The organism is Streptomyces sp. NPDC026246, from assembly GCF_055567995.1.
In genome coordinates this window covers 215632-442159 of record NZ_JBVHPJ010000001.1, presented here as the reverse complement: position 1 = coordinate 442159, position 226528 = coordinate 215632, and the positions used below count along the sequence as shown (strand labels likewise).

195 protein-coding genes and 2 pseudogenes are annotated in these 226528 nt (G+C 73.1%); 83 read left to right on the top strand and 114 right to left on the bottom strand.

Features of this window, described 5'->3' with window-relative positions; translation table 11 throughout:
• The first annotated feature begins 113 nt into the window (after positions 1-113).
• The 4 genes from ACZ4M5_RS01905 to ACZ4M5_RS01890 all read left to right on the top strand — a co-directional run bounded on the left by ACZ4M5_RS01905 (position 114) and on the right by ACZ4M5_RS01890 (position 6693).
• A complete protein-coding gene (locus ACZ4M5_RS01905; protein ID WP_467732035.1) occupies positions 114-1796 on the top strand; it encodes a thiamine pyrophosphate-binding protein in 1683 nt (560 codons plus the stop codon).
• Positions 1797-1806: 10 nt separating this feature from the next.
• The gene (gene frc / locus ACZ4M5_RS01900) at positions 1807-3042 is read left to right on the top strand and encodes a formyl-CoA transferase (RefSeq protein ID WP_467732033.1); all 1236 of its coding nucleotides are present in this window, start codon (positions 1807-1809) and stop codon (positions 3040-3042) included.
• A gap of 4 nt (positions 3043-3046) precedes the next feature.
• On the top strand, positions 3047-5191 hold the full coding sequence (locus ACZ4M5_RS01895; protein WP_467732031.1) for an acetate--CoA ligase family protein: 2145 nt from the start codon (positions 3047-3049) through the stop codon (positions 5189-5191).
• Between the two features lie 122 nt (positions 5192-5313).
• Entirely contained in the window at positions 5314-6693 is a 1380-nt protein-coding gene (locus ACZ4M5_RS01890) for an OFA family MFS transporter (RefSeq protein ID WP_467732029.1), read from the top strand.
• A gap of 75 nt (positions 6694-6768) precedes the next feature.
• Here the strand turns inward: ACZ4M5_RS01890 and ACZ4M5_RS01885 are convergent, their stop codons facing one another.
• From ACZ4M5_RS01885 to ACZ4M5_RS01795, 19 genes are all read right to left on the bottom strand, one after another.
• Positions 6769-7980, bottom strand: a complete 1212-nt coding sequence (locus tag ACZ4M5_RS01885; protein WP_467732027.1) for a sugar phosphate isomerase/epimerase family protein — start codon at positions 7978-7980, stop codon at positions 6769-6771.
• Positions 7981-8095: 115 nt separating this feature from the next.
• Entirely contained in the window at positions 8096-9514 is a 1419-nt protein-coding gene (locus ACZ4M5_RS01880) for a nucleotide pyrophosphatase/phosphodiesterase family protein (protein WP_467732025.1), read from the bottom strand.
• Positions 9511-10680: a metabolite traffic protein EboE gene (gene eboE / locus ACZ4M5_RS01875; protein ID WP_467732023.1), complete on the bottom strand. Its 1170-nt coding sequence runs from the start codon at positions 10678-10680 to the stop codon at positions 9511-9513. The genes ACZ4M5_RS01880 and eboE overlap by 4 nt, the downstream gene beginning before the upstream one ends.
• Positions 10681-10683: 3 nt before the next feature.
• On the bottom strand, positions 10684-11589 hold the full coding sequence (locus ACZ4M5_RS01870; protein WP_467732021.1) for a TatD family hydrolase: 906 nt from the start codon (positions 11587-11589) through the stop codon (positions 10684-10686).
• Positions 11589-12290, bottom strand: a complete 702-nt coding sequence (locus tag ACZ4M5_RS01865) for an EboA domain-containing protein (RefSeq protein ID WP_467732019.1) — start codon at positions 12288-12290, stop codon at positions 11589-11591. The genes ACZ4M5_RS01870 and ACZ4M5_RS01865 overlap by 1 nt, the downstream gene beginning before the upstream one ends.
• Entirely contained in the window at positions 12287-13303 is a 1017-nt protein-coding gene (locus tag ACZ4M5_RS01860; RefSeq protein ID WP_467732017.1) for a sugar phosphate isomerase/epimerase family protein, read from the bottom strand. The genes ACZ4M5_RS01865 and ACZ4M5_RS01860 overlap by 4 nt, the downstream gene beginning before the upstream one ends.
• Positions 13300-14448, bottom strand: a complete 1149-nt coding sequence (locus ACZ4M5_RS01855; RefSeq protein ID WP_467732828.1) for an SCO3242 family prenyltransferase — start codon at positions 14446-14448, stop codon at positions 13300-13302. Before ACZ4M5_RS01855 ends, ACZ4M5_RS01860 begins: the two co-directional genes overlap by 4 nt.
• 2 nt (positions 14449-14450) lie before the next feature.
• Positions 14451-15800 carry an inositol-3-phosphate synthase gene (locus ACZ4M5_RS01850; RefSeq protein WP_467732015.1) on the bottom strand — a complete coding sequence of 450 codons (1350 nt, stop codon included), beginning with the start codon at positions 15798-15800 and terminating at the stop codon, positions 14451-14453.
• A gap of 81 nt (positions 15801-15881) precedes the next feature.
• The gene (locus ACZ4M5_RS01845; protein WP_467732013.1) at positions 15882-19604 is read right to left on the bottom strand and encodes a ThuA domain-containing protein; all 3723 of its coding nucleotides are present in this window, start codon (positions 19602-19604) and stop codon (positions 15882-15884) included.
• A gap of 256 nt (positions 19605-19860) precedes the next feature.
• Positions 19861-20859: a sugar phosphate isomerase/epimerase family protein gene (locus tag ACZ4M5_RS01840; RefSeq protein ID WP_467732011.1), complete on the bottom strand. Its 999-nt coding sequence runs from the start codon at positions 20857-20859 to the stop codon at positions 19861-19863.
• Positions 20860-20872: 13 nt separating this feature from the next.
• Positions 20873-22084, bottom strand: a complete 1212-nt coding sequence (locus ACZ4M5_RS01835) for a Gfo/Idh/MocA family protein (RefSeq protein ID WP_467732009.1) — start codon at positions 22082-22084, stop codon at positions 20873-20875.
• Between the two features lie 55 nt (positions 22085-22139).
• The gene (locus ACZ4M5_RS01830) at positions 22140-23186 is read right to left on the bottom strand and encodes a substrate-binding domain-containing protein (protein ID WP_369194972.1); all 1047 of its coding nucleotides are present in this window, start codon (positions 23184-23186) and stop codon (positions 22140-22142) included.
• 17 nt (positions 23187-23203) lie between these two features.
• Positions 23204-24223 (bottom strand): ABC transporter permease, encoded by a 1020-nt coding sequence (locus ACZ4M5_RS01825; protein ID WP_467732007.1) that lies wholly within the window; start codon positions 24221-24223, stop codon positions 23204-23206.
• Positions 24220-25737: a sugar ABC transporter ATP-binding protein gene (locus ACZ4M5_RS01820; RefSeq protein ID WP_467732005.1), complete on the bottom strand. Its 1518-nt coding sequence runs from the start codon at positions 25735-25737 to the stop codon at positions 24220-24222. The genes ACZ4M5_RS01825 and ACZ4M5_RS01820 overlap by 4 nt, the downstream gene beginning before the upstream one ends.
• Positions 25738-25987: 250 nt before the next feature.
• Complete coding sequence (locus ACZ4M5_RS01815) at positions 25988-27169, bottom strand: ROK family protein (RefSeq protein ID WP_467732003.1); 1182 nt, start codon at positions 27167-27169, stop codon at positions 25988-25990.
• A 263-nt stretch (positions 27170-27432) separates the two neighbouring features.
• Positions 27433-28110 (bottom strand): GntR family transcriptional regulator, encoded by a 678-nt coding sequence (locus ACZ4M5_RS01810; RefSeq protein ID WP_467732001.1) that lies wholly within the window; start codon positions 28108-28110, stop codon positions 27433-27435.
• 148 nt (positions 28111-28258) lie between these two features.
• Positions 28259-29197: a beta-ketoacyl-ACP synthase III gene (locus ACZ4M5_RS01805; RefSeq protein ID WP_467731999.1), complete on the bottom strand. Its 939-nt coding sequence runs from the start codon at positions 29195-29197 to the stop codon at positions 28259-28261.
• 189 nt (positions 29198-29386) lie between these two features.
• Entirely contained in the window at positions 29387-29527 is a 141-nt protein-coding gene (locus tag ACZ4M5_RS01800) for an MFS transporter small subunit (RefSeq protein WP_467731997.1), read from the bottom strand.
• Complete coding sequence (locus ACZ4M5_RS01795) at positions 29496-30830, bottom strand: OFA family MFS transporter (protein WP_467731995.1); 1335 nt, start codon at positions 30828-30830, stop codon at positions 29496-29498. Before ACZ4M5_RS01795 ends, ACZ4M5_RS01800 begins: the two co-directional genes overlap by 32 nt.
• A 234-nt stretch (positions 30831-31064) precedes the next feature.
• Here ACZ4M5_RS01795 and ACZ4M5_RS01790 point away from each other — a divergent pair, with 234 nt between their 5' ends.
• Genes ACZ4M5_RS01790 through fdhD form a run of 5 tightly spaced genes read left to right on the top strand, consistent with a single transcriptional unit; the run spans position 31065 to position 37510 of the window.
• Positions 31065-32036 (top strand): 2-dehydropantoate 2-reductase, encoded by a 972-nt coding sequence (locus ACZ4M5_RS01790; protein WP_467731993.1) that lies wholly within the window; start codon positions 31065-31067, stop codon positions 32034-32036.
• Positions 32033-33958 (top strand): molybdopterin oxidoreductase family protein, encoded by a 1926-nt coding sequence (locus ACZ4M5_RS01785; RefSeq protein ID WP_467731991.1) that lies wholly within the window; start codon positions 32033-32035, stop codon positions 33956-33958. Before ACZ4M5_RS01790 ends, ACZ4M5_RS01785 begins: the two co-directional genes overlap by 4 nt.
• Positions 33959-33964: 6 nt before the next feature.
• Positions 33965-35797 (top strand): NADH-ubiquinone oxidoreductase-F iron-sulfur binding region domain-containing protein, encoded by a 1833-nt coding sequence (locus ACZ4M5_RS01780; protein ID WP_467731989.1) that lies wholly within the window; start codon positions 33965-33967, stop codon positions 35795-35797.
• Complete coding sequence (locus ACZ4M5_RS01775) at positions 35794-36654, top strand: 2Fe-2S iron-sulfur cluster-binding protein (protein WP_467731987.1); 861 nt, start codon at positions 35794-35796, stop codon at positions 36652-36654. The genes ACZ4M5_RS01780 and ACZ4M5_RS01775 overlap by 4 nt, the downstream gene beginning before the upstream one ends.
• A 7-nt stretch (positions 36655-36661) precedes the next feature.
• Positions 36662-37510, top strand: a complete 849-nt coding sequence (gene fdhD / locus ACZ4M5_RS01770; protein ID WP_467731986.1) for a formate dehydrogenase accessory sulfurtransferase FdhD — start codon at positions 36662-36664, stop codon at positions 37508-37510.
• Positions 37511-37599: 89 nt separating this feature from the next.
• On the opposite strand, the gene ACZ4M5_RS01765 is transcribed toward fdhD, so the two are convergent.
• Entirely contained in the window at positions 37600-38037 is a 438-nt protein-coding gene (locus ACZ4M5_RS01765; protein WP_467731984.1) for a MarR family winged helix-turn-helix transcriptional regulator, read from the bottom strand.
• A gap of 103 nt (positions 38038-38140) precedes the next feature.
• On the opposite strand from ACZ4M5_RS01765, the gene ACZ4M5_RS01760 reads away from it, so the two are divergent.
• The 3 genes from ACZ4M5_RS01760 to ACZ4M5_RS01750 all read left to right on the top strand — a co-directional run bounded on the left by ACZ4M5_RS01760 (position 38141) and on the right by ACZ4M5_RS01750 (position 42324).
• On the top strand, positions 38141-39058 hold the full coding sequence (locus ACZ4M5_RS01760; RefSeq protein WP_467731982.1) for a quinone oxidoreductase family protein: 918 nt from the start codon (positions 38141-38143) through the stop codon (positions 39056-39058).
• Between the two features lie 147 nt (positions 39059-39205).
• A complete protein-coding gene (locus ACZ4M5_RS01755; protein WP_467731980.1) occupies positions 39206-41077 on the top strand; it encodes an exo-alpha-sialidase in 1872 nt (623 codons plus the stop codon).
• 11 nt (positions 41078-41088) lie between these two features.
• Complete coding sequence (locus tag ACZ4M5_RS01750; RefSeq protein WP_467731978.1) at positions 41089-42324, top strand: DUF4185 domain-containing protein; 1236 nt, start codon at positions 41089-41091, stop codon at positions 42322-42324.
• Here ACZ4M5_RS01750 and ACZ4M5_RS01745 read toward each other — a convergent pair.
• Positions 42260-43297, bottom strand: a complete 1038-nt coding sequence (locus ACZ4M5_RS01745) for a bile acid:sodium symporter family protein (protein ID WP_467731976.1) — start codon at positions 43295-43297, stop codon at positions 42260-42262. The genes ACZ4M5_RS01750 and ACZ4M5_RS01745 overlap by 65 nt on opposite strands.
• Before the next feature lie 140 nt (positions 43298-43437).
• On the opposite strand from ACZ4M5_RS01745, the gene ACZ4M5_RS01740 reads away from it, so the two are divergent.
• The 3 genes from ACZ4M5_RS01740 to ACZ4M5_RS01730 all read left to right on the top strand — a co-directional run bounded on the left by ACZ4M5_RS01740 (position 43438) and on the right by ACZ4M5_RS01730 (position 47411).
• Positions 43438-44316: a LysR substrate-binding domain-containing protein gene (locus ACZ4M5_RS01740; RefSeq protein WP_467731973.1), complete on the top strand. Its 879-nt coding sequence runs from the start codon at positions 43438-43440 to the stop codon at positions 44314-44316.
• Between the two features lie 319 nt (positions 44317-44635).
• Positions 44636-46462, top strand: coding sequence for an AMP-dependent synthetase/ligase (locus ACZ4M5_RS01735; RefSeq protein WP_467731971.1), 1827 nt, complete (start codon positions 44636-44638; stop codon positions 46460-46462).
• 157 nt (positions 46463-46619) lie between these two features.
• On the top strand, positions 46620-47411 hold the full coding sequence (locus ACZ4M5_RS01730) for an aldo/keto reductase (protein WP_467732826.1): 792 nt from the start codon (positions 46620-46622) through the stop codon (positions 47409-47411).
• A 104-nt stretch (positions 47412-47515) separates the two neighbouring features.
• On the opposite strand, the gene ACZ4M5_RS01725 is transcribed toward ACZ4M5_RS01730, so the two are convergent.
• The 3 genes from ACZ4M5_RS01725 to ACZ4M5_RS01715 all read right to left on the bottom strand — a co-directional run bounded on the left by ACZ4M5_RS01725 (position 47516) and on the right by ACZ4M5_RS01715 (position 51089).
• Positions 47516-48217 (bottom strand): SDR family oxidoreductase, encoded by a 702-nt coding sequence (locus tag ACZ4M5_RS01725; RefSeq protein ID WP_467731969.1) that lies wholly within the window; start codon positions 48215-48217, stop codon positions 47516-47518.
• Between the two features lie 93 nt (positions 48218-48310).
• Positions 48311-49222: a class I SAM-dependent methyltransferase gene (locus ACZ4M5_RS01720; protein ID WP_467731967.1), complete on the bottom strand. Its 912-nt coding sequence runs from the start codon at positions 49220-49222 to the stop codon at positions 48311-48313.
• A gap of 145 nt (positions 49223-49367) precedes the next feature.
• Positions 49368-51089: a glycoside hydrolase family 6 protein gene (locus tag ACZ4M5_RS01715; protein WP_467731965.1), complete on the bottom strand. Its 1722-nt coding sequence runs from the start codon at positions 51087-51089 to the stop codon at positions 49368-49370.
• Positions 51090-51631: 542 nt separating this feature from the next.
• Between ACZ4M5_RS01715 and ACZ4M5_RS01710 the strand changes: the two genes are divergently transcribed.
• The gene (locus tag ACZ4M5_RS01710; RefSeq protein ID WP_467731963.1) at positions 51632-54550 is read left to right on the top strand and encodes a glycoside hydrolase family 48 protein; all 2919 of its coding nucleotides are present in this window, start codon (positions 51632-51634) and stop codon (positions 54548-54550) included.
• A 184-nt stretch (positions 54551-54734) separates the two neighbouring features.
• Here ACZ4M5_RS01710 and ACZ4M5_RS01705 read toward each other — a convergent pair whose 3' ends face one another.
• Together ACZ4M5_RS01705 and ACZ4M5_RS01700 are read right to left on the bottom strand one after the other, a co-directional pair.
• Complete coding sequence (locus ACZ4M5_RS01705; protein WP_467731961.1) at positions 54735-55478, bottom strand: class I SAM-dependent methyltransferase; 744 nt, start codon at positions 55476-55478, stop codon at positions 54735-54737.
• 4 nt (positions 55479-55482) lie between these two features.
• On the bottom strand, positions 55483-55788 hold the full coding sequence (locus ACZ4M5_RS01700; RefSeq protein ID WP_467731959.1) for a 4a-hydroxytetrahydrobiopterin dehydratase: 306 nt from the start codon (positions 55786-55788) through the stop codon (positions 55483-55485).
• Positions 55789-55917: 129 nt separating this feature from the next.
• On the opposite strand from ACZ4M5_RS01700, the gene ACZ4M5_RS01695 reads away from it, so the two are divergent.
• Entirely contained in the window at positions 55918-56724 is an 807-nt protein-coding gene (locus ACZ4M5_RS01695; RefSeq protein ID WP_467731957.1) for a helix-turn-helix domain-containing protein, read from the top strand.
• Here ACZ4M5_RS01695 and ACZ4M5_RS01690 read toward each other — a convergent pair.
• Entirely contained in the window at positions 56706-57131 is a 426-nt protein-coding gene (locus tag ACZ4M5_RS01690) for a hypothetical protein (RefSeq protein ID WP_467731955.1), read from the bottom strand. The two genes, ACZ4M5_RS01695 and ACZ4M5_RS01690, sit on opposite strands and share 19 nt — an antisense overlap.
• A 240-nt stretch (positions 57132-57371) precedes the next feature.
• Here ACZ4M5_RS01690 and ACZ4M5_RS01685 point away from each other — a divergent pair, with 240 nt between their 5' ends.
• A complete protein-coding gene (locus ACZ4M5_RS01685) occupies positions 57372-58262 on the top strand; it encodes a helix-turn-helix domain-containing protein (RefSeq protein ID WP_467731953.1) in 891 nt (296 codons plus the stop codon).
• Positions 58263-58343: 81 nt separating this feature from the next.
• A complete protein-coding gene (locus ACZ4M5_RS01680; RefSeq protein ID WP_467731951.1) occupies positions 58344-58814 on the top strand; it encodes a nitrate reductase molybdenum cofactor assembly chaperone in 471 nt (156 codons plus the stop codon).
• 127 nt (positions 58815-58941) lie between these two features.
• Here the strand turns inward: ACZ4M5_RS01680 and ACZ4M5_RS01675 are convergent, their stop codons facing one another.
• From ACZ4M5_RS01675 to ACZ4M5_RS01660, 4 genes and pseudogenes are all read right to left on the bottom strand, one after another.
• Positions 58942-59370 (bottom strand): OsmC family peroxiredoxin, encoded by a 429-nt coding sequence (locus ACZ4M5_RS01675; protein WP_467731949.1) that lies wholly within the window; start codon positions 59368-59370, stop codon positions 58942-58944.
• A gap of 80 nt (positions 59371-59450) precedes the next feature.
• Positions 59451-60456 (bottom strand): annotated as a pseudogene (locus tag ACZ4M5_RS01670) (vWA domain-containing protein); the annotation flags it as partial.
• 37 nt (positions 60457-60493) lie between these two features.
• Positions 60494-62557 carry an alkaline phosphatase family protein gene (locus tag ACZ4M5_RS01665; RefSeq protein ID WP_467732824.1) on the bottom strand — a complete coding sequence of 688 codons (2064 nt, stop codon included), beginning with the start codon at positions 62555-62557 and terminating at the stop codon, positions 60494-60496.
• A 200-nt stretch (positions 62558-62757) separates the two neighbouring features.
• Complete coding sequence (locus ACZ4M5_RS01660; RefSeq protein ID WP_467731947.1) at positions 62758-63159, bottom strand: hypothetical protein; 402 nt, start codon at positions 63157-63159, stop codon at positions 62758-62760.
• A gap of 82 nt (positions 63160-63241) precedes the next feature.
• Here ACZ4M5_RS01660 and ACZ4M5_RS01655 point away from each other — a divergent pair, with 82 nt between their 5' ends.
• Both ACZ4M5_RS01655 and ACZ4M5_RS01650 read left to right on the top strand, forming a co-directional pair.
• Positions 63242-64015 (top strand): MBL fold metallo-hydrolase, encoded by a 774-nt coding sequence (locus ACZ4M5_RS01655; RefSeq protein WP_467731945.1) that lies wholly within the window; start codon positions 63242-63244, stop codon positions 64013-64015.
• A 14-nt stretch (positions 64016-64029) separates the two neighbouring features.
• Positions 64030-64659 (top strand): DedA family protein, encoded by a 630-nt coding sequence (locus ACZ4M5_RS01650; protein ID WP_467732823.1) that lies wholly within the window; start codon positions 64030-64032, stop codon positions 64657-64659.
• Between the two features lie 37 nt (positions 64660-64696).
• On the opposite strand, the gene ACZ4M5_RS01645 is transcribed toward ACZ4M5_RS01650, so the two are convergent.
• The 4 genes from ACZ4M5_RS01645 to ACZ4M5_RS01630 form a co-directional block, all read right to left on the bottom strand.
• Positions 64697-65749, bottom strand: coding sequence for an MBL fold metallo-hydrolase (locus tag ACZ4M5_RS01645; RefSeq protein WP_467731943.1), 1053 nt, complete (start codon positions 65747-65749; stop codon positions 64697-64699).
• Entirely contained in the window at positions 65746-66993 is a 1248-nt protein-coding gene (locus ACZ4M5_RS01640) for an aminotransferase class I/II-fold pyridoxal phosphate-dependent enzyme (RefSeq protein ID WP_467731941.1), read from the bottom strand. Before ACZ4M5_RS01640 ends, ACZ4M5_RS01645 begins: the two co-directional genes overlap by 4 nt.
• A 299-nt stretch (positions 66994-67292) precedes the next feature.
• The gene (locus ACZ4M5_RS01635; protein WP_467731939.1) at positions 67293-68309 is read right to left on the bottom strand and encodes a hypothetical protein; all 1017 of its coding nucleotides are present in this window, start codon (positions 68307-68309) and stop codon (positions 67293-67295) included.
• A 78-nt stretch (positions 68310-68387) separates the two neighbouring features.
• The gene (locus ACZ4M5_RS01630) at positions 68388-69221 is read right to left on the bottom strand and encodes an RNA polymerase sigma factor SigF (protein WP_467731937.1); all 834 of its coding nucleotides are present in this window, start codon (positions 69219-69221) and stop codon (positions 68388-68390) included.
• 296 nt (positions 69222-69517) lie between these two features.
• Between ACZ4M5_RS01630 and ACZ4M5_RS01625 the strand changes: the two genes are divergently transcribed.
• From ACZ4M5_RS01625 to ACZ4M5_RS01615, 3 genes are all read left to right on the top strand, one after another.
• A complete protein-coding gene (locus ACZ4M5_RS01625; protein WP_467731935.1) occupies positions 69518-69919 on the top strand; it encodes a DUF2795 domain-containing protein in 402 nt (133 codons plus the stop codon).
• 70 nt (positions 69920-69989) lie between these two features.
• Positions 69990-70421 carry a CBS domain-containing protein gene (locus ACZ4M5_RS01620; protein WP_467731933.1) on the top strand — a complete coding sequence of 144 codons (432 nt, stop codon included), beginning with the start codon at positions 69990-69992 and terminating at the stop codon, positions 70419-70421.
• 121 nt (positions 70422-70542) lie between these two features.
• Complete coding sequence (locus ACZ4M5_RS01615; RefSeq protein ID WP_467731931.1) at positions 70543-71085, top strand: type 1 glutamine amidotransferase domain-containing protein; 543 nt, start codon at positions 70543-70545, stop codon at positions 71083-71085.
• 105 nt (positions 71086-71190) lie between these two features.
• Here ACZ4M5_RS01615 and ACZ4M5_RS01610 read toward each other — a convergent pair whose 3' ends face one another.
• Positions 71191-71478 carry a DUF6158 family protein gene (locus tag ACZ4M5_RS01610; protein WP_467731929.1) on the bottom strand — a complete coding sequence of 96 codons (288 nt, stop codon included), beginning with the start codon at positions 71476-71478 and terminating at the stop codon, positions 71191-71193.
• 64 nt (positions 71479-71542) lie between these two features.
• Between ACZ4M5_RS01610 and ACZ4M5_RS01605 the strand changes: the two genes are divergently transcribed.
• Positions 71543-72643, top strand: a complete 1101-nt coding sequence (locus ACZ4M5_RS01605) for a baeRF2 domain-containing protein (protein WP_467731927.1) — start codon at positions 71543-71545, stop codon at positions 72641-72643.
• 25 nt (positions 72644-72668) lie between these two features.
• On the opposite strand, the gene ACZ4M5_RS01600 is transcribed toward ACZ4M5_RS01605, so the two are convergent.
• Both ACZ4M5_RS01600 and ACZ4M5_RS01595 read right to left on the bottom strand, forming a co-directional pair.
• Entirely contained in the window at positions 72669-74288 is a 1620-nt protein-coding gene (locus ACZ4M5_RS01600; RefSeq protein ID WP_467731925.1) for an ABC-F family ATP-binding cassette domain-containing protein, read from the bottom strand.
• Between the two features lie 79 nt (positions 74289-74367).
• Positions 74368-74910, bottom strand: coding sequence for an MOSC domain-containing protein (locus ACZ4M5_RS01595; RefSeq protein ID WP_467731923.1), 543 nt, complete (start codon positions 74908-74910; stop codon positions 74368-74370).
• Between the two features lie 99 nt (positions 74911-75009).
• Here ACZ4M5_RS01595 and ACZ4M5_RS01590 point away from each other — a divergent pair, with 99 nt between their 5' ends.
• On the top strand, positions 75010-76503 hold the full coding sequence (locus ACZ4M5_RS01590; protein ID WP_467731921.1) for a bifunctional phosphatase PAP2/diacylglycerol kinase family protein: 1494 nt from the start codon (positions 75010-75012) through the stop codon (positions 76501-76503).
• 99 nt (positions 76504-76602) lie between these two features.
• Positions 76603-77424 carry a class I SAM-dependent methyltransferase gene (locus ACZ4M5_RS01585; protein WP_467731919.1) on the top strand — a complete coding sequence of 274 codons (822 nt, stop codon included), beginning with the start codon at positions 76603-76605 and terminating at the stop codon, positions 77422-77424.
• A gap of 115 nt (positions 77425-77539) precedes the next feature.
• Here ACZ4M5_RS01585 and ACZ4M5_RS01580 read toward each other — a convergent pair whose 3' ends face one another.
• The 13 genes from ACZ4M5_RS01580 to ACZ4M5_RS01520 all read right to left on the bottom strand — a co-directional run bounded on the left by ACZ4M5_RS01580 (position 77540) and on the right by ACZ4M5_RS01520 (position 87569).
• Complete coding sequence (locus ACZ4M5_RS01580) at positions 77540-77803, bottom strand: gas vesicle protein K (RefSeq protein ID WP_369195155.1); 264 nt, start codon at positions 77801-77803, stop codon at positions 77540-77542.
• Positions 77804-77868: 65 nt separating this feature from the next.
• Positions 77869-78057, bottom strand: coding sequence for a gas vesicle protein (locus ACZ4M5_RS01575; RefSeq protein ID WP_029181094.1), 189 nt, complete (start codon positions 78055-78057; stop codon positions 77869-77871).
• The gene (locus tag ACZ4M5_RS01570) at positions 78054-78815 is read right to left on the bottom strand and encodes a GvpL/GvpF family gas vesicle protein (protein ID WP_467731916.1); all 762 of its coding nucleotides are present in this window, start codon (positions 78813-78815) and stop codon (positions 78054-78056) included. The genes ACZ4M5_RS01575 and ACZ4M5_RS01570 overlap by 4 nt, the downstream gene beginning before the upstream one ends.
• Positions 78812-79150 (bottom strand): gas vesicle protein, encoded by a 339-nt coding sequence (locus ACZ4M5_RS01565; RefSeq protein WP_311680943.1) that lies wholly within the window; start codon positions 79148-79150, stop codon positions 78812-78814. The genes ACZ4M5_RS01570 and ACZ4M5_RS01565 overlap by 4 nt, the downstream gene beginning before the upstream one ends.
• On the bottom strand, positions 79147-80415 hold the full coding sequence (locus tag ACZ4M5_RS01560) for an SRPBCC family protein (protein ID WP_467731914.1): 1269 nt from the start codon (positions 80413-80415) through the stop codon (positions 79147-79149). Before ACZ4M5_RS01560 ends, ACZ4M5_RS01565 begins: the two co-directional genes overlap by 4 nt.
• Positions 80412-81047, bottom strand: a complete 636-nt coding sequence (locus tag ACZ4M5_RS01555; RefSeq protein ID WP_467731912.1) for a DNA primase — start codon at positions 81045-81047, stop codon at positions 80412-80414. The genes ACZ4M5_RS01560 and ACZ4M5_RS01555 overlap by 4 nt, the downstream gene beginning before the upstream one ends.
• Positions 81044-81307, bottom strand: a complete 264-nt coding sequence (locus ACZ4M5_RS01550) for a gas vesicle protein GvpG (protein ID WP_451878914.1) — start codon at positions 81305-81307, stop codon at positions 81044-81046. Before ACZ4M5_RS01550 ends, ACZ4M5_RS01555 begins: the two co-directional genes overlap by 4 nt.
• Before the next feature lie 4 nt (positions 81308-81311).
• Positions 81312-82085, bottom strand: coding sequence for a GvpL/GvpF family gas vesicle protein (locus ACZ4M5_RS01545; RefSeq protein ID WP_467731909.1), 774 nt, complete (start codon positions 82083-82085; stop codon positions 81312-81314).
• Positions 82082-82504: a gas vesicle structural protein GvpA gene (locus tag ACZ4M5_RS01540; RefSeq protein WP_467731907.1), complete on the bottom strand. Its 423-nt coding sequence runs from the start codon at positions 82502-82504 to the stop codon at positions 82082-82084. The genes ACZ4M5_RS01545 and ACZ4M5_RS01540 overlap by 4 nt, the downstream gene beginning before the upstream one ends.
• A 49-nt stretch (positions 82505-82553) precedes the next feature.
• Positions 82554-82958, bottom strand: coding sequence for a gas vesicle protein GvpO (locus ACZ4M5_RS01535; protein ID WP_467731905.1), 405 nt, complete (start codon positions 82956-82958; stop codon positions 82554-82556).
• A gap of 95 nt (positions 82959-83053) precedes the next feature.
• Positions 83054-83983 carry a non-homologous end-joining DNA ligase gene (gene ligD / locus ACZ4M5_RS01530; protein WP_467731903.1) on the bottom strand — a complete coding sequence of 310 codons (930 nt, stop codon included), beginning with the start codon at positions 83981-83983 and terminating at the stop codon, positions 83054-83056.
• Complete coding sequence (locus ACZ4M5_RS01525) at positions 83980-85827, bottom strand: transketolase (protein ID WP_467731901.1); 1848 nt, start codon at positions 85825-85827, stop codon at positions 83980-83982. Before ACZ4M5_RS01525 ends, ligD begins: the two co-directional genes overlap by 4 nt.
• Complete coding sequence (locus tag ACZ4M5_RS01520) at positions 85824-87569, bottom strand: NAD(P)/FAD-dependent oxidoreductase (protein WP_467731899.1); 1746 nt, start codon at positions 87567-87569, stop codon at positions 85824-85826. The genes ACZ4M5_RS01525 and ACZ4M5_RS01520 overlap by 4 nt, the downstream gene beginning before the upstream one ends.
• A gap of 172 nt (positions 87570-87741) precedes the next feature.
• On the opposite strand from ACZ4M5_RS01520, the gene ACZ4M5_RS01515 reads away from it, so the two are divergent.
• Complete coding sequence (locus ACZ4M5_RS01515; protein WP_467731897.1) at positions 87742-88701, top strand: LLM class F420-dependent oxidoreductase; 960 nt, start codon at positions 87742-87744, stop codon at positions 88699-88701.
• A gap of 65 nt (positions 88702-88766) precedes the next feature.
• Here the strand turns inward: ACZ4M5_RS01515 and ACZ4M5_RS01510 are convergent, their stop codons facing one another.
• Positions 88767-89213, bottom strand: a complete 447-nt coding sequence (locus ACZ4M5_RS01510; protein WP_467731895.1) for a phage holin family protein — start codon at positions 89211-89213, stop codon at positions 88767-88769.
• 109 nt (positions 89214-89322) lie between these two features.
• Between ACZ4M5_RS01510 and ACZ4M5_RS01505 the strand changes: the two genes are divergently transcribed.
• Positions 89323-89670, top strand: a complete 348-nt coding sequence (locus ACZ4M5_RS01505; RefSeq protein WP_467731893.1) for a VOC family protein — start codon at positions 89323-89325, stop codon at positions 89668-89670.
• 30 nt (positions 89671-89700) lie between these two features.
• Here the strand turns inward: ACZ4M5_RS01505 and ACZ4M5_RS01500 are convergent, their stop codons facing one another.
• The 8 genes from ACZ4M5_RS01500 to ACZ4M5_RS01465 form a co-directional block, all read right to left on the bottom strand.
• Positions 89701-90261, bottom strand: coding sequence for a GNAT family N-acetyltransferase (locus ACZ4M5_RS01500; protein ID WP_467731891.1), 561 nt, complete (start codon positions 90259-90261; stop codon positions 89701-89703).
• 32 nt (positions 90262-90293) lie between these two features.
• The gene (locus ACZ4M5_RS01495; RefSeq protein WP_467731889.1) at positions 90294-92084 is read right to left on the bottom strand and encodes a CocE/NonD family hydrolase; all 1791 of its coding nucleotides are present in this window, start codon (positions 92082-92084) and stop codon (positions 90294-90296) included.
• A gap of 147 nt (positions 92085-92231) precedes the next feature.
• Positions 92232-93164, bottom strand: coding sequence for a S66 peptidase family protein (locus ACZ4M5_RS01490; protein ID WP_467731887.1), 933 nt, complete (start codon positions 93162-93164; stop codon positions 92232-92234).
• Entirely contained in the window at positions 93161-95125 is a 1965-nt protein-coding gene (locus ACZ4M5_RS01485; RefSeq protein ID WP_467731885.1) for an LpqB family beta-propeller domain-containing protein, read from the bottom strand. Before ACZ4M5_RS01485 ends, ACZ4M5_RS01490 begins: the two co-directional genes overlap by 4 nt.
• A 4-nt stretch (positions 95126-95129) precedes the next feature.
• A complete protein-coding gene (locus tag ACZ4M5_RS01480; RefSeq protein WP_467731883.1) occupies positions 95130-96443 on the bottom strand; it encodes a M20/M25/M40 family metallo-hydrolase in 1314 nt (437 codons plus the stop codon).
• On the bottom strand, positions 96436-97269 hold the full coding sequence (locus ACZ4M5_RS01475) for a M55 family metallopeptidase (protein ID WP_467731881.1): 834 nt from the start codon (positions 97267-97269) through the stop codon (positions 96436-96438). Before ACZ4M5_RS01475 ends, ACZ4M5_RS01480 begins: the two co-directional genes overlap by 8 nt.
• A 158-nt stretch (positions 97270-97427) precedes the next feature.
• Positions 97428-99812: an MFS transporter gene (locus ACZ4M5_RS01470; RefSeq protein ID WP_467731879.1), complete on the bottom strand. Its 2385-nt coding sequence runs from the start codon at positions 99810-99812 to the stop codon at positions 97428-97430.
• 153 nt (positions 99813-99965) lie between these two features.
• On the bottom strand, positions 99966-100409 hold the full coding sequence (locus ACZ4M5_RS01465; protein ID WP_467731877.1) for an SRPBCC family protein: 444 nt from the start codon (positions 100407-100409) through the stop codon (positions 99966-99968).
• A 171-nt stretch (positions 100410-100580) separates the two neighbouring features.
• Here ACZ4M5_RS01465 and ACZ4M5_RS01460 point away from each other — a divergent pair, with 171 nt between their 5' ends.
• The 3 genes from ACZ4M5_RS01460 (at position 100581) to ACZ4M5_RS01450 (ending at position 103988) form a co-directional block, all read left to right on the top strand.
• Positions 100581-101621, top strand: coding sequence for an Rv2578c family radical SAM protein (locus ACZ4M5_RS01460; protein ID WP_467731875.1), 1041 nt, complete (start codon positions 100581-100583; stop codon positions 101619-101621).
• Between the two features lie 137 nt (positions 101622-101758).
• Positions 101759-103360, top strand: coding sequence for an alpha/beta hydrolase (locus ACZ4M5_RS01455; RefSeq protein WP_467731873.1), 1602 nt, complete (start codon positions 101759-101761; stop codon positions 103358-103360).
• 55 nt (positions 103361-103415) lie between these two features.
• Complete coding sequence (locus ACZ4M5_RS01450) at positions 103416-103988, top strand: GNAT family N-acetyltransferase (RefSeq protein ID WP_467731871.1); 573 nt, start codon at positions 103416-103418, stop codon at positions 103986-103988.
• A 47-nt stretch (positions 103989-104035) separates the two neighbouring features.
• Here the strand turns inward: ACZ4M5_RS01450 and ACZ4M5_RS01445 are convergent, their stop codons facing one another.
• A complete protein-coding gene (locus tag ACZ4M5_RS01445) occupies positions 104036-104611 on the bottom strand; it encodes an adenylosuccinate lyase (RefSeq protein ID WP_467731869.1) in 576 nt (191 codons plus the stop codon).
• Positions 104612-105007: 396 nt separating this feature from the next.
• Between ACZ4M5_RS01445 and ACZ4M5_RS01440 the strand changes: the two genes are divergently transcribed.
• The 9 genes from ACZ4M5_RS01440 to pssA all read left to right on the top strand — a co-directional run bounded on the left by ACZ4M5_RS01440 (position 105008) and on the right by pssA (position 115902).
• A complete protein-coding gene (locus ACZ4M5_RS01440) occupies positions 105008-106813 on the top strand; it encodes a 3-hydroxyacyl-CoA dehydrogenase family protein (protein WP_467731867.1) in 1806 nt (601 codons plus the stop codon).
• 136 nt (positions 106814-106949) lie between these two features.
• Entirely contained in the window at positions 106950-107756 is an 807-nt protein-coding gene (locus ACZ4M5_RS01435) for a TetR family transcriptional regulator (RefSeq protein WP_467731865.1), read from the top strand.
• A 383-nt stretch (positions 107757-108139) separates the two neighbouring features.
• Complete coding sequence (gene ccrA / locus ACZ4M5_RS01430; protein ID WP_467731863.1) at positions 108140-109483, top strand: crotonyl-CoA carboxylase/reductase; 1344 nt, start codon at positions 108140-108142, stop codon at positions 109481-109483.
• Positions 109484-109500: 17 nt separating this feature from the next.
• On the top strand, positions 109501-111549 hold the full coding sequence (locus tag ACZ4M5_RS01425; protein ID WP_467731861.1) for a protein meaA: 2049 nt from the start codon (positions 109501-109503) through the stop codon (positions 111547-111549).
• A complete protein-coding gene (locus ACZ4M5_RS01420) occupies positions 111546-112508 on the top strand; it encodes an HpcH/HpaI aldolase/citrate lyase family protein (RefSeq protein ID WP_467731859.1) in 963 nt (320 codons plus the stop codon). The genes ACZ4M5_RS01425 and ACZ4M5_RS01420 overlap by 4 nt, the downstream gene beginning before the upstream one ends.
• Before the next feature lie 5 nt (positions 112509-112513).
• Positions 112514-113026: a MaoC family dehydratase gene (locus ACZ4M5_RS01415; RefSeq protein ID WP_062930087.1), complete on the top strand. Its 513-nt coding sequence runs from the start codon at positions 112514-112516 to the stop codon at positions 113024-113026.
• 2 nt (positions 113027-113028) lie between these two features.
• Positions 113029-114234, top strand: a complete 1206-nt coding sequence (locus ACZ4M5_RS01410; protein ID WP_467731856.1) for an acyl-CoA dehydrogenase family protein — start codon at positions 113029-113031, stop codon at positions 114232-114234.
• 170 nt (positions 114235-114404) lie between these two features.
• Positions 114405-115061, top strand: coding sequence for a phosphatidylserine decarboxylase (locus ACZ4M5_RS01405; protein WP_467731854.1), 657 nt, complete (start codon positions 114405-114407; stop codon positions 115059-115061).
• A gap of 58 nt (positions 115062-115119) precedes the next feature.
• Positions 115120-115902, top strand: a complete 783-nt coding sequence (gene pssA / locus ACZ4M5_RS01400) for a CDP-diacylglycerol--serine O-phosphatidyltransferase (protein ID WP_333934415.1) — start codon at positions 115120-115122, stop codon at positions 115900-115902.
• Positions 115903-116137: 235 nt separating this feature from the next.
• Here the strand turns inward: pssA and ACZ4M5_RS01395 are convergent, their stop codons facing one another.
• Positions 116138-117298: a glycerate kinase gene (locus ACZ4M5_RS01395; protein WP_467731852.1), complete on the bottom strand. Its 1161-nt coding sequence runs from the start codon at positions 117296-117298 to the stop codon at positions 116138-116140.
• Positions 117299-117457: 159 nt separating this feature from the next.
• Here ACZ4M5_RS01395 and ACZ4M5_RS01390 point away from each other — a divergent pair, with 159 nt between their 5' ends.
• The 3 genes and pseudogenes from ACZ4M5_RS01390 (at position 117458) to ACZ4M5_RS01380 (ending at position 119899) form a co-directional block, all read left to right on the top strand.
• Positions 117458-118528, top strand: a complete 1071-nt coding sequence (locus ACZ4M5_RS01390) for an ADP-ribosylglycohydrolase family protein (RefSeq protein WP_467731850.1) — start codon at positions 117458-117460, stop codon at positions 118526-118528.
• Between the two features lie 44 nt (positions 118529-118572).
• Positions 118573-119067: an NUDIX domain-containing protein gene (locus tag ACZ4M5_RS01385; protein WP_467731848.1), complete on the top strand. Its 495-nt coding sequence runs from the start codon at positions 118573-118575 to the stop codon at positions 119065-119067.
• Positions 119068-119165: 98 nt separating this feature from the next.
• Positions 119166-119899 (top strand): annotated as a pseudogene (locus tag ACZ4M5_RS01380) (SIR2 family NAD-dependent protein deacylase).
• A 10-nt stretch (positions 119900-119909) separates the two neighbouring features.
• Here ACZ4M5_RS01380 and ACZ4M5_RS01375 read toward each other — a convergent pair.
• Together ACZ4M5_RS01375 and ACZ4M5_RS01370 are read right to left on the bottom strand one after the other, a co-directional pair.
• Positions 119910-120392: a methylated-DNA--[protein]-cysteine S-methyltransferase gene (locus ACZ4M5_RS01375; RefSeq protein WP_467731846.1), complete on the bottom strand. Its 483-nt coding sequence runs from the start codon at positions 120390-120392 to the stop codon at positions 119910-119912.
• On the bottom strand, positions 120389-121870 hold the full coding sequence (locus ACZ4M5_RS01370) for an AlkA N-terminal domain-containing protein (protein ID WP_467732820.1): 1482 nt from the start codon (positions 121868-121870) through the stop codon (positions 120389-120391). The genes ACZ4M5_RS01375 and ACZ4M5_RS01370 overlap by 4 nt, the downstream gene beginning before the upstream one ends.
• A 142-nt stretch (positions 121871-122012) precedes the next feature.
• Here ACZ4M5_RS01370 and ACZ4M5_RS01365 point away from each other — a divergent pair, with 142 nt between their 5' ends.
• Positions 122013-122375 carry an ArsR/SmtB family transcription factor gene (locus tag ACZ4M5_RS01365; protein ID WP_467731844.1) on the top strand — a complete coding sequence of 121 codons (363 nt, stop codon included), beginning with the start codon at positions 122013-122015 and terminating at the stop codon, positions 122373-122375.
• 49 nt (positions 122376-122424) lie between these two features.
• Here ACZ4M5_RS01365 and ACZ4M5_RS01360 read toward each other — a convergent pair whose 3' ends face one another.
• On the bottom strand, positions 122425-126315 hold the full coding sequence (locus tag ACZ4M5_RS01360; RefSeq protein WP_467731842.1) for a glycoside hydrolase family 2 TIM barrel-domain containing protein: 3891 nt from the start codon (positions 126313-126315) through the stop codon (positions 122425-122427).
• A gap of 427 nt (positions 126316-126742) precedes the next feature.
• Between ACZ4M5_RS01360 and ACZ4M5_RS01355 the strand changes: the two genes are divergently transcribed.
• Entirely contained in the window at positions 126743-128788 is a 2046-nt protein-coding gene (locus ACZ4M5_RS01355; protein ID WP_467731840.1) for a SpoIIE family protein phosphatase, read from the top strand.
• A 90-nt stretch (positions 128789-128878) separates the two neighbouring features.
• Here ACZ4M5_RS01355 and ACZ4M5_RS01350 read toward each other — a convergent pair whose 3' ends face one another.
• From ACZ4M5_RS01350 to ACZ4M5_RS01340, 3 genes are all read right to left on the bottom strand, one after another.
• Positions 128879-129295 carry a DUF7144 family membrane protein gene (locus ACZ4M5_RS01350; protein WP_467731838.1) on the bottom strand — a complete coding sequence of 139 codons (417 nt, stop codon included), beginning with the start codon at positions 129293-129295 and terminating at the stop codon, positions 128879-128881.
• A 31-nt stretch (positions 129296-129326) separates the two neighbouring features.
• The gene (locus tag ACZ4M5_RS01345; protein ID WP_467731836.1) at positions 129327-129797 is read right to left on the bottom strand and encodes an SHOCT domain-containing protein; all 471 of its coding nucleotides are present in this window, start codon (positions 129795-129797) and stop codon (positions 129327-129329) included.
• Between the two features lie 118 nt (positions 129798-129915).
• Positions 129916-130644, bottom strand: a complete 729-nt coding sequence (locus tag ACZ4M5_RS01340) for an HdeD family acid-resistance protein (RefSeq protein ID WP_467731834.1) — start codon at positions 130642-130644, stop codon at positions 129916-129918.
• Between the two features lie 226 nt (positions 130645-130870).
• Here ACZ4M5_RS01340 and ACZ4M5_RS01335 point away from each other — a divergent pair, with 226 nt between their 5' ends.
• The 3 genes from ACZ4M5_RS01335 (at position 130871) to ACZ4M5_RS01325 (ending at position 134136) form a co-directional block, all read left to right on the top strand.
• Positions 130871-131515, top strand: coding sequence for a potassium channel family protein (locus tag ACZ4M5_RS01335; RefSeq protein WP_467731832.1), 645 nt, complete (start codon positions 130871-130873; stop codon positions 131513-131515).
• Positions 131512-132921, top strand: a complete 1410-nt coding sequence (locus ACZ4M5_RS01330) for a DUF2252 domain-containing protein (RefSeq protein ID WP_467731830.1) — start codon at positions 131512-131514, stop codon at positions 132919-132921. The genes ACZ4M5_RS01335 and ACZ4M5_RS01330 overlap by 4 nt, the downstream gene beginning before the upstream one ends.
• Positions 132922-133302: 381 nt before the next feature.
• On the top strand, positions 133303-134136 hold the full coding sequence (locus ACZ4M5_RS01325) for a class II glutamine amidotransferase (protein ID WP_467731828.1): 834 nt from the start codon (positions 133303-133305) through the stop codon (positions 134134-134136).
• Between the two features lie 17 nt (positions 134137-134153).
• On the opposite strand, the gene ACZ4M5_RS01320 is transcribed toward ACZ4M5_RS01325, so the two are convergent.
• The 4 genes from ACZ4M5_RS01320 to ACZ4M5_RS01305 all read right to left on the bottom strand — a co-directional run bounded on the left by ACZ4M5_RS01320 (position 134154) and on the right by ACZ4M5_RS01305 (position 139155).
• Positions 134154-134663 (bottom strand): O-acetyl-ADP-ribose deacetylase, encoded by a 510-nt coding sequence (locus ACZ4M5_RS01320; protein WP_467731826.1) that lies wholly within the window; start codon positions 134661-134663, stop codon positions 134154-134156.
• On the bottom strand, positions 134660-136069 hold the full coding sequence (locus tag ACZ4M5_RS01315; RefSeq protein WP_467731824.1) for a phytoene desaturase family protein: 1410 nt from the start codon (positions 136067-136069) through the stop codon (positions 134660-134662). Before ACZ4M5_RS01315 ends, ACZ4M5_RS01320 begins: the two co-directional genes overlap by 4 nt.
• Positions 136070-136396: 327 nt before the next feature.
• A complete protein-coding gene (locus ACZ4M5_RS01310; protein WP_467731822.1) occupies positions 136397-137242 on the bottom strand; it encodes an inositol monophosphatase family protein in 846 nt (281 codons plus the stop codon).
• Positions 137243-137328: 86 nt separating this feature from the next.
• Positions 137329-139155 (bottom strand): gamma-glutamyltransferase family protein, encoded by a 1827-nt coding sequence (locus tag ACZ4M5_RS01305; RefSeq protein ID WP_467731820.1) that lies wholly within the window; start codon positions 139153-139155, stop codon positions 137329-137331.
• Positions 139156-139507: 352 nt separating this feature from the next.
• Here ACZ4M5_RS01305 and ACZ4M5_RS01300 point away from each other — a divergent pair, with 352 nt between their 5' ends.
• The gene (locus ACZ4M5_RS01300) at positions 139508-140176 is read left to right on the top strand and encodes a hypothetical protein (RefSeq protein WP_467731818.1); all 669 of its coding nucleotides are present in this window, start codon (positions 139508-139510) and stop codon (positions 140174-140176) included.
• 27 nt (positions 140177-140203) lie between these two features.
• Here the strand turns inward: ACZ4M5_RS01300 and ACZ4M5_RS01295 are convergent, their stop codons facing one another.
• The 9 genes from ACZ4M5_RS01295 to ACZ4M5_RS01255 all read right to left on the bottom strand — a co-directional run bounded on the left by ACZ4M5_RS01295 (position 140204) and on the right by ACZ4M5_RS01255 (position 151521).
• Positions 140204-141730, bottom strand: coding sequence for an NCS1 family nucleobase:cation symporter-1 (locus ACZ4M5_RS01295; RefSeq protein ID WP_467731816.1), 1527 nt, complete (start codon positions 141728-141730; stop codon positions 140204-140206).
• A 133-nt stretch (positions 141731-141863) separates the two neighbouring features.
• Positions 141864-142886: a TIGR03842 family LLM class F420-dependent oxidoreductase gene (locus ACZ4M5_RS01290; protein ID WP_467731814.1), complete on the bottom strand. Its 1023-nt coding sequence runs from the start codon at positions 142884-142886 to the stop codon at positions 141864-141866.
• A gap of 11 nt (positions 142887-142897) precedes the next feature.
• The gene (hydA, locus tag ACZ4M5_RS01285; protein ID WP_467731812.1) at positions 142898-144301 is read right to left on the bottom strand and encodes a dihydropyrimidinase; all 1404 of its coding nucleotides are present in this window, start codon (positions 144299-144301) and stop codon (positions 142898-142900) included.
• 95 nt (positions 144302-144396) lie between these two features.
• Entirely contained in the window at positions 144397-145239 is an 843-nt protein-coding gene (locus tag ACZ4M5_RS01280) for a nitrilase-related carbon-nitrogen hydrolase (protein WP_467731810.1), read from the bottom strand.
• Between the two features lie 155 nt (positions 145240-145394).
• Positions 145395-146993, bottom strand: coding sequence for a PucR family transcriptional regulator (locus ACZ4M5_RS01275; protein WP_467731808.1), 1599 nt, complete (start codon positions 146991-146993; stop codon positions 145395-145397).
• A 29-nt stretch (positions 146994-147022) separates the two neighbouring features.
• Positions 147023-148309, bottom strand: coding sequence for an aspartate aminotransferase family protein (locus ACZ4M5_RS01270; protein WP_467731806.1), 1287 nt, complete (start codon positions 148307-148309; stop codon positions 147023-147025).
• Positions 148306-149148 (bottom strand): nitrilase-related carbon-nitrogen hydrolase, encoded by an 843-nt coding sequence (locus tag ACZ4M5_RS01265; protein ID WP_333934262.1) that lies wholly within the window; start codon positions 149146-149148, stop codon positions 148306-148308. Before ACZ4M5_RS01265 ends, ACZ4M5_RS01270 begins: the two co-directional genes overlap by 4 nt.
• Before the next feature lie 170 nt (positions 149149-149318).
• The gene (locus ACZ4M5_RS01260; RefSeq protein WP_467731803.1) at positions 149319-151163 is read right to left on the bottom strand and encodes a hypothetical protein; all 1845 of its coding nucleotides are present in this window, start codon (positions 151161-151163) and stop codon (positions 149319-149321) included.
• A gap of 106 nt (positions 151164-151269) precedes the next feature.
• Positions 151270-151521, bottom strand: coding sequence for a helix-turn-helix domain-containing protein (locus ACZ4M5_RS01255; protein WP_467731801.1), 252 nt, complete (start codon positions 151519-151521; stop codon positions 151270-151272).
• 32 nt (positions 151522-151553) lie between these two features.
• Between ACZ4M5_RS01255 and map the strand changes: the two genes are divergently transcribed.
• Positions 151554-152321 (top strand): type I methionyl aminopeptidase, encoded by a 768-nt coding sequence (gene map / locus ACZ4M5_RS01250; protein ID WP_467731799.1) that lies wholly within the window; start codon positions 151554-151556, stop codon positions 152319-152321.
• A 243-nt stretch (positions 152322-152564) separates the two neighbouring features.
• Entirely contained in the window at positions 152565-155099 is a 2535-nt protein-coding gene (locus tag ACZ4M5_RS01245) for an ATP-dependent Clp protease ATP-binding subunit (RefSeq protein WP_467731797.1), read from the top strand.
• A 49-nt stretch (positions 155100-155148) separates the two neighbouring features.
• Here the strand turns inward: ACZ4M5_RS01245 and ggt are convergent, their stop codons facing one another.
• Positions 155149-156948 carry a gamma-glutamyltransferase gene (gene ggt, locus ACZ4M5_RS01240; protein WP_467731795.1) on the bottom strand — a complete coding sequence of 600 codons (1800 nt, stop codon included), beginning with the start codon at positions 156946-156948 and terminating at the stop codon, positions 155149-155151.
• A gap of 105 nt (positions 156949-157053) precedes the next feature.
• On the opposite strand from ggt, the gene ACZ4M5_RS01235 reads away from it, so the two are divergent.
• A complete protein-coding gene (locus ACZ4M5_RS01235; protein WP_467731793.1) occupies positions 157054-157809 on the top strand; it encodes a hypothetical protein in 756 nt (251 codons plus the stop codon).
• A gap of 115 nt (positions 157810-157924) precedes the next feature.
• The gene (locus tag ACZ4M5_RS01230) at positions 157925-159493 is read left to right on the top strand and encodes an alpha/beta fold hydrolase (protein WP_467731791.1); all 1569 of its coding nucleotides are present in this window, start codon (positions 157925-157927) and stop codon (positions 159491-159493) included.
• A gap of 219 nt (positions 159494-159712) precedes the next feature.
• Here ACZ4M5_RS01230 and ACZ4M5_RS01225 read toward each other — a convergent pair whose 3' ends face one another.
• Together ACZ4M5_RS01225 and ACZ4M5_RS01220 are read right to left on the bottom strand one after the other, a co-directional pair.
• Positions 159713-160456: an amino acid ABC transporter ATP-binding protein gene (locus ACZ4M5_RS01225; protein ID WP_467731789.1), complete on the bottom strand. Its 744-nt coding sequence runs from the start codon at positions 160454-160456 to the stop codon at positions 159713-159715.
• Between the two features lie 140 nt (positions 160457-160596).
• Positions 160597-161004, bottom strand: a complete 408-nt coding sequence (locus ACZ4M5_RS01220) for a DUF6278 family protein (RefSeq protein WP_467731787.1) — start codon at positions 161002-161004, stop codon at positions 160597-160599.
• Positions 161005-161224: 220 nt separating this feature from the next.
• On the opposite strand from ACZ4M5_RS01220, the gene ACZ4M5_RS01215 reads away from it, so the two are divergent.
• Positions 161225-162991, top strand: coding sequence for an SGNH/GDSL hydrolase family protein (locus ACZ4M5_RS01215; protein WP_467731785.1), 1767 nt, complete (start codon positions 161225-161227; stop codon positions 162989-162991).
• Positions 162992-163015: 24 nt separating this feature from the next.
• Here the strand turns inward: ACZ4M5_RS01215 and ACZ4M5_RS01210 are convergent, their stop codons facing one another.
• The 9 genes from ACZ4M5_RS01210 to ACZ4M5_RS01170 all read right to left on the bottom strand — a co-directional run bounded on the left by ACZ4M5_RS01210 (position 163016) and on the right by ACZ4M5_RS01170 (position 174841).
• Entirely contained in the window at positions 163016-163795 is a 780-nt protein-coding gene (locus ACZ4M5_RS01210) for an exodeoxyribonuclease III (RefSeq protein WP_467731783.1), read from the bottom strand.
• Between the two features lie 45 nt (positions 163796-163840).
• Positions 163841-164476 carry an MBL fold metallo-hydrolase gene (locus ACZ4M5_RS01205; RefSeq protein ID WP_467731781.1) on the bottom strand — a complete coding sequence of 212 codons (636 nt, stop codon included), beginning with the start codon at positions 164474-164476 and terminating at the stop codon, positions 163841-163843.
• A 34-nt stretch (positions 164477-164510) separates the two neighbouring features.
• On the bottom strand, positions 164511-165821 hold the full coding sequence (pcaDC, locus tag ACZ4M5_RS01200; protein ID WP_467731779.1) for a bifunctional 3-oxoadipate enol-lactonase/4-carboxymuconolactone decarboxylase PcaDC: 1311 nt from the start codon (positions 165819-165821) through the stop codon (positions 164511-164513).
• Between the two features lie 114 nt (positions 165822-165935).
• Positions 165936-166757 carry an SDR family NAD(P)-dependent oxidoreductase gene (locus tag ACZ4M5_RS01195; RefSeq protein ID WP_467731777.1) on the bottom strand — a complete coding sequence of 274 codons (822 nt, stop codon included), beginning with the start codon at positions 166755-166757 and terminating at the stop codon, positions 165936-165938.
• A 71-nt stretch (positions 166758-166828) separates the two neighbouring features.
• On the bottom strand, positions 166829-169291 hold the full coding sequence (locus ACZ4M5_RS01190; RefSeq protein ID WP_467731775.1) for an SWIM zinc finger family protein: 2463 nt from the start codon (positions 169289-169291) through the stop codon (positions 166829-166831).
• A gap of 40 nt (positions 169292-169331) precedes the next feature.
• On the bottom strand, positions 169332-172163 hold the full coding sequence (locus ACZ4M5_RS01185) for a DEAD/DEAH box helicase (protein ID WP_467731773.1): 2832 nt from the start codon (positions 172161-172163) through the stop codon (positions 169332-169334).
• A 106-nt stretch (positions 172164-172269) separates the two neighbouring features.
• The gene (locus tag ACZ4M5_RS01180) at positions 172270-172851 is read right to left on the bottom strand and encodes a sugar kinase (RefSeq protein ID WP_467731771.1); all 582 of its coding nucleotides are present in this window, start codon (positions 172849-172851) and stop codon (positions 172270-172272) included.
• Complete coding sequence (locus ACZ4M5_RS01175) at positions 172848-173996, bottom strand: ROK family glucokinase (RefSeq protein ID WP_467731769.1); 1149 nt, start codon at positions 173994-173996, stop codon at positions 172848-172850. Before ACZ4M5_RS01175 ends, ACZ4M5_RS01180 begins: the two co-directional genes overlap by 4 nt.
• 107 nt (positions 173997-174103) lie before the next feature.
• Entirely contained in the window at positions 174104-174841 is a 738-nt protein-coding gene (locus tag ACZ4M5_RS01170) for a GntR family transcriptional regulator (RefSeq protein ID WP_467732818.1), read from the bottom strand.
• 128 nt (positions 174842-174969) lie between these two features.
• Here ACZ4M5_RS01170 and ACZ4M5_RS01165 point away from each other — a divergent pair, with 128 nt between their 5' ends.
• Positions 174970-175977 carry a Gfo/Idh/MocA family protein gene (locus tag ACZ4M5_RS01165; protein ID WP_467731767.1) on the top strand — a complete coding sequence of 336 codons (1008 nt, stop codon included), beginning with the start codon at positions 174970-174972 and terminating at the stop codon, positions 175975-175977.
• Between the two features lie 107 nt (positions 175978-176084).
• Here the strand turns inward: ACZ4M5_RS01165 and ACZ4M5_RS01160 are convergent, their stop codons facing one another.
• Positions 176085-176762, bottom strand: coding sequence for a response regulator (locus ACZ4M5_RS01160; protein WP_467731765.1), 678 nt, complete (start codon positions 176760-176762; stop codon positions 176085-176087).
• Between the two features lie 48 nt (positions 176763-176810).
• On the bottom strand, positions 176811-178061 hold the full coding sequence (locus ACZ4M5_RS01155; RefSeq protein ID WP_467731763.1) for a sensor histidine kinase: 1251 nt from the start codon (positions 178059-178061) through the stop codon (positions 176811-176813).
• A 242-nt stretch (positions 178062-178303) separates the two neighbouring features.
• Here ACZ4M5_RS01155 and ACZ4M5_RS01150 point away from each other — a divergent pair, with 242 nt between their 5' ends.
• Positions 178304-178504 carry a hypothetical protein gene (locus ACZ4M5_RS01150; protein ID WP_467731761.1) on the top strand — a complete coding sequence of 67 codons (201 nt, stop codon included), beginning with the start codon at positions 178304-178306 and terminating at the stop codon, positions 178502-178504.
• A gap of 45 nt (positions 178505-178549) precedes the next feature.
• Here ACZ4M5_RS01150 and ACZ4M5_RS01145 read toward each other — a convergent pair whose 3' ends face one another.
• Entirely contained in the window at positions 178550-178945 is a 396-nt protein-coding gene (locus ACZ4M5_RS01145; protein WP_467731759.1) for a guanyl-specific ribonuclease, read from the bottom strand.
• 87 nt (positions 178946-179032) lie between these two features.
• The gene (locus ACZ4M5_RS01140; protein WP_467731757.1) at positions 179033-179659 is read right to left on the bottom strand and encodes a dihydrofolate reductase family protein; all 627 of its coding nucleotides are present in this window, start codon (positions 179657-179659) and stop codon (positions 179033-179035) included.
• Positions 179660-179812: 153 nt separating this feature from the next.
• Here ACZ4M5_RS01140 and ACZ4M5_RS01135 point away from each other — a divergent pair, with 153 nt between their 5' ends.
• Complete coding sequence (locus ACZ4M5_RS01135) at positions 179813-180556, top strand: SDR family oxidoreductase (protein WP_467731755.1); 744 nt, start codon at positions 179813-179815, stop codon at positions 180554-180556.
• 208 nt (positions 180557-180764) lie between these two features.
• Here the strand turns inward: ACZ4M5_RS01135 and alc are convergent, their stop codons facing one another.
• On the bottom strand, positions 180765-181880 hold the full coding sequence (gene alc, locus ACZ4M5_RS01130; protein ID WP_467731753.1) for an allantoicase: 1116 nt from the start codon (positions 181878-181880) through the stop codon (positions 180765-180767).
• Positions 181881-181919: 39 nt separating this feature from the next.
• Entirely contained in the window at positions 181920-183260 is a 1341-nt protein-coding gene (allB, locus tag ACZ4M5_RS01125) for an allantoinase AllB (protein WP_467731751.1), read from the bottom strand.
• A 268-nt stretch (positions 183261-183528) separates the two neighbouring features.
• On the opposite strand from allB, the gene ACZ4M5_RS01120 reads away from it, so the two are divergent.
• Both ACZ4M5_RS01120 and ACZ4M5_RS01115 read left to right on the top strand, forming a co-directional pair.
• Positions 183529-184326, top strand: a complete 798-nt coding sequence (locus tag ACZ4M5_RS01120) for an IclR family transcriptional regulator (protein WP_467731750.1) — start codon at positions 183529-183531, stop codon at positions 184324-184326.
• Positions 184323-185000, top strand: coding sequence for a DUF6304 family protein (locus ACZ4M5_RS01115; RefSeq protein ID WP_467731748.1), 678 nt, complete (start codon positions 184323-184325; stop codon positions 184998-185000). Before ACZ4M5_RS01120 ends, ACZ4M5_RS01115 begins: the two co-directional genes overlap by 4 nt.
• A 16-nt stretch (positions 185001-185016) precedes the next feature.
• Here ACZ4M5_RS01115 and ACZ4M5_RS01110 read toward each other — a convergent pair whose 3' ends face one another.
• Positions 185017-185346 (bottom strand): DUF5955 family protein, encoded by a 330-nt coding sequence (locus ACZ4M5_RS01110; protein ID WP_467731746.1) that lies wholly within the window; start codon positions 185344-185346, stop codon positions 185017-185019.
• 244 nt (positions 185347-185590) lie between these two features.
• Here ACZ4M5_RS01110 and ACZ4M5_RS01105 point away from each other — a divergent pair, with 244 nt between their 5' ends.
• Together ACZ4M5_RS01105 and aceB are read left to right on the top strand one after the other, a co-directional pair.
• Entirely contained in the window at positions 185591-186205 is a 615-nt protein-coding gene (locus ACZ4M5_RS01105; RefSeq protein WP_467731744.1) for a nucleotidyltransferase family protein, read from the top strand.
• 205 nt (positions 186206-186410) lie between these two features.
• Positions 186411-188036, top strand: a complete 1626-nt coding sequence (gene aceB, locus ACZ4M5_RS01100) for a malate synthase A (RefSeq protein WP_467731742.1) — start codon at positions 186411-186413, stop codon at positions 188034-188036.
• Between the two features lie 10 nt (positions 188037-188046).
• On the opposite strand, the gene ACZ4M5_RS01095 is transcribed toward aceB, so the two are convergent.
• Together ACZ4M5_RS01095 and ACZ4M5_RS01090 are read right to left on the bottom strand one after the other, a co-directional pair.
• Positions 188047-188316, bottom strand: a complete 270-nt coding sequence (locus ACZ4M5_RS01095; protein ID WP_030242193.1) for an Rdx family protein — start codon at positions 188314-188316, stop codon at positions 188047-188049.
• On the bottom strand, positions 188313-189227 hold the full coding sequence (locus ACZ4M5_RS01090) for a HipA family kinase (protein ID WP_467731740.1): 915 nt from the start codon (positions 189225-189227) through the stop codon (positions 188313-188315). Before ACZ4M5_RS01090 ends, ACZ4M5_RS01095 begins: the two co-directional genes overlap by 4 nt.
• 180 nt (positions 189228-189407) lie before the next feature.
• On the opposite strand from ACZ4M5_RS01090, the gene ACZ4M5_RS01085 reads away from it, so the two are divergent.
• From ACZ4M5_RS01085 to ACZ4M5_RS01060, 6 genes are all read left to right on the top strand, one after another.
• Positions 189408-189971 carry an MSMEG_1061 family FMN-dependent PPOX-type flavoprotein gene (locus ACZ4M5_RS01085; RefSeq protein WP_467731738.1) on the top strand — a complete coding sequence of 188 codons (564 nt, stop codon included), beginning with the start codon at positions 189408-189410 and terminating at the stop codon, positions 189969-189971.
• Between the two features lie 56 nt (positions 189972-190027).
• A complete protein-coding gene (locus ACZ4M5_RS01080; RefSeq protein ID WP_467731736.1) occupies positions 190028-190897 on the top strand; it encodes an ABC transporter ATP-binding protein in 870 nt (289 codons plus the stop codon).
• Positions 190894-191877: an ABC transporter substrate-binding protein gene (locus ACZ4M5_RS01075; protein ID WP_467731734.1), complete on the top strand. Its 984-nt coding sequence runs from the start codon at positions 190894-190896 to the stop codon at positions 191875-191877. Before ACZ4M5_RS01080 ends, ACZ4M5_RS01075 begins: the two co-directional genes overlap by 4 nt.
• An 8-nt stretch (positions 191878-191885) precedes the next feature.
• Positions 191886-193958 (top strand): iron ABC transporter permease, encoded by a 2073-nt coding sequence (locus ACZ4M5_RS01070; protein WP_467731732.1) that lies wholly within the window; start codon positions 191886-191888, stop codon positions 193956-193958.
• A gap of 80 nt (positions 193959-194038) precedes the next feature.
• Positions 194039-195538, top strand: coding sequence for an APC family permease (locus ACZ4M5_RS01065; RefSeq protein ID WP_467731730.1), 1500 nt, complete (start codon positions 194039-194041; stop codon positions 195536-195538).
• A gap of 2 nt (positions 195539-195540) precedes the next feature.
• Positions 195541-195957 carry a universal stress protein gene (locus ACZ4M5_RS01060; protein WP_467731728.1) on the top strand — a complete coding sequence of 139 codons (417 nt, stop codon included), beginning with the start codon at positions 195541-195543 and terminating at the stop codon, positions 195955-195957.
• A 28-nt stretch (positions 195958-195985) separates the two neighbouring features.
• Here ACZ4M5_RS01060 and ACZ4M5_RS01055 read toward each other — a convergent pair whose 3' ends face one another.
• Positions 195986-197521 carry an IucA/IucC family protein gene (locus tag ACZ4M5_RS01055; protein ID WP_467731726.1) on the bottom strand — a complete coding sequence of 512 codons (1536 nt, stop codon included), beginning with the start codon at positions 197519-197521 and terminating at the stop codon, positions 195986-195988.
• 100 nt (positions 197522-197621) lie between these two features.
• Between ACZ4M5_RS01055 and ACZ4M5_RS01050 the strand changes: the two genes are divergently transcribed.
• From ACZ4M5_RS01050 to ACZ4M5_RS01040, 3 genes are read left to right on the top strand one after another with little or no spacing between them, the layout of a single operon-like run.
• The gene (locus ACZ4M5_RS01050; RefSeq protein ID WP_467731724.1) at positions 197622-199115 is read left to right on the top strand and encodes an IucA/IucC family protein; all 1494 of its coding nucleotides are present in this window, start codon (positions 197622-197624) and stop codon (positions 199113-199115) included.
• Positions 199116-199159: 44 nt separating this feature from the next.
• Positions 199160-200425: a VWA domain-containing protein gene (locus ACZ4M5_RS01045; RefSeq protein ID WP_467731722.1), complete on the top strand. Its 1266-nt coding sequence runs from the start codon at positions 199160-199162 to the stop codon at positions 200423-200425.
• Positions 200425-201216 carry a hypothetical protein gene (locus ACZ4M5_RS01040; RefSeq protein ID WP_467731720.1) on the top strand — a complete coding sequence of 264 codons (792 nt, stop codon included), beginning with the start codon at positions 200425-200427 and terminating at the stop codon, positions 201214-201216. The genes ACZ4M5_RS01045 and ACZ4M5_RS01040 overlap by 1 nt, the downstream gene beginning before the upstream one ends.
• A gap of 64 nt (positions 201217-201280) precedes the next feature.
• Here ACZ4M5_RS01040 and ACZ4M5_RS01035 read toward each other — a convergent pair whose 3' ends face one another.
• Positions 201281-201907, bottom strand: a complete 627-nt coding sequence (locus ACZ4M5_RS01035; RefSeq protein WP_467731718.1) for a winged helix-turn-helix transcriptional regulator — start codon at positions 201905-201907, stop codon at positions 201281-201283.
• Positions 201908-201994: 87 nt separating this feature from the next.
• Between ACZ4M5_RS01035 and ACZ4M5_RS01030 the strand changes: the two genes are divergently transcribed.
• From ACZ4M5_RS01030 to ACZ4M5_RS01020, 3 genes are all read left to right on the top strand, one after another.
• Positions 201995-203203 (top strand): pyridoxal phosphate-dependent aminotransferase, encoded by a 1209-nt coding sequence (locus ACZ4M5_RS01030; protein ID WP_467731717.1) that lies wholly within the window; start codon positions 201995-201997, stop codon positions 203201-203203.
• Between the two features lie 125 nt (positions 203204-203328).
• Positions 203329-203958: a hypothetical protein gene (locus ACZ4M5_RS01025; protein ID WP_467731715.1), complete on the top strand. Its 630-nt coding sequence runs from the start codon at positions 203329-203331 to the stop codon at positions 203956-203958.
• A gap of 59 nt (positions 203959-204017) precedes the next feature.
• Positions 204018-204440: an acyl-CoA thioesterase gene (locus ACZ4M5_RS01020; RefSeq protein ID WP_467731713.1), complete on the top strand. Its 423-nt coding sequence runs from the start codon at positions 204018-204020 to the stop codon at positions 204438-204440.
• A gap of 87 nt (positions 204441-204527) precedes the next feature.
• Here ACZ4M5_RS01020 and ACZ4M5_RS01015 read toward each other — a convergent pair whose 3' ends face one another.
• From ACZ4M5_RS01015 to ACZ4M5_RS00985, 7 genes are all read right to left on the bottom strand, one after another.
• Positions 204528-205916, bottom strand: coding sequence for a nucleobase:cation symporter-2 family protein (locus tag ACZ4M5_RS01015; RefSeq protein WP_467731711.1), 1389 nt, complete (start codon positions 205914-205916; stop codon positions 204528-204530).
• Positions 205917-206135: 219 nt separating this feature from the next.
• The gene (locus ACZ4M5_RS01010; protein ID WP_467731709.1) at positions 206136-207515 is read right to left on the bottom strand and encodes an 8-oxoguanine deaminase; all 1380 of its coding nucleotides are present in this window, start codon (positions 207513-207515) and stop codon (positions 206136-206138) included.
• A 121-nt stretch (positions 207516-207636) separates the two neighbouring features.
• Positions 207637-208632, bottom strand: coding sequence for a factor-independent urate hydroxylase (gene pucL / locus ACZ4M5_RS01005; RefSeq protein WP_467731707.1), 996 nt, complete (start codon positions 208630-208632; stop codon positions 207637-207639).
• Positions 208633-208638: 6 nt separating this feature from the next.
• Positions 208639-209034 (bottom strand): hydroxyisourate hydrolase, encoded by a 396-nt coding sequence (gene uraH, locus ACZ4M5_RS01000; protein ID WP_398109564.1) that lies wholly within the window; start codon positions 209032-209034, stop codon positions 208639-208641.
• Between the two features lie 7 nt (positions 209035-209041).
• Positions 209042-209551 carry a 2-oxo-4-hydroxy-4-carboxy-5-ureidoimidazoline decarboxylase gene (gene uraD / locus ACZ4M5_RS00995; RefSeq protein ID WP_467731704.1) on the bottom strand — a complete coding sequence of 170 codons (510 nt, stop codon included), beginning with the start codon at positions 209549-209551 and terminating at the stop codon, positions 209042-209044.
• A gap of 133 nt (positions 209552-209684) precedes the next feature.
• Positions 209685-210053, bottom strand: a complete 369-nt coding sequence (locus ACZ4M5_RS00990) for a helix-turn-helix domain-containing protein (RefSeq protein WP_369195126.1) — start codon at positions 210051-210053, stop codon at positions 209685-209687.
• On the bottom strand, positions 210050-210301 hold the full coding sequence (locus ACZ4M5_RS00985; protein ID WP_369195127.1) for a YkoF family thiamine-binding protein: 252 nt from the start codon (positions 210299-210301) through the stop codon (positions 210050-210052). Before ACZ4M5_RS00985 ends, ACZ4M5_RS00990 begins: the two co-directional genes overlap by 4 nt.
• 145 nt (positions 210302-210446) lie before the next feature.
• Here ACZ4M5_RS00985 and ACZ4M5_RS00980 point away from each other — a divergent pair, with 145 nt between their 5' ends.
• The 4 genes from ACZ4M5_RS00980 to ACZ4M5_RS00965 all read left to right on the top strand — a co-directional run bounded on the left by ACZ4M5_RS00980 (position 210447) and on the right by ACZ4M5_RS00965 (position 214405).
• Entirely contained in the window at positions 210447-211268 is an 822-nt protein-coding gene (locus ACZ4M5_RS00980; RefSeq protein WP_467731702.1) for a TIM barrel protein, read from the top strand.
• Positions 211269-211293: 25 nt separating this feature from the next.
• Positions 211294-212187: a 2-hydroxy-3-oxopropionate reductase gene (locus tag ACZ4M5_RS00975; RefSeq protein WP_467731700.1), complete on the top strand. Its 894-nt coding sequence runs from the start codon at positions 211294-211296 to the stop codon at positions 212185-212187.
• A 197-nt stretch (positions 212188-212384) separates the two neighbouring features.
• Entirely contained in the window at positions 212385-213842 is a 1458-nt protein-coding gene (locus ACZ4M5_RS00970) for a catalase (protein WP_467731698.1), read from the top strand.
• Between the two features lie 326 nt (positions 213843-214168).
• Positions 214169-214405, top strand: coding sequence for a hypothetical protein (locus ACZ4M5_RS00965; RefSeq protein WP_467731696.1), 237 nt, complete (start codon positions 214169-214171; stop codon positions 214403-214405).
• 360 nt (positions 214406-214765) lie between these two features.
• On the opposite strand, the gene gcl is transcribed toward ACZ4M5_RS00965, so the two are convergent.
• Positions 214766-216550: a glyoxylate carboligase gene (gcl, locus tag ACZ4M5_RS00960; protein ID WP_467731694.1), complete on the bottom strand. Its 1785-nt coding sequence runs from the start codon at positions 216548-216550 to the stop codon at positions 214766-214768.
• 210 nt (positions 216551-216760) lie between these two features.
• Here gcl and ACZ4M5_RS00955 point away from each other — a divergent pair, with 210 nt between their 5' ends.
• Both ACZ4M5_RS00955 and ACZ4M5_RS00950 read left to right on the top strand, forming a co-directional pair.
• Complete coding sequence (locus ACZ4M5_RS00955; RefSeq protein WP_467731692.1) at positions 216761-217486, top strand: hypothetical protein; 726 nt, start codon at positions 216761-216763, stop codon at positions 217484-217486.
• A 29-nt stretch (positions 217487-217515) separates the two neighbouring features.
• Positions 217516-218022 (top strand): GNAT family N-acetyltransferase, encoded by a 507-nt coding sequence (locus ACZ4M5_RS00950; protein ID WP_467731690.1) that lies wholly within the window; start codon positions 217516-217518, stop codon positions 218020-218022.
• A 20-nt stretch (positions 218023-218042) separates the two neighbouring features.
• Here ACZ4M5_RS00950 and ACZ4M5_RS00945 read toward each other — a convergent pair whose 3' ends face one another.
• Together ACZ4M5_RS00945 and ACZ4M5_RS00940 are read right to left on the bottom strand one after the other, a co-directional pair.
• Complete coding sequence (locus ACZ4M5_RS00945; RefSeq protein ID WP_467731688.1) at positions 218043-219629, bottom strand: AMP-binding protein; 1587 nt, start codon at positions 219627-219629, stop codon at positions 218043-218045.
• Complete coding sequence (locus ACZ4M5_RS00940) at positions 219626-221305, bottom strand: AMP-binding protein (protein ID WP_467731686.1); 1680 nt, start codon at positions 221303-221305, stop codon at positions 219626-219628. Before ACZ4M5_RS00940 ends, ACZ4M5_RS00945 begins: the two co-directional genes overlap by 4 nt.
• Before the next feature lie 125 nt (positions 221306-221430).
• Between ACZ4M5_RS00940 and ACZ4M5_RS00935 the strand changes: the two genes are divergently transcribed.
• The 3 genes from ACZ4M5_RS00935 (at position 221431) to ACZ4M5_RS00925 (ending at position 226391) form a co-directional block, all read left to right on the top strand.
• Complete coding sequence (locus ACZ4M5_RS00935; protein WP_467731684.1) at positions 221431-222252, top strand: helix-turn-helix transcriptional regulator; 822 nt, start codon at positions 221431-221433, stop codon at positions 222250-222252.
• A gap of 204 nt (positions 222253-222456) precedes the next feature.
• Entirely contained in the window at positions 222457-225309 is a 2853-nt protein-coding gene (locus tag ACZ4M5_RS00930) for a helix-turn-helix transcriptional regulator (protein WP_467731682.1), read from the top strand.
• A gap of 290 nt (positions 225310-225599) precedes the next feature.
• Positions 225600-226391: a S1 family peptidase gene (locus ACZ4M5_RS00925; RefSeq protein ID WP_467731680.1), complete on the top strand. Its 792-nt coding sequence runs from the start codon at positions 225600-225602 to the stop codon at positions 226389-226391.
• The last annotated feature ends 137 nt before the right edge of the window (positions 226392-226528 follow it).

Sequence of the window (226528 nt, the reverse complement as noted above, 5' to 3'; positions counted from 1 at the left end):
CCCCTGGACACCACCCACCGGATGCGGGATAACAAGCTTCATACAGTATTCGTCGACTGTATGCAATGTACCGCGAGCCGCCCCAACCCCCTACGAAGGGACAGGACTTCGCCATGCCCGACGACACCCAGGACGTGATCTCCGGTGGTCATCTCGTAGCCAAGGCGCTGAAGGCCGAAGGGGTCGACCGCATCTACACGCTGTGCGGCGGCCACATCATCGACATCTACGACGGCTGCGTCGACGAGGGCATCGAGGTCGTCGACGTCCGCCACGAGCAGGTCGCCGCCCACGCCGCCGACGGGTACGCGCGCATCACCGGCAAGCCCGGCTGCGCGGTGGTCACCGCCGGCCCGGGGACGACCGACGCCGTCACCGGTGTCGCCAACGCCTTCCGCGCGGAGTCCCCGATGCTGCTGATCGGCGGCCAAGGCGCCCTCACCCAGCACAAGATGGGGTCCCTGCAGGACCTGCCGCACGTCGACATGATGACGCCGATCACCAAGTTCGCGGCGGCCGTGCCCGACACGGCGCGCGCGGCGGACATGGTGTCCATGGCGTTCCGCGAGTGCTACCACGGCGCGCCCGGCCCCTCCTTCCTGGAGATCCCGCGCGACGTGCTGGACGCCAAGGTGCCGGTGCCGAAGGCCCGGGTGCCGCGCGCCGGGGCCTACCGGGCCTCCACCCGCTCGGCCGGCGACCCCGAGGCGATCGAGAAGCTCGCCGACCTGCTGGTGCACGCCGAGAAGCCGGCCATCCTGCTCGGCAGCCAGGTCTGGACGACCCGGGGCACCGAAGCCGCCGTCGAGCTGGTGCGCGCCCTCAACGTCCCCGCGTACATGAACGGCGCCGGCCGCGGCACCCTGCCGCCCGGCGACCCGCACCACTTCCAGCTCTCACGGCGGTACGCCTTCTCCCACGCCGACGTCATCGTCATCGTCGGCACGCCCTTCGACTTCCGCATGGGCTACGGCAAGCGGCTGTCGCCGGAGGCGACCGTCGTGCAGATCGACCTCGACTACCGCACGGTCGGCAAGAACCGCGACATCGACCTCGGCATCGTCGGCGACGCCGGGCTGGTGCTGAAGTCGGTGACCGAGGCGGCCTCCGGACGCGTCAACGGCGGTGCGTCCCGGCGCAAGGAGTGGCTGGACGAACTGCGCGCGGCCGAGCAGACGGCCCTGGAGAAGCGGCTGCCGAGCCTGAAGTCCGACGCCTCGCCGATCCACCCCTACCGGCTGGTCGGCGAGATCAACGACTTCCTCACCGAGGACTCGATCTACATCGGCGACGGCGGGGACATCGTCACCTTCTCCGGCCAGGTCGTGCAGCCCAAGTCGCCCGGCCACTGGATGGACCCCGGGCCGCTCGGCACGCTCGGCGTCGGTGTGCCCTTCGTGCTCGCGGCCAAGCAGGCGCGGCCCGACAAGGAGGTCGTCGCGCTGTTCGGCGACGGGGCGTTCTCGCTCACGGGCTGGGACTTCGAGACCCTCGTGCGCTACGACCTGCCCTTCGTCGGCATCGTCGGCAACAACTCCTCGATGAACCAGATCCGTTACGGCCAGGCCGCCAAGTACGGCAAGGAGCGCGAGCGGGTCGGCAACACCCTCGGGGACGTCCACTACGACAAGTTCGCGCAGATGCTCGGCGGTTACGGCGAGGAGGTCCGCGACCCCGCCGACATCGGCCCCGCCCTCCGGCGCGCCCGCGAGTCCGGCAAGCCGTCACTGATCAACGTCTGGGTCGACCCCGACGCGTACGCCCCCGGAACCATGAACCAGACCATGTACAAGTGAGGTGCCCCCGATGACAGGAACCAAGGCCCTCGAAGGTGTCCGCGTGCTGGACATGACCCACGTCCAGTCCGGGCCGTCGGCGACCCAGCTGCTCGCCTGGCTCGGCGCCGACGTCGTCAAACTGGAGGCGCCGACCGGCGACATCACGCGCAAGCAGCTGCGCGACCTGCCGGACGTCGACTCCCTCTACTTCACGATGCTCAACTGCAACAAGCGGAGCATCACCCTCAACACCAAGACCGAGCGCGGCAAGGAGATCCTCACCGAGCTGATCCGGCGCTCCGACGTGATGGTGGAGAACTTCGGCCCGGGCGCGGTCGACCGGATGGGCTTCACCTGGGACCGCATCCAGGAGATCAACCCGCGCATCGTCTACGCCTCCATCAAGGGCTTCGGCGAAGGCCCGTACACCGGCTTCAAGGCGTACGAGGTCGTCGCGCAGGCCATGGGCGGGTCGATGTCCACCACCGGCTTCGAGGACGGGCCGCCGCTGGCCACGGGCGCCCAGATCGGTGACTCGGGTACGGGCGTCCACGCCGTGGCGGGCATCCTCGCCGCGCTCTACCAGCGGGAGCACACCGGACGCGGGCAGCGGGTCAACGTGGCCATGCAGCACGCCGTGCTGAACCTGTGCCGGGTCAAGCTGCGGGACCAGCAGCGCCTGGCCCACGGGCCGCTCGCCGAGTACCCCAACGAGGACTTCGGCGACGAGGTCCCCCGGTCCGGGAACGCCTCCGGCGGTGGCCAGCCCGGCTGGGCGGTCAAGTGCGCGCCGGGCGGCCCGAACGACTACGTGTACGTCATCGTGCAGCCGGTCGGCTGGCGCCCGATCAGCGAGCTCATCGGCCGGCCCGAACTGGCCGACGACCCCGAGTGGGCCACGCCCGAGGCGCGGCTGCCCAAGCTCGGCAAGCTGTTCCAGCTGATCGAGGAGTGGTCCTCGACGCTGCCCAAGTGGGAGGTGCTGGAGCGGCTCAACGCGCACAACATCCCGTGCGGGCCGATCCTGTCGACCCGGGAGATCATCGAGGACCGGTCACTGGTCGCCAACGAGATGGTCGTCACCGTGCCCCACCCCGAGCGCGGCGAGTTCGTGACCGTCGGCAGCCCGCTGAAGCTGTCCGACTCCCCCGTGGAGGTGACCAGTTCACCGCTGCTCGGCGAGCACAACGAAGAGGTCTACGTCGGTGAGCTCGGCCTCGGTGACGAGGAAGTGCGCCTGCTCAAGTCGAACGGGGTGATCTGAGGTGATGGCCGAAGACCGTCTCGCCCGCGTGCGGTCCCTGCTGGACTCCGTACGGGCGGAGGGCCGGACCGCGCTGACCGCGCCCGAGGGCAAGGTGATCGCCGACGCGTACGGCATCGCCGTCCCCGGCGAGGAACTGGCCACCGACGTCGAGGAGGCCGTGGCGTACGCGGCGCGCTTCGGCGGGCCGGTCGTGATGAAGATCGTGTCGCCGGACATCCTGCACAAGACCGACGCCGGCGGTGTGGTCGTCGGGGTCGAGGGAGCGGCGGACGTCCGGGCGGCGTTCCACCGCATCGTCGAGAACGCGCGTGCCTACGACGCGGACGCGCGCATCTCGGGTGTGCAGGTGCAGGAGTTGCTGCCGCGGGGCCAGGAGGTCATCGTCGGTGCGGTGACCGACCCGACGTTCGGGAAGGTCGTGGCCTTCGGGCTGGGCGGGGTGCTCGTCGAGGTCCTCAAGGACGTCACGTTCCGGCTGGCGCCGGTGGACGCCGACGAGGCGTTGTCGATGCTGGACTCCATCCGCTCGGCGGAGGTCCTGCGCGGGGTGCGCGGGCAGGCCGGTGTCGACCGGTGGGCCGTCGCCGAGCAGATCCGCCGGGTGTCCCGGCTCGTGGCGGACTTCCCCGAGATCGCCGAGGTGGACCTCAATCCGGTGATCGCGACGGCGGAGGGGGCCGTCGCGGCCGACATCCGGGTGATCCTCGCCGAGTCGCAGCCGGCGCCGCGCCGGACGTACACGCGCGAGGAGATCCTCACCTCGATGCGCCGGCTGATGCAGCCCGGCTCGGTGGCCGTGATCGGCGCCTCCAACGAGCAGGGGAAGATCGGCAATTCGGTGATGCGCAACCTCGTGGACGGGGGTTTCGCGGGCGAGATCCACCCGGTGAACCCCAAGGCCGATGACATCCTGGGCCGCAAGGCGTACAAGAGTGTCACGGACGTTCCCGGTGAGGTGGATGTGGCGGTCTTCGCGATCCCCGCCAAGTTCGTGGCCTCGGCCCTGGAGGAGGTGGGACGCAAGAAGATCCCGAACGCCGTGCTGATCCCCTCGGGGTTCGCGGAGACCGGCGAGCACGAACTCCAGGCGGAGATCGTGTCGATCGCCGAGCGGCACGGCGTGCGGCTGCTGGGACCGAACATCTACGGCTACTACTCGACCTGGCAGGACCTGTGCGCCACGTTCTGCACGCCGTACGACGTCAAGGGCGGGGTGGCGCTGACCTCGCAGTCGGGCGGCATCGGGATGGCCATCCTCGGTTTCGCGCGGACGACGAAGACGGGCGTGTCGGCGATCGTCGGGCTCGGCAACAAGTCGGACCTGGACGAGGACGACCTGCTGACCTGGTTCGGGGAGGACCCGCACACCCAATGCATCGCGATGCACCTGGAGGACCTCAAGGACGGGCGCGCCTTCGTGGAGGCCGCCCGGGCGACCGTGCCGAAGAAGCCGGTGATCGTGCTCAAGGCGGGCCGTACGGCCGCGGGTGCGAAGGCGGCCGGGTCGCACACGGGCGCCCTCGCCGGTGACGACGCCGTGTACGACGACATCCTGCGGCAGGCCGGCGTCATCAGGGCGCCCGGACTGAACGACATGCTGGAGTACGCGCGCGCGTTGCCGGTGCTTCCCGCACCCAAGGGCGGCAACGTCGTGATCATCACGGGCGCGGGCGGCAGCGGCGTGCTGCTCTCCGACGCGGTGACGGACAACGGCCTGTCGCTCATGGAGATCCCGCCCGACCTGGACGAGGCCTTCCGGAAGTTCATCCCGCCCTTCGGGGCCGCGGGCAACCCGGTGGACATCACCGGGGGCGAACCGCCGTCGACGTACGAGGCGACGATCCGGCTGGGGCTGGAGGATCCGCGCATCCACGCGCTGGTGCTCGGCTACTGGCACACGATCGTCACTCCCCCGATGGTCTTCGCGGAGCTCACCGCGCGCGTGGTGGCCGAGTTCCGGGAGCGCGGGATCGAGAAGCCCGTGGTGGCGTCGCTCGCGGGTGACGTGGAGGTCGAGGAGGCCTGCCAGTACCTCTTCGAACGCGGGGTCGTGGCGTACCCGTACACGACCGAGAAGCCGGTGGCCGTGCTCGGTGCGAAGTACCGCTGGGCGCGGGAGGCGGGGCTGCTGGGGGGCGGTACATGAGGTGAGGCAGCGGGGGGCCGGCCGACGGTGCGCGTCGGCCGGCCCCGGGACCCGCACGCGCACGAAAGGCATGGGACAGGGGGCGCTGGCCAGATCTTTCGACGCAAGGGGTGCGACACGACATGACAACGACCGATCTGCCCACCACGGTTCCCCACCGGGAGGTCACCGACGCGAACGGCCGCGTCTACCGGTTGGGTGAGACCGACATCGACATCATGGGGCGCAAGCGCAAGTGGATGGTGATCCTGCCCTGGATCGGCATGATGGGCATCTCCTCCGCGGAGTACGCGTTCGCGTCCGCCGAGGACACGCTCCACGAGGCACACCACTGGTCCAGCGGCAGCATCTACTGGATGATGACCACCTGGATCTTCTGCCAGGCCGCGGTCGCCTTCCCGGCGGGGCGGCTGCGCGAGAACGGCAAGCTGCCGGCGCGCTGGGCGATGATGCTGGGTTCGGCCGGCACTCTGCTGGGTTATCTGTCGCTGGCGTTCGCGCCGCATGTCGCGCTCGCCTTCATCGGGTTCGGCGTCTTCAGCGGCATGGGCGCGGGCATGGTGTACGCGACGTGCGTCAACATGGTCGGCAAGTGGTACCCGGAGCGCAGGGGCGGCAAGACCGGCTTCGTCAACGGCGGCTTCGCCTACGGCTCGGTGCCCTTCGTCTTCATCTTCCACGGCTACATGGACGGCACCAACTTCCGCTGGGTGCTGGTCTCGGCGGGTGTCTTCCTCGCCGCGATCGTGGCCTTCGCCGGCTTCTACTTCAGGGACCCGCCGAAGAACTGGTGGCCGGCCTCCGTCGACCCGCTGAACCCGCCGGAGGATCCGCGCGCCCGGCGTTCGCTCGAGAAGAACCCCCCGGCCACCAAGCAGTACAGCCCGCTGGAGGCCTGGAGGACCGGCCGGGTGGCGCTGATGTGGTTCTGTCTCGCCTGCACCTCCGGCGTGAACATCTTCGGCATCGCCTTCCAGGTCGACATCGGTGAGGAGGCGGGCTTCGCGGCGGGCGTCGTGGCCACCGCGATGTCGCTGAAGGCGATCGTCAACGGCACCGGGCGCGGCGTCATCGGCTGGCTGTCCGACCTCTACGGCCGCAAGCAGTGCCTGCTCTACGTGTGCGCGATCCTGGGTCTCGCCCAGTTCGGCATCATCTGGTCGGCCGAGATCGGGAACCTGCCGCTGTTCCTGATCTTCTCCGCCGTCTCCGGCTTCGGCGGCGGGGCCATCTTCCCGATGTTCGCGGCGATGACCGCGGACTACTTCGGCGAGAACAACAACGCCACCAACTACGGCATGGTCTACAGCTCCAAGCTCGTCTCCGGACTGGGCGCGGGCATGGGAGCCGTGGTCGTCGGCGCCTGGGGCTACAACGGCGCCTTCACCCTGGCCGGCTGCATCTCGCTGTTCGCCGGCCTCGTGGCGCTGTTCCTGCACCCGCCGGGACGATCCAAGGACAGGCGCGTGACGCCCAACCCGCGGCCGCTCGGGGAGGAGTGACCCGGGGAGACCGGGCCGGCACGGACCGGGGCCCCTCCCGCGTGGTGCGGGAGGGGCCCCGGTCCGTGTCCGCGGTCAGCGGCGCCGCTTGCGCAGGGCCGCCATGTTGTCGTAGCTGATCTTGGCCTCGCGCAGCGACTGCGCGGGGTCGGTGGCGCTCGGCGAGTTGTCGTCCTCCACCATCGGGTTGCGGTAGTGGGTCTGCCCGACCCGCGAGAAGAACGTCGCGTAGTCGATGTCTCCGGTGCCGAAGGGCACCATGTCCCAGCCCATGCCGTTGGTCGTGCTGACGACGCCGTCCTTGGCGTGGAACAGCGGGTAGCGCTTGTTGTGGCGGGTGACCAGGGCGGCCGGGTCGAACACGCTTGTGCGGGTGGTGCCGTCGTGCGCGGTGTAGGTGCGGAACTTGTACTGGGCGACGTGCGCCCAGAAGATGTCCATCTCCAGCCAGACGAGCCGTGGGTCGGTGACCTTCAGGAAGTACTCCAGCTTGCGGATGCCCGAACTGCGCGTCGGCCGGCCCTGGTCGTCCAGCGGGCCGCCGTCGAGCAGGAAGCCGTAGGCGCTGTCGTGGTTGTGGGTGTAGAGCTTGATGCCCTCACGGCGGGCGATCTCACCGAGGGCGTTCCATTTGTCGGCGGCGACGTCCCAGTCGGCGCGGTAGGAGCTTCCGGTGGGGTCGCCGCCGGTGCCCATGTGGTCCATGCCGAGGATGTTGGCGATCTCCAGGTGCTTCTTGAAGGTGTCCTTGTCCGCCGCGGTGAGCGGCCAGGAGGACGGGATGAAGCCGTGGTTGCCCTGGGCGCGCAGGCCGTGGTCGTCCAGCCAGGAGCGCAGCAGCCTGGCGCCCTGGACGGTCTCCAGGTTGTCGCCGCCGGGCGCGTTCGCGTGCTGGCGGTAGCCGGCGAACTCCACCTGCCGGTAGCCGTGGCGGGCCAGCTGCTTGAACACCTCGCGGAAGCCGGAGGGCAGGTCGCTCGCGAGGGGGTCGCGGGCGGTGGCGTCACGGACCGTGTAGAGGATGATGCCCCGCTTGTGCGGCGGGACGAGCACCTGGCCGCGCCCGTGGTCGTGGCCGTGGTCGTGGCCGTGGTCGTGGTCTCTGCCGCGGTCCTGGGCCAGGGCGGGGGCCGCGCCGAAGACGGGGGCCGCCACGGCTCCGGCCGCCACGGCGGTGCACGTGGTGAGGAAGCGGCGCCGGCCCACGCCGAGGCTGCGGCGCAGTGCCTCGTCCGGGGCGGCGGCGGTGGCGGCATCGGTGCGGGAAGGGTCGGGGTACGGGGTCACGGGTGGCCTGCCTTCTCGGTCGTGGCCGGTTCCGGTGCCGCCGGGACCGGCCGTTGTCAGTGCCGTGTGGTTCACTCTCGGTAGTCGGAAGTCGGCGGCTGCGCGTGGCGCGGTGTCAGCCGAGTCCGGCCAGCCGGAGCAGGAGTTGTTTCACGTCGGTGGCCGCGAGGCGGTCGCCGACGGCGCGGGGGGTGGAGCAGATGAGGAGCGGACCGTCGTCGTCGCTCAGCGGGAGGCGGCCGTGGCTGCCGCGAAGAGGTGAGGGGTCCAGCGGGACCACAGCCATGCGGTAGCGCATGCCGAGCTTCTTGCGCGCCAGCGCGGTGGCCGCCTTGACCTTCACGTAGGGGTCCTGGGGGTCCATGAAGAGCTCGACCGGGTCGTAGCCGGGTTTGCGGTGGATCTCGACGAGCCGGGCGAAGTCGGGTGCCCGGTCGTCGTCGAGCCAGTAGTAGTACGTGAACCAGGCGTCCGGTTCGGCCACGGCGACGAGTTCACCGGCGCGCGGGTGGTCGAGGTGGTGGGCCTTCTTGCCCTCGTCGTCGAGGAGTTGCTCGATGCCGGGCAGGCCGTCGAGGGCCGCACGGGTGGCGTCGAGGTCCTCGGGGCGGCGCACGTAGACGTGGGCGATCTGGTGGTCGGCCACGGCGAAGGCGCGGGAGGCCATCGGGTCGAGGTACTCCATGCCGTCCTGCGTGTGCACCTCGAGCAGTCCGGCGCGGCGCAGGGCGCGGTTGATGTCGACGGGCCGGCTCACGCGGGTGATGCCGTACTCGGACAGGGCCACGACGGTGCGGCCCTCGGCGCGGGCGTCGTCCAGGAGCGGGGCGAGCGCGGTGTCCAGGTCCGTGGCCGCCTTCAGGGAGCGCGGGTCGTCCGGGCCGAAGCGCTGCAGGTCGTAGTCCAGATGAGGGAGGTAGCAGAGCGTCAGGTCGGGGTGCCGGGTGCGCATGATGTGGCGGGTGGCGTCGATGATCCACCGGCTGGAGACGAGGTCGGCGCCGGGTCCCCAGAAGTGGAACAGGGGGAAGGTGCCCAGTTCTTCGGTGAGTTCGTCGTGGAGCGCGGGGGGCCGGGTGTAGCAGTCGGGTTCCTTGCGGCCGTCGGCGTAGTAGACCGGGCGGGGGGTGACGGTGATGTCGGTGTCGGCGCCCATGGCGTACCACCAGCAGATGTTGGCCACGGTGTAGCCGGGGTGGGCGCGGCGGGCGGCGTCCCAGAGTTTGTCCCCGGCGACGAGGCCGTTGTGCTGGCGCCACAGCAGGACGTCGCCGAGCTCGCGGAAGTACCAGCCGTTGCCGACGATGCCGTGTTCCGAGGGCATGGTGCCGGTGAGGAAGGTGGACTGCGCGGTGCAGGTGACGGCGGGCAGGACGGTGCCCAGGGCGGCACGGGAGCCGGACTGTCCGAGGGCCTTGAGGTGCGGCATGTGGTCGAGCAGGCGGGGGGTGAGACCGACGACGTCCAGGACGAGGAGCGGGACGGGGCGGCCTGGTTCCGCGCCGGCCGGGTCCGGGGGCTCAGGGGTGCTCATGGCAGCTCCTTCAGGCCGAGGTCCGTCAGCAGGTCGCGGGCGAGGGTCAGCTCGGCGGCGATTCCCTCGGCCAGCTGGGCCCGCCCCTTGGGGCGCAGCTCGGGCGGCAGGGCCTGCCAGGTGTAGGTCTCGACCTCCAGGTGGTGGGTGAGGGGGGCCGGGCCGCCGACGAGCCGGCTCAGGGCGGCCTTCAGGACCGGGAGGGTGGAGGTGAGCGGGGCGGCGGGGGCCGCGTGCAGCGGGACGTGGAAATGGGCGCGCCAGGGGGCGGCGTCCGGCAGGGCGTGGCCCGCGAGGGCCTCGTCGAGGTCGTCGGTGGCGCGCAGCCCGGCGGCGGTGGCCGTGCGGGTCTGGTGCAGGAAGCGGGGTTCGGCGAAGGCGGCGAGGGCTTCGCGGACCTCGGGCAGATGGGGGTGTTCGGCGTGCAGGGCGGCGGAGAGCTGGGATTTCACGACGGGGACGCCGGCGGTGGTGAGGGCGTCCAGGGCAGTGTGCGGATCTTCGAAGGAGGTGGCGAGATGACAGGTGTCGACGCAGATGCCGATGCGGTCGTGGCCGATCGCGGTGAGCGGGGCGATGGCGTCGCGGGTGGTCTCGACGACGCAACCGGGCTCCGGTTCCAGGCCGATGCGCAGGGAGCGGCCGGTCAGCTCCTCGATGGCGTCGAGACGTTCGGCGAGGGTGCGCAGGGCGGTGCGGGCCCGCTCCGCCCGCTCCTCGTCGTGGGCGGTGCGCCAGGCGAGGGGCAGGGTGGAGATGCTGCCGTCGGTGACGTCGTCGGGCAGCAGCCCGGCGAGTACGCGGGCCAGGGCGGTGGTGTGCTCCAGACGCTCGGGATCGGCCCAGTCCGGCTTGTAGACGCGGTACTTGACCTCCTCGGCTCCGAAACCCTCGTAGGGGAAGCCGTTGAGGGTGACGACCTCCAGGCCGCGCCGGTCGAGCTCACTGCGCAGGGCGCGCAGGGCGGAGGGGTCGGTGACGAGGGCCTGGGCGGCGTCCCTGGCGAGCCACAGCCCGATGCCGAGCCGGTCGCGGCCGAGGCGCCGGCGGACGGGTTCGCAGTGGTCGCGCAGCTGGGCGAGGACGCCGTCGAGGGTCTCCGCGGGGTGGACGTTGGTGCAGTAGGCGAGGTGGACGGTCGAGCCGTCGGGGTGGCGGAAGCGCATGGCTCACGCCTCCGCGGCGGGGACGCGGGCCGGTGCGTCCGGGCCGGGGCCCTGCGGGTCCCTGGGGACGCCGCGCAGGACGGAGTTGCCCTCGTGGGTGGCGCCGGTACTGGTGACATCGAGGCGCAGCCGGCCGCTGAGCCCGTAGAAGGCCACGGGATTGCGCCACAGCACCTGGTCGACGGTGTCCTCGTCGAAGCCCTCGGCCAGCATCAGGTCGCCGACCTTGCGGGTCTTCAGGGGGTCGCTCCTGCCCCAGTCGGCGGCCGAGTTGACCAGGACCTGCTCGGGGCCGTAGGCGCGCAGGACGGCGACCATGCGCTCCTCGTCCATCTTGGTGTCCGGGTACACGGAGAAGCCGAGCCAGCAGCCGCTGTCCTTGGCCTCCTTGACGGTGGTCTCGTTGAGGTGGTCGACCAGGACGTGGCCGGCGGGCAGGGCGGATTCCCGGACGACGTCGAGGGTGCGGCGCAGGCCGGCGAGCTTGTCGCGGTGCGGGGTGTGCACCAGGGCGGGCAGGCCGTGGTCGGCGGCCAGCTGGAGCTGCGCGGCGAGGGCGGTGTCCTCGGCGGGGGTCATGGAGTCGTAGCCCACCTCGCCGACGGCGACGACGTTGTCCTTGACGAGATAGCGGGGCAGTTCGTCCAGGACGGGCGTGCAGCGCGGGTCGTTGGCCTCCTTGGGGTTGAGGGCGATCGTGCAGTGGTGGGCGATGCCGTACTGGGCGGCGCGGAAGGGTTCCCAGCCGAGCAGGGCGTCGAAGTAGTCGCGGAAGGAGGCCGGCGAGGTCCGGGGCTGGCCGAGCCAGAAGGACGGCTCGACGACGGCGCGCACACCGGCGGTGTACATGGCCTCGTAGTCGTCGGTGGTGCGGGACGTCATGTGGATGTGGGGGTCGAAGATGCGCATCAGGATTCCTTGCCGTGGGGGTGGTCCGTGCCGGGGGCGCCGGGCACGGACTCGGTCAGGTCCAGGACGCGGTGCAGGTCCTCGGGGACGGCGCGGCCGGCGGCGGTGCGCTCGGCGGCGTAGTCGGCCAGCATGCGGGCGAGTTCGCCGTCGCTGCGGGCGCGTTCCGGCAGCTCCGCCACCTCTTCGACGGGGACGCCGGTGAACAGGCACTTCAGTACGGCGTGGCGCCAGGCGTGCGGGTCGAGGTGCCGGGCGGCGTACGGGCCGACGGCGGCGGCGAGCAGCCGGGCGTCGTTGGTGCGCAGGGCGTCCTCGACGAGCGGGAGGGCGCCGGGGCCGGACACGAGGTGCGGCAGGGCGTGCAGGACGGCCCGGCGTTCGTCGGCGGTGCCCTGGAAGTACACCCGGGTCAGGGCGTCGGTGTCCGCGCGGGCGGCGTCCAGGATGAGGACGCGGGCGGCGTCGGCGTGGGCGGCCCCGCAGCGGCGCCCGGCCTCGGCGAGGCGCAGTTCCCACGCGGAGATGGGTCCGTGGATGCCGGGGTGGGCGGCGGCTTCGTCGAGGGCGTGGTCGAGCCAGGCGCGGGCGGCCGGTTCGAGGTGGGCGGTGAGGTCTCGGCGGAGGTCGCCGAGCGAGGGGGAGGCGGTGGCGCCGGTGCCGGCGGTTCTCGCCGTGTGGGTGGCGCGGGTGCCTGTCATCTGCTGCTCCCATCGGAGGATGCGGAGGGAGCGCCGTGGGGTGGCGCGGACTGCGGGGAGGCCGGGGCGGGCCGGTGCGGTGGGTGGGCCGCGGCCCGCTCGGCGTGGCGGAGGAACGGGAGGGACCGCTCGGCCTGCCGGGGCCCCTCGTGGGAGTGGCGGGGCAGTTCGACGACGGTCAGGCCCTGGTAGCCGGTGGCGGCCAGGGCCGCCAGGACCGGCGGGAAGTCGATCTCCCCGTCCCCGAACGGGAGGTGTTCGTGCACCCCTCGGCGCATGTCCTCGATCTGCACGTGCCGCAGCCAGGGGGCGGCCTCGCGTACGCACGCGGCGGGCGACCGGGGTTCCAGGCACTGGCAGTGGCCGATGTCGAGGGTGAGTCCGAGGGGTTCGGGGTCGCCGAGGGCCGTGCGCAGGCGGTGGAAGTCGGCGAGGGTGGCGAGCAGGTGGCCGGGCTCCGGTTCGACGGCGAGCGGGACGCCGGCGGCGGAGGCGGCTTCCAGGACGGGGGTGAGGGCCTCGGCGAGACGCTTCCACGCGGTGTCCGGGTCGGTGCCGTCGGGCACGACGCCGCTGAAGCAGTGGACGGCGAAGGCCCCGAGGTCGGCCGCGACCCGGACGGCCCGGACGAGGAGGTCGACGCGGCGGGCGCGGGCGCCGGGGTCCGGGTCGAGCAGGGACGGGCCGTGCTTGCGACGCGGGTCGAGCACGTAGCGGGCCCCGGTCTCCACGGTGACGTCCAGGCCGAGCGCGTCCAGCCGCTTCGCGACCCGGTGGGTGCGGGCGGCCAGGTCGGGCGCGAGGGGGTCGAGGTGCATGTGGTCGAGCGTCAGCCCGACCCCGTCGTACCCGAGGTCGGCGAGCAGGGACAGCGCGTCGACGAGCCGGAGGTCGGCGAGCCCGTTGGTGCCGTAGCCGAAGCGGAGGGAGGCGGGCGCGGCGTCGGGAAGTGCGGCGGGAGCAGCCGCCGTACCGTTCCGGCTGCTGTCCGGCCCAGGGACCTCGGGGCTCATGTGACACTCACCTTCTTCGCGAAACGGGCACCGAGGGGGGCGAGGGCGGCGATGAGGACCGCGCACAACGGGCCCTTGGCGCGGGCGGCCAGGGCGGCCTGGAGGGGGATGGTGGCCCGGATGCCGGCCCCCACGGCGCGCTGGGTGAGCGGGGGCGAGGGGTTCAGCGCGGCGTGGAAGTAGGGGCGGGCGGTGCCGGCCGCGTAGGCGGCCGCGAGGGCGGTGGTGAGCAGGGCAGCGGGGTCCGGACGCCCTGGGCGCCCGGTGAGGGCGGTGGTCGTCGACGGTGCGGGGCTCCTGAGCTCCGGCTGCCCGGTCCAGGCGGTGGCGAGCGACGCTGCCGGGCCCCGGCCCGCCGGGCGTCCGGTCGGCCCGGGGCGTGGTCCGTGGCCGGCGGGCCTCGCGGGGTCGGGTACCGGCGGGCCGGGCCGGCGGGCCGTGCGCCGGGTCAGCAGCGCGGTCGTCGCGAGGGCCGCCAGGGGGGCCAGGGGTGAGCCGCCTTGTGCCTCCTGGCGGGAGACGGTCGTCACGGCCAGGGTGTGGGTGCCCAGGAGGGCCGCCGAGGGCACGGCCGGGCGGGTGCGGCCGGTGGTGGCCGCGGCTCCCATGAGCAGGTCCAGGCCCCGGGCCGCGCCCATGGCCACGGGCCCGGCGGGTGTGTGCTTCAGGCCGAGGTCGTACGCCCAGACGGTCGCCGCCAGGGGGGCGGCGACGGCCAGGGCGGGGCGTCCGGCGCCGGCGGCCAGGGCCAGCCCGGCGCCGGTGAGTGCGCCAGCCGCCGCGAGCGCGGCGGCCGGGCGGACCCGGCCGGAGGGCAGGGGGCGGTGGGGGCGTTCGACGGCGTCGACGTCGCGGTCCGCCCAGTCGTTGAGGGCCATGCCGGCCTCGTAGAGGCAGAGGGAGGAACCGATGGCGAGCAGCGTGCGCCCGTTGGGCGCGGCCCCGGCCGCGGCGGCACCGGCCAGGGCGTCACCGGGGACGCTGAACAGGGCGGGCAGCCGCAGCAGTTCCCCCCAGGCGCGCCGCCGGTGCGCACGCCTTGCACGGACTCGGGCGCGGGGGGTCGCGCCGGGGGCGGGAGCTGCGGCGACGACGGTTGCTGGTCGGCCGCCGTGGGACGGGGCGGGGGACGGGTTCCGGCGCAGGGTCACCGGGTCTCCCCCGTTCCCCCGGCGCCCCTCACCGCCCGAGCGGCACGTCTCTGCCCGCCCGCAGACGTCCCACCCAAGACACCGCGGCCCTCCCCGCCGGCCGGCGCCGCACCCTCCGCCTCTCCGCTCTTTCCGCCAACCGGCGCCGCACCCTCCGCGCCTCCGCTCTCTCCGCTCTCCCCGCGGGCTCGTCCGGGCACCGGCGTGTCGCCGTCGGCCCCCTCGGACCGCCCCAGGCTCCGTGCGAAGCGCGTCAGTTGCTCGTACTGCTCGGACAGTCCGGAGGGTCCCTCGCCCACCGGGTCCTTGAAGTAGAAGCCCAGGGGGCCGAGAGGGCCGGTGAGGCCCGTCTCGTGGGCCCGGGCGGTGAGCCGGGCGAGGTCCAGCACCAGGGGTGCCGCGAGCGCCGAGTCGCAGCCCTGCCAGATGGTCTGCAGGACCATGCGGGTGCCGAGGAAGCCGTCGAAGGCGATGTGGTCCCAGGCGGTCTTCCAGTCGCCGAGGGCGGGGACGTCGTCGATGTGGACCTCCCCCTCGGGGACGGTGCCGAGGGTGTCGGCGAGGACGCGTTCCTTGCCGGCGTTCTTCGCCGCGGCGGCCGCCGGGTCGGCGAGGGCCGCGCCGTCGCCGCCGCCCAGCAGGTTCGTACCGGACCAGGCCCGGACCGCAAGCGCGCGCTGCGCGAACATCGGTCCGAGGACGGCCCGCAGCAGGGTCTGGCCGGTCTTGCCGTCCCGGCCGGCGTGGGGCAGGCCGCTGCGCCCGGCCTCGCGGGCGGCGACGGGGTGGTGCATGCCCTCGGACGGGGTGAAGTTGACGTAGGGGCAGCCGGCGCGCAGGGCGGCCAGTGCGTACAGGGTGCTGGCGGGGAGGGGGGTGCCGGGGCCCGCGGAGGCGGGTTCGGTGGAGGCGACGTTGACCACCACGGTCCGCTCCAGCTCGTGGCGGCGGGTGAAGTCGCGGATGTCGTCCGCGAAGGCCGCGATCAGTTCGGCCTCGCTCCGGGTGTCGCCCGGTGCGGGGCCACCGGGCCTGATCTCCTGGTCGGCGGCAACGAGTTCCGCGGCGACGGCGGTGGCGACGCCCGGGGGCAGCACACCTCCCGCGGTGAGGGACTCGGCGCGTTTGGGCAGGGGGCAGTCGAGGGTGTCGTGGCCGCCGAAGACGAGATCGGACAGGGCGGGCAGGCCGCTGCCGGCGAAGGCGGGTGTCTCGGTGACCATGCCGGTGGGCGGGTGCAGTCCCGCGGTGACGGCGGCACACCCCGTGACGACGGTGGTGGCGACGGAGCCGCGGGCTCCGATCAGCCACACCCCCACACGCGGTCGGGAGAGGGACGCGGACATGGGCAGCCTCCTGGTCGTGCGCGAACCCGGTGGGGAGGGAGACGGCGGGCGGGGGTCCGGCGTCCCCCGCCCGCCGCCGTTTCAGTCGCCCTTGACGGGCAGTTCCTTCAACTGGATGTTGCGGAAGGTGACCTTGTCGCCGGCACCGTGGTTCTGCAGGCCGATGTAGCCGTCGGTCAGGCTCCGCTCGGGGTCCTTGTTCGTGAAGTCGTTGATCTTGACTCCGTTGAGGAACACCTGGAGGCGTTCGCCCTGGACCTTGATCTCGTAGGAGTTCCACTGGCCGGGCGGCCGCAGGACCTGGTCACGGGCCTTGATGTTGGCCGACTTGAAGGAGTAGACGGAGCCCGTGGTGCGGTCGGGCGCGTCCGTGGCGTCGATCTGGATCTCGTAGCCCTTGTTCACCGCGGACCAGGGGTCGTCGGAGGCCGGGAAGCCGACGAAGATCCCGGAGTTGTCGTCGCCCCGCATCTTCCAGTCGAGCTTGAGCGAGTACGACTTCAGCTCCTTGGCCTGGTACCAGAGCAGGCCCATGCCGCCCTGGGACTCCAGGGTGCCGTCCTTGACGTCGAACGTGCCGGGACCGGCCTGCTTCCAGCCGTCCAGGGTGTGGCCGTTGAAGATCTTCCGGTAGTCCTTGCTCGGCTTGCAGTCCGCCTTGACCTGGCCGGTGGCGTACTGCAGGCCGCCGAGCAGGTGGGCGCGGAACGCCTCGTCGGTGTAGGACTCCTTGGTGTGGCCGCCGCCGGTGTAGAAGGAGCGGCCGCCGCCGTAGCTCTGGCACCAGGCGATCGGGTGGTCGCCCTTCATGTTCCCGCCCTGGTAGGTGGTCTCGTCCAGGGTGGCGAGGACCTTGGCCTGCTCACGCGGGTTGGTGCGGTAGTTGTACCACTCGTCGGTGCGCTCCCAGGCGTCGCCGAGGTGCGTGGTGGACGGGTGGTCGTGGTCCTCGACGCGGACGGTGGCCTTCTGGATGGCCGGGTGCGAGTGGAAGTAGGCGCCGACGAGGCCGCCGTAGAACTCCCAGTCGTACTCGGTGTCGGCCGCCGCGTGGATGCCCAGGTACCCGCCGCCGCCCGCCACGTAGTCCTCGAACGCCTTCTGCTGCTCGGCGTCGAGCACGTCACCGGTGGTGGACAGGAAGGCCACCGCGTCGTACTTGGCGAGGTTGGCCGTGGTGAACTGCCTGGCCTCCTCGGTGGCGTCGACCGTGATGCCGGCCGGGGCGCCGAGTTCCTTCAGCGCGGTGATGCCGGCCGGGATGGAGTCGTGGCGGAAACCGGCGGTCTTCGAGAAGACCAGGACCTTCTTGCCGCCCTTGAACGGCTGCTTGGAGAACTCGAAGTCGTCCACGTCGAACAGCGCGCCCTCACCGCCCCTGAAGACCAGGTAGATGTCGGTGGTCTTCTTGGGCAGCGCCCTCAGGGGCACGTCGACGTTCTGGAAGGTCTCCCAGCCGCCGGTCGGCGGGATGTAGGCCGAGCCGTGCAGCGGTCCCTCGGGGGAGCCGGTGCGCAGTTCGACGAAGCCGCCCGCGCCGCCGGAGGAGGCCCGTACGGTCACCTTCTTCTGCCCGTCGAAGCGGTAGGGGCTGAAGGAGATCCAGTCGCCGTCGTGGACGTCGCCCACGGTCTTGCCGCCGTTGGCGCCGGTCTTGTCGATGACGGACACGCCGGACTGCTCGGTGAAGTGCTCGGCCTGGCGGTGCAGCGGCTGGAGCACGGTGCGGGCGGTGCCGGTCAGCGCCTCCTGGCCGTTCGCGCCGGAGTCCGTGTAGCTGGCGCCGACGACGCCGTAGATGTTGGCGTTGGGGTCGTGGCCGCCGTCACCGGGGGGCGGCTTCAGGGTGCCCTCGCAGCCCATCTCGCTGGTCAGCTCGTGGGCGTGGGAGTCGTGGCCGAGGCTGTAGGCGACCTTGACCTTGGAGCAGTCGATCGTCTCCTCGGGGTCGGTGACGGTCACCTTGAACGGCACGGGCTCACCGAAGGCGGCCAGGGAGCCGTTGCCGGGCACGTCGATGCGCACCTTGGGCTCGGTGTTGCCGACGACGATCCGCACGCTGGCGTTGCCGGTGTTGCCCTCGGGGTCCTTGGCGGTGAAGGTGGCGCTGTAGGTGCCGACCTTCCTGTACGTGTGGGTGGGGGTGAGGCCCTCGCCCTTGGTGCCGTCGCCGAAGTCCCAGCTGTAGGTGAGCTGCGGGGAGTCGGCGTCCTTGGCGGAGGCGGTGAACCTGACCTTGAGGCCGGCCGCGCCGGAGGTCTTGTCGGCGCTCACCTCGGCGATCGGGGAGAAGCCGTCCTCGGCGTTCTCGATGCGGTACAGCGCGGAGTTCTCGTCGCCCTGGAACCAGGAGACGCCGTAGTCGAGGACGTAGAGCGCGCCGTCGGGACCGAACTCCATGTCCATGATCTGGGTGCCGGTCCACGGGAAGTCGTTGATCTTCGCGACCGTGCCGTCGTCGGTCTGCCCGATCCGCTTGATCCAGCGGCGGCCGAACTCACCGGCGAAGAAATCGCCGTCGTAGGCCTCGGGGAACTTCACGCCGGAGTCGAGGTCGGGGTCGTAGCGGTAGACCGGTCCGGCCATCGGGGACTCGGAGCCGCTGCCGAACTCGGGTACGGACCCGCCGTCGTAGGGGATCCAGGCGGCCTGCGCGGGCGGCAGGTCGACCAGACCGGTGTTGTGCGGCGAGGTGTTCTTCGGGGCGGCGCAGTCGAACGCCTCGCCGGACTCCTTGGTGGCGAAGTCGTAGTCAACATACGGGTCGTTGTCGCCGGTGCAGAAGGGCCAGCCGAAGTTGGCGGCCTTGGTCACCTTGGCGAACTCGACCTGTCCGGCCGGTCCGCGCCTGGGGTCGGCGGCGCCCGCGTCGGGGCCGTAGTCGCCGACGTAGACGGTGCCGGTCTTGTCGTCGACGCTCATCCGGAACGGGTTGCGGAAGCCCATCGCGTAGATCTCGGGACGGGTCTTGTCGGTGCCGGGGGCGAAGAGGTTGCCCTCCGGGACGGTGTACGAGCCGTCCTCGGCGACCTTGATGCGCAGGATCTTGCCGCGCAGGTCGTTGGTGTTGCCGGCGCTGCGGCGGGCGTCGAAGGCCGGGTTGCGGTTCGGCCGGTCGTCGATGGGGGTGTAGCCGTCGGAGGCGAAGGGGTTGGTGTCGTCGCCGGTCGACAGGTAGAGGTTGCCGTCCGCGTCGAAGTCGATGTCGCCGCCGACGTGGCAGCAGATGCCCCGGGAGGCCGCGACGTCCAGGACCTTCTTCTCGCTGGCCAGGTTCAGCGTGCCGTTGGCGTTCAGCGTGAAGCGGGAGAGGCGGTTGACGCCGTCGAACTTCTTGAAGTCCTCGGCGGTGCCGGTCTCCGGTGCGTCGCCCGCGGGGGTGTCGAGCGGCGGGGCGTAGTAGAGGTAGATGGCCCGGTTGTTCTTGAAGTCCGGGTCGATGCCGACGCCTTGGAGGCCCTCTTCGTCGTGGCTGTACACGTCGAGCTTGCCGGCGACCTTGGTGACGCCGCCCTGGTCGGTCAGGCGCAGCGTGCCGTCGCGTGAGGTGTGCAGGACGCTGCGGTCCGGGAGCACGGCGAGCGACATGGGCTCGCCCATCTCGGGTTCGCCCTTGGCGAGCGGAACCTGCTGGAACTGTCCCTCGGCGGCGGCCGGTCCGTCGTGCTCGGGGTGGCCGGGGTGGGCTCCGGCCACACCGGCCGGGGTGCCCACGGCCAAGAGCAGGCCGGTGAAGAGGGCGAGAGAGGTGCGAAGCCTGGGCCGCCTGGGGGTGCGGGTGGTGCTGATTCTGCTTCTGTGCACGAAGTCCCTCCGGGAACGGGGTGGGCCGTACGGGGTGGGTCGAAGACGTGCGGTGCGGGCGCCGGGGTGCGCCGTCACCCCGGAAGTGCGTGTGTCCTGAACACTTCAAGGACGGTAACCGGGTCCGTCCGGCGCGAACACCCCTTGCGCCAGGATCGGTTGAACTTTTTCCCATCGCTGGACAAAGCGGGGTCCGCGCAGGTCGGAGGGGGGACCGGCGGGTGCTGCCGGTCCCCGGCCTGCGCCGGTGCCCCGATCAGCTGTTGAACGCCGCGTCGAAGGACGCGCTGGGCGGCTCGAAGTCGAAGGCTTTCAGCCGGGTCAGGGCCTCGGGCGCCCCTTGGAGCCGGTCCATCCCGGCGTCCTCCCACTCGACGGAGACCGGCCCCCGGTAGTCGATGGAGCGCAGCATCCGGAAGACGTCCTCCCAGGGGACGTCGCCGTGCCCCGCGGAGACGAAGTCCCAGCCGCGCCGCGGGTCGCCCCAGGGCAGGTGCGAGCCGAGCCGGCCGTTGCGTCCGTCGAGGCGCTTGCGGGCCTCCTTGCAGTCGACGTGGTAGATCCGGTCGCGGAAGTCCCACAGGAAGCCCACCGGGTCGAGGTCCTGCCACACGAAGTGCGAGGGGTCGAAGTTCAGGCCGAACGCCGGGCGGTTGCCGACGGCCTCCAGGGCCCGCTGGGTCGTCCAGTAGTCGTAGGCGATCTCGCTGGGGTGGACCTCGTGCGCGAAGCGCACGCCCTCGGCGTCGAAGACGTCCAGGATCGGGTTCCAGCGGTCGGCGAAGTCCTGGTAGCCGCGTTCGATCATCGCGTCGGGCGCGGGCGGGAACATGGCGACCAGGTGCCAGATGGCGGAGCCGGTGAAGCCGATGACGGTGTCCACACCGAAGGCGGCCGCCGCGCGGGCGGTGTCCTTCATGCGCTCCGCGGCCCGCTGCCGGACCCCCTCCGGGTCGCCGTCGCCCCAGACCGCCTCCGGCAGGATCGCCTGGTGGCGTTCGTCGATGATGGCGTCGCAGACGGCCTGGCCGACCAGGTGGTTGGAGACCGCCCAGCACTTCAGGCCGTACTTGTCGAGGAGTTGGTGCCTGGACTCGACGTACCCGGGGTCGCTCAATGCCTTGTCGACCTCGAAGTGGTCGCCCCAGCAGGCCAGTTCCAGGCCGTCGTAACCGAAGTCACGGGCCAGTCGGCAGACCTCCTCCAGGGGCAGGTCCGCCCACTGGCCGGTGAACAGGGTGAAGGTGCGCGGCATCCTGCGGGCCTCCTCAGAGGGCGATCGGCGTGTAGACGGAGTTCTTCTCTGCGCTCTCCTCGACCGCGGCGAGCACCCGCTGCACCTGGAGCCCGTCGGTGAAGGACGGGTCGGGGCGGCGGCCCTCGGCCACGGCGTGGACGAGGTCGCGGGCCTGGTGGACGAAGGTGTGCTCGTAGCCGAGGCCGTGGCCCGGCGGCCACCAGGCGTCCAGGTAGGGGTGGTCGGGTTCGGTGACCAGGATCCGGCGGAAGCCGGCCTCCGCGCCCGGCCCGGTGCCGTCGTGGAAGGACAGTTCGTTCAGCCGCTCCAGGTCGAAGGCGAGCGAGCCGCGCTCGCCGTTGAGTTCGATGCGCAGGGCGTTCTTGCGGCCCGTGGCGTAGCGGGTGGCCTCGAAAGAGGCGAGGGCGCCGGAGGGGAAGCGGGCCGTGAACAGGGCCGCGTCGTCCACCGTCACCGCTCCGGCTCCGGCGGCCGTCACGGCGGACAGTCCGCTGCTGGCCCCGGTGGGCAGGGGCCGTTCCCGTACGAAGGTCTCCGTCAGCGCGGACACCCCCGCCAGCGGCTCCCCCACCAGGTACTGGGCGAGGTCGACGATGTGCGCGCCCAGGTCGCCGAGCGAGCCCGATCCGGCCTGCTCCTTGCGCAGCCGCCAGGTCAGCGGGAACTGCGGGTCGACCAGCCAGTCCTGCAGGTACGTCACGCGCACGTGCCGCAGCCTGCCCAGGCGGCCGTCGGCGACCATCCGGCGGGCCAGCGCGGTGGCCGGCACCCGGCGGTAGTTGAAGCCGACCATGGCGATCTGGCCGCGCCCGTACGCCTCCTCGGCCGCCCGGGCCATCGAGGTGGCCTCCTCGACGGTATTGGCCAGCGGCTTCTCGCACAGCACGTGCTTGCCCGCGGCCAGGGCGGCCAGCGCGATCTCGGCGTGGCTGTCGCCGGGCGTGCAGATGTCGACCAGGTCGACGTCGTCCCGTTCGACGAGGGCGCGCCAGTCGGTCTCGGTGGACGCCCAGCCGTGCCGGCCGGCCGCCGCCCGGACGGCGCCGGCGTCCCGGCCGCAGATCACGGCCATCACGGGATCCATCGGCAGGTCGAAGACGCGGCCCGCGGTGCGCCACCCCTGCGAGTGGGCGGCGCCCATGAAGGCGTACCCCACCATCCCCACGCGCAGGGGTGGCTTCCCTGCCTCGGTCCCTTCCGGCTGCGCTTGCGGCTGTCCCATACGGGTGTCCTCCTCGTCCTGGTCGGGGTGGCGCACGTGGGGGGTGCGGGTGGAACTACTTGAAGCCGGTGGACATGTACTGGTCGATGTTGGTCTTGTCGACGACCGCCGAGTAGAGCGTGAGCGACGACGGGATCTCGAACTCGGCGAGCCCGCCGATGCCCTTGCCCTGGCCGAGGGCGCGGGCGAGGTCGATCGCGGAGGCGGCCATGGTCGGCGGGTACAGCACGGTCGCCTTGAGCACGCCGTCGTCCTGCTTGATGGCCTGGAAGGCGGACAGCGCCCCGGCACCGCCGACCATCAGGAAGTCGTCGCGCCCGGCCTGCTCGATGGCCCGCAGCGCGCCCACGCCCTGGTCGTCGTCGTGGTTCCACAGCGCGTCGAACTTGGACTGCGCCTGGAGCAACTGGGCCATCTTGGCCTGCCCGGACTCGACGGTGAACTCGGCGGCCTGGCGGGCGACCTTCTTGATGTTGGGGTAGTTCTTCAGGGCGTCGTCGAAGCCCTGCGTGCGCTGCTTGGTCAGCTCCAGGTTGTCCAGGCCGGCCAGCTCGATGACGCGGGCGTCCTTCTTGTCCTTGAGCTTCTCGCCGATGTAGTGGCCGGCGTTGAGCCCCATGCCGTAGTTGTCGCCGCCGATCCAGCAGCGGTAGGCCTGCGGGGTGTTGAAGATGCGGTCGAGGTTGACGACCGGGATGCCGGCGCGCATGGCCTTCAGGCCGACCTGGGTGAGGGCCTTGCCGTCGGCGGGCAGCACGACCAGGACGTCGACCTTCTTGTTGATGAGCGTCTCGATCTGGCCGATCTGCTGGGCGGTGTCGTTGGAGCCCTCGGTGATCTCCAGGGTGACGTCGGAGTACTTCTCGGCGCGGCTCTTGGCGTTGTCGTTGATGGCGTTGAGCCAGCCGTGGTCGGCCTGCGGCCCGGCGAAGCCGATGGTGACCTGCTTGCCCGGCTTGTCGTCGGCGGCCGGCTGGTTGTTCCCGGCCGGCTCGTCCTTGGACTCGGACGGCTCGTTGCTGGTGCACCCCGTGATGAGGGCCCCGGCGGAGACGGCGGCGGCCCCGAAGAGCAGCCCTCTGCGGCTGGTGATCTCTGGCATGGCGGTGAACCCTTTCCTCAGGTCGTGCTCGCGGTACGGCGCTGGACCAGCACGGCGGCGACGATGATCGCGCCCTTGGCGATCTGCTGGACGTCGCTCTGCAGGTTGTTCAGGGCGAAGATGTTGGTGATCGTGGTGAAGATCAGGACGCCGAGGACGGAGCCGGTGATGGTGCCGCGGCCTCCGGTGAGGAGCGTGCCGCCGATGATCGCGGCGGCGATGGCGTCGAGTTCGTAGAGGTTGCCGTTGGTGTTCTGGCCGGAGCCGGACAGGATGATCAGCAGGAAGGCGGCGATGCCGCAGCACAGCCCGGACAGCAGGTAGAGGTAGAGCCGCTGGCGGCGGACGTCGATACCGGCGAGCCGGGCGGCCTCCGGGTTGCCGCCGACGGCGACCGTGCGGCGGCCGAACGTGGTGCGGTTGAGCACCAGCCAGCCGATCACGGTGACGACGGCGAACACCAGCACCAGCGGCGGGACACCCAGGACGTAGGCGTCGCGCTCGCCGAGGTCCAGGACCGACGGCACGGTGACGATCTGCGTCTTGCCGTCGGTGAGCTGCAGGGCGAGGCCCCGGGCGGAGGCCAGCATGGCCAGGGTCGCGATGAACGGCACCATCGCGCCGTAGGCGATGAGCATCCCGTTGACCAGGCCGCAGCCGACGCCGACGACGACCGCCGTGAAGAGGATGCCGATGAAGCCGTACTCCTGGGTGGCGACGGTCGTGGCCCACACCGAGGCGAGGGCGACGATCGCGCCGACCGACAGGTCGATGCCGCCGGAGACGATGACGAAGGTCATGCCGACGGTGACGACGCCGATCACGGACGCCTGGGTGAGGACGAGTTGGAGGTTGCGGGTGTCGAGGAACTCGTCGGGCTTGGTGATGCCGCCGATGAGGACCAGCACGGCGAGGACGCCGAGCAGGGACAGGGTGCGGACGTCGGCGCGGGCCATCAGGCCGCGCCAGGCGGGGGGCTGGGCCTGGGACACCTTGGTGGTGCTGCTGTCCCGCGGCGGGGAGACGGGCTGCGTCATGACGCCGGGCTTCCTTCCATGACCAGGTCGAGTACGCGGTGTTCGTCGAGTTCGCGGGCGGGTGCGGTGTGGACGACCCGGCCCTCGCGCAGGACCAGCACGCGGTCGGCGAGGCCGAGCACTTCCGGCACCTCGCTGGAGACCAGCAGGACGGCCAGCCCCTCGTCGGCGAGGCGGCGGATGACCGCGTACAGCTCGGCGCGGGCGCCCACGTCGACGCCGCGGGTGGGTTCGTCGAGCAGCAGCACCTTGCAGCCGCGCAGCAGCCAGCGCGCGAGCACGGCCTTCTGCTGGTTGCCGCCGGACAGGGTGCGCACGGGCACGGAGGGGTTGTCGGGCCTGAGCGACAGTTCGCGGGTGGCGGCCCGGGCGGCACCGAGTTCGGCGCCCCGGTCGACCCAGCCGCCGCGGGAGAAGCGGGACATGGAGGAGACCGACACGTTGCGGGTGACGGACTCCAGCATCAGCAGGGCCTGCGCCTTGCGCTCCTCGGGGGCGAGCCCCAGTCCGGCGCGGACGGCGGCCCGCACGCTGCCGGGCCTCAACGCCCGTCCCTGGACGAGCACCTGACCGGTCGTCGGCTTGCGGGCGCCGTAGACGGTCTCCAGGATCTCGGAGCGGCCCGAGCCGACGAGTCCGGCCAGACCGACGATCTCACCGGGCCGCACCTCCAGGTCCAGCGTCTCGAACTCGCCCTGCCGCGACAGCCCCCGCACCGTGAGGACGGGTTCGGCGGCCGGCGGGGAGAGGGGCCGGTCCGGGAAGACGTACTCGACGTTGCGCCCGGTCATCAGAGCGACGACCTCGCGGGTCGGGGTCGATTCGGCCGGCAGTCCGTTCGCCACGGCCCGACCGTCCTTCAGCACGGTCACCCGGTCGCCGATGCGGCGGATCTCCTCCAGGCGGTGGGAGATGTAGACGACGGCGACGCCCGCGGCGGTCAGGTCGCCGACGATGCGGAAGAGGTTGTCGACCTCGTCCGGGTCGAGGGCGGCGGACGGTTCGTCCATCACGATGAGCCGCACGTCGTGGGAGAGCGCCCGGGCCATGGACACGATCTGCTGCTGCGCCGCGGACAGGTCCCCGACGAGCCGGGCGGGATCGATCTCCCCGTGGCCGAGCCGCTTCAGCAGTGCGGCGGTCGACTCCTTCGCCACCCTGCCCCGGACGACGAAGCCGGCCGCGGTCGGCTCGTGCCCGAGGTGGACGTTCTCCGCGACGGAGAGGTGCTCCACCAGGTCGAGTTCCTGGTAGATGGTCGCGATGCCCAGCCGCATGGCGGCGATGGGCGACCGGAGGGTGACCTCCTCGCCGCGCCACCGGATGACGCCCGTGTCGGGCTGGTGCGCGCCGGCCAGGACCTTGATGAGGGTCGACTTGCCGGCGCCGTTCTGGCCGAGGAGACAGTGGACCTCGCCGGCCAGGACGTCGAGGTCGACGCCGTCGAGGGCCCGGACTCCGGGGAAGGACTTGGTGATGCCGGACATGCTGAGCAGCGGTGGTTCTGGTGCCATGCGGATTCCCCTTGGCGGGCGGGCCGGTGACAGGGCGCTTGCCGGGCAGACGTGGTGCGGCGCAGGGCAGGGCGAAGCAGGGCGCTGTGCCGGGTGAGCCGTGCCTGGGCCGGGTGCGGTGCGGGCGGGTGCGTGCGTGCGGTGGGCCGGACTGGTGCGGTGCGGTGGGCCGGACTGGTGCGGTGCGGTGGGCCGGACTGGGATGCGGTGGGCTGTGCCGGGTGCTGTGCTGCCGTGCTGTCGGGAAGGACTACGCGGGAGAGAACAGGTGGTCGCTGATGAGCCGGGCCGCGCCGATCACTCCGGCGGCGGGCCCCAACTCCCCCAGGACGATGGGCAGGTTGCCGGTCGCCAGGGGCAGCGACTGGCGGTAGACCTGGGTGCGGATCGCGGCGAGCAGGGTGTGGCCGAGGCCGGTCACCCCGCCGCCGATCACCACCAGGCCCGGGTTGAAGAAGCTGACCAGGCCGGCGATGACCTGGCCGGTGCGGTTGCCGCCCTCACGGATCAGTTCGAGGGCGGTGGCGTCCCCGGCGGCCGCGGCGGCGGCGACATCGGCGGCGGTGAGGCCGCCGGCGGTCTCCAGCCGTGAGGCCAGTTCGGGGGAGAGCCCCTGCTGGGCGGCCTCCAGGGCGTCGCGGGCGAGGGCCGCTCCGCTGAAGTGGGCCTCCAGGCAGCCTCGGTTGCCGCAGGCGCACGGGCGGCCGTCGGGCACGGCCTGGATGTGCCCGATGTCGCCGGCGCTGCCCGTCGTACCGCGGTAGACCTCACCGCCGACGACGATGCCGCAGCCGATGCCGGTGCCGATCTTGACGCAGAGGAAGTCGGCGACGGTGCGGGCGACGCCCGCGTGCTGCTCCCCCATCGCCATCAGGTTCACGTCGTTGTCGACCATGACCGGGCAGCCGAGGTCCTGGCTGAGCGCCTCCCGCACGGGGAAGCCGTCCCAGCCGGGCATGATGGGCGGCGCCACCGGGATGCCCTCGGGGAAGCGGACCGGGCCCGGGACGCCGATGCCGGCGCCGTCGAACCCCTCCGCGAGCCCGGAGGCCCGCAGTTTCGCCGCCATCGCCAGGACCTGCTCGAAGACCGCGACCGGCCCCTCGCGCACGTCCATGGGCTGGTTGATGTGCCCGAGGGTCTCCAGTTCGGCGTTGGTGACGGCGACGTCGATCGATGTCGCGCCGATGTCGACGCCGAGGAAACGCAGTTCGGGGTTGAGCCGGATGTTGTGGCTGCGGCGCCCGCCGCGCGAGGCGGCGAGACCGTCGGCCACGACCAGCCGCGTCTCCAGCAGCCGGTCCACCTCCACGGCCAGCTTGGACCGGGAGAGGTCCACCTGGTCGCCCAGCTGGGCGCGGGAGTTGGGACCGCCGTCGCGCAACAGCCTGAGGAGTCGGGCCTGGTGAGCGTTCCCGGGTCGTGCGGTCATACGTCTCACGAGCCCCTCCCCGCCTCTTTCGGCCTCTGCGCGCCGGTTTTCCGCCACCGTCGGTGGCGTGCTTTCGGAGGGAACGTAGCAGTGGCTGCCGGGGCTGGGAAGAAGTCGCGCAGGAATTGCCGCTCACTTTTTCCACTCACAGGACAAAGCCGGGGAGACGAGGCTCCCTCATCCGGCGAAGAGGACATTCCGGCAAGCCCGCACCCGGCCCGCGGCTCCGCTCCGCCCAACGGCGAGGCGGAGCCGCCCGGTCCCTACGAACGCCCCCGCGCGTGGTACGACCGCCGGGTGTGCTCGGTGTGTTCGCGCATCAGGTGCGTGGCCCGCTGCTCGTCCCGCGCGGCCACGGCGGCGATGAGCTCGCGGTGCTCGATCCAGGACTGCCCGCCGCGCTGCCGGGCCACCGGCGTGTAGTACCAGCGCACGCGCCGGTCGACCTGGGCGGCGAGTTCGGCGAGGACCGCGTTGCCGGCCAGCTCCATGATCTTGGCGTGGAAGCGGGCGTTCATGGCGACGGCGCCGTCCACGTCGTCGGCCTCGACGGCCTTCTCCCCCTCCGCGCACAGGGCTTCCAGGTCGGCGATGCCGGCGCTGTTCGCGTTCACCGCGGCCAGCCGGGCCGCCTCGGCCTCCAGGAGCGTACGGACCGTGAGGAGCTGGTCGGCCTCCTCCTCCGTCGGCTCGTGCACGAACGCGCCCTGGGCGGGCCGCAGATCGACCCACCCCTCGGTGTTGAGCCGCTGGAGTGCCTCGCGCACGGGCTGCCGCGACACGCCCAGGTGCCCGGCGAGTTCGCTCTCGACGAGGTGCTGGCCGGGCTGGAGGGCACGGGTGGTGATGAGCTCGAGCAGCGCCTCGTAGACGCGGTCGCGCAGCGGTCCCGGGCGTTCCAGCTTGGGTACCGCCCCCTGGGGCAGTCCTGTCGACAGCATCGCGGTCCCCCTCCTCGGCTGAGCCGTGCGGAGCGCGGCGGAGAGCCCGTGTCGCCGCGGATTCGGTATCGATTGTCTTTCGTCTACAGTCTACGGCGCACCAGTGCCAGGGCTGCGGGGAGTCGACCGCGTCACATCGCCCCGCCGCTCAGGGACAGCGCACGACCTGTCCCGCGTACGACAGGTTCCCGCCGAAGCCGAACAACAGGACCGGGTCGCCCGAGGTGAGCGCGCCCTGTTCGACGAGCTTGGAGAAGGCCAGGGGGATGCTCGCGGCCGAGGTGTTGCCGGACTCGGTCACGTCGCGGGCGACGACCGCGTTCACGGCGCCGATCTTCTCGGCGAGGGGCTCGATGATGCGCAGGTTCGCCTGGTGCAGCACGACCCCGGCGAGGTCGGCCGGTGCGAGCCCGGCGCGCTCGCAGGCCCGGCGTGCGATGGGAGGGAGTTGGGTGGTGGCCCAGCGGTAGACGCTCTGCCCCTCCTGGGCGAAGCGCGGCGGGGTGCCCTCGATCCGCACGGCGTGCCCCATCTCGGGCACCGACCCCCACAGCACCGGCCCGATGCCCGCCTCATCGGCGGCCTCCACCACCGCGGCCCCGGCCCCGTCGCCGACCAGCACGCAGGTGCTGCGGTCGTTCCAGTCGGTGACCTCGGACATCTTGTCGGCGCCGATGACCAGCGCCCGGCTCGCGCCTCCCGCGCGGACGGCGTGGTCGGCGGTGGCCAGGGCGTGGGTGAACCCGGCGCACACGACGTTGAGGTCCATGGTGGCGGCCTGCGGCACGCCGAGGCGGGCGGCGACCCGCGCGGCCGCGTTGGGCGAGCGGTCGACGGCGGTGGAGGTGGCGACCAGCACCAGGTCGATGTCGGCCGGGGTCAGCCCGGCCGAGGCGAGGGCCTTGGCGGCGGCGTGCGCGGCGAGTTCGTCGACGGGCTCGTCGGGTCCGGCGATGTGGCGGGTACGGATGCCCACCCGGCTCCTGATCCACTCGTCACTGGTGTCCACCAGACCCGCCAGGTCCTCGTTGGTGAGCACCTTGGCGGGCTGGTAGTGGCCGACGGCGGCGATGCGCGAGCCGTTCATTGGGCGGGTCCCCCTCGTTGCCTTGGGTAGCGGGTCCACCAGTCTGAACAGTGACTCACGGGTACGACGGCACCCGAGGCGACAGGAAACGGTCCCCCGGGTTGTCGGCTTCTGTCAGCACCTCGGACGTCCGGACACCTGTCGAACGACCTCCCGGAACGGCCGGCCGGCCCGGCCGGACGACCGTCCCTAGCCGGTGAACAGCTGGCTCGCCTTCCGGACCAGTTCGTACAGGCCGTAGGCGAGCGGTACCCCCACCCACGCCCAGGCGAAGGCGATCAGCCACCGACGGCCCGGGCTAGGCGGACTCTGACTGCTGGTGTTCGACATGCGCGGCCTCCCTCTGTGCCGGGATGTGATGACGCGGGGCGACGGGCCGGACCAGTTCGTTGGCGACGAAGCCGACGACGAGCAGGCCGATCATGATGACGAAGGACAGTCCGTACAGGGACGCCCCGTGCCGGCCCGCCTCCTCCTGCCGGTCGGCGATCCAGTTCACGATGAGCGGCCCGAGCACCCCGGCCGTGGACCAGGCGGTCAGCAGCCGCCCGTGGATGGCGCCCACCTGGTACGTACCGAACAGATCCTTCAGATAGGCGGGGATCGTGGCGAATCCGCCTCCGTAGAAGGACAGGATGACCAGCGCGCACAGGACGAAGAGGGGTTTGGAGGAGTCGCCGAACAGGGCGATGAGGGTGTACATCAGCGCGCCGACACCGAGGTAGACGCGGTAGATGTTCTTCCGTCCGATCAGGTCGGACGTGGAGGACCAGCCGAGGCGGCCGGCCATGTTCGCCGCGGACAGCAGCGCCACGAAGCCGGCGGCGGCGGTCACCGACACCGGAGTGGAGGTGTCCGCGAAGAAGTCCGAGATCATCGGCGCGGCCTTCTCCAGGATGCCGATGCCGGCGGTGACGTTCAGGCAGAGCACCACCCACAGCAGCCAGAACTGCGGGGTGCGGACAGCCTGTTGCGCGGAGACCTGCGGGCCGGTCGGGGCCTGCGTCGCGGCGGCCCGCTCCTCGGGGGCATGACGCGGGACCCGGACCAGAAGCACACCCAGCAGCATGAAGACGGCGTACGACAGTCCGTGCACGAGGAAGGCCAGCGCGATGCCGGAGCTGTCGGAGCCGAAGGACTCCAGCATCTGCGCGGACCACGGCGAGGCGATGAGCGCGCCGCCGCCGAACCCCATGATGGCGATGCCGGTGGCCATGCCGGGGCGGTCCGGGAACCACTTGATGAGGGTGGAGACCGGGGAGATGTAGCCGATGCCGAGTCCGATGCCGCCGACGAAGCCGTAGCCGAGGACGATCAGCCAGTACTGCTCCAACGACGCGCCCAGCGCGGACAGCAGGAAGCCCGAGGAGAAGCAGAGCAGGGCGACGGTCATGGCCCAGCGCGGGCCGTTGCGCTCCACGAGCGTGCCGCCGAACGCGGCGGACAGTCCCAGCATGACGATGCCCAGCTGGAAGGGCAGCGCGCTCTGCGTGCCGCTGAGGCCGAGCGCGGACTCCAGCGGGGGCTTGAACACGCTCCAGGCGTAGGCCTGGCCGATGGAGAGATGGACCGAGAGAGCGGCGGGCGGGACGAGCCAGCGGCTCCAGCCCGGGGGTGCGACGGGGGGACTCATGAACCCCGGACGGTAGGACTCCGCACAGTCGTTGAGAAAGCGGTCCGCGGTCCGTGTGCGACGAGCGGTACCCGGCATGCGCCGAACGGTCGGCGCGCGGACCCTTGCCGCTGCAACTTCCATACTGTAGACAATATTTCGTCGACACAAGTCGTGCACGAGCCGACGGCGGGCCGTACGGCCGCCGTCGGCCCCCACCTCCGCGGTATCCCTCAAACCGAACGGAGTGCCTTCGTGAAAGTCGCAGTTCTCGGTGCCGGTGCCATCGGCGCCTATGTCGGCGCCGCGCTCCACCGCGCGGGCGCCGACGTGCATCTCATCGCCCGTGGACCGCATCTGGCGGCCATGAGGCGGCACGGAGTCCGGGTGCGCAGCCCGCGCGGTGACTTCACCGCGCACCCCCACGCCACCGACGACCCCCGCGAGGTCGGCCCGGCCGACTACGTCTTCCTGGGCCTGAAGGCCAACGCGTACGCGGCGTGCGGGCCGCTCGTCGCGCCCCTGCTGCACGGTGGCACGGCCGTGGTGGCGGCCCAGAACGGCATTCCCTGGTGGTACTTCCACCGGCACGGCGGCCCCCACGACGGCCGCCGGATCGAGAGCGTGGACCCGGGCGGCGCGGTCAGTGCGGTGCTCGCGCCCGAACGGGCCGTCGGCTGCGTCGTCTACGCGGCGACCGAACTGGAAGGGCCGGGCGTCGTACGGCACTTGGAGGGCACCCGGTTCTCCGTCGGCGAGCCCGACCGCAGCCGCTCGGCGCGCTGCCTCGACTTCTCCGAGGCCATGCGGGCGGGCGGCCTGAAGTGCCCGGTCGAACCGGACCTGCGCAGTGACATCTGGGTCAAGCTGCTCGGCAACATCTCCTTCAACCCGATCAGCGCCCTCGCCCGCGCGACCATGCGGCAGATGTGCCTGCACGGCGGCACCCGCCGGGTCATCGAGATCATGATGACCGAGACCCTCGCGGTCGCCGAGGCCCTGGGGTGCGAGGTCGGGGTCTCCGTCGAGCGCCGGCTCGCGGGCGCCGAACGGGTCGGCGACCACCGCACCTCCACGCTCCAGGACCTGGAACGCGGCAAGCCGCTCGAACTCGACGTCCTGCTCGCGGCCGTCGTCGAACTGGCGGAGATCACCGGCGTGGACGTGCCCACCCTGCGCACCGTGCACGCCATCTCGGACCTGCTCGCGCTGAGGAGCGCCGCATGAGGAAACGCGACCGGACCCCCAGGACCTACACACGGCTCACCCACCCGCTCGTGAGGGACTCCCGCGAGGAGCCGTTCCGCCGCGCCACCTGGGAGGAGGCCCTGGACCGGGCCGCCCGCGGGCTGGAGCGCAACCGCGGAGCCTTCGGCATGTTCTCCTGCGCCCGCGCCACCAACGAGATGAACTACGTGGCGCAGAAGTTCGCCCGGGTCGTCATGGGCACCAACAACGTCGACTCCTGCAACCGCACCTGCCACGCCCCGAGCGTGGCGGGGCTGTCGGCGGCGTTCGGCTCGGGCGGCGGCACGTCGTCGTACGAGGAGATCGAGCACACCGACGTGATCGTGATGTGGGGCTCCAACGCCCGCTTCGCGCACCCCATCTTCTTCCAGCACGTGCTGAAGGGGATCAGGAACGGTGCGCGGATGTACGCGGTGGATCCGCGCCGGACGTCGACCGCCGAGTGGGCCGAGAGCTGGCTCGGCCTGAACGTCGGCACGGACATCCCCATGGCGCACGCGATCGGCCGCGAGATCATCCACGCGGGACTCGTGAACGAGGCGTTCGTCGAGCGGGCCACGACCGGCTTCGAGGAGTACCGGGCCCTGGTCGAGCCGTGGACGCCGTCCCTCGCCGAGAAGGTGACGGGCGTGCCGGCCGCGGCGATCCGGGAGCTGGCCCACGCCTACGCCCGGGCCGAGCGCGCCCAGTTGTGCTGGACGCTCGGCATCACCGAGCACCACAACGGCACCGACAATGTGCGCGCCCTGATCAACCTGTCCCTGCTCACCGGGCACGTGGGCCGCTGGGGTTCGGGGCTGCAACCGCTGCGCGGGCAGAACAACGTGCAGGGCGGCGGTGACATGGGCGCGATCCCCAACCGCCTGCCCGGCTTCCAGGACCTGCTCGACCCGGACACCCGGCGCAAGTTCGAGGCGGCCTGGGACACCGTCATCCAGCCCCACTACGGCCTGAACCTCACCGAGATGTTCGAGGCCATGGAGGACGGCAGCCTGAAGGCCGTCTACTGCATCGGCGAGAACCCGGCCCAGTCGGAGGCCGACAGCGAGCAGGCCGTTCGGCGTCTGCGGGCCCTGGACTTCCTGGTCGTGCAGGACATCTTCCTGACGAAGACGGCGGAGCTCGCCGATGTCGTGCTGCCCGCCACGGCCGGCTGGGCGGAGACCGAGGGCACCACCACCAACAGCGAACGGCGCGTCCAGCGCGTCCGCCGGGCCGTCACCCCGCCCGGCGAGGCCCGTGAGGACATCGACATCCTCTGCGACCTCGCGGCCCGCCTCGGCCACGACTGGAAGTACGCCGACGCCGAGACCGTGTGGAACGAGCTGCGGTCGGTCTCCCCCGACCACCACGGCATGACGTACGAGCGCCTGGAGGAGCACCAGGGCATCCAGTGGCCGTGCCCCAGCACCGACGGGCTCGAACCGCCCTACCTGCACGGCAGGTTGTGGGACCCCGAGCCGGCCCGGCGCGGACGGCGCGCGCCCTTCGGGATCGTGCAGCACGACCCGCCCGTGGACCTCACCGACGAGCGGTACCCGATCCGGCTCACCACCGGGCGGCGGCTCGACTCGTACAACACCGGTGTGCAGAGCGGTGGTTACGCCTCCCCGCTGCGGCGCGGCGAGTACGTCGAGCTGAGCCCGGAGGACGCCGAGCGCTACGGGGTGGTGGTCGGCGAGCAGGTCAGGGTGACCTCGCGGCGCGGGTCGGTGACCGCGCCGGTGTGGGTGGACACCGCGCTGCGGCCCGGGCTCGCCTTCATGACCATGCACTTCCCCGACGAGGTGGACACCAACGCGCTGACGATCGAGGCCAACTGCCCGATCGCCGGGACGGCGGAGTTCAAGGCGTCGGCGATCCGGATCGAGAAGCTGCCCATCGCGACCATCGTGGGGTGACGCACTGTGGACCTGCACTTCGGTGACGGCAAACCGACGGACGAGGAACGGGCGGCCGTGGACGCCCTGCTCGGGCCTCCCGAGTCCTCCTGGGAGGGCGCCGCCCGCGACGAGACACGGGCCGCCGATCTCCGGTGGGCCCGGGGCGGGCGCGAGGCCCGGGACCGCCGCGAGCTGCTGCTGCCGGGGCTGCACGCGATCAACGACCGGATCGGCTGGATCAGCGAGGGCGCCCTCGGCTACCTGTGCCGCCGGCTGACCGTGCCGCCGGCGGAGGCGTACGGGGTCGCCACCTTCTACGCCATGTTCTCGGTGCGGCAGCGTCCGGCGACCGTGCTGCACGTGTGCACCGACCTGGCGTGCGCGGCGGCCGGAGCCCAGGAGCTGTGTGCCGGGATCGAGGAGCGGCTCGGTCCCCGGGGCGGGGTGGAAGTGGAGCGCAGTCCCTGCCTCGGCCTGTGCGAGCGCGCCCCGGCGGCACTCGCGATCAGGGCCGGGGACCCGGTCCGCACGGCGGTCGCGGCCCCGGCGACGGTGGCGGGCGCCGTGCTCGCCGCGAGCGCCCCGGACTCGGCCCCCGAGGAACCGCCCGCCTCGATGGCGGTGCCCCAGGCCGGGCAGGAAGGGCTGTTGCTGCTGCACCGGGTGGGTGTGGTCGACCCGGCGTCCCTGGACGACTACCGGGCCCACGGCGGCTACACCGCACTGCGGCGGGCCTTCGCGCTGGGACCGGCCGGGGTCATCCGCGAGGTCACCGACTCCGGTCTGCTGGGCCGGGGCGGTGCCGCCTTCCCCACCGGGCGCAAGTGGCAGGCCACCGCCTCCCAGCCGGACCGTCCGCACTACCTCGTCTGCAACGCCGACGAGTCGGAGCCCGGCACCTTCAAGGACCGGGTGCTGATGGAGGGCGACCCGTACGCACTCGTCGAGGCCATGACCATCGCGGGGTACGCCACCGGCGCCCACCGGGGCTACCTGTATCTGCGCGGCGAGTACCCGCGCGCCCTGCGCCGGCTGGAGCACGCGATCGGGCAGGCCCGGGCCCGGGGGCTGCTGGGCGACGACGTCCTCGGCCAGGGGTACGCCTTCGACATCGAGATCCGGCGCGGTGCGGGCGCCTACATCTGCGGCGAGGAGACGGCCCTGTTCAACTCCGTCGAGGGCCACCGGGGCGAACCCCGCTCGAAGCCGCCGTTCCCGGTGGAGAAGGGCCTGTTCGGCAAGCCGACCACCGCGAACAACGTGGAGACGCTGGTCAACGTCCTGCCGATCCTGACCATGGGCGCCCCGGCGTACGCGGCGATCGGGACGCAGGGATCGACCGGGCCGAAGCTGTTCTGCGTCTCGGGCAGTGTGGAGCGGCCGGGCGTCTACGAGGTGCCGTTCGGCGCGACCCTGGGCGAGGTGCTGGCACTGGCCGGGGTGCGGGACGGGTTGCGGGCCGTCCTGCTCGGCGGGGCGGCCGGCGGTTTCGTCCGGGCCGACGAGACCGGCATCCCGCTGACCTTCGAGGGCACGCGCGAGGCGGGCACGACCCTGGGCTCCGGCGTCGTGCTGGCCTTCGACGACAGCGTGCCCCTGCCCCGGCTGCTGCTGCGCATCGCCGAGTTCTTCCGCGACGAGTCGTGCGGGCAGTGCGTGCCCTGCCGGGTGGGGACCGTGCGGCAGGAGGAGGCGCTGCGCCGCATCGTGGACCGCACCGGGGCCGGCGCCGCCGGGGACGTCGCCCTGCTGCGGGAGGTCGGCCGCGCGATGCGGGACGCCTCGATCTGCGGTCTGGGGCAGACCGCGTGGAACGCCGTGGAATCCGCCATCGACCGTCTGGGGGCGTACGAATGACCGTGACACCGCTGGGGATCCCGCGCCGGATGCTGGAGTTCACCCTGGACGGGCAGGAGGCCCGGGTCCCGGAGGGCTCGACGATCCTGGACGCGTGCCGGGCGGCGGGCACGGACGTGCCGACCCTGTGCGAGGGCGACACCCTGCGGCCGAAGAACGCCTGCCGGGTGTGCGTCGTGGAGGTGGAGGGCGCCCGCACCCTCGTCCCCGCCTGCTCCCGCAAGGCCGAGCCGGGCATGCGGGTGCGCACCGACACCGAGCGCGCCCGGCACAGCCGCAAGGTCGTCCTGGAGCTGCTCGCGTCCTCCGTCGACCTGTCGACGACTCCCGGGGTGGCCGGGTGGCTGAAGGAGTACGAGGCGAAACCGGACCGCTTCGGCCCGGACGCGGCCCGCCTGGACGAGGAACCGCGGATCGACAACGACCTGTACGTCCGGGACTACGGCAAGTGCATCCTCTGCTACAAGTGCGTCGACGCCTGCGGCGAGCAGTGGCAGAACACCTTCGCGATCGCGGTCGCCGGGCGCGGCTTCGACGCGCGGATCGCCGTGGAGCACGACGCGCCGCTGACCGACTCGGCGTGCGTGTACTGCGGGAACTGCGTCGAGGTGTGCCCCACGGGCGCACTTTCCCCCAAGTCCGAGTTCGACATGCGCGCGGCGGGTACATGGGACCCGTCGCGGCAGACGGAGACGACCACGGTGTGCGCGTACTGCGGAGTGGGCTGCAACCTGACGCTGCACGTACAGGACAATGAGATCGTCAAGGTCACCTCGCCGCACGACAACCCGGTGACCCACGGCAATCTCTGCATCAAGGGCCGCTTCGGCTACCAGCACGTACAGAACCGGGACTGATCTGGACATGGGACGAGTCACGGAACGACGCAAGGTGCTCCGCATCCGGGACGGGGCGGTCTCCAGCCGGCCCGACACGCTCGTCGCCGAGGAACCGCTGGAGATCCGGCTGAACGGCAAGCCCCTGGCCATCACCATGCGCACGCCCGGGGACGACTTCGCGCTGGCCGCCGGGTTCCTGGTCAGCGAGGGCGTGCTGGCCGGGCGGCAGGACCTGCGGAACATCGTGTACTGCGCCGGGGCGACGGCCGACGGCTCGAACACCTACAACGTGGTCGACGTGTCGACGGCCCCCGGTGTGGTGGTCCCGGACATCACGCTGGAGCGCAACGTCTACACCACCTCGTCGTGCGGCCTGTGCGGCAAGGCGTCGCTGGACGCCGTCCGCACGACGGCCCGCTGGCCGATCGCCGACACTCCCCCGGTGCGGGTGACGCCCGAGCTGCTGGCGAGCCTGCCCGACCGGCTGCGCGCGGCCCAGCGGGTCTTCGACCGGACCGGCGGGCTGCACGCGGCCGCGCTGTTCTCCGAGGAGGGCGAGCTGCTCGACGTCCGGGAGGACGTGGGCCGGCACAACGCGGTCGACAAACTGGTCGGCCGCGCGCTGCAGGACGGGCGGCTGCCGCTGTCGCGGGCGGTCCTGCTGGTGTCGGGCCGGGCCTCCTTCGAACTGGCGCAGAAGGCCGTGATGGCCGGCATCCCGGTGCTGGCCGCCGTGTCCGCGCCGTCCTCCCTGGCGGTGGACCTGGCCGCCGAGACGGGCCTGACGCTGGTGGGGTTCCTGCGGGGCGCCTCCATGAACGTGTACGCGGGTGAGGGCCGTATCGCCGTGCGGACCGCGGCCGCCCAGGGTTGAGACCGGCCCCCTCCGCTACACGGCGGCGGGGCCCCGACCGGCGGGGAGCGCCCCCTGCGCCGCAGGGGCCCCGTCTCGGCCCGTCCGCCTCAGCCGGCGATGCCGGATATCCGCCGCAGCATGCCGGTGAACTGCTCCCGTTCGGCCTGCGACAGCGGCGCGAGGAGCTCGTCGTTGGCGGCGCGGGCCGCCTCCTCGCAGCGCTCCAGCAACCTGCCTCCCGCCGCGGTGAGCGACACGGCGTTCTTGCGGCGGTCCTTCGGGTCGGGTTCGCGCACCACCAGGGCGGCCGCCTGCAGGTCGTCGAGGACGCCGACGAGGTCCTTGGGGTCGAGGCGGACCGCCCGGCCCAGATCGGCCTGCGCGACGGGGGCGAGGTCGTGGACGGCGGAGAGCACCACGTGGTGCCACATCCGCATGTCCTCGGCGGCCAGCGCCTCGGCCACCAGGGTCCGCCCGCGGGCGGCGGCACGGCCCAGCAGCCAGCTGGGCAGGGAGCGGATCGCGGGCAGGGGGGCTTCCGACATGGGCGCAGCCTAACCAGGTAATCGTTGGGTGTTCCTATGATCCTCCGATACCGTTGGGCTCCCCAACGATTTCGTTGGGCCCACCAACGGTTCCGGAGGTGTGATGCGCCGCGTCCGCTACGACTGTCCAGGCGGTCCCCTGTACGTCGAGGAGGCGCCGCTCCCCGAGCCGGGCCCCGGGGAGCTGCTCGTGCGCACGGAGGCCGTCGGCGTGACGCTCCCGGTCGTCCGCAAGGTCGCCGAGGCCGCGGAACCCGTCCCGCTGGGCGGGGAGATCGCCGGGGTGGTCACGGCCGTCGGCGCGGGTGTCTCCGACTTCGCCACCGGTGACCGCGTGACGGGACTCTGCCTCGGCCACGGCTACGCCGACCACGCGCTGCTCCACGAGGCGATGGCCTCCCCGGTCCCGGACGAGGCGGGCGCGGTCGACGCGGTGGCCCTGGTCCGCAGCGGTCTGGTGGCCCTCGGCGCCCTGGAGGCGGCGCGCCCCGAGCCCGGTGAGGCGGTGCTGGTCACGGCCGCCGCGAGCGGGGTCGGCCATCTGGCCGTGCAACTGGCCAGGACACGCGGCGCGGGACGCGTCGTGGGCGCCGTCTCCGACCCGGGCAAGGCCGACTTCGTGCGCGGCCTCGGCGCCGACCACGTCATCTCCTACGGTGACGCCAGCTGGGGCACCCCCGTCGACTACGTCCTGGACGCCGTCGGCGGGGAGTTGCTCACCCGGGCCCTGCACGCGCTCGTCCCCGAGGGGCGGCTGGTGGCGTACAGCTCGGGGGGCGGCGCCATCCAGGCGTACGACCTGCTCGTGGGCGCGAAGTCGGTCATCGGCTTCCAGACGGCCCGGGTCGCCCGCGGCAGGCCCGAGCTGTACGAGCAGTGGCGCCGGGAGCTGTGGCGGCTGTTCGCGGCCGGCGAGGTCCGGCCCGTCGTGCACGGGCAGTTCGCCCTGGAGGACGCGGCGAAGGCGCACGGCGAGATCGAGGGCCGGTCCAACCTGGGCAAGGTCGTCCTCGTTCCCTGACCCGCGTTCCGGGGGGATCAGCGAAGCCACGCACCGTCCGCGACCCGCGGGCCGGGCAGGGGAACGCCGTTCCGGGTGACCGGGCGGACGTCCTCGGGTCCGGTCCCGCTCGTCCGGCCGGCGCACTCCTCAAGGACAGGTCGCCCCATGCCGTCACGCCTTCGTTCCCCGCTCGGTTCCGCCCTCACCGCCGTGGTCGCGGCCGGGGCGCTGATCCTGCCCGCCGGTCCGGCCCAGGGCCGGCCGGCCGCCCCCGAGCCGGAATTCACGCAGCGGGTCCTGTTCAAGGCCGGCCGGGACCCGGGATACGCCTGCTTCCGCATCCCCGCGATCGTGCGCACCCCCCGCGGCACGCTGCTGGCCTTCGCCGAGGGCCGGGTGCTCAACTGCGGTGACGCCGCCGACATCGACATCGTCGTGAAGCGTTCCACCGACGGCGGCCGCACCTGGGGCCCGCTGCGGGTCGTCACCGAGGGCGCGGGCGACACGCACGGCAACCCGACGCCGGTCGTGGACCGCCGCACCGGCCGGATCCTGCTGGCCCAGACGTACAACAGCGGGCGCGGCGACGCCGGCACCTGCGCCACACCCTGCGACCGCACCCCGCACGTGCAGTACAGCGACGACGACGGGCGGACCTGGTCGAGGCCGCGCGACCTGAGCGGGCAGATCCGGCCCGCGCGGTGGAACGCCTGGTACGCCACCGGACCCGTGCACGGCATCCAGCTGACCCGCGGCGCGCACGCCGGCCGGCTCGTGCTCGGCGTCAACGCCGAGACGTGGGACGGCTCCCGCGTCACCGCCAACCACGCCGCGCTGATCGTCAGCGACGACGGTGGCGAGCACTGGAGGATCGGCGCCACGGACACCTGGCCGGCCGCGCCGGACGGTGCGTTCCGGCAGAAGCCGTCGGAGATGACGCTCACCGAACGGGCCGACGGGGCCGTCCTGGTGAGCGGCCGCGAGCAGGACGGCACCGATGCCGGCCACCGCTCCCAGGCCCTGAGTGCCGACGGCGGCGACACCTTCGCCGCCCCCTTCCGCGCCCTCCCGGACCTCTACACACCGCAGGTCCAGGGTGCGACCCTGCGCCTGGGCGACCGGTTGCTGCTGTCCGCGCCGGCCGACCCCGACCGCCGCCGCACGATGATGGTCCGCTCCTCCTACGACGGTGGACGCACCTGGGAGAGCGTGGACCGCGGCACGCTCGTCACGCGGGACTGGTCCGGCTACTCCGACATGGCGGCGGTCGACGACCGGACGGTGGGCCTGCTGTACGAGGGCGGCGCGGCCGACGCCCGCGACGAGATCCGGTTCGCGCGCTTCACGGAGGACTGGCCGGCGCCCCGCAGGGGCGCCGACCCCACCACCCCCGACACGGCACCGGGCGCCGCCGCGGCGGCCGTCCTGGGCGGTGCCCGGCGGACCGGCGGGGTGCGCGGCGGCGCCCTGTCCTTCGACGGTGCCGACGACGCCGTCCGGCTGCCCCATCGCGCGCGACTGGCCCTCGGCGAGGGCGACTTCACCGCCTCGCTGCACTTCCGCTACACGGCGGCGGCCGGGGAGCAGCCGTTCCTGTGGATGGGCGGCACCGGCGGCGCCCAGCCCCAGGTGTGGCTGCGCGGGGAACCGGCGGGCGACCGAGTCCGGGCGCTGATCACCACCCGCTCGGGAGCCACCACCGTCCGGACGGCCTCGGTGTCGGCCGCAGGCGCCCGCAACGACGGCCGCTGGCACCACCTGGCGCTGCGCCGCGGCGGCGGGCGACTGACCCTCTTCCTCGACGGCGACGCCCGCACCACCGCCGACGTACCGGGCTCGGTCAGCCGCAACTCCCCGTTCGGGGTGCACATCGGCCAGCGCATGGACAGCCGCGCGTTCCTCACCGGGGCCGTCGACGACGTCCGGGTGTGGAACCGGGCGCTGTCCGACCGGGAGTTGGCCTCCGGCGCCGCGGGCGCGGCCTCCCGGGGCACCGTGCTGCACCTGCCCATGGACCGGGTGAGCGGGAGCAACTAACGTCACGCGACGTGCCGGACGACACGGACGCAGCACGAGCACGGCAGCGCACGGGCACCGGGATCGGCGTCCTGCTGGCCCTGGTGCTCGGCGCCGCGCTGCTCGTCGCCCTGCCGGAGGACGACGGCCCGGACGACGCGGCCTGCCGGGCCAGGACCGTCGCCTCCTGGCGGGTGGACGACGGCCTCACCGGCGAGTTCGCCCGCTACGGCGACGACGCCGTGCGCACCGACGACTGGACCGGCGCCGACGGCACCCACTCGGTGCGGCTGCCCGACGGCCGGGTGCTGTGGCTGTTCTCGGACACCTACCTGGGCCGGGTGCACGGCCCGCCCAACCCCGTCGGGGAGCCCGTCGCCTGGCGGGACGCGAACGCGCCGATGGTGCGCAACTCGGCGGTGCTGATGCGCGACGGGCGACTCGAGTCGACCCTGCCGGCCCCGCTGTTCGCCGACCCCTCACCCGGCCGGTGGCGCTGGCCGGTCGCCGCCCGCGTGGAGCCCCGCTCCCCCGGCTCCGCCGAGCAGGTGGTCCGGGTGCTGCTGTGGGTGCGCACGACCGGCCAGGCCCCCTGGATCTACGGCGTCCCGACCGCCACCGAGGTCGCCACGCTGTCGCTGCCGCGGCTTCAGCTGGAGTCGGTCGTCGAGGTGCTGGACCAGAGCGGTGTGCCGGATCCGTCCCGGCGGGTGCTGTTCGGCACGACCCTGGTGGCGCGGGACGGCTGGACGTACGTCTACGGCGGCGACGACGGCCGGCCCGCCGCCCGCCCCGCCTCGCACGCCTACGTGGCCCGGGTGCCGCGGGGCGCCCTCGCCGACCCGGCGGCCTGGGAGTACTGGAGCGGCGCCGACTGGGTGCCCGCGGCGCGGCCGCGTCCGGTGCTCGGGGACGGGCGGCGCAAGGGCGTGGGCAGCGCGTTCTCGGTGGTGCAGGACGACGGGACGTACGTGCTGTTCACGATGGCCACCGGGGCGAAGGGCCTGACCACGGTGGCCTCCTACTGGGCCTGCTCGCCGGAGGGGCCGTGGCACGGCCCGGCGAAGGAGTTCACCCCTCCGCTGCCGCAGGGCGGGGTCGCGGCCTACAACCCGCAGGCGCACCCGGTGCTGAGCGACGCCGGGCGGCTGGTCCTGAGCTACGACGTCAACTGGCTGGACCTCGCGGACGCGGCGGACCGGCTCAGCCGGAACGTGTCCCTGTACCGACCGCGCTTCGTGACGCTGCGGCTGGCTCCGCCGCGCTGAGCTGCGCCTCCGGGTCCCGTGCACGCCGCTTGGCGATCACCGCGCACACGATCAGCTGCATCTGGTGGAACAGCATCAGCGGCAGCACCGCGAGGGCGGCCTGCGCGCCGAACAGGACGCTCGCCATGGGCAGTCCGGCCGCCAGGGACTTCTTGGAGCCGGCGAACTGCAGGGCGATCCGGTCGGCCCGGCCGAAGCGCAGCGCCTTGCCGCCGTACCAGGTCAGCGCGAGCATCACGGCGAGGATCACCGCCTCGACGGCGAACAGCCCGCCCAGCCGCGCGGGGCTGACCTGGTGCCAGATGCCCTGCACCATGCCCTGGCTGAACGCGGTGTAGACGACGAGCAGGATCGAGCCGCGGTCGACCAGGGACAGGACCTTCTTGTGACGGGTGACGAACCCGCCGATCCAGCGGCGCAGCACCTGTCCGGCGAGGAACGGCACGAGCAGCTGCAGCACGATCTTCAGCAGCGAGTCGGTGGAGAAGCCAGTGCTGCTGCCGAGCAGTGAGGCGGCGAGCAGCGGGGTGGCGACGATCCCGACGAGGGAGGAGAACGAACCGGCGCAGATCGCGGCGGGCACGTTGCCGCGGGCGATGGAGGTGAACGCGATGGAGGACTGGACGGTCGACGGCACGAGGGTGAGGAAGAGCAGGCCCTGGTAGAGGGGGTGCGTGAGGATCACCGGCACCAGGCCCCGGGCCGCCAGGCCGAGCAGCGGGAAGACGGCGAAGGTGCAGGCCAGCACGGTGACGTGGAGCCGCCAGTGCCGCAGCCCGTCGAGCGCCTGCCGGGTGGACAGCCGAGCGCCGTACAGGAAGAACAGCAGGGCGACGGCCGTCGTGGAGGCCCAGGAGGCCGCCTCGGCGGCCGTCCCGCGCGCCGGGAGCAGGGCGGCGAGGCCCACCGTCGCGAGGAGCAGCAGGATGTACGGGTCGATCGGCAGCCGACGGGGCCGGTGCAGGCGTTTCACGGTGCTCCACTTGCTCGTGCTGCTGCGGTGCTTCGGTGCGGGGCCCGGACGGGCCCCCTTCCATCCTGCTCCGTGGTGCGGCGATCGGGAATCCCGTACGCCGCACTCACTGCTATCGCGATCCGCGATAACGTGGGGGCGTGTACGACCCCGCCCATCTGCGCACGTTCCTGTCGGTGGCGCAGACGCTGAGCTTCACCCGGGCCGCGCGGCGGCTCGGGCTGCGCCAGTCGACCGTCAGCCAGCACGTACGGCGGCTGGAGGACGCCGCCGGGCGGACCCTGTTCAGCCGGGACACCCACTCGGTGGAGCTGACCGAGGACGGCGAGGCGATGCTCGGCTTCGCCCGCCGCATCCTGGAGGTGCACGAGCAGGCGACGGCCTTCTTCACCGGCACCCGGTTGCGCGGGCGGCTGCGCTTCGGCGCCTCGGAGGACTTCGTGCTGACCCGGCTGCCGGAGATCCTCGAGGCCTTCCGGCACGAGCATCCGGAGGTCGACCTGGAGCTGACGGTCGAGCTGTCGGGCACGCTGCACGAGCAGCTGGCGGCCGGGAAGCTGGACCTCGTCCTGGCCAAGCGGCGGCCCGAGGACCCGCGGGGCGAGCTGGTGCGGCAGGACCGGCTGGTGTGGATCGGCGCGGAGGGCCTGCGGCTCGACCCCGGCCGGCCGGTGCCGCTGATCGTCTACCCGCCGCCCGGCATCACCCGCGCGCTGGCCCTGGAGGCCCTGGAGCGGCAGGGCCGGCAGTGGCGCGTGGTGTGCACCAGCGGCAGCCTCAACGGTCTCCTCGCGGCGGCCCGGGCGGGGCTGGGCGTGATGGCCCACTCGCGGGGGCTGATCCCGCCGGGGCTGGTCCGGGTGCCGGAGCGGGCCGGACTGCCGGAGCTGGGGCAGGTCGACTTCGTCGTGGTCCACGGCCGTCGCGGGCCGTCCGCCCAGGGCGCGGCCGACGCCCTGGCGGCGGCGCTGCTGTCGGGCGGGGACCGGCTGCGCCGCAGCGGGCGCAAGGGCCTGTGACCCGGACGCGGGCGGAATCCGGCGTGCGCAGTGACGTTACGCGCCTGCGGTGCGCTGACAGAAGAGACACCTTTCCGGTGCCGCACCGGCCGGCCGGCGGGTCGTACAGATTCGGTGGAGATTACGGCACCGAAACTTACTCAACCGTCAGGAATGTGTCCGACCCTTCCCCATGTGAGCGCATTTTCCCCCGCTGACCAGCGGGGACGAGAGCCCTGCTCACCTTCCGCCCCCTCCCGTGCCCCGGTCGCGTGGGGTAGCTTTCACGGCGCTGTGCGGGGCGTCACCCAACCGAAGCGCTGAGGAGCGGGAGCGGGGTTTGCGCGAGTTCACCAACCCTCCGTCGGCGTCGGCACCTCCGGTGGGCGGTCTGGCCGACGTGGTCTTCCGCTATGCCGAGGAGGACCCGCAGCACGTCGCGCTGGGCCGCAAGGACGACACCGGGCAGTGGCGGGACGTCACGAGCGCCGAGTTCCGCGACGAGGTGCTCGCCCTGGCCAAGGGACTGCTCGCGAGCGGCATCCGGTTCGGCGACCGCGTGGCGATCATGTCCCGCACCCGCTACGAGTGGACCCTGTTCGACTACGCGCTGTGGACCGTCGGCGCCCAGGTGGTGCCGGTGTACCCGACGTCCTCGGCCGAGCAGTGCTTCTGGATGCTGTACGACGCCGAGGTGACGGCCGCGGTCGTGGAGCACGAGGACCACGCCATGACGATCGCCACCGTCATCGACCGGCTGCCGCAGCTGCGCCGGCTGTGGCAGCTCGACGCGGGCGCGGTGCACGAGCTGTACGACGCCGGGGCCCACCTCGACGACGAGGTGGTGCACCGCCACCGCCAGGCCGTCACGCCCGACTCCGTGGCGACCATCATCTACACCTCGGGCACCACCGGCCGGCCCAAGGGCTGCCTCCTCACGCACGGCAACTTCATGTACGAGGCGGACACCGTCATCGAGCGCTGGGAGCCGGTGTTCCACTCCAGGCGCGGCGACGAGGCCACCACCCTGCTGTTCCTGCCGCTCGCGCACGTCTTCGGGCGGATGGTGCAGGTCGCCGGGATCCGCGGGAAGGTGAAGTTCGGCCACCAGCCGCAGCTGAACGCGGCGGCCCTGCTGCCGGACCTCGCGGCCTTCAGACCGACGTTCTTCCTGGCCGTGCCGTACATCTTCGAGAAGGTGTTCAACGCGGCCCGCCGCAAGGCCGAGAAGGAGGGCCGCTCCGGGCCCTTCGAGAAGGCCGTGGACATCGCCATCAAGTACGCCGACGCCATGGAGGCGAAGGCCTGGGGCACCGGCCCGGGCCCCTCCGCCGGGCTGCGCATGCAGCACCAGCTGTTCGACAAGCTCGTCTACGCCAAGATCCGCGCGGCGATGGGCGGCCGCATCAAGCACGCCATGTCCGGCGGCTCGGCGATGGACCGGCGCCTGGGGCTGTTCTTCGCCGGCGCGGGCGTGCACATCTACGAGGGCTACGGGCTCACCGAGTCCACGGCGGCCGCGACGGCCAACCCGCCCGGGCGCACCCGCTTCGGCACGGTCGGCCGGCCCATCCCGGGCATGACCGTCCACATCGCGGACGACGGTGAGATCTGGCTGCGCGGCGACAACGTCTTCCAGGGCTACCTGAACAACTCCAAGGCCACCGACGAGACCCTGCACGACGGCTGGCTGGCCACCGGCGACCTCGGTGTGCTCGACGAGGACGGCTACCTCACCATCACCGGCCGCAAGAAGGAGATCCTGGTCACCTCCGGCGGCAAGAGCGTCTCACCCGGCGTGCTGGAGGAGCGGGTCCGGGACCACCCGCTGGTCAACCAGTGCATCGTCGTCGGCAACGACCGCCCCTACATCGCCGCCCTGGTGACCCTCGACCAGGAGGCCGTCGAGCACTGGCTGGCGATGCGGAACAAGCCGCGGCTGTCCCCGGCGGAGCTGGTGCGCGACGAGGACCTGGAGACGGAGGTGCGGCGCGCGGTCGTGGCCGCCAACACGCTGGTCTCGCAGGCGGAGTCCATCCGCACCTTCCGCATCCTGGCCCAGCCGTTCACGGAGGAGCACGGGCTGCTGACGCCCTCGCTGAAGCTCAAGCGCAGGGCGATCGAGAAGGCCTACGAGAACGAGGTCGAGGCGCTGTACCGGGCGTGACCGCTGCCGTACGGGGCATCCGTCGCTTCGGAATTCTCCCGTCAGGAATGCATCACGGCTCGTGATCGTTGACGATGGGAGCACACCTGACCACACACCGAAGGATCGAGAGCTCGTGAGCAAGGTCCCCCCGATCATCCTGAACAACGGCGTCGAGATGCCCCAGCTGGGCTTCGGCGTCTGGCAGGTGCCGGACGACGAGGCCGAGACGGCCGTCGCGACGGCGCTGGAGGCCGGGTACCGCAGCATCGACACAGCGGCGATCTACGGCAACGAGGAGGGCACCGGCAAGGCCATCGCCGCGTCCGGCGTCCCCCGTGAGGAACTCTTCGTCACGACCAAGCTCTGGAACGCCGACCAGGGATACGACTCCACCCTGCGCGCCTTCGACGCGTCGCTGGAGAAGCTCGGCCTGGACCACGTCGACCTGTACCTGATCCACTGGCCGACGCCGGAGCGGGGTCTGTACGTCGACACCTACAAGGCGTTCGAGAAGCTGCACGCCGACGGCCGGATCAAGGCCATCGGCGTCTCGAACTTCCTTCCGGAGCACCTCGAGACGCTGATCGGCGAGACGTCGGTCGTCCCCGCGGTGAACCAGATCGAGCTGCACCCGCACTTGCAGCAGCAGGCCGCCCGTGAGTACCACGCGGAGCACGGCATCGCCACGGAGGCCTGGTCGCCGCTGGGCCAGGGCAAGGGCCTGCTGGAGGTCCCGGCGGTCGTGGCCATCGCCCGCAAGCACGGCCGCACCCCTGCCCAGGTCGTGCTGCGCTGGCACCTCCAGCTGGGCAACGTGGTGATCCCGAAGTCCGTGACACCGGCGCGGATCAAGGAGAACATCGACGTCTTCGACTTCAGCCTCGACGACGAGGACCTGGCGGCCATCAGCGCCCTGAACGAGGACCGCCGCCTCGGCCCGCACCCGGCGGAGTTCAACGACGCCTGAGCGGCGTCCCGCGCGACGCGCGGCGCCCCGGCCCGGAGCCCTCGCGGCTCGCGGACCGGGGCGCTGCCGGTTGCGCACCGGCGGCAGGGCCCGGCCGGGCCCGCTCAGACGGGCTGGCCCAGCGGCCGTACGACGATCGTGTTGACGTCGACACCGGCCGGCTGCCCGATCGCCCAGACCACCGAGTCGGCGATCTGGCCGGCGGTGAGGAGGTGGCCGGGCGGGAGGCTGCCGTAGGAGTCCCAGAAGGGGGTCTCCGTCCGGCCGGGCGCGACCAGGGTGACGCCCACGCCCCACTCGGTGACCTGGCGGCGGGTGTTCTCGGCCAGTCCGGTCACCGCGTACTTCGTGGCGCCGTAGAGGTTGCCGGGGGTGTTCACGAACCCGGCCACGCTGCCGATCAGCACGATCCGGCCGCGCGTCTCCCTCAGCGCGCCGACGGACGCCCGGATCAGCAGCGCCGGGCCGAGGACATTGGTCAGCACCATGTCCCTCCAGCCCGCCGGGTCGCCCTCGGCGACCGTGTCGTGGGTGGCGGACCCGGCGTTGGCGACGACCGTGTCGAGCCGGCCGAACGCCTTCAGGGTGGTGTCGACGGCCGCCCGGACGTCCTCGTACACGGCGGTGTCACCGGTGAGGGTCAGCAGCCCCTCGGGCCGCCCCAGCTCCTCGGCGAAGTCGCGCAGGCGCTCCTCTCCCCGCCCGGTGACGGCGACCCGGTGTCCGGCGTCCAGCAGTTGCCGTGCGACCGCGGCGCCGATGCCGCTGCCGCCACCGGTGATGAGCGCGACCTGGGACTCGGACATGGATTCCCCCTGTGAGTGGAGCGGGTGGTAGGTGCCGGGGAGTCCATCAGTTGAAGCGCTCTCGAAGTCAAGGGGCGTCGACGTGCCCGGGTGCTATCCCGGCCGGACCGCCGTGTGGACCGTGTGGGCCTCCAGGACGAACACGTCCGGGCGGCGGTGCAGGCTCGCCTCGTCGTCGGGGTCGAGGAGGCGGTCGACGGTCGCGAGGTCCTCGGCGTCCAGCCCCTCGGCGAGCTTGTCGCGCATGTGCGACAGGGTGGCCGCGACGTAGGCGCGGACCCGGTCCGGTGCGGGCGCCGGGAGGTCCAGCAGGAAGCTGTGGGTCCTGGTGTGCTTCAGGCCCGCGGCCGACAGCAGGGCCGGCCAGTCCTCCGTCTCGGCCACGTGACCGGGCAGGTCGGTGCGCATCCGGGTGAACCACTCGGCCTGCACCGCGTCGATCCGCGCCTGGAGCCCGGGCCGGCCCATGCCGATGTCGCGCGGCAGGAACCGCGGGGGCAGCCCGCCCTCCATGAGGGCCAGCGTCCCGCCGGGCGCCAGCCGCGCCGCGAACGCGGCGAGCGCGGCACGCTGGTCACCGAGGTGATGCAGGCTGCGGCTCGCCCAGAGCAGATCCGCCGGGTAGTCCAACTCGCCGAGTACGTCGGGAAGTTCACCGGTGATCGTGCTGAAGCGGTCCGCGACCCCGAGCCGCTCGGCCCGGGCCCGGGCCCGCTCCAGCAGCGGCTGCGAGCCGTCCACCGCGACGATCCGCGCGCCCGGGAACGTCTCCGCGAACAGGCACGCCACGACACCCGGCCCGCTGCCCGCGTCCACGATCAGCCCCGGTTCGGTCACCTCCTGCGCCAGCCAGCCCAGCGCCCGCTCGTAGAGGGACGCGAAGAGTTCGGCCGAGGACTCGAGCAGCGGGCCCATCTCGGCCCAGTCCACGTCCGTGTGGCCGTGGTGATGGCCCTGCCCGGGCGTGTGCTCGTGCTCGTGGTGGGGGTCGTGCCGGTGCGCCATGGTGCTCAGCCTCTCGCTCGGATGCGACCAGCGTGCGCCGACGCACCGCGAGAAGGCCACCGATGTTGCCGCCTTCGCAAAAGTCCTGCAGGGGTCCGCCGGGCCTGAAGGCCCGGCGGACCCGTGCGGACGGGCCCTCAGGCGGTCAGGACAGCGGCGGGTAGGCGTTCTGCATCAGTTGCCGGAACTGGGCGGAGAACCAGTGCCCGGACACCGGCGCGTCCGGCAGGGCACCGGACATGCTGTTGTTGTTGCGCGGATTGCCCGTGTACGTGGGGTCGCACATGCGGTCGAAGCCCTTGCCCTCGTCGTTCGGGACGGCCTTGCTCGACCCGTCGGACTCCCCCGGCGGCTTCATCCACACGTAGGCGTCGATCCCGGCGGCCGGGGCGGCCTGCGGGCGTTCGCCGAGGCCCGCTCCCGCCTGGTTGCACCAGTTGCCCAGGTGGATGCGGCGGTCGTAGCGGCCGCCGTCGACGTAGGCGTCGACGGAGGTCTGCGGGCCGGGGCCGGCGGGCCGTGCGCTGCCGCCCCAGCCGTTGCGGGAGGTGTCGATCAGCATGCCGATGCCGGAGGGGAAGCCGACCGACACGAGCTGGTTGCGGAAGGCCTGGGCGAAGGACAGCTCGTCGGTGTAGCGGTTCCAGTCGACCCACTTCGACTCGCGGACGGACTTGCCGGCCACGCTGTCGCCGATGGCGAAGTTCTCCTCCTTCAGGGCGCTGTAGTTCGCCGTGTTGGTGATGAAGCCGTGGACGTCGTTCACGGTGGCGCCCTCGGCGGTGGCCGCCTCCTTGAACAGGGTGGCCGACGCACCGAAGTTGTCGTCCCAGCCGATCCAGCCGTGGTGGCCGGCGTCGACGTAGTTGTACACGTTCGGCACGTCGCCGAGCTTGTTGAGCGCGTAGCCGACGCCCTTGACGTAGTTGCCGTTGGCCTTCATCACGTCGCACTGCGGGGTGGCCGTCGGGCGGCTGCCGGTGTTGGTGACGAGGTTCGGCAGCGAGTCGATCTCGACGGTGGTGACGATCCGCAGCGAGGCGTACTTGGAGTCCGCCAGCACGGCCTTGATCGGGTCGATGTACTCGGTCTTGTACCGGCCGATCTCATCGGCCTTGAGTTCGCCGTTGGAGGCGAGGGCGGCGCAGTCACGGCCGGGCAGGTTGTAGATGACCAGCTGGACGACGAGTTCGCCGGAGCCCTTCTGGCGCAGGGCCTCGTCGAGGTGGTCGCGCAGGCCCATGCCGCCGTTGACGCCCTCGATGGCGGCGATCCGGTCCAGCCAGACGCCGGTGGGCTGGTTGGCGACCCGGCTGCCGCCCGGTTCCGCGGCGGCCTTCGCGGACCACTCCGGGTTGACGTAGACCTTGGCGCCCTCGTAGGGGTTGTTCACCCGGCCGGAGGGGCCGCCCGGGTCCGGCGGGTCGGTGGGGCCACCGGGACCGCCGCCGTCGACGTTGCAGGTGACGCCGTCGAGGGTGAAGGTGGCGGGGATCGCGTTGCTGCCGCTGTAGGTGCCCTGGAAGCCGAAGCTGACCGAACCGCCGGTGGCCAGCTGGGCGTTGTAGCTCTCGTTGGCGGCGGTGACGGCGGTGCCGCTCTGGCTGATCCGGGCGTTCCAGCCGCCGGCGACCTTCTGGTTTCCGGCGTAGGACCACTTCAGCGACCAGGACGACTTGGCCGCGCTGTGGTTGGTGACGGTGACGGCGGCGGTGAAGCCGGTGCTCCACTGGTTCTGGATCGTGTAGTCGACCGTGCAGGGGACGGCGGCGGCGCCGGCGCCGCCCGGGTCGACGGCGAAGGCGGTGCCGGTCGCTCCGGCGACCAGGGCCGTGGCGGCGAGTAACGCGGTTCTGGTACGGCTCATGAGTGGGGGTTCCTCTTCCGTGGGGTGCGTGCGGTTTCCCTGGGTGCGTGCGGTTTCGCTGCGTGCCTGCGGTGTCCCTGAGTGGCTGCGGAGTCCGCAGGTGTGCGTGGTGCGCGCCGAGGTGTCCGCGGGCATGCGGGACCGGCGCGGCGTCCTACGAGCCCGGCGCCTGGGCAGCGGACGGCCACCACGCACGGGCGATGTCGCCGGTGGTGGCTCGAAGTACTGAACGCGGGGGGTGTCGCATGAGCGACTCCTTGCAGCTCGGGCACCCGGTGACACGGGTGCCGACTGATGGAATCGCTCCCACTGGTGTCATGGAAGGTAGCGGCAACTCCCGCCGAAGGACAGGGGAGTTGCCGACTTTCGTCAAACAGGGCCCTGACCTCCCCTGCCGGTGCCGCGCATCTCACCTGGTCCGGCCCGTCGAATGTTTTCGACTCTTCGCGAACCTTGACCGGTACCTGACCGGTCCGCACTATGGGAGCGCTCCCACTGGTTCAGGACGTGACTTCTCCGAGCCGCAAGGAGGAACCGGCATCATGCATCCCCCACCCCGGAGAGGGAGAGCGGTGCGGCGTCTGTGGACCGCCGCGGTCGCCGCTCTCGCCCTTCCGCTGACGATGCTCTCCTCAGGGTCGACTCCCGCTCAGGCGGCGCCACTTCGGTGCAGCGTGGACTACAAGGCGAACGACTGGGGCTCCGGCTTCACCGTGGACCTGACGCTCACCAACCGCGGCGCGGACGCCATCGACGGCTGGACCCTGACGTACGCGTACTCCGGCAACCAGAAACTGGGCAACGGCTGGAACGGCACCTGGTCGCAGTCCGGGCAGACCATCACCGTGCGCAACGCCCCGCACAACGCCCGGGTCGCCGCCGGGGCCGCCGTCTCCACCGGCGCGCAGTTCTCCTACAGCGGCACCAACACCGCCCCGTCCTCCTTCTCGGTCAACGGCACCCCCTGCACGGGGGCGCACCAGCCGCCGATCGCCGTGCTGACCAGCCCGGCCGCGGGCGCGGTCTACACCCAGGGCCAGGCCGTCCCCCTGGCGGCGACCGCGGCCGCCGCGGACGGCGCCACGATCGGCAAGGTGGAGTTCTACGACGACACCACGCTGCTGGGCACCGACACGAGCGCGCCCTACACGCTGTCCGTCTCCGACCTGGCGGTCGGCGGGCACTCCCTGGTGGCGAAGGCGTACGACAGCACGGGCGCCTCCGCCGGCTCCACCCCGGTCGGCATCACCGTCTCCTCGGGCCCGACCGTGGTGGCCTCCCCCCTGCAACTGGGCGTTCAGTCGGGCAAGTCGGGCACGTACGAGGTGAAGCTGTCGAAGCAGCCCACCGCGAACGTGACGGTGACCTCGGCCCGGGCGAGCGGCAACTCGGCGCTGTCGGTCACGGGCGGAGCCTCACTGACCTTCACGCCGCAGAACTGGAACACCGCGCAGAAGGTGACCGTGACGGCGGCGGGCTCCGGTTCCGGGTCGGCGGTGTTCGAGTCGACGGCCCCGGGCCACGCGAAGGCCGCCGTCACCGTCACCCAGCTGGCGGCGGCGAAGGTCTACGACGCCCGGTTCCTGGAGCTCTACGGGAAGATCACCAACCCGGCGAACGGCTACTTCTCCCCCGAGGGCATCCCCTACCACTCGGTCGAGACGCTGATCGTCGAGGCGCCGGACCACGGACACGAGACCACGTCGGAGGCGTACAGCTACCTGCTGTGGCTGCAGGCCATGTACGGCAAGGTCACGGGTGACTGGTCCAAGTTCAACGGCGCGTGGGAGCTGATGGAGAAGTACATGATCCCCACCCACGCCGACCAGCCGACCAACTCCTTCTACAACCCGTCCAAGCCGGCCACCTACGCGCCCGAGCTGGACACGCCGAACGAGTACCCGGCCAGGCTCGACTCCGGTGTGGCGGCCGGGTCCGACCCGATCGCGGCCGAGCTGAAGAGCGCGTACGGCACGGACGACGTCTACGGCATGCACTGGCTGCAGGACGTCGACAACGTCTACGGCTTCGGCAACGCCCCCGGCAAGTGCGAGGCGGGCCCCTCGGACACCGGCCCGTCCTACATCAACACCTTCCAGCGCGGCGCGCAGGAATCGGTGTGGGAGACGGTGCCGCAGCCGACCTGCGACGCCTTCAAGTACGGCGGCAGGAACGGCTATCTCGACCTGTTCACCGGTGACGCCTCCTACGCCAGGCAGTGGAAGTTCACCAACGCGCCGGACGCCGACGCGCGGGCCGTGCAGGCCGCCTACTGGGCGGACCTGTGGGCGAAGGAGCAGGGCAAGGGCTCGGCCGTCTCCGCGACGGTCGGCAAGGCCGCCAAGATGGGCGACTACCTGCGCTACTCGATGTTCGACAAGTACTTCAAGAAGGTCGGCAACTGCGTCGGTCCCTCGGCCTGTCCCGCGGGCACCGGCAAGGACGCCTCGTTCTACCTGATGTCCTGGTACTACGCCTGGGGCGGCGCCACGGACACGAGCGCCGGCTGGGCCTGGCGGATCGGCTCCAGCCACGCCCACGGCGGCTACCAGAACCCCCTCGCGGCCTACGCTCTGGGCAACTACGCGCCGCTGAAGCCCAAGTCGGCTACGGGCGCGGCGGACTGGGCCAAGTCCATGGACCGGCAGCTGGAGTTCTACCGCTGGCTGCAGTCGGACGAGGGCGCGATCGCGGGCGGCGCGACCAACAGCTGGGCGGGCCGGTACGCGACGCCGCCCGCGGGCAGGTCGACGTTCTACGGCATGTACTACGACGAGAAGCCCGTGTACCACGACCCGCCCTCCAACCAGTGGTTCGGCTTCCAGGCGTGGTCCATGGAGCGCGTCGCCGAGCTCTACCAGCAGACGGGCGACGCGAAGGCCAAGGCGGTCCTCGACAAGTGGGTCGACTGGGCGCTGTCCGAGACCACGTTCCATCCGGACGGCACCTACCGCGTCCCCTCGACGCTCCGCTGGTCGGGCCAGCCCGACACGTGGAACGCGTCCAGTCCCGGCGCCAACAGCGGGCTGCACGTGACCGTCGCCGACTACACCGACGACGTCGGTGTGGCGGCCGCGTACGCCAAGACCCTGACGTACTACGCGGACCGCTCCGGTGACACGGAGGCCGCGGCGGCGGCGAAGAAGCTGCTGGACGGCATGTGGGACAACCACCAGGACGCGCTCGGCATCGCCGTGCCGGAGAACCGGGCGGACTACAACCGGTTCGACGACCCGGTGTACATCCCGAGCGGCTGGACGGGCACGATGCCGAACGGTGACGCGATCGACTCGTCGTCGACCTTCGACTCGATCCGCTCCTTCTACCAGGACGACCCGGCCTGGTCGAAGATCGAGAGCTATCTCGCGGGCGGCGCGGTGCCGTCGTTCACCTATCACCGGTTCTGGGCCCAGGCGGACATCGCCCTGGCCATGGGCTCGTACGCGGAGCTTCTCGAATAGCCCCCGCCGGACGCTCCGCGGGTGGGGCGGGCACTGCGGCCGCGGCCCCGGCTGTGGCCGGTCGCGCAGTGCCCCGCGCCTCCGGGGCAGCGTCCGAAGCTCCGCGTGCGCGGTCCCGCACCTGACGCGGGACCATCACGGCCGGGCGGCTCCCCTGCGCGGGGAGCCGCCCGGGTCGTCGAGGTCACCCGGCCTTGCGGAACGCCCGCAGCCCGAACACCGGGTCGGGGCGCGGCCGGTCCTGGTCGGGGAGCCGGGCCAGCCGCGCGGCGAAGTCCTCGGCGAGGGCGTCGCCGGGCGGCAGCGTGACGAACCATCCCCGGCGCAGGTCGGCGATGGTGCGGCGAGGGCTGCGGCCCTGCCCGTGGCCGGTGAAGCGGGCGCCTCCGGCCGGCACCAGACCGTGGGCGGCGGCGCAGGACTCGACGTCCGCCGCCGCGTCCCGGACCGGGCCGGGCGGACGGGCCGCCAGGACGACATCGATGTCGCTGCCCACGTTGTGGGAGGCGGACTTGTCCACGGTCGTGACGTAGACCCCGCCGGGCCGCAGCACCCGGGCGCACTCGGCGATGACGGCGCGCACGTCGGCCGGCCCGTCGACCAGGTGCAGCAGCCACACGCTGCACACCGCGTCGAACCGGCCGTCCCCGAACGGCAGTCGGCGGCTGTCGGCCCGGACGACCGCACCCGGGAGCCGGGCGGCGGCCCGGCGCGCCATGGCGTCGGCGAGGTCGACACCGGTCACCCGCAGGTCCGTGCGGCCGGCGGCGAGCCGGCGGGTCACGATGCCGGTGCCGCAGGCGACGTCGAGGAGGTCGCGTGTGTCCGGCGGCAGGAGGCCCAGGACCGCCTCCGCGGCGGCGGCCGCCCGGGGTTCGCCGCCGCGGGAGGCGTCGTAGCGTTCCGCTTCCTCGTCGTAGTCCAGCACGCGGTCAGTGTGCCCCGTGCGCGGGTGCCAGGTCCTCCACTCGGTGGGCGAGCGCGAAGTCCTTCTCGGTGACGGCCCCGCCGGCGCTGTGGGTGTGCACGGACAGGGACACGGTGTCGTAGCCCAGGGTCAGGTCGGAGTGGTGGTCGAGTTCCTCCTGCACCTGGGCGATGTGCACGACCATGGCCGTCGCGGCGGTGTGCGAGGCCAGACGGTAGGAGCGGCTGATGCGGTCCCCGTCGAGCGACCAGCCCGGCAACTCGGCCAGCCGGTCCTCGATCTCCTTCTGCGACAGCGGTGCGACGGGCATGGGCTGCGCTCCTTCCCCTTGGCTGCGGCGTCCTCGTCGCCTCTCAGCCTGCCACAGCGCAACCCCGCGAGTCCCTGGTCAGCGGGTGTGCCGCTCCGGTCCGGCCGGTTCTCGGCTACGGTCGGCGGCATGACCACTCACGCGTCCACCGCCGGGCAGGGCGTGGGCCCGCTGCTGCGGGCCTGGCGGGAACAGCGCCGGGTGAGCCAGCTGGAGCTGGCCCTGCGCGCGGACTCCTCGGCCCGGCACATCAGCTTCGTCGAGACGGGCCGCTCCCGGCCGAGCGAGGAGATGGTGCTGCGGCTGGCCGAGCACCTCGACATTCCCGTGCGGGAGCGCAACGCCCTGCTGCTGGCGGCCGGTTACGCCCCCCGCTACCCGGAGACGCCGCTGGACGACCCGGCGCTGGGTGCGTTGCGGAGCGGCATCGAGCGGCTGATCAGCGGCTACGAGCCGTATCCGGCGCTGGTGGTGGACGCGCTGTACGACGTGGTGGCGGCCAACCGGGGGGTCATGGCGCTGGTCGACGGGGTCGGCCCGGCCCTGCTGGAGCCGCCGCTGAACGCGATGCGGCTCGCGCTGCACCCCGAGGGGCTGGCGCCCCGCATCCGGAACCTGCGTGCCTGGCGCGGCCACCTGCTGGAACAGATGCGGCGGCAGATCGCGCTGCACCGCTCCGAGCCGCTGCGGGCCCTGTACGAGGAGGTGTCCGCGTACCCCGTACCGGCACAGGACCCGGCCGAGGAGGCGGCGGAGCCGGTGCCGTACTTCGCGCTGCCGCTGCGGATCGAACACGAGGGGCGGACCCTGTCGTTCATCTCCTCGATCGCCACGTTCAACACGCCGATGGACGTGACCGTCGCCGAGCTGGCCATCGAGACGCTGCTCCCGGCCGACCCGGCGACGGTCAAGTACCTTCACTCATCCGCCTCCTGACGGGCTTTCAGCGCGAGGTGCTGGAGGACGGCGAACCCGGCGACGGTCAGGGCCTGGAGCACCGTCCACACGGCGCCCGCCGTGCTCGGTGACAGCCACAGTGCCGGCGCCACCAGGCTCAGCACCGCCCAGGCGACGTTGGCCTCGACGACGGCCCGCACCCCGGCGGCGGGCGGCCGACGGTGCCCGGCGGCCAGGGCCACGCCGGCCGCGTAGAGGGCGAGGAAGGCGCCGACGGCGAGCAGCAGGCCGGAGCCGAGGCCGAGGAACCGCCCCAGCGGGCCGGAGAACGCGAGATAGGCGAGGGCGTTGGCGCCGGTCACCGCGGCGTCCAGGGCCAGGAAGCGGCGCAGCACGGACTGCGGTTCGGTGGTCCGGGCGAGCGTGGCGAGCTGGATGGCGGACATGGGGCATCACCCTCCGTCGGGTCGTGGTGGGGCGGCTGGGGCCGCTCCCCGGGCCGGAGTGCGCCGGCCCGGGGAGCGGTACGCCCGACGATGCCGGAGCGGGTGGGCCGGGTCGATTACCCCGGAGGTCATGCGAGGCGCCCGCCCCGCCGTGTCGATCTCCTCCGCTTCCGGCTCTGGGAGCCGGTGGCCCGGGCGTGACAGACTGATCGCCGACCGGGCGCGTTGGGGAGGCGTGGCGTGAGCGAACGGCGGGCCGCACCCACCGTGGGCCAGGTGGTGCTGGGCAAGCGGCTGCAGGAACTGCGTGAGGCCGCGGGGCTGAGCCGGGAGGAGGCCGCGCGTGTGCTGCGCGTCGCTCCCGCGACGGTCCGGCGCATGGAGACCGCGGACGTCGCGCTGAAAATCCCCTACGTGCAGATCCTGCTGACCGCGTACGGGGTCGCCGAGGACGAGGTGACGGCGTTCGTCGACCTCACCGAGGAGGCGAACCGGCCCGGCTGGTGGCAGCGGTTCCACGACGTGCTGCCGGAGTGGTTCAGCCTGTACGTGAGCCTGGAGGGCGCGGCCCGGATCATCCGCTCGTACGAGCCGCACTTCGTGCCCGGGCTGCTGCAGACCGAGGGGTACGCACGGGCCGTGCTGGAGACCGGGACCATCGCGAACGCCGGGCCTCAGGCCGTGGAGCGGCACGTGTCGCTGCGCATGGAGCGGCAGCGGCTGCTGGAGCAGCCGGACGCCCCGCACCTGTGGGTGATCATGGACGAGACGGTGCTGCGGCGTCCGGTGAGCGTCGACGGCCGGGTGATGCGCGAGCAGCTGGACAAGCTGCTGGAGTACGCCGCCCGTGACCGGGTCACGCTGCAGATCGCCGAGTTCCGGGACGGTCCGCACCCCGGGACGTACGCGCCGTTCTCCTTGTTCCGCTTCGCCGAGCCGGAGCTGCCCGACATGGTCTTCACCGAGTACCTGACCGGCGCGCTGTACCTCGACTCGCGCAAGGAGGTCTCCACGCACCTGGAGGTGCTGGACCACATGACGGCCCGGGCCGGTTCCACGCGGCGCACGGAGGAGCTGCTGCGGGAGTACCGCGCCGCGTACGGAGCCCCGGCGCCGCCGGACGGGTTCTGACCCGTACGGGCCCCGTCGGCAGGTGGGCCCGGCGGCCCGCCCCTAGCGTCGGGGGGACGGGGAGCACGCGAAGGAGGTCCGATGCCCGGATTCGAGGTGCTGTACCAGGCGGCGGCGCTGTGCCTGATGTACCCCGACGACGGCTTCCGCACCCGGCTGCCGCTGGTGCGGGAAGCGGCCCCGCAGCTGCGGGAGTTCGCCGACCACGCGGCGCTCACCCCGCAGCGGGAGCTGGCCGCCCACTATGTCGAGGTGTTCGAGTCCGGCCACCGGGACCACAGTCTGTACCTGAGCGTCTGGCGGGAGGCGGCCCCGGCGCCCTCCGAGGACCTGTACCGCGCCCACGGCCTGCGGACCACGGGTGAGGAGCCGCCGGACTTCCTGCCGGCGGTCCTGGAACTGGCGGCCCGCACGGGCACGACGGAACCGCTCACGGACCACCGCGACGGCCTGGAGTCCCTCCGCACGGGCCTGACCTCCTTCGGCACGCCCTACGCCACGGTCCTGGACGCGGTGTGCGCGACCCTGCCCCCGGCGCACACCGCGGCCTGAGAGCCGTGTCCTGCGGCCGGCAGCGGCACGGCTCCGTCGCAGATCGCGTGAGGGGGCGAGCGCCCGGAAACCGCGACGCGCGGGGCCGCCCCGCCGGGCGGGCCCGCGCGTCGGCAGCCCGGGGTGCTCAGGCGCGCGTTGGGGACAGGGTGTTGGGGGGCGCCATTGGGGGCAGGCTAACCCGGCAGCCGGTCTTGGCCTCCTCGGCGGCGGCCAGGAAGGCCTCCTCGTCGATGCCGGGGACGGTGCCCTCGACGGTGAGGTGGATGCCGGTGATGCCCTCACCGGGCTGGAAGGAGACGTCGGCCGAGGTGACGAGCTTGGTGGGCGGCGTCCCGGCCTTGTTCAGGATGTTGGAGAAGGCCATGGAGAAGCAGCTGGAGTGGGCGGCGGCGATCAGCTCCTCGGGGCTGGTCTTCCCGTTCGCCTCCTCGGCGCGGGAGGCCCAGGTGACCGGCTGCTCGCCGATGGCGCCGGAGGAGTCGAAGGTGACGACGCCCTTCCCCTCCAGCAGGTTGCCTTCCCAGACCGTGTGTGCGGAGCGCGTGGTGGCCACGAGTTCTTCCTTTCGCGTACGACAGTCGCGTGGGGGCCCGTCCGGCGGGTCCTGTGTCCCCCATCCGATCACATCACGTCTCAACGGACGTGGAAGACCGGCCCCCTGGGGCTGAACGGGAGCCGCGCTCCCTGCGGCACCAGGTAGGCGTGCTCGCGGCGTACGCGCAGGACGTCGCACCAGCCGTCGGTGATGATCAGCACGGGCGCCCCCGGGCGGGAAGTCGCCCGCGCGGTGCAGCAGATCGACGCCCGGTTGCAGGACGGTTCCGCCGCGCCCGTGCACCCGCACCCGGCCGGCGATCTCGCCGACGGGCAGATACCCGGCGTCGTGCGGGGCCGCGTCGCAGAACACGACCCGGGCGGCCGGCACGTCACGGGCCCCGGCGAACGAGGCGATGGCGCCCAGGGCCTTGCCGAGCAGGGTGCGGTCCATGGACCCGGAGGTGTCCAGGACGACGCCGAAGGTGCAGCGGGCGACCTCCTCGGGCGGGAAGTACCGCCCGGCACGCGGGATGCCGGGCGTGGCCGCCTGACGCCGGGAAGGGCGCGCGTAGGTGCGCACCGGCTCGGGGCGGGGCACGAACTCGTCGAACCAGCGGGCGAGGCGCGCGTCCCAGGGCAGCGGCGGATGCGACAGCGCCCGGATCTCCTCGACCAGTCCGCCGGGCAGGAATCCCCGCTCCTGCCGACAGTGCAGGTCCATGCCCTGGGCGAGACCGCGACGGTAGAACGCGTCGAGGTCGACGTAGTCGCGGGGTGAGCCCAGCGGTGCGCCGAGCACGTCGCCGACGCCCTTGCCGCGCAGGGTGGCCAGGCGGCGTGCGCGGCGCAGGTCGCCCGCGATGCGGTCGTAGACCTCCTCGGCGGACAGCCCGGCCAGCGCGGGGTCGTGGAGCAGCCCCTCGGGCATGGTGCCGATCTGCATCTCGGTCAGCCAGCCGTTGATGACGTAGTCGCAGGCGACGTTGAACAGGTACGGGTCGCGGGTGCCGCAGCGGTCGCCGTGGCGCAGGGCGGCGTGCAGCATCTCGTGGGCGAGGACGAAGCGCCATTCGTCGTCGTCCAGCCGGCGCAGGGGGTTGAGGTTGTGCGCGTTCGGCCCTGCGCGGCGCAGCCCGATTTCAGGCGGCGCGCTCCTCCTCGCCGGACTGCAGGGGCACTTGCGGCCCGTTCGACTCGCGCAGCCAGCGGCGCAGCACCCGGTGCACCTGCTCGGCGCCGACGAGCGCCTCACCGTGCCGCACCGGCGCCGACAGGGCGACGGGTGACAGCAGGAACGGCTTGCCCTGGGCGCCGCCGAGCCCGCCGTGGGAACCGATCTGCTCCTCGAAGGCGAGGACTTCGCCGTCGGCCGGGTCGTGGAAGGAGTTGACCATGATGTCGGCGGCGTGCGGGAAGGAGTGCGTCCGGCGCACCGCGTCGGCGGCGCCCTCCCCGAACGGCGCGAGCGGTCCCGGGTTGTGGTCCAGGTCGGCGAGCGGGATCTCGGCACCGTAGGCGCCGAGGATCACTCCGCCGTGCTCCTCGCTGCGCACCAGCAGGAAGCCGATGCCGGGGTGGTTGGCGAGGGTCGGCAGCAGCGCCGGGTGGCGGGCGTCGATCTCCTCCTTGCTCATCCGGTGCGGCACGTCCGGGAAGGAGATCAGGCCGAGGTTGCCGGAGGCCAGCACGATCGGCTCCTCGCGGCTCTCGGTGCGGTGCCGCTCGCCGCCGTCCTCCACGCGGATGCGCAGCGCGGCACGGACGGCGGTCCGGGCCTCCGCGCCGCTGCGGGTGCGTTCCGCCTTGCGCGGCACGGGCATGCCGCAGCCGGCCCGCACCAGGTCGCCGAGGGTGAGGCCGTAGCGGGAGCGGAACGTCTCGCCGGGGCTCTGGCCGTGGTCGGACAGCACGACGATCCGGTAGGGGCGCGGGGCGTGCTCGGCGACGTTCTCGATCAGGGCGAGGGCGCGGTCGAGCCGTTCGAGGACCTTCTGCGTGTCGCGGGACGCGGGGCCGGAGTGGTGGGCGACCTCGTCGTAGGCCACGAGGTCGGCGTAGACGGCGGTGCGGCCGGCGAGCATGTCACCGGTCACGGCGGCGACCACGACGTCCCGTTCGACGACGGTCGCGAAGGCCCGCACCAGCGGGTAGAGGCCTCCGCGGGAGACCCGGGGGCGCTGCCCCCGCAGGCGGGCCCGGGTGGACTGGCCGATCTCCCGGCCCACCTCGGCGATGAACGACAGGGCGGTGCGCACGGCGTTGGCGGGGTCGGAGAAGTAGGCGAAGTAGCCGTCCCGGGAGCGGTTCTCCCGGCTGCGGCGGCGGGCGGCGATGGACAGCACCAGGGCCTGCTCGTCGGCTCCGCCGCTGAACAGGTTGCCCCGGCTGGCTCCGTCGACGGCTAGGAGCCCGTCGTGGCCCGCGTACCGCACGGCGCGGCGCTGCAGTTCGACCGCGCTGGTGGGCCGGTTGCAGACGACGATCTCGCGGGTGTCCTTCTCGTACCAGCGGAACGCCGGCACGTCGTGGTTGCTGCCGTGCAGGATGCCGAGCTGGCTGGCGCCGGTCTGGCTGGACCAGTCGGTGCGCCAGGGGGTGAGGCGGTGGCGGCCGTCCTCGATCCAGCGGGCGGCGGTGGGCATCAGGCCCTTGCCGATCGCGTCCAGCAGGGTGTCGTGGCCGACGCCGTCCAGTTGCAGGAACACCGTGCCGGGAGTGGACGGGCAGGGCGGTCCGGAACGGCGGCGGCGGCGGTCGGAGAGGCGGTACAGCCGGCGGCGGTAGGCCTCGTCGTCGCGCACGGCGAGGGCGGCGCCGGTCGCCGACGCCACGGCCGACATGACCGCGGCGACCACGACGGCGGTCTCCGGGGCGGCGGCCCCGCGCTCGGCCGGGTTCAGGTTGAGGGCGAGCAGCAGCAGGGCGCCGTTGAGGAAGAACACCAGCAGGCCGAGCACCAGCGCGGGAACGAGGAGCAGCAGCCGGACGAGCAGCGGCCACACCAGGGCCGACAGCAGGCCGAAGGCGCCCGCTCCGAAGGCGGCGGTGACGGCGATGTCGGTCGCGCTGGCCCCGTCCTCCGAGCGGAGCCGGAAGTCCGGCAGGATCCCGGCGAGGACGAGCATGGTGACGGTGGAGACCGCCCACACGGCGACGCTCCGCCCTACCTGACTGGCGGCTCTCCGCCACCGCACGCCCCGCACTCCCAGCCACCTCACGTCCCGGCCCGCGCCCACGGGCTTCCTGGTCACAGTGTCTCAACGCACGCGGACGCCCGTTCGCCCCCCGCGTGCCGCTTCCCGTCGAGGCCGCTCGCCTTCCCCGCCGCGAGGGCGCTCACGCACGGCGGCGGGGTCGCGGCCGCACGGTGTGCCGGGGCGCCGAGGCCCGGCGGGCCGGGTGGTCAGCGCCCGTCGTAGCCGGCCGTCGGCATCGACAGACGGCGGTGCACGCACGCCTTCATCTCCGCGTCGTACGCCGGTTCCGCCTGTCCGACCGTCTCCACGCGCACCCCGCGACGGGCGCACTCGGCGGTGAACTCCTCGACGGAGGCGAGCGCGCTCTCCAGGACCCGCCGGCTGGGCGCCACGAACACGTCGTGGCCGGGCCGGACGCCGTCCCACAGCGCACCGTGGTCGGGCCGCAGCCCGCGCACCAGTAACTCCCGGCTGACCACGTACCCCCGCTCGGCGGCCCAGCGGGCGCACATCGCGTGCTGGCTGCGGGAGTCGACGAGGAAGGGATCCTCGTCCAGCTCCTCCAGCGGCGTCAGACTCGCGATCGCCGTGACCCGCACCGGCCCCATGGCGTCCCCCTCACCTCCGTTTTCGCCGCCGACCCTACTCCTGCACGTAGGCTTCGGGGAGTCGCGCGAAGGAGGCAAAGAAGTGCCGGTGGAGATCACCTGGTGGGGTCACGCCACCTGCACGGTGGAGGACTCGAACGTTCGGGTGCTCACGGACCCGTTGTTCGCACGCCGGCTCGCCCACCTGCGGCGCCGGCGCGGGGCCCTGCCGCCTCCCGCCGCGCACCACGCCGACGTGGCCCTGGTCTCGCACCTGCACGCCGACCATCTGCACGTGCCGTCGCTGATGCGCCTGGAACCCGGCACGCGCCTGCTCGTGCCCCGGGGCGCGCGCCGGGCCGTGCCCGGTCTGCGCCGGCTCACGCACCTGCGGATCGGCGAGATGGCGCCGGGCGACGAGACACGGGTCGGCGACCTCGTCGTACGGGCCGTGCCGGCGCGGCACGACGGGCGCCGGCTGCCGTTCGGGCCGCACCGCTCCCCCGCCCTCGGCTATGTCATATCCGGCGAGTCCAGGACCTACTTCGCCGGGGACACCGGCCTGTTCGAGGAGATGGCGAAGGAGGTCGGGCCGGTCGAGGTGGCGTTGCTGCCGGTGGGCGGCTGGGGGCCGTACCTGGGCGAGGGGCATCTGGACGCGGGCCGTGCGGCACAGGCGCTGGCGCGGCTCGCACCGCGCAGTGCCGTGCCGGTGCACTACGGCACGTACTGGCCGATCGGCATGGACGCCGTGCGCCCCCACGAGTTCCACACGCCGGGGCACGAGTTCGTGCGGATGGCCGCCCGGCACGCGCCCGGCGTGGCGGTGCACCGGCTGGAGCACGGGCAGAGCGTGCGGCCGGAGGTCGCGCGGTGAGCTGGCCCGCGGAGGTGTCCCTGCTCGCGGCGTCGGCCGTCACCCCGGCGTCCGTGGTGCCGGAGACGACGCAGCAGGCGATCGGGTATCCGACGCTGTTCGTGCTGGTGCTGGCCGGGGCGCTGGTGCCGGTGATCCCGACCGGGGCGCTGGTGAGTTCGGCGGCGGTGGTGGCACTGCACCGGACGGCGCCGTTCTCGCTGGCGATGGTGTTCGTGACGGCGTCGCTGGCCGCGTTCCTGGGGGACGCGGCGCTGTACTGGCTGGGGCGGCGCGGACTGACCTCGAAGAACGGCTCGCGGTGGCTGGAGGGCATCCGCAAACGGGCGCCGGAGGACCGGCTGGAGCAGGCCCAGGGGAAGCTGGCCTCGCACGGGGTCGCCGTGCTGGTGCTGTCCCGGCTGGTGCCGGCGGGGCGCATCCCGGTGATGCTGGCCTGCCTGCTCGCCGAGTGGCCGCTGCGCAGGTTCTCCCGGGGGAACTTCCCGGCCTGCCTGGCCTGGGCGGTGACCTACCAGCTGATCGGGATCCTGGGCGGGTCGCTGTTCGCCGAGCCGTGGGAGGGCGTGGTGGCGGCGATCGGGCTGACCCTGCTGATCAGCGTGGTACCGGGTCTGGTGCGCCGGGTGCGGCGGGCGCGGTAGTCCGGGGCGCCGGGCGGGATGCCAGAGGCGCCGCGTCTCAGAGGATCCTGGAACCGCCCACCGGCAGGTCCCACAGGTTCTCGCGGGGCAGGCCCGCCTTCTCCCAGGCGGCGCGCACGCGGGTGAGGGGCTCCATGACCGGTTCGGCGGACAGCACGAAGGTGCCCCAGTGCATGGGTGCCATCCGGGCCGCGCCGAGGTCCTGGGCGGCCCGGACCGCTTCCTCGGGGTCGCAGTGCACGTCGCTGAGCCACCAGCGCGGGTCGTAGGCGCCGATGGGCAGGAGCGCGAGGTCGATGCCCGGGTAGCGGCTGCCGATGCGCGAGAACCAGTGGCCGTAGCCGGTGTCGCCGGCGAAGTGGACGCGCCGGCCCTCCCTGTCGGTGAGCACCCAGCCGCCCCACAGGCTGTGGCAGGTGTCGGTGAGGGTGCGCTTGGACCAGTGGTGGGACGGCACGAAGTCGAAGCGGACGCCGTCGAGTTCGGCCGCCTCCCACCAGTCGAGCTCCGTGACGCGGGTGAAGCGGCGGCGGTGGAACCAGCGGGCGAGCCCGGCCGGGACGAACACCGGGGTGTCGCGCGGCAGTCGGCGCAGCGTCGGGGCGTCGAGGTGGTCGTAGTGGTTGTGGCTGATGACGACGGCGTCGACCCGGGGCAGGTCCTCCCAGGGCACGCCCACGGGGGTGATGCGGGCCGGGGTGCCGAGGATGCGGCGCGACCAGACCGGGTCGGTGAGGACCGTCAGGCCGCCGATCCGCACGACCCAACTGGCGTGTCCCGCCCAGGTGACGGCGATCGTGCGGGCGTCGACGCGGGGCAGCGGGGCCGGGGCGTAGGGCAGTCGCGGGATGTCCGCGAGGCCCTCGGGGCCGGGCCGCACGGCGCCCTCCCGGGCGAAGCGGGCCATGGCCTTGAAGCCGGGCAGCGGGGCGGTCAGCCGGTCGTGGAAGGTGCGCGGCCAGACTCTGCGCTCGGCCAGCGGCCGGGGTTCGGCCAGGGGCGGGGCGGGCGGTGCGAGCGGCAGGGGGACGGCCGGGGCGTTCCCCTCCGGCGCGGTCGTGCTCGTCGTCGACTCGGACTGCTGCGTCATCGCGGAGGCTCCCATCGCCGAGCGTCGTCGCGGAGGTCGTCGAAGACCGACTTGAGTTGGACCAACGCGCGGTGCACGTGCGGCAGTTCCAACGGCCTGGGGGTGGTGAGACATTCCGCGCGCTCGGCGTCGGAGCCGTTCACCAGCGCGCCGGTGCACAGCCGCACGCGCGGGGCCTGGAGGTCGTCGCCGAAGCGGTGGCCGCCCGGGGCGGGCATGCCGAGCCGGTCGGTGAGGAAGTCCTCCAGCTCCTGGGCGTCACCGACGCCGTGCAGGGTCAGCGCGTCGCGCAGGGGTGCGAGGTCGACGTACAGGTGACGCCCGGCCTGCGGGGGCCGGGCCATAGCACCGGCGCCGACGATCGCGGAGTGCGCGGCGGCGGCCAGGCGCGCGTGCAGGCGCACGGTGGCGGCGACGCGCGCGGTGACGGGCTCGGGTTCGGACAGGGCGTACGCGGCGGCCGCGGCGACCGGGGCGGCGACGCGGGCGTCGAGGGCGGTGAGGACGTCGAGCACGCGCGCGTGGAGGCCGTCCCCGTCGCCTCCGGCCGGGAAGCGGGCGACGGCGGCCGGCCAGCCGGGCGGGAGCAGGGCGCCGGCCAGGTCGCTGACGACCGTGACCCGGTCGGGCAGCATCTCGGCGGGGCTGAGCAGCACCGTGTCGTGCGGGTCGTGCAGGGTGTCGCGCCAGGTCTCGTCGCTGACCAGGTGCAGGCCCTCGCCCTGGGCGGCCTCGACGGTCTCGTGCAGCAGTTCCGGCGGGGCGACACCGGCCGTGGGGTCGTCGGCGACGGACAGCACGAGCAGCCGCGGGTCGCCGCCCTCGGCCCGGACGCGGCGCACGGTCTCCAGCAGGGCGTACGGATCGGGGACGCCGCCGCTCTCCGGCGGTGTCGGCACGTGGAAGGCGGGGCGGCCCAGCAGCCGGGCGTACGGCGCCCACCAGGCGGCACAGGGCCGGGGCACCAGGACGTCCCCGCCGAGGGCGGCGGTCAGGGCGAGCAGCAGGGTGGGGGCACCGGGTGCGGCGGCCACGCGGCCGGGGTCGCAGCGCAGTCCGCGCCGGACCCAGTAGCCGCAGGCGGCTTCCCGCAGGTCGGCGCCGCCGCCGACCGGTTCGTGGCCACCGCGGGCCGCGGCGGCGGCGAGCACGGCGGACAGCTCCGGCAGGACCGGCAGCCCGTCGTCCGGGAGCGGGGGCCCGAACCGGACGGGGCCGTGGCCTTGCGGGTCCGTCCGCCGCATCCGTACCTCCGCAGTGCGTGGTGCCGCCGTGTGGTGCCGCCTCGGCGCGAGCGCCGCTCCGCTCCGCTCCCCTGTTCTCCCTGTTCCCCCCGTTCGCCGCGGGTCGCCGGGTGTGCGGCCGGCCTCCACGGCCTCTGAGTACCCACACGGGCCCCGCCTCATGGGCCGCGGACGGGGTCGTGACGGTCACAGCATGGACGGGGCCGGGCCGGGGAAGCGGGGGGCTCGTGGGGCGAGGGTGTGCGCCGGGTCCACGCCCGGGCCGGGCCGCGCGCGCTCCCGGTCGTCGTGGATCAGGCTCAGCGGTACGGGTCGCTCCGGCGGGTGCGCAGCCGGTGCACGGCGGCGCCCAGGGCGCCGGCGATCAGGAGGCCCCCGGCGGCCAGCGCCGGTACGGAGTCGGTGAACGCCCCGCCGTCGCCGGCCCGTACCCCGCGCTGGACGGGCGCCTCGCCGCACCGGGCCGGGTCCGGCTCGTGGTGGGGGGACGGCTTGGGGCAGGGCTGGTGCGTGGGCGGGTGGGGGCCGGAGCCGTGCAGGACGGTGAACGTCGCGCTCCACTCCTTGCCGTGCCCTCCGGGAGCCGCCGGGCAGGTGCCGTCGACGGTCCACGCCGAGTCCTGTCCACCGGCGTGCGCACCGCCCTCGAGGTCCCCGGCCGGGGCGATGACGGCGGTGCCGCGGTAGACCGGCGCGGTCCCCTGGCCGCCGGTGCCACCCTCGGCCGGCCAGTCGGAGCCGTCCCCGAGATGCTCGGGGCTCTCACCGGGTTCGGGGTCTTCCCCGAGCGCATCGGGGTCCTCACCGAGACCGGGATCCTCCCCGAGCAGTTCCGGGTCCTCGGCGAGGAGCTCGGGGTCGTCGGCCGGAAGCTCGGCGTCTCCTCCGGGAAGCCCCGCGTCCTCCCCCGGGATCTCCGCGTCCTCCGCGAGGGGATCGGTGTCCTCCGCCAGGGGATCGATGCCCTGGGCGAGGACGCCGGGGCCCGCTTCGGCGTTCTCGGCGGTGGCGAGCGCCGCCGTGCCGGTACGGGCCGGCTCGGCACCCCACTCGGCGGCACCGTGACCGCCGGTGCCCCCGCCGTCGACCCGGCGCAGCGACACCGTGCCCTCGGCGAAGGCCTCCGAGGTCGCCTCGATGCTCCCGGGCGGGGGCCCGCCGGTCGGATCGCAGCGGACCGACACGGTGAGCGTGCCGCCGGGCTGCACGGCGGCGGGACTGACCTCGGCGGCCGGCTCGGCGAAGGCCGGCGGGTAGCCCGCGAGGGCGGTTCCGGCGACGACGGTGACGGTGAGGACGTGCAGGGTGCGGCGCATGGAGGGGACTCCTTCGTTCGTCCTGCCCCTCTGCCATGACAGCCCGCCCCCGTCGACGCCGCGCGGAACGGGACCCCATTAGCGGGACGGCGCCCGCCGATCGGGTGACTCGGACCCCGCCTCGGCGACGTCCCGCATGACCTGGTCCCGCACCCGCCCGCAGCACCGGCTGAGCAGCCGGGAGACGTGCATCTGCGAGATGCCCAGTTCCTCGGCGATCCGGCTCTGCGTCATGTCCTTGAAGAACCGCATGTACAGGATCGCCCGCTCGCGCTCGGGCAGTGCCGTCAGCCGTGCCTTGACGGCCTCGCGGTCCACCACGGTGTCCAGTGCGGCGTCGGGGGTGCCGAGGACGTCGCTCAGCGAGTAGCCGTCGTCGCTGCCGGGCAGTTCCGCGTCGAGGGACAGGGCCGTGAAACTCTCCAGCGCCTCCTGGCCGGCCCGGACGTCCTCCTCGCTCAAGCCCGTGTGGGCGGCGATCTCCGGGACGGTGGGCCGGCGGCCGGGCGAGACGTGGGACAGCTCGCGGGAGGCGAACCGCACGCGGTTGCGCAGTTCCTGGACGCGGCGGGGCACGTGCAGGGTCCACATGTGGTCGCGGAAGTGCCGCTTGATCTCACCGGTGACGGTGGGGACGGCGTAGCTCTCGAAGGCGTTGCCGCGGGCGGGGTCGTACCGGTCGACGGCCTTGACCAGGCCGAGGGCCGCGACCTGGCGCAGGTCCTCGTAGCTCTCCCCGCGGCTGCGGAAACGGCCGGCGAGCCGGTCCGCCATGGGCAGCCACGCCTCGACGACGGCGTCCCGCAGGGCGTCGCGCTCGGGACCGGCGGGCATCGAGGTGAGGCGGGAGAAGGCCTCCGCGGTGTCGGGGGCGTCGTGGTGGGGGTGCTGGGCACTGGTTCGGGTCGGCATGGTGCGTCCCCATTCCCTGCTGGTAGCTGCGGGGCGGGTGGTCACCGCGGGAGCCAGGCGCGTCGGCCGGACGGACGGGGCGCCGCCGCTCCCGCCGAGCCGCCCCCACGGGGGTGCCTCCAGTCCGAAGCACTCCCGTCCGCCTGCCCCTCGTCGGCCGTCCCAAACCAGGGCGAAGTGCCGCCCGGCGCTTCGCCACGAACCGGTGCGTACACCACGATCCGGCGGCGCGAAAGCGGTGTCGTCCGCCGGTGTCCGGGTACGCGGTGCGGGCCCCCGAACGTCTGGAGGGAGACATGCAGCGAGGAAGCGACCGGCTGAGCGTCCACCGGGACGACGAGATGAAGCACGAACTGCAGGGTCTGCTCAGGTCCGGGCACCCGACGCGTGCGGAGGACTGGCACGACCCGGAGCCGTACGCCGAGGACGATCCGGAGGTGGCGTACGGGCCGGTGACACCGAGCCGCGCCCCGAGCTCCCTGGAGTCGGTGCGGCTGGATCTGGCCCGCATCCTCGGCCGCAGGGCGTTCCCGGCGAACGCGCGGGAGCTGGTCCGCGCGTTGCGTGACCGGCGGGCGCCCGACGCGCTGGTCGAGGCCGCGGAGCGACTGCCGCGCAAGGAGCACTACGGCACCGTGCAGGAGCTGGCCGAGGCCATGGTCCGGGTCCGGGAGACCGGCCCGCAGGAGTACGCGTGAGGAACCGCTTCGGGGGCACCGCGGCGCGCCGCGGTGCCCCACCGGCCTGGAAGGGGACGGAGGCCCGGGCATGGCCGAGTACGTGAAGGACGTGATGACCCCGGGTGTCGTCGCCGTGCGCCCGGACGCCTCGCTCGTCGAGGCGGCCCAGGCGATGCGCACGCAGAACATCGGCGACGTGGTGGTGGCCGAGGGACAGGACGTGATCGGTGTGCTCACCGACCGGGACATCGTCGTGCGGACGGTCGCCGACGGTCTCGACCCGGCGACGGTGAGCGTGCAGGCCGTGTGCACGAAGGACCCGGTGACGGTGACGCCGGAGGACCGGGTGGCGACCGCGGTGACGCTGATGCGCGAGCACGCCGTGCGCCGGCTGCCGGTGGTGGAGAACGGGTTCCCGGTCGGGATCGTCAGCCTCGGCGACCTGGCCGAGGCCGAGGACCCCGCCTCGGCCCTCGCCGACATCAGCCGCGCCGAGCCGGGCGGCCCGACGGGCGCCTGACCGCCCGGGCGGAACCGCGAAGAACGACGACGGACGACGACGGACGACGACGAACAACGACTGACGACGACTGACGACTGACGACGACAGCACGCAAGACCGAGAAGGGACAGGGAACATCATGCGCATCGCATTTCTGGTCGCACCCGAGGGCGTCGAGCAGGTCGAGCTGACCGACCCGTGGCAGGCCGTGAAGGACGCGGGCCACGAGCCCGTGCTGGTGTCGACGCAGGAAGGTGAGATCCAGGCGTTCAACCACCTCGACAAGGCCGACACCTTCCCCGTCGACGAGGTGGTGGGCGAGACCGCGCCCGGGTCGTTCGACGCGCTGGTGCTGCCCGGCGGCGTGGCGAACCCGGACTTCCTGCGGATGGACGACAAGGCCGTCGCCTTCGTGCGGGACTTCTTCGAGCAGGGCCGCCCGGTCGCGGCGATCTGCCACGCGCCGTGGACCCTGGTCGAGGCGGACGTCGTGCGCGGCCGGGTGCTGACCTCGTGGCCGAGCCTGCAGACGGACATCCGCAACGCGGGCGGCACCTGGGTCGACCAGCAGGTCCAGGTCTGCGACCACGGGGCGAACAAGCTGGTCACCAGCCGCAAGCCGGACGACCTGAAGGCGTTCTGCGAGACCTTCCTGGAGGTCTTCACGAAGAGCGCCGCCTGACGGAGCGACGCTCGCCTGCGCGGGGACCGGGCCGGTTCTTCACCGGCCCGGTCCCCGCGCGTACGGCACCGTCCGGAAGGGTCCGGTGCCGTACCCGGCGAGGACTCAGGTGCCTGGTGTCGTGGGGGTCGCCGACTCCCCGGCGGTGCGCTCCCGGGCCCCCTCGCGGGTGCGTCCGGCGGCCACCGGGCGCTGGGGGTTGCGGCGCAGGTACTCGCCCTCGAGCTGGGCCATGCGCTCGTTGTGGGCGCGCAGCGCGTCGTTCGAGCCGTACAGCAGTGTGTCGTGGCGCGTGCGGTGGATGTTCTCCAGCTCCTTCATGAGCTGCTGGTCGTCCAGCCGGCCAGGGTCCACTCCGGTCATCGTGTCGCCCCGCTCGTCGTGTTCGTCCATGCGGTCCGGGTACCCGCCCCGGGAGCAAAGCGCACCACTTCCGAGAGGCACCCGGGAGGGAGCCATGGATCTCGCTTTTCTGCACCCACTGTACGAACACCCCGGCCCCTGGGCCTCCGTGTACGTGGACACGTCCCGGCAGACGGAGGACGCCGCGCACGAGCGGCGGCTGACGGCCCAGGCCATGGCGGGGCGGCTGGCGGACCGCGGCGCGGACGAGGCCACGTGCCGGGCCGTGCAGGGCGCGATCGAGGATCTGCGGCGCTCCTCGGACCCGCACGGCCGGGCCCTGTTCGCCCGGGACGGCGAGGTCGTCCTCGACGCGGCGCTGGTCCGTCCGCCGCAGGGCGGGGACTGGGCCGAATGGGCGGCGCTGCCCCGGGTCGCCCCTCTGCTCGACCTGGCCGGCGAGGACCCGCTGTGCGTGGTGGCCTACATCGACCGCAAGGGCGCCGACTTCGAGCTGCGCAGTGCGCTGGGGCGCCGGGAGGCGGGCGGGGTCAGCGGGCGGCAGTGGCCGGTGCACCGGACGAGTACGGCGGACTGGTCCGAGCGGCACTTCCAGCTGCGGGTGGAGAACACCTGGGAGCACAACGCCGCCGAGATCGCGGACGCGCTCGCCGTCTGCCAGGAGGAGACCGGCGCCGACCTGCTGATCCTCGTCGGCGAGCAGCGTGAGCGGCGGGCCGTGCACGAACGGCTGCCGAAGCGGCTGCACGGCAGGGCCGTGGAGGCCCCGCACGGCGCGGGCAGCCGGCTGCTGGACGAGGACGTGGAACGGATCCGGGCCGAGCACGAGGCGCGGCGGACCGAGGAGGAGCTGGACCGGTTCCGCGCCGCGCGCACCCCGGACGACGCGGGACGCGCGGGGGCCGTCGAGGGCGTGCCCGCGCTGGTGGAGGCGGCGCGCGAGCACCGCATCGACGAGCTGCTGGTGCGGGTCGACGGGCCGGACGCGCACCGCGAGGTGTGGATCGGTGAGGACCCCGACCAGCTCGCGGTGCGGCGTACGGATCTGAAGGTGCTCGGCGAGCAGCACTCCTGGCCGGCCCGGGCGGACGACGCGCTGATCCGCTGCGCGGTGGCCACGGACGCGCCCGCCCTGTCGGTCTCCGCGCAGGAGGTGCCGGTCGGCGGCCTCGGGGCGCTGCTGCGCTGGAAGTGAGCCGGCGGCCGGGTGGGGTGGGTGCTTACCGGGCCCGCTCCACCCTCCGTTCGTCCCAGACCGGCTCCGGGGTCTCCCGCACCCGGCCGTCGCTGCCGAACACCAGGTAGCGGTCGAAGGACCGGGCGAACCAGCGGTCGTGCGTGACCGCGAGGACCGTGCCCTCGAAGGACTCCAGCCCCTCCTGGAGTGCCTCCGCGGACTCCAGGTCCAGGTTGTCGGTCGGCTCGTCCAGCAGCAGCGCCGTCACGCCCTGCAGCTCCAGCAGCAGGATCTGGAAGCGGGCCTGCTGGCCGCCGGACAGGCGCTCGAAGGTCTGCTCGGCCTGCTGGGTGAGCTCGTAACGGCGCAGCCGGGACATGGCCGCGCCCCGGTCCTGCGCGTGCTCCTTCCACAGGATGTCCAGCAGGGTGCGGCCCTGGAGCTCCGGGTGCGCGTGCGTCTGCGCGAAGTGACCGGCCACGACGCGGGCGCCCAGCTTCCACTGCCCCGTGTGCGCCACGTCGTCGCCGGCGAGCAGACGCAGGAAGTGGGACTTGCCGGAGCCGTTGGAGCCCAGGACGGCGACCCGCTCGCCGTAGAAGACCTCCAGGTCGAAGGGCCTCATCAGGCCGGTGAGTTCCAGCTTCTCGCAGGTGACGGCCCGGACGCCGGTGCGGCCGCCCTTCAGGCGCATGCGGATGTCCTGCTCGCGCGGCGGCTCGGGGGGCGGGCCGGCCTCCTCGAACTTGCGCAGCCGGGTCTGGGCGGCCGCGTACCGGGACGCCATCTCGTGGCTGACCGCGGCGGCCTGGCGCAGGTTCAGCACGAGCTTCTTCAGCTGGGCGTGCTTCTCGTCCCAGCGCCTGCGCAGCTCCTCGAAACGGGCGAAGCGCTCGCGCCGGGCCTCGTGGAAGGTGGCGAAGCCGCCGCCGTGCACCCACGCGTCCGCTCCGGCGGGCCCCGGCTCCAGGGAGATGAGGCGCTGGGCGGCGCGGGCGAGGAGCTCGCGGTCGTGCGAGACGAACAGGACGGTCTTGCGGGTCTCGGCGAGCCGTTCCTCGAGCCAGCGCTTGCCGGGCACGTCGAGGTAGTTGTCGGGCTCGTCGAGGAGGAGCACCTCGTCGGTGCCGCGCAGCAGCGCCTCCAGCACGAGACGCTTCTGCTCGCCGCCGGACAGGGTCCGGACCTGCCGCCACTGCGCCTTGTCGTAGGGGACGCCGAGGGCGGCCGTGGTGCACATGTCCCACAGCGTCTCGGCCTCGTAGCCGCGGGCCTCGGCCCAGTCGGCGAGCGCCTGGGCGTACGCGAGCTGCGCGGACTCGTCGTCGACGGTCATGAGGGCGTGCTCGGCGACGTCCACGGCGCGGGCGGCCTCGCGGATGCGGGGCGTGGCGACCGAGACCAGCAGATCGCGCACGGTCGTCTCGTCGCGCACGGATCCGACGAACTGCCGCATCACGCCGAGCCCGCCGCCGACGGTGACGGAACCGCCGTGCGGCTTGAGCTCACCGGAGAGCAGGCGCAGCAGGGTCGTCTTCCCGGCGCCGTTCGGGCCCACGAGGGCCGCGACGGCCCCCTCCCCCACCCGGAACGAGACGTCGCCGAGCAGCGCCCGTCCGTCGGGCAGGTAGTACTCCAGATGCGCGGCTTCGAGATGACCCATGGGCGCGATTGTCCGGGTCGGGCCGCGGATGGGGCAAACCCATTTCCGGTGGCCGCCCGGCGTGCGCCGGCGCCGGGCCCTAGACCCGCTCCAGCGGCCGGAACGGCTCCGCGGGCAGCTCCACGCCGATCGTGTCCCCGGGCCGGACGACGCCGTCCTCCCGGACCACGCTCATGATCCCGGCCCTGCGCACGACCCGCCCCTCCTCGTCACGGCCGACGACGCGCTTGAGCAGGCCGGTGCGGAAGGCGTCGATCTGCAGGCAGGGGTTGCGCAGCCCGGTCACCTCGAGGACGGCCGTGTCGCCGATGCGCAGCAGGGTGCCGGTCGGCAGGGCGAGCAGGTCGATGCCGCGGGTGGTGATGTTCTCGCCCAGGTCGCCGGGCGTCACCCGGAAGCCCGCCTCGCCCACCTCGTCGAAGAGTTCCTCGTGCATCAGGTGCACCTGCCGGAGGTTGGGCCGGGTGGGGTCCTGCGCCATGCGCGAGCGGTGCTTGACGGTCGCTCCGGCGTGCACGTCCCCCTCCACCCCCAGTCCGGCGAGCAGCCGGATGCTGTCCCGGTTCGGCTTGGTGAAGGAGTACTCCCCGTTGCTGCTGACCGCCGTCACTCGCCCGCTCATGCCGTGCTTCCCCCTCGTCCGGCCCGATGATCGTCCCCCGAGCCTGCCCGGACACCGCCGGTGTGTCCACCCCGGCCCGTCGGCGGGTACCCGCAGGACATGACGACCTCCGACCGGGCCCTCCTCTTCCGCAAGATCGGGCGTTCCGCCCTGCTCGACCGGGTCCTCGCCGCGGACCGCCGTCTCTTCGAGGCCGTGGCGGGCCGGCGCGGGCCCGTGCCCTCCGTCCTGGCGCCGCTGGACCGGAGCGCGCACCACGGGGCGTTCTGGTGCGCCGCCGCAGTGGCCCTGGCGGCCAGCCGCACGCCCCGGGCTCGCCGTGCGGCCACCCGGGGGCTGGCGTCGCTGGGCGCCGCCTCCCTGGCCGCCGGCGCCCTGGGCAAGCGCGCGGTACGTCACCCCGGCCCGGCCGTGGCGCCGCTGCCGGTGCTCCGGCGGGTGCGGCGGCGGCCGGTCACCACGTCCTTCCCCTCGCGGCACGCCGTGTCCGCCGCCGCTTTCGCGGCCGGTGTGGCACTGGAGTCCCCGGCCTGGGGCGCGGTCGTGGCCCCGGTGGCGGCCTTCGTCGCCGGGTCGAGGGTGCGGTCGGGTGCGCACTTCCCGAGCGATGTCCTGGCGGGCGCGGCGCTGGGTGTGGGCACCGCGTACGCCTTGCGGGGTGTGGTGCCGACGCGTGCGCAGGTCACCGCGCTGCCCCGGCCGCGGGCCGAGGTGCCGGCGCTGCTGGAGGGCGAGGGTCTGGTCCTCGTGGCGAACACCGCCTCGGGGTCGGCCGAGCGCGCCTCCGCCCTGCGGGACGCGCTGCCGCGTGCCGAGGTCGTGGAGTGCGCCCCCGAGGAGGTGCCGGCGGAACTGGACAGGGCGGCGGGGCGGGCCCGGGTCCTGGGTGTGTGCGGCGGCGACGGCACCGTCAACACGGCGGCCCGGGTGGCCCTGCGCTCCGGTCTGCCGCTGGCCGTGCTGCCGGGCGGCACCCTGAACCACTTCGCCTACGACCTGGGCGTGGAGGACGTCCGCGATCTCGCCCGGGCACTGCGCCAGGGCGATGCCGTGCGGGTGGACGTGGGCCGGTTCGCCGGCGGCGGCCGGGAGGGCGTCTTCCTCAACACGTGCAGTGTGGGCGTGTACCCGGAGCTGGTGCGTGAACGGGAGCGCTGGTCGAAGCGGATCGGCGGCTGGCCGGCGGGGGTGCTCGCCGCCCTGCGCGTGCTGCGGGCCGACCGGCACCCGCTGGAGGCCGAGCTCGGGGGCCGCACGCGCCCGCTGTGGCTGCTGTTCGCCGGGAACGGCACCTACCACCGGATGGGCCTGCTGTCGGGGCGGCGGCTGGACCTGGCGGACGGGCAGCTCGACGTGCGGGTCGTGCACGGCGGGCGCCGGCCGGCCGTGCGGCTGCTCGCCGCCGCCTTCGCGGGGCCGTTGACGCGCTCCCCCGTCCACGCCGCGGTGCAGGTGCGGCGCCTGCGCCTGGACCACGTCGCCCCCGGCACCCTCCTCGCCCACGACGGCGAGGTGACCGAGGTGGAAGGCACCGTGACGCTGGAGAAACTGCCCCGGGCCCTGACCGTCTACCGTCCGATCACCGGATACTGACCCGCCTTCGTCCCACATGACAAGACGCCAGGTCTCAACATACGGTCGCGGCGCGTACGGTGAGGCCCTGCCGAAACCGATCGGAAGGGCTGGACCGCCATGCCGGAACCCCGGGAGACCGCCGTCTACACGCACGGGCACCACGAGTCCGTGCTGCGCTCGCACACCTGGCGGACCGCCGCCAACTCGGCCGCCTACCTGCTCCCTTCGCTCCAGCCGCACATGAGGATCCTGGACATCGGGTGCGGGCCCGGCACGATCACCGCCGATCTGGCGGAACGGGTGCCGGACGGGCACGTCACGGGGGTCGACCTGGCACCGGCCGTCCTGGAGCAGGCCCGCGCCACGGCACGGGCGCGCGGGCTGCGCAACACCGATTTCGCGGTCGCCGACGTGAACGCCCTCGACCACCCGGACGACACGTTCTGCGTGGTCCACGCCCACCAGGTGCTCCAGCACGTCGGCGATCCCGTCCGGGCGCTGCGGGAGATGCGCAGGGTGACCCGGCCGGGAGGGTTCGTCGCCGTGCGGGACGCCGACTACGCGGCGATGACCTGGTATCCCGCCTCGGAAGGGCTCGACGCCTGGCTGGACCTCTACCGCCGGGTCGCCCGGGCCAACGGCGGGGAGCCGGACGCCGGGCGCCGGCTGCGGGCCTGGGCGCTGCGGGCCGGGTTCACGGACGTCACGGCGAGCTCCGGCACGTGGACCTTCGCCACGCCGCAGGAGCGGGCGTGGTGGAGCGGGCTGTGGGCCGACCGGACGCTCGCCTCGGCCTACGCGGACCGGGCGCTGGGGGGCGGGCACGCCGGCGAGCGGGAACTGCGGGACGTGGCCCGCGCCTGGCGTGAGTGGGGCGCCCGGGAAGAGGGATGGTTCGGCGTCCTGCACGGAGAGATCCTCTGCCGGAAGGAGTCCTGAGAGGCGGGCGGCAGGGGCCGTGGGTACCGGTGGTGAGCGAACGGGAAGGGCGCCCCCGTTGTGGGGGCGCCCTTCCCGTCGGACTCTCGCCGTCGATTCCGCGGAGGTCGCCGGATCACTCCCGGGGAAGCAGGGGACCGAGCGGTCCGAGGTCCAGATTGAGGTCCTCGGGCCGCAGCCCGTAGCGGTCGCGCAGCTCCGCCATGCGCTCCTCCAGCAGCATCAGCGTCAGCCCGATGCGCTCCTCCTGGTCCTCGGTCAGGTCCCCCACGTCGAACCGGCGCAGCGCCTGGCGCTCCATGAGCTGGCGCAGCAGTTCCACCACCGTCAGGACCAGCTTGACCAGGTCGCGTTCGACGGTGTCGGGTTCCAGGTCCATCCGCTTGGGCTTCGGGGACGACAAGGGGTCCGGCAGGGGGTCCGGCAAGGGACCTTCCGGGGTGGTCACAGCAACTCCTCGAACGGTGAGGGCACCTGGGCGTTCACCGAGCTGATCAGCGCGTTGAGGTCGATGCGGACGAGGTCGACGTCGGCGATGCGCAGCGTGACGTCCCCGGTGATCACCACGCCGCCGGCGAGCAGCCGGTCGAGCAGGTCCACGAGGGCGACCTCGCGGCGTTCCACTACGGTCACGATGTCGCGGCCTCCCCTGCGAACGAGTAGGCCGCCCAGGGCCCGGTGAGTTCCACCCGCAGCCCCGGCGCCTCGCCCTTCGTCCGGTCCACCAGTTCCACGAACTCCTCGGAGTGCGCGCGCGGCACGAGATAGGCCGCGTTCAGCACGTTGCGGCCGGACGCCTTGGACAGCGCGGGGTTCTGCGGGGCGTGCAGCCGGGAGTCCTCGGCGAAGCCGGACAGCTCCTCGTGCAGCCGGGTCGAGAAGCTCTCGGCCCGCTGCCACATGTCCTCGTGCGACTTCGTCTGCTTCCGCCGCTGCAACAGGTAGTCCCGGCCCGACGCGGGCTTCTGCGCGGGCGGGGCGCTCTCCTGCGGTTCGGACTCGGCGTACACCTTGACGCCCCACTCGACGCGGCCCTCCAGCCGGTCGAGCGTGCTGGAGAACTCGTCCTCGCGGGCCTCGATCATGCTCCGCACACCGCTGTCGTCGTGGAAGACGGTGCCCAGACGCAGCGGCAGCGGCGTCGTGACGGTGGTGAGCGCGTCGATCACGCCCTGGTGGGCGCGGGCCGTGGCGGTGAGCCAGTCCAGGTCCTCCAGGTGGGCGCGGAGCGGTTCCTCCGCGAAGTCCTGCTCCGGCACGTGGCTGACCACCGCGACCAGTCCACGGTGGGGCAGCGCCCGGGGCGGGTCCCCCGCCACCCCCGTCAACTGGGCCTGAAGCGGTGTCCCGAAGGGGCGGCAGACGGCGTAGACGTACCGCAGTCCGGTCACGGTGCCTCCTTCTTCTCCGCCCGGCCGGGCTCCAGTTCCTCCAGCCGGGCCAGCCTCTCGCGCAACTCGGCGTTCTCACGGGCGAGTTCGTCTCGGCGGGCCCGCGAGGACAGGGCGGGGTCCGTCTCCCACCAGTCGATGCCCATCTCCTTGGCCTTGTCCACCGAGGCGACGATCAGCCGCAGCTTGATCGTGAGGAGTTCGATGTCGAGCAGGTTGATGCGGATGTCGCCCGCGATGACGATGCCCTTGTCCAGCACCCTCTCCAGGATGTCGGCGAGGTTGGCGCCGCTCGCCTGGCCGTAGGGTTCGGGCATCCTGCTGGGCGTCGTCATCGCCGGCTCCCACCCGTGGCCCGCTCCTTCTCGGGCTCGTCCTCGTACTCCTCTTCCTCTTCCTCGTCCTCGTACTCGTCCGCCGGCTCGTCGTCCTCCTCGGGCCGCTCGTCCTCGTACTCCTCGTCCTCGTCGTACTCCTCGCCGTCCTCTTCCCCGTTCTCCTGGCCCTCCTGGTCCTCTTCGTCCTCGTACTCGCCCTCGGGCTGCTCCTCGTCCTCCTCCTCGTCCTCGGCCTCGTCGTCGTACTCGCCCTCGGGACGGTCCTCGTCCTCGTCCTGGTCGTCGTCCTCGTCCTCGTACTCGCCCTCGGGCTCGTCGTCCTGCGAGGCCTCGCCCTCGGCGTCGTCGTCCTCGGATCCGGACTCGTCCTGGGACTCCGACTCCTCCTCCTCGGCGACGGCGTCCTCATGGCTCTTGACGACGTCCCCGTCGCGGATCTCACCGCGCCAGCCGTCCTCGGCCTCGCCCTTGATGGTGATGAACCGGACGAAGTTCTTCAGGTCGAGCCGGGCGCGGCGGCCCTGGGCGCGCCAGATGTTGCCGGTCTTCTCGAAGAAGCCGGAAGGGTAGTACTCGATGACCAGCAGGACCCGGGTCAGGTTGTCGGTGAGCCGGTGGAAGGAGACGACGCCCTTGGTGGTGCCCTTGGCCCCCTCCGACGTCCACGCGATGCGGTCGTCGGGGATCTGCTCGGTGGTCTTCGCCTTCCAGCTGCGGTTGGACCACCAGATCTTCGCCTGCCAGTCGGAGTGGGTGTCGTCGTCGCGGCTCGCGCTCTTGACGCCCTTGGCGAAGGTGCTGAAGTCCTGGTACTGGGTCCACTGGTCGTAGGCGGTGCGCAGGGGCACGCCCACGTCGATGTGCTCGATGATGACGGTGGGCTTGTTGCCGGAGCGGCCCTTGCCCTTCTTGCCGCCGCCGCCGAGGCTCTTGAAGGCGCCGGTGACCTTGTCCTTGAGGTGGGAACCGCCGGTCTCCAGGGCTGCGCGCACCGGCCCCTTGCCCTCGGCGAGCTTGCGGCCGCCGGACAGGGCGAGTTTGCCGAGACCGGGGCTGTTGCCCTCGGCGATGTCGTTCAGCTTGCCGGTGGTCTCGCCGAGCTTGCGGCCCACGCCGGTCAGCATCCGGGTGGCCTGCGCGGCGAAGTACTCCTGCACCTCCGCCTTGAGCCGGTCGGCGGCCTCGCTGTGGGCCACGTCGGCGAGCGGGTTCTTCGACGATCCGTTCGCGGCGGACTTCGCCGATCCGAGAGTGTCGGTCATTCCTCACCGCCTCCCTTCGGCTGCCGGGTGCGGCTGCCGCCGCCCCCCGCGGCCGTCTTCCTCGCGGCCGAGGTCTTCTTCGACGCCGTCTTGCGGGCCGCCGCCGTCTTCTTCGCGGGGGCCTTCTTGGCGGGTGCCTTCCTGGCCGCCTTCTTGGCCGGGGCCTTCTTGGCCGGGGCCTTCTTCGCCTTCGGCTCCTCGTCCTCCTCGCCGCCGGAGTCCTCGGGCTCCTCGCCCTCCTGCTCCTCGTCCTCGTGCTCCTCGTCGTCGTGGGCGTCGTCGTCGTGGGCGTCGTCCGCGTCCTCGTCGCGTCCGCCGCCGGTCAGCTGCTCGCGCATCTGGGCGGTACGGCCGTGCAGCCGGTCGGCCAGCGCGTCGAGCTGCCGCTCGACCAGGGCGCCGGAGGCGGCCTTGCCGACCCCCTGCAGCTCACCCCGCAGCTGGTCGCCGATCTCCTTGAACTGCGGATTGTTCTTCAGCTGCTGCTGCACCAGATCCGCGATCATGCGCGGGCTCAGGTTCAGCTTCTTGCCGGCCACCAGGCCGCCGACGGCCATCGCCATCTTGAGCTTCTTGGTCCGTCCGAGGAGGTATCCGGCCCCCACGGCGAGACCCAGTCCCGTTCGGTTCATTGTGTCGTCCCGTTACCTGTTCCCGCGCCTCGGCGCGAAGCGATCTCCAGCCGGTCGAGGAGTTCGTCCTCCTGCCGGTCGAACTCCTCCTCCGTGATCTCCCCGGCCTCCAGCTGCTCCTCCAGACGGGCCAGCTCGGCCCGGATCGTCGCGGGGTCGTAGTAGATCCGCTCGGCCTCCTGGACGACCTGCTTGATGGCCCAGGCGCTGCCGCGTGCCGGTGCGAGCGGCAGCAGCAGCACCTCAGAGATCAGGCCCACGTCGTCACCCCGCTCCGGTGTCCGTGCCGCCCGCCGCGGTGCCCGCCGGCTCGGACGGGCCGGGCTCGACGAAGCTGTACGGCGGCAGCGGGCCGTTGACCCGCACCTCCAGGTGCGGCATGTCCTTGCGCACACGCTCGACCGCGGCCAGGAACGACTCCGCCGCGTCCCGGTCCACCAGGTACGAGACGTTGGCCAGCCAGCCGGTGGACTCGGGGCCCACGCTGACGTCGTCGGCGACCCCGTCCAGCGCGCGCTCCACCGCGGCCCCGTCCTCGGCCTCCCGGGCCTTGACCGCGGCGGCGACCATCTCGCCGAGCCGGATCTTGTCGTCGTAACTCCCGCCGCCCGCCTGCCGGTTGGCCTCCGCCAGGCCGCGGATGTCGGGGCTCTCGGCCATCACCTGGTGCAGGACGGCCTCTTCGACGTGGTTGGCCTTGACGTTGTACTCGACCCGGTTGTCCAGGGCCTGCAGCCGCTCCTTGTAGTGCTCGGCCCGCTCGGCGAGCACCGAGGTGACGGAGTGGTCGTCCGGGGCGACGCTCCCGAACCGCATGGGGAGCACGCAGCCGGCCGCGCCCGCCTCGCTGAGCACGTTCTGGTGCGCGAGCAGGTCCTTGCGCTTGGGCCGCAGGTTCTCGGGCGCCTCGCTCACGATGGCGGCCAGGTCGCCCTCGCGCAGGATGCGCACCTCGCGGGGCGGGTCGCCGACACCGCCCATGCCCTCCGGGAGGGCCGGGTGCGAGCTCGCCGCGATGCCGTAGACGTAGGTGCTCACTCCTGCTCCTCCTTCCGGCGGGACGCCGTCTTGCGGGCCCGCGGACGCGATTCGGACTCACCCTCGCCGCGCCCCTGCTTGAAGGCGTCGGAGATGGTCTCGGCGGCGCCGGACAGCGCCCCCTTGGACTTGCCGCGGGCGCCGGACTCGGTCATCTCGCCGACGAGGTCGGGCAGTCCCGGGTCCTTGCGGGGGCCGGCCTCGAGGTCGAGCCGGTTGCACGCCTCCGCGAAGCGCAGATAGGTGTCGACGCTGGCGACGACGACACGAACGTCGATCTTGAGGATCTCGATGCCGACCAGGGAGACGCGCACGAATGCGTCGATGACGAGCCCCCTGTCCAGAACGAGTTCGAGCACGTCGTAGAGACCGCTGCTGCCGCCTCCGCCGCCGGACTGCTGTGCCGGTACGACAGTCATGCCGGGTGTTCCTCCTCGTATTCGGGTACGGGTCGGTTACGCGGGCGGCCTAGCGGCCGCCTCCTCTGCGGGCGTCGGAACGGCCGCGTTCGTAGCGCCTCACGCGCTTGTAACCCGTCAGCTGCCCTTCGGGGTCGAGCTCCACCTGGTAGCTCGCCATCAGGCTCATCGTGTCGGGCACCCGCTCGAGCTCGAGTACCTCGACCTCCAGCGACCAGCCCTCCTCCGTCTGCTCGAAGGACGACACCGACTCGGCTTCCATGCCGGTGAGCTCGGCGAGCTGGGCGCGCGCCTCGCGCAGCACCTCCATGGGGCGCGGCCGCTTCCGGGATGTCTGGTTGTCGCTCGACCCGCTGGTCGACCTGCTCGTCGACCTCCTGGTCTTCCGGGGTTCACGGGAGTCCTGCGACTCCTGTGAATCCTGTGACTCTTGAGTGTTTTTTGTGTTCGACATGGCCACCTCCCCCTCCGTGTGGCCGCAAGCCTGTTCGCCAAACCTCTCAGGACACATGCATCTGCCACCCGCCGGACGGAGAGGAGGGCGCTGGTTCAGCGGCGCAGGGCCTCCAGCCTGCGGCGGGCCGGTCCGAGCGCCCGGCCGCGGTCCAGCAGCCCGGACCAGGGCTCGGTGCGGGCCTGCTCCACGGCGTCGGCGAGGGTGAAGCGCCGGGCGGTGAGGGCGGGGTCGTCGAGCTGCTCCCAGGTGACGGGGGTGGCCACGGGGGCGCCCGGGAGGGGCCGGACCGTGTAGGGCGCGACGGCCGTCTGGGCATAGGCGTTGCGCTGGATGTCGAGGTAGAGCCGCTCGCCGCGGTCCTTCTTGCGTGCGGCGGTGGTGAGCCGGTCGGGGTGGGCGTCGGCCAGGGTGTCGGCGACGTCCCGGGCGAAGGCGCGCACCTCGTCGAAGTCCTGCCGCCCGTCCAGCGGCACGATCACGTGCAGCCCGCGCGAGCCGGTGGTCATCAGGGCCGAGGGCAGCTTCAGCGCGTCGAGCAGCTCCCCGAGCAGCCGGGCGGCCTCGCGGACGGCTTCGAAGTCGTCCCCGGAGGGATCCAGGTCGAAGACCATCCGGTCGGGGTGGTCGGGGCGGGCGGCCCGGGACAGCCACCGGTGCAGGGTGATGCTCGCCTGGTCGGCCAGGTACAGGAGGGTGGCGGTGTCGTCGCACACGGTGTGGCACACCGTGCCGCCCTCCTTGGCCAGCTCGGTCCGGGTGATCCAGTCCGGGTAGTGGTCCGGGGTGTTCTTCTGCATGAAGGTGGGCCCGTCGATGCCGTCCGGGTGACGTTCCAGCATCAGCGGGCGCCCGCGCAGGTGCGGCAGCATGAAGGGCGCGACGGCCCGGTGGTAGTCGACCAGGTCGGCCTTGGTGTACTCCTTGGCGTCGCCGCCGCCGGGGAAGAGCACCTTGTCCGGCCGGTGCACCTCCACCGTGCGGCGGCCCGCCCGCACCTTGCGCGTGCCGTCGGCGCCGCTCACCGCACGACCGCTTCCTCCACCAGCAGCCGCCCGGCGGCCGCGATCGACTCCGCGTCGATGCCGGCGGCGCGCAGCTGCTCCTCCGGGGAGGCCGAGCCCGGCATCGAGCGGACGCCGAGCCGCACCAGACGGGGGACGGGACGCCCGTCGGTGAACGCGTCGAGGACCGCGTCGCCGAGGCCGCCCTCGGGGTGGTGGTCCTCCACGGTGACCAGGCAGCCGGTCTCCTCGGCCGCCCGGCGCAGCGTGGCCGCGTCGACGGGCTTGACGGAGTACAGGTCGATCACCCGGACGGCGATGCCCTCCTCGGCCAGGGCGTCGGCCGCGGCCAGCGCCTCGTGCACGGTGACACCGGCGGCGACGAGGGTCATCCGGTCCTCGCCGGAGGACCGCAGGACCTTGCTGCCGCCGACCGGGAAGTCCTCGTCCGGGCCGTAGATCACCGGGCTCTCGCCGCGTGAGGTGCGCAGGTAGCGCACGCCCTCCAGGCCCGCCATCGCGCCGACGAGCCGCGCGGTCTGGTTGGCGTCGCAGGGGTGGAGCACGGTCGAGCCGTGCACGGCCCGCATCATCGCCAGGTCCTCCAGGCCCATCTGGCTCGGCCCGTCCTGGCCGATGGCGACGCCCGCGTGGGAGCCGACGAGGTTGATGCCGGACCCGCTGATGGACGCCATGCGGATGAAGTCGTACGCGCGGGTCAGGAAGGCCGCGAACGTGGTGGCGTACGGCACCCAGCCGCGGGCGGCGAGGCCCACCGCGGAGGCGACCAGCTGCTGCTCGGCGATGTAGCACTCGAAGTAGCGCTCGGGGTGCTCCTTGGCGAAGAACTCGGCCCGGGTGGAGTCGCCGACCTCGCCGTCCAGGGCGACGACGTCGCCGCGGCCCGTGCCGAGGGCGGTCAGGGCCTCGCCGAAGGCGTTGCGGGTGGCGACCTCCTCGCCCTTGTCCCACGTGGGCAGCTCGAAGTCGCCGGTGTGGACGGAGTGCAGCATGCGGGCGGCGGCCGGCTCGCGCACCTGGATGCGCAGGTCCCGGGGACCGCCGAGTTCGGCGATGGCGTCCTCGGCCTCCGCCAGCGGCTTGCCGTGCAGGCCCTCGCGGTCCTGGACCGCCTCGACGCCCTTGCCCTTGAGGGTGCGGGCGAGGATCGCGGTGGGCTGGCCCTGGGTCGAGGCGGCCTCCGCGTAGGCGCGGTCGATGGCGTCCACGTCGTGGCCGTCGATCTCGACGGTGTGCCAGTCGAAGGCCTGGAAGCGGCGGGCGTAGGCGTCCAGGTCGTGGCCGTGCCGGGTGGCGCCGCGCTGGCCGAGGCGGTTGACGTCGACGATCACGGTGAGGTTGTCCAGGCGCTCGTACCCGGCGTGCTCGGCGGCCTCCCACACGGAACCCTCGGCCAGCTCGCTGTCACCGCACATCACCCAGGTGCGGTGGTCGGCGTGGTCCAGGCGCTTGCCGGCCAGCGCGATGCCGACGCCGACGGGCAGGCCCTGGCCGAGCGAGCCGGTGGCCGTCTCCACCCAGGGCAGCCGCTGGGGGGTGGGGTGGCCTTCGAGGCGGCTGCCGAGCTTGCGGAAGGTGAGCAGTTCCTCGTCGTCGATGGCCCCGGCCGCCTTGTACGCGGCGTACAGCAGTGGGGAGGCGTGCCCCTTGGAGAGCACGAAGCGGTCGTTGCCGGGGTGGGCCGGGCGGTCGAAGTCGTAGCGGAAGTGGTGTGCGAACAGGACGGCCATCAGGTCGGCGGCGGACATCGAGGAGGTCGGATGCCCGGAGCCCGCCGCGGCGGCGGCGCGGATGCTGTCGACGCGCAGCTGCTGTCCGAGGTCGGTGAGTTCACCGGTGTTCATGAGTCCCCTTTCGCGGAGTCGTCCGGGTGGTCGGTGCGCTTGACGGGGCCGGGTGCGGGTCCCGGCCCGGGGGGCGAGTCGGCGGCACCCGACAGCCGCCCCCGCCCCCGCCCGGCCGCACGGCCGGGCTGCCCCTTGCCGAGTTCGCCGCCCGGCTGATTCCTGGCGGCCTCGCCGCCCGGCTGATTCTTCGCGGCCTCGCCGCCCGGCTGATTCTTGGCGGGCTCGCCACCGGGCTGGTTCTTCGCGGGCTCGGAGCCCGGCTGATTCTTGGCGGGCTCGCCGCCGGGCTGGTTCTTCGCGGGCTCGCCGCCCGGCCGGTCCTTCGCGGGCTCGGTGCCCTTCCGAGCCCCCCGGACGGCGTCGTCCTTCCGGTCCGGCGGGAGGGACGCTCCCGGGCCGGAGCGGGCGCCCGCCTCCTGTCGCCGGTCGGGGCCGCCCGCGACCCGGGCCACCTCCGGCGAGGAGGTGTCCAGCGGCACCGACCAGGACCGTACGAGCCCCAACTGCACGGCCTGCCGCGGCAACACCGCGTCCAGCAGCCAGTCGGCGGCGACCCGGACCCGGTTGCCGGGCATGGCGGCCAGGTGGTAGCCGCGGGTCACCGCCCCGGCCGGAACCCCGGACAGCGCCACACCGAGCGGATTGGCGGCGGCCTTGGCCCCGCCCAGGTCGACGACGAAGCCGAGGTCCCGGTGGCGATAGGCCCTGCGCCGCCCGCCCAGTCCCAGCGACGCGGCGACGTTCTCGGCCGCGACCCTGCCCTGCCGCCAGGCGTGCTGCGCGGTCATCGGCGTGTAGCCGCCCGGCTTCTCCAGGTCGGGCACGGCGGCCACGTCACCGCACGAGAACACCTCGGGCCGCCCGGGCACCCGGAGGTGGGGGTCGACGAGCAGCCGTCCCTTCTCCGTGGGCAGGCCGAGGGACTCCACCAGCGGGTCGGGCCGTACGCCCACGCACCACACCAGGGTGCGGGTCGCGACGGACCGGCCGTCGGTGAGCACGACCCCGTCGTGCGTGGCCTCCTGCACGGACGTGCCCATGCGCACGTCCACGCCCCGCTGCCGCAGTACGCGGTCGGCCGTGGCGGACAGCTTCTCGTCCATCTCCGGCAGTACCCGCGGCGCCACGTCCAGCAGCATCCAGCGGGGCCGCATGCCCCGCCGCAGCGGATGCCGGCGGACCTGCGCGTCGGTGAACATCTGCCCGTGCGCGGCGACCTCCGTGCCGGTGTAGCCCGCGCCGACCACCACGAAGGTGCAGCGCGCGGCGCAGGTCTCCGGGTCGTCGGTGGCGGCGGCCAGTTCGACCTGCCGGGTGACGTGATCGCGCAGGTACAGCGCCTCGGGCAGCCCCCGGAAGCCGTGCGCGTGCTCGGCGACGCCGGGGATCGGCAGGAGCTTGTTGACGCTGCCGGCGGTGAGCACCAGCCGGTCGTAGGCGAGCGTCCCCTCCTCGTCCTCGGGACCGGTGTAGTGCAGCGTGCGCCCGTCGAGGTCGATCCGGTCGGCCTGTCCCAGCACCAGCCGCACGTCGCGCAGCGTGTCGGAGAGGGAGACCGTGACCCGGCGCGGTTCGAGGATGCCGGCGGCGACCTGGGGCAGCAGGGGCAGGTACAGGAAGTAGTCGGTGGGGTTGAGCAGGGTGATGTGTGCCCGGCCCCGGGTGAGCCGGGACAGGGTGCGGGCCGTGCGGTACCCGGCGAAACCGGCACCGACGATCACGATGCGGGGTCGACTCACGGTTCGCTCGCCTCCGGCGCTGTCGCATGGCTCGGGAGACTTCCGCGTCCCCCTGGGCAGGACGCCCAAACGTGCGCCCACCCCGGAGCACCCCGGCGGCGCCGGTTTCCGGTCCCGCCGCCGGGTACCCGGTGCGGGATACGGACCGTCGACGTCGCGGAGGCACTCCCCCATGCCCGAATACGGTTACTTCCTCTCGTGCGAGCAGTACGGCCCGGCCGAGCTGATCGAGCAGGCGCGGATGGCCGAGCAGGCCGGTTTCCAGGCGCTGTGGATCTCGGACCACTACCACCCGTGGAACGACGAGCAGGGCCAGAGCCCGTTCGTCTGGTCGGTGATCGGCGCGCTGTCCGAGGCGGTGTCGCTGCCGATCCAGACGGCCGTGACCTGCCCGACCGTGCGGATGCACCCGGCGGTGGTGGCGCAGGCCGCCGCGACCAGCGCGGTCATGACCGGCAACCGCTTCCGGCTCGGCGTCGGCTCCGGCGAGGCGCTCAACGAGCACATCCTCGGCGACCACTGGCCCCCGGCCCACGTGCGGCTGGAGATGCTGGAGGAGGCCATCCAGGTGATGCGCCGGCTCTTCACCGGCGAGGAGGTCAACCACCACGGCCCGCACTACACCGTGGAGAACGCCCGCCTGTACACCGTCCCGGACGAGCCGGTCCCGATCGACATCTCCGGCTTCGGGCCGGCGGCGACGAAGCTGGCCGCCCGCGTCGGCGACGGCTACATCTCGGTCATGCCCGACGAGGCGATGGTGGAGCAGTACCGCAAGGGCGGGGGCGGCGGGAAGCCGGTCAGCGGCGGCACCAAGGTCTGCTACGGCACCGACAAGGAGGAGGCCGTGCGCACCGTGCACCGGCTCTGGGCGAACGAGCAGCTGCCCGGGGAGCTGGGCCAGGTGCTGCCCTCACCCAAGCACTTCGAGCAGGCGCAGCAGCTGGTCACCGAGGACATGGTGCGCGCGAACCGGGTGTGCGGCGACGACGTGGACGAGCACGTGGCGGAGCTGAAGCAGTTCGCCGACGCGGGCTACGACATGATCTACGTCAACCAGATCGGCCCGGACATGCGCGGCTTCTTCGACTTCTACCGCACGAAGGTGCTGCCGCAGCTCCAGTCCGCCTGACGCCCGCGCGGCGGGGACGGCCCTCGTGGGTGCCGTCCCCGCCGCGTGGTGCGTACGTCGCCTCGTCAGGCCCGGGTGCCGGGGACGTCCGGGTCGTGCGCCGGCCGCGGGGGCACGACCCCGGGGACGGGGGCGGCCGGCGGCACGGGCGGGTCGCCGGCGGCCCGCTCCGCGTCCCGTGCGGCCGGGGCCGAGCCGGCCGGGTGGCCGGAGCCCGGGTGGGAGGGGCGGGCCATGCCGCGCAGCACGAACGCCGCGACCGCGAGGATCACGGCGGTGATCAGCGCGGCGGCCCAGTCGGGCAGGCCGAGGGCGAGGGCCAGGCCCACGGCGAGCGCCAGGGCGGCGCCCGCGTAGAGGGCGAGGGCGCCGGACGCGGCGTAGAGGGCCGCCCTGCGGCGCTGCTTGCGCGTCTGCTCGCGCAGCTCCTCACGCACGGTCTCGCGCGCCACCTGGGCCAGTTCGTCGACCAGGTGCTTGTCCAGATGCTCCAGGTGATCCAACGGCTTCATGTCCTTGCGGGTACCCGCGCCCCGGCCGCTCAAGTCGGGCCGCCCTGCCCCGCGGGGAGATCGTGTGGACTGATCTCGCCGCGCGGGCGGCCCAACTAGGCTCGTGGGCATGGAGATTCTGGGTGCCACACTGCGTGTCTGCGTCGACGACCTCGAGACCGCGATCCCGTTCTACGAGCGCCTGGCGGGCGGCACGGCCCAGCGCTTCGAGCGGGGCGGTGTCCACGTGGCCGCGATCGGCTGCTTCTTGCTGATGAGCGGTCCGCCGGCCGAGCTGGAGGTGCTGCGCAAGGTCGCCGCGACGATCGCCGTCCGGGACGTCGAGGAGACTCACCGGGTGCTCACCGGCCTGGGCGCGCACATCGTCGCGGGCCCCCTGTCCTCTCCGGCGGGCCGCAACCTGATCGCCCTTCATCCGGACGGCTCGGTCTACGAGTACGTGGACCGCCGGGTGTGATCCCGCGGCCGCGCCGCTCGGCTTCCCCGCTCAGTGCCGCCCGGACTCGCGGGCCGTCTCGGCGGTGATCGCCCAGCGCTGGTGGTCGCGCCAGGCCCCGTCCACGAACAGCATCTTCGGCGAGAAGCCCTCCAGCCGGAACCCGCAGGCCCGGGCCAGGGCGATCGACGGGGCGTTCAGGGGCTGGACGTTGATCTCCAGCCGGTGCAGCCGCATCGGGCCGAACGCGTACGCCACGACCAGGCCGAGGCCCTCGGTCATCAGCCCGCGTCCGGCGGCGTGCGCGAAGGCCCCGTAGCCGAGGGCTCCGGACCGGAAGCCGCCCTGGACGATGTTGTTGACGTTGACGAAACCGCCGATGGCCCCGTCGCCCTTCTCGCACACCAGGAAGCCCACCCGGGTGGGGTCCTCGATCAGCCGGTCGGCGTACGCCGTGTACGCACGGGCCGTGTCGGGCGGGAAGAGCCACGGGTGGTGCAGGTCCTTGCTCTCCCGCGCGCGGGCGGTGAACTCGGCGCCGTCCTCGTGGGTGAAGTGGCGGATCCCCACCCGGGGGCCCTCGGCGAGGTAGCGGGATGCGTGGTGCGGCACCCCGCCACAGTAGCCGCGCGCATGCCGCCCGTTCAGGACGTGACGGCCGGCAGTCGCAGGACGCCGGTGTCGCCGGTGCCGCCGGGTCCGCTGACCACCGTCACGGGCTTGGTCCCCTGGTTGCCGAAGTAGGCGTCGTCACTCGCGGCGATCACGAAGCGCAGCCGGTGCCCGGTCCCGTACCGGTGCACGATGGCGGGGAGGGTGACGGTGAAGCTGCGCGTCACGTCCGGTACGCGGACCGGGGCGACCAGGCGGTGCACCAGGGTGCGGGTGCCGTCGGGGGCGATGTCGTAGACCTTGGCGAACAGCACCAGCTTGCCGGCGGCGTCGGCGGAGTTCTGGGTGCGCTCGGCCTGCGGGGAGTGCACCCGCAGCGTGGCCCGGGGGGCGCCGACGACGTCGAGGGGCCGGGGCAGCGGCGCGCTGGTCCAGGCGAGGTGGGTGCCCTTGGTGTCACGCGGCGGTCCGTCCCGCAGTCCCAGGAGCCCGGCGAGGGAGCTCTCCGAATGGCTCGTGGGGACGGGCCAGTTGGTGTAGCGGCGGGAACCGGGGACCACCTCGCTGCGGCGGTCGACGAGCCTGCCGTCGCCGGAGAGGTACAGGGTCCGGGTGAGCCCGGGAAGGCGGTCGGCGGTGGCGTAGGCGCGGTCCGGGTCGGTGATCCAGTCACGGCGGTAGGCGAAGGCGGGCCCGGTGTCGGTGTGCGTCTGCTTGCGCAGGTGGCGGTCGAACCAGGCGAGGACGCGCCGGCCGACGTGGCTGGCCTCCAGGTCACCGCCGGAGAGGTCGAGTTCGCCGCTGCCCGGGCCGGTGAGGCCGCCGCTGTGTCCCCAGGACTGCCAGATCATCTTGACGGGCGTGCCCTGTGCCCGCAGGGTCCGGTAGGTGGCCGTGGCCTCGTCGAGGTTGAACAGGGTGTCGGCCTGGCCCTGCACGAGCAGGGTGGGTGTGCGGACGCGGTGCAGGTACGACACCGGGGAGACGCCGCGTGCGAAGGCGAGCAGCTCGGCGGTGCGGTCCGCGGGGTAGCGCCCGGAGTTGAGGGTGTGGACCGTGCGGCAGGCGCCGGTGACGAAGTGCAGGCAGGTCAGGGAGTTGACCCGGGAGGGGTCGAGGCTCGGCTGGAGCAGCGGCTGGCCCTCCCCGATGAGGTAGAAGCCGTTGGTCCACTGCCACTTGAAGACGCCGGGGACGTCCGGGGCGCCGACGGCGTTGTTCGGGGCGAGGGAGTACGCCAGGTCGTGCCAGGTGATCATCGGCACGAGTGCGTCGAGGCGGTGGTCGACGGCGGCGGTCGCCAGTTGGACGGCGCCGCCGTAGGAACCGCCGATCATGCCGACGCGGGGGTCGCCGGGGGCGTCGAGGGTGACGAAATCGGCGGTGGTGCCGTCGTCGGCGGCGCGCTCGCCGGCCAGGAAGTCGACGAGTTGTGAGGCGGCGACGCCGTCGATGTCCGGGTCGTCGAGGGAGACGAGACAGCCGCTGCGCCCGAACCCGAGTCCGGAGTAGACGAGGGAGACGTAGCCGCGCGAGGCGAAGACCTTGCCGATGCTGTCCGTCGAGCCGTCCGCCTTGCTGCCGCCGAACCCGTTCGTGCCGAGCACGGCGGGCGCGGGGCGGTGCCGGTCGGCCCCGGTGGGCCGGTACAGATCGGCGTCGACGGTGCAGGACCGCTCCCCGGCCCGGACGGTGAACGTCAGCGGCGTCACGGTGTAGGAGCCGGCCGCGGTCGCGGGCGGCGCGGCGACGAGCGGGGTGGCGAGGACGGCGCCGAGAGCGAGGGCGAGCGGTGCGCGGAACCTGGGCGCGCGTCGGGACACACGGACCTCCACGGTGGGGCGGCGACACCCGGCCAATCCGGATACCGACCAGTAGGTACTGATCGGTAGTCATGGTGTGACACGTGTCAGGGGCCGTCAATCACCGAAACGGGGGTTTCCCGGCCGGGATTGCGACAACGGTCCGGTTCAGCTCAGCGCCGGCGCGTCCAGCGTCAACGTGCCCGCGTCCGCGTCGAGTTCGGCCGCCATCCCCAGGGGCAGGGTCAGCGCGCCCTCGCCGTGGCCGAACCCGAACTCCTCCACGACGGGGACGCCGAGTCCGCCGAGCCGGTCCACCAGGACCGTCCGCACGTCCTCGTACGGATCGCAGCCCTCCCAGGAGCCCAGCAGGACCCCCGCGGTCCCGTCCAGCCAGCCCGTGCGCAGGAGTTGGGTCAGGTACCGGTCCAGCCGGTACGGGCTCTCGGCCACGTCCTCCAGCAGCAGCAGTCCGCCCCGGGCGCCGGGCCGGGCGTGCGGGGTGCCGAGGTCGCCGGCGAGCAGGCTGAGGCAGCCGCCCAGCGTGACGCCCCGGGCCCGGCCGGGAACCAGCGCCCGGCCGCCCGGGGGCACGGCGCTGATCGTCCGTACGGACTCCGGCTCGAAGAGCGTGGCCCGCAGATGCTCCTGCGCCCGGGCGTGCTTGAGGAAGTCCACCCCGGCGGCGGCGGGTCCGTACAGGGTCACCAGGTGCAGACGGGTGGCGAAGGCCTGGTGCAGGACGGTGATGTCGCTGAACCCGGCGAACACCTTCGGGCCCGCCGCCCGCAGGGCGTCCCAGTCGACGAGGTCGACCATGCGCTGGGCACCGTAGCCGCCCCGGGCGCAGAACACCGCGGCGACGGCCGGATCACACCAGGCCTGCTGGAGGTCGGCGGCGCGCTGTTCGTCCGTGGCGGCCAGATAGCCCAGGGTGCCGTGCCGGCCGAGCACATGGGGTGCCACGACGGGGTCGAGGTCCCAGCCCCGCAGGATGTCCAGCCCGGCCTGCAACCGCTCCTCGGGGACCGGCCCGCTGGGGGCCACGACGGCCACGCGGGCGCCGGGGACGAGCCGGGGCGGCCGCAGAAGCGCTCTCACCGGTCGAGCTCCAGGGCCGGGATGCCGGGCGGGTTCAGCCCGAACGCCTGGGCGTACAGGGACAGTTCCGCCTCCAGGGCGCGCACCATGGTGTCCGCCCGGCGGAATCCGTGGCCCTCCCCCTCGAAGGTGAGGTAGGCGTGCGGCACCCTCCGGCCCGCGAGCCGGGCCAGGAACCGCTCGCACTGGACGGGCGGGCAGATCACGTCGTCCAGGCCCTGCAGCAGCAGGAACGGCACGGTGAGGCGGTCGGCGTGGGCGGCGGGCGACCGTTCCTCGTAGCGGGCGGGCACCTCGGCGAGCGGCCCGATGAGGCCCTCCAGGTAGTGCGACTCGAAGTCGTGGGTCTCGCCGCTGCCCCAGCCGGCGAGGTCGAGGATGGGGTACTTGATGGTGCCGCAGGCGTAGACACCGGTCGTGGTGAGCGAGGCGGCCGCCGTCCAGCCGCCCGCGCTGCCGCCCCGTACGGCGAGCCGGCCGCGGTCGGCGGTGCCCTCCTCGGCCAGGGCCAGGGCGACGGCGGCGCAGTCCTCGACGTCCACCACGCCCCACTGCTCGCGCAGCCGCTCCCGGTAGGGGCGGCCGTACCCGGTCGAGCCGCCGTAGTTCACCTCGGCGACGCCGATGCCGCGTGAGGTGAAGTAGGCGATCTCCAGGTCGAGGACCAGCGGGGCACGGCCGGTGGGCCCGCCGTGCGCCCAGACGACGTAGGGCGGCAGTTCGTCGCCGGGCGCGACGCAGCCGGGGTGGTGCGGCGGGTAGACGTGGGCGTGGATGTCGCGCCCGTCGGGGCCGGTGAAGGTCCGGATCTGTGGCTCGGGGTAGTACGCCGGGTCGACGGCGTCGTCGTGTTCGGCGCCGACGACCCGGGCGTGACCGGTGCGGGCGTCGAGCTCCACGACCTCGTGGGCACTGCGCGGACTCGCCCCGACGGAGACGATCCGGTCGCCGTGGGCGGCGAGGGTGGGGGCGAACTCGGTCCAGGGGCCCGCCGCGTCCACGACTTCGCCGGTCTCCGGGTCGAGGACGCCGAGCGCCGTGGCACCGCGGCCGTGCACGACGGCGATCAGCCCGCTCTCCAGCGGGGCGAACCAGCGCGACCCGAGCTTCCACAGCGGGCCGCCGAACTCCTCCTCGCGCGGGCACACCGGCTCGCCGTCGAGGTAGAGGTTCCACCAGCCGGTGCGGTCGCTCGCGTGGAGCAGGCGCCCGTCGTGGGTGAAACACGCCTGGGGCACCGACTCGCCCGGGCCGCCGGCCACGGTCCGGGGTGTGTGCAGGGTGCCGTCCTCGCCGACGTCGGCGAGGACCAGTTCGGTGCCGTCCCACGGCATGCGCGGGTGGTCCCAGCCGATCCAGGCCGCCCGCCGCCCGTCCGGGGAGAGCCGCACACCGGTGACGAACCGGTGTGTCGCGCCGGTGAGTTCGCGTACGGCCCGCCGGTCCCCGGCCGCGGAGCCGTCCAGGGGGACGGCGGCGTGCACGCGGCGGACGTCCGAGGGGCCGTCGCCGGTGAACTCCTCCAGCACGCACCAGACTTCGCCCCGCTCGGGCCGCAGCAGCGGCTCGGCCCAGCGCAGCCCGCCGCCCACCGGGGACAGGGGCGTCAGCGGGCGCGGCTCACCGCCGGGCTCCCAGCGGTACAGGCGCTGGTCGGCGAAGTGCACGAACACCACCAGCGGGCCCTGATCGCCCGGGAGCGCTGCCCACGGGTGCCCGCCGTACTCGATGACCCGGCTGCGCACGTTCCACGGCGCGGGCAGCACGGGCTCCTCGCGGCCGTCCGCGTGCCGCCGCACCAGCGTGCGCCGGCCGCCCTCGGTGGGGCGCGGCTCGGTCCACCACACCTCGTCACCGACGAAGTCCACGTACTCCGGGTGCCCGTCGTGCGCGGCGGTCGTCGCCGCGTCGATGGGCGAGGGCCACGCCCCGTACGCCAGCGTCCGCACCGTCTCCCCCACTCGTTCAGACCGTCCGCAGGAACCGGTCGAGCACGCGGACGCCGAAGTGCAGCGCCTCGACCGGCACCCGCTCGTCGACTCCGTGGAACATGGCGGCGTAGTCGTAGCCCTCCGGGAGCCTGAGCGGGGTGAAACCGTAGCCGGTGACACCCAGGCGTGAGAACTGCTTGGCGTCCGTACCGCCGGACATGCAGTAGGGCACGACGTGCCCCTCGGGGGCGAACTCCTCGATCGCCGCCCGCATCCGGGCGTAGGTCGGGGAGTCGAGCGGCGACTCCAGGGCGACCTCGCGGTGGTGGAACTCCCAGTCCACGTCGGGGCCGGTGAGGCGGTCGAGGGTGCTGCGGAACTCGTCCTCGCCGCCGGGCAGGAACCGGCCGTCCACGTGGGCGACGGCCTCGCCCGGGATCACGTTGACCTTGTAACCGGCGTCCAGCATGGTCGGGTTGGCGCTGTTGCGCACGGTCGACTCGACGAGCTTCGCGGCGGGGCCGAGTTTGCGCAGCAGTACGTCGACGTCGTCGAGGTCACCGTCGATGCCGTAGAGCGCGGCGAGTTCGGCGAGCGCCGCGCGTACGGTCGCGGTGGGGCGCAGGGGCCACTCGTACTCGCCTATGCGGGTGACGGCGGCCGCGAGCCGGGTCACCGCGTTGTCCCGGTTGACCTTGGAGCCGTGCCCTGCGCGGCCGCGGGCGGTGAGCTTCAGCCAGGCGGTGCCGCGCTCCCCGGCGGCCACGGGGTAGATCTGCCGGCCGTTGCCGTCGTGGAAGGTGAACGCCCCGGATTCGCTGATGCCCTCCGTGCAGCCCTCGAACAGGCCGGCGTGCCGGCCCACGAGGAACCCCGCGCCGTCCTCGGCGCTGGCCTCCTCGTCGGCGGTGAAGGCGACGACGATGTCCCGGCGGGGCCGTACGCCCAGGCGGGCCCAGGCGCGCACCACGGACAGGATCATCGCGTCCATGTTCTTCATGTCGACGGCGCCGCGCCCCCAGACCACGCCGTCGCGGACCTCGCCCGAGAACGGGTGCACGCTCCAGTCGGCGGCCGCGGCGGGCACGACGTCGAGGTGGCCGTGGAGCAGCAGCGCGTCGGCCCCCGGGTCGGTGCCCTCGATGCGGGCGACGACGTTGGTCCGGCCCTCCGTGCGCTCCAGCAGCGTCGGTTCGATGCCGGCCTCGGCCAGGCGTGCGGCGGCGTACTCGGCGGCGGGCCGCTCCCGGCAGTCCCCGCCGCCCCGGTTGGTGGTGTCGATGCGGATGAGGTCGGACGTGTACGTCACGACCTCCTCCAGTGCCTGCGCGTCCACCTGCTCAGCCATACTGCTCCTCCACCGCGGCCGCGACGATCGTGGTGACCGCCTTGAAGGCGCGGATGCCCTCGTACATGGTCCCGCTCGTGTACGCCACCTTGCGTTCCGCGATCCTGTCCACCCCCGGCACGACGGTGGCCGCCATCGCCAGGTGCTCGGCGTCGAACTCGACGGCGATCGTGAACGGCCCGCCGCTGACCGGTTCGTGACGGACCGCCAGCGCGGCGGCCTCCGTCGCCGCGGCCCGGATGTCCGCCGCGGTGCGGGCGGGTGTGCGGCACACGGCCGCGTACCGCGACACGTGGTCCTTGACGGCGACCTTCAGTGCCTGCGGCGCGTAGCCGAGCGCGTCCTCGCAGGCCACGTCGTCGCCGGTGACCAGCACCACCGGCACCCCGAACTCGGCGACGACGTGCGCGTTGAGCAGCCCCTCGCTCGCCCGGACGCCGTCGAGCCACACGCCCGTGATGGAGTTGGCGAGGTAGGTGTGCGCCAGGACGCCCTCCATGCCGGCGCCCGCGTGGTAGCCGACGAACGCGATGCCGTCGACGTCGCCGTGCTGCACGCCCTCCACCATGGACAGCGCCTTGTGCCGGCCGGTGAGCATCTGGGCCCGCTCGTCCAGTTGCTCCAGCAGCAGGTTGCGCATCGTCGAGTGCGCCTCGTTGATGATCACCTCGTCGGCGCCGCCGTCGTGGAAGCCGAGCACGGCCGCGTTGACGTCCGAGGTGAACAGCGCGCGGCAGCGCTCCCACTGGGAGGCGCCGGGCATCACGTCGTCCGGCCAGGTGACGCCGGTCGCGCCCTCCATGTCGGCGCTGATGAGGATTCTCATGACGAGCCGTCCGGGGTGGAGATCTTCATGGTTCGTCACGTTACGCGCTGCGGGCGCACCCGGCTACGACGCCGCCCCACGTGGAGACGGTACGCCCCCGCGGCCGGCCGCCGCGAGGGCACCGCGTGGTTCGGTCCTCCTGGTTCGGTCCTCGTCGTTCAGTCCTCGTGGCCGAGCTGGAGATCGCGCTCGGTGCGACCGCCTCCGGCCACCTGCAGGACGGTGGCGACCGGGGGGTAGCCGGCGGCGATGACGGTGTACTCACCGGAGGACAGGTCGACGAAGCGGAACGTGCCGTCGGGGCCGGTGGTGAGGGTGTCGACGACGTTGCCCGCCACGTCCAGCAGGGTCACGCGGGCGTCCTCCACGGGCCGTCCGCCGCCGGCCCGGACGGTGCCGCGCAGGACGGCGCCGCCGGCCAGTTCGATGTCCCGGCGGGTCTCCCGGGCCGCCTGGACGGTGACGGGCAGCGCCGCGGGGCGGAAGGCGGGGGCGCTGGCGGCGAGGGTGTACTCGCCCGCCACCAGCTCGGTGATGACGTAGCCGCCCTCGCGGCCGGTGCGGGTGGTGGCCACGACCTCGCCGTGCACGTTGGTGAGGGTGACGGTGGCCTCCCGCACGGGGGTGCCGTCGGCGGTGACCACGCTGCCGACGAGGTTGCCTGCGCCGCCGAGCACGATGTCGAGTTCGACGGGCCGCTCCCCCACGGTCACGGAGACGGCCTGCGGCTGGTGGCCGCCGGCCGCGGCGATCAGCACGTAGGAGCCGGGGCCGGGAGTGGCGAGCGCGTACCTGCCGTCGTCACCGCTCGCGCCGCGTCCGGTCTGCTGTCCGGTGACGTCGATGAGGGTGAGCGCCGCGCGGGGCACGACGGTTCCGTCGGGGTGCTGCACCGAGCCGCAGACGGGGACGCCGCCGGCGTACGCGGCGCGCGCCGGCGGGACCGGGGCCGTCCCCGGCACCGTGCCCGGGTCGGTCAGCGAGGCGTTGTGGGACACCAGGGGTTTCTCCTTGAGGAAGAAGGCGATGACCAGTCCGAGGACCAGCACCGGCACCAGGTAGAGGAAGATCCGTGGCATGGCGTCGGCGTAGGCCCGGATGTAGCCGTCGCGCAGGGCCGGGGGCAGGGCATGCACCAGCTGCGGCGTGATGGCCTCGGGGTCGGGGAGGCCGCCGCCGGCCGGGAGGCGCTCGGCCAGGGCGTCGGCGAGCCGGTCGGCGAACAGGGTGCCGAAGACGGCGGCCCCGACGCTGCCGCCGATCTGCCGGAAGTAGTTGTTGGCGCTGGTGGCGGTGCCGAGGTCGCCCGGGCGCACCGAGTTCTGCACGGCGAGGACGAGCACCGGCATCACCAGGCCGATGCCCGCGCCGAGGACGGCCATCCAGATGCTGTAGTGCAGCCGGGGTGTGCCGACCTCCAGCCGGGACAGCAGCCACATGCCGGCGACGGAGAGCACGCCGCCGAGGATCGGGTAGGCCTTGTAGCGGCCGGTGTGGCTGATGAGCTGCCCCGAGACGATGGAGGCGCCGACGATGCCGGCCATCATGGGCAGCATGAGCAGGCCCGACTCGGTGGCGGAGGCGCCGTCGACCATCTGCAGGTACGTCGGCAGGTAGCTGGCCGCGCCGAACAGCCCGACGCCGACCACCAGGCCCACCAGGCCGGTGACGTTGAAGACGGAGTCCCTGAACAGTCGCAGCGGCATGAGGGGTTCGACGGCGAACCGCTCGACGACCAGGAAGAGCACGGTCGCCGCCCCCGCTCCCGCGGCCAGGCCGAGGATCACCCGCGAGCCCCAGGGGTGTTCGGTCCCGCCCCAGCTGGTCAGCAGCACCAGGCAGGTGGAGGCGGCGGTCAGCAGCAGCGCACCGAGGACGTCGAACCGGGCCCGGGCGGCGGGTTTCGGCAGCTTCAGCGCGACCGCGACGACGGCGAACGTGACGATGCCGAAAGGGACGTTGACGTAGAAGCACCAGCGCCAGGAGAGGTGGTCGGTGAAGTAGCCGCCGAGGAGGGGGCCGGCCACCGAGGCGAGGCCGAAGGATGCGCCGATCAGCCCCATGTAGCGCCCGCGCTGCCGGGGCGGCACGATGTCGGCGATGATCGCCTGGACCCCGATCATGAGCCCGCCCGCGCCGACGCCCTGGAGGGCGCGGAAGGCGATCAGCTGGTCCATGGTCTGCGCGCGGCCCGCCAGGGCGGAGCCCACGACGAAGACGACGATGGCGAACTGGAAGACGCCCTTGCGGCCGAGCAGGTCCCCGAGCTTGCCGTAGATCGGCAGTCCGACCGTGGCGGTGAGCAGGTAGGCGGTGATCGCCCAGGACATGCGGTCCAGACCGTGCAGTTCGCCGACGATCTTCGGCAGCGCCGTGGCGACGATCATCTGCTCCAGGGCGGCCAGGAGCAGGGCCAGCATGAGCGCGAAGAAGACCAGCCGGACCCGCTGCGGGGCCGGTTCACCCTCCGGGTCCGGCGGCGGCGCCGGGGTGGCGGGAGGCGCCACCGCCGGTTCGTCCTGCGCCAGAGTGATCCCGCCCACTCACCGCTCCCCTCGTCGCGTGCCGCACAATTCCCGCGTAAAAGCGACAACTACGAGCAAGCGCGACGAGTTACGGCACAGGAGCGAACCGTACGGAGATCACTCGAACCGGTGAGGACCTCAACAGGCCCTCCCGGGTGGACTCTTGGCGGCCTACTTCTCGACCTCGGCGGCGAGCCGGGTGAGCACCGCGTCGTAGATGCGGCCCAGCCCCTTGGGGGCGAAGGTCTTCTCGAAGAAGCCGCCGATGCCGCCGGCGCCCGTCCAGGTGGTGGTCACCACGACCCGGGACTTCCCCTCCCCGGCCGGGGTGACGCGCCAGGTGGTGACCATGGAGGAGTTGCGGTCCTTCTCGACGAGCTCGCCGTCGGTGGGCTCGGTGACCTCCAGGAGGCAGTCGCGCACCCGCTTGCTGGTGGCCTGGAGCTTCCAGTGCACCAGGGTGCCCTCGCCGTCCCCGCCCTCGCGCACCTCGTACTCGCTGAACTGCTCGGGCAGCAGCTTCGCGCGCGTGCCGTTGTAGTCGGCGAGGGCGTCGAACACCGTCTCCGCGTCCGCCGCGACGATCCGCTCCGTAGTGGCCTCGACCTGCGCCATCGCTTTCCTCCAGGACCTGGTTGCTCGGGGGGTCGGGGCAAGCCAACCACCCCGCCGCGCGGCCCCCCAAATCGGGGTGGCACAACACGGTCGCACCCGTTCGGAAAGCACCCTCGCACGATCAAGGGAACATGTGTTCTATTGTGTGGGCAGTGCTACCGAGGAGGCGTCATGCGCTGGGAGAACCTCACCGTGGACTCCGAACACGGCCGGGCCGACGCCGCGCTGTTCGGCGCGGACACGGTGACGACCCGGACCTTCGACACACCGGAGTTCGCGGGGATCACCTTCCACGAGATCCGGGCCCGGTCGATCATCAACCGGGTGCCCGCGGTCTCGCGGATGTCGTTCCAGTGGACGGTCAACCCCTACCGGGGGTGCTCCCACGCGTGCGTGTACTGCTTCGCGCGCAAGACGCACAGCTACCTCGACCTCGACACCGGGCTGGGCTTCGACAGCCAGATCGTCGTCAAGACCAACGCGCCCGAGCTGCTGCGGCGCCAGCTCGCCTCGCCCCGCTGGCACGGCGAGCACATCGCGATGGGCACCAACGTCGACTGCTACCAGCGCGCCGAGGGCCGCTACCGGCTGATGCCGGGCATCATCTCGGCCCTGCGCGACCACGCCAACCCGTTCTCCATCCTGACCAAGGGCACGCTGATCCTGCGCGACCTGGACCTGATCAGGCAGGCGGCCGAGGTGACCGACGTCGGCATCTCGGTCTCCGTCGGCTTCACCGACCAGGAGCTGTGGCGCACCGTCGAGCCGGGCACCCCCGCACCGCAGCGGCGCCTGGAGGTCGTCCGTGCCTTCGGGGAGCTCGGCATCGGCTGCGGTGTGCTGATGGCGCCGGTCATCCCCTTCCTGAGCGACGGTCCGGACCAACTGCGCGCGACCGTACGGGAGATAGCGGCCTGTGGTGCAGCGTCCGTCACCCCGCTGGTGCTGCATCTGCGGCCCGGCGCCCGGGAGTGGTTCATGGCCTGGCTGGCCCGCCACCACCCGTATCTGGTGGCGCGCTACGAGCGGCTGTACGCCGACGGCTCCTACGCGCCGAAGTGGTACCAGCGCCGGATCACCCGTCAGGTGCACGAGCTGGCCGAGGAGTACGGCATCGGGCCCACGCGCCCAGCGGCACCGCGGCGGATCCGGCCGCCCGAGCCGGCGGCGGAACCGCCCGCGTCCGGCCCCACCCAACTTTCGCTCCTTTAGGAGCATTCGAGCGCAACCGACGATCCAATCGGGTCATGAGTTTTACGGAATGAGTTCTTCCAGGACCGGATTCCGGGACGATGCGGCGAGGACGGTGACCCCCGCGGTCCGACATCCCGCCGTCCTGGGAGGACTCCATGAGAAAACGCGCAGCCGCGCTGTGCGGCGCCGCCGTCGTCATGGCCGGGACCTTCACGGCCGTTCCCGCCGAGGCGAGCGCAACCAGCACCGCCCCCACCACCGTGCAGACCGCGAAGCTCTCCTGGAAGAGCTGCGCCACCGACGACCACCCGACGCTCCAGTGCGCGTCCCTGAAGGTACCGCTGGACCACCGCAGGCCGCGGGGGAAGCAGATCACCCTCGCCCTGTCCCGCGTCCCGCACACCGCCCGCACCTACCAGGGCCCGTTGCTGGTCAACCCGGGCGGCCCCGGCGGCAGCGGCCTGACCCTCGCCGGGTTCGTCGCCTCGTCCCTGCCCGCCAAGGTCGCGGCCCAGTACGACGTCATCGGCTTCGACCCGCGCGGCGTGGGAGCGAGCAAGCCCGCCCTGGACTGCAAGCCGGGCCACTTCGACCCGGTCCGCCCGGACTCCGTTCCGGCGACGCCCGCGATCGAGAAGGCCAACCTCGACCGCGCCAAGGCCTTCGCCGCCGCCTGTGGCAAGAAGTACCGGCACCTCCTGCCCTACATCGACACCACCAGCGCCGTGCGCGACATGGACGCGATCCGGCGCGCCCTGGGCGCCGAGAAGATCAACTACTTCGGCTACTCGTACGGCACCTACCTGGGGGCGGTGTACGCCCGGTACTTCCCCGAGCGCGTCCGGCGGCTGGTCCTGGACTCGGTCGTCGACCCGACCGACGTCTGGTACGAGGCCAACCTGAACCAGGACGTGGCCTTCAACGACCGCCACCGCGCCTTCCTGGCCTGGGTCGCACGGCACGACAGCGCCTACGGGCTGGGCACCGACCCGGAGCAGGTCGAGGCCAGGTGGTACGCCATGCGCGCGGCCCTGGCGAAGAAGCCCGCGCAGGGCACGGTGGGCGCCTCGGAGCTGGAGGACACCTTCGTCCCCGGCGGCTACTACAACGGCTACTGGCCGCTCCTGGCCGAGGCGTTCGCGGCGTACGCCGTCGACAAGGACCCCGGGCCACTGGTCGAGGCGTACGAGAGCCTCGGCGCGGTCGACGCCTCCGGTGACAACGGGTACAGCGTCTACACCGCGGTCCAGTGCCGGGACGCCGGCTGGCCGCGCGACTGGCGGCAGTGGCGCAGGGACAACTGGGCGGTGTACGACAAGGCGCCCTTCATGACCTGGAACAACGCCTGGTACAACGCGCCGTGCGCGTTCTGGCCGACGGGCTCGCTGCGCCCGGTGAACGTCGCCAACGGCAAGCTGCCCCCGGTACTGCTGTTCCAGGCGACCGGCGACGCGGCCACCCCGTACGAGGGTGCCGTCACCACCCACCGACTGCTGGCCCGGTCCAGCCTGGTGGTCGAGCAGGGCGGCGGCAACCACGGCATCACGCTGAGCGGCAACGCCTGCCTGGACAAGCACCTGGCCGCCTACCTCACGGACGGCACCGTGCCGCGCGGTTACGGCGAGGCGGACGCGGTCTGCGAGGCTCTGCCCGATCCGGAGCCCGCGGCGTCCGGCGCCCGCGCCGCGGCACGGGGGACGGCGCCGGCCTCCTCGAAGGGCTCGGCGCTGCACGGACTGCTCGGCTTCCGCCCCTGAGCGGCTGACGACCCGTCGGGGACGGACGCCGTCGGCCGTGGGCCACCATGGACCCATGAACGAGCCGACGAGCGAGCGCGTCCCCGGCGGTGGCCGCGCCTCCGCCGCCGTGCGGATACGGGAGATGACCCTCGCCGACTGCGAGGGCGTCGCCGAGATCCGCACCCGCGGCTGGCAGCACGCCTACCGGGGCATGATGCCGCAGTCGTATCTCGACGGACTCAGCGTCGAGGAGGATGCCGGGCGCCGCCGCGCGCACCTCTCGCAGGCCGGCGGCCGGGTGGTGAACCTGGTGGCCGAGGACGCCGCCGGTGAACTCGTCGGCTGGGCCTGCCACGGGCCGTACCGGGACGGGGACGCCCTCACCGGGGACGCCGAGTTGTACGCCGTCTACGTCCACCCCTGCCGCCTGGGCCGAGGCGCCGGGCGGGCGCTGCTCTCGGAGTCGGTCGCGCGGTGCGCCGCCGCCGGCCACGGCCGCATGTTCCTGTGGGTGCTCGATGACAACGACCGGGCCCGCCGCTTCTACGAACGGGCCGGCTTCCGTGCGGACGGCGCCGCGGAGTCCTTCGAGGTGGACGGGGTCGCGGTGCCCGAGGTGCGGTACGTCCGGCCCCTGTCCCGCTGACGCGTCCGGCGACCGCCGGCCCGCCGCGGTGGACGGAGGCCGGCACCTCACCTGGGTCCGGGGATCCGCCCCAGGGCCCGTACCGCCGCCTCGGCCAGCGCCGGATGGGCGAGGGCCTCGTTCAGCACCGGGCGGGCCCGGTCGTCGCCCAGGGTCCCGAGCCCGTCCACACAGGCCAGGGCGACCCGGCGGTAGGGGTCGTGCGGGCGCAACCGCCGCCGCAGGGTGGTGATCAGCGCCGGCACGGCCTCCGCTGCCCGCAGGTCCACCAGGAGCCGCACCGGGTGCAGGGCGTAGGCGACGCGCAGTTCGTTGGTGGCGAGGGCGGCGGCCGCGCGTGCGGTGCGGGGGTCGCCGAGCCGGGCGAGGGCGTACGCGGCGGAGGCGCAGCGCGGTGGATCACGGTGGTTGAGCAGCAGCACCAGCGACTCGAAGGCCCGCCGGTCCCCCGCCACGCCCAGCCGGAACGCGGCCAGTTCCCGTGCCCACAGCGGCCGGCCCTGTTCGGTCAGCACCGCCGCGAGCACGTCCGGGTCGTCGGTCGCCACGAGCCGCTCGAACGCCGGCGGGTCTGCGGACTCCTGCCGTAAGCGCTCCGTGAGTGATCGCAACTCTTCGTCCATGACGGAGAGGTTAGGCGGGCCGGGGCCCGCACGGGACGTACATCACAAACACCGGGGGCTGGCGCGCTCGTTACCCGCCGGTTAAGCTCAGACGAGCGAGTTACCCACTCGCGATCCCTCAGGGCGGTCTGGTGACGCGGCCGCCGTGAGAGCAGTCGGTTCGGTGCCTCAGGTACCGCAGTACGGCTCGGCCCCGGGACAGGGCCGGTCGGACGGCCGTCCCCTCCGGGCGTGTGCACGCCCGCGGAAGACGGCACCGGGCGTGTGCGCTTCGCAGCCCGGCCCACACCCGCATTCCTCACGCACCCGGTGCGTCCGCGACCCGGCTTCCGCCGGTCCTCGCGCGGCGCACCCGGGAGGCGTTCCCCGTCGTCACCCTCATCCTGGAGTCCCGCGATGGCCACTCCCCTTTCCGACCCGTCCCAGTCCCCGCTGCGCACCGTCGCCGTCGTCGGTCTCGGCACGATGGGCACCGGCATCGCCGAGGTCCTCGCCAAGGCCGGCCGCGAGGTCGTCGGCATCGACATCAGCGAGGCCCAGGCCGCCACGTGCGTCGCCGCCCTGGAAGCCTCCACCGCCCGCGGTGTGGAGCGCGGCCGGCTGACCGAGCAGGACCGTGCCGGGATCCTGGCCCGGGTGCGCACCTCCACCGACCTGCGTGCCGCGGCCGACGCCGACCTGGTCATCGAGGTGGCCCCGGAGTCGTACGAGGTCAAGCAGCAGATCTTCCGGGAGCTCGACGGGATCGTGCGCCCGGGGACGATCCTGGCGACCGGCACCAACGCGCTGTCCGTCACGCGGCTGGCGGCCGACTCCGCGCGGCCCGAACGGGTCCTGGGCCTGCACTTCTTCAACCCGGCGCCGGCGATGAAGCTGGTCGAGGTCGTGTCCTCGGTGCTGACCGCCCCCGCCGCCGTCACGGCCGTCACCGACCTCGCGCTCGACCTCGGCAAGGAGCCCGTCGCGGTCGGCGACCGGCCCGGTTTCGTCGCCGACGGCCTGCTGTTCGGCTACCTCAACCAGGCCGCCGCCATGTACGAGGCGAGGTACGCCTCCCGCGAGGACATCGACGCCGCCATGCGGCTGGGCTGCGGACTGCCCATGGGCCCGCTGGCGCTGCTCGACCTGATCGGCGTCGACACCGCGCGCACGGTCCTGGAGGCCATGTACGCCGAGTCCCACGACCGGCTGCACGCCCCGGCCCCGATCCTCAGGCAGCTCAGCGAGGCGGGCCTGACGGGCCGCAAGGCGGGGCGCGGCTTCTACACGTACGAGGCGCCGGGCAGCGCCGTCGTCGTGCCGGACGCGCTGACCCCGTCGGAGAACGGCACGGCCCTCGCCGGCCGGACCGTCTCCTCGGTCGGGGTGGCCGGTTCGGGCACCATGGCCTCCGGGATCGCCGAGGTCTTCGCCAAGGCCGGCTACCAGGTCGTCCTGGCCGCGCGCAGCGAGGAGAAGGCGCAGACCGCCAAGGCCCGCATCGGCAAGTCCCTGGCGCGCTCGGTCGACAAGGGCCGCATGACCGCCGAGGCCGCCGCCGAGACCCTGGACCGCATCACGGCCACCGGCACCTACGAGGACTTCGCCGGCGTCGATCTGGCCCTGGAGGCGGTCGCCGAGGACCTGGAGGTCAAGCGGCAGCTGTTCGCCGCGCTGGACAAGGTCTGCAAGCCGGGCGCGATCCTGGCCACGACCACCTCCTCCCTGCCGGTCGTCGCCTGTGCCCGGGCCACCTCGCGGCCGCAGGACGTCATCGGGATGCACTTCTTCAACCCGGCGCCGGCGATGAAGCTGGTCGAGGTCGTGCGCACCGTGCTGACCGCCGACGACGTGCACGCCACGGTCCGCGAGGTGTGCGGCCGGATCCGCAAGCACGCGGTGGACTGCGGGGACCGGGCCGGTTTCATCGTGAACGCGCTGCTGTTCCCGTACCTCAACAACGCGGTCAAGATGGTGCAGGAGCACTACGCAACGCTCGACGACATCGACGCCGCGATGAAGCTGGGCGGCGGCTACCCGATGGGTCCGTTCGAACTGCTGGACGTCGTCGGACTCGACGTCTCGCTCGCCATCGAGAAGGTCCTGCACCGCGAGTTCCGCGACCCGGGTCTCGCCCCGGCGCCGCTGCTGGAGCATCTGGTGGCCGCGGGCTGCCTCGGCCGGAAGACCGGCCGCGGCTTCCGCGAATATGCCAAGCGCTGAGCGTCCCGGCGGCCGGTCCCGGTCCGGGGCGGAGTGGGGCGGGCTGTTCGGCCCGGACCGGTCCGCCCCGCCCCCCGGCGGCTTCCGGCACCCAGGTCACGCGCACCGAGCTGCGCACATGCAGTACGTTCAGGGCATGCCCCAGCCCGCCAAGTCCTCACGTACACCCGCCACGGCCGACGCCCCGGAGAGCGCCGCCGGCTCCCGTGCCGCCGCCCAGCGGCTCAAGATGCGCCGGGAACTGGCGGCCGCCGCGATGGAGCTGTTCGCGACGAAGGGGTACGAGGCGACCACCGTCGACGAGATCGCGGCCCGGGCCGGGGTGGCCCGCCGTACGTTCTTCCGCCACTTCCGTTCCAAGGAAGAGGCGATCTTCCCCGACCACGACGACACCCTGATCCGCGCCGAGGCGGTGCTCAACGCGGCGCCCGCGCACGAGCATCCGCTCGACACCGTGTGCCGCGGCATCAAGGAGGTCATGCGGATGTACGCGGCCCGGCCGGAGATCTCGGTCGCCCGCTACAAGCTGACGCGCGAGGTGCCCACCCTGCGCGAGGCGGAGATCGCCTCGGTGGCCCGCTACGAGCGGCTGTTCACCCGCTATCTCCTCGGCCACTTCGACGAGCGCGCGCACGCCGACGACGCCAACGACGACCCGCTGCTGGCGGAGGTGGCCGCCTCGGCGGTGGTCACCGCGCACAACCACGTGCTGCGGCGCTGGCTCAGGGCCGGCGGTCAGGGCGATGTGGAGGCGCAGCTGGACCACGCGTTCGCCATCGTGCGCAGGACGTTCGGCACCGGCATCGGCGCGGGGCGCTCCGCGGACCCCCAGCCGGCGGCGACGGCCTCCACGCAGGGCGAGGTGCTGGTGACGGTCGCCCGCACCGACGCCCCGCTGGACGAGGTCATGCGGACCATCGAGCAGGCCCTCAAGGAGCGCTGAGCGGCTCACGGCACTGTGATGACGGCCACCCTTCGGGGTGGCCGTTTTGGCATGTCAGGGGCCATTTTGCGGGCCATCACCGACCTCGTTCGATCGATCATCGCTCATATGTTGCGTAAAGATTTCATCTGAGTGGAAGTTCTGGCACTCAGTGCCTTGCGGGGTGACACGCGGTGTCATACGTTGAAGGGAGTCCGGGCGACGTCCCGGCAGGCCGAACCCGCCTGCCCGTCCGGACGCCTGCGTCACAGGCAACCTCCCGCGCCACCATGCGCTGCCGATCAGCACCACCGCCGAACCGACGGCACCCCCTCAACCCTCAGCAGCACCGACGTAACCATCGGCGCCCCTCCCTCAGGGCGCTCACCGCCGGAGGCAACACCGTGACCGTGAAGGACATCCTGGCCGCGATCCAGTCGCCCGACTCCACGTCGGAGGACTTCGCCGCCCTCCCGCTGCCCGAGTCGTACCGCGCGATCACCGTGCACAAGGACGAGACGGAGATGTTCTCCGGGCTCGCCACGCGCGACAAGGACCCCCGCAAGTCGATCCACCTGGACGAGGTGCCGCTGCCCGAGCTCGGCCCGGGCGAGGCGCTGGTGGCCGTCATGGCCTCGTCGGTCAACTACAACTCGGTGTGGACGTCGATCTTCGAGCCGCTGTCCACGTTCGGCTTCCTGGAGCGCTACGGCCGCACCAGCGACCTGGCCAAGCGGCACGACCTGCCGTACCACATCATCGGCTCCGACCTCGCGGGCGTCGTCCTGCGCACCGGCCCCGGCGTCAACTCCTGGAAGCCCGGTGACGAGGTCGTCGCCCACTGCCTGTCGGTCGAGCTGGAGTCCTCGGACGGCCACAACGACACGATGCTCGACCCCGAGCAGCGCATCTGGGGCTTCGAGACCAACTTCGGCGGACTCGCCGAGATCGCGCTGGTGAAGTCCAACCAGCTGATGCCCAAGCCCGACCACCTCAGCTGGGAGGAGGCCGCCGCCCCCGGTCTGGTCAACTCCACCGCCTACCGGCAGCTGGTCTCCCGCAACGGCGCCGGCATGAAGCAGGGCGACAACGTCCTGATCTGGGGCGCGAGCGGCGGACTCGGCTCCTACGCCACGCAGTTCGCCCTGGCCGGCGGCGCCAACCCGATCTGCGTCGTCTCCTCGCCGCAGAAGGCGGAGATCTGCCGCTCGATGGGCGCCGAGGCGATCATCGACCGCAACGCCGAGGGCTACAAGTTCTGGAAGGACGAGAACACGCAGGACCCCAAGGAGTGGAAGCGCTTCGGCAAGCGCATCCGCGAACTCACCGGCGGCGAGGACATCGACATCGTCTTCGAGCACCCGGGCCGGGAGACCTTCGGCGCCTCCGTGTTCGTCACCCGCAAGGGCGGCACCATCACCACCTGCGCCTCGACCTCGGGCTACATGCACGAGTACGACAACCGCTACCTGTGGATGTCGCTGAAGCGGATCATCGGCTCGCACTTCGCCAACTACCGCGAGGCCTGGGAGGCCAACCGGCTCATCGCGAAGGGCAAGATCCACCCCACGCTGTCCAAGGTGTACTCCCTGGAGGACACCGGCCAGGCCGCGTTCGACGTGCACCGCAACCTCCACCAGGGCAAGGTCGGCGTGCTGTGCATGTCCCCCGAGGAGGGCCTGGGCGTGCGCGACGAGGCCAAGCGCGCCCAGCACATCGACGCCATCAACCGCTTCCGCAACATCTGAGACACCCGGGGGCACAGATGACTGAGCGTCAGCCCGCCGACGGCAGGCGGGAGAAGGACCGGCCGTGGCTCATGCGCACGTACGCCGGTCACTCCACGGCCGAGGCGTCCAACGAGCTGTACCGGCGCAACCTCGCCAAGGGCCAGACGGGTCTGTCGGTGGCGTTCGACCTGCCGACGCAGACCGGCTACGACTCCGACCACATCCTCGCCCGCGGCGAGGTGGGCCGGGTCGGCGTGCCGATCGCGCACGTCGGTGACATGCGCCGACTGTTCCAGGACATCCCCCTGGAGCAGATGAACACCTCGATGACCATCAACGCCACGGCCATGTGGCTGCTGGCGCTCTACCAGGTCGTCGCCGAGGAGCAGGGTGCCGACATCACCAAGCTCCAGGGCACGACCCAGAACGACATCGTCAAGGAGTACCTGTCCCGCGGGACGCACGTCTTCCCGCCGGGCCCCTCGCTCCGCCTGACGACGGACATGATCGCGTACACGGTCTCCCACATGCCGAAGTGGAACCCGATCAACATCTGCAGCTACCACCTGCAGGAGGCGGGCGCCACACCGGTCCAGGAGATCGCGTACGCGATGTCCACCGCCATCGCCGTGCTGGACGCGGTGCGCGACTCCGGCCAGGTGCCGCAGGACCGCATGGGCGACGTCGTCGCGCGCATCTCCTTCTTCGTGAACGCGGGCGTCCGCTTCATCGAGGAGATGTGCAAGATGCGGGCGTTCGGCCGCATCTGGGACCGCATCACCCGCGAGCGCTACGGCATCGAGAACCCCAAGCAGCGCCGCTTCCGCTACGGCGTCCAGGTCAACTCCCTGGGCCTGACCGAGGCGCAGCCGGAGAACAACGTCCAGCGGATCGTGCTGGAGATGCTGGCCGTCACCCTCTCCAAGGACGCCCGCGCGCGTGCCGTGCAGCTGCCCGCCTGGAACGAGGCCCTGGGCCTGCCCCGCCCCTGGGACCAGCAGTGGTCGCTGCGCATCCAGCAGGTCCTGGCGTACGAGAGCGACCTGCTGGAGTACGAGGACATCTTCGAGGGGTCGAAGGTGATCGAGGCGAAGGTGGAGCAGCTCGTCGAGGACGCGTTCGCCGAGATCGACCGCATCCAGGAGATGGGCGGCGCGATGGCGGCCGTCGAGTCCGGCTACCTCAAGTCGCAGCTGGTCGCCTCGCACGCCGAGCGCCGCGGCCGGATCGAGTCCGGCCAGGAGAAGATCATCGGCGTGAACGCCTTCGAGGGCACCGAGCCGAACCCGCTGACCGCCGACCTGGACACCGCGATCCAGACGGTGGACCCGGCGGTCGAGGCCCGGGTCATCGCCGGACTCGAGCAGTGGCGCGACAGCCGCTACCAGCCGCCCTTCAACCACCCGAGGCCCTGCAAGGCCCTGGAACGGCTGAAGGACGCCGCACGCGGCAACGAGAACCTCATGGAGGCCACCCTGGAGTGCGCCCGCGCCGGCGCGACGACCGGCGAGTGGGCGGGGGCCCTGCGCGAGGTGTTCGGCGAGTTCCGGGCGCCCACGGGCGTCTCCTCGGCCCCGGTGGCCGTCCCGGTCGAGGAGGGCAGCACGCTGGCCCTGGTCCGCCGCAAGGTGGAGCTGACCGCCAAGGACCTGGACGTGGGCAAGCTGCGCTTCCTGGTCGGCAAGCCGGGCCTGGACGGGCACTCCAACGGCGCCGAGCAGATCGCGGTGCGCGCGCGGGACGCCGGCTTCGAGGTGGTCTACCAGGGCATCCGGCTGACGCCGGAGCAGATCGTGGACGCGGCCCTCGCCGAGGACGTCCACGCGGTCGGCCTGTCGATCCTGTCCGGATCGCACGCCCAGCTGGTCCCGGACGTCCTCGAACGGCTGCGTGTGGCCGGTGCCACAGATATACCCGTGATCGCCGGTGGCATCATCCCGAATGGTGACGCCGAGCAGCTCAGGGCAGCCGGAGTGGCCGCGGTCTTCACCCCGAAGGACTTCGACATCACCGGGATCATCGGCCGCATCGTCGACGAGATCCGGAAAGCGAACCAGCTCGACCCCCTGGAGGTCCCCGCATGACGACCGTCAACCGCCTTCGCCCCCGGCGTTCCTGCCTGGCGGTACCGGGCTCGAACCCGCGCTTCCTGGAGAAGGCGCAGGGCCTCCCGGCGGACCAGGTCTTCCTCGACCTGGAGGACGCCTGCGCCCCGCTGGCCAAGCCCGAGGCGCGGCACACCATCGTGAAGTTCCTCAACGAGGGCGACTGGACGGGCAAGACGCGGGTCGTGCGTGTCAACGACTGGACGACCGAGTGGACCTACCGCGACGTCGTCACGGTCGTCGAGGGCGCCGGCCCCAACCTCGACTGCATCATGCTGCCGAAGGTGCAGGACGCCCAGCAGATCGTGGCGCTGGACCTGCTGCTGACGCAGATCGAGAAGACCATGGGCTTCGAGGTCGGCCGCATCGGCATCGAGGCGCAGATCGAGAACGCCCAGGGCCTGAACAACGTCAACGAGATCGCCCAGGCCTCCCCGCGCGTGGAGACCATCATCTTCGGCCCGGCCGACTTCATGGCGTCCATCAACATGAAGTCGCTGGTGGTGGGCGAGCAGCCGCCCGGCTACCCGGCGGACGCCTACCACTACATCCTGATGAAGATCCTGATGGCCGCCCGCGCCAACAACCTCCAGGCGATCGACGGCCCCTACCTGCAGATCCGCAACGTCGAGGGCTACCGCGAGGTCGCCCAGCGCGCCGCCGCCCTCGGCTTCGACGGCAAGTGGGTGCTGCACCCGGGCCAGGTCGAGGCGTCCAACGAGATCTTCTCGCCGTCGCAGGAGGACTACGACCACGCCGAGCTGATCCTGGACGCGTACGACTACTACACGTCCGAGGCGGGCGGCAAGAAGGGCTCGGCGATGCTCGGCGACGAGATGATCGACGAGGCCAGCCGCAAGATGGCCCTGGTCATCTCCGGCAAGGGCCGCGCCGCCGGCATGCAGCGCACCAGCAAGTTCGAGATCCCGGAGGGCTGAGCGCCATGCAGTTCGGACGCACCTACGAGGAGTTCGAGGTCGGCGCGACGTACAAGCACTGGCCGGGCAAGACGGTCACGGAGTACGACGACCACCTGTTCTGTCTCCTCACGATGAACCACCACCCCCTCCACATGGACACGAACTATGCGGAGAAGACGACGGACTTCGGCAAGAACGTCGTGGTGGGCAACTACATCTACTCGCTGCTGCTCGGCATGTCCGTGCCGGACATCTCCGGCAAGGCCATCGCCAACCTGGAGATCGAGTCGTTGAAGCACGTGGCGCCGACCTTCCACGGCGACACGGTCTACGGCCAGACGACCGTGCTCGACAAGTGGCCCTCGAAGTCGAAGAACGACCGCGGCATCGTGTACGTGGAGACCAAGGGCTACAAGCAGGACGGCACGCTGGTCTGCGTGTTCCGCCGCAAGGTGATGGTGCCGACCGAGACGTACATCAAGGAGCGCGGCGGCGAGCAGCCCGGCCGCCCCGAGCTCAGGGAGCAGGAGAAGTAGCCATGGCGCGACTCGCCCAGACCGCCGGTCTGACGGACGTCCAGCAGGAGATCCTGTCCACCGTCCGGGACTTCGTGGACAAAGAGATCATTCCGGTCGCCACGGAACTGGAGCACCGCGACGAGTACCCGCAAGCGATCGTCGACGGGCTGAAGGAGTTGGGCCTGTTCGGCCTGATGATTCCCGAGGAGTACGGCGGTCTGGGCGAGTCGCTCCTGACGTACGCGCTGTGCGTCGAGGAGATCGCGCGCGGCTGGATGTCGGTGTCCGGCATCATCAACACCCACTTCATCGTGGCCTACATGCTCAAGCAGCACGGCACGCAGGAGCAGAAGGACCACTTCCTGCCGCGCATGGCGGCCGGCGACATCCGGGGCGCGTTCTCGATGTCGGAGCCGGGTCTCGGCTCGGACGTGTCGGCGATCACGTCCAAGGCGGTGAAGGACGGCGAGGAGTACGTCCTGAACGGCCAGAAGATGTGGCTGACGAACGGCGGAACGTCGTCGCTGGTGGCCGTTCTGGTCCGAAGTGACGAAGGTCACCCCGAGGGCACGGCGCCCCACAAGTCGATGACCACCTTCCTGGTCGAGAAGGAGCCCGGTTTCGGCGAGGTCCGCCCCGGTCTCACCATCCCCGGCAAGATCGACAAGATGGGCTACAAGGGGGTCGACACCACCGAGCTCATCATGGATGGCCTGCGGGTTCCCGCGGACCGCGTGCTCGGCGGGGTCACCGGCCGCGGTTTCTACCAGATGATGGACGGCGTCGAGGTCGGCCGCGTGAACGTGGCGGCGCGTGGCTGCGGCGTCGCGCAGCGTGCGTTCGAACTGGGCGTCCAGTACGCGCAGCAGCGGCACACCTTCGGCAAGGCGATCGCCCAGCACCAGGCGATCCAGTTCAAGCTGGCCGAGATGGCTACCAAGGTCGAGGCCGCGCATGCGATGATGGTGAACGCGGCACGCAAAAAGGACTCCGGGGAGCGAAACGACCTCGAGGCTGGGATGGCGAAGTACCTCGCCTCCGAGTACTGCAAGGAGGTCGTCGAGGACGCCTTCCGGATCCACGGCGGCTACGGCTTCTCCAAGGAGTACGAGATCGAGCGCCTCTACCGCGAGGCGCCGATGCTGCTGATCGGTGAAGGTACCGCCGAGATCCAGAAAATGATCATCGGCAGGCGACTGCTCGAAGAGTATCGATTCCAGGGCTAGATGTCCGGATACGGGGTGTTTTCTTGGAGAAGAAGATCACACCCCGTCAGCACGCTTCAGCCGCCGACTCGGCAGCCTGGCTTACCCAGTTAGGGCCGCGAGCCGCTACGATCGCCGGAAAGCCGCCGTCCCCCGTCAGAGTGCGGCATCATCCGCTACGAAGGTCATCCATGCCCCACAGCCAAACCTCTGCATCTCGCGACAGCCGGGCCGGCGTACGCCTCGCGCGCGGAGCATCGCCGTGGCTCCTTCCGACCGTCGCCACCGCAGCACTCAGCCTGGCCCGCGCGCGCCGTTCCGGCGCCGCCAAGGCCGTGGCCGTTCCCGCCACCGCGCTGGCGGCGGGGATGCTGTGGTTCTTCCGCGACCCCGAGCGCGAGATCACCCAGGGCCGGGTCATCTCGCCCGCCGACGGTGTGGTGCAGAGCATCATGCCGTGGAAGGACGGCCGCACCCGCGTCGCGATCTTCATGAGCCCGCTCAACGTCCACGTCAACCGTGCGCCGCTGGCCGGCACCGTGACGTCCGTCGAGCACGTGCCCGGTGGCTTCGTTCCCGCCTTCAACAAGGAGAGCGAGAACAACGAGCGCGTGATCTGGCACTTCGACACCGAGCTCGGCGACATCGAGATGATCCAGATCGCCGGTGCCGTCGCCCGCCGTATCGTCCCCTACGTGCCCCAGGGCACCAAGGTCGAGCAGGGCGAGCGGATCGGCCTGATCCGCTTCGGCTCGCGCGTCGACCTCTACCTGCCCGAGGGCGTGGAGGTCGCGGTCGAGGTGGGGCAGAAGACCGTGGCTGGGGTGACTCGCATTGACCGTGGTTGATCCTGATACCAAGTCCGGCTGGGTCCCGGGGTCCGACGAGGTCGACGAGGAAGAGGAGATGCCCCTCTCCCTCCGGCTGTCGATAGCGGACACGCTGACGCTCGGCAACGCCACCTGCGGCTTCATGGCGGTGTACTTCACCACCACGGGCATCCTCATCCCGGACCTCATGGGCAGCCAGGAGACCGGCATGGCGCGCAACAGCGCGGCCACGGCGGTCATCCTCATGCTCTGCGCGGCGGTCTTCGACCTGTTCGACGGCCTGGTGGCGCGCAAGCTGCGGTCCTCGCCGATGGGCGCCGAGCTGGACAACCTGTCGGACCTGATCAGCTTCGGCCTGGCGCCGGCGTACTTCGTCCTCGTCTACGGCATGGTCGCGGACGGCGCGTACCAGCGGGTCGCCGCGGTCGGGGCCATCGTGGTGCTGCTGGCGGTGGTGCTGCGGCTCGCCCGGTTCTCGTGCGTCACGGTCAAGGACGGCACCTTCCAGGGCATGCCGTCACCGTTCGGCGCGCTCACGGTCGTGTCGATCGTCCTGCTGGAGCTGCCCTTCGTGGCGACCCTGCTGGCGATCCTGGGGACGGCGTGGCTGATGGTGAGCCGCGTGGAGTACCCGAAGCCGCGGGGACGGCTCGCCGTGGCGATGCTGTCGTGGATCGTGCTGGGCATGGGCCTGATGGCGGCCTGGGCGTTCGACGCGCCGAGCGGTCAGCTGCTGCTGCAGACGGGCTGCGCGCTGCAGCTGGTCATGGGCGCGGTCATCCCGCTGTTCGCGACGGCCCGGCGGGTGAACAACTTCCGCGACAACCGTCGCGAGGCACGGGCGGCGCAGCTGCCGTAGCAGAACGCAGGCGAAGGGCCCCGGACCGGGTGACGGTCCGGGGCCCTTCCCGTGCGCGGGCGCGCGCGGGCGCCTCTACGCCGGCTGCCCGAGGTGCTCCCCTCCCCCGGGGAAGGGGGAAGCCACTCACGACCAGGGCAAACACGGTCAATCCGGGAACGGCTCTGACCGGGCCCGAGGGTCCGCGGCGGCCCGGGGCCCCCGGACCCCCGGATCCCCGGGCCCACGGGGTCGGTCAGGTCAGGAAGTCCTGGGCGATTCGGTGGGCGACTCGTTCCAGGAGGGGGCCCGCCTCGGCGATGCACTTGGCGACGTCCGGCTCCTCGTCCGTCAGGGGGTACGCCCTGCGGATCCCGGCCCGGCCCAGGACCTCCGGGGGCAGGGCCAGACGGCCGCAGACCGCCACGACGTCGCGGCCGGCGGCGCGGGCCGCCGTGGCGACGCCCGCCGGGGCCTTGCCGTGCAGCGTCTGCTCGTCGAGGGAGCCCTCACCGGTGATCACCAGATCCGCGCGGTCCAGGGCGGGCGCGAAGCCCAGGACGTCGAGCATGACCTCGATGCCGGGGCGGAACCGGGCGCCCAGGAGCAGGGCGCCGTAGCCGATGCCGCCGGCGGCGCCCGCACCCGGCGACGCCGCGTACGCGGCCGCCTCCGGGCCGGCCGTCTCCTCCAGCACCTTCGCGAAGTGCGCGAGGGCGGCGTCCAGCGCCGCCACGTCGTCCGGTGAGGCGCCCTTCTGCGGGCCGTACACCGCGGGCGCGCCCTTCGGGCCGGTCAGCGGGTTGTCGACGTCGCTGGCGAGGACCAGCTCGACGTCGGCCAGACGCGGGTCGAGACCCGACAGGTCCGCCGTCGCAAGCTCGGCGAGACCGCCGCCGCCCGGGGGCACCGGCTTCCCCTCCGCGTCCAGGAACCGGGCGCCCAGCGCCGACAGCATGCCGGCGCCGCCGTCGGTGGTGGCGCTGCCGCCCACGCCGAAGACGATGGTGCGGGCACCGGCGTCCAGCGCGGCGCGCAGCAGCTCGCCGGAGCCGCGGGTCGAGGCCGTCAGCGGGGCGAAGACCCCCTCGGGCAGCCGTTGCAGCCCGCTCGCCTCGGCCATCTCCACGACGGCGGTGCCCTCGCGCAGCGCGTACGCCGCCGTCACCTCGTCGCCGAGGGGGCCGGCGACCCGGACCTCCCGGCGTTCGAAGCCGGCCGCGACGGCCGCGGCCACGGTGCCGTCGCCGCCGTCGGCCACGGGCAGTGCCTCGACGCGGAGGTCGGGCAGGACATGGCGCAACCCGGCCGTGACCCGCTCGGCGACCTCCACGGCCGTCAGCGACCCCTTGAACTTGTCCGCGGCGACGAGCACCCGCTGTGCCCTCCGGGTTCCGCTTCCTGCAGCGTCCGCCACTTGCACTCCCCTTGCTCTCCGGGCCTTCACGCACGTCAAGGCCAGTCGCGCCGCTGCGACCTTAACCGGAGGAGCCGTCCCCCGTCAGCTCGTGCCCACCCCATGGACCCCAGCGGCCCTCGCCGCGGTCTCCGCCCCCGAAACGGGTAGACCTCCACCATGACCGCCGCACGCTCGGACACAGACCTCGGCGACCGCATCCTCGGCGGCTGGCAGGGCCGCATCGCGGGCAACATGCTCGGCAAGCCCGTCGAACAGGGCGAGGTCTGGTCGCGCGACCGCATCGACCGCTACCTCAGGCGGGCCTCCGCCCTCCCGCTGACGGACTACCTGCCCGAGCCCGCCGGCGACGAGGCGGGCGCCCTGCGCCCCGAGTGGCGCCAGTGCGTCCGCGGCCGCATCCACGGCAGCTGCCGCGACGACGACGTGGACTACGCGATCCTCGGCCTCGACCTGCTGGAGACCCACGGCTTCGGCTTCAGCACCGAGCAGGTGGGCGACCTGTGGCTGCTGCGGCTGCCGTACCTGCAGACGTTCACCGCCGAGCGGGCCGCGTACCGCAACCTCGCGGGCGGGCTGAAGCCGCCGCTGACCGCGACGTACGACAACCCCTACCAGGAGTGGATCGGGGCCCTCATCCGGGCCGACGTGTTCGGCTGGACCTGCCCGGGCGCGCCACGCCGGGCCGCCTCGCTGGCCCGGCGGGACGCCGTGCTGTCGCACACCGGGAACGGGGTCTACGGGGCGATGTGGGCGGCGGCGCTGATCGCGGCGGCGTTCACCGCGCCCACCGTGCGGCGGGCCCTCGACGAGGCCCTGGCCGTGATCCCGCCCGGCAGCCGCCTCGCCCGCACCGTCCGCCGGGTGGTCTCGCTGCACGACACGCGGATGTCCTGGGAGGACACGCTGACCACGGTCGCCGAGGAGACCGCCGGGATGGGGTGGATCCACACGATCCCGAACGTCGCCGTCCTCACGGCGGGCCTGCTGTACGGTGACGGCGACTTCACCCGCACCATCACGCTGACCGTCCGCGGCGGCCTGGACACCGACTCCAACGGCGCGACGGCGGGCTCGGTGGCGGGGGTGCTGGGCGGCGCCGCGGCCATCCCCGCGCAGTGGACGGCGCCGCTGGAGGACACGGTGCGCAGCGCGGTGTTCGGCTTCGACCGGGTCCGCATCAGCGAGCTGGCGGAGCGGACGGTGCGGCTGGCGGAGTCGGGGGGCTGAACCGGCGGGTTCGGGAGGGCCGTTCGGTGGCTACTCTGCCCCTCATGAGCACCTCTGCCGACTACGCCGCCTACATCGCCTCCCTGCCCCGTGTCCTGGCCGGTGCGGCCGTGCTGTTCCGGGACGGCGGGGGCCGGGTCCTCCTGGTCGAGCCCAACTACCGGGAGGGCTGGGCGCTGCCCGGCGGCACCGTCGAGTCCGACGACGGGGAGACACCGCGGCAGGGCGCGCGGCGCGAGACGCTGGAGGAGATCGGCCTGGACCGCGAGCCCGGGCGGCTGCTGGCGGTGGACTGGGTGCCCGGCGCGGGCCGACCGCCGCTGGTGGCGTACCTGTACGACGGCGGGGTGCTCGGCGAGGAGGACCTGAAGGCGATCCGTCTTCAGGAGGAGGAGCTGCTGTCCTGGCGTACGGTCCCCCGCGAGGAGCTGACCGCGTACCTGCCCGGCGCCCTCGGCCGCCGCGTCCTGGCCGCCCTCGACGCCCTGGCGGAGGGCTCGGGCCCGGCGGAACTGGAGAGCGGCCACCGGGTGCACTGACGCTGACGGCTGCCGCTGACGGCGACGGCTGACGGTGACGGCTGCCGTCGCGCGATATCCGCTCGCCGCCCCCCGGGATCCGGCCTACGCTCGCCGGCATGGCCAAGCCGCTCGTCGCCCTGCTCACCGGTGCCGGTGTGTCCACCGACTCCGGGATCCCCGACTACCGCGGGCCCCACGGGCTGTGGCGGCGGGATCCCGAGGCCGAGAAGCTCGTGACCTACGCGTACTACATGGGCGATCCGGAGATCCGGCGGCGGTCGTGGCGGATGCGGTGGGAGACCGGGGTCCTCGGTGCCGAGCCGAACGCCGCGCACCGGGCCGTCGCGGAGCTGGAGCAGTCCGGGGTGCCGGTGCGGGTGATCACGCAGAACGTGGACGGGCTGCACCAGCTCGCCGGGATGCCCGCCCGCAAGGTCCTCGAACTGCACGGCACGGCACGGCACGGGAGTTCGTGTGCACCGCCTGCCACGCGCGGGGGCCGATGAAGGAGGCCCTGGACCGGGTCGAGGCCGGGGAGGCCGACCCGCCGTGCGCGCGGTGCGGCGGGATCCTGAAGCCGGCCACGGTGATGTTCGGTGAGCGTCTCGACCCCGTCGTGCTCGGTGAGGCGGCCGCCGTCACCAAGGCGTGCCAGGTCTTCGTCGCCGCCGGCAGCAGCCTGCAGGTGCACCCCGCCGCGGGGCTCGCCTCAGTGGCCGCCGACCACGGCGCCCGGCTGATCGTCGTCAACGCCGAGCCCACGCCGTACGACGAGCTCGCCGACGAGGTCGTCCGGGACCCCATCGGCACGGCCCTGCCGGCGCTGCTGCGCAAGCTCGCGGCGGGGTAGCGGCCGGAGATCAGAACAGGGCCGCTCCCCGTTCGAAGTCCAGCAGGCGCTGCTTGCGTTCCAGGCCGCCCCCGTAGCCCGTGAGGCTGCCGTCGGCACCGATCACGCGGTGGCAGGGGACGATGATGCCCAGGGGGTTGCGGCCGTTGGCGAGACCGACCGCGCGGGAGGCGGCGGGGGCGCCCAGGGCCAGGGCCAGTTGGCCGTAGGTGCGCGTCTCGCCGTAGGGGATGCGGCGCAGTTCCTCCCAGACCCTGCGCTGGAACGGGGTGCCGTTCAGGCGCGTCTCGACCGTGAACTCCACGAGTTCCCCGGCGAAGTAGGCCGTCAGCTCCTCCTCGGCCTGCGCGAAGAGGGTGTCGTCCCGGGTGCCGAAGGTCTCCTGGGGCGGGCGGTGGCGCTGGTCGGTCATGTACAGGCCGCACAGGACGCCGTCCTCGGCGACGAGGGTGAGGGCTCCGTAGGGGCTGTCGGTCACGGTGTGCTGCTTCATGGACGTCCTTGTGCGGGGAGGAAGTTGATCGGGTGGTCGTCGGTGGCCCAGAGGTACTGGACGGCGTAGGCGCGCCAGGGGCGCCAGGCCGCCGCGCGGGCGGTGAGCGCCGCCGGAGTGGACGGCAGGCCCAGTGCGCGGGCGGCGCGGCGCACGCCGAGGTCGGTGGGGAGGAAGGCGTCGGGGTCGCCGAGGGCGCGCATGGCGATGACGTCGGCCGTCCAGGGGCCGAAGCCGGGCAGGGCGAGGAGCCGGTCGCGGGTCTGCGGCCAGTCGCTCTCCACGCCGAGGCCCAGGCCCTGGTCGGCGAGGGCGCGGACCAGGGTCGTGAGGGTGGTGCGGCGGGTGCGGGGCAGCGCGAGTGTCTCCGGGTCGAGCTCCGCCAGGGCCCGCGGGTCGGGGAAGAGGTGGGTGAGGCCGCCCTCGGGATCGTCGACGGGTTCACCGTGCGCGCCGACCAGGCGGGCGGCGTGGGTGCGGGCGGCGGCGGTGGACACCTGCTGGCCGAGTACGGCCCGGACGGCGAACTCCGCCTCGTCCACCGTGCGCGGGACGCGCCGCCCGGGGGCCTTGTCCACCAGCGGTGCGAGGACCGGGTCGGTGCGCAGCTGGTCGTCGATGGCGACGGGGTCGGCGTCCAGGTCGAGCAGCCGCCGGCAGCGGCTGATGGCGACGGTGAGGTCGCGCAGGTCGCTGAGGGTGAGGCGGCAGGCGATGTGGTCGGGGGCGGGGGTGAGGGCGGCGATGGCGTGGCCGTAGGGCAGGCGCAGGGTGCGGCGGTAGGAGCCGTCGCGCCACTCCTCCACTCCGGGCACGGCCGTGGCCGCGAGGTGGCCGAAGAGGTTGGCGGGGTTGAGCGGGGCGCGGAACGGCAGCCGGAGGGACAGCGCCCCCGGGGTGCTCGCGCCCTGCCGCTTCGGGCTGCGGGCGCGCAGGTCGCTCGGGGAGAGGGCGAAGACCTCGCGGACCGTGTCGTTGAAGGTGCGGATCGAGGCGAAGCCGGCAGCGAAGGCGACCTGTGCCATGGGCAGGGCCGTCGTCTCGATGAGCAGCCGGGCCGTCTGGGCGCGCTGGGCGCGGGCGAGCGCCAGGGGGCCGGCGCCCAGTTCGGCGAGGAGCTGGCGTTCGACCTGCCGGGTGCTGTAGCCGAGGCGGGCGGCGAGGCCTGGTACGCCCTCGCGGTCCACGACGCCGTCGGTGATCAGCCGCATGGCCCGGGCCACGAGGTCGGCCCGCTGGTTCCACTCGGGTGAGCCGGGGCTGGTGTCGGGCCGGCAGCGCTTGCAGGCCCGGAACCCGGCCTGCTGGCAGGCCGCGGCGCTGGGGTGGAAGACCATGTTCTCCGGCTTGGGCGGCACCACCGGGCAGCTGGGCCGGCAGTAGATGCCGGTGGTCAGGACGGCCGTGAAGAACCAGCCGTCGAAGCGCGCGTCCTTCGACCGCACGGCGCGCACGCAGCGCTCGGTGTCGGTGTGCATCCCCATCCGCATGCCTCAAGCATCGGCCACCGGGGCGGGCGGGTGCTGGCGAGAATCCGACATCGAGGTGCGGACGCGGGCGACCGGCCGGGACAGATGAAGATTCATTCATGTGTTCGTGTGGGACCGGTACGATGACGTCATGGGTCATGGAGCCGTCACCCCCGCGCTGGACGCCACCGAGCGCGTACGCCTCGACGCGGACAACGTCGCGAAGGTCGCCACCACCCTCCAGGCCCTGTCCACGCCCTCCCGGCTGCTCATCCTGGCCCGGCTGCGCGAAGGTCCGCTGCCCGCGACGGAGCTGGCCGCCGAGGTCGGCATGGAGCAGTCGGCGTGTTCGCACCAGCTGCGGCTGCTGCGCAACCTGGGCCTGGTCGTCGGCGAGCGCCGGGGCCGTTCGGTGGTGTACGCGCTGCACGACCACCACGTCGCCGAACTGCTCGACCAGGCCGTGTACCACGTCGAGCACCTGCGCCTGGGCCTCAGCGACACCGCCGGGTGAGCGGCGCCGCCGGGCCCGGCGGCGGTCCTGGCCGGAAGCCGCGGCGTTTCTAGCCGGTGGCGGTGGGCCGGCGCGAGAGCTCCGTCGCCTCGCTCAGGCGCGTCAGCGGTCGCAGCCGGTAGGTGTACGTGTGGTCCCGGTCGGCGAACAGCTTGAACTCGTCGTGGGTGTGCGCGCCCCAGCTGTCGTCGCCGCCGACGCCCATCTGGCGGTGATTGACCCGCAGCACCACCGCGTCCCGCGGCGTGAGCTGGTAGTCGTGGCGGGCGCCCACCGAGAGGTCCTCGGGCGTGAAGTGGGAGGCGTTGACCTCCACCAGCGGTTCACCGCACACCAGCAGTCCCCGGCCGCTCCGGTCGGTCAGCGCGGCCCAGCGGACGTCGGTCTTGTTGCCGTTCTCCTGGGGCCGCAGATAGGGCGACCACTGCCCGGAGACGGTGCCGGAGTACCGACCCACGTCGGTGGCGTCGTTGCGGTCCCACATGTTCTCCTCGGGTCCCCGGCCGTAGTAGTGCAGCCGGTCGAGCCGGCGCGGCAGGAACAGCAGGGTGCCGACCTCGGGGATGTAGGGCAGGTCCGGCGAGCCGGGGCGCAGGGTGCTGTCGACCTTGATCTCGCCGTTGCCGAAGACGGTGTACGTCGTGCCGAAGGCGGACTCGGTGGCGGTGGGCAGGGCGCCGGTGACGGTGACCTCGACGGCCCGGTCGTCCAGGGTCCGCACCCGTACGTCGGTCACCTTCCGCTTCGCCCCGGCGTCGCGCCAGGTCTGGTTGCGGGTGTGGTGGCCGTTGCCCCGGTCGTTGTCGGTGGGCGCCCGCCAGAAGTTCGGCACGGGCCCGGACGTGAGGAGCCGCATCCCGCCCGCCTCGTAGGAGGCGAGGGTGCCGGTGGCCTTGTCGAGGGTGAGCGAGAATCCCCTGCCCGTCACCGTGAGGGTCCGCTCCCCGTCCATGTGCCGCAGGGCGGGCACGCTGCGCAGGGGCACGGGCCGTACGGCCGGGGTGTCCACGTCGAGGGCGAGCTGGCGCTTGGCCACCTCGAACCCGGCCTTCGCCCACGGGGTGCGCTCCCTGAGGGCGAAGGAGAGCCGGAGGAAGTACTCCGTGCCCGGCTCGGGCTTCGCCGGCAGCCGCACCGGCACGGTGACGTCCTTGCTGCTCAGCGGGGCGATGTCCAGCTGTTCACCGGTCAGCCGCCCCCGCCGCACGACGTCGCCGTCGGCGATCAGCTCCCAACGCCCGTCGAACTCGCGGAGGTTGGTGAACAGGTACTCGTTGGTGAGCGTGACGGCGCCGGGGCCGCCCCGGGCCTTGGTGACGCCGATCGCCTGGTAGACCTGCTTGACCTCGGCCGACTTGCCGGTGAGGCCGCGGTCGGCGGTGACGATGCCGTCGCCGGAGAACGCACCGTCGTTGGGGTTGTCGCCCCAGTCGCCGCCGTAGGCGTAGAAGGTCCGGTCGCGCGGGCGTTTCTCGGTGAGGCCCGCGGTGGCGGCGTCGAACCAGAACCGCACGCCCTCGTCGTCCGGCGTCCGGGTGTCCGAGGCCAGCTCCGCGGCGCTCAGCGCCCGGGCGTACACGCGGGCCCGCCGGACGGTTCCGCTGAACTCCCGGGTCGGGTTGTCGACGTCGGTGGCCAGGGACAGGGACGCGGTGTTGTTCGCGGGGCGCCGGGTGGTGGTCCGGGTGCCGCGCACCCGGCCGTCGACGTACAGGGTGAGGGTGCCGGCGTCCGCGTCGAAGACTCCGGCGACGTGGTGCTCGCTGCCCGTCCAGTCACCGGGCAGGGCCCAGCTCGCGGTGATCCACTGGCCGCCGCCGTGGATGAAGAACTCCAGGGTCCGGTCCGTCTGTTTGAGGGCGTACTGGGTGTCCCCCTTGGCGAGAATGGGCTGGTGATAGCCCGTCACGTGCGGGGTGATCCACGCCTCCAGCGTCAGGGAGCCGGTGAGGTCCAGTCCGGGGTCGCGGGGGAAGACCGTGCCGCCGGACACGCCCTCGGCGCGGTCGAAGGTGCCGGCCGGTGCCATGATCTCGCCGCGCAGGCGGCCCGGACCGGACTCGGTCAGCAGCTTGCGCGCCGGGGTGGGCCAGCGCAGCGCCTGGTCGACGAAGTCCCAGATCCAGCCGCCCTGGAGCACGTCGTGACGGCGGACGACGTCCCAGTACTTCGTGAAGTTGCCGTTGGAGTTCCCCATGCCGTGGGAATACTCGATCATCACGTACGGCCGAGTGTCGCTGGTGTCCAGGGCGCGCTGCTCGACGCGTTGGGGGCTGTCGTACATCTCGGAGCGGATGTCGCTGATGCCGGGACGGTCGTCGCCCTCGTACTGGATGACACGGGTGGGGTCGTAGGAGCGGATCCAGTCGTGCATGGCGTTGAAGGTGGTGCCGCCGCCCGCCTCGTTGCCGAGGGACCAGATGACCACGCTGGCGTGGTTCTTGTCCCGGTGGACCATGTTCTGCGCGCGCACCACGCACGCCTCGGTCCACTCGGGGTGACCGCTGCCCGGGAACCGGTCGCGGATGCCGTGGGTCTCCAGGTTGGTCTCGCCGACGAGGTACAGGCCGTACTCGTCGGCGAGTTCGAGCCACAGCGGGTTGTTGGGGTAGTGCGAGGTGCGGACGCTGTTGATGTTGAGGCGCTTGATGATCCCGATGTCCTCGACCATCTGGGCGCGGGTGAGCGCCGAGCCGGTGACGGGGTGCATCTCGTGCCGGTTGGTGCCGCGGAAGGAGACCGGCCGGCCGTTGATCCGCATCAGGCCGTCCTTCAACGCGAACTCGCGCAGGCCGACCCGGTGCGAGAGGGTCTCGATCACCTTCCCGGACGGATCGCGCAGGCGCAGCACGGCGGTGTAGAGGTAGGGGTGCTCGGCCGACCAGAGCTTCGGTGCCGGGACGGCGCGGGACACCCGCACGCTTGCCTCGTCGCCGTCCGGCACGTCGACGGTCCCGTTCAGGGGCCGGGACCAGACGGCGTGGCCCCGGGCGTCGTACAGCTGGGTCTCGACGGTGTGGCGGCCCCCGCCCTCACCGCCGTAGTCGCGCACGTGCGCGGTGACCTCGAGTGCGGCGGAGGTGTAGCCGTCACCGAGCGGGGTGTCGAGCTTGAAGTCGCGCAGGTGCACGTCGGGGGTGGAGTACAGGTGGACCGAGCGGAAGATGCCGCTCAGCCGGATCATGTCCTGGTCCTCCAGCCACTCCGCGTCGGAGTAGCGGTAGACCTCGACGGCGATCCGGTTCGTGCCCGGCTTGAGGTGGCGGGTGATGTCGTACTCGGCGGAGGTGTAGGAGTCCTCGTGGTAGCCCACGAGTTCGCCGTTGATCCACACGTAGTGGGCGGACTTGACACCCTCGAAGTGCAGGAAGGTACGCCGGCCGCGCCAGTCGCGGGGCACGGTGAAGGTGCGGCGGTACTGGCCGACGGGGTTGCGGCGGGTGGGGGCGGCGGGCGGCTGGGCGTTCTCGCCGCCGCCGTTGGGGCCCCACCAAGGGTAGGTGATGTTGACGTAGATCGGGACGTCGTAGCCGTGCAGCTGCCAGGCGGACGGCACGGGGACGGTGTCCCAGCCGGAGTCGTCGACGTCGGTGCGGTGAAAATCCGGGTCGCGGTCCTCGGGCCGGTCGGCGTAGGCGAACTTCCAGGTGCCGTCCAGGCTGAGCCGGTACGGCGAGCGCTCGCGGTCGCCTTCCAGGGCCTGGCCGAGGTCGGCGTAGGGCATCAGCGTGGTGTGCGGCGGCTCGGTGCCGATCCGGTACGTGGCGAGGGAGTCGTTCCACTCCGGTGGGCCGTCCGCGGCGGGGCGCCGGCCGGCCGGGGACGCCGCGGCGGGTGAAGCGGACAGGGCGAGCGCGCCGAGGACGGCGGCGCCCCCTTCGAGCAGGCGGCGCCGGCTGACGACGGGCCGGTCGGCGAGGGACGGGAGCGGGTGCGGCATGACCGTGGCCTTCCTCGGTGCGACGGGGTGCACGGACTGAGGGCGTGTCAGCGGCGGACCCAACTCTCCCTGGGTGCGGGGTGTTTCCGTCGGGGCGCGGGCAACTGACGGTGACGGAGCAACTGCTGAGCAGGCACACCCTAGGACTCGAACAGAAACGAAGCAATGACCCCGTCGGACTCTGTGCGGTCCTGGTGGTTCCGGTCCGCGGCCGCCATGCCACCGGCCGAGGGGGCGCGCCGGGGGCCCGCGCCAGGGGGGGGCCTGATCTGCCGGCATGACACCCGTGAGCTCCCGCGCGAGGCGTCGGCAATTTGTCATTTCAGCGCGACAGTGTCACCGCCGCGAACGTAATGTGACCTCATCGGACAGCCTGTGCAACGGATCTTTGGCCGGACCTTTTGCCGCGCCGGAAGGAGCGGCTCGCATGAACGGGTATGCGCCCTCGGATCGCGGTGCCGTCACGGCCGCGCCCGGCGGGCTGCTGGACCTGCTGAAGGTCGCGGCCGTGGTGCTGGACGGCGACGGCTACATCGCCTTGTGGAGTCCCGAGATCGAGCAGCTGCTCGGCTGGACCGCGGCCGAGGCCCTGCGGCAGCGCGCGGACACCCTCCTGGTCGCCCCGGCCGACCGGGCCCGCGGCAGGAAGCTGTTCGCCCAGGTCAGCTCCGGTGACCGCTGGGCCGGTGTCTTCCCGCTGCGGCACCGCGACGGCACGGAACGCGCCGTGGAGTTCCGTACGATGCGCCTCCTCGACAGCGAGGGGCGTCCCCACCTGCTGGGTCTGGCCACGGACGCCTCGACCGTACGGCAGGTGGAGCGGGACCTGGCGCTCTCGCACAGCCTCGTCAACCAGACGCCTCTCGGCATCGCCGTCTTCGACGACGACCTGCGCTGGGTCGGCGTCAATCCCGCCCTGGAGCGGATCAACGGCCTGCCCGAGGAGGCCGTGCTGGGCCGCCGGATCCGCGAGGTGCTGCCCGGTCTGGACGTGGAGGCCATCGAGGGGCGGATGCGGCACGTCCTGGAGACCGGCCGGCCCCTGATCGACCAGCAGACCGTCGGCCGTACCGCGGCGGACACCGAGGACCGGGCCTACTCGGAGTCGTACCACCGCATCGAGGACACCGACGGCCGGGTGCTCGGGCTGGCGATGGCCGTGCTGGACGTGACCGAGCGGCAGCAGGCCGCCGCGGAGGTGGCCCAGGCGCGCCAGCACCTGTCGGTCGTCGCCGACGCGGGCGTGAAGATCGGCACCACGCTCGACCTGCAGCAGACCGCCCGGGAGCTGGCCGGAGTCGTCGTGCCGCAGCTGGCGGACCTCGCGGCCGTGGACGTCCTGGAGTCGGTCGTCTCCCACGGCACCATCACCCCCGTGACGGGCGGCGCGCCCGCCGAGTTCCGGGCGCTGGCCGTGGCCGCCGGCTACCCGACCGACGCCATCCACGCCGCCGACCCGGTCGGTGAGCTGGCCACCTACGGCGCCTCCCGGGTCATCACCCAGTGCGTGCGCAGTGCCCGGCCGGTCCTGGTCGAGCACGTGGACGACCGGATGCTCGGCCGTCTCGCCCGCGACGCCGGGGCGGCACGTGCCCTGCGCGAGGCCGGGGCCCACACCTATCTGGCGCTGCCGCTCGTCGCCCGGGGCAAGGTGCTCGGCACGCTCTCGCTGTACCGCACGGTCAACGAGCGCCCCTTCGACGAGCGCGACCAGGTGCTCGCCTCCGAACTGGCGGCCCGCGCCGCCATCTGCATCGACAACGCCCGCCTCTACGGCAGGGAGCGCGGCACCGCCCTGACCCTGCAGCGCAGCCTGCTGCCGAGCACGCCCGCGCAGCGCGAGGGCCTCGACATCGCGGCCCGCTACCGCCCGGCCCTCAGCGAGGTCGGCGGCGACTGGTACGACGTCCTGCCGCTGGGACCCGGGCGCACCGGTCTGGTCGTCGGCGACGTCATGGGCAAGGGCGTGCAGGCCGCCGCGATCATGGGCCAGCTGAGCACCGCGACGCGGGCGCTGGCCCGCCTGGACCTGCCGCCCGCCGAGCTGCTGCGCCACCTCGACGACATCGCCGGCTCGCTCGGCGACGCGATCGCCACGTGCGTGTACGCCGTGTGCGACCTGGAGCGCGGGGTGTGCGAGCTGTCCAGCGCCGGGCACCTGCCACCGGTGCTGGCCCGGGCGGACGGCCGTGCGGAGCTGCTCGACGTCCCCGGGGGTGTGCCGCTCGGGGTGGGCGGCGTGGACTTCGGCACCCTGGAGGTGGAGCTGGCGCCGGGCTCGCTGCTCGCCCTGTACACCGACGGACTGGTCGAGAAGCGCGGGGAGCCGATCGACACCGGCCTCGGCACGCTGACGCGTGCGCTGAGCGGCACGGGGCCCAGCCTCCAGCGCACCAGCGACGGCCTGCTCGGCGCGCTGAGCCCGGAGCCCGACGACGACGTGGCACTGCTTCTGGTGCGCAGGCGCGTCTGACACGCCGGCCGCGCCGGCGCGCACGCACCCGCGGACAGGAACGCGCGGGCCGTCCCGGCCCGCGCGCCCGCCCGGTTCACCACCCGGCTGTCAGAAGTCGCTCTTCTTGGTGGTGCACAGGGCCCAGATGACGAACGCCGAGATCGCGATCATCACCACGGACCACACCGGGTAGGACGGCAGGGAGACGAAGTTGGCGATGATGACGAGCGCGGCGATGCCGACACCGACCACGCATGCCCAGGTCGAGGCCTGGAAGAGCCCCAGGCTGACCAGCACGGCGACCACGCCCAGGATCAGGTGGATCCAGCCCCAGCCGGTGAGGTCGAACGCGAACACGTAGTTGGGGGTCGACACGAACACCTCGTCCTCGGCGATCGCCGCGATGCCACGCATGATGCCCAGGATCCCGGCGATCATCAGCATCACGGCCGCGAAGACCGTCAGGCCGGCGGCAGCGCCTCGCTTCGCACGCGACGGCGCGTGCGTGGGGTGTGTGGCGGTCATCCTGACTCCTCGTTTGCTGGGTCCGGCGCGCTCAGCGGCCGGAGGGGTGGGTGGCGGAGGCCGAGGCCCCCGACGGCCCGGAGCCGCTCAGCACCAGCTCCTTGGCCCGGTCGAACTCCTCGTCGGTGATGTCGCCGCGCGCGCGGATCTCGGACAGCCGGGCGAGCTCGTCGACGCTGCTGCGCCGCTCCCCTTCGCCCTTGGCGGTCTCCCGGATGTAGGTGTCCAGGGCCTGCTGCTGCGCGCGGGCCCGGGCCGTCTCCCGGTGGCCCATGCCCTTGCCGCGGGCGATGACGTAGACGAACACGCCCAGGAACGGCAGGAGGATGCAGAACGCCAGCCAGCCGGCCTTCGCCCCGCCGCTCAGGTCGTCGTCCCGGAAGATGTCGAACACCACCCGGAAGAGCAGCACGAACCACATGATCCACAGGAAGACCCACAGGATCGTCCAGAAGGCACTGAGCAGTGGGAAGTCGTACGCCAGGTAGGTCTGCGCGTTCATGTCGCTCCTCCGTCCCGGGTGCCGCCGTAGAGCGGTTCCCGTCCGTACCAGGGTCCGCGCGCCGCGGCCCGGGCCGCCTCACCCGGGGAGGGTGATCGTGCGGCCGGTGTGCGGGGTCTCAGCCGCCCGTGGCCGGGCCGCCCGGCACGGCCGCCGCGGCTCGGCGCAGCGCCGCCCGCCAGGCGAGGGCGAGCCCCGCCTCCGCCAGCCCGAGCAGCACCAGCCACAGCCCGAGCAGCCGGGTCAGCGCCCTGGCCGACTCCGCGGGCAGCGCCAGCACGACCACCCCCGCGATCACGGCGAGCACGGCGGCACCCAGGAGGAAGCCCCGGTGGGGCAGGTCCCGGGCGGCGAGGGCGGTGTACAGCGTGAGCATCCCCGACACCAGCCACATCAGCCCGACGATCAGCGAGAGGGCGGTGATGGTCTGCAGCGGGTTGCGCAGGCACAGCACGCCGGCCAGGACGTACAGCACGGCCAGCAGCAGGCCGGCCACGCGGTGGCCGTGCTCCTGCCGGGCGAAGATCTCCACGAACCGGAACACCCCGGCCGCCAGCAGGTACAGCCCGACCAGGACCGCGACGACGTGCAGCGTCGCCTCGGGCCAGACCAGGAGCAGGATTCCCGGGACCAGGGTGGCGACCGCGGAGGCGAGGATCCAGGTCCAGGAACGCCCGAGCACCGCGAGCAGGTCGGCGGGATCGGCCGGACGGGCGGGCCCGGGTCCGGGACCCCGCCCAGAGGCTTCCGGCCCGGGAGCTCCCGGACCGGGCGGTTCCGGCCCGGAGGCTTGAGGCCCGGAGGCCGCTTCCGAGCCGGTTACCGGGCCTGGCGACGACGTGGTCATGGCTCCTCCTCGGCGGACGCACACGGGCCGTCCGGCGGACGGCGCCGGCCCCTGCACCCAACCTCGCGCGGGCCGCCGGGCACCGGGTCACCCGCGGCGGGTGATCCCCTGCCGGGACGATCGAGGTGGGCTGGAAGCGTGCGCCTCCGGGTGCGCGCCCGCGCATCCACCGGACGGAGGGCGCAGCCACGCGGCGCCACCGGACGGCACGACCGGAAGGGACGAGATGGCGGATTCGGCGCTTCACCGGTCCGGGCCCCGGGGCGGCACGGCGAAGGGGGCCGGGGCCACCCGGCCCGGGCCGGACGAGGAGCCCCGGCGCCCGGGGCCCCGGCGGCGCGCTTCGGCCGCCGCCCTCACGCGGGCCGTCCTCATCGCCGCCGGACTCGTCACGGTCTACTACGTGCTGCCCCTGGACGGGCGCAGCTCCCCCGGCGCCTCGGCGCTGCTCGCGTGCGGGCTGCTGCTGGTGGTGCTGGTGTTCTGGTGGGAGGTGCGGGCCATCCTGGAGTCGCCCTACCCGCGGCTGAAGGCCATCGAGGCCCTGGGCACGACGCTGGCGCTGTTCCTCCTGCTCTTCGCGGGGGCCTACTTCCTGCTGGAGCACTCCACGCCGGGCTCGTTCAGCGAGCCGCTGACCAAGACGGACTCCCTGTACTTCACGCTCACCACGTTCGCCACCGTCGGCTACGGCGACATCGTCGCCCGCTCCCAGGCCGGGCGGGTCCTGACCATGCTGCAGATGGTGGGCGGGCTGCTGCTGGTGGGCGTGGCCGCGAAAATCCTCGCCGGTGCCGTGCAGGCGTCGCTGCGCCGGCAGGGCCGGGAACCGGCGGACGACTTCTCCCGCGACCGGAGGGCAGAACCGTGACCGTACCGAGCCCGTCCGCCTCCTTCGCGACACCGGCCGAGCGGGCCGCCGAGGGACGCGCCGCGCGGCGCCGCCGGCCGCGGTCCTCGCACGGCCGGTTCGAGCCCGGGCCCGGACGGTTCGACCCGGTGGAGGTGGTGGAGCGCCAGTCGGCCACGCGCGTGCCGGAGCTGGTGCCGATCCGCTACGGGCGCATGCTCGAGTCGCCCTTCCGCTTCTACCGGGGCGCCGCGGCCGTCATGGCCGCCGACCTCGGCGCGGCCCCGGACACCGGACTGCGCGTGCAGCTGTGCGGGGACGCCCATCTGCTGAACTTCCGGCTGCTGGCGTCGCCGGAGCGTCGTCTGGTCTTCGACATCAACGACTTCGACGAGACGCTGGGCGGACCCTTCGAATGGGACGTCAAACGGCTCGCGACGAGTTTCGCCATCGCGGGCCGGGCGAACGGCTTCCGGACGAAGGAGCAGGACGGCGTGGTGGCGACGTGCGTGGCCGCCTACCGTGCGCGGATGCGGGAGTTCGCCGGCATGCGCAACCTGGACGTCTGGTACGCGCAGGACGACGCCGACCACGTGCGGGAGCTGATGGCCGCGTCGATGACCCGGCGGGCCCGGCGCCGCACCGCCGAGGCGGCGGCGAAGGCCCGGACCCGCACCCACCTGCAGGCCTTCGCGAAGCTGACCGCAGCCACCCCCGAGGGGCGGGTCATCGCCTCCGACCCGCCGCTGATCACACCGTTGCGGGACCTCGTCGGCGGGTCCTCGCCGCACGAGCAGGAGGAGGAGCTGCGCGCGGTCCTGGAGGGCTACGTCCGCACCCTGTCGTCGGAGCGGCGGCATCTGCTGCGCCGCTACCGGATGGTGGACATCGCGCGCAAGGTGGTGGGGGTCGGCAGTGTCGGCACGCGCTGCTGGATCGTCCTGCTGCTCGGCCGGGACGACGACGATCCGCTGCTGCTCCAGGCCAAGGAGGCACAGGAGTCGGTGCTGGCCGCCCACACCGGCGGCGTCCGCTACGACAACGAGGGCCGGCGGGTGGTGGCCGGGCAGCGGCTGATCCAGACCACCAGCGACATCCTGCTCGGCTGGACGCACGCCGTCGGACTCGACGGTCGGGAGCGGGACTTCTACGTACGGCAGCTGCGCGACTGGAAGGGCATCGCGCGGCCGGAGACCATGGACCCCGGTCTGCTGCGGCTGTTCGCGCGGCTGTGCGGGGCGAGCCTGGCCCGGGCCCACGCCCGCTCGGGCGACCCCGTGGCCATCGCCGCGTACCTCGGGGGGAGCGACCGTTTCGACCGCGCCCTGACGGCGTTCGCGCAGGCCTACGCCGACCGCAACGAGCGGGACTTCGAGGCACTCGGCGCCGCGGCCCGCTCCGGCCGCATCCGCACGGCGGCGCTCTGACCGCCCGGGCGGCGGCGCGCCGCCCGGTCCTTCGGCCGTCGCCCCACCCGGCCGTGGAGCTCGGCGGCGAACAGCACGTCCCGTACCCGTGCGCTCAGGTCCTCCACCAGGAGATCCGGGGGCGGCCCGTGGAGAGGGCCGCGGGCCCTCGGTGCCGGACGGTGCGGTGGTGCGGCCGGGCCCCGGGCGGCGGCGCACCCACGGGCGGACCCGCCCGGGCCCGGCCGCCCGCACAACCACCCGTCACGGGCGATGCGGCCGTGCACGGGGCCGGGTTGGCTGGGGCCACGCGCTCTCGACCCGGCGCGCCACCGTCGCCATCCGCAGCCGAGGAGCCGCAGCACCGGGACCCCCGGGCGGCTCGGAACGGGGGTACCGACCATGTGCCGCTGGCTCGCCTACTCCGGCACTCCCGTGCTGCTCGACGACGTCCTGTACCGGCCGGAGCACTCGCTGATCGACCAGAGCCTGCACGCCCGGATGGGGGTGGAGACCACCAACGGCGACGGCTTCGGCGTCGGCTGGTACGCCTCGCACCTGCGCACGCCTGCCGTCATCCGCGACACGGGACCGGCCTGGAGCAACCGCAACCTGCGGGAGATCTCCGACCACGTCCGCTCCTCGCTGTTCTTCGCCCACGTCCGCGCCTCCACGGGAACCGCGGTGCAGCAGACCAACTGCCACCCCTTCCGCCACGGGCGCTGGATGTGGATGCACAACGGCGCGATCACCGGCTTCTCCGAGCTGCGCCGGGACCTCATGATGAGCGTCGACCCGGCCCTGTTCCCGTCGCTGGAGGGCACGACGGACTCCGAGGTCATGTTCCACCTGGCCCTCACGCTGGGCCTCGACCGTGATCCACCGGGCGCGGTGGCCCGGATGACCGGGCTCGTCGAGCGGCTCGGGGATGAGCACGGCGTGCCGGAGCCGCTGCAGATGACCATCGCGGTCACCGACGGGGAACGCATCTGGTACTTCCGCTACTCCAGCAGCGGCGACTCCCGCTCGCTGTACTACAGCAGCCGGGTGGAGGACATCCGGGCCCTGCACCCCGATCTGGCGTTCCTGCGCCACATCTCCGACGAGACGCGGCTGGTCGTCTCGGAGCCGCTGGGCGACCTGCCGGGCGTGTGGAACGCCGTGCCGGAGAACAGCTACGGCGTCGTCCAGCCCGGCCATCACACACTGCGGCACTTCGAGCCGGAGCCCGTGTGAGCCGGTCCGGCGGGGTGTCAGCCCAGCCGCGCGGCGAACACCGCGTAGGCCCGCTCGTCGAAGAGCACGAACTCGACCTGCTCGACGGCCGTGTCGGCGGCCCGCACGGTCTCGACCGCGATGCGGGCGCCGTCGTCCATCGGCCAGCCGTAGATCCCGGTGGAGATGGCCGGGAAGGCCACGCTGCGGGCGCCGAGTTCGTCGGCGACGCGCAGGGACTCGCGGTAGCAGGAGGCGAGCAGTGCGGAGCGGTCCTCGGCCGCGTCGAAGACGGGTCCGACGGTGTGGATGACCCAGCGGGCGTCCAGGGCGCCGGCGGTGGTGGCGACGGCCTGCCCCGTGGCCAGGCCCCTGCCGTACGTCGAGGCGCGCAGCCTGCGGCAGTCCTCCAGGATCGCCGGGCCGCCGCGGCGGTGGATCGCGCCGTCGACCCCTCCTCCGCCCAGCAGTGAGGAGTTGGCCGCGTTGACGACGGCGTCGACGTGCCGGCGGGTGATGTCTCCCTGGACCAGGGCGATGGTGGTCATGTCTGCCGCAGTCGTTTCCACACGGCCTTCGCCGCGTTGTGCCCCGACATGCCGTGCACACCGGGCCCCGGCGGGGTCGCCGAGGAGCAGATGAACACAGCCGGATGGGGGGTGTGGTACGGGAACGCCGTGAGCTTCGGGCGCAGCAGCAGCTGCAGGCCCGAGGCCGCTCCGGTGGCGATGTCCCCGCCGACGTAGTTGGCGTTGCGGGCGGCGAGTTCGGGCGGTCCGGCGGTGGCCCGGGCCAGCACCCGGTCGCGGAACCCCGGGGCGAAACGCTCCAGTTGACGTTCGACGGCGTCGGTGAGGTCACCCCTCCAGCCGTTCGGGACGTGGCCGTACGCCCAGAACACGTGCTTGCCCGCGGGGGCCCGGCTCGGGTCGGCGACGCTCGGCTGCACGGTGATCAGGAACGGCGCGTCGGGGGCACGGCCCTGGCGGGACGCGGCGCGCAGGGCCGCGCCGATCTCGGCGCTGCTCGCGCCGATCTGCACGGTGCCGGCGACCCGGGCCTCCTTCGCGGTCCACGGCACCGGGCCGTCGAGCGCGTAGTCGATCTTGAACACGCCGGGTCCGTACCGGTAACCGGCGTAGTGGTCGCCGAAGCCGGCGATGCGGGCCAGGGCCGTGGGCGAGGTGTCGAAGACGTACGCCCGGGCCGGGGGCAGGTCGTCGAGCCGCTTGACCTCGTAGTCGGTGTGGACGCTGCCGCCGAGCTCCCTCAGGTGACCGGCCAGGGCGTCGGAGAGCGCCTGGGAACCGCCGCGGGCGACCGGCCAGCCGCGGGCGTGCGCGGCCAGCGCGAAGACCAGGCCGACGGCGCTGGTGGCGAATCCGCCCAGGGGGGCCATGACATGGGCGACGAGCCCGGCGAAGAGCGCTCTGGCCGGTTCGTCGCGGAAGCGGCGCATCAGCAGGGTCGACGGGGGCAGTCCCGCGAGGCCGAAGCGGGCGAGGGTGACCGGGTCGCGGGGCAGCGCGGTCAACGGCAGGGACATGAAGTCCCGGGCGAGCGTGTCCCACTTGGGCAGGAACGGCTCCACCAGCCTGCGGTACGCCCCGGCGTCGCGCGACCCGAAGGACGCGGCCGTCCGTCCCACCGACCGTGCGAGGACGGCCGCCGTGCCGTCCGGGAAGGGATGCGCCATCGGCAGCTCGGCGTGCAGCCACTCCAGGCCGTGACGCTCCAGGGGCAGGGCGCGGAACGCCGGGGAGTTGACGGCGAGGGGGTGCGCGGCGGCACACGGGTCGTGCCGGAAGCCGGGGAGGGTGAGCTCCTCGGTGCGGGAGCCGCCGCCCACGGTGGAGCGGGCCTCGAAGACGGCGACGGCGAAGCCGCGGCGGGCCAGTTCGACGGCTGCGGTCAGTCCGTTCGGTCCCGCACCCACCACGACGGCATCGAGCATCGACGGCACCTTGGGACCCCTTCGTCAGCCGACGGCCACTGGGGATCAGGATAGGCCCGGGGACGGACGGTCACCGGCGGCGGGGGATCTTCCGGCGGGAAACACGGCCCGCGACGGCCGGAACCGGCGCACGCGCACAAGGCGTGATCGGGTGCGCGCGGACCGCGACGGCTGCCGGTCCCGTCCGCCCCGCGCCGGACGGCGGGCCTCCTGCGGCAGGTGCCGTCGCGTGACACACGCTCCGGCGGCCGGGCCGGACGCGCGCCGGACGGCGCGGCGCCCCCGGCGCGCCGATCGGCGAAGGCGCGGGCGGGGCGGCCGCCGCGCTCACCCGCCGCCGGACAGCAGCTCGACCACCCGGCGGGCCGTGGCCGCGTCCCGGGCCGCCGTGAACGGCAGGGTGTTGCCGCCCGTGATGCGGAACGGCTCGCCGTCACGGGTCAGATGGACGCCGCCCGCCTCCTCGACGAGCAGCAGCCCGGCCGCGTGGTCCCAGGCGGCCTCCCAGCTGAACGCCACGGCGTCGAGTTCGCCGCGGGCGACGGCGAGGTACTCCAGGCCCGCCGAGCCGCACGGGCGCGGCGCCACCCCGTCGGTGCGCAGGGCGAGCAGGGCCTGCTTCTGCTCGTCCGTCGTGTAGTCGGGGTGGGAGGTGGCCACGGCCAGGTCCCGGCCCGGCTCGGGGGGCCCGGCGAACAGGCGCTCCCCGTCGAGCCGGGCGCCCCGGCCGCGGACGGCGGTGGCGAGCAGGTCACGGGCGGGGGCGTAGGTCCAGGAGGCGAGCAGGGTGCCGCCGAGCGCCAGCGCCACCAGCGTGCAGAAGCCGGTGTCGCCGTGCACGAACTGCCGTGTCCCGTCGACCGGGTCGACGATCCAGACCGGGGCGTCGCCGCGGATCGCCTCGTAGGACGCGGGGTTGGCGTGGACCGCCTCCTCGCCGACCACGACCGAGCCGGGGAGCAGGGCGGCCAGCACGTCGGTCAGGTACAGCTCGGCCCTGCGGTCGGCGTCGGTGACCAGGTCGTGCGGGCCGTTCTTCTGGTCGATCTCGTGCGCGGCGAGGCGGCGCCAGCGCGGCATGATCTCGTCGGCGGCCGCCTTCCGCACGGCCTCCTCCACGTCGGACGCGTGCTGTGCGAGAAACTCTTCGATGGTTTCGGTGCTGTCGATCACTCCCCCATCACAACACGCGGCACTGACAATCCCCACCCGCCCGGTGCACTCGGGGTGGAATCGCGAGGAACAGCGCGTGCCGCAGGTCAGCGGCCCACGGCGTATCCCTGCATGCCGCGCGGGTTGGCGGCCGCGGACAGCACGCCCGTCCCGGGGTCGCGTGCGACGGCGCACAGCCGGCCCTCGGACCAGGGACCGCCGACGGTCACCTCGTGGCCGCGGCGTCTCAGTTCCGCGACGACGGCCGGGTCGGTCCGCGACTCCACGGTGACGCTGCCCGGGCGCATGCCGCGCGGGAAGAACGAGCCGGGGAAGCTGTCGTTGTGCCAGTTCGGGGCGTCGATGGCGCCCTGGAGGTCGAGGCCGCCGCGCACGGGCGCGCGCAGGGCGACCGCGAGGAAGAAGTGCAGCTGCCACTGATCCTGCTGGTCCCCGCCGGGCGTGCCGAACGCCATGACGGGCACGCCGTCGCGCAGGGCGAGGGACGGGGTCAGTGTGGTGCGGGGGCGGCGGCCGGGGGTGAGGGAGTTGGGCAGGCCCTCCTCCAGCCAGGTCATCTGCAGCCGGGTGCCGAGCGGGAAGCCCAGTTCGGGCACGACCGGGTTGGACTGGAGCCATCCGCCGCTGGGCGTGGCCGAGACCATGTTGCCCCAGCGGTCGACGACGTCGAGGTGGCAGGTGTCCCCCCGGGTGGTGCCGTCCGCGAGGATCTCCGGCTCGCCCGGCACGGGCGACGCCGGGCTCTTGGCGACGGTCGGTTCGCCGACGCCGAGGGCGTGGTAGCCCTCCTGCGCGGCGGCGGCCACGCGCGCGTGGGCGCACAGACGCGGGGCGCGGCCGCCGGGGCTGCCGGGCCGCAGATCGTGGTCGGCCCGTTCGCCGGCCAGGGTGCGGCGGGCCGCGTTGTACGCGTCGGACAGCAGGTCGCCGAGCGGCACGTCGGCGGCGTCCCCGTACCAGGCCTCGCGGTCGGCCATGGCCAGCTTGCAGTTCTCGATCAGCAGGTGGACGTAGTCGGCCGAGCCGTACGGAGGCAGTGCGGGCGGGAGCAGGGCGAGTTGCTGGAGCAGGACCGGGCCCTGGCTCCAGGGGCCGGGCTTGCACACGGTCCAGCCGTTCCAGTCGTATGTCACGGGGCTCTCGTAGGACGCGGACCAGCCGGCGAGGTCGGCGGCGGTGAGGGTGCCGGTGTGGCGTTCGCCGCTGGTGTCCAGCGTGGGGCGGGCGGCCTGCCGGACCAGGGCGTCGGCGACGAAGCCCGTGCGCCACACCTCCCGCGCGGCCTCGATGCGCGCCTCGCGGCCGCCGGCTCCGGCGGTCTCGGCGAGCAGCCGCCTCCAGGTGGCGGCGAGGGCGGGATTGCGGAAGAGCTCGCCGGGGCGCGGGGCCTTCCCGCCGGGCAGGTAGACGTCGGCGGACGAGGTCCACTCCGTCTCGAAGAGCTCGCGGACGGTCTCGACGGTCTCGCCCACGCGTTCCACGGGCGCGTGGCCGTGCTCGGCGTAGCCGATGGCGTACTTCAGCACCGCGTCGAGGGGTTTGGTGCCGTGGTCGCGCAGCAGCAGCATCCAGGCGTCGAAGGCGCCCGGTACGGCTGCGGCCAGGGGCCCGGTGCCGGGTACCAGGTCCAGCCCGAGCCCCCGGTAGTGGGCGACGGTGGCTCCGGCCGGGGCGACGCCCTGGCCGCACAGCACGCGCACCTCCCCGCCGGCCGGGGCGAGCAGGATCGGCACCTCGCCGGCCGGGCCGTTGAGGTGCGGCTCGACGACGTGCAGGACGAACGCGCCGGCCACGGCCGCGTCGTAGGCGTTGCCGCCGTCCTCCAGCACGGCCATCGCCGACTGCGAGGCGAGCCAGTGCGTGGAGGCCACCATGCCGAAGGTGCCCTGGAGGGTGGGGCGGGACGTGAACATAGGGCTGCGGTACCTCTCGTCGTCGTGGGCCACCGCTCCCCTGCCCCGCTCGCGCCGCGGCGCAAACCTCGCGGCGCCGCGCGGGACGACGCCCGATGCGGTGCCCCCTTCGGCGCCGATGTCACCGCCAACGACTCGCAGTTGGGGTAAGTCCGGATATGCGCGGAAGGTGGGCGAAGGAGCCCTTTCCGGGCTGCGCAGCGCGACCGGGCCGGTGCGAACCGTGGTGGTCCGGCCCGGGTGTCCGGTCGCCCCTTCCACGCCCCGGGCACTCGTGTGACACTGGCGTCCCCGTCCGCCGTGCGGACCCCTTCCGCACCGTCCGTCCCCCAAGAGAAGGGCGCCGTGCGTCGTGCCTTCCCTCCCCCTGCCTCTGACCCTGACGGCACGCCTGTCGCCGGTCGTCGTGCTCGCCGCGGCGGGCTGGGCGCTGACCTCCGGGCCGCTCGCCGCCCCGCCCGCCGCCGCGCACAAACCTGCCGAGGACACGACCCGGACGCAGACCGCCTCCGCCCCGTCGACGTCGGCGGAGTCGAGGACGTACACGGCCGCTCCCGCCCCCTGTGACAGCGTCGCGAAGAAGACGGTCTCGTCGCTGGTGCCGGGCGCGAAGGCGGCCGGCAAGGAGATACCGTCCACGGACGCGCAGGTGCGCCGCACCTGTTCCTGGAACGCGCTCAAGGGCTACGACTACCGCTGGCTCGACGTCTCCTTCGAGATCCTGGCGTCGGACGAGGCGGCGGCCGCGTCCTACCGGTCGGCCACCGCCAAGCGCAGCGGCGGCGGGGACGTTCCCGGTCTGGGTGACGGGGCCTACTCCGTCGTCAACCTCACCACCCAGGACAAGCAGCAGACCCGTGAGGGCGTCGTCGTCGCCCGCGCCTCCAACGCGCTGGTGACGGTCACCTACAACGGCAGCGACTTCGAGTCGAAGAAGGCGCCCGACACGGACACGATCAACAAGGGCGCCATCAAGGCCGCGAAGGAGGCGGTGGCCGCGCTGGAGAGCCGCAAGGGCTGATCCGCCGCCCTCCAGCACCGGTCCGCGTCAGGCGGGGGCGCGGTCCCGGCCCCGCAGGGCCATCAGCGCCAGGTACAGGACCATCGACGTGCCCAGGCCCACGGCCCAGCCGTAGTCGGCCAGCTCGGCCAGCGCAGGGATGGCCCGGCCGTCGGTCAGCGGTTCGAAGCTCGCGCCGCCCACGGCGAGGACGCCGCCGACCGCGAAGGCGACGACGGCCCGCCAGTTCCAGCCGCCGGCGTACCAGTAGCGGCCGCCCGCGCGGTACAGGTCGGCCAGGTCGAGCCGGGAGCGGCGCAGGATCCAGTAGTCGGCGACGAGGATGCCGGCGACGGTGCCGAGCAGGCCCCCCACCAGGCCGAGCCAGGTGAAGATGTAGCCCTGTGGGTCGGAGTACAGCTTCCAGGGGAAGATCAGCACGCCGAGGACGCAGGTGGCGAGGGCTCCGGCCCGGAAACTGATCCTGCGGGGCGCGAGGTTGGAGAAGTCGAACGCCGGGGAGACCAGGTTGGCCGCCACGTTGACGGACAGCGTCGCCACCAGGACGGTGACCAGCGCGAAGAGCAAACCGACGGTGCTGTCGGTCTTTGCCGCGAGCTGTACCGGGTCCCAGATGGCCTCGCCGTAGACGGCCTGGGAGCCGGAGGTGACCAGCACCGACAGGAACGCGAACAGGGTCATGGTGGTCGGCAGGCCGAGCGCCTGGCCCCGGGTCTGCGCCTTCTGGCTCCTGCCGTAGCGGGTGAAGTCGGGGATGTTCAGCGACAGCGTGGACCAGAAGCCGATCATGCCCATGAGGGCGGGGGCGAACAGCTTCCAGAAGTCGGCGCCCCAGCCGAGCTTCGAGGGCTGGTCGAACAGCGGGCCGAATCCGCCCGCCTTGCCGCTCATCCACCACAGCATCACGAACGCGCCGACGAGCACGAAGGGCGCCGCCCAGTTCTCGAATCGGCGGATGGTCTCCATGCCCCGGTAGATGATGACGACCTGCAACGCCCAGAAGACCGCGAACGACAGCCACATCGTCCAGGCGTAGCCGCCGACCTTCGCCGCGTCGCTCCAGCCGCTGCCGATCAGTTTCCCGGCCAGGAAGTAGATGGCCTCGCCGCCGATCCAGGTCTGGATGCCGAACCAGCCGCAGGCCACCAGGGCCCGCACCACGGCGGGCAGGTTGGCGCCGCGGACACCGAAGGAGGCCCGGGCGAAGACCGGGAAGGGGATGCCGTACTTCGGCCCCGCGTGCCCGGTCAGCAGCATCGGTATCAGCACGATGACGTTGGCCAGGGCGATGGTGAACACCGCCTGCTTCCAGTCCATGCCGACGGCGATGAGCCCGGAGGCCAGGGTCCAGGAGGCCGTGTTGTGGGCCATGCCGACCCACAGCGCGGAGAAGTTGTACGTGGTCCAGGTGCGCTTCTCGACCGGGACCGGCAGCAGGTCCTCGTTGGCGTAGGGGCCGCCGGGCGCGGGGGCGCCCGGGGCGATCTCCACCCGGCCGTCGGCGAGGGTGACTTGGGTGGTCGGTGGTGTGGCCGTGGGTGCGGTGTCGGTCATGGGCCAGCCCAATCGGGGGAGGTGGGTCGGGAGAGGCCGTGCGGGTGGTGCCCATGGGGGTGCGCTCGCCGAGCGCCCGGGCCCCCTTCCCGAGCCGCCGGGAAGGGGGAGTTCGAGGGGGTGGCGGAGGTGCTCAGCCGTTGACGGCCGGGATCACCCGTGATCCGTAGACGTCGATCACGGACTCCTGCGCGTCGTGCATGTCGTAGACGGCGAACTGGTCCACGCCGAGCGTGCGCAGTGCGTTCAGCTTCTCGATGTGCTTCTCGACCGGGCCGATCAGGCAGAACCGGTCGACGATCTCGTCGGGCACGAACCGGGTGTCCGGGTTGTCGGCGCGTCCGTGGTGGGAGTAGTCGTAGCCCTCGCGGGCCGCGATGTAGTCGGTGAGTTCGTCGGGGACGGCGGCGGAGTGCTCGCCGTACTTGGACACGAGGTCGGCGACGTGGTTGCCGACCATGCCGCCGAACCAGCGGCACTGCTCGCGGGCGTGGGCGAGTGCCTCGGGCGAGTCGTCCTCGGTGACGTACGCCGGCGCGGCCACGCAGACGGTCACCTCGGCGGGATCGCGCCCGGCCGCGACGGCGGCGTCCTTCACGGCCTTGACCATGTACTCGGTGAGATAGAGGTCGGCCAGCTGGAGGATGAACCCGTCGGCCTCCTCGCCGGTCATTCTCAGGGCCTTGGGGCCGTACGCGGCCATCCACACCGGCAGTTCGGCGCCCTCCTTGATCCACGGGAAGCGGACGACGGTGCCGCCGCCGAGGTCCGCCTCCTGTCCGCTGCCGAGGGCGCGGATGACCTTCATGGCCTCGCTGATCCGGGCCAGGGTGTTGGGTCTGCGGCCCGCGACGCGCATGGCGGAGTCGCCGCGGCCGATGCCGCAGACGGTGCGGTTGCCGAACATGTCGTTGAGCGTGGCGAAGGTGGAGGCGGTGACCTCCCAGGTGCGGGTGCCCGGGTTGGTCACCATCGGGCCGACCTTCAGCTTCGTGGTGTTGGCGAGGATCTGGCTGTAGATCACGAACGGCTCCTGCCACAGCACGGCGGAGTCGAAGGTCCAGCCGTACGAGAAGCCGTTGCGTTCCGCCCGCTTCATCAGGCTGATCACCCGTGAGGCCGGCGGGTCGGCCTGCAGGACGAGTCCGAAGTCCATCCGCACCACTCCTAGTTGAGGTACTGACAGGTGGATCGCGGGGTGAACACGCCGTGCCCGGCACGGCCGGTGTACTCCCGCTCGGTGATGACGGGTTCGCCGCGCGAGAGGACCGTCTCGACCCGGCCGGTGACCCGCCTGCCCTCGTACGCCGAGTAGTCGACGTTCATGTGGTGCGTCTCGGCGGAGATGACCTGCTCGGCGTGCGGGTCGTAGACGACCACGTCGGCGTCGGCGCCCGGCGCGATGGTGCCCTTCTTCGGGTACAGGCCGAACATCCGGGCCGGGGTGGCGCAGGCGATCTCGATCCAGCGGCGGCGCGAGAGGTGCCCGTCGACGACCGCCTGGTGCAGGAGGTCCATGCGGTTCTCCACACCGGGCAGGCCGTTGGGGATCTTGGAGAAGTCGCCGCGGCCGAGTTCCTTCTGGCCGGCGAAGCAGAACGGGCAGTGGTCGGTGGAGACGACCTGGAGGTCGTTCGTGCGCAGCCCCCGCCACAGGGCGGCCTGGTGCTCCTTCGGCCTGAGGGGCGTGCTGCACACGTACTTGGCGCCCTCGAAGTCCGGCTCGGCAAGGTTGTCGGTGGACAGGAACAGGTACTGGGGGCAGGTCTCGCCGAAGACGTTCAGCCCCTCGTCGCGGGCCCGGGCGAGTTCGGCAACCGCCTCCGTCGCCGAGACGTGCACGACGTACAGCGGGGCGCCGGCGACCTGGGCCAGCCGGATGGCCCGGTGGGTGGCCTCGGCCTCCAGCAGGGCCCTGCGCACCTCGCCGTGGTAGCGCGGGTCCGTCTCGCCGCGGGCCAGGGCCTGTTCCACCAGGACGTCGATCGCGATGCCGTTCTCGGCGTGCATCATGATCAGGCCGCCGTTGTCGGCGGAGCGCTGCATGGCGCGCAGGATCTGGCCGTCGTCGCTGTAGAAGACGCCCGGGTAGGCCATGAACTGCTTGAAGGAGGTGATGCCCTCCTCGACCAGGTGGTCCATCTCCTTGAGCGTGTGCTCGTTGACGTCGGAGACGATCATGTGGAAGCCGTAGTCGATCGCGCAGTTGCCGTCGGCCTTGGCGTGCCAGGTGTCGAGGCCCTCGCGCAGGCTGTGGCCGACGCTCTGCACGGCGAAGTCGATGATCGTCGTGGTGCCGCCCCAGGCGGCGGCGCGGGTGCCGGTCTCGAAGGTGTCGGAGGCGAAGGTGCCGCCGAAGGGCAGCTCCATGTGGGTGTGGGCGTCGACTCCGCCGGGGATGACGTACTTTCCGGTGGCGTCGATGGTGCGATCGGCCGTGAAGGCTTCGGCGGCGGGTGTGTGGGAGGTGGCGAGGGCGGCGATGCGGCCGTCCTCGATCAGGACGTCGGCGTGGATCTCGTCGGATGCGGTGATGACGAGGCCGCCGCGGACGACTGTACGGCTGCTCATGTCTTGGTCGCTCCTCGCAGTGGATGCGTGCCGGTCGGGGGTGGTTGCTCGCGCCTGCGCGGCGGTGGCCGCATGTCGCCTACGGTCCCGCGCCCCTAGGGGGCCGTCAGCGGACCGTACGATCCGGGCGCGCGGTCCCGGTAGAACTGCCAGCGGTCGCGGACCTCGCGGAGCTTGGCCATGTCCAGGTCCCGCACGACCAGTTCGGGCTCCTTGTCGCCGGCCACCTCGCCGACGAACCGGGCTTCCGGGTCCACGAAGTACGAGGTGCCGTAGAAGTCGTTGTCGCCGTACTCCTCGACCCCGACCCGGTTGATCGCGCCGACGAAGTACTCGTTGGCGACGGCGGCCGCCGGCTGCTCCAGCTGCCAGAGGTAGCCGGACAGGCCCCGGGAGGTGGCCGAGGGGTTGAAGACGATCTCCGCGCCCGCGAGCCCCAACGCGCGCCAGCCCTCCGGGAAGTGGCGGTCGTAGCAGATGTAGACGCCGATCCGGCCGACGGCCGTGTCGAAGACGGGCCAGCCGGAGTTGCCCGGCCGGAAGTAGAACTTCTCCCAGAATCCCCGCACTTGCGGGATGTGCGTCTTGCGGTACTTGCCGAGGTAGGAGCCGTCCGCGTCGAGCACGGCGGCGGTGTTGTACAGGACGCCGGGCTGCTCCTCCTCGTACATCGGCAGCACCAGGACGAGGCCGAGTTCCTTCGCCAGGGCCTGGAAGCGGCGGACGATCGGCCCCTCGGGGATCTGCTCGGCGTACTCGTAGAAGGCCGGGTCCTGCACCTGGCAGAAGTACGGCCCGTAGAACAGCTCCTGGAAGCAGAGGACTTGGGCGCCCTGCGCGGCGGCGTCGCGGGCCGCCTGCTCGTGGGCCCGGATCATGGACTCCTTGTCGCCCGTCCAGGCGGTCTGGAAGACGGCGGCACGGATCACTCGGCTCATCGGGACCTCCGGTCGCTCGGTGTGCCGTGAGCCTAGGGAGGCCGGAACGCGTCGTTGAGTTGCACCGTGTCACGTCCCGGGGCGCCCGGCGTGTCACCGTGTCACTGCTTCGTGGATCCATGTTTCACCTCCGTTTCCCCATGTGGTGGCTCGTTTCACTGCTGTTGCGCGTCGTGTGCGAGGAGCGCGATGTGCACGGAGGCGGCCTGCTCGAAGTCGTCCAGGTCCACCCCGAGGCGCGCCTGTATCGCCTCCAGGCGGCGGTAGAGGGCGGGCCGGGAGACGTGGTGGAGCTGGGCCGTGCGGGACTTGTTGCGGCCGGTGGCGAGGTAGGTCCGCAGCACGGGGAGCAGGTCCTCGTCGTTCTCGCCCAGCAGCCCGTCCAGCTCCCGTTCCGCGAAGGACTGCACGTGCGGGTCGTCGCGCAGGAGGCGGATCAGCCCCCGCAGGTGGACGTCCCGGAGGCGGACGACCGGGGGGAGGTCGAGGGCGGAGACGGAGTCGGCGACGGCGTCCGCGACGTGCTGCGCCTCGCGCAGTCCGCCGGGCACGTCCTCCCAGGCGGTCCGGGGCGCGGCCGCGGCGACGACCCGGCGCTCCGGACCGGTCTCCGTGCGCAGCCGGGCGGCGAAGTGCGCGGCGAGTGCGGCGGCGTCCTGGTCGCGGGGCACGCTGAGCAGCACGGCGGTGGCCCCGGCGGCCAGTTCGGCGACCAGCCCGCTCAGGCCCAGCAGCCGCAGCAGCCGTTCGAGCCGGGCGGGGTCGCCGCCGGGCACCACCAGCGGCACGAACGTCCGCCGGTTGACCGGCAGTCCGGCCGCCCGCGCCCGGGGCAGCAGTTGCCGCGCCGGTACGACCCCACCGACCAGGTCGGTCAGCAGCCCCTGCGCGGACTGCTGCTCCCAGGAGCACCCCGCGCCGCCGCCGAGCATGCGGTGCAGGACGAGGGCCTCGGCGGCGCGGTCGGCCAGCAGCCGTCCGGTGGCGGTGTCGCCGCGGTAGCCGCACAGCACGATCCGGCCCCAGCGCTCCCCGCGCCCGCCCAGTTCGGCCCGGATCCAGCCGTCACTCTCGCTGCCCGTCCCCGTGCCCGAACGGCCGGGGTGGTGCCCCCCTGCCTGGCGGGCGATGCGCTCCCAGTCGCGCAGCACGTCGTCCACCGCGGGCCGCTCCCCCGCCGTGCCGAGGACGCGGTGGGCGAGGTTGGTGACGACGACCGGGCAGGCGCTGTGCCGGGCGACCTCGTCGAGCAGGCGCTGCAGGGGCGCGCCCGCGGTGATCAGGGCGGTGAGTCCGGTGCGCACGGCCTCCGAGAGGCTGACGGCGGCGAACTTGCGCCGCACCAGGCGGGACTGGACCTCTTCGGTCAGTTCGGCGAAGGGGAAGGGCCGGTGCAGGACGACCATCGGCAGTCCGCACCGGTCGGCGGCCCGGCGCATCACGTCGGGGGCCGCGGGGAAGGCCCGGCCCAGGCCGAGGACGACGGCGGCGGCCTCCGCCCGGTGCAGGGAGCGGACGTACTCGGCCTGCCTGTCCTCGTCCCCGGCGAGCAGCACGCCGGTGGTGAGGACCATCTCGCCGCCGCTGAGCATCACACCGACGTCGGCTGCCTCGGCGACGTGCACCCAGCGCACGGGCCGGTCGAGGTGGCTCGCCCCGGCCACCACCTCGGGCTCCCCGGCGAGGACCCGCTCCAGGGCGAGGACCTGCCGGACCGACAGGGCCGGTTCCGGGGCGTCCGAGGTGATGGTCATGGCGACGGCTCCCCTGGTTCAGTCCATCTCTACCGGATGGTCCTCAGAGCGTTCTCCAGGATCGCGGCGCCCTCCTCGGCCTCCGCGACGTTCAGGGACAGCGGCGGGGCGACGCGCAGCACGCTGGTGTCGTGGCCGCCTCCCTTGCCGATCAGCAGTCCGCCCTCCCGGGCCGCCTCCAGCACCGCCGCGGCGGCCTTCGGGTCGGCCTCGTCGGTGCCGGGCCGGGTGATCTCGATGCCGATCATCAGGCCGCGCCCGCGCACCTCGCGTACGGCCGGGACCTGGGCGGCGGCCGAGCGCAGCCGCTCGACGAGCAGACCGCCCACCCGCCGGGCGTTGCCCTGGAGGTCGTGCTCCAGCAGGTAGGTGAGGTTGGCGAGGCCCGCCGCCATGGTGACCTGGGTGCCGCCGAAGGTGGAGATGCTGTTGGAGTCCAGGCAGTTCATGATCTCGGAGCGGGCGACGACCCCGCCGACGGACATCCCGTTGCCGATGCCCTTGGCGAAGGTCATGATGTCGGGCGGCCCGTTCTGCCCGTGCGCCTGCCAGCCCCAGAAGTGCTCGCCGGTGCGGCCCCAGCCGGTCTGCACCTCGTCGGCGATCCACAGGATGCCGCGTTCGTGCAGCACCTCGCGGAACGCCGCGTAGAGCCCGTCCGGCGGGGAGGTGAAGCCGCCGACGCCCTGGATGGGCTCGGCGATCAGCGCCGCCGGCGCGCGGGTGTGGCCGAGCAGGTCCTTCAGGTCGTCGACGCAGGCCTCGATGAAGTCGGCGTCGCCCAGGGAGGCGAACGGGCCGCGGGTGCGCACCCCGCCGTGGACGTACAGCGTCTGCAGCGGGGACAGCGAGGTCGGGGACCAGCCGCGGTTGCCGGTGATGCCCACGGCGCTGAAGGAGCGGCCGTGGTAGCTGTTGCGCATCGCGAGGATCGTGTTGCTGCGCCGGTAGGCCGTGGCGAGCAGCAGGGCGGTGTCGTTGGCCTCGGTGCCGGACGTGGTGAAGAAGACCCGGGCGTCCGGGATGCCGCTCACCTGTGCGATGCGCTCGGCCAGTTCGACCATCGGGCGGTTGAGGTACAGGGTCGAGGAGTGGATGATCCGCCCGGCCTGCTCGCTCACCGCCTTGGTCACCTCGGGCAGCGCGTGCGCGGTCATGGTGGTGAGGATGCCGCCGAAGAAGTCGAGGTAGCGGTTGCCCTCGGCGTCCCAGACGTGGCGGCCCTCGCCGTGGGTGATCTCGAGGGGCTCCTCGTAGTAGAGGGCGAGCCAGTCAGGGAGCACGGCCCGGTGGCGGCCCAGCAGGTCGTGGGTCACGGCTGCACCAGCCCTTCGTAGGCGTCGGGGCGGCGGTCGCGGTAGAAGGCCCAGGTCTGCCGCACCTCTTCGATGAGGTCGAGGTCGATGTCCCGGACCACGAGCTCCTCCGCGCTGTCGCTGGCGACGTCCCCGACGAACTGCCCGCGCGGGTCGACGAAGTAGCTCGTGCCGTAGAAGTCGTTGTCGCCGTACTCCTCCTGGCCGACGCGGTTGATCGCGGCGATGTAGTAGCCGTTGGCGACGGCCGCCGCGGGCTGCTCCAGGCGCCACAGGTGCGAGGAGAGACTGCGGTGGGTGGCGGAGGGGTTGTAGACCAGCTGGGCCCCCGCCAGGCCGAGCTGGCGCCAGCCCTCGGGGAAGTGGCGGTCGTAGCAGATGTACACCCCGACCTTGCCGGCGGCGGTGTCGAAGACGGGCCAGCCGAGGTTGCCGGGCTTGAAGTAGAACTTCTCGCGGAAGCCCTTGAGCTGCGGGATGTGGTGCTTGCGGTACTTGCCGAGGTAGGTGCCGTCGGCGTCGATCACGGCGGCGGTGTTGTAGTAGAAGCCCGGCTGCTCGGCCTCGAACACCGGCGCGACGATCACCATGCCGGTCTCGCGGGCGAGCGCCCGCATCCGCCGCACCGTCGGCCCGTCGGGGACGGGCTCGGCCCAGCGGTAGTGCTCCGGCTCCTCGACCTGGCAGAAGTAGGGGCTGTTGAAGACTTCCTGGAACCCGATGATCTTCGCGCCCCGGCGGGCCGCCTCGCGGGCGTGCTCCTCGTGTTTCGCCACCATGGACTCGGTGTCGCCGGTCCAGGTGGCCTGGACCAGAGCGGCACGTACGACGTTGGCCATGAGCTGCTCCTTCGACGCGACGTCTGCGCCTCTACGCCCGTAGAAGCGGGCCGTAGAGCCACGAACGTAAGCCTCCGGCACGGGCTTGCCAAGACCATCGTCGCCAACCCGCGGGGCGGAGCGCGATTCGCACCCCTGTGGGTGAGTGGCCGTATGCGGGCCGGCGCCGGTCAAGCGGGTGATCCGGCGGCGCGCAGGGCGGTCGCGACGTCGCGGCGCCGCTGGTCCGACACGGCTCCGGCGGCCCGGAGCAGCAGCGGCACGAGGCGCCGGGGACCGGGCTCGGCGCACTGGGCGGTCTCCTCGGGGGTGCGGACCCTGACGTAGGTGTCCAGCAGTGCGCGCGCCTCGCGGTCCCGGCCCGCGTCGAGCAGGCCCAGCACCGCCCGGCCGATCTCGCCCGGTGGGCGGGCGACGCCCTGCCGCAGGACCTGCCGGCCGTCCTCGGTCCGTCCGGCCGCGGTCAGCGCGTCCGCGGCGGCGACCAGCCGCCCGGCGGGCAGGCAGGCGGCCTCCCACAGCAGGGTCTGCCAGTCGGCGTCCAGCCCGGCCCGGTGGAGTTCGTCGGCGAGCAGGGGCAGGCGGACGGGGTCCGCGTGGGCGGCCTCGGCCAGCAGGGCGTGCGCCTGCCCGCTCCGCCCCTCGCCGCGCAGCCGGGCCAGTGCGGCCGCGACCTCCCCGGCCTCCTCCCGCGCGCCCGGGGGGACCTCCTCCTCCGCCTTCTGCCGGGGTTCGGCGAGGTCCTCCGCCACGACCCCGGCGAAGCGGGCCCCGCGGGGTGTGCGGGCGCCGGCCGGGCCGGTAGGCGCTAGCCCCGGTCCGGCGGCGTCCGCCACGGCGACGGCCTCGTCCTCGGCCTCGGCCATCCCGGCGAAGCGCGCGCTGCCGCGCCGCCGCCTACGGGGCCGGTCCTCGCGCCCGGCCCCGGCCGACGAGCCCCGCGGACGCCGCGCACCGTCCCCACCCCCGGAACCCTCGTCCGGTCCGCCCCCGCCGTGCGCATGCACCCCCGCGGCCCCCGCTTGCGCGCCCTGGCCGTGCGGGTACACGCCGGCAGGCCCGGCCGCCTCGCCCCCGGCCTGCGCATACACCCCCGCTGCCCCGGCCTGCGCAACCCGGCCGTGCGGATACACCCCAGCAGACCCGTCCACGTCGCCCCCGGCCTGCGCATGCACCCCTGCGGCCCCGGCCTGCGCGACCCGGCCGTGCGGATACACCCCAGCAGACCCGTCCACCTCGCCCCCGGCCTGCGCATGCACCCCTGCGGCCCCGGCCTGCGCGCCCCGGCCGTGCGGATACACGCCCGTGGGCCCGGCCTGCGCGACCCAGCCGTGCGCATACACACCCCCGGCCCCGGCCGCCGCGCCCCCGGCCTGCGCATACACCCCTGCGTCCCCGGTCTGCGCGCCCCGGCCGTGCGGGTACACCCCTGCGCCCTCGGTCCCGGCCGCCTCGCCCCCGGCCCTCGCGGTCGCGTCGGCCGCTCCGGGCGGCTCGGTCCCGTCGTGCAGCCCCGCGGCGGTCATGCGCGCGCGCAGTTCCTCGCAGCGGGCGTCGGCGCGGTCGTGGTCGTCCTCGGCCCAGGCCAGGTCCCGGGCGAGGGCGTCGGCCAGGTCGCGCGTGGGGGCCGCGGCCAGCCTGCGGGCGAGGGCGGCCCGGCGTTCGGCGGCGGCGCGCTGTGCGCGGAGCAGCACGTCGAGACGGTGGTGCAGGGCGTCCCGGGCGCCCGGGACGCTGTCGCAGGCGCGTAACGCGGCCGTGTGCAGGGCGCGCAGCCGTGCGCTCTCCCCGGCCGCCGCGTCCGGCCCGTACCTCGCGGCGAGATCCCCCAGCAGCGAGTCGACCACGTCCCAGGGAGGCACCTCGCGCCCGTCGAGGCAGGCCCGCATGCCCTCGGGGTCGCGCTGCCAGAACACCGCGCACCAGCCGCCGTGAGGGTCGAGACGGGCCAGCAGCCCGTCCAGGTGGTTCGCGAACTCCCGCACCGCGCCGGGGAGTTGTTCCGCCGTCATCATCCCACCCCCGCCCGACCGGAGCACTCCGCCCCGTAGGCAACACCAGTCGTGTTACGGCGGCGCTACGGAGAGTTTTCCGCTGCGGGGCGGCTGACCCCGGGGCGGCTCAGACGGGCACCGGCGAACACTGCCCGACCAGTTGGTCCATCGACAGCCCGAGGACCCCGGCCAGGGCGGCCACCGTGAAGAAGGCCGGGGTCGGGGCCCGTCCGGTCTCGATCTTGCGGAGGGTCTCGGCGGAGATCCCGGCGCTCGCCGCGATCTCCGTCATGCTCCGCTCGCCACGCGCCTCACGCAGCAGCCGGCCCAGCCGCTCGCCGCGTTCGCGCTCTTCGGGGGTGAGAGGGGTGCGCACCATGCCCCCATTCTAATACCGGTATAGTAATTGGCATGGTGGAGCTGAAGACAGACACATCGATCGACGCCATGTACGAGGCGGGCCAGGTCGTCGCCCGCGCGCTGACGGCCGCGCGGAAGGCCGCCGGCGTGGGCGTGACCCCGCTGGAACTCGACGAGGTGGCGCACGACGTCCTGCGCGAGGCGGGCGCGTCCTCGCCGTTCCTCGGCTACCGGCCGTCCTTCGCGCCGACCCCGTTCCCCGCCGTCCTGTGCGTCTCGGTCAACGACGCGATCGTGCACGGCGTCCCGACCCGCGACCCGCTGCGCGACGGCGACCTCGTGTCCCTCGACTTCGGCGCCGAACTGGGCGGCTGGGTCGGCGACTCGGCGCTCAGCTTCGTCGTCGGCACCCCGCGCCCGGCCGACCTGCGCCTGATCGAGACCGCCGAGCGGGCGCTCGCGGCCGGCATCGAGGCCGCCGTGGTCGGCAACCGCATCGGCGACATCGCGCACGCGATCGGCACGGTCTGCCGCGCCGCGGGTTACGGCATCCCCGACGGCTTCGGCGGCCACGGCATCGGGCGGCGGATGCACGAGGACCCCGGGGTCCCGAACGAGGGCCGCCCGGGCCGCGGCATGCGCCTGCGGCACGGCATGGTGCTGGCGATCGAGCCCATGGTCGTCGCGGGCGGCACGGACCACTACCACGCGGCTCCCGACGGCTGGACGCTGAAGACGAACGACGGCTCCCGCGCCGCCCACGCGGAGCACACGGTGGCCATCACGGACTCCGGCCCGAGGATCCTGACCGCCCGCTGACCACCGGCTGACCACCGGCTGATCGCCCGCTGACTGCCCGCTGACCGCGCTGATCGCCCGCCGGCAGCGCCCCTTTCACCCCGGTTCATCCCGCAAGGTGCCCCTCGTCGGCGATCGTGCGAAGGTGTTCTACGAGCGCGCCCCAGGTGTAACGGGCTGCCACCCGGGTTACCCGACCCCGGCACGTCGACCAGTGAGGGCGTCCCCCGCCCGGGCGCCGGGGACGCCGGGAACGGAAGGCCCATGAGCAGCGGCTTCACCAGCCCGGAGGGCTACGGCTCGGACCCCTTCGGAGAATTCCTCGCACGCTTCTTCGGCGGACCGCGTCCGGGGCCCCGGCAGATCGATCTCGGCCGGCTGCTGAGCCAGCCGGCCCGGGAGCTCGTGCGCGGCGCCGCCCAGTACGCCGCCGAGCACGGCAGCCGGGACCTGGACACCCAGCACCTGCTGCGGGCGGCGCTCGCCACCGAGCCCACCCGGACCCTCCTCACCAAGGCCGGCGCCAACCCCGACTCGCTCGCGTCGCAGATCGACGAGCGGTCGGGCCCGGCCCAGCACACCCCGGACGACGCCCCGCCCCCCACCGCGCTGTCCCTCACCCCGGCCGCCAAGCGGGCCCTGCTGGACGCGCACGACATGGCCCGGGCCCGGGGCTACGGCTACATCGGCCCGGAGCACGTGCTCAGCGCCCTGGCCTCGAACCCGGACTCCGCCGCCGGGCACATCCTGAACGCGGCCCGCTTCGCCCCGACCGAGCCCGCCGAGGCGCCGGAGGCACCCCAGGCCGAGCGGCCCCGGCCCACCAACACGCCGACCCTCGACAAGTACGGCCGCGACCTGACGGAACTGGCCCGGCAGGGCCGCATCGACCCGGTGATCGGCCGGGACGAGGAGATCGAGCAGACCGTCGAGGTCCTCTCCCGCCGCGGCAAGAACAACCCGGTCCTCATCGGCGACGCGGGCGTGGGCAAGACCGCCATCGTGGAGGGGCTGGCGCAGCGCATCTCCGAGGCGGACGTGCCCGACGTGCTGATCGGGCGCCGGGTGGTCGCCCTGGACCTGACGGGCGTGGTCGCGGGCACCCGCTACCGGGGTGACTTCGAGGAACGGATGAACAACATCGTGGGTGAGATCCGCGCCCACTCCGACCAGTTGATCATCTTCATCGACGAGCTGCACACGGTCGTGGGCGCCGGGGCCGGGGGTGGCGACGGCGGTTCCATGGACGCCGGGAACATCCTCAAGCCCGCGCTGGCCCGGGGCGAACTGCACATCGTGGGCGCCACCACACTGGAGGAGTACCGCCGTATCGAGAAGGACGCGGCGCTGGCCCGGCGTTTCCAGCCGATCATGGTGCCCGAGCCGACGCCCGCGGACGCCCTGGAGATCCTGCGCGGCCTGCAGGACCGCTACGAGGCCCACCACCAGGTCCGCTACACCGACGACGCGCTGGTCGCGGCCGTGGAGCTGTCCGACCGCTACCTCACCGACCGCCGGCTGCCCGACAAGGCCATCGACCTGATCGACCAGGCCGGTGCGCGGGTGCGGCTGCGGGCCCGGACCAAGGGCACGGACGTGCGGACCTTGGAGCGGGAGCTGGAGCAGCTGACCCGGGACAAGGACCAGGCGGTCGCGGACGAACAGTACGAGCAGGCCACGCAGTTGCGGGACCGGATCGTCGAGCTGAAGCAGCGCATCACCGAGGCCGGCGGCGACGGCGAGGTCGACGAGGGCCAGGACCTGGTGGTCGGGGCCGAGGCGATCGCCGAGGTCGTGTCGCGGCAGACCGGCATCCCGGTCAGCAGCCTCACCCAGGAGGAGAAGGAGCGCCTGTTGGGCCTGGCGGAGCACCTGCACCAGCGGGTCGTCGGCCAGGACGAGGCGGTGCGGGTCGTCGCGGACGCGGTGCTGCGCTCCCGGGCGGGCCTCGCCGCGCCCGACCGCCCGATCGGCAGCTTCCTGTTCCTCGGCCCGACCGGCGTCGGCAAGACCGAACTGGCCCGGGCGCTCGCCGAGGCGCTGTTCGGCAGCGAGGACCGCATGGTCCGGCTGGACATGAGCGAGTACCAGGAGCGTCACACCGTCAGCCGGCTGGTCGGCGCCCCGCCCGGATACGTCGGCCACGAGGAGGCCGGCCAGCTCACCGAGGTCGTACGGCGCCACCCGTACTCGCTGCTGCTGCTCGACGAGGTCGAGAAGGCGCACCCGGACGTGTTCAACATCCTGCTCCAGGTGCTCGACGACGGGCGGCTGACCGACTCCCAGGGCCGCACGGTGGACTTCACCAACACCGTCATCGTGATGACCAGCAACCTCGGTTCGGAGGCGATCACCCGCCGCGGCGCCACCCTGGGCTTCGCCTCGGGCGGCGCCGACGCCGACGAGGAGGCCCGCCGGGAGCAGATCCTGCGTCCGCTGCGCGAGCACTTCCGCCCGGAGTTCCTCAACCGCATCGACGAGATCGTCGTGTTCCGCCAGCTCAGTACGGAGCAACTGCGCCGGATCACCGACCTGCTGCTGGACCGCACCCGCTCCCTCGTCCGGGACAAGGGCGTCACCGTCACCTTCACCGACCGGGCCGTCCAGTGGCTGGCCGAGCGCGGCTACCAGCCGGAGTACGGCGCCCGCCCGCTGCGCCGCACGATCCAGCGCGAGGTCGACAACGAGCTGTCCCGGCTGTTGCTGGACGGCCGGGTCGACCAGGGCGGTGGGGTGACGGTGGACGTGAGGGACGGCCACCTGGCCTTCGAGACGCAGAGTCCGGCAACGCCGTCCTAGGGGCGCGGGGAGCTGCGCGAGCAGCCCCCACGCGCCCGCGCCCGGCGACTCAGCGCGCGGGCCGCACCACCATCGCCGATCCCCCACCGCGCCGCACGGTCTCGGCGGCCGCCAGCCACTTCCCGTCCGGCAGCCGCTGGACGCCCGTCGCGGCGCCGATCTCCGGGTTCGCCTTGAAGGAGTGCCCGATCGCCTCGAGTTGCTTCCTGACCCCGCTGTCGAGCCCCGGTTCCAGTTCGGTCTGGGCCGCGTTGCGCTGACTGGCCCGGGGCGCGGCGATCGCGTCGACGAGCGGCAGCCCGCGGTCGAGGAACCCGGTGAGCGTCTGCAGCACCGTCGTGATGATCGTCGCCCCGCCCGGGGACCCCAGGGCGACCACGGGCCGGCCGTGCCGGTCGAGGACGATCGTCGGCGACATCGAGGAGCGCGGACGCTTGCCCGGGCCGGGCAGGTTCGGGTCGTGCACGGCGGGGCTGGCCGGGCTGAAGGAGAAGTCCGTCAGCTCGTTGTTGAGGAGGAAGCCCCGCCCCGGCACGGTGATCCCGCTGCCGCCGGTCTGCTCGATGGTGAGGGTGTAGGAGACGACGTTGCCCCACTTGTCGGCCACGGTCAGGTGCGTGGTGCTGTCGCCCTCGTAGGTCGTGGGCGCCGCGGTGCCGCCGGCGTCGCACCGCTGGGGCCGGCGCGGATCGCCCGGCGCCACGGGGCTGGTGAGCACCGCGTCGTCCTTGATGAGGCAGCCGCGCGAGTCGGCGAACCGCTGCGAGAGCAGTTCCTTCGTCGGCACGTCCTCGAAGGCGGGGTCCCCCACCCAGCGGCCCCGGTCCGCGAACGCGATCCGGCTCGCCTCGATGTAGCGGTGCAGGTACCGCGCCTTGCTCGCCTTGGACAGGTCGGTGCGCTCCAGGATGTTGAGCGCCTCGCCGACCGTGGTGCCACCGGAGGAGGACGGCGCCATGGAGTAGACGCCGAGACCGCGGTACGAGGTCTTGCTGGGCGCCTGGAAACGCAGCCGGTACTCCGCCAGGTCCTTGGCGGACAGGTCGCCCGGCCGGGCGTTCCAGCCCGAAGCGGGGTCCACCGGCGGCTTGTTGACCGTGTGGGCGATCTCCCGCCCGAGCCGGCCGTGGTAGAGCGAGCCGACGCCCTTGCGGGCCAGCTCGGCGTACGTGCGGGCCAGGTCCGGGTTCTTGAAGGTGGAGCCCACCACCGGCAGCCGTCCGCCCGGCAGGAACAGCTCGGCGGTGTCCGGGAAGTAGCGGAAGCGCGTCTCGTTGGACGCCGTCTGCGAGCGGAAGGTCTCGTCGACGGTGAATCCGTCGCGGGCGAGCCGTTCGGCCGGCTTCAGGACGGTGGACAGCCGCTTGCTGCCCCACCGGTCGAGGGCCGCCTGCCAGGTGGCGGGCGTGCCGGGCGTGCCGACGCTCAGACCGCTGCTGACGGCCTCGGCGAAGGGGATCGGCTTGCCGTTCTCGGTGAACAGCTTCTCGTCGGCGCTCAGCGGCGCGGTCTCGCGGCCGTCGATGGTGCGCACCGTGCGGGACCGGGCGTCGTAGTGGACGAAGTAGCCGCCGCCGCCGATCCCGGCGGAGTACGGCTCGGTGACGCCGAGCGCGGCGGCCGTGGCGACGGCCGCGTCGACGGCGTTGCCGCCCTTGCGCAGCACCTCGATGCCGGCGGCGGAGGCGTCCGGGTCGACGCTGGAGACGGCGCCGCCGTAACCGACGGCGAGGGGCGTCTTCTGATCCCCGGAGCTGTGGGCGGCGGGGGGCGCGGCCGCTCCCAGCGAAGCCACCACGGCGGCCGAGACCGCCAGGACCGTCAGATTCCGTGCGACAGGGCGACGCATCCGCACCTCCAGGCAAAGAACAGTCCGCGCAGCTTAATTCATCGACATGGCCGCGTCAGGCAGGCGTCGAACACCGGTGCGTCGGGCCCGCTACCATGCGCGCCCATGAATGACGACGTGCGCAACATCGTCCTGGGCGTGATAGCGGCCGGCATCAGCGCCGCGCTCGGCTGGGTGGCCCGCACCTACCTGTACAAGCGCCGGCTGCGCCGCAAGCAGGGGTTCTTCGGGCTGCCCGACAACTCCGAGTCCCTGCTGGTGGTCAACCGCAACGCCGGGGGGCCGGAATTCGCGGTGATGCGCTACGACGTGTTCGCGCTGCTGGAGCTGGCCGCGCTGATCAAGGACTGCAACGCGCACGCGCAGATCCTCCCGCACGACACGGCCCGCCAGGGCTTCGGCGAGCGCACCGAGTTCTGCGTCGGCGGTCCGGCCTCCAACCGCCGCATGGCCGCGCACCTGTCCTCCCTGCTGCCCGGGGTCCGGGTGAACGTGGACGCCGAACCCGGCCCGGACCGCGGCTCGTTCCTGGTGGGGCAGGAGCACTACCGGATGGACGGCGGCCGCGAGGAGTTCGCGCTGCTCGCCCGGCTCACCGCGGAGCGCAGCCAGAACACCCGCCCGGTGTTCCTCTTCTGCGGCCAGAGCGCGATCACCAACCAGGCCACCACGCGCTACCTCGCCCGCAACTACGAGCAGCTGGCCCGCAAGTACGGCGACAGCTCCTTCGTGCTGCTGCTCAAGGTGATCAACTCGCAGGCCTACGGACCGGACGTGGTCGAACTGGTGGCGGACGTGACGCGGGCGGCGCAGACACCGCAGCCCGCCGCGGCTCCACGCAACGGACACCGCGCCTCCTGAAGTCCTCCACTTATCAACAATCGTTACTGGCACGTAACTTACCGACGGGTTACCTCTGGTAAAGCCCCGAGGTTACCGTTCGGTCACTTTGCACTGACACGAGTGAGGAGTGACCGTGGGACCCCACCGCAAGGCCCTGCGCACCACCGCCGTAGGCGCCGTCTCGGCGACCCTCGTCGCCGGTACCGCCCTCGGATTCGCCCCCACCGCCCAGGCGGCGCCGCAGCCCGTCCGCTTCGTCGACATCGCGGGCGAGGGCGGCACCGTCCTCAAGGCCAACGTCGTGACCCCCTCGCAGGCGGGGGCCACCGGCCGGTACCCCCTGCTCGTCATGCCCACCAGCTGGGGCCTGCCGCAGATCGAGTACCTGGCGCAGGCCCAGAAGCTCGCCGACTCCGGGTACGTCGTGGTCACCTACAACGTGCGCGGCTTCTGGCAGTCGGGCGGCGAGATCGAGGTGGCCGGCCCGCCCGACGTCGCCGACGCCTCCAAGGTCATCGACTGGGCCCTCGCCCACACCCCCGCCGACCCCGCGCACGTGGGCATGGCCGGCGTCTCCTACGGCGCCGGCATCAGCCTGCTCACCGCCGCGCACGACGAGCGGGTCAGGGCCGTCGCCTCGCTGAGCGGCTGGGCCGACCTCATCGGGTCCATCTACGCCGGGCGCACGCAGCACCTGCAGGCGGCCGCACTGCTGGACGGCGCGAGCATCGTCACGGGCCGTCAGGGTGCCGAACTGCGCACCGTCTTCGACGACTTCTACAGCTCCAACCTGGCGAAGGAACCGGACCTCATCGCCTGGGGGAAGAAACGTTCCGCTGTCACCTACGTCGACCGCATCAACCGCAACGGCGCCGCGATCATGCTGGCCAACGCCTGGGGCGACTCGGTCTTCCCGCCCAACCAGTACGCCGACTTCTACGAGAAGCTCACCGGCCCCAAGCGGCTGGAGATGCGACCCGGCGACCACGCGACCGCCGAACTGACCGGCCTGTTCGGGCTGCCCAACGACGTGTGGGCGAACACCGCGCGCTGGTTCGACCACTACTTGCGCGGCGAGGACAACGGCATCGACCGCGAGGCGCCCGTACAGCTCAAGTCCCGCTCGCAGGGCGCCTACGAGGGGTATCCGGACTGGAAGTCGGCCGGCGCGACCGAGCGGAAGATCGCCCTCGCGAACTCCCGGACGATCCGGGCCGACGTCAACTCCGGTGCGGACGGCGGGGTCGTCTTCCTGTCCAGCATCCTCGACCAGGTGGCCCAGCTGCCCCCGATGGCCTCCATCCCCCTGCTCCCCCGCCGCTGGGCCGCCGTGTGGCAGTCCGAGAAGTACGCAGCGGCGCAACAGGTGCGGGGAACGGCCCGGTTGCACACGACCCTCACCCCGACCAAGGAGAGCGGCACCCTCGTCGCGTACCTGTACGACGTGGGGCCGCTCGGCCTCGGCAAGCTGGTCTCCCACGCGCCGTACACCTTCCACGGGCGCACCCCCGGGAAGCCGTTCGGCGTCGACCTGGAGCTGTACTCCACGGCCTACGACGTCCCGGCCGGGCATCGCCTCGCCCTGGTCGTCGACACGGTCGACCCGCTCTACATCGAGCACAACCCGTCCGGCGCGCAGCTGACCTTCTCCTCGCCTGCGAACGACCCGTCGTACGTGTCGGTCCCGCTGCGCGAGCAGTGATCTCCGGCTGCCGCCGGACGAGCATGGCCGATGTGAACCGCCGCCCCCGTGGCCTGCGGTCCGCGAGGGGCCGCACCCGGTGCGGGCCCCCGCGGACCGGGCGGGCGGTCCGGTCACCCCGGACGGGATCGGCGGCGTTCGAAGTCCCCCTCTCCGACAGGGATGAAGGGCACATCGTAGTCGAGGTCCCCCGCGGGGAACCGTCCGGTGCCCGGCCGGTCAGTGCTTGAGGATCTTGGAAAGGAAGTCCTTGGCGCGGTCGCTGCTGGGGTTCGTGAAGAACTCGTCGGGCGTGCGGTCCTCCACGATGCGGCCGTCGGACATGAACACGACTCGGTTGGCGGCGGACCGGGCGAAGCCCATCTCGTGCGTGACGACGATCATCGTCATGCCCTCCTGCGCGAGTTGCCGCATGACCTCCAGCACCTCGTTGATCATCTCCGGGTCGAGGGCCGAGGTCGGCTCGTCGAAGAGCATGGCCTTGGGCTCCATGGCCAGGGCACGGGCGATGGCCACGCGCTGCTGCTGGCCTCCGGAGAGCTGCGCCGGGTACTTGTCCGCCTGGTCGGCGACGCCGACCCGGTCGAGCAGTTCGTGCGAGCGGCGGTCGGCGTCCTCCTTCTTGCGGCCGCGGACCTTGACCTGCCCCAGGGAGACGTTCTGCAGCACGGTCTTGTGGGCGAAGAGGTTGAACGACTGGAAGACCATGCCGACATCGGCGCGCAGTCGCGCCAGGGGTTTGCCCTCCTCGGGCAGCGGCTGCCCGTCGAGCACGATCTCCCCGGACTCGACGGTCTCCAGGCGGTTGATCGCCCGGCACAGCGTGGACTTGCCCGATCCGGACGGGCCGATGACGACGACGACCTCCCCCCGGCCCACGGTGAGGTTGATGTCCTGCAGGACGTGCAGGTCCCCGAAGTGCTTGTTGACGTCACGCAGCTCGATCAGCGGATCGACGGCCATACTCAGCCCTACTCACTCTCAGCTGTGTGGTGGTTGCCGCAACGTATCCAGGCCGGATCGGGCACGCGGGGCGACACGCACCTGTCGATCATTAGCCGTATTTACGCCGTACTTCGGGCCGAGGCCCGGGGCCGCGGCGCTCACGACTCGGCCACCTCCGCGTACAGCTGCGACAGCTCGGGCACGCCGTGCGCGGCCCACTCGTGCCCGGAGTCCACCACGTCGAACTCCCGGCCGGAGGCCAGCCGTACGACGGGCTGCCCGTCGGAGCGGAACTCCCAGGCGGCCCCCGTCACGGTGCGCACGATGACGGTGCCCAGGTACAGCCCGGCGTCGTTGCCCAGCCAGGACAGGGTCTCCTCGTCGTCCCGCCAGCCCGGGACCAGTTGGTCCAGTGCCTCCAGCGAGGCCACCGAGTCGTCCAGTGCGACCCCCGCCCGGGCCGCCTGGTTGCGGAGCAGTTCGCACTCGGCAAGCAGCTCCGCGATGCCTGCCGGATCGGGGAACCCGGCCTTCCGGCGCCGGTGGCCCAGGAAAGGGATGTTCATACGTCCAGCGTGTCATTCGTACCGCCGTACGCACCACAGGGCGCGCGGACCCGCCGGTTCCGGCCATGGTCGAACCCGGTGCCCGTGACGCGCGTTGACGAGTCCCGCACGTCTCCCTACGTTCACCGTGCGCCTTGCGCCCCGTGCGTCGTTACACCTTCAGTTCGTCCGTGCGTTTCGTCCTGTCGTGCCCTGAGCCGATGAGCGGGAGGTGCCTGCCGTGCGCCGTGCCGTCCGGGGGATCCTGGTGGTCCTCACCTTGTGCGGGTCGTTGGTCCCCGCCGTCTCGGCGCGGGCCGCCGAAGCGGGGCGGGCCGTGCCCGTGCCGCTGGAGCGGCTCTTCGACAACCGTACCGTCAGCGACGACAGCCGGCCCGCGGCGGCCGACTTCGACGGCTCCGGGGCCTCCCTGTCGGCGCGTGACCTGACGGCGGCGGGCTGGACGCCCGGCCGCGCCCTGACCGTCCAGGGAGCCCGGCTGACCTGGCCGAAGCGGCGGCCCGGGGAGCCGGACAACGTGCGCGCGGCCGGGCAGGACGTCCGGCTCGGCGGCCGGGGCGACGCCCTCGCCTTCCTGGTCGCGGGCACCGCCGGCCGGCCGGTGGGCGGGGCGGGCACGGTCGCGTACGCCGACGGCACGCGGTCCGGCTACCGGCTGACCGCGCCCGACTGGCGCACCGGGCCGCTCGCCACGAAGGCGGTGGCCCTTCCGCACATCAACACGCCCGCCGGCCGGCTCACCGAGCGCGCACGGCTGTACGCCGTCACCGTCCCGCTGATCCCCGGGCGGGCGGTCTCCTCGGTGCGACTGCCGCGCGCGTCCGGGCTGCACGTCTTCGCGCTGTCGGTCCGGACGGCCGCACTGGGCTGGACCGGCAGCTGGGGCACCTCCACGGGCGGCTACGGCGCGGGCGGCCCCTGGACGGACCGCACGCTGCGGCTGGTGGTGCACACCTCGGCGGGCGGCTCCCGGGTGAGGGTGCGGTTCGACAACACCTTCGCCGCGGCGCCGGTGAGGATCGGCGGGGCGACGGTGGCCGTGCGGGCGTCGGGCGCCGTCCCGCGGGGCGCACCGGCGCGGCTGGCCTTCGGCGGTGCGGCCGGTGTGCGGATCCCCGCCGGGGCGCAGGCGTACAGCGATCCGCTGCGGTTCACCGTCCCGGCCGGCGCCAACCTGCTGGTCAGTCTCCACCTGCCGGGCACGGTCACGGCGGCGCCCGTGCATCGGCTCGCGCGGCAACGGTCCTACGTCAGCGAGCCCGGGGACCACACGGCGGACGGCTCGGCGGGGGCGTACACCTCGGAGGTCACCTACTGGCCGCTGCTGGCAGGTGTGGACGTGAGCGGCGGCCCCGGGTCCGTGGTGCTGTTCGGGGACTCGATCACCGACGGTGAGAGGTCCACCGCGGACGCGAACCGGCGCTGGCCCGACGTGCTGGCCGGCCGGCTGCTGCGGCAGCACGCCGTGCCGCGCTACGGCGTGCTGAACCAGGGCATCTCGGGCAACCGCGTGACCGGTGACCGGTATCCGGGTGACGGGGTGTCCACGGACGCCGCCGGGGTGAGCGCCCTGCACCGCTTCGACCGGGACGTCCTCGCCCAGCCGTCGGTCCGGACGGCCGTCGTCTTCGAGGGCGTCAACGACCTGCGGTGGGGCACCTCCGCGGAGCAGGTGATCGCCGGGCTGCGCGAGCTCGCGGACCGGGGGCGCGCCCGGGGGGTGCGGATGCTCGCGGCGACGATCCTGCCCTGCGGCGGCGAGGCACGCTGCACGGCCGCCGTGGACGCCGAGCGGCTGGCGGTGAACCGGTGGATCCGCCGCGGCGGGGTCTTCGACGGCGTGCTCGACTTCGACGCCGTCGTGCGCGATCCCGCGCGCCCGTCCCGGCTGCTGCCCGCGTACGACAGCGGGGACCACCTGCATCCCGGCGACACGGGCCTGGCGGCCCTGGCGGACTCCGTCGACCTCGGGCTGCTGCGGCCGTAGGCCGGTCCTGCCGCGGGAGAGGTCCTAGACGTCCAGGTCCACCACGACCGGTGCGTGGTCCGAGGCGCCCTTGCCCTTGCGCTCCTCGCGGTCCACGTACGCGTCGCCGACGGCCTTGGCGAACGGCGCGTTCGCGTACACCAGGTCGATGCGCATGCCGCGGTTCTTGGGGAAGGCGAGCTGGCGGTAGTCCCAGTACGTGAAGGGCTGGTCGTACTTCAGGGGGCGCGGGACCACGTCCGACAGGCCCGCCTCGCGCAGGGACGCGAGGGCGGCGCGCTCCGCCGGGGTGACGTGGGTGGAGCCCTCGAAGACGGCCCGGTCGAAGACGTCGTCGTCGGTCGGCGCCACGTTGTAGTCGCCCATCACGGCGAAGGGACGGCTGCCCGCGGCGTCACCGGCGACGGCGGCCTTGAGGGCCTCCAGCCACTGGAGCTTGTAGGCGTAGTGCGGGTGGTCCACCTCGCGGCCGTTCGGCACGTAGACCGACCAGACGCGGACCGGGCCGCAGGTCGCCGCGATCGCGCGGGGCTCCACCGAGCCGTCGAAACCCGGGTCGCCGGGCAGACCCTTCACGACGTCCTCGATGCCGACGCGCGAGAGCACCGCCACCCCGTTCCACCGGCCGGTGGCGTGGACCGCCGACTCGTAGCCCAGCTCGCGCAGCTGCCCGGACGGGAACTGCTCCTCGGAGACCTTGGCCTCCTGGAGGCACAGCACGTCCGTGCCGCTGCTCTCCAGCCAGGCCAGGAGCCGCGGCAGGCGGGCGGTGATCGAGTTCACGTTCCAGGTGGCGATGCGCATGCCCCACAACCTACCCGGCGGGTACGACAACGCCGCCCGGCCCCGTCAGACCTCGGCCGACTCCCCGGGCGCCAGCCGCAGGTGCTCCGAGCCGCCGAGCTGCCCGATCTGCCGGTCGTAGATGGGGCGGGCCAGGTCGGTGAGCAGGGCGTCGTGGACGTCGTAGGCGCGCTGCGGGCGCACCTCGCGGACGTAGTCGATGACCTCGGAGATCTTGTTCCAGGGGGCCATGACGGGCAGCAGCAGCGTCTCGACCGGTCGGCCGGGCACGGTCAGGGCGTCGCCGGGGTGGAAGACCGTGCCGCCGTCGACGAGGTAGCCGACGTTGGTGATGCGCGGGATGTCCGGGTGGATCACGGCGTGCAGTTCGCCGTGCACCTCGACGTCGAACCCGGCGGCGGTGAAGGTGTCGCCGTGGCCGACGGTGTGGACGCGGCCGGGGAACGCCGGGGCAAGCTTGTCCGCGACGGACTTCAGCGTCCAGATCTCGGTGCCCGGGTCCGCCTCCATCGCCGCGCGCAACCGGGCCTCGTCGAAGTGGTCGGGGTGCTCGTGGGTGACGAGGATCGCGTCCGCGCCGAGTGCCGCGTCCGCCTCGGTGAAGCCTCCGGGGTCCAGGACGAGACTCCGGCCGTCCTTCTCGAGGCGGACGCAGGCGTGCGTCTTCTTCGTGAGCTTCATGCTCTCCATCCTGCCTCCGGGCCCCCGCGGGAGGTCACTCCTGGGGGGTGGTCTCCTCGCGGACGACCTGCTGGGCGACCTTGAACGCGCGGTTGGCCGCGGGCACACCGCAGTAGACGGCCGCCTGGAGCAGCACTTCCCTGATCTCACCCGGGGTGAGGCCGTTGCGCAGGGCGGCCCGGACGTGGACGGCCAGTTCGTCGAGGTGGCCGCCGGCGACCAGGGCGGTGAGGGTGACGCAGCTGCGGGTGCGGCGGTCCAGACCCGGGCGGTCCCAGACCTCGCCCCAGGCGTAGCGGGTGAGGAGTTCCTGGAAGTCGCCGGAGAACTCGTCCGCTTCCGCCAGCGCCCGGTCGACGTGCGCGTCGCCCAGGACCTCGCGGCGCACCTTGATCCCCGCGTCGTAGGGGTCGGGCCGGCCCTGCTCCTGGGGGGCCGCTGCGGCCGGGGCGATCTCGGCGATCGGGCCGGTCTGCGCGGGCTGCGGCGGGGCGGCGGACACGACCGGGCGGAGGGCGGCGGCCGTGGGCAGGGCCGTCTGCCCGGTGGAGGTCTCGAAGGCGGGCTGCCAGGCGGTGGAGAAGTGCCTGACCAGCAGATCGGTGACGGCCGCCGGCTGTTCGACCGGCACCAGGTGGGAGGCGCCGGGGACGACCGCGAGACGCGCGTCCGGGATGCCCGCCACCAGGGTGCGCGCCTCGGCGGGCCCGGTGATCTGGTCGTCCGAGCCGACCAGGACGAGCGTGGGCACGCCGATCCGCCCCAGCTCGGGCCGCACGTCGAACGAGGCGAGGGCCTCGCAGGCGGCGATGTAGCAGCCGGGGTCGGTGGTGCGGACCATCTGCACGGCCCACTCGGTGATCGCGGGCTGCGCGGCGGCGAACCCGCCGGTGAACCAGCGCTCCGGCGCGGTGCGGGCGATGGGGTCGAGGCCGTTGGTGCGCACGATCACGCCCCGCTGCCGGAACTCGTCGGCGGTGCCGAAGCGCGGGGAGGCCGCGATCAGTGCGAGGGAGGCGAGCCGTTCGGGGTGGCGCAGGGCCAGCTCGATACCGAGGGCGCCGCCGAGCGCGCAGCCCGCGTAGCCGAAGCGCTGCACGCCGAGCCCGTCGAGGGTGGCCAGCAGCCGGGTGGTGAGGTCGCCGACCGAGTCCGCCGGGTACGCCGGTGCGCCGCCGTGCCCCGGCAGGTCGAACCGGACGACCCGCCACTGTCCGGCCAGCTCGGGGATCTGCCGGTCCCACATGTGCCAGGTCGTGCCGAGCGAGGGGCCGAGAATGAGGACGGGGGCGTCCTCCGGCCCGTCACAGCGGTATTGCAGGGTGTTCGGTGGTGTCGCGCTCACCCTTCCGAGCCTCTCATCCGTCGTCGGGGCCCCGGCAGCGGGGGCCGGTGTGCGAACCGACCACATCGTGCCACGGGGGCGGAAACGGCACGGCCGGCTCCGGGACGAGCCCGGTCAGCCGCCGGTGCCGGCGCGCGGGGTGAGGGCGTAGTCGAAGGCCAGGGTTCCCGGGTCGAGGGCCGTCGCCCCTCCGTCGACGGTGAGCACGGCGCCGTTGACGTAGGACGCCGCGGGCGAGAGCAACCAGGCGATCGCCCGGGCGACTTCGCGGGGCTCACCGGGGCGGCCGAGGGGCAGGGGCCTCGTCACCTCCCGGTAGGCCGCCTCGATGCCGCCCTCCCCCAAATCCGCCTCCTCGGCGAAGCGCGCCATGCGGCGGTCGGCCATCTCGGTCCTGACCCAGCTCGGGCACACGATGTTGGCCCGCACACCGTCACGGCCGTGGTCGACGGCGACGGAACGGCACAGCTGCAGCAGCGCCGCCTTGGACACCGCGTACGGGGCGTTGCCCGGACCGTTGAGCAGGGCCGACACCGAGGCGACGGCGACGACCGCTCCCCGTGACGCCAGCAGATGCGGGATCGCCGCCCGCAGGAGCAGCAGGGGACCGGTGACGTTGGTGCGCATCACCTCGTCCCAGTCCGCCATCGACAGCTCCCCGACCGTGCCGCCGCGTCCGATGCCCGCGTTCAGCACCAGCCCGTCGACGCGCCCGTGGGCGTCGAGCGCCGCCCGGACGAGACCGTCGGCGGCCTCGGGGTCGCCCACGTCGGACGGATACGCCAGCACGCCCGTCTCCTCGGCCAGACGCCGCAGCGGCGCGGCCCGGCGTCCGCCGGCTACGACCTCGTGCCCCTCCTCCCGCAACAGTCGGGCGGTGGCCTCCCCGATGCCGGAACCCGCACCGGTGACGATCACAACTCGCTCGTCCGTCAAGGTCGTTCAGCCCTTCAGTGCGGATCGTGGCAACGGACCGATCGTAGACGGGCCGTCGGACCTCGCGTCCGTCAGACGTCGCCCGGTGCGCCCAGGCCGGTCAGGGCTCCGACCGGATCCAGGTCCGGGGTGCCTCTGGGCCACCAGTCCTCGCGGCCCGGCTCGGACTCGTACGCGTACCACAGGCCGTCCCGGCCCAGGCGGAGCTGGAGGTGACCGCGGGGGTGGGTCAGGTGGTTGCGCCAGGGGCGGAAGGCCGGCAGGTCCGCGGCGAGGAGCAGCGGCCGGGCCCGGTCGAAGCGGCCGGCCGGTGGGTCCCACGGTTCCTCCAGCACGGCCAGGCCTTCCGGCCCGCCCTGCCGCCAGGCGGCGACCGCACGGGCCAGGTCGGCGACCGAGCGGCCGGCCGCCGAGGCCAGCGAGGAGTACAGCGCCCGGCTGCCCGCGGTGAGCCCGGAGCCGGGACGGGCCGCGGCCAGGCGGACCGCGTCCTGCCAGAAGGTCAGCCCCCCGACCGGGTCCCGGCCGGTCGTGAGCAGGGCGTGCGCCCGGGCGGCGGCGTCCGTGGCGAGCTGGTCGAGCGCGAAGGGGTCCGGCCCGCCCGGGGACGCCGGGTACGCCGGGGGCTGTTCCGGGTGCGGGGGCACGGGCAGCGGGGCGGGCAGGTGCGGGCGGGCGCCGGCCGCGAGGACCTCGGTGGCCCGCACGCCCGGTGTCGGCGCCGGGCCCCTGTCCTGGGCGGCGCGTGCGGCCCGGGTGGCACTCAGCCGGGACAGCGCGTCGAGCAGCTCGCGCTCGCCCCGGCCGCGCAGGAGCAGCAGCACGAACGGGTCCGCGTCGAGCAGCCGGGCCGTCTGGTAGCAGAGGGCGGCGGCGTGTTTGCAGGGGTGGCCGCGGTCGGGACAGCTGCAGTGCGGCTCCAGGTCGCCGGGGCCGGGCAGCAGGGGTACCCCGCAGTCGGCCAGGGACTGGGGCATCTCCTTGTCGAGCAGCGCCGCGATGTGCCCGGGGCGGTCGGCTGCGGCGTCCAGGAAGCGGTCCCAGTCGGCGTCGCCGAGCGTGCGCAGCCTGACCTGGACGCGGTACGGGCGCGGGCGGCTGCCCTGCACGTACGCCAGCACGAGCCCGGGTGTCACCGTGATGGCGTCGACGTTCCCCTGCTCGGCGTACCCGCGGCCGCGCTCCAGCCGCTTGCCGTCCAGCGCGCCCTGTTCCAGCGCGGTGACCCAGGCGTTGCCCCACCAGCTCGCGGCGAACGTCTCGCCCTCCCGGGGCGGGAAGGGCGGGAAGGTGCGGCGCAGGTCGCTGTCGCGGTTCGGGGCGGCCATGGAGCGGCGCGAGCCCGGCCCGGACGGGCCGGAGGGCCGGGGTGCCGCACCCACCGAAGCGCCGGGCCGGGTGTGCGGCGGCTCGGGAGCGGTGGAAGCGGCGTGCCCGGTGACGGACGATGCCGGGCGGCCCCCGGTGAGCGGATCTTCCGGCGCGTGGGGGCGGGCGTAGGCCGGGGCCGCGGGCGGCACGGGCACGTCCTGGTCGTCGGGGTGGGGAGCGGAGTGGGTCTCCCGGGGCACCGAGGCGTTGCCTACCCCGGGCGCGGTGTCCGCGTCGGCCTCCGGCATGTACTGCGGGCCCGGGTTGTCCGGCGGGACCGGGTTGCCCGGCACGTCCGGGTTGACCGGCAGGTCCGGGTTGCCCGGCAGGCCTGGATGGTCCGGCAGGCCTGGATGGGCCGGCTGACTTGGGTCGTCCGGCTGACCTGCGTTGTCCGGCTGACCTGGGTTGTCCGGCTGACCTGGGTTGTCCGGCTGACCTGGGTTGTCCGGCTGACCTGGGTTGTCCGGCGAGGCCGGCTTATCTGGCGAGCCCGGCTTATCCAGTGAGCCCGGCATGTCCGGCCGATCTGATCGGTCCGTTCGACCCGGCCGGTCACCGTGTGGGAGGTCCGACTCCCGTCCGTCCGGCACGTCAGGTCGGTCCGGCAGGTCCGGCACGTCCGGCAGGTCCGGCAGGTCCGGCAGGTCCGGCAGGTCCGGCAGGTCCGGCATCCGGAAGGCGTCGGACAGCAGCTGCCGCACGTCACGCGTGCCCGGCCCGTCGGCGTCCGTCCGGGCGCGGCGCACGGCCGCCACCCTGTCGTCGACGGCGCTCTGCCGGGCCCGGCGCCTGCGGCGGGCGCCCTCGCGTTCCGTCTCCTGCCGGGCCCTGCGTGCCTCGTCCCGCGCGGCGCGCAGCGCTTCGCGCGCCACGTCCCCCGCACGCGGCCCCGTCCCGGCCGGCTCATCACCCCGCCCGGACGTGGCCCGCTCGCCCTCCTCGGCCCGCTCTTCCGACGCACTCCCCCGCGAACCCTCCCCCTGCGCCCGCAGCGCCTCGCGCGCCACGTTCGCCGGGCCGCGGTTCTCCCCGCCGGTGTCGGCATCGGTGTCGGTGTCGCCGGGCCGGGCCGGGTCCTGGGTCGCCGCCCGGTCCCGGGCCGTGCGTTCCCGTGCCTCCCGCAGGGCCCGGCGTGCCTCGTCGGCGGGGCGGGCGCTCACCGCAGGCTCCCCGGGATGGTGACGGGCTCGAGACGGGGCGTCATGCCGTCCTCCGCAGGGACACCAGGTCGGACAGCTCGCGGTCCGTCAGTTCCGTGAGGGCCGACTCGCCCGAGCCGAGGATCGCGTCGGCCAGGGCGCGCTTGGCGTGGAGCATCTCGGCGATGCGGTCCTCGACCGTGCCCTCCGTGATGAGGCGGTGGACCTGGACGGGCTGGGTCTGGCCGATGCGGTAGGCCCGGTCGGTGGCCTGCTCCTCGACGGCCGGGTTCCACCAGCGGTCGAAGTGGACGACATGGCCGGCGCGCGTGAGGTTGAGGCCCGTGCCGGCGGCCTTGAGCGAGAGGACCAGGACCGGGACGGAGCCGCTCTGGAAGCGGTCCACCATCCGTTCCCGCTCCGGGACGGGCGTGCCGCCGTGCAGGAGGTCGACGGGGACCGCGCGGCCCGCCAGGTGTGCGGCGATCAGCCGGGCCATCCCGACGTACTGCGTGAAGACCAGGGCGGAGCCGTCCTCGGCGAGGAGGGTGTCGAGCAGTTCGTCGAGGAGGGCGAGTTTCCCGGAGCGGGCGGCGAGCCGGTCGCCGACGGGCGTCTGCTCCTCCTTGAGGAACAGCGCGGGGTGATCGCAGATCTGCTTGAGCGAGGTGAGCAGCTTGAGCACCATGCCGCGGCGCGCCATGCCCTCGGCCGTCTCGATGGCGAGCATCGACTCGCGCACCACCGCCTCGTACAGCGCCGCCTGTTCGCGGGTGAGCGGCACCGGGTGGTCGGTCTCGGTCTTGGGCGGCAGCTCGGGCACGATCCCCGGGTCGGACTTCTTGCGGCGCAGCAGGAAGGGCCGCACCAGGCGCGCGAGGCGCTGGACGGCCTCCTCGTCCTCGCCGGTCTCGACCGCCCGGGCGTGCCGGGCGCGGAAGGACTTGAGCGGGCCGAGCAGGCCGGGGGTCGTCCAGTCGAGCAGGGCCCACAGCTCCGACAGGTTGTTCTCCACGGGGGTGCCGGTGAGGGCGACCCGCGCGGGGGACGCGATGGTGCGCAGCGCCTTGGCGGTGGCGGAGTAGGGGTTCTTGACGTGCTGGGCCTCGTCGGCGACGACCATGCCCCAGTCCCGGTCGGCCAGGGCGGGGGCCGCCGAGCGCATCGTGCCGTACGTGGTGAGGACGAAACCGCCGTCGAGGCCGTCCAGGGTGCGGTCGGGGCCGTGGTAGCGGCGCACGGGCACGCCGGGGGCGAAGCGGGTGATCTCGCGCTGCCAGTTGCCGAGCAGCGAGGCGGGGCAGACCACGAGGGTCGGCTCGGGGCGGGCCCGCTTGAGGTGCAGGGCGATGAGCGTGACGGTCTTGCCGAGGCCCATGTCGTCGGCGAGGCAGCCGCCGAGACCGAGGGAGGTCATCAGGTCGAGCCAGGCCAGGCCGCGCAGTTGGTAGTCGCGCAGGGTGGCGTGCAGGCCGGGGGGCGGGTCGGCGGGGGCGATCCCGGCGGTCAGCCGGTCGCGCAGGGCGGCGAGGGCGCCGGCCGGTACCGCCTCGACCGTCTCGCCGTCCACCTCGGCGGTGCCGGTGAGGGCGACGGACAGCGCGTCGACCGGGTCGAGCAGGCCGAGGTCCCGTTTGCGGGCCTTGCGCACGAGCGCCGGGTCGACCAGCACCCACTGGTCGCGCAGCCGGACGACGGGGCGGTGGGCCTCCGCGAGGGCGTCCATCTCGGCGTCGGTGAGCGGGTCGCCGCCGAGCGCGAGCTGCCAGCGGAAGGCGAGCAGGTCCTCGCTCTCGAAGAAGCCGGTGCCGTCGGTCGCCGAGCCGGGCGCGGGACGCACCACCGCGGCCGCGGACAGGTCCTGGGCGAGGTCCCTGGGCCAGTGCACGGCGACCCCGGCAGCGGCGAGCCGGGTGGCCGCGACGCCGAGCAGGTCGCTCAGTTCGTCCTCGCTCAGGGCCAGCACGTCGGGGACGTCCTGGTCGGAGAGCCGGTCCAGCGGGGGCCAGATGCGCGCCGCCCGGCGCACGGCGAGGGCGGCGTCGACGCGCGCGCGGGGGCCGAAGGCGTCGTCGGCCTCGCCCGCCCACAGGGCCGCCGCGTCGGCCACGAGGGTGGGGTCGGCGAGGCTGTGCACCTGGACGATCGCCGCCCCGGCGCTGCGGCCGCCGCCGCCGGGGGTGTCGTCGAACAGGTCGTACGCCGAGAGGTCCAGGCGGAGCGAGATCCGCACGCCGGCGTCCATGCCGGCGGCGACCTCGGCGGCCCAGTCGTGGGCGGCGGGGAGGTGCTGGGCCTCGCGGGCGGCGAAGGGCCGGCCGGTGGTGTGGGGGGCGGCCGGGGTGCGGGGCAGGGTGTCGGCGACGGCGTCCAGGAAGGCGCGGACCAGGGCCTCGGGTTCGGGCAGGTGGAGGGCGCCGGGGCCGGGCAGGGGGACGGCGTGCCCCTCGGGGGGCAGGGCGGCGGCCACGGCGCGCAGGTGGGCGATGTCGTCCGGGTCGAGGGGGCCGGCGCGCCAGGCGTCGTGCCCGGTGGCGGTGAGCCCGGGCAGCAGCCGGCCGCGGGCGGTGAGCCGCAGGGCGTGCAGGGCGGCGGCGCCCCAGCAGGCGGTGGCGGGGTGGGCCGCCGGGTCGTGCCGGGCGCGCACGAGCAGCGGCAGGGCGGCCTCGACGGGAAGGGACAGCGCGGGGACGGTCCGCCGCCGCACGCCCGTGCCGTGCCGGCGTACGACGGTCAGCTCGGTGCCGGCGCCGGGCAGGGGCTCGCCGTCGGGGTCCCAGAAGGCCACGCGTCCGTCGCGAGGGAGGGGCGCGGGCAGGAAGACGGCCGGGAGCCGCACCGGAACCACCTCTTCCGCCGCCTGCTCCGTCTGCGTCACGGCCGTGCCGCCCATACTTCCTGTCACCTCCCGCCCCGGTGCCGGATCACTCGTCTCCGACTCTACGGGCGGGGTCTGACAAACGGCTCCGGCGGCCGGGGGCCGGCGGGCGCGGCTCGGGTCAGGGCACCGTGCGGGCGACGACGTAGACCCAGGGGTACGCCGGGTTGGACAGGTCCACGACCACGTCGTGCGTGGGGGCGGGGTTCTTCTGGCGGTGGACGAAGCCGTACCAGCCGTCGCCGCCGGGGAAGCGCCAGCCGGTGATGTCGCGGTCGCGGTCGCCGATGGCGACCTCACCCTGCCGGAGGTCCTCGCGGGTCAGGCCGAGGCCCGTGAGGTAGGCGTCCAGTCCGGCCGCGTTGGTCTCGAACTGGGCGTAGAGCCGGCTGGTCTTCCAGTTGTTGGTCTCGTAGTAGGCCACGTGCCAGGCGGGGTGCGGGATGGGCACCTGGTAGATGCGGCGCTGGAGCTTGGAGGGCCAGCCCGCGGTCAGTCCGGTCGCCGAGTACTTCGCCTCTTTGTCCTTGCCGCTGTCGCGGCTCTGGTTCGCGGAGATCACCAGGTAGCCGGCCGGGATGCCGATGAGCAGCACGATGGTCAGCAGGGTGAGCGCCCTGCGGCGGATCCGGTGGCGGCGGTCCTCGGCCGGGCGCTCCTGGCCGTCCGGCCAGGTGCCCTGGTGCGGCAGCGAGGCGGTCACAGGGTCTCCTGGCTGCTGCGGAGCGACTGCGTGTACCGCTCGTAGCGCTCGTGGCGCTCCACGCGGCGGCGCTTGGCGCGGCGGAAGCGGCGGGCGACGAGCCGGGCGAGGTCGGCGGCGCCGACCATGCCGGCCTCGGGGCCCAGCTGGGCCCGGACGATGCGGGCCTCGGGGCGGTAGCCGCGGCCGGTGAGGTGCCGCTTGAAGGCGTCGCGGGCGGGGCCGATCAGCAGGTCGTCGGCGGCCGAGACGCCGCCGCCGATCACGAAGCAGGAGGGGTCGAGGGCGGCGGCGAGGTTGGCGATGCCGACGCCGAGCCACTGGCCGATGTCCTGGAGCAGCTCGATGCACATGGCGTCGCCGTCGCGGGCCAGCTCGGTGATCATCGGGCCGGTGATGTCGCCGATGCTGCCCTTGACGTGTTCGATGATCCCGTAGGCGACCGGGGAGTCGGCGGCGGCCAGCTCCCGGGCCTCGCGGACCAGGGCGTTGCCGGAGCTGTACTGCTCCCAGCAGCCGCGGTTGCCGCAGGGGCAGCGGTGGCCGCCGGGCACGACCTGCATGTGGCCGAACTCGCCGGCGACCCCGTACTTGCCGCGCTTGACCTGGCCGTCCTCCAGGATCGCGCCGCCGATCCCGGTGCCCAGCGTGATCATGACGAGGTGGTCCTCGCCGCGGCCGGCGCCGAAGCGCCACTCCGCCCAGGCGGCGGTGTTGGCGTCGTTGTCGACGAGCACCGGGACGGACAGCCGGCTGGCGAGGCGGTCGCGCAGCGGTTCGTTGCGCCAGGACAGGTGCGGGGCGAAGAGCACGCGGTTGCGGTCGGCGTCGACCCAGCCGGCGGCGCCGATGCCGACGGCGTGCACGTCGTGCCGGTCGGAGAGGTCCAGGACCAGCTCGGCGATGGTGTCCTCGACGACCTTGGGACTCTTCGACTTGTCCGGGGTCTCCGTGCGGAGCTTCTCCAGGATGTTGCCGTCGGCGTCGACGACGCCCGCCATCACCTTGGTGCCGCCGATGTCGATGCCGACCGTGGGCACCCGGGGTGCCGTCAGGTGCGAGCGGCGCTCCCGGGTGCCGACGGTGCGCAGCACGGTGGCGCGGCGGGAGCCGATGGGGGCGGTGAGGTCGCGGTAGGTGCTCATCGCGCCCGATTCTGCCTCACGGGACGGCAGGGCGCGGAGCGCAGGGGTGGCGCGGATCGTCGTCGGAGGCGGGCCGTCGGGGGCTCGTCGCGCGGTTCCCCGCGCCCTCAGGAACGCACCAGCAACTGGAATTCGAAGCTGTAGCGCGTCGGACGGTAGGTGTGCGTGCCGTACTCGACTGCGCGGCCCGTGTCGTCGAACGTGACGCGTTGCATGGTGAGCAGTGGGGCGCCCGGTTCCTCGGACAGCCGCTCGGCCTCCTCCGGGGTCGCCGCCCGGGCGCCGATGGACTGGCGGGCGCTGTGCAGGGTGATGCCGCCCGCGCGCATCAGGCGGTACAGGCCGGTGGTCTGCAGCTGGCCGGTGTCGAGGTCGAGGAGACCGGGCGGCAGGAAGTTGCAGAGGTGGGCCATGGGCTCGCCGTGGGCGAGGCGGAGGCGTTCCACGCGGTGGACCTCGCTGTCCTCGGCGACGCCCAGGGCCGCGGCGACCTCGGCGGAGGCGGGGACGACGGTGTTGACGAGGACCTCGGTCGCCGGTCGCTGACCGGCCGCCTCCAGGTCGTCGTACAGGCTGCTGAGTTCCAGGGGGCGTTTGACCTGGCTGTGCACGACCTGGGTGCCGACGCCGCGGCGGCGGACGAGCAGGCCCTTGTCGACGAGTGACTGGATGGCCTGGCGGACGGTCGGCCGGGACAGGCCGAGCCGGGCGGCGAGCTCGATCTCGTTGCCCAGGAGGCTGCCGGGGGTCAGCGTGCCGTGCTCGATAGCGGCCTCCAGCTGCTGGGACAGCTGGAAGTACAACGGCACGGGTGAGCTGCGGTCCACGCTCAGCTCGAGCTGCACGGTCGGGTCCACTTCTGGTTTCGGCACGGGCCGAGCGTAGCTCCGTGCGTTGTTGACGGGAAGTCGTGTAGTCAGATTGTCCGGACATACGGATTGACAGGGGCGGCCGGTGGCCGCACTTTGTTCCCATGCGCATCGGCGTCATCGGTACGGGCCGCATCGGCACCATCCACGCGAAGACCCTGAGCAGGAATCGCGACGTGGGCTCCCTGATCCTCACGGACGCGGATCCCGCCCGGGCCCAGGAGCTGGCGCACCGGCTGGGCGAGACGGCGGCTCCCGGGGTGGAGGAGATCTTCCGCTGGGGGGTCGACGCCGTGGTGATCACGACGGCCACGTCCGCCCACGCCGAACTGATCGGCCGGGCGGCACGCTCGGGGCTGCCGGTGTTCTGCGAGAAGCCCATAGCGCTGGACCTGCCGGGGTCCCTGAGCGCGATCGCCGAGGTGGAGACGGCCGGGACGGTGCTGCAGATGGGTTTCCAGCGCCGCTTCGACGCCGGATACACGGGGGCGCGCGAGGCCGTGCGCTCGGGCCGGCTGGGGCGGCTGCACACCGTGCGCGCGCTGACCAGCGACGAGCAGCCGCCGGCCGCGGCCTGGCTGCCGCTGTCGGGCGGGCTGTACCGGGACACCCTGATCCACGACTTCGACGTCCTGCGCTGGGTCACCGGCCGGGAGGTCGTGGACGTGTACGCGGCCGGTTCGGACGCGGGGCCGGCGATGTTCCGCGAGGCCGGCGACGTGGACACCGGCGCCGCGCTGCTCACGCTGGACGACGGCACGCTGGCCACGGTCACCGCGACCCGGCTGAACGGCGCCGGGTACGACGTGCGCATGGAACTCGCCGGTGAGCGGGACCAGATCGTGGTCGGCCTGGACGACCGCACGCCGATCGCGTCGACCGAGCCGACCGGTCCGCCGGCGGCGGACAAGCCCTGGGCGGGCTTCCTGGAACGGTTCGGACCGGCCTACGAGGCGGAACTGAACGCGTTCGTCGAGGTGGTGCGGGGCGAGCGGACCAACCCGTGCGACGGACGCGAGGCCCTGCAGGCGCTGCGCGTCGCCGAGGCGTGCGAGCTGTCCCGGCGCGAGCGCCGGCCGGTCCGCCTCGCGGAGATCGCCGGCGGGGCGTGAGCGGCGGGATCTGAGCACCGGGGCCTGGACGCCGGATCCGAACGCCGGGGCCCGACCGGCACATGCCCGGTCGGCGCGCCGCCGGTGCGTGGTGTCGCCGTGAGCGGTCAGTGCTCCTCCGGCTCCCCTTCGAGCAGCCCCGCGTCGTAGGCGAGCAGGGCGATCTGGACGCGGTTGTTGAGGCCGAGTTTGCCGAGGATGCGCGAGACGTGGGTCTTGACGGTGGCGACGCTCATGTAGAGGCCCGTCGCGATCTCGGCGTTGGCCAGGCCCCGGCCGACCGCGACGGCGACCTCGCGCTCGCGGTCGTTGAGGACGGCCATGCGCTCACGGGCCCGGCTGCGCCGGGTGTCGGCCGCGCTGCCCACGGCGTGCCGCACCAGTTGGCGGGTGACGGTGGGCGACAGCACCGGGTCGCCGGCCGCGACCCGGCGCACGGCCGCGAGGATCTCGGCCGGCGGGGTGTCCTTGAGGACGAACCCGGCGGCGCCGGCGCGCAGCGCCCGCAGCACCTGCTCGTCGGCGTGGAACGTGGTGAGGACCACCACCTGTGGCGCGTCCTGCCGCGCGCGCAGCCGCTCCGTGGCCGTGAGGCCGTCGACCACCGGCATCCGGATGTCCATGAGCACGACGTCCGGGCGGGTGCGGTCGACCAGGGCCTCCACCTCACCGCCGTCCGCCGCCTCTCCGACGATCTCGATGTCGTCCGCGCCGCCCAGCATGAGGGACAACCCGGCCCGCACCAGCGGGTCGTCGTCGACGAGGAGCAGTCTGATGGCAGTCATGCGCACACCGTAATCACGGCCGGGCCGCACGGCGGGGCCGGGAGGCGGTCACGGCCAGGGCAGCCACGCCCGGACCTCGAAGCCGCCGCCGGGGGTGTGTCCGTGGGCGAGGCGCCCTCCCGCGAGGGTCGCCCTTTCCGCGAGCCCGATCAAACCCTGGCCGGAGCCCGGCACGTGCGGCACCTCGCCCTCGGGGGGCGGGTTGTGGACGCGGACGGTCAGGCCCTCGCCCGGGCCCCCGGTGACGGTCACCGCGACGTCCGTGCCCGGGGCGTGCTTGCGGGCGTTGGTCAGGCCCTCCTGGGCGATCCGGTAGGCGGTGCGCCCGACGGACGCGGGGACGGAACCGGGGTTCTGGACGCGCTGCTCCAGACCGACCTTCATCCCCGCCTCCCGGGACTCGGCGACCAGCGTGTCCATCGCCGCGAGCGTCGGCTGGGGCCGCCCGGTGTCGTCCGGCTCGCCGGCCCGCAGGACGCCGATGATCTCCCGTAGGTCCTGCAGGGCCTCGTGGGCGCTCTCGCGGATCACGCCCGCCGCCCGAGCCGTCTCGGCCGGGGGCGCGTCGGGCCGGAACTCCAGGGCGCCGGCGTGCACGCTCAGCAGGGTCAGCCGGTGGGCGAGGACGTCGTGCATCTCCCGCGCGATGGCCTCGCGGGCGAGCCGCTGCGCCTGCTCGGCGCGCAGGCGCGCCTCCGTCTCGGCGCGCCGGGCGCGGTCCCGGAGGCTCACCATCAGCTGCCGTTTGGCCCGGACGAACATGCCCCAGCCGACGGTCGCCACGGTCAGCAGCACGGCGAAGACCACGGTCACCAGGTAGGGGAGGTCGGCGTCGGGGCGCAGCCAGCAGTACAGCGGGACCAGGGCCGTGCTGACGCCGCCCACCCAGGCCACGTAGCGGAAGGGCCGGTGCACGGCGAGGGTGAACAAGGCGATCAGGGCTGCGCCGCCCGCGGTGTCCGAGACCAAGGTGATGGGCGTCATGGCCACCGCCAGCCCGAGTGGCCAGCGGCGCCGCAGCCAGATCGCGGCGCAGGCCAGTGCGCCGATCACCTGGTCGGCGACGGCCAGCGCGGGCGGGACGTTCGGGTGGTCGGCCAGCGCGTCCACCGCCGTCAGGCCGAGCAGCACGGCGATCAGGAAGCAGGAGAAGTCGACGACCCAGTCGCGGGCCGTGCGGCGGGGCCGCCGTCCGGCCCGGGCCGTGTCGGGGTCGAGCTCGTGCAGCAGGGCGGACGGGAAGAACCACCGGCGCCCGCCGAGCAGCGCGGGCGCCTCCCCCGGCGGCACAGCCGGCACAGGCGGCACCGGGGACAACGGGGAAGCCTGTCCCCCTGCCTGTCCCCCTGCATCTGCCTTCACGGTCGGTCAATCTACGCAGCCGCGGGCCGCTCCACCCGCCCGCGGCCGGGATCGTCGACCAAAGTCGCCCGGCCGCAGACTTTCGGCGCGGGCCGACGGCCGCGAAGGGGCCTTTGTGCGCTGTGACGCTCGCCCCGCGGCCGATGTCCGTGGGGGGTCCGCCGGGCGAGGGTCGGGGCATGAAGCAGGTACTGGAGATTCTCGGCTTCCTCGCCCTGGTGCAGGGCGTGGCGGGCCTGGTGCACGAGTTCACCGACTGGCACTGGGGGCTGGTGCATCGGCTGGACTTCCTCGACGGCTACGAGGTCTACGCGAGCGTCGCCCTGCTCGTGCTGGGCGTCGCCCTGTGCGCGGCCGCCGGGAGCCGGAAGTCCGTCTGAGCACGTGGACGGACCTCCGGCCGGGATGTGCCGGGCAGGCCGGGTTCAGCAGCCGTGGTCGACGAGGTCGAACGACTCGTAGTGGTCGGCCGTGTAGTAGTCCTCCTGGCTCCGCTCACCTGTGACGATGCGGCGCGCGCCGCGGGTGTCGGAGCCGGGGGTGATGACGGTGTACTCGTGGTAGTAGCCGGACGACTGGCCGGGCAGGATGCCCTCCCGGTTCTGGAAGACGGTGCCGTCCTGCTCGAACGGGTACGGGCCGCCCTGCTCGATCAGGTCGAGGGTGTCGTGCGCCTGCGAGGGCAGGGCGCTGTAGCAGATGTCGCCGACGGCGGTGGGGGCGGCGCCGGCCGTGCCGGCGGAGACGGTTCCGCCGATGAGGAGGGCGGACAGGAGGGCGGCTGCTGCGCCGAGCCGCGAGGCGTGTGGGGGGAAGTTCATGCCGTTCATGATGACGCGCGTAGAGAGTGGCATGTCAATGACAAGCCAGGAGAATTTCCTGTGAAGCCCCGTGCGTTCGCGAGGAGTTCACGCGTTCTCCGGCAGGCCGAACTCGCCGTACTCCGGGCGGCCCTTCAGGTCGTACGTCTGGATCGAGACCCCGGCTCCGGTGACGCTGCCGCCGGTGTGCTCGAACGCCGTCGGCACGGCACCCTCCGGGAACAGCCGGAACCCGGAGCCGAGCACGACCGGGAAGGTCAGCAGGTGGAGGGTGTCGAGCAGGTCCAGCCCGAGCAGGGACCGGACCAGGGCTCCGCTGCCGTGCACCTGGATCTCGCCGTCGGTGCCTTCCTTGAGCGCGGTGACCTCCCGGGCGAGATCGCCGCGGAGCACGGTGGTGCCCGCCCACGCCGGGTGGTCCAGGGTCGAGGAAGGGACGTACTTGGGCAGGCCGTTGAGCTTGGAGGCGACGGGGTCGCCGGGGTCGGTCACCTTCGGCCAGTAGGAGGCGAAGATGTCGTACGTCCGCCGGCCGAGCAGGAAGGCGGCCGGGCGGGCGAAGACCTCGTTGACGAACCGGCCGAAGTCCTCCTCGGCGTAGGGGAAGCTCCATCCGCCGTGGGTGAATCCTCCGCGGGTGTCCTCCTGGGGGCCGCCGGGGGCCTGGTAGACGCCGTCGAGCGTGACGAAGAGGGTGGAGACGAGCTTGCCCATGGCGGGTGCCTTCCCTTCCGGGGGTCGTGGGGCCTGGTGCCATGGGTTCAGACCGCGCCGGCGCCCGCAACTCGTCGCTGGGCCGTAAGGCGGCCGGAGTTCGGCGTCCGTTGCCCGCCAGCCTCCGGGCCGGCCGGCCGCTGGGATGGAGGCATGACAGATCGAGGAACTCTGGACGGCAAGGTGGCTCTCGTGACCGGCGGGAGCCGTGGCATCGGCGCGGCGACGGCCCTGCGACTGGCCCGGGAGGGCGCGGACGTGGCCGTCGGGTACGTCGCCGGCGAGGAGGCGGCCCGGGCCGTCGTACGGGAGGTGGAGGCGCTGGGGCGCCGGGCGGTGGCACTGCGCGCGGACGCGGCGGACGCCGCCGAGGCGGTCGGGGTGGTGGACGCGGCGGCCGAGGCACTGGGCCGGCTGGACGTCCTGGTGAACAACGCGGGTGTGGGAGTGCTCGGCCCGCTGGCGAGCCTGTCGCTCGCGGACGTCGACCGCGTGCTGGCCGTCAACGTGCGCTCGGTGTTCCTGGCCTCACAGGCGGCCGCCGCGCGCATGTCGGAGGGCGGGCGGATCGTCACGATCGGCAGTTGCATGGCGCAGCGGGTGCCGGGGCCGGGTGGCACGCTCTACGCCATGAGCAAGGCGGCCCTGATCGGCCTGACCAAGGCGCTGGCCCGGGAGCTGGGCGATCGCGGCATCACCGCCAACCTCGTGCACCCCGGCCCGATCGACACCGACATGAACCCGGCGGACGGGCCGTACGCGCCCGGCCAGGCGGCGTTGACCGCGCTGGGCCGCTTCGGCACGGCGGACGAGGTGGCCTCGACGGTGGCGTACCTGGCGGGGGCGACGTACGTGACGGGGGCGGAGTTCGCGGTGGACGGCGGCCACGCGGCGTAGCGGGACGCCGGGCCCGGGGCCCGGCGTCCCTCGCGCCCACCGGCCCCGCCTGACGGGCCGGCGGGCCCGGGGGCCCGGTGTCACGGGCGGCGTGCCGGAGGGCCCGGCGGCATAGCCCTGGCGTGCCGGGAAGCCCGGCATCGTCGCGGTGCGGCCGGTCGGCCGGCGAACGCGGCCCGCCGCCCGGCAGCGCGCCGGTGCGGGCGGGTCAGCCCCCGAGCTCCTGGTGTCGTGCCGCGAGGCGGCTCGTGCCCTCCTGGGTCAGGGAGCCGAAGAGGCGAAGGCGGGAGATGCCGCCGTCCGGGAAGATGTCGAGGCGCGCGTGCGTGCCCACGGCCGGCTCCGGCAGGACGAAGCGGTGGTTGGTGTCGGGCTGGAGGCGGGTGCGGGGCAGCACCTCCCGCCAGTCGCCGTCCTCGCCGTCGCGGACCGAGACCGACGCCCAGCCGGCGCTGTTGCCCTTGAGGTAGGCGGTGTCGATCTCCAGCGCGCGGATCTGCGCCCGGGCCGTCAGCCGGTAGCGGATCCAGTCGTGGCCCCGGTCGCGGCGGCGGCGGGTCTCCCAGCCGTCGTCCATCTTGTGGGAGCGGCCCGGCTGGATGGTGTGGGACGCGGGCGAGTAGAAGAGGTTGGACGCGTCCTCGACCAGACCGCCGTTCTCCAGGGCGACGACGTCGAACGTGCCGAGCGCTTCCAGCCAGGCCGGATCCGGTACGACCTCGCCGTGCACGCGCAGGCGGGCGACACCGCCGTCGGGGTGCTGCCTGATCCGCAGGTGGGTGAAGCACTGCTCGGCGGCGACGGCGAAGCCGTTCGCCGCGTGCCCGCCCACCGGGGTGCGCGGGACGAGGGTCGTCCACTTCACGTCGTCACCGAGGAGCTCGGCGGGCGACGGGGAGCCCGGCACGGCGGTGCCCTCGACGGACACGGCCTGCGGGTAGTTGCCGCGGAAGTGGGCGGTGTCGACGACGATCCCGCGGATCACGCCCGGGGCGCCGAGCCGGACCAGGGCCCAGTCGTGGTCCTCGTCGGCCGGCCAGGGGTGCTCGGCGGAGACGCCCCGGCGGCGCCGCGTCTCCCAGCCGTCCATGATCTTGCCCTTGTGACCGAAGTGCTCGGGGTCGAACTCGGCGCGCTCCGGCACCAGCAGGTTCTCGCGCTGGGCGAAGAACTCGTCGTTGGCGGCGATGACACCGGCGCCCAGCCGCCGGTCGGCGAGGTTGGCGTACGAGGTGAAGGGAAAGTCGGCGGTGCGGTAGTCCGCGTACGGGTCGCCGCCGGAGTAGGGGTTCGCGTCGCCGGTGAAGCTGGGGATCGCCGTCACGATGATCAGGTCTTCCTTTCGGGTGTCCGGGATGGGATGTCAGTCGGTCCGGGTGAGGAGCTGCCCCTTCGGCTCGGTGAACTCGCCGTCCGCCATGATCTTCCGGCCGCGCAGCCAGGTGGCCTTCACGACGCCCTGCAGGGTCCGGCCCGCATAGGCCGTGACGCGGTTGCGGTGCTGGAGGGCGACGGGGTCGACGGTGAAGGTCTCGTCGGGGGCGAGGACGGCGAAGTCGGCGTCGTGGCCGGGTGCGATGGCGCCCTTGCGGCCGTCCAGGCCGACGAGTGCGGACGTCCGCGCCGACATCCAGCGCACGACGTCCTCCAGGCCGTGCCCGCGCCTGCGGGCCTCGGTCCACACGGCGGACAGGCTCAGCTGGAGTCCGGAGATGCCGCCCCAGGCCGTCGCGAAGTCGTCGGTCTTGAGGTCGGCGGTGGACGGGGAGTGGTCGGTGACGACGCAGTCGATCGTGCCGTCGGCCAGCGCCTGCCAGAGCAGGTCCTGGTTGGCGGCCTCACGGATCGGCGGGCAGCACTTGAACTCGCTGGCGCCGTCGGGGACTTCCTCGGCGGTGAGGGTCAGATAGTGGGGGCAGGTCTCCACGGTGATGCGCACGCCCTCGGACCGCGCCTCGGCGATCATCGGCAGGGCGTCGCTGGACGAGAGGTGCAGCACGTGCACCCGGGCGTCGAGGGCCCGGGCCTCGCGGATGAGCTGGGCGATGGCGGTGTCCTCGGCGTCCCGGGGGCGGGAGGCGAGGAAGTCGGCGTAGCGGGGGCCGGGCTGCTGCGGGGCGGTGGCGAGCAGACGCGGGTCCTCGGCGTGCACGATGAGCAGTCCGCCGAAGGCGGCGATCTCGGCCATGGAGCGGGAGAGCGCCTCCCGGTCCAGGTGCGGGAACTCGTCCACGCCGGACGGCGACAGGAACGCCTTGAAGCCGAAGACGCCTGCCTCGTGCAGCGGGCGCAGGTCCTTGACGTTGCCGGGCAGGGCCCCGCCCCAGAAGCCGACGTCGATGTGCGCCTTGTCGGCGGCGACCTGCTGCTTGGTCCGCAGGTGCGCGACGGTGGTGGTCGGCGGCAGGGAGTTGAGCGGCATGTCGACGAGGGTGGTGATGCCGCCGGCCGCCGCGGCCCGGGTGGCGGTCCAGAAGCCCTCCCACTCGGTGCGGCCGGGGTCGTTGACGTGCACGTGGGTGTCGACGAGTCCGGGCAGCAGGACGTGGTCGCCCAGGTCCTCCAGGCGGGCGGCGTCCGGCACGGGCGCGTCGTACGGCAGGACCGCGGTGATCGTGCCGCCGGTGACGGCCACCGAGGCGGCGCGCGTCCCCTCGGGCGTCAGGACACGCGTCGAGCGGAGCACCAGTTCAGCGTCGGACACCCGGACCCCTTACGTTTCACACGCTTGCGCTTACGTTTCACACGCTTCCGCGTACCGGAATTCAACTTTCTGTTGAAGGAGTCTTCACTCCCGCTCCGGCCCCGTCAAGGGCAGACTGGCGGCGACACCCGCCCGGAACCGACCTCTGGACGTTTCCACAAGGCGGAATTAGACTTCCGGCAAGCAGAACGTAGCTCCGTACAACCGGGGAGTCGACCGACCGCCGGGTAGGCTTCAGCTCTTCCGCCAGCCCCGAAAGGAACGCGCCGTGCCGACGTCCAGCGCCAGCACCACCGACTCCGCCCGGTCCTCCTCCAACGGTGGCGTCCAGTCCCTGGAGCGCGCCTTCGACCTGCTCGAACGGATGGCTGACGCGGGCGGCGAGGTCGGGCTGAGCGAGCTGTCCGCCAGCAGCGGGCTGCCCCTGCCGACCATCCACCGCCTGATGCGCACCCTGGTGGCCTGCGGATACGTGCGTCAGCAGCCCAACCGGCGCTACGCACTCGGCCCGCGCCTGATCCGTCTCGGCGAGTCGGCCTCCCGGCTGCTGGGCACCTGGGCGCGGCCGTACCTGGCGCGGTTGGTCGAGGAGACGGGCGAGACGGCGAACATGGCACTGCTGGACGGCGACGAGATCGTCTACGTGGCGCAGGTGCCCTCGAAGCACTCCATGCGCATGTTCACCGAGGTCGGCCGACGCGTGCTGCCGCACTCCACGGGCGTGGGCAAGGCGCTGCTGGCCGGTTTCCCGCCGGAGGAGGTGCGCGCCCTGCTCTCCCGCACGGGCATGCCCGCCGCGACGGACAAGACGATCACCACGCCCGACGGTTTCCTCGCGGCCCTGGAGGACGTACGGGTCCGGGGCTACGCGGTCGACGACAACGAACAGGAGATCGGGGTGCGCTGCCTGGCCGTCCCGGTGCCCGACTCCCCCACGGCCGCGGCCATCTCCATCTCCGGTCCGGCGGGCCGGGTCACCGAGGCGGCGACGGACCGGATCGTGCCGCTGCTCCAGCAGGTCGCCGGCGAACTGTCGCAGGCCCTCGCCAGCCAGAACCCCGCGTGAGCGGCTTACACACCTGGCCGGGCCGGTACACCGACCGGCACGGCAGCGAGGACCTCGTCTTCGAGACCGACGGCCGGGAGTTGATCCGCACGACGATCAGGGGCGTGCTCTTCGAGGGCGGGACGATGGACACGCTCGGCGCCCTGGCCGGCGACCCGCCCGAGCAGATGTTCCGCCTCGACGACGGCGACCTGTGCTCCTGCCTGCTCGAGTGGGAGGTGCCGCTGCCGGTCGCGGCCGCCGGGCGGGATCCCCTGACGGGCGTACTGCACTGCGCCCTGCGGCTGGGCGACCCGGTGGCCTCGGGCGCCCTGGACGAGGAGGGCCTGACGGTCACCCTGCGGTTCGACGGGCGCGCGTACGGCGGGGAGGACTACGGCGACTTCGAGACGGCCCTGTACGACATCCAGCGTCGGCTGCCGCCCGGGCAGTTCCTGCGGGCGTGCATCGCGTGCGCCTGGTCCGACCACCACCCGGCGGGCCACTCGATGATGACCGGGCCGGCCTGCTTCCGTCACACCAAGGACCGTTACGGCCGGGTCGACGGCAAGCGCGGTCCGCAGGGGATCTTCGCGCTCTGGCCGCAGCTCACCGAGTTCGTGCAGGGGACGTACCTGTGCGGGGAGTTCGAGCCCCGCGGCGCCCACGCGGGGTACCGGGGGACCTTCCCGTAGCAGCGGGCCGGTCCGCCTACACCTGCCGGCGCACGGGCCGGCCGAAGAGGTCCACCGCGCGGCGCACGTCCGCCAGCGCGGAGGACAGGGCGCTCACCGAGCCGACCGCACCCGCGACCAGGAGCAAGGAGCGGCGCAGGCGGGCGACGTCGGGGGCGCCCGCGGCGGCCACGGCGTCCAGCGCCGCCAGTTCCTCCTCGGCGGTACCCCGGTCGGCGAACTCGGCCGGGTGGGCGGCGAGGCGGCGGCGCAGCCGGGACACCGCCGCGCGCAGCTCCGTCACGCGCGGGTCCGCCTTCCCGCCGGCCGCGGGTCCCTGCCGCTCCTGCTCCGCGCTCCGCAACACGGTCCTCCCCCTCGCACCTCGTCGTGCGCCCGCCCTGGTGACCCGAAGTCCCCCCGCCGCGGCCCCTGTTCGGGTCCCCGCCGGTTCGGTGCGGGCGACAGTAGACGACGCGGGCCGCCAGGCGCCAGTCCGCAGCGTCATCGACTTGTTCCACTGCGTGACTTTCAGGCCCCGGGCGCACGCCCGTGCGACGCGGCCCCCGCGTCGTCCACGACCCGCGCGGGGCGTGCGGTATGCAGGAGCCATGACGACACGGGAGACGACGGACGGGACGCGCGCGGTGGCCGGACTGCTGCTGGCGGCGGGAGGAGGCCGGCGGCTCGGCGGACGCGCCAAGGCGCTGCTGCCGCACCGGGGACGGCCGCTCGTGGAGCACGCCGTGCGCGTCCTGCGCGAGGGCGGCTGCGCGACGGTCCACGTCGTCCTGGGCGCCCGGTCCGACGAGGTGCGCGCCCGGGCCTCACTGGACGGATGCGTCCTGGTGGACAACCCGCACTGGGAACAGGGGATGGGGACGTCCCTGCGCGCCGGGCTGGACTCCCTGGCCGGCTCCCCGGCACGGGCCGCCCTGGTCGCGCTCGTCGACCAGCCCGGCATCGGACCGGAGGCGGTGACCCGGGTCCTGGGGGCGTACGACGGCGAGAACGCGCTGGCGTCCGCCGCGTACGAGGGGGTGCGCGGCCACCCGGTGCTGTTCGGCGCGGCGCACTGGACCGGCATCGCGGCGACCGCCACGGGCGACCGGGGGGCCCGCGCCTACCTGAAGGAGCACGCCGCGACGGTCCGCCTCGTCGAGTGCGGTGACGTGGCCCGGCCCTACGACATCGACACCGAGGCCGATCTGGCACACCTGGAGTGAACGGGGTGGCACGGGGCGCCACCTTGGCTCGATCCGGAGAATCTCGACATCAACAAACGATTGAACTTCCACCATGAGGAAACTAGTATCCACTGATCAGAAGCGCCCTCCCCCCTCCGGGCGCCGTTCGCCGTATCCGGGAAGACTGGCACCGGGTGCCAACCGCCGGTTCGTTGTCACAGCTCGCCGAAGGAAGTGACCGTCCATGTCCGCTCCAGCGCCGTCCCCGCTGGCCATCGTCGACGCCGAGCCCCTGCCCCGGCAGGAGGAGGTCCTCACCGAAGCGGCACTCGCCTTCGTGGCCGAGCTGCACCGGCGGTTCACGCCCCGGCGGGACGAACTCCTCGCCCGCCGCGCCGAGCGCCGCGCCGAGATCGCCCGCACCTCCACCCTCGACTTCCTTCCGGAGACCGCCGCGATCCGCGCCGACGACTCCTGGAAGGTCGCCCCGGCCCCGGACGCGCTGAACGACCGCCGGGTCGAGATCACCGGTCCCACCGACCGCAAGATGACCATCAACGCCCTCAACTCGGGCGCGAAGGTGTGGCTCGCGGACTTCGAGGACGCCTCCGCGCCCACCTGGGAGAACGTGATCGGCGGTCAGCTGAACCTGAGCGACGCCTACACCCGGAAGATCGACTTCACCGACCCGAGGTCCGGCAAGTCGTACGCGCTGAAGGCGAACGAGGAACTCGCCACGGTCGTCATGCGCCCGCGCGGCTGGCACCTGACCGAGCGTCACCTCGTCGACGCCGACGGCACCGCGGTGCCCGGCGCGCTCGTCGACTTCGGCCTGTACTTCTTCCACAACGCCCAGCGCCTGCTGGACCTCGGCAAGGGTCCCTACTTCTACCTCCCCAAGACGGAGTCGCACCTGGAGGCCCGCCTCTGGAACGAGGTGTTCGTCTTCGCGCAGGAGTACTGCGGCATCCCCCACGGCACCGTCCGCGCCACCGTCCTCATCGAGACGATCACGGCCGCGTACGAGATGGAGGAGATCCTCTACGAGCTGCGCGACCACGCCTCCGGGCTGAACGCCGGCCGCTGGGACTACCTGTTCTCCATCGTCAAGAACTTCCGTGACGGCGGCGCCAGGTTCGTCCTGCCGGACCGCAACGCGGTGACGATGACCGCCCCGTTCATGCGCGCCTACACCGAACTCCTCGTGCGCACCTGCCACAAGCGCGGCGCGCACGCCATCGGCGGCATGGCGGCGTTCATCCCCTCCCGCCGGGACGCCGAGGTCAACAAGGTCGCCTTCGAGAAGGTCCGCGCCGACAAGGACCGCGAGGCCGGCGACGGCTTCGACGGGTCCTGGGTCGCCCACCCCGACCTGGTGCCCATCGCCATGGAGTCCTTCGACAAGGTCCTCGGCGACCAGCCGAACCAGAAGGACCGGCTGCGCGAGGACGTCCACGTCGAGGCGGCCGACCTCATCGCGATCGACTCGCTCGACGCCAAGCCCACCTACGCGGGACTGGTCAACGCCGTGCAGGTCGGCATCCGTTACATCGAGGCCTGGCTGCGCGGCATGGGCGCGGTCGCCATCTTCAACCTGATGGAGGACGCGGCCACCGCCGAGATCTCCCGCTCCCAGATCTGGCAGTGGATCAACGCGGAGGTCGTCCTCGACAACGGCGAGCAGGTCACCGCCGACCTGGCCCGCAAGGTCGCCGCCGAGGAACTCGCGGCCATCCGGGCCGAGATCGGCGAGGAGGCCTTCGCGACGGGCAACTGGCAGCAGGCGCACGACCTGCTGCTGACGGTCGCCCTCGACGAGGACTACGCCGACTTCCTGACGCTGCCGGCGTACGAGCAGCTCAAGGGCTGAGGCGCCGCCGCTACCGCTCCGAGTGGCCCAGGGTCTTCCCCGGGGCCACTCGGTCGCGTACGGCCTTCTTCACGGCCGTCGGCTCCGGGAAGCCCTGTTCGCGCCGGTCCCAGACCACCTCGTCGCCGACGCGGACGACGAACACCCCGCCCGTGCCCGGCTTCAGGGCCAGTTCGGTCAGTTCGGCCTCGAAGGTGGTGAGCAGTTCCTGGGCCAGCCAGGCCGCGCGCGGCAGCCATCGGCACTGCGTGCAGTACTCGATCTCGACACGGCCGCTCATCCCAGGTGCACCGACCAATCCTGCTCGGCCGCGGGCTTGCCGTGCAGGTCGGGCACCTGCCTGAGCCACGCGGGGCGTTCCCTCTGGTTGCGCTGCGCCCGCCGGGCCTCCTCGGCGGCGAGCTCCTCCCGGCTGGGGAAGTCGGTGGGCAGCCAGGCCGCCGACGCCTCCACCCGCGCACGCAGGTACCGGACGTACGCCTCGCGGGCCGCGTCCGGGCCGCTGAAGACGGGGTCGCCGGCGAGCCAGGCGTCCGGCACCTCCGCGAGGATCCCGCGCAGCAGCTCCTCGGTGACCTGCGGGGCGAGTTCGGCGTCGGCGGCGCGGACGTCCGGCCCGTAGTGGCCGAGGGCGTGGTGCCGGAAGTCGTACGCCTTCGCGGGATCGGTGGCGTCCCAGCGGTGGTGGAAGACCAGGGCGGCGCCGTGGTCGATCAGCCACAGGCGCGGGCGGGCGACGCCGAGGGTGGGCCAGACCATCAGGTTGGAGCTGTGTACCGTGCGGTCGACGTTCACGGTCAGGGCGTCCAGCCAGACGATCCGCCCCGCCTCCAGAGGCTCGACGGGGAAGACCCGGGCGATCTCCGGGGTGAGGTCACGTGCGCCGGGCAGGTGGTCCATGCCGAGGTTGAGACCCGCGCTGGCCGCGTGCAGGTCCCGCACCTCCTGGTGCGGCTCGTCACCGGCGACCGCCGGGTCGAAGTGCACCAGGACCAGCTCCGGGAACCGCAGCCCGAGGGCACGGGCCAGCTCGCCCACGACGATCTCGGCGACCAGTGCCTTGCGGCCCTGCGCGGAACCGGTGAACTTCACGACGTAGGTGCCCAGGTCGTCCGCCTCGACGACCCCGGGGACGGAGCCGCCCGAGTGCAGAGGCTCGACGTAACGGGTGGCGGTGACCTCTCTCAGCATGCTGCGAGGCCCCGCAGACGGTCCACCTGGCTCTTCACGGCCGACTCCAGCGCATGGGCCCGAGCATACGCACACCGGCGGCCGATCGCGGCGGCGATCACCGCAGGGCCGGTAAGGGCACCCTAAGCACGTCCGGTTAGGCTGCGACCGACCGTCCGACACACACCCCGGGAGCCGGCCTTGCCGCACACGACCGACACGGGCGGCCGCGCGCCGCACGCCCTGGCCGAGACCGGCTGGACCGAACTGGAGTCGGCCGACGAACTGCGCCGGCTGCTGGGTGAACCCTGGCCGGTGGTGATCGAGAAGGTGCACGACCGGCTCACCGGCCAGGACCGGGAGATCCTGTCCCGCTCGCCCTTCTGCCTGCTGGCCACGTCCGACGCGCAGGGCAACTGCGACGTCTCGCCGCGCGGGGACGTGCCGGGGTTCACGCACGTCCTCGACCCGGGCACCATCGCCCTGCCCGACCGGGCGGGCAACCGGCGCGGCGACAGCTTCCACAACATCCTGGGCAACCCGCACGCCGGACTGCTGTACCTGGTCCCGGGCGCCAAGGAGGTGCTGCGCGTGAACGGCCGGGCCCGGATCCTCACCGACGCCCCGTTCTTCGACGCCATGGCGCGGGAGGGCGGGCGTCCGGCGCTCGCCCTCGTCCTGGAGATCGACGAGGTCTTCCTGCACTGCCCGATGTCGCTGCGCCGCTCGGGCGTGTGGGACCCGGCGTCGTGGCCCACCGGGTGAGCCGCCGCTTCCTACCCCTTGTCAACGCAATATTAGGTTAGGCTAACCTTCGCCTTGTGAGATCTGGTGAAGAACCCGTGGGCGGACCGCGTCTGCGCGGGCATCAACTGTCGGCCACCGGCGTGACCGTGTCCTACGACGGCACCGACGTCGTGCACGACGCGGCGCTCGCGCTGCGGCCCGGCGAGGTGACCGTGCTGGTGGGCCCCAACGGCAGCGGGAAGTCGACGCTGCTGCGCACGATCGCCAGGCTGCAGCGGGCCCGCCGGGCGCAGCTGACGCTCGACGGCGCCACGGACGGACTCGCCCTGTCCGCCAAGGAGTTCGCCCGGTACGTGGCCCTGCTGACGCAGGGGCGGCCCACGCCGAGCGGCCTCACCGTGCGCGACCTCGTGGAGTTCGGCCGCTATCCGTACCGCGGCCGCTTCGGCCGTCCGGACCCGGACGCGCAGGCCGCCGTGGAGCGGGCGCTCGCACTGACCGGCGTGAGCGAACTCGCCGAGCGCGGCGCCGACCACCTCTCCGGCGGGCAGTTGCAGCGGGTCTGGCTGGCCAGTTGCCTCGCGCAGGAGACCGGCGTGCTGCTGCTGGACGAGCCCACGACCTATCTCGACCTGCGCTACCAGGTCGAACTCCTCGACCTCGTCCGTGACTTGGCCGACGACCACGGAATCGCCGTGGGCGTCGTCCTGCACGACCTCGACCAGGCGGCCGCCCTCGCCGACCGGGTCACACTGCTCGAAGCGGGCCGGATCGTCGCCGACGGCCCGCCCGAGGACGTCCTGACCCCCGAGCGGCTGACCGCCGTCTACGGCATCCGCATCGACGTCGACACCGACCCCCTCACCGGCCGCATACGGACCCGACCGGTCGGCCGGCACCACACCCGTTCCACCCGAAGCGAAAGGCTCGGCACCACCACATGAGACGCCTCCTGCTCACCGCGGCCACCACCACCGCCGCGGCGCTCACCCTCGCCGCCTGCGGCACCACCGAGCCGGCCGCCGACAGCTCGAAGGACAAGCCTGCCGAGGCCATCACCCTCACGGACTCCACGGGCGCGAAGGTCAAGCTCGACGGACCCGCCAAGAAGGTCGTCGCCACCGAGTGGAACGAGGTCGAGAGTCTCATCACGCTCGGCGTCGACCCGGTGGGCGTCGCCGACGTCAAGGGCTACAAGATCTGGGACTCCGCCGTCCCGCTGAAGAACGAGCCGAAGGACATCGGCACCCGCGGCGAGCCGAGCATGGACACCATCGCCTCGCTCTCCCCCGACCTCATCGTGGCCAGCTCCGACCTGCCGGACGCGGCCGTGAAGCAGCTGCGCAAGGTCGCCCCGGTCCTGGAGATCAAGTCGGCGGACGGCTCCGACCAGATCGGCCAGATGTTCGAGAACCTCGACCTCATCGCCAAGGCGACCGGCACCACCGACCAGGCCGAGGCGGCCCGCAAGAGCTTCGACGCCAAGGTCGCGGAGGGCAGGAAGAGCCTCGCCGACGCCGACCTGGCCGGCACCGACGTCGCCTTCGCCGACGGCTATGTGACGTCCAACCAGGTCTCCCTGCGGCCCTACACCAGCTCGTCCCTCATCGGCTCCGTCAACGAGCGGCTCGGGCTGAAGAACGCCTGGAAGGTCAAGGGCGACCCGGCCTACGGCCTCGGCACCACCGACGTCGAGGGCCTCACCGGCCTGCCGAAGGACGTGCAGTTCGCCTACATCGGCAACGACGGCGACAAGTCCAGCAACCCGTTCTCCGGCCAGCTGAAGAAGAACGCGGTGTGGACCTCCCTGCCGTTCGTGAAGGCGGGCGACGTGCACCGGCTGCCCGACGGCATCTGGATGTTCGGCGGTCCCCGGTCGATGGAGGCGTACATCGACGCCCTCGTCGACGCGCTGCAGAAGTAACGCCCGTCATGGCCGTCACCGAAGCACCCCCCGCCACCCGTCCGCCGGCGGCCGCGTCCCGGACGGGTGCGGCCGCGGTGACGGCCGGACTCGTCCTGGCGGTCGTGGCCCTCGCCGTCGTCGACATCACCCAGGGCACCGCGGCCGTCGGGCCCTCCCAGGTGTTCAAGGCCCTGACCGGGCAGGCCGACGCGGGCGACGCCTCCGTCGTCATCGCCTCCCGGCTGCCCCGGATGACCGCCGGCATCCTGGTCGGCGTCGTCCTCGGCATCGCCGGCGCCGTCCTGCAGGCCGTCAGCCGCAACGTGCTCGCCTCGCCCGACACCCTCGCGGTGAACGCCGGTTCGTACCTGGCGCTCGGCCTGGCCGGCGCATCCGGCCTCTCGCTGCCGCTGCTGGCCTCCTCCGGTGTCGCCTTCGCGGGCGGACTGGTGGCGGCGGCCGTCGTCCTCGCCCTGTCCGGCCTGGGCACGGGCACCGTCCGGCTGGTCCTCGCCGGCACGGCACTCGCGCTGGGGCTGAACTCCGTCACCGAGGGGCTGCTCCTGCTGTTCCCGCAGGAGACCGAGGGCCTCTACCAGTGGAACCAGGGCAGCATCGGCCAGAACGGCTTCGACGGCGTGCTGCAGATGCTGCCCGTCGCCGTGGCCGGCCTCGCCGGGCTGCTGCTCGTCGCCCGCCGGGTCGACGCCCTCGCCCTCGGGGACGACGCGGCGCGCGGACTGGGCGTCCCGGTCACCGCCACCCGGGTCACCGTGGTCGTCCTCGCGGCCCTGCTGTCGGCGGCCGCCGTCACCCTCGCCGGACCGCTCGGCTACGTCGGCCTGTGCGCACCGGCCCTGGTGCGTCCGCTCGCCCGCCGCTTCCGGGGCTTCGTGCGCGCCCGGGCGGCCCTGCCGGTGGCCGGACTGGCCGGGGCCGCGCTGGTGCTCGGCTCGGACGTGCTGCTGCGGGCGCTCATCCCCGCCGACACCGCCGTCGCCGTCCCGACCGGCATCGTCACCAGCCTGGTGGGCGCGGTGTTCCTGGTGGTGACGGCCCTGCGGCTGCGGGACACGGCCGGGGCCGAGACCCCGGACCGGCTGCGCATCCCCAGCCGGGCGGTGTTCACCGTCACGGTCACCGTGCTGGCCGCCGTCGTCGTCGGTGTGGCCGTGGCCGGTGTGCTGCTGGGCGACAGCAAGCTCCTGCTCGGCGACGTCGCCAACTGGGCGCAGGGGCGGGCCGGTCAGGCCGTGTCCTTCGTCCTGGACACGCGGGTGCCGCGGGTGCTCGCGGCCCTGTGCGCGGGTGCCGCGCTCGCCCTGGCCGGCACGCTGGTGCAGGCCGTGACCCGCAATCCGCTGGCGGAGCCGGGCGTGCTGGGCGTCTCGGGCGGGGCCGCGCTGGGCGCCGTCGTGCTGGTGACGACCGTGCCGTCCGCGGGGTCCTGGGGCATCGCCGCCGCCGCGTTCGGCGGGGCCGCGCTGGCCTCCGCCGTCGTCTTCGGGCTCGCCGCCCGCGGCGGCTACCGGCAGAACCGGCTGGTCCTGGTGGGCATCGGCATGGCGGCCGGCTCCACGGCGCTGATCAGCCTGCTCATCGTGCTCACCGACCCGTTCAACGCCGTCAAGGCGCTGACCTGGCTGTCCGGTTCGACCTACGGGCGGACCACGGCGGACGTCGTGCCCGTCGCCCTGGTGCTGGCGCTCGGACTGGCCGTGGCGGTCGCCCGGCGCACCGAACTCGACCTGGTCTCCCTGGACGACCACACCCCCCGGCTGCTCGGTCTCGCCCTGCCCGGGGCCCGGCTGGGCTTCCTGGTGGTGGGTGTCCTGCTCGCCGCGACCGCCGTGGCCTCGGCCGGCACCATTGGCTTCGTGGGACTGGTGGCGCCGCACGCGGCCCGGGCCCTGGTGGGCCGGCGGCACGTGCGGGTCGTGCCGGTCGCCGTCCTGCTGGGTGCCGCGCTCGTCGGGACGGCCGACCTGATCGGACGCACCGTCATCGCCCCCGCCCAGCTCGGGGCCGGGCTGATGACCGCGGTGATCGGGACCCCGTACTTCCTGTACCTGCTGGTCCGCGGCCGGAGGGCGACATAGGGCGGCACACGACACACAATGCCTGGAATGCCCCGCATATCCCTGTTGTATGGATCCACGCACAACGGGAGTGAGGGAGCATGGCCAAGGACATCACGGACGCCGGCCCGCCGCCGTCCGCGAGCCTGAAGCCCGACGCGATCGGGTTCCTCGACGCGCTGGTCATCGGGCTCAACGCCACCTCACCGGCGTACTCGGTGGCGGCGGTCATCGGGCCGATCGTGGCCCTGGTGGGTCTCTACGCCCCCGGGGTCATGCTCGCCTCGTTCGTGCCCATGCTGCTGATCGCCTCGGCCTTCTACTACCTCAACAAGGTGGACCAGGACTGCGGCACGACCTTCTCGTGGGTCACCCGGGCCATGGGCCCGTGGGCGGGCTGGCTCGGCGGCTGGGCCATCACCATGACCGGCGTCCTGGTCGTCGGCTCGCTGGCGGACGTCGCCGTGACCTTCTTCCTGCTCGCGGTCGGTCTGGACGGCTGGGCGGACAACGACGTCGTCCGCCAGGTCCTCACGGTGCTGCTGATCGTGGTGATGACGGCCCTGTGCGTGATCGGCACCGAGGTGTCGGCCAAGGTGCAGAACGTGCTGATCCTGGCGCAGGTCGCCTGCCTGCTCGCCTTCGCCGTCGTGGCGCTCTACCGCGTGTACGCCGGCACCGGCACCCTCGACGCGATCGAACCCGAGTTCTCCTGGCTGGACCCGTTCGGCGCGGGCGGAGCGTCCCTCACCGCCGCCCTGCTGCTGGGGGTGTTCATCTACTGGGGCTGGGAGTCGGCGGTCAACCTCACCGAGGAGGTCGAGGACTCGGCGACCGCGCCGGGCAAGGCGGCCGTGTGGTCGACGGTGCTGCTGCTGGTGACCTATGTCGCGGTCGCCTTCGCCGTCGTGGGCTACGCCGGCACCGCCTACCTCGCGGAGAACGCCGGCGAGGAGGAGTTCGTCTTCGCGCTGCTCGCCGGGGAGGCGATGGGCGGCTGGGACTGGGTGGTGCTGCTGGCGGTGTCCACCTCCGCGCTCGCCTCCACCCAGACGACGATCATCCCCGCGTCGCGCACGGGCCTGTCCATGGCCCGGCGCCACGCGCTGCCCGCGCACTTCGGCCGCATCCACCCGCGGTTCCGCACGCCCGACGTGAGCACCTGGTGGGTCGCCGGCATCGCCATCGCCTGGTACCTCGTGCTGTACCACCTCAGCGAGAACGCCCTCTTCGACTCCCTCACCGCCCTGTCCCTGCTGATCGCCTTCTACTACGCCCTCACCGGCGTGGCCTGCGCGGTGTACTACCGCCGCCAGCTGACCCGCAGCGTCCGCGACTTCCTGCTGATCGGGCTCGGTCCGCTGATCGGCGCGGGGCTGCTGGCCTGGCTCCTGGTGGAGTCGGTGACGGACATGGCCGATCCGGCCAACTCCTACAGCGGAGTCTCGTGGTTCGGGCTGGGCCCGCCCCTCGTCATCGGCATCGGCATCGCGCTGACCGGCGTGATTCTCATGGTCGTGTGGCGGTTGCGGGCCCCCGCCTTCTGGTCGGAGCAGCCCGGCGTGGTCGACCCCGCCCTCCTCGACGGCAAGGAGTCCTGAACATGTCGGTGGTCCTCGGCTACGACGAGTCCCCGGGCGCGCGGCGCGCGCTGCAGGTCGCGATCGAGGTGGCGACCGCGTACGACGAGCGGCTGGTCATCGTCTACGGGGCCGCGGCCCCCGGTGTCACCGGCGAGGAGTACGGCGCCCACCACGACGCCGTCCGGGAGGCCGGGAACACCGCGCTCGGCCGCGCGGTCCGGGTGGCCGAGGAGGCCGGGGTGCGCACGGAGGTGGAACTGGTCGACGAGCGGCCCGCCCAGGCGCTGCTCGACACCGCGGCCCGGCAGGGCGCCCGGGTCATCGTGGTGGGCACCTGGGGGGAGAGCCCGGTGCGCGGCGCGCTCCTCGGCTCGACCCCGCACAAGCTGCTGCACCTGTCCACCGTCCCGGTGCTGTGCGTGCCGGCCGAGTCCTGAGACGGGCGGGGGCCGTTCCGCGGCTGCGTCACGCACCTTCCGCGATCGGGTTGGGCAGCGGCAGGTAGCGCGCGTCGGCGCCGTCCGCCCCCGTCCAGCGCAGCAGCAGGTTGGTCTTGGCGGGGAGGGTGGGCGAGGCGAGCAGGGCGGCGATCTCGGGCAGGTCGTGGCGGGCCAGTTCGCGGCGGACGGCCGGCCAGGGGTCGAACCCGGCGTGCCGTTCGGCCAGGGCCGCGGCGATCTCGGTGAGGTGGTTGACGACCAGGCAGTACACCAGCCGCTCCCAGCCCGCCTCGCGCGAGACGTCCGGCACCAGTTTCACGCCCTCGGCGTCCCGGTACAGCGCCTGCACCGGGACGCCGGCCGCGTCCACGGCGACCAGCGTGTTCTGCAGGTGGGCCTCCAGGACGACCCCGTGCCCGGCGAACGCCCACAGGACCGGCGGGACCACGCACGACAGGTACGCCGTCCACCAGCCCCCGGGGTCGGCGGTGCAGTCCAGGGGGCTCCCCTCGAAACCCTCGACGAGGCCGGCGGCGAGCAGCGGGGTCGCGCCGGGCCGGAGCCGGTCCCCGAACCCGTCGCGGACGAGGACGGCCAGGGCCTCGAAGGCGAAGCCGGCCGTGCGGTACCCGCGGTCGCCGAGCCAGGCCGGAGGGCCGTCGAACGTCTCGAACGCGGCGCACACGGCGCGGTCGGTCCGGCGCAGGGCGAGCAGGTCGTGCCGCCACAACCGGCGGATGTCGTTGGTGATCCGCACGTCCAGGCTGAACTTGAGGAACACGTCGTGCCCGGGCGAGTACAGCGTGCGGATCGCGGCCGTGGGCCAGCTGTCCTCGGCGGCCGTGCCCAGGCGGACGAGCCGGCCGTCCGCGAAGGCGGCGGCGAGTTCCGGTCCGGCCAGATCGAGTTGCCAGGGGTGGGCCGGCAGCAGCCGGTAGCCGGGCGGGGCCGTGCCCAGCGCGTCGAGCGCCGAGGTGTCGCCCTCCTCGACGACGAGGTCCTCGCGCAGACCCAGCAAGGTCGTCGGGAAGGCGGCGTACGCCTCGGGCGCGTAGGGCAGCCAGCCGGCGGCGGGGCCGCCCCCGCGGGCCTTGGGGGCGGGGTGGTGGGTGTGGCCGGTCAGGAGCGACTGCTCGGAGCGCCGGTAGGGGTCAGCGGGCGGGGCGGTCCGGGCCCGGGCGGCCAGCAGCGCGGCGACGGCGTCGCGGCTGTCGCGCATCTCGGCGGGCAGTTCGTGGTTGGACAGGCCGGTGCGGCGGCGCAGTTCGTCGGCGACGAGTTCCACCAGCTCCGCGTGGTCCAGGCGGTGCCAGCCGCCGGCCGTGCGCACCTCGGGGCGGGCGGGCCGGCGCGTTCCGCGCACGCGCAGCAGACGGTCCCCGCCGGGCAGGTGGTACACCCGGTGGTCGCCGTCGCCGGGCACCGGGCGGGCCATTTCGCGCAGCAGGCAGTTCAGCAGCGGTACGGCGGCGTAGGCGTCGGCGAGACGTGCGGTGGCCGGGTCGTCGCCGTGGGCCGAGTCGTCGTCGGCGGGCGGGGGCATGAGGTCCACGCGTTCCACTCGTCCCTGTGGTCCTTCCGGCGTTCCGGGCGGAGATGATCAGTATGCCGGTCGTCGCCGTCCCGCTGTGACGCCCTATCCGTACCCGAGGAGCCCGCCCGTGCACCGTCCCCCCTGCGCCGAGACCGAGGTGGCCGAGGAGCTGGCCGTCGTGCGCCCCCGCCTGCTGCCGCGGTACGAGGCCGAACTGCCCGGCGCCCGGGCGGCCGTGCTGTCCCGCCTGTGGCGCGGTCTGGCCCATGATCCGCTGCCCTGGGCCGTCCGCCGGGAGGCCGGCGGGGACGGGCTGACCCTGCACCTGGCGGACGGTCGCCGGCTGCACGGGCCCCGCCCGGACCCGTATGCGACCGGCGCCGCCGTCACGGCCGTCCGGCTCGACGGGACGGACCACGACGATCCGGCGCGGTTGATGACGGCGCTCGGCGTGCCGCACTCCGCCTCCTTCGCCGCCGAACTCGCCCACAGTGTCGCCTCGATGGCCCTGTCCCGGGCCGGGCAGCCCGGAGGCACGGAGGAGTGGCCGGAGCACGACTGGGAGTGGGAGCAGCGCATCGTCGACGGGCATCCGTTCCATCCGGCGTGCCGGTCGCGGCCCGGTTTCTCGGTGGCCGAGCAGCTCGCGTACGGGCCCGAGCACCGGCCGGTGGTGGAGCTGGGGATGGTGCCGGTGCGGGCGCACGAGTGCCTGGTGTCGGGCGTGTGGCCGCGGGAGCTGCGGGACGGGGAGCACCTGGTGCTGCCGGTGCATCCCTGGCAGGCGGCGCACGTGCTGAAGCGGACCTGTGACCGGCGGCGGCCCGGGCATCCGCTGATGGCCCTGCGGACGCTGGCCCTGCCCGGCGGACCGCATGTGAAGACCTCGCTCAGTGCCCGGCTGACGTCCTCCGTGCGGGACATCTCCCTGCCCTCGGTGGCCGCCTCCGCGCTGCTGTCGGACTTCGCCGCGACGCCCGCGGCGCGCACGGGGGGCCTGCTGCACGTCACGCGCACCCTGGGCGCCGCGGCGGCCGGTTCGCCCGACTTCGCGGCCGTCCTGCGCGAGTCGCCGCAGTCCTACGCGGCGCCCGGTGAGCGCGTCCTGCCGGTGGCCGCCCTCGCCACCACCGACCTGCCCCGCTCCCCCGCCTGGCTGGCCGGGTTCGCGCGTCTCGCCCTCACCGTAGGCCTGCGGCTGCTGGAGCTGGGGGTGGCCCTGGAGGCGCACGGCCAGAACCTGCTCGTGGTGCTCTCCCCCTCGGGCGAACCGCTGCGGCTGGTCTACCGCGACCTGGCCGACATCCGCGTCAGCCCGGCCCGCCTGACCCGGCACGGCATCGAGGTGCCCGACCTGCCCGCGCGCATGGTCACCGACGACGACCGCGCGCTGCGCCGCAAGCTGTTCGGCTCGCTCGTGGCGGGCGCGCTCGCCGGCACGGCCGGTTCGGGCGGGGCGCTGGCCGCGGCGCTGGAGACGGCGGTGCGCGATCTCCCGCGCACGGCGGACCTGGCCGCGCTGCGCACCGATCCCCTGCCCGCGAAGGCGCTGACGCTGATGCGGCTCTCGCCCCGGACCCTCGGGGACCAGTGGGCGGAGCTGCCCAACCCCTTGCTCTGAGGCCCGTTTTGGAGCCCGCCCCGGGTGATCAATAGGATCCGCCGATGATCACAAGTAAACGGCTGGCGGCGGGCGTGTGCGCCCTGCTCGCCGCGCTCACGGCCGGGCTCGCCTTCCCGGCCGGGGCGGCCGCCGGCGAACCCACGGGCCAGGACGCCCCCAAGGTCGATCTCGTCCTCGACGTGAGCGGCTCGATGCGGGCGCGGGACATCGACGGCCGGTCGCGGATGGCCGCCGCGAAGCAAGCCTTCAACGAGGTGCTCGACGCGACGCCCGAGGAGGTGGAGCTCGGCATCCGCACCCTCGGCGCCGACTACCCGGGCGACGACCGCCGGACCGGCTGCAAGGACACCGCGCAGCTCTACCCGGTGGGCCCGCTGGACCGCACCGAGGCGAAGACGGCCGTCGCGACGCTCACCCCGACCGGCTGGACGCCCATCGGCCCGGCCCTGCTGAAGGCGGCCGACGACCTGGACGGCGGCGACGGCTCCAAGCGCATCGTGCTGATCAGCGACGGCGAGGACACCTGCGCCCCGCTCGACCCGTGCGAGGTGGCCCGGGAGATCGCCGCGAAGGGCATCGGCCTGACCATCGACACCCTGGGCCTGGTGCCGACCGCCAAGCTGAGCCGGCAGCTCAGCTGCATCGCGGAGGCCACCGGCGGCACCTACACCTCGGTGGAGCACCAGGACGAACTCACCGACAAAGTCAACGAGTTGGTCGACCGGGCGGCCGATCCCGTGGTGACGCCGGTGCCGGCGGAGGGTGCCGCCGCCTGTGCGCAGGCGCCGGCGCTGAAGTCCGGGCTGTACAGCGACCGTGAGGAGTTCGGGCAGCAGCGCTGGTACCGGGTGGACGTGCGGCCGGGTCAGGAGCTGCGCGCCTCGGTGAGCGTGGCGGCCGACCGGGCCGTGAACCCGGCCTACGGCGTCCTGCTGCGCGCGATCACCGCCAAGGGCCGTGAGATCGTGCGCGGCGAGGCGGCGGGCAACGGCCGCACCGACGTCGTCTCGACGGGGCTGCGCTACCCGAAGGCCGGGAGCGACGAGGAGGACGCCCCCGCCGAGGCGGTCTGCCTGGCGGTCTCGCACTCCTTCTCGGCGGCCTCCGGTGTGAAGACCACGCCCGGCCTGCCGCTGGAGCTGACCGTGGACGTCGTGGACGCCCCGGACCCGGCGGGCGACGTGGCCGCCTTCGGTCTGGGCCGCGGCTGGTGGCTGCTCGGCGTCCTGGTCCTCGCCGGCTTCCTCGCCGGTCTCGTCTGGGGCTGGCTGTCACGCTGGCGGGTCGCGGTCTGGAGGACCAACTGATGCGAGTTCTGCGTGCGACGATCGCCGCGCTGCTGACCGCGGGCCTCGCGGCCGCCCCGGCCGCGGCCGACTCCTCCCCGAGCCCGTCGCCGGACGGCTCCGGCGCGCCCTCGCGGGCCGGTACCTCGTTCCGCACCGCGACGGAGATCGAGCAGGGCCGGCGGGCCACGGCGGGCGGCTCCACGGGTGACTACCTGTACTGGTCGTTCCCGGCCGACACCGGGCAGCGCCCGACGGTCCGGGCGACGGTGGAGCTCCCCGAGACCCACGCCGCCCAGACCTGGCAGATCGACGTCTACGACGGGCTGCGCCGCCGCCAGGCCTGCCGGTACGGGGCGCAGACGCGCACGGCCTCGGCGGACGCCGCCTCGGTGGAGCTGGCCTGCGCGCTGCGCACGGTCCGTGCCTGGTCCGAGCCCTGGGCCGCCGATCCCCTGCCGGGCACGTACTACCTCCGCCTGACCGCCGTCTCCGTCGGCACCGGCGACCTCGGTCTGCCGGTGGGCGCCGAGGTCCGGGTGGACTCCGCCGACGCCGGCGGCGCCGCGGCGGTGGACGGCTCGCTGTCCGAGCCGCTGGTGCCGGGGATCGCGACCGCGCCGGAGGCGGAACGCGAGGACGCGGCGGTGCTGGCCGGACTCGAACCCGACGACGGCTGGAGCTCCGGCTGGTGGTCGGACCGGTGGGTGTGGACGGCGCTGGGCGGCGTCCTGGCCGCGCTGGCCGGTGTCGGCGGGTACGCGCTGACCCGCGGCACGGGACGGCCCTCCCGGGTCCCGCCGGGCGCGTGACACCGCAACCCGACGTGTGATCAGAAGGCCCGCCCTGTGCGGGCCTTCTGCCGTTCCCAGCGCCTCAGAGGTCCCGGAGCGCCTCGGCGAGCGCACCCTCGCCGCCCACCTCGACGCGGCCCGCCCGGACGGCGTCGGCCAGGGTCAGTTCCCCCCTGGCGAGCCCCGCACAGGTGGCGGTGTCCAGCACCAGCCGGGCGTCCGGCTCCACGGGGGCGGGCCCGTCACCGTGGACCGGCCCCTCCCCAGCCCCCGCGTAGAGGTGGAACAGGCCCTCCTCCAGGTGGACTTCGACGAGGCCCTCACCGTCCAGCAGGCGCAGCAGAGGCAGGGCGAACCAGTGCGCGCGCACCGCGTCCGTGGGCCCGCGCTCCCCCAGCGCCGCCTCACCCCAGGCGCCGAGCGCCTGGAGCACCGGCAGCAACTCCCGTCCCCGGGGCGTCACTTCGTAGACGGAGACGGCACCGGGCGGGGGCAGCCGGCGCCGGGTCGCCAGCCCGTCGCGCTCCATGTCCCGCAGCCGTGAGGCGAGTACGTCCGTGCTGACCCCGGGCAGATCCGCGTGCAGGTCGGTGTAGCGGCGGGGACCGGCGAGGAGCTCCCGGACGATCAGGAGGGTCCAGCGGTCACCGACCAGGTCGAGGGCGCGGGCGACGGAGCAGTACTGGTCGTAGCGTCGGCGAGGTGGCATGCGGGGCAGTCTAGACAAGTTGTTGGACTTTCCAAGCGACTACTTGGTAAAACCAAGCAACACCGGTCGCCAGAGGGGAAGCAGCACATGGAGTTCCGCCAGTCGAGCAAGCTGAGCGAGGTCTGCTACGAGATCCGCGGCCCGGTGATCGAGCATGCTGACGCGCTCGAGGAGGCCGGGCACAGCGTGCTCCGGCTGAACACCGGCAACCCGGCCCTGTTCGGCTTCGAGGCACCGGAGGAGATCGTCCAGGACATGATCCGGATGCTGCCGCGCGCGCACGGCTACACCGACTCGCGCGGTGTCCTCTCCGCCCGCCGCGCGGTCGCCCAGCGGTACCAGACGCTCGGCCTGGAGGTCGGCGTCGACGACGTCTTCCTCGGCAACGGCGTGTCCGAGCTGGTGTCGATGGCCGTCCAGGCACTGATCGAGGACGGCGACGAAATCCTGATCCCCGCCCCGGACTTCCCCCTCTGGACGGCCGTGACGACCCTCGCGGGCGGCAGGGCGGTCCACTACCTGTGCGACGAGCAGGCCGAGTGGTACCCCGACCTCGACGACATGGCCTCGAAGATCACCGACCGTACGAGGGCGGTCGTGATCATCAACCCGAACAACCCCACCGGCGCGGTCTACCCCAAGGAGATCGTCGAGGGCATCCTCGACCTCGCCCGGCGGCACGGCCTGATGGTCTTCGCCGACGAGATCTACGACCAGATCCTCTACGACGACGCCGTGCACCACTCGGCCGCCGCGCTCGCCCCCGACCTGGTGGTGCTCACCTTCTGCGGCCTGTCCAAGACCTACCGCGTGGCGGGCTTCCGCTCCGGCTGGCTGGTGGTCAGCGGTCCCCGGCAGCACGCCAGGGACTACCTGGAGGGCCTGACCATGCTGGCGTCCATGCGGCTGTGCGCCAACGCGCCCGCGCAGTACGCCATCCAGGCCGCGCTCGGCGGCCGCCAGTCCATCGGCGAGCTGACCGCGCCGGGCGGACGGCTGCGCGAGCAGCGGGACGTCGCCTGGCGCAAGCTCAACGAGATCCCGGGCGTGAGCTGCGTGAAGCCGAAGGGCGCGCTGTACGCCTTCCCCCGGCTCGACCCTGAGGTGTATCCGATCCACGACGACGAGAAGTTCGTGCTGGACCTGCTGCTGCGGGAGAAGATCCAGGTGGTGCAGGGCACCGGCTTCAACTGGCCCACGCCCGACCACTTCCGGATCCTGACCCTGCCGTACGCCGACGACCTGGAGGCGGCGATCGGCCGGATCGGGAGGTTCCTCGCCGGGTACCGGCAGTAGGCGCCCGGGCGGCTGTCGGTGGCGGGGCGGCTGTCGGTGGCGGGCGACTGTCAGCGGCGGGCCGTAGCCTTCGAGCAGGTGGGGCGAGTGCCCCGGGGCCCGCCGATGCCGGAGAGGAGCACGCCGTGACCCGACCGCCGACCGCCGCGCAGCGGCGTGTCATCGACGCCGCCGACCCGGTCACGGGACGGCTGAGGGGCACCCCTGCGCAGCTCGCGGCGCTGGTGGGGCGGGGGCTTGCCTTCCGGCATCCGAGGCCGCCGCACGACCACTTCCTCACGCCGGAGGGGCACCGGGTGCGCCAGGGCATCACACCGGCACCCGAGACGGGCGGCGCGGCCCCCTCCCCGTCCGGGGTGTTCGCGGCCCGTACCGGCGGCGAGCCCGACCCCCCGCCGTCCGGGCCCGCGCGGCGCCGCGAGGTGCACAGCGCCTGGCAGGGCCTGGTGGAGCTGCGGCGGATGACCAACTCGGACGGGTCGGTGGACCGGCCCTGCGGCTGGGAGCGCACGCATCGGGTGCAGGCCGCGGCCCTGGCCCTGGAGGCGGCCGGGCACCGCCCCGCCGGCCGGGAGGACGGGGGGTACCGGGTGCGGGACACCCCGCAGCCCGAGGCCGTCGCCGTCCACGAACCGGACCCCGGCGCCCTCCGGGCCTGCGCGGCCACCCTGGAGGGGGCGGGCTGGCAGGTGAGCGAGCACCGCGAACCGCGCACCGGCGCCCGCTACCTCCTGGCCTCGCCCCGCCGGGCGTGAGGGGCATGTCAGGATCGGTGGATCGTTGCGCAGTGCACGAGAGTTGCGAAGGGGAAGCCGTGAGCGAGCCGTTTTCCGTCCCTGTCACCGTCCGCGGGTACGAGACCGATGTGCAGGGGCACCTCAACCAGGCGGTGTACCTCAACTACGCCGAGCACGCCCGCTGGGCGCTCCTGCAGGCCGCCGGGATCACGCAGTCCGCCCTCGTCGGCACCGGCGTGGGCCCGGTCGCCCTGGAGACGACCATCCGCTACCGGCGGGAGCTGCTCGCGGGTGACGAGGTCGAGGTGACCTGTGCCTTCGAGTGGGGCGGTGGCAAGACGTTCCGGATCGAGCAGGCCGTCGTGAAGGCCGACGGCACGGTCGCCGCCGAGATCTCGGCGGTGGGCGGGATCCTCGACCTCGAGCGGCGCAAGCTGGTCGCCGATCCCGCCGCGGTGTTCCGCAAGCTGGCGTCGGACCCGGGCCTGTTCGGGCTCTAGGCGCCCGTGGGCCCTGCCCCGGCCGGCCTCGCGCCGACCGGGGCAGGGCGCACAGGACGAGCCCGCGCAGGGAGCCGCGGGGCGCTCTCAGGACGCCGACCGGGCGGTGGGTACGCCCGTAAGCTCCTTGCCCGTCTCCATCGGGTGGGTCACGTCGTGCGCGTCGCGCCCGCCCCCGCCCAGGTGGTTGAAGACCAGGTTGAGCAGCACGGCCGCCACACAGCCCGTCGAGATGCCCGAGTCCAGGACGATGCGGGCCGTCTCCGGGAAGGCGTGGTAGAACTCCGGCGCCGTGATCGGGATGATGCCGACGGCCAGGGAGACGGCCACGATCAGGACGTTGTTGTCCTTGTCCAGTCCGGCCCGCACGAGCGTCTGGATGCCGCTGGCGGCGACCGAGCCGAACAGGACGACGCCCGCCCCGCCGAGCACCGGGCGCGGTACGACGGCTATCAGTGAGGCCGCCATCGGACACAGGCCCATCAGCACCAGGAACCCGCCACCGGCGGCGACGACGAACCGGCTGCGGATGCGCGTCATGGCGACCAGGCCGATGTTCTGCGCGAAGGCGCTGCACATGAAGCCGTTGAACAGGGGGCTGATCGCGGAGCCCAGGGTGTCGGCGCGCAGGCCGGCCGCGATGGTCTTCTCGTCGGCCGGGCGTTCGACGATCTCGCCGAGGGCCAGCATGTCGGCGGTCGACTCGGTCATCGACACCACCATCACCACGCACATCGACAGGATGGCGGCGAGCTGGAACTGCGGTGTGCCGAAGTGGAAGGGGGTCGGGAAGCCGACGACGTCCGCCTGCGCGACGGGACCGAAGTCGGTGACGCCGAAGGGGATCGCGAGGAGCGTGCCGACGACCAGGCCGAGCAGTACGGCGATCTGCTTGACGAAGCCCCGGGTGAACCGGCGCAGCAGCAGCACGATCAGCAGGGTCGCGCCGGCGAGGCCGAGGTTGGTCGCCGAACCGTAGCCGTCGGCGGCCGGGTTCGGTCCCTGCGCCCAGCCGAAGGCGACGGGCAGCAGCGATATGCCGATCAGGGTGATCACGGAGCCGGTGACGACCGGTGGGAAGAAGCGGACCGCCTTGCAGAAGACGGGGGCGGCGAGGAATCCGAGAAGTCCGGCGACGATGACCGCGCCGAAGATGACGGGCAGGGCGTCGGACTTGTCCTCGGTGGAGGCGACGATCGCGGTCATCGGGGCGACACCGGCGAACGTGACGCCGTTGACGAACGGCAGCCGCGCGCCGATCTTCCAGATGCCGAGGGTCTGCAGGAAGGTGGCGAGGCCCGCGGTGAACAGGCAGGCGCCGGTGAGGAAGGTCAGGTCAGTGGCGGAGAGGCCGATGGCCGCGCCGACGATCAGGGGTGGGGCGACGACTCCGGCGTACATGGCGGCCACGTGCTGCAGGCCGGTCGTCGCCATCTTGAGCGCGGGGAGTTTCTCGTCAACGGGGTGGTCGGCCACAGCGGCGTCCCTCCGGTCGGTTACACGGCTGCACCGGAACGGCTGCCGTGGGTGTCATGGAGGTGGTGCGGGTGGTCGTGCGGGACCGGCGGACGGTGGTGACCGTCCCCGGGGGCGCGCGCATGGGCGCACGCCCCTCGGAGACAGCCGCCGCGGACCCCGCTCGGGTCCGCGGCCACCGGCCGGGAGCCGTCCCTCCCGGCCGGAGTATCCGGGTGGTCAGGCCTCGGCGGCGATCTGCGCCAGGCGCCGGGCCTCGTCCCGCGTGGCGCGGGCGACGGCGTCCTCGTCCACGGTCAGCAGACGGCCGTCCTCGACGATCTGCCGGCCGTCCACGAAGGAGGCGGTGACCGGGGCGGCCGCGCCGAAGACCAGCGCGGTCACCGGGTCGGCGATGGAGGCGTGGGCGAGCGTGTCCATCTTCCACAGCACCAGGTCGGCGAGCTTGCCGGGTTCCAGGGAACCGGTCTCCGCCGCCCGGCCGAGCACCTGGGCGCCGCCGTAGGTGCCCAGACGCAGGGCCTGGCGGGCGTTGAGCGCGGCCTCCTTGTGACCGCCGAGGCGGTTGATGAGGAGGGCGTTGCGCAGCTCGGTGTGGAGTTCGCCGGACTCGTTGGAGGCGGTGCCGTCCACGCCCAGGCCGACGGGCACGCCGGCGGCGAGCATGTCGGGGACCCGGGCGATGCCGGCCGCCAGGCGGGCGTTGGAGGACGGGCAGTGCGCGACGCCGGTCCGGGTGCGGGCGAAGGCGGCGATGTCGGAGTCGTTCATGTGGACGCAGTGCGCCATCCACACGTCCTCGCCGAGCCAGCCGATGGACTCGAAGTAGTCGGTGGGTCCCATGCCGAACAGCTCGTGGCAGAACTTCTCCTCCTCCACGGTCTCCGAGCCGTGGGTGTGCAGCCGGACGCCGAGGCGGCGGGCCAGCTGCGCGCCGTCGCGCAGCAGCTCGGTGGAGACGGAGAAGGGCGAGCAGGGTGCGACGGCGACCTGGGTCATGGCGTCGAAGGAGGAGTCGTGGTGCCGGCGCACGGTCTCCTCGGTGGCGGCCAGGGCGTCGTCGAGGCTCTCCACGGCGAAGTCCGGGGGCAGGCCGCCGTCCTTCTCGCTGCGGTCCATGGAGCCGCGGGCGAGGGTGAAGCGGACGCCCATGTCCCGGGCCGCGCCGATGATCGCGCCGGACAGGTCGCCGGAGCCGCGCGGGAAGACGTAGTGGTGGTCCATGGCGGTGGTGACGCCGCCGCGGGCCATCATCGCCAGCGAGCCCTGGGCGGCCGCGCGGACCATCGGCTCGTCGATGCGCGCCCAGGTGGGGTAGAGCGCGACGAGCCAGTCGAAGAGGTTGTGGTCGGTGGCCAGACCGCGGGTGATCCACTGGTAGAAGTGGTGGTGGGTGTTGATCAGGCCGGGGGTCACGAGGTGGCCGGAGGCGTCGATGCGGCGGGCCACGTTGTGGAGGCCCTCGGGGGCGGGGCCCGCGCCGAGGGATTCGATGCGGTTGCCGGCGATGACGACGTGCCCGCGGGCGTGCTCGGTGTCGTGTCCGTCGACGGTCGCGATCGCACAGTTCTCGATGACGATGCGCCGGTCTGCTGCCATGGTTCGTCCCTTTTCACGGTGTGTGCTGAGTCGGAGAGGGCACGGCAGGACCCCGGGAGTTTGAGTGCCGTGGCCGGGAGACGGGTTCCCCCGGCCACGGGTGCCGAAAAAGAGGGGGACGTCAGAGGTTGGTGAGGTCCTCCGGGATCCGCGCCTCGCGGCCCTCCCGCAGGATCGTCGCCTCGATCAGGCCGTAGGGCAGGTCGGCGGCGTAGTACACCTCGTTGTCGTTCTTCAGGCCGAACGGCTCCAGGTCGACCAGGAAGTGGTGCTTGTTCGGGAGGGAGAAGCGGACCTCGTCGATCTCGCTGCGGTGGTTGATGATCCGCGCGCCCATCTGGTACAGCGTCTGCTGCAGCGACAGCGAGTACGTCTCGGCGAAGGCCTGGAGCATGTGCTTCCTCACCTGCTCGTAGGACTTCTCCCAGTTGGGCATGCGCTCGTCGTCGTCGGTCCAGTTGAACCGCCAGCGGCCCGACACCTCGGTGGCCAGGATGCGGTCGTAGGCCTCCTTCAGGGTCGTGTACTTGTCCTTGACGTAGCCCCAGAACTCGGAGTTGGTCGAGTTCATCACGACGAGGTCCTTCAGGCCCGAGATCACCTCCCACTTCTCGCCGTCGTAGGTGACCTGGGTGAGCCGGACCTCCTGGCCCTTGCGGACGAAGGAGTGCTTGACGTCGTCGGCGCCGATGAAGCGCGAGTTGGCGTCGGAGGCCTCGATCCGCTCCCAGGCGTACTCCTCGATGCGGATGCGGGCCCGGTGGATCGGCTGCTGGCTGGTGACGAAGTGCCGGGCCAGGTGGATGCCGAACTGCTCGGCGGACTCGATGCCGTGTTCCTTGGCGAAGGCGAACACCGTGTTCTTGGTGGTGTCGGTCGGCAGGACGTTGGCGTTGGAGCCCGAGTAGTGGACCTCCTCCATGTCGCCGGACAGGGCGACGGAGACGTTGAGGTCCTTGATGTGGTGGGTGGCGCCGTCCCGCGTGATCTTGACGACTCGGTTCTCTGCCTTGCCGTACTGGTTCTGACCCAGGACCACAGGGCGGGCAGGGCGGGAAACGTCTGTGCGGGCAGGGCGGGAAACGTCTGTGCGGGCAGGGCGGGAAGTGTCTGCCATCTGTAGCTAGCTCCCTCGGTAAACGGAGTAGCCGAACGGGTTGAGCAGCAGCGGTACGTGGTAGTGCTCGCCCGGCACGACGGCGAACGTGATCGCCACCTCCGGGAAGAACACACCGGCGCCGCTGTCCCGGTTCGCGGGGGCGTCCTGCTGCGCATCGGCTTGCTTGTCGGTGAAGTACGGCTCCACGGCGAAGTCGAGCCGTACGTGGGTCGTTCCCTCCGGCAGGGCCGGCAGGTCCTTGCACCGCCCGTCCGCGTCGGTCGCCGAGCCGCCGAGCGCCTGCCAGTCGGCCGCACGTCCGGCGCGGGCGGACAGGTGGACGGCGACGCCCTCGGCGGGGCGGCCGGCGCTGGTGTCCAGGATGTGCGTGGACACGGACGCGGTGGCGGAGGTGCTCATGCTGCTGTCAGTCCTCTTCGACGAGTCGGGCCAGGCGGATGCGGTTGATCTTCCCCAGTTCGGCGCGGACGATCTCCCGCTCCTGCTCCGGCGTGTTGCCGAGGCGCTCCCTGACCGCGTCGCGCATCTGCTCGCCGGTGCGGCCGGTGGCGCAGATCAGGAAGACGTGGCCGAACCTCTCCTGGTACGCGAGGTTCAGTTCCAGCATCTCCGCCTTGAGCGCCTCGGTGGCGCCGGCCATGCCGCGCTGTTCCCGCGCCGAGGTGGGGTCACCGGGCTTGGGGCGGCCGATGGGCGGGTGGCCGGCCATCGCCTCGTCGAGGTCGGCGGCCGTCAGCTCCGCGGTGGCGACGTCACTCGCCGCGTACAGGTCCTCGGGGACGAGGTAGGGGCGGGCGGCGAGCAGGCGCTTCGCCCACGCCGCGGACGCGCACGCCTCGTGGAGCGCGGTGAACGCCGCGTGCTCCTCCAGGGCGTTGAACCGGGCCAGGCCCGGTGGCGTGGAAGTGGAAGTCACGGGAGCCTCCGTGGCCGGAAACGGCCTTCGTGCTGGACGGGCGTGCCGATAGCTAACGCCCAACCGCGACAGCACGTCAACAGTTTGTTGAAAATTCGGTGGCGCGAAACCGGACGGGCGGCACCCGCTCCCGTCAGGCCCCCTTCTCGCGGTTGAGGTAGTTGTAGACGGTGAAGCGGCTGACGCCCAGGGCGCTGGCCACCGTCTCCACGCCGTGCCGGACGGAGAAGGCGCCGCGCGCCTCGAGTATCCGTACGACCTCCTGCTTGGCCTTGCGGTCGAGGTCCGCCAGCGGCATACCCTTGCGGCGCTCCATGGCGGCCAGGATGTGGTCGAGGGAGTCGGCCAGCTGCGGCAGCCGTACGGCGACGGCGTCGCGGCCCTCCCAGGCCAGCACGACGTCGTCGGGACCGGCCTCGTCGGGCGGGACGATCTCGCCCCCCATGGCGTCGACCAGGGGCTTGACGGCCGCGATGAACGGCTCGTCCCCCGTGCCGTTCACGAGGCGTCCCCGTCGATGACGTTGACCTGGAGCGAGACCCGGGTGGCGCCGGCCGCCAGGGCCTTGCGGAGCAGGGCGTCCACGGCGCCGAGCACCGCGTCGGCACCGCCCTCCGCGGTGTTGCCGAACGGACCCACGTCCACGGCGTCCAGCTCGGCGGCCTCGACGACCTCCCGGGCCACCACCGCGTGCGCGGGGGCCTCGTCGAGGTCGAAGGGCTCGGTCGTGAACTCCACTCTCAGTCGCACGCGCACAACCTAACGCGCGGTGCGGACTTTCCGGCAGCCCCTCTTGACAGCCCTCGCACCCCGCAGGCAGTCTTCCGTTAAGCAGAAACTCTATTCCGCAATACGGAAACAGCGTGCGGAAGACACGGAAGGGAGCGCCGCCCCGATGGGATTCGCAGACCAGCGCTTCAACGTCAACCTGTCGATCCTCTTCACGGAGCTCCCCCTGCTGGAGCGCCCGGCGGCCGCCGCGGCGGCCGGGTTCACCGCGGTCGAGCTGTGGTGGCCCTGGGTCGACTCGCCCACACCCCCGCAGTCCGAACTCGACGCCCTGCGACGCGCGATCGAGGACGCCGGCGTCCGCCTGACCGGTCTCAACTTCTACGCCGGGCAGCTGCCCGGCCCGGACCGCGGCGCCCTGTCCGTCCCCGGCGAGGAGTCGGAGCGGTTCCGGGCCAACATCGACGTGGCCGCAGGTTTCGCCGCCGCGCTGGGCTGCACGGCCCTGAACGCCCTGTACGGCAACCGCGTCGAGGGCGTGGACCCGGCCGAGCAGGACGCGCTCGCGCTGGAGAACCTGGTCCTGGCCGCCCGCGCCGCGGACCGGATCGGCGCGGTATTGCTGATCGAGGCGCTGAACAAGCCCGAGTCGCCGCTGTACCCGCTGGTGTCCGCGCCGGCCGCCGTCGAGGTCGTCGACAAGGTCGACGAGGCCACCGGACTGGGCAACGCGCGCTTCCTCATGGACCTCTACCACCTGTCCATGAACGGCGAGGACCTCCCGTCGGTGATCGAGCGGTACGCCGCGAAGACCGGCCACGTCCAGATCGCCGACAACCCCGGACGCGGAGCGCCCGGCACGGGCTCACTGCCCCTCGAAGACCTCCTCGACCAGCTGAAGAAGGCGGGTTACGACGGCTGGGTCGGCCTCGAGTACAAGCCGGGCGAGCGCCCGAGCGCCGAGGCCTTCGACTGGCTGTCCCGCTGACCCCTGCACCGAAAGGCACCCCATCATGAGCAGCACTCTCCCCAAGGTCGCCTGGATCGGCCTCGGCATCATGGGCTCGCCCATGTCCGAGAACCTGATCAAGGCGGGCTACCAGGTCACCGGCTACACGCTGGAGCGGGACAAGCTGGACCGCCTGGCCGCCGCCGGCGGCACCGCCGCGTCCTCGATCGCCGAGGCCGTCGCGGACGCCGACGTGGTCATCACGATGGTCCCGGCGTCCCCGCAGGTGGAGGCCATCGCCTACGGCCCGGACGGCATCCTGGAGAACGCCCGCTCCGGCGCGCTGCTGATCGACATGTCCTCGATCACGCCACAGACGTCGGCCGACCTGGCGAAGGCGGCGAAGGACAAGGGCATCCGCGTGCTGGACGCCCCGGTGTCCGGCGGCGAGGCCGGTGCGATCGAGGCCGTGCTGTCCATCATGGTGGGCGGCGAGCAGGCCGACTTCGACGAGGCCGAGCCGATCTTCCAGGCCCTCGGCAAGACGATCGTGCTGTGCGGGCCGCACGGCTCGGGCCAGACCGTGAAGGCGGCCAACCAGCTGATCGTCGCGGTGAACATCCAGGCGTGCGCCGAGGCCGTGGTCTTCCTGGAGAAGTCCGGGGTGGACCTGAAGGCCGCCCTGGACGTCCTGAACGGCGGCCTGGCCGGTTCGACCGTGCTGACCCGCAAGAAGGACAACTTCCTCGCCCGCGACTTCAAGCCGGGCTTCCGGATCGACCTGCACCACAAGGACATGGGCATCGTCACGGACGCCGCCCGCAACGTCGGCGCGGCCCTGCCCGTCGGCGCCGTGGTCGCCCAGTTGGTCGCCTCCCTGCGCGCCCAGGGCGACGGCGGCCTGGACCACTCGGCACTGCTGCGGGCCGTGGAGCGCCTCTCCGGCGCCCAGGTCTGACCCCTCTTCCCACCCGGGGTCCCCGAACTCCGGGCGGTGCCGCCCCTGACATCTGTCCTGTCGCGCCCAGAGGGGCGGCGCCGCCCGGTACCAGCCATGCTCCTTGCTTCAACAAACTGTTGACGCTCCGATTGCCCGACCCTAGGCTCCACAAAGCGGAAACATTTTTCCGCTGCCCTCTCGTACGGAAGGTCACGATGTCGCAGCGCGTGCTCACCACCGAGTCCGGCGCCCCCGTCGCCGACAACCAGAACTCCGCCTCCGCCGGCATCGGCGGCCCGCTCCTGCTCCAGGACCAGCATCTGCTGGAGAAGCTGGCGCGCTTCAACCGTGAGCGCATCCCGGAGCGCGTGGTGCACGCCCGCGGCTCCGGCGCCTACGGCCACTTCGAAGTGACCGACGACGTCACCGACTTCACCCACGCGGACTTCCTCGGCGAGGTGGGCCGGCGGACCGAGGTGTTCCTGCGCTTCTCCACCGTGGCCGACAACCTCGGCGGCGCGGACGCCGTGCGCGACCCGCGCGGCTTCGCCGTCAAGTTCTACACCGCCGAGGGCAATTACGACCTGGTCGGCAACAACACCCCGGTGTTCTTCGTCAAGGACCCCGTCAAGTTCCCCGACTTCATCCACTCGCAGAAGCGCGATCCGTTCACGGGGCGTCAGGAGCCGGACAACGTCTGGGACTTCTGGGCCCACTCCCCCGAGGCCACGCACCAGGTGACCTGGCTGATGGGCGACCGCGGCATCCCGGCCTCGTACCGGCACATGAACGGCTACGGCTCGCACACCTACCAGTGGACGAACGCCCGCGGCGAGGCCTTCTTCGTCAAGTACCACTTCAAGACGAACCAGGGCATCCGCTGCCTGAGCAGCGAGCAGGCAGCCGAGCTCGCGGGCAAGGACCCCAACTCCCACCAGACGGACCTGCTGCAGTCCATCGAGCGGGGCGTGCACCCGTCCTGGACGCTGTACGTGCAGATCATGCCGGCGGCCGAGGCGGCCGACTACCGCTTCAACCCGTTCGACCTGACCAAGGTCTGGCCGCACGCGGACTTCCCCCTGCGCCGCGTGGGCCGGCTGGTGCTGGACCGCAACCCGGACAACGTCTTCGCCGAGGTCGAGCAGGCCGCGTTCTCCCCGAACAACTTCGTCCCCGGCATCGGCCCCTCGCCCGACAAGATGCTCCAGGGCCGCCTGTTCGCCTACGCGGACGCCCACCGCTACCGCCTGGGCGTCAACCACACGCAGCTCGCGGTCAACGCGCCCCGGGCCACGACCGCCGAGAACTACGGCCGGGACGGTCTCATGGCGTCCAACCCGCAGGGCCGGTACGCCAAGAACTACGAGCCGAACTCCTACGACGGCCCGGTCGAGACCGGCCGCCCGCTCTCGGCCCCGCTCGCGGTGCACGGCCACACGGGCACCCACGCCGCGCCCCTGCACACCAAGGGCGACGACTTCTTCCAGGCGGGCGAGCTGTACCGGCTGATGTCCGCCGAGGAGAAGTCCCGACTGGTCGCGAACATCGCCGGAGGCCTGTCCCAGGTGTCCCGCGACGACGTGATCGACAAGAACCTCGCGCACTTCCACGCCGCCGACCCCGAGTACGGCAGGCGCGTGGAGGAGGCCGTCCGCGCGCTGCGCGAGGACTGAGCTCCCCGACCGTGTCCGACCGCCCGGGGACGACCCGGATGAGGGGTGGTCTCCCCGGGCGCGGACACGGCCGGGGCGAGGACCGCGGCGGCGTGCGAGCCAGTGCGGTGGTGAAGGATCCGGAAGCGGCGTCTCGACCTGAGGGAAGCCGCCCCCGGTTCCGTCGCACCCGCCGCGGTCCCCATACGGACCACCGTCCCACCCGTCCCACCCCTCCCCCCGACCCCGTCCGGCGGCGCGAACGTCCTGTCGCGCCCAGCCTCGCGCCGCCGGACGGCCACAGCGCCCGGGGTGCGCGAGCGCGCCGGGCGCAGCAGCCTGAAGGCATGGCACCTCCCACCGAGCACCCGCACGTCGTGGTCCACGCACCCGCCCTGGACGGTTCCCGCCGGGTCACCCTGGGCGACGAGCCGCTGGGCGTCGCGACGCACTCCGACGACGTCGCCGAGATCCTGCGGCTGGCGGACCTGTACGTCACGGACGTCGCGGACAGCGACCTCGTCGAATGGCAGGGCGGCGGCCCGGACGACTGGCCGGGCCTGTCCGAGCACCACGAGCCGTGAACGCCCCGGCGCATCCCGCCGCAGACACCCGTACGGCACCGGTCGTACCCGCCGTACGGAACCCTCAAATCAACCTCTGAACCCGGCCCCGGGGGCTTCAACAGCCCCCGGGGCCGGGCACATTCTCGGCACACGGGACCCGCCGGCACGGGGGCGGCGGGTCCCGGCACGGGCCCTTCGTACGGGCCTTGCGTACGGGCCCTTCGTACGGCCCGGGGGATACGGGGTGGAGTGCTCGCCGAGGCGGTGCACGCGGCGCGCTCACCGACGACCGACGGGGTGACCCGGGGGGTGCGGAGCCGGGGGAACGCCGCAGGGGCGGTCCGTCCTGGTGGACGGACCGCCCCTGCGGCGTGCGGGTCAGACCTTCAGCGTCTTGATGGACGTCGGCGCGTGGGCGGGCTCGGTGGCGAGTTCCTCGAACTCGACCACGTTGCCGATGTCGTTGGTGGTCGACATGGCGATGTTGGTGACGCGTTCCAGGATCGCCTCGACGACGACCGGGACCCGGTACTCCGCGGCGAGCTTCTTCGCCTGCTCCAGTGCGCTGCCCAGTTCGGCCGGGTCGGTCACCCGGATCGCCTTGCAGCCGAGGCCCTCGGCGACCTTGACGTGGTCGACGCCGTAGACGCCGAGCTCCGGCGAGTTGAGGTTCTCGAACTCCAGGTTGACCTGGAAGTCGATGTCGAAAGCCCGCTGCGCCTGGCGGATCAGCCCCAGGTAGGAGTTGTTCACCAGGACGTGGACGTACGGGATCCGGTGCTGGGCGCCGACCGCCAGTTCCTCGATCATGAACTGGAAGTCGTAGTCGCCGGAGAGGGCGACGACGGACGCCTCCGGGTCGGCCTTGGCGACGCCGAGCGCGGCCGGGATCGTCCAGCCGAGCGGGCCGGCCTGACCGCAGTTGATCCAGTGCCGGGGCCGGTAGACGTGCAGCATCTGGGCGCCGGCGATCTGCGAGAGGCCGATGGTGGAGACGTACCGGGTCTCCGGGCCGAAGGCCTTGTTCATCTCCTCGTAGACGCGCTGCGGCTTGATCGGGATGTCGTCGAAGTGCGTGCGGCGCTGCAGGGTCGCCTTGCGCTCCTGCGCCGAGGCGGCCCAGGCGGAGCGGTCGGGCAGCCGGCCGGCCGCCTTCAGTTCGCGCGCCACCGCGACGAACAGTTCCAGGGCCGCCTTCGCGTCGGAGGCGATGCCGTAGTCCGGGGCGAAGATCTTGCCGATCTGGGTCGGTTCGACGTCCACGTGGACGAACTTCCGCCCGGCGGTGTAGACGTCCAGCTTGCCGGTGTGGCGGTTGGCCCAGCGGTTGCCGATGCCGAGGACGAAGTCGGACTCCAGGAACGTCGCGTTGCCGTAGCGGTGCGAGGTCTGCAGGCCCACCATGCCGGCGTTCAGTTCGTGGTCGTCGGGCAGCAGGCCCCAGCCCATCAGGGTGGGCACGACGGGGGTGCCGGTCAGCTCGGCGAACTCGACGAGCAGGTCGGCGGCGTCGGCGTTGATGACACCGCCGCCCGCGACGATCAGCGGCCGCTCGGAGGCGTTCAGCATCCCGATCGCCTTCTCGATCTGGGCGCGGCTCGCGGCGGGCTTGTAGACGGGAAGGGGCTCGTAGGTCTCCGGGTCGAACTCGATCTCCGTCAGCTGCACGTCGATCGGCAGGTCGATGAGGACGGGCCCGGGCCGGCCGGAGCGCATCAGGTGGAACGCCTGCTGGAAGACGCCCGGGACCTGCGCGGCCTCCAGGACGGTCACGGCCATCTTGGTGACCGGCTTGGCGATCGAGGCGATGTCGACGGCCTGGAAGTCCTCCTTGTGGATCACGGCGGTCGGGGCCTGGCCCGTGATGCACAGGATCGGGATGGAGTCGCCGATCGCGGAGTACAGGCCCGTGATCATGTCGGTGCCGGCCGGGCCGGAGGTACCGATGCAGACGCCGATGTTGCCCGGGCGGGTGCGGGTGTAGCCCTCGGCCATGTGGGAGGCGCCCTCGACGTGCCGGGCGAGGGTGTGGGTGATGCCGCCGGAGGCTTTGAGGGCCGCATAGAACGGGTTGATCGCCGCGCCCGGGACACCGAACGCGTCGGCGACGCCCTCACGCTTGAGGATCTCAACTGCCGCGCGGGCAGCGGTCATTCGAGCCATCGAGTACTCCTGCTTCGGCTGTCGGATTCGCACTCCCGTCGCGCCCCGCGGTGAGCTTCTTCCGTATTGTGGAAATTACTTTCTACGATCTGGAATGAATGTAAGTGGGCCGGGTGAAGGGCGTCAAGAGAGGGCAACCGCCGGACAGGGGGCGGCCCGAGGGAGCACCATGGACGCGCTGTCCCGACGCGAGCCGGTTCTGGAGTGACCATGGCCGAGACCGTTGCGGTGCGCTGCCCGGAGTGCCGGCGCGAGCACCGCTACACGGCGCCGGTGTACCCGTGCGTGTGCGGCGCGCCCGTCGCGCCGGGCCTCGACCCCGCCGGTACGGCGACGCCCGTGGCGCACCGGGTCTGGCAGGAGGACTGGGTGACGGTGCGCTGCGTGTCCTGCGGCCGGGGCGCCGACTGGCCGCGCCCCGAGGTCGGCTGCGCGTGCGGAGTGGTGCTGCGCGTGCCGCTGGTGGAGCCCGGTGGCGCCGACCCCGGGGACGCGACGACGGGGCGGGAACCGGCCGGGAGTCCCCGGGCCGTCGCCGCCCGGCCGCCCTTCCAGTCCGTGACCATCCGCACCGCCCTCGACGCCGTCACGGCCACCGCCCTGTATCTGCGCTGGCTCGGCTACCGCAAGGTGCGCCGGGCGGACCAGCGGCCCCCGTCCGGGATCGGCCTCGCCGCCCGCGGCGTCGTCGCCCAGGTCGACCCCGGTCTGCAGCCGGCGACCTTGCGGGACGTGGAGTGCCTGTGGCTGACCGCCATGACCGAGTCGGCGCAGTGCCTGTACTTCTCCCTCGCCGGGTACGCGGCCGACGCCCGCGCCCGCGCCGACGCGCTGGGCATCCCGCTGTTCGTCCTGGACCTCACGGGCACCCCGAGGCCGGTGAACGGCCCGGCGGACCGGCTGGTCACCATCGGGGCGGCGGACCGCACGCCCTGACCGCCGCTGCCGCCCGCATACTCGCTCCCATGCGCATCCGCCCCGCGACCCCCCGCGACCTCCCCCTGCTCCAGGACCTCGAACGTGCCGCCGGTGCCCCGTTCCGCGACCTGGGCATGGACGCGATCGCCGACGACGAGCCGCCGGGGCTCGGCATGCTGGAGGGCTACCGCCGGGCGGGCCGCTGCTGGGTCGCGGTGGACGACCGGGACCGGCCGGCCGGGTACCTGCTCGCCGAGCCCGTGGACGGCGCCCTGCACATCGAACAGGTCTCCGTCCACCCGCGCGCCGCCCGCCGGGGCGTCGGCCGGGAACTCCTCGCCCACGCCGCCGGACGTGCCCGCGCGCAAGGGCTGACCGCCCTGACCCTGACGACCTTCGCCGAGGTCCCCTGGAACGCCCCGTACTACGCCCGCCTCGGTTTCCGGAGCCTGGCCGGGGACGAACTGACCCCGGGTCTGCGCCGTATCCGTGCGGCGGAGGCCGCACACGGTCTCGACCGCTGGCCGCGGGTGTGCATGCGCGCCCCCGTCTGACCGGCGGGGGCGCGCGCCGGTCAGCCGTCCGCGAACCTCTCCCGCAGCTCGACCTTGCGCACCTTCCCGGACACCGTCATGGGGAAGGCGTCCAGGACCTGGAGCCGGCTCGGCACCTTGTAGTGCGCCAGCCGGCCCGCGCAGAAGGCCCGCAGGTCCTCCAGCACCGGCGGGTCGGCCGGGTCGCGCGGGATGACGCAGGCGAGGACCTCCTCGCCGTAGTGCGGGTGCGGGACGCCCACGACCTGGACGTCCTGGATCTTGGGGTGCGCGTAGAGGAACTCCTCGATCTCGCGCGGGTAGATGTTCTCCCCGCCGCGGATGATCATGTCCTTGATGCGGCCGACGATCTCCACGTAGCCGTCCTCGCGCATCACGGCCAGGTCCCCGGTGTGCATCCAGCGGCCCGCGTCGACGGCCTCGGCGGTCTTCTCCGGCTCGTCCCAGTAGCCGAGCATCACGCTGTACCCGCGGGTGCACAACTCCCCGGCCGCGCCGCGCGGTTGCGTCACCCCGGTCGCCGGGTCGACGACCTTGACCTCGAGGTGGGGCAGGACCCGGCCGACCGTGCCGGTGCGGTGCTCCAGGTCGTCGTCCCGCCGCGTCTGCAGCGACACCGGGGACGTCTCGGTCATGCCGTAGCAGATGGACACCTCCGCCATGTGCATCTCGGCGACCACCCGCTTCATCACCTCCACCGGGCAGGGCGAGCCCGCCATGATGCCGGTGCGCAGCGAGGACAGGTCGTAAGAGGCGAAGCCGGGCAGGTTCAGCTCCGCGATGAACATCGTCGGCACCCCGTACAGGGAGGTGCAGCGCTCCTGCTGGACCGCCTCCAGGGTCGCCTTCGGGTCGAAGGAGGGCGCGGGGATCACCATGCAGGCGCCGTGCGAGGTGGCGGCCAGATTGCCCATGACCATGCCGAAGCAGTGGTAGAAGGGCACCGGGATGCAGATGCGGTCCTGCTCCGAGTAGCCGAGCAGTTCCCCCACGAAGAAGCCGTTGTTGAGGATGTTGTGGTGGGAGAGGGTCGCGCCCTTGGGGAAGCCCGTCGTGCCCGACGTGTACTGGATGTTGATGGGGTCGTCGCAGGACAGGTCCGCGAGGACCGGGTCGGCACTCGCCCTGGCGAGCAGCGCGTCCCACCCCGGATCGCCGAAGTACACCACCTCGCGCAGATCGGGGCAGCGGCCCCGCACCTCCTCGACCATCGCCCGGTAGTCGCTCGACTTGTGGCCGAGGGACGCGAAGAGCATCGAGACCCCGGCCTGCTTCAGCACGTACTCGACCTCGTGGGTGCGGTACGCCGGGTTGATGTTCACCATGATCGCGCCGAGCCGGGCGGTGGCGTACTGGACGAGCACCCACTCGGGGCAGTTGACCGCCCACACACCCACCCGGTCGCCCTTGGCGACGCCCGACGCCAGCAGGGCCGAGGCCAGTTCCCGCACGGCGGCGCCGAACCGCGCGTAGGTCCAGCGCCGGCCGGACGGCACGTCCACCAGTGCCTCGCGCTCGGGCCAGGCGGCGACCGCGCGGTCCAGGTTCGCCCCGATGGTGTCACCGAGCAGGGCCGTGCCGCCGGTGCCGTGGCTGTAGGAGTTCACCGGAAGTCCTCCTCGCGGTACTCGGCGTCCGACCCGGCGGCCGTGGCCTCGCGCAGTTCGATCCGGCGGATCTTGCCGGAGACCGTCTTGGGCAGCTCGCCGAACTCCAGGCGGCGGACGCGCTTGTAGGGGGCGAGCGTCTCGCGGGAGTGCTCGAAGAGGACCTTGGCCGTGTCCGGGCCGGGCTGCCAGCCCTCCGCGAGCACGACGTAGGCCTTGGGGACGGCGAGCCGCAGCTCGTCCGGGGCGGGGACGACCGCCGCCTCGGCCACCGCCTCGTGCTCCAGCAGAGCGCTCTCCAGCTCGAACGGGCTGATCTTGTAGTCGGAGGCCTTGAAGACGTCGTCGCTGCGCCCGATGTAGGTGAGGTACCCCTCCTCGTCCCGGGAGGCGACGTCACCCGTGCGGTAGTAGCCGCCCGCCATGGACTCGGCCGTCCGGTCGGCGTCGCCGTGGTAGCCGGTCATCAGGCCGACCGGCCGCTGCGACAGGTCCAGGGCGATCTCCCCCTCCGTGGCGCCCGGGGCGCCGGAGACCGGGTCGAGGAGCTCCACGCGGTAACCCGGGCTGGGCCGTCCCATCGAGCCCGTCTTGAGCGGCTGGCCCGGGCTGTTGGCGACCTGGACGGCGGTCTCGGTCTGCCCGAAGCCGTCCCGGACGGTGACGCCCCAGGCGCGGCGGACCTGCTCGACGACCTCGGGGTTCAGCGGCTCCCCGGCGGCGACGACCTCCCGCGGCGGGGTGCGCAACTGGCCGAGGTCGGCCTGGATGAGCATGCGCCAGACGGTCGGCGGGGCGCAGAAGGTGGTGACGCCCGCCCGGTCCATCTCGCTCATGAGCCGGGCGGCGTCGAACCGCGTGTAGTTGTGCAGGAAGACGGTCGCCTCGGCGTTCCACGGGGCGAAGAGGTTGGACCAGGCGTGCTTGGCCCAGCCCGGAGACGAGATGTTCAGGTGCACGTCGCCCGGTTTCAGGCCGATCCAGTACATGGTCGCCAGATGGCCGATCGGGTACGAGGTGTGGGTGTGCTCGACGAGTTTGGGCCGGGCGGTGGTGCCCGAGGTGAAGTAGAGCATCAGCGGGTCGTCGGCCCGGGTCGGGCCGTCGGGTGTGAAGCCGGCCGGGGCGCCGTGGGCGTCGTCCAGCGCCGCCCAGCCGGCCGGCACGTCACCGGCGGCGCCCGCGGCGATGCGCGTGTAGTCCCCGGGGACCTCGGCGAACTTGACGGTGTCCTCGGCCCGGGCCACGACGTGCCGGACCCGGCCGCGTTCCACCCGGTCGCGCAGGTCGGCCGGGCCGAGCAGCGGGGTGGCCGGGATGACCACCGCGCGCAGCTTCATCGCGGCCAGCGCGGTGATCCACAGTTCGGCCTGGTTGCCGAGCATGACGAGGATGCGGTCCTCGGCGCGCACGCCCCGGTCCCGCAGCCAGCCGGCGAACCGGGACGAGAGCACGGACATCTCCCGGAAGGACAGCCGGGTCTCGCTGCCGTCCTCCTCGACGATGTGCAGGGCCGTGCGGGCGTTGTCCTCGGCGATCACGTCGAACCAGTCGAGCGCCCAGTTGAAGTACTCCGGCCGGGGCCAGCGGAAGCCCTCGTAGGCCGTCGCGTAGTCGTCGCGGTGTTCCAGCAGGAAGTCCCGGGCGCTGCGGAACTGCTCCGTCGCCGATGTCATGCGTCCTCCTCGGTGCCGGACCATTGCCGGGCGGCTGTCAGTCATCGTGTAATCCGTGATGCGGGTCTCACTACCCCCGAACGGGGGGTGGGGCCGCACGGAAGCCGGAACGAAGGGGCGAGCGGGTGACGGCAGACGCGTCCGAGGCGGTCGTGATGCGCGACGCGCTGCTGCGCCTGCGGCGGGGCACGGGTCTTCCGGTCGCCTTCGGCGGGCTGCTGGAGGCGGGCTCCCGGATGCGCATCAGCGAGCTCAGCGGCACGGCGACCGACGCGCTGCGCTCGCTGGTGGTGACGTCGGGGAACGGGCTGGGCGGGAAGACGGTGGCGCTGTCCCGGCCGTGCGTGGTGACGGACTACTCGGTCTCGCGGCAGATCAGCCACGAGTACGACGCCCCGGTCGCCGCGGAGGGCCTGCGCTCGGTGCTGGCCGTGCCGGTGGTGGTGGGGCACCGGGTGCGCGGGGTGCTGTACGGGGCGCTGCGCACGGCGCTGCCGTTGGGCGGGCGGATGCTGGACGCCGCGGTCGAGGCGGCGCGGGACGTGGAGCGGGCGCTGGCGGTGCGCGACGAGGCCCGCACGGTCGCGGCCGGGGCGGGGGCGGGCGCGGGGTGGGAGCAGGTGCGGGAGGCGCACGCGGCCCTGCGGGCCCTGGCCCCGCGGATCGCCGATGCGCGGTTGCGGGCGGAGCTGCTGCGGGCGTGCACGCTGCTGACGGCCGGCGACGGCGGCGGTCCCGGACCCTCGGCCCGGGTGCGGCTCGCCCCGCGCGAGGTGGACGTACTGGCCTGTGTCGCCGCGGGCGCCACCAACGCGGCCGCCGCCCAGCGGCTGGGCGTGACGCCCGAGACGGTCAAGGGGTACCTGCGATCGGCCATGCGCAAGCTGCGGGCCCGTACCCGGGGCGAGGCCGTGGTGGCCGCGCGCCGGGCGGGATGGTTGCCGTAGGTTGGTGATGCTCTCCCCCGGGTCCGGCCGCGCGGCCGGGCGGCGGCGCCCCGCGCAGGTGCGGGCGCCGTGTTCCGCGGCATTCCGCGGGCCGGTGAATTCGCGCGCCCGCACCCCCTGTTATTTCCCTCACCACACCGTCCCTCCGTAATTCAAAGAGCTGTTGCCTAATATTGGCCAGGACACGACACAGGGAGGGCCGCGGTGACCGTACGACGGGACTTCCATGAGCCTTCCAGGAGCCGCCCCGACCTGGTCATCGGCCGGGAGGATCTGTTCACGTCGGCCCGGGAGCAGCTCGGCCGGGGCGGCAGTGTGCTGCTGCACGGTCCGGCCGGAATTGGAAAGTCGACCGTCCTGCGGGCACTGGCCGCGGATTACGTTGGTCCGGACCGCACGGTGTTGCGCTGCTCGGCGACCGAGTCGGAATCCCATCTGCCCTTCCTGGCCCTGGCCGATCTGTTCGGACTGGTCCTGGACGACGTCTCCGGGTCCCTGCCCGCCGCCCAGCGCACCGCCCTGGAGTCGGCGCTGACCGGCCGGGGCGAGTCCACGCTCCAGCGGGACGGGCTCGCGCTGCGCCTGGCCGTGCTGTCGGCGCTGCGGGCGCTGGCCGCCAAGGGCCCGGTGCTCGTCGTGGCCGACGACCTGCAGTGGCTGGACGCCGCCAGCGCGGAACTGCTCGGCTTCGCCGCCCGCCGCCTCGGTGACACGCCGGTGCAGATGCTGTGCGCGGTGCGGACCGAGGGCGAGGAGTACGACCGCCACCTGCGCGCGTCCCCGCCCGACACGCTCGCCGTCCGGCTGGGGCCGCTCACCCGTACCCAGGTCTCGGCGCTGCTCGACCACCGCGGCTACACCCCGCTGTCCCGTTCCACCGTCCGTGACATCCACCGCACCAGCGGCGGCAACCCCCTGTTCGCCCTGGAACTGGGCCGTGCCCTGGCCGAGAGCACCGCACGGCCGCGGCCCGGCGAGCCGCTGCCGGTGCCGACCTCCCTGCGGGCGCTGGTGCTCAGCCGGCTGGAGATGCTGTCGGACGAGGCCCGCCGGACCCTGCTGGTGGCCAGCGCCGGCGCCCGCCCCTCCCTGGCCCTGCTGCACGCGGCAGGCCGGGAGCACGCCGAGGCGGAGACGGCCCAGGCGGCGGCCCTGGGGCTGCTGGCCACGGACTCCGAGGCGCCGGCGCTGCGGTTCGCGCACCCGCTGATCTCGGCCGCGCTGTACGCGGAGGCCCCGGCGCAGGAGCGGCGGGCGGTGCACGCGGCGCTGTCCACGGCCGCCTCCGATCCGATCGAGCGCGCCCGGCACCTGGCGCTGGCGACCACCGGCACCGACCCCGAGGTCGCGGCCCGGCTCGCCGAGGCGGCGGCCCTGGCCCGGGACCGCGGGGCGCCGTCGGTGGCGGCCTCGCTCGGACTGCTCGCGGCCCGGCACACCCCGGCCGACAGCACTCCGGGACCGGACGAGCGGCGGCTGCAGGCCGCCGAGGACGCGATCACCGCGGGTGAGGCCGATCTCGCCCGCGACATCGCCCGTGACGTGCTGACGCGTGCCACCGTGCCCGCGGAGCGGGTGCGGGCCTGGATGGTCGTCATCGAGGCGGCCGGGCAGGCCCTCGGGGACGTCGACGCCGTCTTCCCGCAGGTCCTGGCCGACGCGGGCGACGACCCGGGCCTGCTGGCGCTGGTCCACTACCAGCTGGCCTGGCGCGGCCTGGTCGTGGAGGGGGACTTCGCCGAGGCCCGGCAGGAGGCCGCGCACGCGGCGGAACTGGCGGCCCGGGGCGGGGACCGGCGCACCGAGCTGATGGCGCTGTCCTTCCAGGCCTCCACCGAAACCCTGATGGGCCACCCGGACGCTCCCGCGACCGTCAAGCGGGCGCTGACGGAGCCGCAGGACCCGTATGTGGCCTGTCACCACAACGGCGCCGGCTCGGCCCGGTTCCGCTGGCTGATCATGAGCGACCAGCTGCCCGAGGCGCGGGCCACGATCACCGCGCTGCTGCGCGAGGTGCGCCGGCGCGGCATGGTCGAGAGCGAGGTGCACTTCCTGCGCTTCCTCGCCGACACCGAACTGCGCTCGGGGCACTGCGGCCGGGCCCTGGACCTGGCCCGCGAGAGTCTGCGCCTGGCCCGCGACTCCGGGATCGGCGAGGGCGCCTCGGCCATGCTCGCCTCCCTCGCGGAGGCCTCCGGCGGGGACGTCGACCGGGCGCTCGCCCTCGCCCGCGAGGCGGCCGACCACGCCGAGGTCGACGGCGACCAGATGTACCTGTCGCGGGCCCTGGCCGCGCTGGGCTACGCCCAGTTGGTGGCCGGGGACCCGGCGGCCGCGGTGCGCTCGCTGCGCCGGGTGCGGGAGCTGGAGCAGGGCCTGGGCATCAACGACCCCGGGCGCGGCCGCTGGCACGGCGACCTCGCCGAGGCGCTGGTGCGCATCGGCGAACCGGGCGAGGCCCAGGACCTCGTCGACACCACCCGGGTGCACGCGATGCGGCTCGGCCGGCAGAGCGTGCTGGCCGTGCTGGACCGGGCCGAGGCGCTGGTGCGCGCGGCGCGGGGCGACCACGAGGGCGCGCTCGTACGGCTGGCGTCCGTGCAGGACCGGCTGGGCCGGCTCGGGTACGGACTGGAGGAGGCCCGGGCCGCCTTCGCGCTGGCCCGCCTGCGGGACCGGAGCACCGCCTCGCGCGGCGCGGCGCCCGCCACCCCGGCTCCGGCGCCCTACGACGAGGCGGCGCGGCTGTTCCGGCGCTGCCGGGCGCTGCCCTGGCTGCGGCAGGTGGACGCGGCCGCCACCGCCGGGTCGGCCGCGCCGGCGGCACCGGCCGCCTCGGCGCCACCCGTCGCGCTCGACGCGCTGGAGGGACTCGCCTCCATGGAGCGTCAGGTGGCCTCGCTGGTGATGGAGGGGGCGACCAACCGGGAGATCGCGGGCCGTCTGTTCATCAGCGTCAAGACCGTCGAGGCGACCCTCACCCGGGTCTACCGCAAGCTGGGCATCCGCTCCCGGGTGGACATCGTCCGGCTGGCCGCCGGCCGCCGCACCACCTGAGCCGGCCGCCGCAGCACCCGGGACGGCCGCCGCACCACCCGGGCCCGGTCGCCGCAGCACCCGGGCCCGGTCGCCGGGCCATGCGGTCCGACCTGGGTTTACGCGGCCGGACCGAGGGTTTTCCCTGCCCCAACTCCCTTAGGGGGTTCCCTCATTGGGGGCTTCGCCGCGCCGGCCCTAGCTTGAGGGCGTGCCGCTCGCCGGGCACACGGAGATCCGAACAACGACGTGAGGGTCACCGTGCACCACCACCCGCGCGACCCCCCACCGGCAACTCCCCGAGGAGACCCATGTTCGGGCTCAACGCTGCCAAGAAGGCCGCCGCCGTAGCCGCGGCGACCGCTGCCGCCGCCACCACCGCGCTGCTCGCCGCCCCCACGGCCGTCGCCGCGCCCCAGCCGATCGTCGGCGGCACCACGACCACCGCGTCCGCGTACCCGTTCGTCATGCAGATCACGGACGCCTCGCAGAACCAGTTCTGCGGCGGCACCCTGGTCTCGCCCACGAAGGTGGTCACCGCCGCGCACTGCCTGGTCGGCGAGACCACGAGCAGCGTGCGCGTCGTCGGCGGCCGCACCTACCTCAACGGCACCAACGGCACGGTGGCCCGGGTCAGCAGGATATGGATCCACCCGAGCTACACCGACGCCACCAACGGCGACGACGTGGCCGTGCTGACGCTGTCGACGTCGATGCCGTACACCACGGCCAAGTACGTCTCCTCCTCCCAGACCTCGGTGTACGCGGCCGGCACCACCGCCCGCATCCTCGGCTGGGGCACCACCTCCGCGGGCGGCAGCTCCTCCAACCAGCTGCGCACCGCGACCGTTCCGACCGTGTCCGACTCCAGTTGCGCGAACTCCTACGGCTCGGACTTCGTGCGCAGCGACATGGTCTGCGCCGGCAAGACGACCGGCGGCGTGGACACCTGCCAGGGCGACAGCGGTGGTCCCCTGCTCATCGGGGGCGTCCTGGCAGGCATCACCTCCTGGGGCGAGGGCTGCGCCCAGGCCGGGTACCCGGGTGTCTACACCCGGCTGACCACCTTCTCCAGCCTGGTCACGGCCCAGGTCAACTCGTGATCCGACAGGTTTCCTGAGCAACCCTCAGGTGCGATACCAGGGGGCGTTGGGGGGGGCCCCCCGCGGGGCGCCCCCCCCCCCCGCCCCGTTCGGGGGCCCCGGGGCCGCCCCCCGCGGGGGGTGGGGGGGGGCCCCCC

Excerpts from the sequence above, each read along its gene's own strand:
- ACZ4M5_RS01905 (WP_467732035.1), top strand. The coding sequence starts at position 114 with ATGCCCGACGACACCCAGGACGTGATCTCCGGTGGTCATCTCGTAGCC.
- frc (WP_467732033.1), top strand. The coding sequence starts at position 1,807 with ATGACAGGAACCAAGGCCCTCGAAGGTGTCCGCGTGCTGGACATGACC.
- ACZ4M5_RS01895 (WP_467732031.1), top strand. The coding sequence starts at position 3,047 with ATGGCCGAAGACCGTCTCGCCCGCGTGCGGTCCCTGCTGGACTCCGTA.
- ACZ4M5_RS01890 (WP_467732029.1), top strand. The coding sequence starts at position 5,314 with ATGACAACGACCGATCTGCCCACCACGGTTCCCCACCGGGAGGTCACC.
- ACZ4M5_RS01880 (WP_467732025.1), bottom strand. The coding sequence starts at position 9,514 with ATGAGCACCCCTGAGCCCCCGGACCCGGCCGGCGCGGAACCAGGCCGC.
- eboE (WP_467732023.1), bottom strand. The coding sequence starts at position 10,680 with ATGCGCTTCCGCCACCCCGACGGCTCGACCGTCCACCTCGCCTACTGC.
- ACZ4M5_RS01870 (WP_467732021.1), bottom strand. The coding sequence starts at position 11,589 with ATGCGCATCTTCGACCCCCACATCCACATGACGTCCCGCACCACCGAC.
- ACZ4M5_RS01865 (WP_467732019.1), bottom strand. The coding sequence starts at position 12,290 with ATGACAGGCACCCGCGCCACCCACACGGCGAGAACCGCCGGCACCGGC.
- ACZ4M5_RS01860 (WP_467732017.1), bottom strand. The coding sequence starts at position 13,303 with ATGAGCCCCGAGGTCCCTGGGCCGGACAGCAGCCGGAACGGTACGGCG.
- ACZ4M5_RS01850 (WP_467732015.1), bottom strand. The coding sequence starts at position 15,800 with ATGTCCGCGTCCCTCTCCCGACCGCGTGTGGGGGTGTGGCTGATCGGA.
- ACZ4M5_RS01840 (WP_467732011.1), bottom strand. The coding sequence starts at position 20,859 with ATGCCGCGCACCTTCACCCTGTTCACCGGCCAGTGGGCGGACCTGCCC.
- ACZ4M5_RS01835 (WP_467732009.1), bottom strand. The coding sequence starts at position 22,084 with ATGGGACAGCCGCAAGCGCAGCCGGAAGGGACCGAGGCAGGGAAGCCA.
- ACZ4M5_RS01830 (WP_369194972.1), bottom strand. The coding sequence starts at position 23,186 with ATGCCAGAGATCACCAGCCGCAGAGGGCTGCTCTTCGGGGCCGCCGCC.
- ACZ4M5_RS01825 (WP_467732007.1), bottom strand. The coding sequence starts at position 24,223 with ATGACGCAGCCCGTCTCCCCGCCGCGGGACAGCAGCACCACCAAGGTG.
- ACZ4M5_RS01820 (WP_467732005.1), bottom strand. The coding sequence starts at position 25,737 with ATGGCACCAGAACCACCGCTGCTCAGCATGTCCGGCATCACCAAGTCC.
- ACZ4M5_RS01815 (WP_467732003.1), bottom strand. The coding sequence starts at position 27,169 with ATGACCGCACGACCCGGGAACGCTCACCAGGCCCGACTCCTCAGGCTG.
- ACZ4M5_RS01810 (WP_467732001.1), bottom strand. The coding sequence starts at position 28,110 with ATGCTGTCGACAGGACTGCCCCAGGGGGCGGTACCCAAGCTGGAACGC.
- ACZ4M5_RS01805 (WP_467731999.1), bottom strand. The coding sequence starts at position 29,197 with ATGAACGGCTCGCGCATCGCCGCCGTCGGCCACTACCAGCCCGCCAAG.
- ACZ4M5_RS01800 (WP_467731997.1), bottom strand. The coding sequence starts at position 29,527 with ATGTCGAACACCAGCAGTCAGAGTCCGCCTAGCCCGGGCCGTCGGTGG.
- ACZ4M5_RS01795 (WP_467731995.1), bottom strand. The coding sequence starts at position 30,830 with ATGAGTCCCCCCGTCGCACCCCCGGGCTGGAGCCGCTGGCTCGTCCCG.
- ACZ4M5_RS01785 (WP_467731991.1), top strand. The coding sequence starts at position 32,033 with ATGAGGAAACGCGACCGGACCCCCAGGACCTACACACGGCTCACCCAC.
- ACZ4M5_RS01775 (WP_467731987.1), top strand. The coding sequence starts at position 35,794 with ATGACCGTGACACCGCTGGGGATCCCGCGCCGGATGCTGGAGTTCACC.
- fdhD (WP_467731986.1), top strand. The coding sequence starts at position 36,662 with ATGGGACGAGTCACGGAACGACGCAAGGTGCTCCGCATCCGGGACGGG.
- ACZ4M5_RS01765 (WP_467731984.1), bottom strand. The coding sequence starts at position 38,037 with ATGTCGGAAGCCCCCCTGCCCGCGATCCGCTCCCTGCCCAGCTGGCTG.
- ACZ4M5_RS01760 (WP_467731982.1), top strand. The coding sequence starts at position 38,141 with ATGCGCCGCGTCCGCTACGACTGTCCAGGCGGTCCCCTGTACGTCGAG.
- ACZ4M5_RS01755 (WP_467731980.1), top strand. The coding sequence starts at position 39,206 with ATGCCGTCACGCCTTCGTTCCCCGCTCGGTTCCGCCCTCACCGCCGTG.
- ACZ4M5_RS01730 (WP_467732826.1), top strand. The coding sequence starts at position 46,620 with ATGCCCCAGCTGGGCTTCGGCGTCTGGCAGGTGCCGGACGACGAGGCC.
- ACZ4M5_RS01725 (WP_467731969.1), bottom strand. The coding sequence starts at position 48,217 with ATGTCCGAGTCCCAGGTCGCGCTCATCACCGGTGGCGGCAGCGGCATC.
- ACZ4M5_RS01720 (WP_467731967.1), bottom strand. The coding sequence starts at position 49,222 with ATGGCGCACCGGCACGACCCCCACCACGAGCACGAGCACACGCCCGGG.
- ACZ4M5_RS01715 (WP_467731965.1), bottom strand. The coding sequence starts at position 51,089 with ATGAGCCGTACCAGAACCGCGTTACTCGCCGCCACGGCCCTGGTCGCC.
- ACZ4M5_RS01710 (WP_467731963.1), top strand. The coding sequence starts at position 51,632 with ATGCATCCCCCACCCCGGAGAGGGAGAGCGGTGCGGCGTCTGTGGACC.
- ACZ4M5_RS01700 (WP_467731959.1), bottom strand. The coding sequence starts at position 55,788 with ATGCCCGTCGCACCGCTGTCGCAGAAGGAGATCGAGGACCGGCTGGCC.
- ACZ4M5_RS01695 (WP_467731957.1), top strand. The coding sequence starts at position 55,918 with ATGACCACTCACGCGTCCACCGCCGGGCAGGGCGTGGGCCCGCTGCTG.
- ACZ4M5_RS01690 (WP_467731955.1), bottom strand. The coding sequence starts at position 57,131 with ATGTCCGCCATCCAGCTCGCCACGCTCGCCCGGACCACCGAACCGCAG.
- ACZ4M5_RS01680 (WP_467731951.1), top strand. The coding sequence starts at position 58,344 with ATGCCCGGATTCGAGGTGCTGTACCAGGCGGCGGCGCTGTGCCTGATG.
- ACZ4M5_RS01660 (WP_467731947.1), bottom strand. The coding sequence starts at position 63,159 with ATGGGGCCGGTGCGGGTCACGGCGATCGCGAGTCTGACGCCGCTGGAG.
- ACZ4M5_RS01645 (WP_467731943.1), bottom strand. The coding sequence starts at position 65,749 with ATGACGCAGCAGTCCGAGTCGACGACGAGCACGACCGCGCCGGAGGGG.
- ACZ4M5_RS01640 (WP_467731941.1), bottom strand. The coding sequence starts at position 66,993 with ATGCGGCGGACGGACCCGCAAGGCCACGGCCCCGTCCGGTTCGGGCCC.
- ACZ4M5_RS01635 (WP_467731939.1), bottom strand. The coding sequence starts at position 68,309 with ATGCGCCGCACCCTGCACGTCCTCACCGTCACCGTCGTCGCCGGAACC.
- ACZ4M5_RS01630 (WP_467731937.1), bottom strand. The coding sequence starts at position 69,221 with ATGCCGACCCGAACCAGTGCCCAGCACCCCCACCACGACGCCCCCGAC.
- ACZ4M5_RS01625 (WP_467731935.1), top strand. The coding sequence starts at position 69,518 with ATGCAGCGAGGAAGCGACCGGCTGAGCGTCCACCGGGACGACGAGATG.
- ACZ4M5_RS01620 (WP_467731933.1), top strand. The coding sequence starts at position 69,990 with ATGGCCGAGTACGTGAAGGACGTGATGACCCCGGGTGTCGTCGCCGTG.
- ACZ4M5_RS01615 (WP_467731931.1), top strand. The coding sequence starts at position 70,543 with ATGCGCATCGCATTTCTGGTCGCACCCGAGGGCGTCGAGCAGGTCGAG.
- ACZ4M5_RS01610 (WP_467731929.1), bottom strand. The coding sequence starts at position 71,478 with ATGGACGAACACGACGAGCGGGGCGACACGATGACCGGAGTGGACCCT.
- ACZ4M5_RS01605 (WP_467731927.1), top strand. The coding sequence starts at position 71,543 with ATGGATCTCGCTTTTCTGCACCCACTGTACGAACACCCCGGCCCCTGG.
- ACZ4M5_RS01600 (WP_467731925.1), bottom strand. The coding sequence starts at position 74,288 with ATGGGTCATCTCGAAGCCGCGCATCTGGAGTACTACCTGCCCGACGGA.
- ACZ4M5_RS01595 (WP_467731923.1), bottom strand. The coding sequence starts at position 74,910 with ATGAGCGGGCGAGTGACGGCGGTCAGCAGCAACGGGGAGTACTCCTTC.
- ACZ4M5_RS01590 (WP_467731921.1), top strand. The coding sequence starts at position 75,010 with ATGACGACCTCCGACCGGGCCCTCCTCTTCCGCAAGATCGGGCGTTCC.
- ACZ4M5_RS01585 (WP_467731919.1), top strand. The coding sequence starts at position 76,603 with ATGCCGGAACCCCGGGAGACCGCCGTCTACACGCACGGGCACCACGAG.
- ACZ4M5_RS01580 (WP_369195155.1), bottom strand. The coding sequence starts at position 77,803 with ATGGACCTGGAACCCGACACCGTCGAACGCGACCTGGTCAAGCTGGTC.
- ACZ4M5_RS01565 (WP_311680943.1), bottom strand. The coding sequence starts at position 79,150 with ATGACGACGCCCAGCAGGATGCCCGAACCCTACGGCCAGGCGAGCGGC.
- ACZ4M5_RS01560 (WP_467731914.1), bottom strand. The coding sequence starts at position 80,415 with ATGACCGACACTCTCGGATCGGCGAAGTCCGCCGCGAACGGATCGTCG.
- ACZ4M5_RS01555 (WP_467731912.1), bottom strand. The coding sequence starts at position 81,047 with ATGAACCGAACGGGACTGGGTCTCGCCGTGGGGGCCGGATACCTCCTC.
- ACZ4M5_RS01540 (WP_467731907.1), bottom strand. The coding sequence starts at position 82,504 with ATGACTGTCGTACCGGCACAGCAGTCCGGCGGCGGAGGCGGCAGCAGC.
- ACZ4M5_RS01535 (WP_467731905.1), bottom strand. The coding sequence starts at position 82,958 with ATGTCGAACACAAAAAACACTCAAGAGTCACAGGATTCACAGGAGTCG.
- ACZ4M5_RS01525 (WP_467731901.1), bottom strand. The coding sequence starts at position 85,827 with ATGAACACCGGTGAACTCACCGACCTCGGACAGCAGCTGCGCGTCGAC.
- ACZ4M5_RS01515 (WP_467731897.1), top strand. The coding sequence starts at position 87,742 with ATGCCCGAATACGGTTACTTCCTCTCGTGCGAGCAGTACGGCCCGGCC.
- ACZ4M5_RS01510 (WP_467731895.1), bottom strand. The coding sequence starts at position 89,213 with ATGAAGCCGTTGGATCACCTGGAGCATCTGGACAAGCACCTGGTCGAC.
- ACZ4M5_RS01505 (WP_467731893.1), top strand. The coding sequence starts at position 89,323 with ATGGAGATTCTGGGTGCCACACTGCGTGTCTGCGTCGACGACCTCGAG.
- ACZ4M5_RS01480 (WP_467731883.1), bottom strand. The coding sequence starts at position 96,443 with ATGGCTGAGCAGGTGGACGCGCAGGCACTGGAGGAGGTCGTGACGTAC.
- ACZ4M5_RS01475 (WP_467731881.1), bottom strand. The coding sequence starts at position 97,269 with ATGAGAATCCTCATCAGCGCCGACATGGAGGGCGCGACCGGCGTCACC.
- ACZ4M5_RS01465 (WP_467731877.1), bottom strand. The coding sequence starts at position 100,409 with ATGGCGCAGGTCGAGGCCACTACGGAGCGGATCGTCGCGGCGGACGCG.
- ACZ4M5_RS01460 (WP_467731875.1), top strand. The coding sequence starts at position 100,581 with ATGCGCTGGGAGAACCTCACCGTGGACTCCGAACACGGCCGGGCCGAC.
- ACZ4M5_RS01455 (WP_467731873.1), top strand. The coding sequence starts at position 101,759 with ATGAGAAAACGCGCAGCCGCGCTGTGCGGCGCCGCCGTCGTCATGGCC.
- ACZ4M5_RS01450 (WP_467731871.1), top strand. The coding sequence starts at position 103,416 with ATGAACGAGCCGACGAGCGAGCGCGTCCCCGGCGGTGGCCGCGCCTCC.
- ACZ4M5_RS01445 (WP_467731869.1), bottom strand. The coding sequence starts at position 104,611 with ATGGACGAAGAGTTGCGATCACTCACGGAGCGCTTACGGCAGGAGTCC.
- ACZ4M5_RS01440 (WP_467731867.1), top strand. The coding sequence starts at position 105,008 with ATGGCCACTCCCCTTTCCGACCCGTCCCAGTCCCCGCTGCGCACCGTC.
- ACZ4M5_RS01435 (WP_467731865.1), top strand. The coding sequence starts at position 106,950 with ATGCCCCAGCCCGCCAAGTCCTCACGTACACCCGCCACGGCCGACGCC.
- ACZ4M5_RS01425 (WP_467731861.1), top strand. The coding sequence starts at position 109,501 with ATGACTGAGCGTCAGCCCGCCGACGGCAGGCGGGAGAAGGACCGGCCG.
- ACZ4M5_RS01420 (WP_467731859.1), top strand. The coding sequence starts at position 111,546 with ATGACGACCGTCAACCGCCTTCGCCCCCGGCGTTCCTGCCTGGCGGTA.
- ACZ4M5_RS01415 (WP_062930087.1), top strand. The coding sequence starts at position 112,514 with ATGCAGTTCGGACGCACCTACGAGGAGTTCGAGGTCGGCGCGACGTAC.
- ACZ4M5_RS01410 (WP_467731856.1), top strand. The coding sequence starts at position 113,029 with ATGGCGCGACTCGCCCAGACCGCCGGTCTGACGGACGTCCAGCAGGAG.
- ACZ4M5_RS01405 (WP_467731854.1), top strand. The coding sequence starts at position 114,405 with ATGCCCCACAGCCAAACCTCTGCATCTCGCGACAGCCGGGCCGGCGTA.
- pssA (WP_333934415.1), top strand. The coding sequence starts at position 115,120 with ATGCCCCTCTCCCTCCGGCTGTCGATAGCGGACACGCTGACGCTCGGC.
- ACZ4M5_RS01390 (WP_467731850.1), top strand. The coding sequence starts at position 117,458 with ATGACCGCCGCACGCTCGGACACAGACCTCGGCGACCGCATCCTCGGC.
- ACZ4M5_RS01385 (WP_467731848.1), top strand. The coding sequence starts at position 118,573 with ATGAGCACCTCTGCCGACTACGCCGCCTACATCGCCTCCCTGCCCCGT.
- ACZ4M5_RS01375 (WP_467731846.1), bottom strand. The coding sequence starts at position 120,392 with ATGAAGCAGCACACCGTGACCGACAGCCCCTACGGAGCCCTCACCCTC.
- ACZ4M5_RS01370 (WP_467732820.1), bottom strand. The coding sequence starts at position 121,870 with ATGCACACCGACACCGAGCGCTGCGTGCGCGCCGTGCGGTCGAAGGAC.
- ACZ4M5_RS01365 (WP_467731844.1), top strand. The coding sequence starts at position 122,013 with ATGGGTCATGGAGCCGTCACCCCCGCGCTGGACGCCACCGAGCGCGTA.
- ACZ4M5_RS01360 (WP_467731842.1), bottom strand. The coding sequence starts at position 126,315 with ATGCCGCACCCGCTCCCGTCCCTCGCCGACCGGCCCGTCGTCAGCCGG.
- ACZ4M5_RS01355 (WP_467731840.1), top strand. The coding sequence starts at position 126,743 with ATGAACGGGTATGCGCCCTCGGATCGCGGTGCCGTCACGGCCGCGCCC.
- ACZ4M5_RS01350 (WP_467731838.1), bottom strand. The coding sequence starts at position 129,295 with ATGACCGCCACACACCCCACGCACGCGCCGTCGCGTGCGAAGCGAGGC.
- ACZ4M5_RS01345 (WP_467731836.1), bottom strand. The coding sequence starts at position 129,797 with ATGAACGCGCAGACCTACCTGGCGTACGACTTCCCACTGCTCAGTGCC.
- ACZ4M5_RS01340 (WP_467731834.1), bottom strand. The coding sequence starts at position 130,644 with ATGACCACGTCGTCGCCAGGCCCGGTAACCGGCTCGGAAGCGGCCTCC.
- ACZ4M5_RS01335 (WP_467731832.1), top strand. The coding sequence starts at position 130,871 with ATGGCGGATTCGGCGCTTCACCGGTCCGGGCCCCGGGGCGGCACGGCG.
- ACZ4M5_RS01325 (WP_467731828.1), top strand. The coding sequence starts at position 133,303 with ATGTGCCGCTGGCTCGCCTACTCCGGCACTCCCGTGCTGCTCGACGAC.
- ACZ4M5_RS01320 (WP_467731826.1), bottom strand. The coding sequence starts at position 134,663 with ATGACCACCATCGCCCTGGTCCAGGGAGACATCACCCGCCGGCACGTC.
- ACZ4M5_RS01315 (WP_467731824.1), bottom strand. The coding sequence starts at position 136,069 with ATGCTCGATGCCGTCGTGGTGGGTGCGGGACCGAACGGACTGACCGCA.
- ACZ4M5_RS01305 (WP_467731820.1), bottom strand. The coding sequence starts at position 139,155 with ATGTTCACGTCCCGCCCCACCCTCCAGGGCACCTTCGGCATGGTGGCC.
- ACZ4M5_RS01295 (WP_467731816.1), bottom strand. The coding sequence starts at position 141,730 with ATGACCGACACCGCACCCACGGCCACACCACCGACCACCCAAGTCACC.
- ACZ4M5_RS01290 (WP_467731814.1), bottom strand. The coding sequence starts at position 142,886 with ATGGACTTCGGACTCGTCCTGCAGGCCGACCCGCCGGCCTCACGGGTG.
- hydA (WP_467731812.1), bottom strand. The coding sequence starts at position 144,301 with ATGAGCAGCCGTACAGTCGTCCGCGGCGGCCTCGTCATCACCGCATCC.
- ACZ4M5_RS01280 (WP_467731810.1), bottom strand. The coding sequence starts at position 145,239 with ATGAGCCGAGTGATCCGTGCCGCCGTCTTCCAGACCGCCTGGACGGGC.
- ACZ4M5_RS01275 (WP_467731808.1), bottom strand. The coding sequence starts at position 146,993 with ATGACCATCACCTCGGACGCCCCGGAACCGGCCCTGTCGGTCCGGCAG.
- ACZ4M5_RS01265 (WP_333934262.1), bottom strand. The coding sequence starts at position 149,148 with ATGGCCAACGTCGTACGTGCCGCTCTGGTCCAGGCCACCTGGACCGGC.
- ACZ4M5_RS01260 (WP_467731803.1), bottom strand. The coding sequence starts at position 151,163 with ATGATGACGGCGGAACAACTCCCCGGCGCGGTGCGGGAGTTCGCGAAC.
- ACZ4M5_RS01255 (WP_467731801.1), bottom strand. The coding sequence starts at position 151,521 with ATGGTGCGCACCCCTCTCACCCCCGAAGAGCGCGAACGCGGCGAGCGG.
- map (WP_467731799.1), top strand. The coding sequence starts at position 151,554 with ATGGTGGAGCTGAAGACAGACACATCGATCGACGCCATGTACGAGGCG.
- ACZ4M5_RS01245 (WP_467731797.1), top strand. The coding sequence starts at position 152,565 with ATGAGCAGCGGCTTCACCAGCCCGGAGGGCTACGGCTCGGACCCCTTC.
- ggt (WP_467731795.1), bottom strand. The coding sequence starts at position 156,948 with ATGCGTCGCCCTGTCGCACGGAATCTGACGGTCCTGGCGGTCTCGGCC.
- ACZ4M5_RS01235 (WP_467731793.1), top strand. The coding sequence starts at position 157,054 with ATGAATGACGACGTGCGCAACATCGTCCTGGGCGTGATAGCGGCCGGC.
- ACZ4M5_RS01225 (WP_467731789.1), bottom strand. The coding sequence starts at position 160,456 with ATGGCCGTCGATCCGCTGATCGAGCTGCGTGACGTCAACAAGCACTTC.
- ACZ4M5_RS01220 (WP_467731787.1), bottom strand. The coding sequence starts at position 161,004 with ATGAACATCCCTTTCCTGGGCCACCGGCGCCGGAAGGCCGGGTTCCCC.
- ACZ4M5_RS01210 (WP_467731783.1), bottom strand. The coding sequence starts at position 163,795 with ATGCGCATCGCCACCTGGAACGTGAACTCGATCACCGCCCGCCTGCCG.
- ACZ4M5_RS01205 (WP_467731781.1), bottom strand. The coding sequence starts at position 164,476 with ATGAAGCTCACGAAGAAGACGCACGCCTGCGTCCGCCTCGAGAAGGAC.
- ACZ4M5_RS01185 (WP_467731773.1), bottom strand. The coding sequence starts at position 172,163 with ATGGGCGGCACGGCCGTGACGCAGACGGAGCAGGCGGCGGAAGAGGTG.
- ACZ4M5_RS01175 (WP_467731769.1), bottom strand. The coding sequence starts at position 173,996 with ATGAGCACCTACCGCGACCTCACCGCCCCCATCGGCTCCCGCCGCGCC.
- ACZ4M5_RS01165 (WP_467731767.1), top strand. The coding sequence starts at position 174,970 with ATGCGCATCGGCGTCATCGGTACGGGCCGCATCGGCACCATCCACGCG.
- ACZ4M5_RS01160 (WP_467731765.1), bottom strand. The coding sequence starts at position 176,762 with ATGACTGCCATCAGACTGCTCCTCGTCGACGACGACCCGCTGGTGCGG.
- ACZ4M5_RS01150 (WP_467731761.1), top strand. The coding sequence starts at position 178,304 with ATGAAGCAGGTACTGGAGATTCTCGGCTTCCTCGCCCTGGTGCAGGGC.
- ACZ4M5_RS01145 (WP_467731759.1), bottom strand. The coding sequence starts at position 178,945 with ATGAACTTCCCCCCACACGCCTCGCGGCTCGGCGCAGCAGCCGCCCTC.
- ACZ4M5_RS01140 (WP_467731757.1), bottom strand. The coding sequence starts at position 179,659 with ATGGGCAAGCTCGTCTCCACCCTCTTCGTCACGCTCGACGGCGTCTAC.
- ACZ4M5_RS01135 (WP_467731755.1), top strand. The coding sequence starts at position 179,813 with ATGACAGATCGAGGAACTCTGGACGGCAAGGTGGCTCTCGTGACCGGC.
- ACZ4M5_RS01105 (WP_467731744.1), top strand. The coding sequence starts at position 185,591 with ATGACGACACGGGAGACGACGGACGGGACGCGCGCGGTGGCCGGACTG.
- aceB (WP_467731742.1), top strand. The coding sequence starts at position 186,411 with ATGTCCGCTCCAGCGCCGTCCCCGCTGGCCATCGTCGACGCCGAGCCC.
- ACZ4M5_RS01095 (WP_030242193.1), bottom strand. The coding sequence starts at position 188,316 with ATGAGCGGCCGTGTCGAGATCGAGTACTGCACGCAGTGCCGATGGCTG.
- ACZ4M5_RS01090 (WP_467731740.1), bottom strand. The coding sequence starts at position 189,227 with ATGCTGAGAGAGGTCACCGCCACCCGTTACGTCGAGCCTCTGCACTCG.
- ACZ4M5_RS01075 (WP_467731734.1), top strand. The coding sequence starts at position 190,894 with ATGAGACGCCTCCTGCTCACCGCGGCCACCACCACCGCCGCGGCGCTC.
- ACZ4M5_RS01070 (WP_467731732.1), top strand. The coding sequence starts at position 191,886 with ATGGCCGTCACCGAAGCACCCCCCGCCACCCGTCCGCCGGCGGCCGCG.
- ACZ4M5_RS01065 (WP_467731730.1), top strand. The coding sequence starts at position 194,039 with ATGGCCAAGGACATCACGGACGCCGGCCCGCCGCCGTCCGCGAGCCTG.
- ACZ4M5_RS01060 (WP_467731728.1), top strand. The coding sequence starts at position 195,541 with ATGTCGGTGGTCCTCGGCTACGACGAGTCCCCGGGCGCGCGGCGCGCG.
- ACZ4M5_RS01045 (WP_467731722.1), top strand. The coding sequence starts at position 199,160 with ATGATCACAAGTAAACGGCTGGCGGCGGGCGTGTGCGCCCTGCTCGCC.
- ACZ4M5_RS01040 (WP_467731720.1), top strand. The coding sequence starts at position 200,425 with ATGCGAGTTCTGCGTGCGACGATCGCCGCGCTGCTGACCGCGGGCCTC.
- ACZ4M5_RS01035 (WP_467731718.1), bottom strand. The coding sequence starts at position 201,907 with ATGCCACCTCGCCGACGCTACGACCAGTACTGCTCCGTCGCCCGCGCC.
- ACZ4M5_RS01030 (WP_467731717.1), top strand. The coding sequence starts at position 201,995 with ATGGAGTTCCGCCAGTCGAGCAAGCTGAGCGAGGTCTGCTACGAGATC.
- ACZ4M5_RS01010 (WP_467731709.1), bottom strand. The coding sequence starts at position 207,515 with ATGGCAGCAGACCGGCGCATCGTCATCGAGAACTGTGCGATCGCGACC.
- pucL (WP_467731707.1), bottom strand. The coding sequence starts at position 208,632 with ATGGCAGACACTTCCCGCCCTGCCCGCACAGACGTTTCCCGCCCTGCC.
- uraH (WP_398109564.1), bottom strand. The coding sequence starts at position 209,034 with ATGAGCACCTCCGCCACCGCGTCCGTGTCCACGCACATCCTGGACACC.
- ACZ4M5_RS00980 (WP_467731702.1), top strand. The coding sequence starts at position 210,447 with ATGGGATTCGCAGACCAGCGCTTCAACGTCAACCTGTCGATCCTCTTC.
- ACZ4M5_RS00975 (WP_467731700.1), top strand. The coding sequence starts at position 211,294 with ATGAGCAGCACTCTCCCCAAGGTCGCCTGGATCGGCCTCGGCATCATG.
- ACZ4M5_RS00970 (WP_467731698.1), top strand. The coding sequence starts at position 212,385 with ATGTCGCAGCGCGTGCTCACCACCGAGTCCGGCGCCCCCGTCGCCGAC.
- ACZ4M5_RS00965 (WP_467731696.1), top strand. The coding sequence starts at position 214,169 with ATGGCACCTCCCACCGAGCACCCGCACGTCGTGGTCCACGCACCCGCC.
- gcl (WP_467731694.1), bottom strand. The coding sequence starts at position 216,550 with ATGGCTCGAATGACCGCTGCCCGCGCGGCAGTTGAGATCCTCAAGCGT.
- ACZ4M5_RS00955 (WP_467731692.1), top strand. The coding sequence starts at position 216,761 with ATGGCCGAGACCGTTGCGGTGCGCTGCCCGGAGTGCCGGCGCGAGCAC.
- ACZ4M5_RS00950 (WP_467731690.1), top strand. The coding sequence starts at position 217,516 with ATGCGCATCCGCCCCGCGACCCCCCGCGACCTCCCCCTGCTCCAGGAC.
- ACZ4M5_RS00940 (WP_467731686.1), bottom strand. The coding sequence starts at position 221,305 with ATGACATCGGCGACGGAGCAGTTCCGCAGCGCCCGGGACTTCCTGCTG.
- ACZ4M5_RS00925 (WP_467731680.1), top strand. The coding sequence starts at position 225,600 with ATGTTCGGGCTCAACGCTGCCAAGAAGGCCGCCGCCGTAGCCGCGGCG.